This is a genomic window from Paracoccus amoyensis, from assembly GCF_014490725.1.
GTDB lineage: Bacteria > Pseudomonadota > Alphaproteobacteria > Rhodobacterales > Rhodobacteraceae > Paracoccus > Paracoccus amoyensis.
The window spans coordinates 343,775-569,174 of record NZ_JACOQL010000002.1 but is presented as its reverse complement, the minus strand read 5'-3'; the positions used below and the strand labels follow the sequence as shown (position 1 = coordinate 569,174).

Annotated in this window: 226 protein-coding genes, 3 tRNA genes and 7 pseudogenes (2 of these 236 cut by a window edge); 119 read left to right on the top strand and 117 right to left on the bottom strand. The window is 59.9% G+C overall.

Features of this window, described 5'->3' with window-relative positions; all coding sequences use genetic code 11:
• The 3 genes from H4P12_RS07650 to H4P12_RS07640 all read right to left on the bottom strand — a co-directional run.
• Positions 1-312, bottom strand: partial view of a TRAP transporter large permease gene (locus H4P12_RS07650; RefSeq protein WP_187793060.1) — the beginning only. Its footprint begins 1,077 nt before the window's first position; only the first 312 of its 1,389 coding nucleotides appear in the window; it begins with the start codon at positions 310-312; the stop codon falls past the left edge of the window.
• Between the two features lie 3 nt (positions 313-315).
• Entirely contained in the window at positions 316-996 is a 681-nt protein-coding gene (locus tag H4P12_RS07645; protein ID WP_187793059.1) for a TRAP transporter small permease, read from the bottom strand.
• Positions 997-1,059: 63 nt separating this feature from the next.
• Positions 1,060-2,025 carry a DctP family TRAP transporter solute-binding subunit gene (locus tag H4P12_RS07640; protein ID WP_187793347.1) on the bottom strand — a complete coding sequence of 322 codons (966 nt, stop codon included), beginning with the start codon at positions 2,023-2,025 and terminating at the stop codon, positions 1,060-1,062.
• 245 nt (positions 2,026-2,270) lie between these two features.
• Here H4P12_RS07640 and H4P12_RS07635 point away from each other — a divergent pair, with 245 nt between their 5' ends.
• The 3 genes from H4P12_RS07635 to H4P12_RS07625 are packed head-to-tail and all read left to right on the top strand — an operon-like array spanning position 2,271 to position 6,001.
• Positions 2,271-5,360 carry a valine--tRNA ligase gene (locus tag H4P12_RS07635; RefSeq protein WP_187793058.1) on the top strand — a complete coding sequence of 1,030 codons (3,090 nt, stop codon included), beginning with the start codon at positions 2,271-2,273 and terminating at the stop codon, positions 5,358-5,360.
• Positions 5,360-5,683, top strand: coding sequence for a DnaJ family domain-containing protein (locus tag H4P12_RS07630; protein ID WP_187793057.1), 324 nt, complete (start codon positions 5,360-5,362; stop codon positions 5,681-5,683). The genes H4P12_RS07635 and H4P12_RS07630 overlap by 1 nt, the downstream gene beginning before the upstream one ends.
• Positions 5,684-5,731: 48 nt before the next feature.
• The gene (locus tag H4P12_RS07625) at positions 5,732-6,001 is read left to right on the top strand and encodes a hypothetical protein (protein ID WP_187793056.1); all 270 of its coding nucleotides are present in this window, start codon (positions 5,732-5,734) and stop codon (positions 5,999-6,001) included.
• A 12-nt stretch (positions 6,002-6,013) separates the two neighbouring features.
• On the opposite strand, the gene H4P12_RS07620 is transcribed toward H4P12_RS07625, so the two are convergent.
• Genes H4P12_RS07620 through H4P12_RS07610 form a run of 3 tightly spaced genes read right to left on the bottom strand, consistent with a single transcriptional unit; the run spans position 6,014 to position 8,770 of the window.
• Entirely contained in the window at positions 6,014-7,117 is a 1,104-nt protein-coding gene (locus H4P12_RS07620) for a pyridoxal phosphate-dependent aminotransferase (RefSeq protein WP_187793055.1), read from the bottom strand.
• A gap of 10 nt (positions 7,118-7,127) precedes the next feature.
• Complete coding sequence (locus H4P12_RS07615) at positions 7,128-7,364, bottom strand: Lrp/AsnC ligand binding domain-containing protein (RefSeq protein ID WP_187793054.1); 237 nt, start codon at positions 7,362-7,364, stop codon at positions 7,128-7,130.
• Between the two features lie 32 nt (positions 7,365-7,396).
• Positions 7,397-8,770 carry an MATE family efflux transporter gene (locus H4P12_RS07610; protein WP_187793053.1) on the bottom strand — a complete coding sequence of 458 codons (1,374 nt, stop codon included), beginning with the start codon at positions 8,768-8,770 and terminating at the stop codon, positions 7,397-7,399.
• Positions 8,771-8,926: 156 nt separating this feature from the next.
• Between H4P12_RS07610 and H4P12_RS07605 the strand changes: the two genes are divergently transcribed.
• From H4P12_RS07605 to plsY, 4 genes and pseudogenes are all read left to right on the top strand, one after another.
• Complete coding sequence (locus H4P12_RS07605) at positions 8,927-9,889, top strand: aspartate carbamoyltransferase catalytic subunit (protein WP_187793052.1); 963 nt, start codon at positions 8,927-8,929, stop codon at positions 9,887-9,889.
• A complete protein-coding gene (locus tag H4P12_RS07600) occupies positions 9,889-10,455 on the top strand; it encodes a hypothetical protein (RefSeq protein ID WP_187793051.1) in 567 nt (188 codons plus the stop codon). The genes H4P12_RS07605 and H4P12_RS07600 overlap by 1 nt, the downstream gene beginning before the upstream one ends.
• Positions 10,452-11,735, top strand: coding sequence for a dihydroorotase (gene pyrC, locus H4P12_RS07595; protein WP_187793050.1), 1,284 nt, complete (start codon positions 10,452-10,454; stop codon positions 11,733-11,735). Before H4P12_RS07600 ends, pyrC begins: the two co-directional genes overlap by 4 nt.
• Positions 11,732-12,312, top strand: a pseudogene (gene plsY, locus H4P12_RS07590) (glycerol-3-phosphate 1-O-acyltransferase PlsY). Before pyrC ends, plsY begins: the two are co-directional and overlap by 4 nt.
• Here the strand turns inward: plsY and H4P12_RS07585 are convergent.
• The 9 genes from H4P12_RS07585 to H4P12_RS07545 all read right to left on the bottom strand — a co-directional run bounded on the left by H4P12_RS07585 (position 12,313) and on the right by H4P12_RS07545 (position 20,606).
• A complete protein-coding gene (locus tag H4P12_RS07585; RefSeq protein WP_187793049.1) occupies positions 12,313-12,738 on the bottom strand; it encodes a hypothetical protein in 426 nt (141 codons plus the stop codon).
• 174 nt (positions 12,739-12,912) lie between these two features.
• Positions 12,913-14,283, bottom strand: coding sequence for a glutamate--cysteine ligase (locus H4P12_RS07580; RefSeq protein ID WP_187793048.1), 1,371 nt, complete (start codon positions 14,281-14,283; stop codon positions 12,913-12,915).
• 56 nt (positions 14,284-14,339) lie between these two features.
• Complete coding sequence (locus tag H4P12_RS07575; RefSeq protein ID WP_187793047.1) at positions 14,340-14,867, bottom strand: hypothetical protein; 528 nt, start codon at positions 14,865-14,867, stop codon at positions 14,340-14,342.
• Between the two features lie 3 nt (positions 14,868-14,870).
• Positions 14,871-15,305, bottom strand: a complete 435-nt coding sequence (locus H4P12_RS07570) for a molybdenum cofactor biosynthesis protein MoaE (RefSeq protein WP_187793046.1) — start codon at positions 15,303-15,305, stop codon at positions 14,871-14,873.
• A 4-nt stretch (positions 15,306-15,309) separates the two neighbouring features.
• On the bottom strand, positions 15,310-15,561 hold the full coding sequence (gene moaD / locus H4P12_RS07565) for a molybdopterin converting factor subunit 1 (protein WP_187793045.1): 252 nt from the start codon (positions 15,559-15,561) through the stop codon (positions 15,310-15,312).
• Complete coding sequence (gene pgsA / locus H4P12_RS07560; RefSeq protein WP_187793044.1) at positions 15,551-16,183, bottom strand: CDP-diacylglycerol--glycerol-3-phosphate 3-phosphatidyltransferase; 633 nt, start codon at positions 16,181-16,183, stop codon at positions 15,551-15,553. Before pgsA ends, moaD begins: the two co-directional genes overlap by 11 nt.
• 108 nt (positions 16,184-16,291) lie before the next feature.
• Positions 16,292-18,139 carry an excinuclease ABC subunit UvrC gene (gene uvrC / locus H4P12_RS07555; protein WP_187793043.1) on the bottom strand — a complete coding sequence of 616 codons (1,848 nt, stop codon included), beginning with the start codon at positions 18,137-18,139 and terminating at the stop codon, positions 16,292-16,294.
• A 587-nt stretch (positions 18,140-18,726) separates the two neighbouring features.
• Positions 18,727-19,536 carry a S49 family peptidase gene (locus tag H4P12_RS07550; protein ID WP_187793042.1) on the bottom strand — a complete coding sequence of 270 codons (810 nt, stop codon included), beginning with the start codon at positions 19,534-19,536 and terminating at the stop codon, positions 18,727-18,729.
• A 50-nt stretch (positions 19,537-19,586) separates the two neighbouring features.
• The gene (locus H4P12_RS07545) at positions 19,587-20,606 is read right to left on the bottom strand and encodes a LacI family DNA-binding transcriptional regulator (RefSeq protein ID WP_187793041.1); all 1,020 of its coding nucleotides are present in this window, start codon (positions 20,604-20,606) and stop codon (positions 19,587-19,589) included.
• 100 nt (positions 20,607-20,706) lie between these two features.
• Here H4P12_RS07545 and H4P12_RS07540 point away from each other — a divergent pair.
• Positions 20,707-20,783, top strand: a tRNA-Arg gene (locus H4P12_RS07540).
• A 5-nt stretch (positions 20,784-20,788) separates the two neighbouring features.
• On the opposite strand, the gene H4P12_RS07535 is transcribed toward H4P12_RS07540, so the two are convergent.
• Positions 20,789-21,238, bottom strand: a complete 450-nt coding sequence (locus H4P12_RS07535) for a hypothetical protein (protein WP_187793040.1) — start codon at positions 21,236-21,238, stop codon at positions 20,789-20,791.
• A gap of 43 nt (positions 21,239-21,281) precedes the next feature.
• On the opposite strand from H4P12_RS07535, the gene H4P12_RS07530 reads away from it, so the two are divergent.
• The 11 genes from H4P12_RS07530 to H4P12_RS07480 all read left to right on the top strand — a co-directional run bounded on the left by H4P12_RS07530 (position 21,282) and on the right by H4P12_RS07480 (position 36,170).
• Positions 21,282-22,754 (top strand): amino acid permease, encoded by a 1,473-nt coding sequence (locus H4P12_RS07530; protein WP_187793039.1) that lies wholly within the window; start codon positions 21,282-21,284, stop codon positions 22,752-22,754.
• Positions 22,751-23,632: a universal stress protein gene (locus tag H4P12_RS07525; protein ID WP_187793038.1), complete on the top strand. Its 882-nt coding sequence runs from the start codon at positions 22,751-22,753 to the stop codon at positions 23,630-23,632. Before H4P12_RS07530 ends, H4P12_RS07525 begins: the two co-directional genes overlap by 4 nt.
• Positions 23,633-23,743: 111 nt before the next feature.
• The gene (gene cphA / locus H4P12_RS07520) at positions 23,744-26,476 is read left to right on the top strand and encodes a cyanophycin synthetase (protein WP_187793037.1); all 2,733 of its coding nucleotides are present in this window, start codon (positions 23,744-23,746) and stop codon (positions 26,474-26,476) included.
• Positions 26,477-26,521: 45 nt separating this feature from the next.
• Positions 26,522-28,684 carry a cyanophycinase gene (locus H4P12_RS07515; RefSeq protein WP_187793036.1) on the top strand — a complete coding sequence of 721 codons (2,163 nt, stop codon included), beginning with the start codon at positions 26,522-26,524 and terminating at the stop codon, positions 28,682-28,684.
• 29 nt (positions 28,685-28,713) lie between these two features.
• A complete protein-coding gene (locus H4P12_RS07510; protein WP_187793035.1) occupies positions 28,714-29,082 on the top strand; it encodes a hypothetical protein in 369 nt (122 codons plus the stop codon).
• Between the two features lie 159 nt (positions 29,083-29,241).
• Entirely contained in the window at positions 29,242-30,180 is a 939-nt protein-coding gene (locus H4P12_RS07505) for a LysR family transcriptional regulator (protein WP_187793034.1), read from the top strand.
• 111 nt (positions 30,181-30,291) lie between these two features.
• A complete protein-coding gene (locus H4P12_RS07500) occupies positions 30,292-31,299 on the top strand; it encodes a Bug family tripartite tricarboxylate transporter substrate binding protein (protein ID WP_187793033.1) in 1,008 nt (335 codons plus the stop codon).
• Positions 31,300-31,361: 62 nt separating this feature from the next.
• A complete protein-coding gene (locus tag H4P12_RS07495) occupies positions 31,362-31,874 on the top strand; it encodes a tripartite tricarboxylate transporter TctB family protein (RefSeq protein ID WP_187793032.1) in 513 nt (170 codons plus the stop codon).
• The gene (locus tag H4P12_RS07490) at positions 31,874-33,412 is read left to right on the top strand and encodes a tripartite tricarboxylate transporter permease (protein ID WP_187793031.1); all 1,539 of its coding nucleotides are present in this window, start codon (positions 31,874-31,876) and stop codon (positions 33,410-33,412) included. The genes H4P12_RS07495 and H4P12_RS07490 overlap by 1 nt, the downstream gene beginning before the upstream one ends.
• 12 nt (positions 33,413-33,424) lie before the next feature.
• Entirely contained in the window at positions 33,425-35,314 is a 1,890-nt protein-coding gene (locus H4P12_RS07485; RefSeq protein ID WP_187793030.1) for a bifunctional sugar phosphate isomerase/epimerase/4-hydroxyphenylpyruvate dioxygenase family protein, read from the top strand.
• Between the two features lie 22 nt (positions 35,315-35,336).
• Positions 35,337-36,170, top strand: coding sequence for a shikimate dehydrogenase family protein (locus H4P12_RS07480; RefSeq protein WP_187793029.1), 834 nt, complete (start codon positions 35,337-35,339; stop codon positions 36,168-36,170).
• Between the two features lie 58 nt (positions 36,171-36,228).
• On the opposite strand, the gene H4P12_RS07475 is transcribed toward H4P12_RS07480, so the two are convergent.
• Complete coding sequence (locus H4P12_RS07475; RefSeq protein ID WP_187793028.1) at positions 36,229-38,388, bottom strand: malate synthase G; 2,160 nt, start codon at positions 38,386-38,388, stop codon at positions 36,229-36,231.
• Between the two features lie 400 nt (positions 38,389-38,788).
• Between H4P12_RS07475 and H4P12_RS07470 the strand changes: the two genes are divergently transcribed.
• Complete coding sequence (locus H4P12_RS07470) at positions 38,789-39,202, top strand: pore-forming ESAT-6 family protein (protein WP_187793027.1); 414 nt, start codon at positions 38,789-38,791, stop codon at positions 39,200-39,202.
• 451 nt (positions 39,203-39,653) lie between these two features.
• On the opposite strand, the gene H4P12_RS07465 is transcribed toward H4P12_RS07470, so the two are convergent.
• The 4 genes from H4P12_RS07465 to cls all read right to left on the bottom strand — a co-directional run bounded on the left by H4P12_RS07465 (position 39,654) and on the right by cls (position 44,374).
• Positions 39,654-40,883: a saccharopine dehydrogenase family protein gene (locus H4P12_RS07465; protein ID WP_246449040.1), complete on the bottom strand. Its 1,230-nt coding sequence runs from the start codon at positions 40,881-40,883 to the stop codon at positions 39,654-39,656.
• A gap of 40 nt (positions 40,884-40,923) precedes the next feature.
• On the bottom strand, positions 40,924-42,024 hold the full coding sequence (nspC, locus tag H4P12_RS07460; protein WP_187793025.1) for a carboxynorspermidine decarboxylase: 1,101 nt from the start codon (positions 42,022-42,024) through the stop codon (positions 40,924-40,926).
• Between the two features lie 133 nt (positions 42,025-42,157).
• Entirely contained in the window at positions 42,158-42,856 is a 699-nt protein-coding gene (locus tag H4P12_RS07455) for a DUF6478 family protein (RefSeq protein WP_246449164.1), read from the bottom strand.
• A gap of 90 nt (positions 42,857-42,946) precedes the next feature.
• Positions 42,947-44,374 (bottom strand): cardiolipin synthase, encoded by a 1,428-nt coding sequence (cls, locus tag H4P12_RS07450; RefSeq protein ID WP_187793023.1) that lies wholly within the window; start codon positions 44,372-44,374, stop codon positions 42,947-42,949.
• A gap of 91 nt (positions 44,375-44,465) precedes the next feature.
• Between cls and accD the strand changes: the two are divergent.
• A pseudogene (accD, locus tag H4P12_RS07445) lies at positions 44,466-45,406 on the top strand (acetyl-CoA carboxylase, carboxyltransferase subunit beta).
• A gap of 44 nt (positions 45,407-45,450) precedes the next feature.
• The gene (locus tag H4P12_RS07440; RefSeq protein ID WP_187793022.1) at positions 45,451-46,722 is read left to right on the top strand and encodes a bifunctional folylpolyglutamate synthase/dihydrofolate synthase; all 1,272 of its coding nucleotides are present in this window, start codon (positions 45,451-45,453) and stop codon (positions 46,720-46,722) included.
• Here H4P12_RS07440 and zapE read toward each other — a convergent pair.
• Complete coding sequence (gene zapE / locus H4P12_RS07435) at positions 46,719-47,837, bottom strand: cell division protein ZapE (protein WP_187793021.1); 1,119 nt, start codon at positions 47,835-47,837, stop codon at positions 46,719-46,721. The two genes, H4P12_RS07440 and zapE, sit on opposite strands and share 4 nt — an antisense overlap.
• A gap of 106 nt (positions 47,838-47,943) precedes the next feature.
• Here zapE and H4P12_RS07430 point away from each other — a divergent pair, with 106 nt between their 5' ends.
• Positions 47,944-48,576: a 5'-methylthioadenosine/S-adenosylhomocysteine nucleosidase gene (locus tag H4P12_RS07430; protein ID WP_187793020.1), complete on the top strand. Its 633-nt coding sequence runs from the start codon at positions 47,944-47,946 to the stop codon at positions 48,574-48,576.
• A gap of 71 nt (positions 48,577-48,647) precedes the next feature.
• On the top strand, positions 48,648-50,477 hold the full coding sequence (locus H4P12_RS07425; RefSeq protein WP_187793019.1) for an ABC transporter transmembrane domain-containing protein: 1,830 nt from the start codon (positions 48,648-48,650) through the stop codon (positions 50,475-50,477).
• 3 nt (positions 50,478-50,480) lie between these two features.
• Here the strand turns inward: H4P12_RS07425 and H4P12_RS07420 are convergent, their stop codons facing one another.
• Positions 50,481-51,026: a CAP domain-containing protein gene (locus H4P12_RS07420; protein ID WP_246449038.1), complete on the bottom strand. Its 546-nt coding sequence runs from the start codon at positions 51,024-51,026 to the stop codon at positions 50,481-50,483.
• 177 nt (positions 51,027-51,203) lie between these two features.
• On the opposite strand from H4P12_RS07420, the gene lysM reads away from it, so the two are divergent.
• The 4 genes from lysM (at position 51,204) to H4P12_RS07400 (ending at position 55,778) form a co-directional block, all read left to right on the top strand.
• Entirely contained in the window at positions 51,204-51,692 is a 489-nt protein-coding gene (gene lysM / locus H4P12_RS07415) for a peptidoglycan-binding protein LysM (RefSeq protein ID WP_187793018.1), read from the top strand.
• A gap of 154 nt (positions 51,693-51,846) precedes the next feature.
• The gene (locus tag H4P12_RS07410; protein ID WP_187793017.1) at positions 51,847-53,730 is read left to right on the top strand and encodes an acyl-CoA synthetase; all 1,884 of its coding nucleotides are present in this window, start codon (positions 51,847-51,849) and stop codon (positions 53,728-53,730) included.
• Between the two features lie 92 nt (positions 53,731-53,822).
• Complete coding sequence (locus H4P12_RS07405) at positions 53,823-54,917, top strand: glycosyltransferase family 61 protein (protein ID WP_187793016.1); 1,095 nt, start codon at positions 53,823-53,825, stop codon at positions 54,915-54,917.
• An 18-nt stretch (positions 54,918-54,935) separates the two neighbouring features.
• Positions 54,936-55,778 (top strand): glycosyltransferase, encoded by an 843-nt coding sequence (locus H4P12_RS07400; RefSeq protein WP_187793015.1) that lies wholly within the window; start codon positions 54,936-54,938, stop codon positions 55,776-55,778.
• Here H4P12_RS07400 and H4P12_RS07395 read toward each other — a convergent pair whose 3' ends face one another.
• Positions 55,779-56,420, bottom strand: a complete 642-nt coding sequence (locus H4P12_RS07395; protein WP_187793014.1) for a DsbA family protein — start codon at positions 56,418-56,420, stop codon at positions 55,779-55,781.
• 261 nt (positions 56,421-56,681) lie between these two features.
• Here H4P12_RS07395 and H4P12_RS07390 point away from each other — a divergent pair, with 261 nt between their 5' ends.
• Both H4P12_RS07390 and H4P12_RS07385 read left to right on the top strand, forming a co-directional pair.
• Positions 56,682-56,918: a hypothetical protein gene (locus tag H4P12_RS07390; protein WP_187793013.1), complete on the top strand. Its 237-nt coding sequence runs from the start codon at positions 56,682-56,684 to the stop codon at positions 56,916-56,918.
• 121 nt (positions 56,919-57,039) lie between these two features.
• Positions 57,040-57,549, top strand: a complete 510-nt coding sequence (locus H4P12_RS07385; RefSeq protein ID WP_187793012.1) for a hypothetical protein — start codon at positions 57,040-57,042, stop codon at positions 57,547-57,549.
• Positions 57,550-57,622: 73 nt separating this feature from the next.
• Here the strand turns inward: H4P12_RS07385 and ettA are convergent, their stop codons facing one another.
• The 4 genes from ettA to H4P12_RS07365 form a co-directional block, all read right to left on the bottom strand.
• Entirely contained in the window at positions 57,623-59,278 is a 1,656-nt protein-coding gene (ettA, locus tag H4P12_RS07380) for an energy-dependent translational throttle protein EttA (protein WP_187793011.1), read from the bottom strand.
• 57 nt (positions 59,279-59,335) lie between these two features.
• The gene (locus H4P12_RS07375) at positions 59,336-60,202 is read right to left on the bottom strand and encodes a sulfotransferase family protein (RefSeq protein WP_223115731.1); all 867 of its coding nucleotides are present in this window, start codon (positions 60,200-60,202) and stop codon (positions 59,336-59,338) included.
• Entirely contained in the window at positions 60,199-61,563 is a 1,365-nt protein-coding gene (rimO, locus tag H4P12_RS07370; protein WP_187793010.1) for a 30S ribosomal protein S12 methylthiotransferase RimO, read from the bottom strand. The genes H4P12_RS07375 and rimO overlap by 4 nt, the downstream gene beginning before the upstream one ends.
• A 96-nt stretch (positions 61,564-61,659) precedes the next feature.
• Positions 61,660-62,181: an HdeD family acid-resistance protein gene (locus tag H4P12_RS07365; protein ID WP_187793009.1), complete on the bottom strand. Its 522-nt coding sequence runs from the start codon at positions 62,179-62,181 to the stop codon at positions 61,660-61,662.
• A gap of 176 nt (positions 62,182-62,357) precedes the next feature.
• Here H4P12_RS07365 and H4P12_RS07360 point away from each other — a divergent pair, with 176 nt between their 5' ends.
• Both H4P12_RS07360 and H4P12_RS07355 read left to right on the top strand, forming a co-directional pair.
• Positions 62,358-62,837 carry a hypothetical protein gene (locus tag H4P12_RS07360; protein ID WP_187793008.1) on the top strand — a complete coding sequence of 160 codons (480 nt, stop codon included), beginning with the start codon at positions 62,358-62,360 and terminating at the stop codon, positions 62,835-62,837.
• Positions 62,838-63,030: 193 nt separating this feature from the next.
• Positions 63,031-63,435: a hypothetical protein gene (locus H4P12_RS07355; protein ID WP_187793007.1), complete on the top strand. Its 405-nt coding sequence runs from the start codon at positions 63,031-63,033 to the stop codon at positions 63,433-63,435.
• Between the two features lie 88 nt (positions 63,436-63,523).
• On the opposite strand, the gene H4P12_RS07350 is transcribed toward H4P12_RS07355, so the two are convergent.
• The 4 genes from H4P12_RS07350 to H4P12_RS07335 are packed head-to-tail and all read right to left on the bottom strand — an operon-like array spanning position 63,524 to position 67,042.
• Entirely contained in the window at positions 63,524-64,285 is a 762-nt protein-coding gene (locus H4P12_RS07350) for an ABC transporter permease (RefSeq protein ID WP_187793344.1), read from the bottom strand.
• Positions 64,286-64,290: 5 nt separating this feature from the next.
• Entirely contained in the window at positions 64,291-65,232 is a 942-nt protein-coding gene (locus tag H4P12_RS07345; RefSeq protein ID WP_187793006.1) for an ABC transporter ATP-binding protein, read from the bottom strand.
• A 29-nt stretch (positions 65,233-65,261) separates the two neighbouring features.
• Positions 65,262-66,461, bottom strand: a complete 1,200-nt coding sequence (locus H4P12_RS07340; RefSeq protein WP_187793005.1) for an MFS transporter — start codon at positions 66,459-66,461, stop codon at positions 65,262-65,264.
• The gene (locus H4P12_RS07335) at positions 66,461-67,042 is read right to left on the bottom strand and encodes an NADPH-dependent FMN reductase (protein ID WP_187793004.1); all 582 of its coding nucleotides are present in this window, start codon (positions 67,040-67,042) and stop codon (positions 66,461-66,463) included. The genes H4P12_RS07340 and H4P12_RS07335 overlap by 1 nt, the downstream gene beginning before the upstream one ends.
• A gap of 114 nt (positions 67,043-67,156) precedes the next feature.
• Here H4P12_RS07335 and soxR point away from each other — a divergent pair, with 114 nt between their 5' ends.
• Positions 67,157-67,588 (top strand): redox-sensitive transcriptional activator SoxR, encoded by a 432-nt coding sequence (gene soxR / locus H4P12_RS07330; RefSeq protein WP_223115765.1) that lies wholly within the window; start codon positions 67,157-67,159, stop codon positions 67,586-67,588.
• 119 nt (positions 67,589-67,707) lie between these two features.
• Positions 67,708-68,364 (top strand): VPLPA-CTERM sorting domain-containing protein, encoded by a 657-nt coding sequence (locus tag H4P12_RS07325; protein WP_187793002.1) that lies wholly within the window; start codon positions 67,708-67,710, stop codon positions 68,362-68,364.
• A gap of 49 nt (positions 68,365-68,413) precedes the next feature.
• On the opposite strand, the gene H4P12_RS07320 is transcribed toward H4P12_RS07325, so the two are convergent.
• Positions 68,414-69,682, bottom strand: coding sequence for a 4-aminobutyrate--2-oxoglutarate transaminase (locus H4P12_RS07320; protein ID WP_187793001.1), 1,269 nt, complete (start codon positions 69,680-69,682; stop codon positions 68,414-68,416).
• Positions 69,683-69,823: 141 nt separating this feature from the next.
• On the opposite strand from H4P12_RS07320, the gene H4P12_RS07315 reads away from it, so the two are divergent.
• Genes H4P12_RS07315 through H4P12_RS07305 form a run of 3 tightly spaced genes read left to right on the top strand, consistent with a single transcriptional unit; the run spans position 69,824 to position 71,828 of the window.
• Positions 69,824-70,249: an META domain-containing protein gene (locus H4P12_RS07315; protein WP_187793000.1), complete on the top strand. Its 426-nt coding sequence runs from the start codon at positions 69,824-69,826 to the stop codon at positions 70,247-70,249.
• Positions 70,250-70,257: 8 nt separating this feature from the next.
• Complete coding sequence (locus H4P12_RS07310; protein ID WP_187792999.1) at positions 70,258-70,983, top strand: rhomboid family intramembrane serine protease; 726 nt, start codon at positions 70,258-70,260, stop codon at positions 70,981-70,983.
• A 26-nt stretch (positions 70,984-71,009) separates the two neighbouring features.
• Positions 71,010-71,828: an alpha/beta fold hydrolase gene (locus H4P12_RS07305; RefSeq protein ID WP_187792998.1), complete on the top strand. Its 819-nt coding sequence runs from the start codon at positions 71,010-71,012 to the stop codon at positions 71,826-71,828.
• On the opposite strand, the gene mnmC2 is transcribed toward H4P12_RS07305, so the two are convergent.
• Positions 71,825-72,496: a tRNA (5-methylaminomethyl-2-thiouridine)(34)-methyltransferase MnmC2 gene (gene mnmC2, locus H4P12_RS07300; protein WP_187792997.1), complete on the bottom strand. Its 672-nt coding sequence runs from the start codon at positions 72,494-72,496 to the stop codon at positions 71,825-71,827. The genes H4P12_RS07305 and mnmC2 overlap by 4 nt on opposite strands.
• 28 nt (positions 72,497-72,524) lie before the next feature.
• Between mnmC2 and H4P12_RS07295 the strand changes: the two genes are divergently transcribed.
• Positions 72,525-73,559 (top strand): NAD(P)/FAD-dependent oxidoreductase, encoded by a 1,035-nt coding sequence (locus H4P12_RS07295; protein ID WP_246449036.1) that lies wholly within the window; start codon positions 72,525-72,527, stop codon positions 73,557-73,559.
• Here the strand turns inward: H4P12_RS07295 and H4P12_RS07290 are convergent.
• On the bottom strand, positions 73,556-74,101 hold the full coding sequence (locus H4P12_RS07290) for an NnrU family protein (protein ID WP_343069784.1): 546 nt from the start codon (positions 74,099-74,101) through the stop codon (positions 73,556-73,558). The two genes, H4P12_RS07295 and H4P12_RS07290, sit on opposite strands and share 4 nt — an antisense overlap.
• 133 nt (positions 74,102-74,234) lie before the next feature.
• Between H4P12_RS07290 and H4P12_RS07285 the strand changes: the two genes are divergently transcribed.
• The 4 genes from H4P12_RS07285 (at position 74,235) to kynA (ending at position 76,634) form a co-directional block, all read left to right on the top strand.
• Positions 74,235-74,480 (top strand): hypothetical protein, encoded by a 246-nt coding sequence (locus H4P12_RS07285; RefSeq protein ID WP_187792995.1) that lies wholly within the window; start codon positions 74,235-74,237, stop codon positions 74,478-74,480.
• 78 nt (positions 74,481-74,558) lie between these two features.
• Positions 74,559-75,122, top strand: a complete 564-nt coding sequence (locus H4P12_RS07280; RefSeq protein ID WP_187792994.1) for a DUF4202 domain-containing protein — start codon at positions 74,559-74,561, stop codon at positions 75,120-75,122.
• A complete protein-coding gene (locus H4P12_RS07275; protein ID WP_187792993.1) occupies positions 75,122-75,823 on the top strand; it encodes a CbiX/SirB N-terminal domain-containing protein in 702 nt (233 codons plus the stop codon). The genes H4P12_RS07280 and H4P12_RS07275 overlap by 1 nt, the downstream gene beginning before the upstream one ends.
• Entirely contained in the window at positions 75,813-76,634 is an 822-nt protein-coding gene (gene kynA, locus H4P12_RS07270; RefSeq protein WP_187792992.1) for a tryptophan 2,3-dioxygenase, read from the top strand. Before H4P12_RS07275 ends, kynA begins: the two co-directional genes overlap by 11 nt.
• A gap of 33 nt (positions 76,635-76,667) precedes the next feature.
• Here the strand turns inward: kynA and H4P12_RS07265 are convergent, their stop codons facing one another.
• Entirely contained in the window at positions 76,668-77,378 is a 711-nt protein-coding gene (locus H4P12_RS07265; RefSeq protein ID WP_187792991.1) for a GNAT family N-acetyltransferase, read from the bottom strand.
• Positions 77,378-78,117, bottom strand: a pseudogene (locus H4P12_RS07260) (competence/damage-inducible protein A). Before H4P12_RS07260 ends, H4P12_RS07265 begins: the two are co-directional and overlap by 1 nt.
• A gap of 103 nt (positions 78,118-78,220) precedes the next feature.
• Here H4P12_RS07260 and map point away from each other — a divergent pair.
• Positions 78,221-79,018, top strand: coding sequence for a type I methionyl aminopeptidase (gene map, locus H4P12_RS07255; RefSeq protein ID WP_187792990.1), 798 nt, complete (start codon positions 78,221-78,223; stop codon positions 79,016-79,018).
• A 150-nt stretch (positions 79,019-79,168) separates the two neighbouring features.
• Here map and H4P12_RS07250 read toward each other — a convergent pair whose 3' ends face one another.
• The gene (locus tag H4P12_RS07250) at positions 79,169-79,768 is read right to left on the bottom strand and encodes a YqgE/AlgH family protein (RefSeq protein WP_187792989.1); all 600 of its coding nucleotides are present in this window, start codon (positions 79,766-79,768) and stop codon (positions 79,169-79,171) included.
• A gap of 245 nt (positions 79,769-80,013) precedes the next feature.
• Between H4P12_RS07250 and H4P12_RS07245 the strand changes: the two genes are divergently transcribed.
• On the top strand, positions 80,014-80,799 hold the full coding sequence (locus H4P12_RS07245; protein WP_187792988.1) for a protein-disulfide reductase DsbD domain-containing protein: 786 nt from the start codon (positions 80,014-80,016) through the stop codon (positions 80,797-80,799).
• On the opposite strand, the gene H4P12_RS07240 is transcribed toward H4P12_RS07245, so the two are convergent.
• From H4P12_RS07240 to H4P12_RS07230, 3 genes are read right to left on the bottom strand one after another with little or no spacing between them, the layout of a single operon-like run.
• Entirely contained in the window at positions 80,796-81,617 is an 822-nt protein-coding gene (locus H4P12_RS07240) for a uracil-DNA glycosylase (RefSeq protein ID WP_187792987.1), read from the bottom strand. The two genes, H4P12_RS07245 and H4P12_RS07240, sit on opposite strands and share 4 nt — an antisense overlap.
• 41 nt (positions 81,618-81,658) lie before the next feature.
• The gene (locus tag H4P12_RS07235) at positions 81,659-82,366 is read right to left on the bottom strand and encodes a response regulator (protein WP_187792986.1); all 708 of its coding nucleotides are present in this window, start codon (positions 82,364-82,366) and stop codon (positions 81,659-81,661) included.
• Positions 82,367-82,375: 9 nt separating this feature from the next.
• Entirely contained in the window at positions 82,376-82,894 is a 519-nt protein-coding gene (locus H4P12_RS07230; protein WP_187792985.1) for a MarR family winged helix-turn-helix transcriptional regulator, read from the bottom strand.
• Positions 82,895-83,042: 148 nt separating this feature from the next.
• Between H4P12_RS07230 and H4P12_RS07225 the strand changes: the two genes are divergently transcribed.
• Positions 83,043-83,912: a branched-chain amino acid aminotransferase gene (locus H4P12_RS07225; protein WP_187792984.1), complete on the top strand. Its 870-nt coding sequence runs from the start codon at positions 83,043-83,045 to the stop codon at positions 83,910-83,912.
• Positions 83,913-84,038: 126 nt separating this feature from the next.
• Here H4P12_RS07225 and H4P12_RS07220 read toward each other — a convergent pair whose 3' ends face one another.
• The 9 genes from H4P12_RS07220 to H4P12_RS07180 all read right to left on the bottom strand — a co-directional run bounded on the left by H4P12_RS07220 (position 84,039) and on the right by H4P12_RS07180 (position 89,289).
• Positions 84,039-84,224, bottom strand: coding sequence for a hypothetical protein (locus H4P12_RS07220; RefSeq protein WP_187792983.1), 186 nt, complete (start codon positions 84,222-84,224; stop codon positions 84,039-84,041).
• A gap of 65 nt (positions 84,225-84,289) precedes the next feature.
• The gene (locus H4P12_RS07215) at positions 84,290-84,754 is read right to left on the bottom strand and encodes a PTS sugar transporter subunit IIA (protein WP_187792982.1); all 465 of its coding nucleotides are present in this window, start codon (positions 84,752-84,754) and stop codon (positions 84,290-84,292) included.
• A gap of 78 nt (positions 84,755-84,832) precedes the next feature.
• Positions 84,833-85,417: a ribosome hibernation-promoting factor, HPF/YfiA family gene (gene hpf / locus H4P12_RS07210; RefSeq protein WP_187792981.1), complete on the bottom strand. Its 585-nt coding sequence runs from the start codon at positions 85,415-85,417 to the stop codon at positions 84,833-84,835.
• A 185-nt stretch (positions 85,418-85,602) separates the two neighbouring features.
• Positions 85,603-86,349, bottom strand: coding sequence for an LPS export ABC transporter ATP-binding protein (gene lptB / locus H4P12_RS07205; RefSeq protein ID WP_187792980.1), 747 nt, complete (start codon positions 86,347-86,349; stop codon positions 85,603-85,605).
• Positions 86,349-86,822 carry a lipopolysaccharide transport periplasmic protein LptA gene (gene lptA / locus H4P12_RS07200; RefSeq protein WP_425498209.1) on the bottom strand — a complete coding sequence of 158 codons (474 nt, stop codon included), beginning with the start codon at positions 86,820-86,822 and terminating at the stop codon, positions 86,349-86,351. The genes lptB and lptA overlap by 1 nt, the downstream gene beginning before the upstream one ends.
• Positions 86,823-86,860: 38 nt before the next feature.
• Positions 86,861-87,439 (bottom strand): hypothetical protein, encoded by a 579-nt coding sequence (locus H4P12_RS07195; protein ID WP_187792978.1) that lies wholly within the window; start codon positions 87,437-87,439, stop codon positions 86,861-86,863.
• Positions 87,440-87,442: 3 nt separating this feature from the next.
• On the bottom strand, positions 87,443-88,387 hold the full coding sequence (locus H4P12_RS07190; protein WP_187792977.1) for a KpsF/GutQ family sugar-phosphate isomerase: 945 nt from the start codon (positions 88,385-88,387) through the stop codon (positions 87,443-87,445).
• 27 nt (positions 88,388-88,414) lie between these two features.
• Positions 88,415-89,029, bottom strand: coding sequence for a ribonuclease D (locus tag H4P12_RS07185; RefSeq protein WP_187792976.1), 615 nt, complete (start codon positions 89,027-89,029; stop codon positions 88,415-88,417).
• 175 nt (positions 89,030-89,204) lie between these two features.
• Positions 89,205-89,289: transfer RNA gene (locus tag H4P12_RS07180), tRNA-Leu, on the bottom strand.
• Positions 89,290-89,512: 223 nt separating this feature from the next.
• On the opposite strand from H4P12_RS07180, the gene H4P12_RS07175 reads away from it, so the two are divergent.
• The 5 genes from H4P12_RS07175 to gltB all read left to right on the top strand — a co-directional run bounded on the left by H4P12_RS07175 (position 89,513) and on the right by gltB (position 98,278).
• Positions 89,513-90,496 carry a complex I NDUFA9 subunit family protein gene (locus tag H4P12_RS07175; protein ID WP_187792975.1) on the top strand — a complete coding sequence of 328 codons (984 nt, stop codon included), beginning with the start codon at positions 89,513-89,515 and terminating at the stop codon, positions 90,494-90,496.
• Positions 90,497-91,300: an undecaprenyl-diphosphate phosphatase gene (locus H4P12_RS07170; RefSeq protein WP_187792974.1), complete on the top strand. Its 804-nt coding sequence runs from the start codon at positions 90,497-90,499 to the stop codon at positions 91,298-91,300.
• A 150-nt stretch (positions 91,301-91,450) separates the two neighbouring features.
• Positions 91,451-92,935, top strand: coding sequence for an NAD(P)-dependent oxidoreductase (locus H4P12_RS07165; RefSeq protein ID WP_187792973.1), 1,485 nt, complete (start codon positions 91,451-91,453; stop codon positions 92,933-92,935).
• 13 nt (positions 92,936-92,948) lie between these two features.
• The gene (locus tag H4P12_RS07160) at positions 92,949-93,743 is read left to right on the top strand and encodes a hypothetical protein (RefSeq protein ID WP_187792972.1); all 795 of its coding nucleotides are present in this window, start codon (positions 92,949-92,951) and stop codon (positions 93,741-93,743) included.
• Positions 93,740-98,278, top strand: a complete 4,539-nt coding sequence (gene gltB / locus H4P12_RS07155; RefSeq protein ID WP_187792971.1) for a glutamate synthase large subunit — start codon at positions 93,740-93,742, stop codon at positions 98,276-98,278. The genes H4P12_RS07160 and gltB overlap by 4 nt, the downstream gene beginning before the upstream one ends.
• 76 nt (positions 98,279-98,354) lie before the next feature.
• On the opposite strand, the gene H4P12_RS07150 is transcribed toward gltB, so the two are convergent.
• Entirely contained in the window at positions 98,355-98,813 is a 459-nt protein-coding gene (locus H4P12_RS07150) for a DoxX family protein (RefSeq protein ID WP_187792970.1), read from the bottom strand.
• An 87-nt stretch (positions 98,814-98,900) separates the two neighbouring features.
• On the bottom strand, positions 98,901-99,206 hold the full coding sequence (locus tag H4P12_RS07145; RefSeq protein ID WP_187792969.1) for a hypothetical protein: 306 nt from the start codon (positions 99,204-99,206) through the stop codon (positions 98,901-98,903).
• Between the two features lie 159 nt (positions 99,207-99,365).
• On the opposite strand from H4P12_RS07145, the gene H4P12_RS07140 reads away from it, so the two are divergent.
• Positions 99,366-99,869, top strand: coding sequence for a DUF1269 domain-containing protein (locus H4P12_RS07140; protein ID WP_187792968.1), 504 nt, complete (start codon positions 99,366-99,368; stop codon positions 99,867-99,869).
• 63 nt (positions 99,870-99,932) lie between these two features.
• On the opposite strand, the gene H4P12_RS07135 is transcribed toward H4P12_RS07140, so the two are convergent.
• Entirely contained in the window at positions 99,933-100,559 is a 627-nt protein-coding gene (locus tag H4P12_RS07135; RefSeq protein ID WP_187792967.1) for a VPLPA-CTERM sorting domain-containing protein, read from the bottom strand.
• A gap of 179 nt (positions 100,560-100,738) precedes the next feature.
• Between H4P12_RS07135 and mtgA the strand changes: the two genes are divergently transcribed.
• From mtgA to queG, 3 genes are all read left to right on the top strand, one after another.
• The gene (gene mtgA, locus H4P12_RS07130) at positions 100,739-101,491 is read left to right on the top strand and encodes a monofunctional biosynthetic peptidoglycan transglycosylase (protein WP_281390412.1); all 753 of its coding nucleotides are present in this window, start codon (positions 100,739-100,741) and stop codon (positions 101,489-101,491) included.
• Positions 101,492-101,552: 61 nt separating this feature from the next.
• A complete protein-coding gene (gene fzlA / locus H4P12_RS07125) occupies positions 101,553-102,239 on the top strand; it encodes an FtsZ-binding protein FzlA (protein ID WP_187792966.1) in 687 nt (228 codons plus the stop codon).
• A 64-nt stretch (positions 102,240-102,303) separates the two neighbouring features.
• Positions 102,304-103,326, top strand: a complete 1,023-nt coding sequence (gene queG, locus H4P12_RS07120) for a tRNA epoxyqueuosine(34) reductase QueG (protein ID WP_187792965.1) — start codon at positions 102,304-102,306, stop codon at positions 103,324-103,326.
• On the opposite strand, the gene H4P12_RS07115 is transcribed toward queG, so the two are convergent.
• The 7 genes from H4P12_RS07115 to H4P12_RS07090 form a co-directional block, all read right to left on the bottom strand.
• Positions 103,323-106,778: a calcium-binding protein gene (locus H4P12_RS07115; protein ID WP_187792964.1), complete on the bottom strand. Its 3,456-nt coding sequence runs from the start codon at positions 106,776-106,778 to the stop codon at positions 103,323-103,325. The two genes, queG and H4P12_RS07115, sit on opposite strands and share 4 nt — an antisense overlap.
• Before the next feature lie 110 nt (positions 106,779-106,888).
• The gene (gene cobA / locus H4P12_RS07110; RefSeq protein WP_187792963.1) at positions 106,889-107,650 is read right to left on the bottom strand and encodes a uroporphyrinogen-III C-methyltransferase; all 762 of its coding nucleotides are present in this window, start codon (positions 107,648-107,650) and stop codon (positions 106,889-106,891) included.
• 60 nt (positions 107,651-107,710) lie between these two features.
• Positions 107,711-108,871, bottom strand: coding sequence for an SAM-dependent methyltransferase (locus tag H4P12_RS07105; protein ID WP_187792962.1), 1,161 nt, complete (start codon positions 108,869-108,871; stop codon positions 107,711-107,713).
• Between the two features lie 418 nt (positions 108,872-109,289).
• Complete coding sequence (gene mobA, locus H4P12_RS07100; protein WP_187792961.1) at positions 109,290-109,904, bottom strand: molybdenum cofactor guanylyltransferase MobA; 615 nt, start codon at positions 109,902-109,904, stop codon at positions 109,290-109,292.
• A gap of 39 nt (positions 109,905-109,943) precedes the next feature.
• Positions 109,944-110,543: a sigma factor-like helix-turn-helix DNA-binding protein gene (locus H4P12_RS07095; protein WP_246449033.1), complete on the bottom strand. Its 600-nt coding sequence runs from the start codon at positions 110,541-110,543 to the stop codon at positions 109,944-109,946.
• On the bottom strand, positions 110,540-110,803 hold the full coding sequence (locus tag H4P12_RS18765) for a sigma factor (RefSeq protein ID WP_246449031.1): 264 nt from the start codon (positions 110,801-110,803) through the stop codon (positions 110,540-110,542). Before H4P12_RS18765 ends, H4P12_RS07095 begins: the two co-directional genes overlap by 4 nt.
• Positions 110,793-111,254, bottom strand: coding sequence for a carboxymuconolactone decarboxylase family protein (locus tag H4P12_RS07090; RefSeq protein ID WP_187792960.1), 462 nt, complete (start codon positions 111,252-111,254; stop codon positions 110,793-110,795). Before H4P12_RS07090 ends, H4P12_RS18765 begins: the two co-directional genes overlap by 11 nt.
• Positions 111,255-111,503: 249 nt before the next feature.
• Here H4P12_RS07090 and exbB point away from each other — a divergent pair, with 249 nt between their 5' ends.
• From exbB to H4P12_RS07070, 4 genes are all read left to right on the top strand, one after another.
• A complete protein-coding gene (exbB, locus tag H4P12_RS07085; protein WP_187792959.1) occupies positions 111,504-112,619 on the top strand; it encodes a tonB-system energizer ExbB in 1,116 nt (371 codons plus the stop codon).
• A 3-nt stretch (positions 112,620-112,622) separates the two neighbouring features.
• The gene (exbD, locus tag H4P12_RS07080) at positions 112,623-113,099 is read left to right on the top strand and encodes a TonB system transport protein ExbD (protein WP_187792958.1); all 477 of its coding nucleotides are present in this window, start codon (positions 112,623-112,625) and stop codon (positions 113,097-113,099) included.
• Positions 113,096-113,938: a TonB family protein gene (locus H4P12_RS07075; protein ID WP_187792957.1), complete on the top strand. Its 843-nt coding sequence runs from the start codon at positions 113,096-113,098 to the stop codon at positions 113,936-113,938. The genes exbD and H4P12_RS07075 overlap by 4 nt, the downstream gene beginning before the upstream one ends.
• A gap of 308 nt (positions 113,939-114,246) precedes the next feature.
• Complete coding sequence (locus H4P12_RS07070) at positions 114,247-115,125, top strand: serine hydrolase domain-containing protein (RefSeq protein WP_343069783.1); 879 nt, start codon at positions 114,247-114,249, stop codon at positions 115,123-115,125.
• Here H4P12_RS07070 and H4P12_RS07065 read toward each other — a convergent pair.
• A complete protein-coding gene (locus H4P12_RS07065; RefSeq protein ID WP_187792956.1) occupies positions 115,117-116,604 on the bottom strand; it encodes a 2-isopropylmalate synthase in 1,488 nt (495 codons plus the stop codon). The two genes, H4P12_RS07070 and H4P12_RS07065, sit on opposite strands and share 9 nt — an antisense overlap.
• Positions 116,605-116,724: 120 nt before the next feature.
• Here H4P12_RS07065 and H4P12_RS07060 point away from each other — a divergent pair, with 120 nt between their 5' ends.
• Positions 116,725-118,383 (top strand): NAD+ synthase, encoded by a 1,659-nt coding sequence (locus H4P12_RS07060; RefSeq protein ID WP_187792955.1) that lies wholly within the window; start codon positions 116,725-116,727, stop codon positions 118,381-118,383.
• 246 nt (positions 118,384-118,629) lie between these two features.
• Here the strand turns inward: H4P12_RS07060 and H4P12_RS07055 are convergent, their stop codons facing one another.
• On the bottom strand, positions 118,630-119,370 hold the full coding sequence (locus H4P12_RS07055; RefSeq protein WP_187792954.1) for a glucose 1-dehydrogenase: 741 nt from the start codon (positions 119,368-119,370) through the stop codon (positions 118,630-118,632).
• An 89-nt stretch (positions 119,371-119,459) separates the two neighbouring features.
• Here H4P12_RS07055 and H4P12_RS07050 point away from each other — a divergent pair, with 89 nt between their 5' ends.
• The 3 genes from H4P12_RS07050 to H4P12_RS07040 are packed head-to-tail and all read left to right on the top strand — an operon-like array spanning position 119,460 to position 122,781.
• Entirely contained in the window at positions 119,460-120,401 is a 942-nt protein-coding gene (locus H4P12_RS07050; RefSeq protein ID WP_187792953.1) for an ABC transporter permease, read from the top strand.
• The gene (locus tag H4P12_RS07045; protein WP_246449029.1) at positions 120,398-121,213 is read left to right on the top strand and encodes an ABC transporter permease; all 816 of its coding nucleotides are present in this window, start codon (positions 120,398-120,400) and stop codon (positions 121,211-121,213) included. The genes H4P12_RS07050 and H4P12_RS07045 overlap by 4 nt, the downstream gene beginning before the upstream one ends.
• Positions 121,210-122,781, top strand: coding sequence for an ABC transporter ATP-binding protein (locus tag H4P12_RS07040; RefSeq protein ID WP_187792952.1), 1,572 nt, complete (start codon positions 121,210-121,212; stop codon positions 122,779-122,781). Before H4P12_RS07045 ends, H4P12_RS07040 begins: the two co-directional genes overlap by 4 nt.
• On the opposite strand, the gene H4P12_RS07035 is transcribed toward H4P12_RS07040, so the two are convergent.
• Positions 122,778-124,418: an MFS transporter gene (locus H4P12_RS07035; protein WP_343069782.1), complete on the bottom strand. Its 1,641-nt coding sequence runs from the start codon at positions 124,416-124,418 to the stop codon at positions 122,778-122,780. The genes H4P12_RS07040 and H4P12_RS07035 overlap by 4 nt on opposite strands.
• Positions 124,419-124,880: 462 nt before the next feature.
• Between H4P12_RS07035 and H4P12_RS07030 the strand changes: the two genes are divergently transcribed.
• The 3 genes from H4P12_RS07030 (at position 124,881) to H4P12_RS07020 (ending at position 127,538) form a co-directional block, all read left to right on the top strand.
• Positions 124,881-125,714, top strand: coding sequence for a L,D-transpeptidase (locus tag H4P12_RS07030; protein ID WP_187793339.1), 834 nt, complete (start codon positions 124,881-124,883; stop codon positions 125,712-125,714).
• 123 nt (positions 125,715-125,837) lie between these two features.
• Positions 125,838-126,584: a hypothetical protein gene (locus H4P12_RS07025; protein ID WP_187792950.1), complete on the top strand. Its 747-nt coding sequence runs from the start codon at positions 125,838-125,840 to the stop codon at positions 126,582-126,584.
• Between the two features lie 54 nt (positions 126,585-126,638).
• Complete coding sequence (locus tag H4P12_RS07020) at positions 126,639-127,538, top strand: lytic transglycosylase domain-containing protein (protein WP_187792949.1); 900 nt, start codon at positions 126,639-126,641, stop codon at positions 127,536-127,538.
• A gap of 179 nt (positions 127,539-127,717) precedes the next feature.
• Here the strand turns inward: H4P12_RS07020 and H4P12_RS07015 are convergent, their stop codons facing one another.
• Together H4P12_RS07015 and H4P12_RS07010 are read right to left on the bottom strand one after the other, a co-directional pair.
• Positions 127,718-128,278 (bottom strand): hypothetical protein, encoded by a 561-nt coding sequence (locus tag H4P12_RS07015; protein ID WP_187792948.1) that lies wholly within the window; start codon positions 128,276-128,278, stop codon positions 127,718-127,720.
• A 62-nt stretch (positions 128,279-128,340) separates the two neighbouring features.
• Positions 128,341-130,548: a primosomal protein N' gene (locus H4P12_RS07010; RefSeq protein WP_187792947.1), complete on the bottom strand. Its 2,208-nt coding sequence runs from the start codon at positions 130,546-130,548 to the stop codon at positions 128,341-128,343.
• Between the two features lie 188 nt (positions 130,549-130,736).
• Between H4P12_RS07010 and fsa the strand changes: the two genes are divergently transcribed.
• The 7 genes from fsa (at position 130,737) to H4P12_RS06975 (ending at position 136,065) form a co-directional block, all read left to right on the top strand.
• Positions 130,737-131,390 (top strand): fructose-6-phosphate aldolase, encoded by a 654-nt coding sequence (gene fsa, locus H4P12_RS07005; protein ID WP_187792946.1) that lies wholly within the window; start codon positions 130,737-130,739, stop codon positions 131,388-131,390.
• Positions 131,391-131,394: 4 nt separating this feature from the next.
• Complete coding sequence (locus H4P12_RS07000) at positions 131,395-132,096, top strand: DUF484 family protein (RefSeq protein WP_246449028.1); 702 nt, start codon at positions 131,395-131,397, stop codon at positions 132,094-132,096.
• Positions 132,093-133,028, top strand: a complete 936-nt coding sequence (locus tag H4P12_RS06995) for a tyrosine recombinase XerC (protein WP_187792945.1) — start codon at positions 132,093-132,095, stop codon at positions 133,026-133,028. The genes H4P12_RS07000 and H4P12_RS06995 overlap by 4 nt, the downstream gene beginning before the upstream one ends.
• A gap of 17 nt (positions 133,029-133,045) precedes the next feature.
• A complete protein-coding gene (locus tag H4P12_RS06990; protein ID WP_246449025.1) occupies positions 133,046-133,576 on the top strand; it encodes a sugar O-acetyltransferase in 531 nt (176 codons plus the stop codon).
• 83 nt (positions 133,577-133,659) lie between these two features.
• A complete protein-coding gene (gene msrA / locus H4P12_RS06985; RefSeq protein WP_187792943.1) occupies positions 133,660-134,235 on the top strand; it encodes a peptide-methionine (S)-S-oxide reductase MsrA in 576 nt (191 codons plus the stop codon).
• Entirely contained in the window at positions 134,235-135,107 is an 873-nt protein-coding gene (locus tag H4P12_RS06980) for a 50S ribosomal protein L11 methyltransferase (RefSeq protein ID WP_187792942.1), read from the top strand. The genes msrA (H4P12_RS06985) and H4P12_RS06980 overlap by 1 nt, the downstream gene beginning before the upstream one ends.
• A gap of 49 nt (positions 135,108-135,156) precedes the next feature.
• Positions 135,157-136,065: a DMT family transporter gene (locus H4P12_RS06975; RefSeq protein ID WP_187792941.1), complete on the top strand. Its 909-nt coding sequence runs from the start codon at positions 135,157-135,159 to the stop codon at positions 136,063-136,065.
• A gap of 55 nt (positions 136,066-136,120) precedes the next feature.
• Here H4P12_RS06975 and H4P12_RS06970 read toward each other — a convergent pair whose 3' ends face one another.
• Together H4P12_RS06970 and H4P12_RS06965 are read right to left on the bottom strand one after the other, a co-directional pair.
• Positions 136,121-136,315 (bottom strand): DUF1127 domain-containing protein, encoded by a 195-nt coding sequence (locus H4P12_RS06970; protein ID WP_187792940.1) that lies wholly within the window; start codon positions 136,313-136,315, stop codon positions 136,121-136,123.
• A 281-nt stretch (positions 136,316-136,596) separates the two neighbouring features.
• Entirely contained in the window at positions 136,597-137,316 is a 720-nt protein-coding gene (locus tag H4P12_RS06965) for a 16S rRNA (uracil(1498)-N(3))-methyltransferase (RefSeq protein ID WP_187792939.1), read from the bottom strand.
• Positions 137,317-137,329: 13 nt separating this feature from the next.
• On the opposite strand from H4P12_RS06965, the gene ubiA reads away from it, so the two are divergent.
• From ubiA to H4P12_RS06945, 4 genes are all read left to right on the top strand, one after another.
• The gene (gene ubiA / locus H4P12_RS06960; RefSeq protein ID WP_187792938.1) at positions 137,330-138,268 is read left to right on the top strand and encodes a 4-hydroxybenzoate octaprenyltransferase; all 939 of its coding nucleotides are present in this window, start codon (positions 137,330-137,332) and stop codon (positions 138,266-138,268) included.
• Between the two features lie 62 nt (positions 138,269-138,330).
• On the top strand, positions 138,331-140,610 hold the full coding sequence (locus H4P12_RS06955; protein WP_187792937.1) for an OmpA family protein: 2,280 nt from the start codon (positions 138,331-138,333) through the stop codon (positions 140,608-140,610).
• 10 nt (positions 140,611-140,620) lie between these two features.
• Positions 140,621-140,950 (top strand): hypothetical protein, encoded by a 330-nt coding sequence (locus tag H4P12_RS06950; RefSeq protein WP_187792936.1) that lies wholly within the window; start codon positions 140,621-140,623, stop codon positions 140,948-140,950.
• 1 nt (position 140,951) lies between these two features.
• A complete protein-coding gene (locus H4P12_RS06945; RefSeq protein WP_187792935.1) occupies positions 140,952-141,452 on the top strand; it encodes a DUF1993 family protein in 501 nt (166 codons plus the stop codon).
• A 98-nt stretch (positions 141,453-141,550) separates the two neighbouring features.
• Here H4P12_RS06945 and H4P12_RS06940 read toward each other — a convergent pair whose 3' ends face one another.
• Both H4P12_RS06940 and sseA read right to left on the bottom strand, forming a co-directional pair.
• Positions 141,551-142,732: an amino acid aminotransferase gene (locus H4P12_RS06940; RefSeq protein WP_187792934.1), complete on the bottom strand. Its 1,182-nt coding sequence runs from the start codon at positions 142,730-142,732 to the stop codon at positions 141,551-141,553.
• Position 142,733: 1 nt separating this feature from the next.
• Positions 142,734-143,587 (bottom strand): annotated as a pseudogene (gene sseA / locus H4P12_RS06935) (3-mercaptopyruvate sulfurtransferase).
• Between the two features lie 133 nt (positions 143,588-143,720).
• On the opposite strand from sseA, the pseudogene H4P12_RS19260 reads away from it, so the two are divergent.
• Positions 143,721-144,069, top strand: a pseudogene (locus H4P12_RS19260) (DUF1304 domain-containing protein).
• On the opposite strand, the gene smpB reads toward H4P12_RS19260, so the two are convergent.
• Complete coding sequence (gene smpB / locus H4P12_RS06925) at positions 144,066-144,542, bottom strand: SsrA-binding protein SmpB (RefSeq protein WP_187792933.1); 477 nt, start codon at positions 144,540-144,542, stop codon at positions 144,066-144,068. The pseudogene H4P12_RS19260 and the gene smpB sit on opposite strands and share 4 nt — an antisense overlap.
• 106 nt (positions 144,543-144,648) lie before the next feature.
• Between smpB and H4P12_RS06920 the strand changes: the two genes are divergently transcribed.
• Complete coding sequence (locus H4P12_RS06920; protein WP_187792932.1) at positions 144,649-144,819, top strand: hypothetical protein; 171 nt, start codon at positions 144,649-144,651, stop codon at positions 144,817-144,819.
• 37 nt (positions 144,820-144,856) lie between these two features.
• Complete coding sequence (locus H4P12_RS06915) at positions 144,857-145,846, top strand: P1 family peptidase (RefSeq protein ID WP_187792931.1); 990 nt, start codon at positions 144,857-144,859, stop codon at positions 145,844-145,846.
• Positions 145,847-145,898: 52 nt separating this feature from the next.
• Here H4P12_RS06915 and H4P12_RS06910 read toward each other — a convergent pair whose 3' ends face one another.
• Positions 145,899-146,567, bottom strand: coding sequence for a DUF1236 domain-containing protein (locus H4P12_RS06910; RefSeq protein ID WP_187792930.1), 669 nt, complete (start codon positions 146,565-146,567; stop codon positions 145,899-145,901).
• Between the two features lie 183 nt (positions 146,568-146,750).
• Here H4P12_RS06910 and H4P12_RS06905 point away from each other — a divergent pair, with 183 nt between their 5' ends.
• Both H4P12_RS06905 and H4P12_RS06900 read left to right on the top strand, forming a co-directional pair.
• Positions 146,751-148,223: an NAD-dependent succinate-semialdehyde dehydrogenase gene (locus tag H4P12_RS06905; RefSeq protein WP_187792929.1), complete on the top strand. Its 1,473-nt coding sequence runs from the start codon at positions 146,751-146,753 to the stop codon at positions 148,221-148,223.
• Positions 148,224-148,337: 114 nt separating this feature from the next.
• On the top strand, positions 148,338-148,592 hold the full coding sequence (locus H4P12_RS06900; protein ID WP_187792928.1) for a GlsB/YeaQ/YmgE family stress response membrane protein: 255 nt from the start codon (positions 148,338-148,340) through the stop codon (positions 148,590-148,592).
• 135 nt (positions 148,593-148,727) lie between these two features.
• Here H4P12_RS06900 and H4P12_RS06895 read toward each other — a convergent pair whose 3' ends face one another.
• A complete protein-coding gene (locus H4P12_RS06895) occupies positions 148,728-149,477 on the bottom strand; it encodes a DUF1013 domain-containing protein (protein WP_187792927.1) in 750 nt (249 codons plus the stop codon).
• A gap of 184 nt (positions 149,478-149,661) precedes the next feature.
• On the opposite strand from H4P12_RS06895, the gene H4P12_RS06890 reads away from it, so the two are divergent.
• Positions 149,662-150,297 (top strand): ribonuclease T2 family protein, encoded by a 636-nt coding sequence (locus tag H4P12_RS06890; protein ID WP_187792926.1) that lies wholly within the window; start codon positions 149,662-149,664, stop codon positions 150,295-150,297.
• Positions 150,298-150,533: 236 nt separating this feature from the next.
• Here the strand turns inward: H4P12_RS06890 and H4P12_RS06885 are convergent, their stop codons facing one another.
• Positions 150,534-151,523, bottom strand: a complete 990-nt coding sequence (locus H4P12_RS06885) for an NAD(P)H-quinone oxidoreductase (protein ID WP_187792925.1) — start codon at positions 151,521-151,523, stop codon at positions 150,534-150,536.
• Between the two features lie 9 nt (positions 151,524-151,532).
• Positions 151,533-152,192, bottom strand: a complete 660-nt coding sequence (locus H4P12_RS06880) for a COQ9 family protein (protein WP_187792924.1) — start codon at positions 152,190-152,192, stop codon at positions 151,533-151,535.
• 95 nt (positions 152,193-152,287) lie between these two features.
• On the opposite strand from H4P12_RS06880, the gene rpsU reads away from it, so the two are divergent.
• Positions 152,288-152,494, top strand: a complete 207-nt coding sequence (gene rpsU / locus H4P12_RS06875; protein WP_022705914.1) for a 30S ribosomal protein S21 — start codon at positions 152,288-152,290, stop codon at positions 152,492-152,494.
• Positions 152,495-152,668: 174 nt separating this feature from the next.
• On the top strand, positions 152,669-153,370 hold the full coding sequence (locus H4P12_RS06870) for a hypothetical protein (protein WP_187792923.1): 702 nt from the start codon (positions 152,669-152,671) through the stop codon (positions 153,368-153,370).
• Here H4P12_RS06870 and H4P12_RS06865 read toward each other — a convergent pair.
• A complete protein-coding gene (locus H4P12_RS06865; protein ID WP_187792922.1) occupies positions 153,345-153,806 on the bottom strand; it encodes an Lrp/AsnC family transcriptional regulator in 462 nt (153 codons plus the stop codon). The two genes, H4P12_RS06870 and H4P12_RS06865, sit on opposite strands and share 26 nt — an antisense overlap.
• 144 nt (positions 153,807-153,950) lie before the next feature.
• Between H4P12_RS06865 and ald the strand changes: the two genes are divergently transcribed.
• A complete protein-coding gene (gene ald / locus H4P12_RS06860; RefSeq protein ID WP_187792921.1) occupies positions 153,951-155,069 on the top strand; it encodes an alanine dehydrogenase in 1,119 nt (372 codons plus the stop codon).
• Positions 155,070-155,143: 74 nt separating this feature from the next.
• Here ald and mscL read toward each other — a convergent pair whose 3' ends face one another.
• The 4 genes from mscL to H4P12_RS06840 form a co-directional block, all read right to left on the bottom strand.
• Positions 155,144-155,584, bottom strand: a complete 441-nt coding sequence (gene mscL / locus H4P12_RS06855) for a large conductance mechanosensitive channel protein MscL (RefSeq protein WP_187792920.1) — start codon at positions 155,582-155,584, stop codon at positions 155,144-155,146.
• A gap of 166 nt (positions 155,585-155,750) precedes the next feature.
• Positions 155,751-156,860, bottom strand: coding sequence for a CaiB/BaiF CoA transferase family protein (locus tag H4P12_RS06850; RefSeq protein ID WP_187792919.1), 1,110 nt, complete (start codon positions 156,858-156,860; stop codon positions 155,751-155,753).
• A complete protein-coding gene (locus H4P12_RS06845; RefSeq protein ID WP_187792918.1) occupies positions 156,857-157,486 on the bottom strand; it encodes a DsbA family protein in 630 nt (209 codons plus the stop codon). Before H4P12_RS06845 ends, H4P12_RS06850 begins: the two co-directional genes overlap by 4 nt.
• Positions 157,480-158,031: a DUF721 domain-containing protein gene (locus H4P12_RS06840; RefSeq protein WP_187792917.1), complete on the bottom strand. Its 552-nt coding sequence runs from the start codon at positions 158,029-158,031 to the stop codon at positions 157,480-157,482. The genes H4P12_RS06845 and H4P12_RS06840 overlap by 7 nt, the downstream gene beginning before the upstream one ends.
• A gap of 85 nt (positions 158,032-158,116) precedes the next feature.
• On the opposite strand from H4P12_RS06840, the gene mutY reads away from it, so the two are divergent.
• Together mutY and H4P12_RS06830 are read left to right on the top strand one after the other, a co-directional pair.
• Complete coding sequence (mutY, locus tag H4P12_RS06835) at positions 158,117-159,142, top strand: A/G-specific adenine glycosylase (RefSeq protein ID WP_223115729.1); 1,026 nt, start codon at positions 158,117-158,119, stop codon at positions 159,140-159,142.
• 9 nt (positions 159,143-159,151) lie between these two features.
• Complete coding sequence (locus H4P12_RS06830; protein ID WP_187792916.1) at positions 159,152-160,300, top strand: alkane 1-monooxygenase; 1,149 nt, start codon at positions 159,152-159,154, stop codon at positions 160,298-160,300.
• On the opposite strand, the gene H4P12_RS06825 is transcribed toward H4P12_RS06830, so the two are convergent.
• The 7 genes from H4P12_RS06825 to H4P12_RS06795 all read right to left on the bottom strand — a co-directional run bounded on the left by H4P12_RS06825 (position 160,295) and on the right by H4P12_RS06795 (position 167,569).
• Positions 160,295-161,080, bottom strand: coding sequence for a hypothetical protein (locus H4P12_RS06825; RefSeq protein ID WP_187792915.1), 786 nt, complete (start codon positions 161,078-161,080; stop codon positions 160,295-160,297). The two genes, H4P12_RS06830 and H4P12_RS06825, sit on opposite strands and share 6 nt — an antisense overlap.
• Positions 161,077-162,123, bottom strand: a complete 1,047-nt coding sequence (locus tag H4P12_RS06820; protein ID WP_187792914.1) for a GSCFA domain-containing protein — start codon at positions 162,121-162,123, stop codon at positions 161,077-161,079. Before H4P12_RS06820 ends, H4P12_RS06825 begins: the two co-directional genes overlap by 4 nt.
• Before the next feature lie 126 nt (positions 162,124-162,249).
• On the bottom strand, positions 162,250-163,383 hold the full coding sequence (locus tag H4P12_RS06815; RefSeq protein ID WP_425498204.1) for a site-specific DNA-methyltransferase: 1,134 nt from the start codon (positions 163,381-163,383) through the stop codon (positions 162,250-162,252).
• A gap of 99 nt (positions 163,384-163,482) precedes the next feature.
• A complete protein-coding gene (locus tag H4P12_RS06810; RefSeq protein ID WP_187792912.1) occupies positions 163,483-164,106 on the bottom strand; it encodes a ribonuclease HII in 624 nt (207 codons plus the stop codon).
• The gene (locus H4P12_RS06805) at positions 164,103-164,582 is read right to left on the bottom strand and encodes an ureidoglycolate lyase (RefSeq protein ID WP_187792911.1); all 480 of its coding nucleotides are present in this window, start codon (positions 164,580-164,582) and stop codon (positions 164,103-164,105) included. The genes H4P12_RS06810 and H4P12_RS06805 overlap by 4 nt, the downstream gene beginning before the upstream one ends.
• 24 nt (positions 164,583-164,606) lie before the next feature.
• A complete protein-coding gene (locus H4P12_RS06800; RefSeq protein WP_187792910.1) occupies positions 164,607-166,331 on the bottom strand; it encodes a glycosyl transferase family 90 in 1,725 nt (574 codons plus the stop codon).
• The gene (locus tag H4P12_RS06795; RefSeq protein ID WP_281390405.1) at positions 166,328-167,569 is read right to left on the bottom strand and encodes an MFS transporter; all 1,242 of its coding nucleotides are present in this window, start codon (positions 167,567-167,569) and stop codon (positions 166,328-166,330) included. Before H4P12_RS06795 ends, H4P12_RS06800 begins: the two co-directional genes overlap by 4 nt.
• Before the next feature lie 175 nt (positions 167,570-167,744).
• Here H4P12_RS06795 and H4P12_RS06790 point away from each other — a divergent pair, with 175 nt between their 5' ends.
• The 3 genes from H4P12_RS06790 (at position 167,745) to H4P12_RS06780 (ending at position 170,926) form a co-directional block, all read left to right on the top strand.
• The gene (locus tag H4P12_RS06790; RefSeq protein WP_187792909.1) at positions 167,745-168,500 is read left to right on the top strand and encodes a histidine utilization transcriptional repressor HutC; all 756 of its coding nucleotides are present in this window, start codon (positions 167,745-167,747) and stop codon (positions 168,498-168,500) included.
• 225 nt (positions 168,501-168,725) lie between these two features.
• A complete protein-coding gene (locus H4P12_RS06785; RefSeq protein WP_187792908.1) occupies positions 168,726-170,042 on the top strand; it encodes a L,D-transpeptidase family protein in 1,317 nt (438 codons plus the stop codon).
• Positions 170,039-170,926 carry an extensin-like domain-containing protein gene (locus tag H4P12_RS06780; protein WP_187792907.1) on the top strand — a complete coding sequence of 296 codons (888 nt, stop codon included), beginning with the start codon at positions 170,039-170,041 and terminating at the stop codon, positions 170,924-170,926. The genes H4P12_RS06785 and H4P12_RS06780 overlap by 4 nt, the downstream gene beginning before the upstream one ends.
• A 6-nt stretch (positions 170,927-170,932) precedes the next feature.
• On the opposite strand, the gene H4P12_RS18750 is transcribed toward H4P12_RS06780, so the two are convergent.
• Entirely contained in the window at positions 170,933-171,448 is a 516-nt protein-coding gene (locus H4P12_RS18750) for a Crp/Fnr family transcriptional regulator (RefSeq protein WP_343069780.1), read from the bottom strand.
• A 328-nt stretch (positions 171,449-171,776) separates the two neighbouring features.
• On the bottom strand, positions 171,777-173,114 hold the full coding sequence (locus H4P12_RS06770; protein ID WP_187792905.1) for a FliI/YscN family ATPase: 1,338 nt from the start codon (positions 173,112-173,114) through the stop codon (positions 171,777-171,779).
• 96 nt (positions 173,115-173,210) lie between these two features.
• Between H4P12_RS06770 and H4P12_RS06765 the strand changes: the two genes are divergently transcribed.
• From H4P12_RS06765 to H4P12_RS06720, 10 genes and pseudogenes are all read left to right on the top strand, one after another.
• The gene (locus H4P12_RS06765) at positions 173,211-173,600 is read left to right on the top strand and encodes a FlgB family protein (protein WP_187792904.1); all 390 of its coding nucleotides are present in this window, start codon (positions 173,211-173,213) and stop codon (positions 173,598-173,600) included.
• A gap of 9 nt (positions 173,601-173,609) precedes the next feature.
• Complete coding sequence (flgC, locus tag H4P12_RS06760; protein WP_187792903.1) at positions 173,610-174,002, top strand: flagellar basal body rod protein FlgC; 393 nt, start codon at positions 173,610-173,612, stop codon at positions 174,000-174,002.
• Between the two features lie 10 nt (positions 174,003-174,012).
• A complete protein-coding gene (gene fliE / locus H4P12_RS06755; RefSeq protein WP_187792902.1) occupies positions 174,013-174,297 on the top strand; it encodes a flagellar hook-basal body complex protein FliE in 285 nt (94 codons plus the stop codon).
• Positions 174,298-174,306: 9 nt separating this feature from the next.
• Complete coding sequence (locus H4P12_RS06750; protein ID WP_187792901.1) at positions 174,307-174,573, top strand: flagellar biosynthetic protein FliQ; 267 nt, start codon at positions 174,307-174,309, stop codon at positions 174,571-174,573.
• Positions 174,574-174,576: 3 nt separating this feature from the next.
• Positions 174,577-175,293, top strand: coding sequence for a flagellar hook-basal body complex protein (locus H4P12_RS06745; RefSeq protein ID WP_187792900.1), 717 nt, complete (start codon positions 174,577-174,579; stop codon positions 175,291-175,293).
• Between the two features lie 11 nt (positions 175,294-175,304).
• A pseudogene (gene flgG, locus H4P12_RS06740) lies at positions 175,305-176,089 on the top strand (flagellar basal-body rod protein FlgG).
• Positions 176,089-176,505, top strand: a complete 417-nt coding sequence (gene flgA, locus H4P12_RS06735; protein ID WP_343069778.1) for a flagellar basal body P-ring formation chaperone FlgA — start codon at positions 176,089-176,091, stop codon at positions 176,503-176,505. Before flgG ends, flgA begins: the two are co-directional and overlap by 1 nt.
• 22 nt (positions 176,506-176,527) lie before the next feature.
• Complete coding sequence (gene flgH, locus H4P12_RS06730; RefSeq protein ID WP_187792898.1) at positions 176,528-177,256, top strand: flagellar basal body L-ring protein FlgH; 729 nt, start codon at positions 176,528-176,530, stop codon at positions 177,254-177,256.
• A 9-nt stretch (positions 177,257-177,265) separates the two neighbouring features.
• A complete protein-coding gene (locus H4P12_RS06725; RefSeq protein WP_246449015.1) occupies positions 177,266-177,748 on the top strand; it encodes a hypothetical protein in 483 nt (160 codons plus the stop codon).
• Between the two features lie 69 nt (positions 177,749-177,817).
• Entirely contained in the window at positions 177,818-178,786 is a 969-nt protein-coding gene (locus tag H4P12_RS06720; RefSeq protein ID WP_187792897.1) for a glycosyltransferase, read from the top strand.
• Here the strand turns inward: H4P12_RS06720 and rfbA are convergent.
• From rfbA to H4P12_RS06670, 10 genes are all read right to left on the bottom strand, one after another.
• Positions 178,783-179,667, bottom strand: coding sequence for a glucose-1-phosphate thymidylyltransferase RfbA (rfbA, locus tag H4P12_RS06715; RefSeq protein ID WP_187792896.1), 885 nt, complete (start codon positions 179,665-179,667; stop codon positions 178,783-178,785). The genes H4P12_RS06720 and rfbA overlap by 4 nt on opposite strands.
• 1 nt (position 179,668) lies before the next feature.
• Positions 179,669-180,520, bottom strand: coding sequence for a dTDP-4-dehydrorhamnose reductase (gene rfbD / locus H4P12_RS06710; RefSeq protein WP_187792895.1), 852 nt, complete (start codon positions 180,518-180,520; stop codon positions 179,669-179,671).
• The gene (gene rfbB, locus H4P12_RS06705; RefSeq protein ID WP_187792894.1) at positions 180,520-181,554 is read right to left on the bottom strand and encodes a dTDP-glucose 4,6-dehydratase; all 1,035 of its coding nucleotides are present in this window, start codon (positions 181,552-181,554) and stop codon (positions 180,520-180,522) included. The genes rfbD and rfbB overlap by 1 nt, the downstream gene beginning before the upstream one ends.
• Complete coding sequence (rfbC, locus tag H4P12_RS06700) at positions 181,554-182,111, bottom strand: dTDP-4-dehydrorhamnose 3,5-epimerase (protein ID WP_187792893.1); 558 nt, start codon at positions 182,109-182,111, stop codon at positions 181,554-181,556. The genes rfbB and rfbC overlap by 1 nt, the downstream gene beginning before the upstream one ends.
• Positions 182,112-182,261: 150 nt before the next feature.
• Positions 182,262-183,329 carry a flagellar basal body P-ring protein FlgI gene (locus H4P12_RS06695; protein WP_246449014.1) on the bottom strand — a complete coding sequence of 356 codons (1,068 nt, stop codon included), beginning with the start codon at positions 183,327-183,329 and terminating at the stop codon, positions 182,262-182,264.
• Between the two features lie 29 nt (positions 183,330-183,358).
• The gene (locus H4P12_RS19160; RefSeq protein WP_187792891.1) at positions 183,359-184,141 is read right to left on the bottom strand and encodes a flagellin; all 783 of its coding nucleotides are present in this window, start codon (positions 184,139-184,141) and stop codon (positions 183,359-183,361) included.
• 235 nt (positions 184,142-184,376) lie between these two features.
• A complete protein-coding gene (flgK, locus tag H4P12_RS06685) occupies positions 184,377-185,834 on the bottom strand; it encodes a flagellar hook-associated protein FlgK (protein WP_187792890.1) in 1,458 nt (485 codons plus the stop codon).
• Between the two features lie 33 nt (positions 185,835-185,867).
• Positions 185,868-187,184, bottom strand: a complete 1,317-nt coding sequence (locus H4P12_RS06680) for a flagellar hook protein FlgE (RefSeq protein WP_187792889.1) — start codon at positions 187,182-187,184, stop codon at positions 185,868-185,870.
• Between the two features lie 84 nt (positions 187,185-187,268).
• Positions 187,269-188,033 carry a flagellar motor protein MotB gene (locus tag H4P12_RS06675; RefSeq protein ID WP_187792888.1) on the bottom strand — a complete coding sequence of 255 codons (765 nt, stop codon included), beginning with the start codon at positions 188,031-188,033 and terminating at the stop codon, positions 187,269-187,271.
• Between the two features lie 172 nt (positions 188,034-188,205).
• The gene (locus tag H4P12_RS06670; protein ID WP_187793334.1) at positions 188,206-189,648 is read right to left on the bottom strand and encodes an aldehyde dehydrogenase family protein; all 1,443 of its coding nucleotides are present in this window, start codon (positions 189,646-189,648) and stop codon (positions 188,206-188,208) included.
• 177 nt (positions 189,649-189,825) lie between these two features.
• Between H4P12_RS06670 and H4P12_RS06665 the strand changes: the two genes are divergently transcribed.
• The gene (locus tag H4P12_RS06665; protein ID WP_187792887.1) at positions 189,826-190,482 is read left to right on the top strand and encodes a peroxiredoxin; all 657 of its coding nucleotides are present in this window, start codon (positions 189,826-189,828) and stop codon (positions 190,480-190,482) included.
• A 40-nt stretch (positions 190,483-190,522) separates the two neighbouring features.
• On the opposite strand, the gene H4P12_RS06660 is transcribed toward H4P12_RS06665, so the two are convergent.
• Together H4P12_RS06660 and H4P12_RS06655 are read right to left on the bottom strand one after the other, a co-directional pair.
• A complete protein-coding gene (locus H4P12_RS06660; RefSeq protein ID WP_187792886.1) occupies positions 190,523-191,356 on the bottom strand; it encodes a glycosyltransferase family 2 protein in 834 nt (277 codons plus the stop codon).
• Positions 191,353-192,129, bottom strand: a complete 777-nt coding sequence (locus H4P12_RS06655) for a hypothetical protein (protein WP_187792885.1) — start codon at positions 192,127-192,129, stop codon at positions 191,353-191,355. The genes H4P12_RS06660 and H4P12_RS06655 overlap by 4 nt, the downstream gene beginning before the upstream one ends.
• Before the next feature lie 94 nt (positions 192,130-192,223).
• On the opposite strand from H4P12_RS06655, the gene H4P12_RS06650 reads away from it, so the two are divergent.
• The gene (locus H4P12_RS06650; protein WP_187792884.1) at positions 192,224-193,129 is read left to right on the top strand and encodes a glycosyltransferase family 8 protein; all 906 of its coding nucleotides are present in this window, start codon (positions 192,224-192,226) and stop codon (positions 193,127-193,129) included.
• A 66-nt stretch (positions 193,130-193,195) separates the two neighbouring features.
• On the opposite strand, the gene H4P12_RS06645 is transcribed toward H4P12_RS06650, so the two are convergent.
• The gene (locus H4P12_RS06645; RefSeq protein ID WP_187792883.1) at positions 193,196-194,221 is read right to left on the bottom strand and encodes an SGNH/GDSL hydrolase family protein; all 1,026 of its coding nucleotides are present in this window, start codon (positions 194,219-194,221) and stop codon (positions 193,196-193,198) included.
• A 128-nt stretch (positions 194,222-194,349) separates the two neighbouring features.
• Positions 194,350-196,491 (bottom strand): polyribonucleotide nucleotidyltransferase, encoded by a 2,142-nt coding sequence (gene pnp, locus H4P12_RS06640; RefSeq protein ID WP_187792882.1) that lies wholly within the window; start codon positions 196,489-196,491, stop codon positions 194,350-194,352.
• Between the two features lie 259 nt (positions 196,492-196,750).
• Here pnp and H4P12_RS06635 point away from each other — a divergent pair, with 259 nt between their 5' ends.
• The 3 genes from H4P12_RS06635 to H4P12_RS06625 all read left to right on the top strand — a co-directional run bounded on the left by H4P12_RS06635 (position 196,751) and on the right by H4P12_RS06625 (position 198,342).
• Complete coding sequence (locus H4P12_RS06635) at positions 196,751-197,359, top strand: DUF2254 family protein (protein ID WP_187792881.1); 609 nt, start codon at positions 196,751-196,753, stop codon at positions 197,357-197,359.
• Positions 197,360-197,424: 65 nt separating this feature from the next.
• The gene (locus H4P12_RS06630) at positions 197,425-197,727 is read left to right on the top strand and encodes a hypothetical protein (protein ID WP_187792880.1); all 303 of its coding nucleotides are present in this window, start codon (positions 197,425-197,427) and stop codon (positions 197,725-197,727) included.
• A 24-nt stretch (positions 197,728-197,751) separates the two neighbouring features.
• Positions 197,752-198,342: a YdeI/OmpD-associated family protein gene (locus H4P12_RS06625; RefSeq protein WP_187792879.1), complete on the top strand. Its 591-nt coding sequence runs from the start codon at positions 197,752-197,754 to the stop codon at positions 198,340-198,342.
• A 94-nt stretch (positions 198,343-198,436) separates the two neighbouring features.
• Here H4P12_RS06625 and H4P12_RS06620 read toward each other — a convergent pair whose 3' ends face one another.
• The 8 genes and pseudogenes from H4P12_RS06620 to H4P12_RS06590 all read right to left on the bottom strand — a co-directional run bounded on the left by H4P12_RS06620 (position 198,437) and on the right by H4P12_RS06590 (position 201,890).
• Positions 198,437-198,823, bottom strand: a complete 387-nt coding sequence (locus H4P12_RS06620) for a hypothetical protein (protein ID WP_187792878.1) — start codon at positions 198,821-198,823, stop codon at positions 198,437-198,439.
• Complete coding sequence (locus tag H4P12_RS18575; RefSeq protein ID WP_343069777.1) at positions 198,820-199,335, bottom strand: SulP family inorganic anion transporter; 516 nt, start codon at positions 199,333-199,335, stop codon at positions 198,820-198,822. The genes H4P12_RS06620 and H4P12_RS18575 overlap by 4 nt, the downstream gene beginning before the upstream one ends.
• Positions 199,336-199,357: 22 nt before the next feature.
• Positions 199,358-199,456: pseudogene (locus tag H4P12_RS19255) on the bottom strand (carbonic anhydrase); the annotation flags it as partial.
• A gap of 148 nt (positions 199,457-199,604) precedes the next feature.
• The gene (rpsO, locus tag H4P12_RS06610) at positions 199,605-199,874 is read right to left on the bottom strand and encodes a 30S ribosomal protein S15 (RefSeq protein ID WP_187792877.1); all 270 of its coding nucleotides are present in this window, start codon (positions 199,872-199,874) and stop codon (positions 199,605-199,607) included.
• 133 nt (positions 199,875-200,007) lie between these two features.
• Entirely contained in the window at positions 200,008-200,949 is a 942-nt protein-coding gene (locus H4P12_RS06605; protein WP_246449012.1) for a calcium-binding protein, read from the bottom strand.
• A 92-nt stretch (positions 200,950-201,041) separates the two neighbouring features.
• A complete protein-coding gene (locus tag H4P12_RS06600; protein ID WP_187792876.1) occupies positions 201,042-201,545 on the bottom strand; it encodes a DUF1643 domain-containing protein in 504 nt (167 codons plus the stop codon).
• 64 nt (positions 201,546-201,609) lie between these two features.
• The gene (ykgO, locus tag H4P12_RS06595; protein WP_042245282.1) at positions 201,610-201,735 is read right to left on the bottom strand and encodes a type B 50S ribosomal protein L36; all 126 of its coding nucleotides are present in this window, start codon (positions 201,733-201,735) and stop codon (positions 201,610-201,612) included.
• 80 nt (positions 201,736-201,815) lie between these two features.
• A tRNA-Val gene (locus H4P12_RS06590) sits at positions 201,816-201,890 on the bottom strand.
• 175 nt (positions 201,891-202,065) lie between these two features.
• Here H4P12_RS06590 and H4P12_RS06585 point away from each other — a divergent pair.
• Both H4P12_RS06585 and H4P12_RS06580 read left to right on the top strand, forming a co-directional pair.
• Positions 202,066-202,914, top strand: coding sequence for an N-formylglutamate amidohydrolase (locus tag H4P12_RS06585; protein WP_187792875.1), 849 nt, complete (start codon positions 202,066-202,068; stop codon positions 202,912-202,914).
• Between the two features lie 26 nt (positions 202,915-202,940).
• Positions 202,941-203,348, top strand: a complete 408-nt coding sequence (locus H4P12_RS06580; protein WP_187792874.1) for an NUDIX hydrolase — start codon at positions 202,941-202,943, stop codon at positions 203,346-203,348.
• Here the strand turns inward: H4P12_RS06580 and H4P12_RS06575 are convergent.
• A complete protein-coding gene (locus tag H4P12_RS06575) occupies positions 203,345-204,076 on the bottom strand; it encodes a hypothetical protein (RefSeq protein WP_187792873.1) in 732 nt (243 codons plus the stop codon). The genes H4P12_RS06580 and H4P12_RS06575 overlap by 4 nt on opposite strands.
• 110 nt (positions 204,077-204,186) lie before the next feature.
• On the bottom strand, positions 204,187-204,879 hold the full coding sequence (pyrF, locus tag H4P12_RS06570; RefSeq protein WP_187792872.1) for an orotidine-5'-phosphate decarboxylase: 693 nt from the start codon (positions 204,877-204,879) through the stop codon (positions 204,187-204,189).
• Between the two features lie 157 nt (positions 204,880-205,036).
• Here pyrF and clpB point away from each other — a divergent pair, with 157 nt between their 5' ends.
• From clpB to H4P12_RS06520, 10 genes are all read left to right on the top strand, one after another.
• Entirely contained in the window at positions 205,037-207,676 is a 2,640-nt protein-coding gene (gene clpB / locus H4P12_RS06565; protein WP_187792871.1) for an ATP-dependent chaperone ClpB, read from the top strand.
• Positions 207,677-207,832: 156 nt separating this feature from the next.
• The gene (locus tag H4P12_RS06560; RefSeq protein ID WP_187792870.1) at positions 207,833-208,258 is read left to right on the top strand and encodes a hypothetical protein; all 426 of its coding nucleotides are present in this window, start codon (positions 207,833-207,835) and stop codon (positions 208,256-208,258) included.
• Positions 208,248-208,826 (top strand): multinuclear nonheme iron-dependent oxidase, encoded by a 579-nt coding sequence (locus H4P12_RS19005; RefSeq protein ID WP_187792869.1) that lies wholly within the window; start codon positions 208,248-208,250, stop codon positions 208,824-208,826. The genes H4P12_RS06560 and H4P12_RS19005 overlap by 11 nt, the downstream gene beginning before the upstream one ends.
• Positions 208,760-209,704 (top strand): multinuclear nonheme iron-dependent oxidase, encoded by a 945-nt coding sequence (locus H4P12_RS06550; RefSeq protein ID WP_343069796.1) that lies wholly within the window; start codon positions 208,760-208,762, stop codon positions 209,702-209,704. The genes H4P12_RS19005 and H4P12_RS06550 overlap by 67 nt, the downstream gene beginning before the upstream one ends.
• A 114-nt stretch (positions 209,705-209,818) precedes the next feature.
• The gene (locus H4P12_RS06545) at positions 209,819-210,784 is read left to right on the top strand and encodes an NAD(P)H-dependent flavin oxidoreductase (RefSeq protein WP_187792867.1); all 966 of its coding nucleotides are present in this window, start codon (positions 209,819-209,821) and stop codon (positions 210,782-210,784) included.
• Between the two features lie 63 nt (positions 210,785-210,847).
• Positions 210,848-211,288: a peptide-methionine (R)-S-oxide reductase MsrB gene (gene msrB, locus H4P12_RS06540; protein ID WP_187792866.1), complete on the top strand. Its 441-nt coding sequence runs from the start codon at positions 210,848-210,850 to the stop codon at positions 211,286-211,288.
• Between the two features lies 1 nt (position 211,289).
• Positions 211,290-211,799 carry a peptide-methionine (S)-S-oxide reductase MsrA gene (gene msrA, locus H4P12_RS06535; RefSeq protein WP_187792865.1) on the top strand — a complete coding sequence of 170 codons (510 nt, stop codon included), beginning with the start codon at positions 211,290-211,292 and terminating at the stop codon, positions 211,797-211,799.
• Between the two features lie 123 nt (positions 211,800-211,922).
• Positions 211,923-212,432, top strand: a complete 510-nt coding sequence (locus H4P12_RS06530) for a BrnA antitoxin family protein (RefSeq protein ID WP_187792864.1) — start codon at positions 211,923-211,925, stop codon at positions 212,430-212,432.
• A 204-nt stretch (positions 212,433-212,636) separates the two neighbouring features.
• Positions 212,637-213,056 carry an antitoxin Xre/MbcA/ParS toxin-binding domain-containing protein gene (locus H4P12_RS19155; protein ID WP_343069776.1) on the top strand — a complete coding sequence of 140 codons (420 nt, stop codon included), beginning with the start codon at positions 212,637-212,639 and terminating at the stop codon, positions 213,054-213,056.
• A gap of 61 nt (positions 213,057-213,117) precedes the next feature.
• Positions 213,118-213,789: an RES family NAD+ phosphorylase gene (locus H4P12_RS06520; RefSeq protein ID WP_187792863.1), complete on the top strand. Its 672-nt coding sequence runs from the start codon at positions 213,118-213,120 to the stop codon at positions 213,787-213,789.
• A gap of 57 nt (positions 213,790-213,846) precedes the next feature.
• On the opposite strand, the gene carB is transcribed toward H4P12_RS06520, so the two are convergent.
• From carB to H4P12_RS06500, 4 genes are all read right to left on the bottom strand, one after another.
• Complete coding sequence (gene carB, locus H4P12_RS06515; RefSeq protein ID WP_187792862.1) at positions 213,847-217,185, bottom strand: carbamoyl-phosphate synthase large subunit; 3,339 nt, start codon at positions 217,183-217,185, stop codon at positions 213,847-213,849.
• A 118-nt stretch (positions 217,186-217,303) separates the two neighbouring features.
• On the bottom strand, positions 217,304-218,551 hold the full coding sequence (locus H4P12_RS06510; RefSeq protein ID WP_187792861.1) for an HNH endonuclease: 1,248 nt from the start codon (positions 218,549-218,551) through the stop codon (positions 217,304-217,306).
• A gap of 56 nt (positions 218,552-218,607) precedes the next feature.
• Positions 218,608-219,306, bottom strand: coding sequence for a response regulator (locus H4P12_RS06505; RefSeq protein WP_187792860.1), 699 nt, complete (start codon positions 219,304-219,306; stop codon positions 218,608-218,610).
• A gap of 6 nt (positions 219,307-219,312) precedes the next feature.
• Positions 219,313-220,821, bottom strand: coding sequence for a DUF4118 domain-containing protein (locus H4P12_RS06500; RefSeq protein ID WP_246449007.1), 1,509 nt, complete (start codon positions 220,819-220,821; stop codon positions 219,313-219,315).
• 144 nt (positions 220,822-220,965) lie between these two features.
• Here H4P12_RS06500 and H4P12_RS06495 point away from each other — a divergent pair, with 144 nt between their 5' ends.
• Positions 220,966-222,876 carry a potassium transporter Kup gene (locus H4P12_RS06495; RefSeq protein WP_187792859.1) on the top strand — a complete coding sequence of 637 codons (1,911 nt, stop codon included), beginning with the start codon at positions 220,966-220,968 and terminating at the stop codon, positions 222,874-222,876.
• 37 nt (positions 222,877-222,913) lie between these two features.
• Here H4P12_RS06495 and pepT read toward each other — a convergent pair whose 3' ends face one another.
• Positions 222,914-224,158, bottom strand: coding sequence for a peptidase T (pepT, locus tag H4P12_RS06490; RefSeq protein WP_187792858.1), 1,245 nt, complete (start codon positions 224,156-224,158; stop codon positions 222,914-222,916).
• Between the two features lie 216 nt (positions 224,159-224,374).
• On the opposite strand from pepT, the gene H4P12_RS19000 reads away from it, so the two are divergent.
• A protein-coding gene (locus tag H4P12_RS19000) for a M10 family metallopeptidase (RefSeq protein WP_187792857.1) crosses the window boundary here: on the top strand, positions 224,375-225,400 show its 5' portion. 663 nt of this gene lie beyond the right edge of the window; 1,026 of the gene's 1,689 nt are visible here — the first part of the coding sequence; it begins with the start codon at positions 224,375-224,377; its stop codon lies beyond the right edge, outside the window.

Below are 225,400 nucleotides of genomic sequence, written 5' to 3'. Positions count from 1 at the left end.
CAGCATGCAGGCAAACACGCCGGCAATCGCCAGACCGCCCGGCAAATGACCGACACAGGCGATGGAAAAGCGGATGATCCGCCGCGCCACGCCACCCGTGGACATGAAACTGGACGCAAGGATGAAGAACGGGATCGCCAGCAGCGTCGCATGCCCGTCCATCGCGTTATACAGGGTTTGCGCGATGGACGCCAAGGATGTGTTCGAAAACCACAGCAGAAACAGTGTGGAGGCCAGACCAAGCGAGATTGCAATCGGCACACCGACCAACATCAGACCGATGATCAGGACAAAAAGAAGAACGACTTCCATCCGCTATTCCCCGCGATTCATATGGCGGACTTCCTCGATGGCATCCTCGGCTTCGTGGCTGACGATCAGGCTTTGACGTTCGCCTTTCCAGATCATCCAGACGGCTTGCAGCAGGCGGAACAGCAGCAATGCTATGCCGACCGGCAGGACGACATAGGGCACCAGACGGGGCAACTTGTCATAAGCCTCGCCCATGTTGAACACATCACCCATCCAGTTCAGGAAGAACGGCATCGGGATCTGCTCGGTCTCGTAGAAGGCGCGGTCGCGGGTTTCGATGAAACCGGTTGGAAACCAGCGCCCCCCGGTTTGCTGAAACCCCGCGAATGGCGCCCAGTAATCCCACGCCCCCTTCAGCACCAGCGCGGCATAGAAAATGCACAGGACGCCCGCGATCAGCGCCAGAATCCGGCGGGCCGCTGGCGGCAGCAGATTGATCACCGCATCCACGCCCAGATGCGCGTTGATCTTGACCGCATGCGATATGCCCAAAAGCACCAGCCATGCAAACAGTGCCAGCGTCAGTTCAAGCCCCCAGATCAGCGAGCTTTGAAAAACATAGCGCAGCACGACATTGACGAATGTCAGAACGGTCATCACGCCAAGGATGATCGCGATGATGTTCTGTTCAAGGCTGTTCACAAAGCGGCCGACCACCCCTCGCGGTTCATACCCCTGGCTCATGGCGCCTCCCCTCTTGCGCGCGATGAAACGGCCTGCCCGGAAAACCGGACAGGCCCAATCGGCTTAGTGTTTTTCGTTGATGGCCTGCGCCGCGTCGATGTTGTCCTGACCAACACCTTCGGCGAACTGCTCCCACACGGGTTTCATCGCATCGACCCATGCCTGACGCTGCGTGTCGTCCAACTCGACGATCTTGCCGCCAGCATCCAGAATGGCCTGACGCGCCTCCATATCGACGTCATTGACGACGCCGTTCCGCTCGGTCGAGACTTCGTTCAATATCTTCAGCATCTGGTCTTTGACCGCCGGATCAAGGCCGTCCAGCCAGTCCACCGAGGCGACGACCAGATAATCCAGGACACCGTGATTGGTTTCGGTCGTGCCGTCCTGAACCTCGTAGAACTTCTGGCCATAGATGTTCGACCACGCGTTTTCCTGACCGTCGACAACGCCGGTCTGCAACGCGCCATAAACCTCTGAGAACGCCATCGGCTGGGCAGACGCGCCAAGCGCCTCGAACTGGGCGATGATCACGTCGCTGGGCTGAACGCGGAACTTCAGGCCCTTGGCATCTTCCGGCGTCACCAGCGGCTTGCCCGCAGACAATTGCTTCATCCCGTTATGCCAGAATTCCAGCCCCTGAATGCCCCGACGCTCCATGCTGGACTTCATCGCGATGCCAGCCTCGGAGGCCTGAAACTCATCCACGGCAGCGATGTTCTTGAACATGAAGGGCAGATCGTAGATCTGGAAAACCTTGGTGAAGGTTTCGAATTTCGACAGCGAGGGCGCGCCCATCTGCACGTCGCCCTGCAACATCGCCTCCAGCAGTGCATCGTCATCATAGAGGGTCGTGTTGGGATAGACCTCGACGCACATCTTGCCGTCCATCTCGGCGTTGACACGTTCGGCGAACAGGGCGGCGGCGATGCCTTTGGGATGTTTGTCGCTATTGGTGACGTGGCTGAACTTCACCACCTCTTCGCCAGCATCGCAGCCCGCCGGATCGGCCAGTGCGCCAGTCGTCATCAGCGCCAGCCCGCAGGCGGCGGTTACAAATGTCTTTTTCACGGTATCTCCTCCCGTTATGTCTTTCCGCCCGGATCATTGCGTCCGGTTTTCCTCACCCCTTCCACTGTTTCGCAGATGGGGGCGTTAAAGCAAGCGTTTAATACGGCCCTTCCGCCAACGCCCGCCGCGCCCACAGCACAGCAAGGCTTGGCCTTTTCCCCGCAGTTCGCTAAGCCCGACATAAGACATACGGGATCAAGACGATGAGCATGGACAAGAGCTTTGACGCCAACTCAGCCGAGGCGCGGATCGCGGCGGAATGGGAACAGACCAACGCCTTTGCCGCCGGGGCCAATGCCTCGCGCAGCGAGACTTTCACCGTGATGATCCCGCCCCCCAACGTGACCGGCAGCCTGCATATCGGCCACGCGCTGAACAACACGTTGCAGGACATTCTGGTCCGCTGGCACCGGATGCGCGGTTTCGATGTGCTGTGGCAGCCCGGTCAGGACCATGCCGGCATCGCCACGCAAATGGTGGTGGAACGCCGCATGGCCGAACGGCAAGAGCCAAACCGCCGCGAGATTGGGCGCGAAGCATTCGTCGAAAAAATCTGGGCGTGGAAGCAGGAATCCGGCGACACGATCATCAACCAGCTAAAGCGCCTTGGCGCATCCTGCGACTGGTCGCGTAACGCCTTTACCATGTCCGGTGCACCCGGTGCGCCAGCCGGTGAGGAAGGCAATTTCCACGACGCCGTGATCCGGGTTTTCGTGGATCTTTACGACAAGGGCATCATCTATCGCGGCAAGCGGTTGGTGAACTGGGATCCCCATTTCGAAACCGCCATCAGCGATCTGGAGGTCGAGAACCGCGAAGTGCCCGGGCATATGTGGCATTTCAAATACCCGCTGGCGGGTGGCGAGAGCTATGAATATGTCGAGCGTGACGCTGACGGCAACGTCACGCTTCGCGAAACCCGTGATTACATCAGCATCGCCACCACCCGTCCCGAAACCATGCTGGGCGATGGCGCGGTGGCGGTGCATCCGGATGATGCACGCTATGCCCCCATCGTCGGCAAGCTGGTCGAAATCCCGGTCGGCCCCAAGGAGCACCGCCGCCTGATCCCGATCATCACCGATGAATACCCGGACCCCGATTTCGGGTCCGGCGCGGTGAAAATCACCGGTGCGCATGACTTCAACGATTACGACGTCGCCACCCGCAACAATATCCCGCTTTACGCGCTGATGGATACCAAGGGCGCCATGCGTCAGGACGGGTTGCCCTATGCCGAAAGCGCCGAGATCGCGACCCGCGCCGCGCGGGGCGAGGATGTGGGCGATGTGTCCAACGTGAACCTTGTGCCTGACGATCTGCGCGGTCTGGACCGTTACGAGGCCCGCAAGCTGGTGATCGACCAGATCAACGCCGAAGGTCTGGCCGTCACCTATCTGCACAAGGAAATCGACACGGAAACCGGGGCCGAGCATCTGGAACGCCGCCCCGTCGTCGATGCCAAGCCGATCATGCAGCCCTTTGGCGACCGTTCCGGCGTGGTGATCGAACCCATGCTGACCGATCAGTGGTTCGTCGATACGCAACAGATCGTCGGCCCTGCGCTGGATGCCGTCCGCGACGGCCGCACCGAAATCCTGCCCGAGCAGCACAAGAAGGTCTATTTCAACTGGCTGGAAAATATCGAGCCATGGACCATCAGCCGCCAGCTGTGGTGGGGGCATCAGATTCCGGTTTGGTATGGTCTTGATCTGTCGCTGGAAGGGCAGGTCGATGACGACCATGATGGCGAATTGGACTATGTCGAAACCTTTGCCCTGCTGGAAGAAGGTCTGGTTCACCGCGACGAGATCCACCATGCCGCGCCGGATTTCAAAGGTGTAATTGACCAGTTCCGCGACAGCATCGCGGGTTTGCCGCAACCGTTGGAGATCAGCCGTGTCATCGAAGTCGCTGATCGCAACGCCGCAATCGACGCGTTTTCGCAGGGCTTGGCAGATTACACCCTGTCGCAGGATCCGACCCAGCTTGTTTATCCGGTCTGGCGCGATCCCGACGTTCTCGACACCTGGTTCAGCTCCGGCCTCTGGCCCATTGGCACGCTGGGCTGGCCGGAAGACACGCCGGAAATGCGCAAGTATTTTCCGACCGATGTGCTGGTCACGGGCTTTGACATCATCTTCTTCTGGGTCGCCCGGATGATGATGATGCAGCTTGAAGTGGTTAAGCAAATCCCCTTCCACACGGTTTACGTCCACGGCCTTGTGCGCGACGAAAAGGGCGCCAAGATGTCGAAGTCGAAAGGGAACGTCATCGACCCGCTGACCCTGATCGACGAATTTGGCGCCGATGCCATGCGCTTCACCCTGACCAGCATGGCCGCCATGGGCCGCGACCCCAAACTGGGTCCGAAACATGTCGAGGCGAATCGCAACTTCGTCACGAAAATCTGGAACGCCACGCGCTTTGCCGAAATGAACGGCGTGCGCGGCGGCGGCGATCTGCCCACGCCAAGCCATACGGTCAACCGCTGGATCATTGGCGAGGTCGCTCGCATCCGTCTGGCCACGGATGAGGCCCTGACCAACTATCACTTCAACGATGTCGCCACCGGGCTTTACGCCTTTGTCTGGGGCAAGGTCTGCGATTGGTATGTCGAATTCTCCAAGCCCCTGTTCGACGGCGAATATGCCGATGAAACACGGGCGACGATGGGATGGGTGCTGGATCAATGCTTCCTGATGCTGCACCCGGTCATGCCCTTCGTGACCGAGGAATTGTGGGCGCTGACCGGCGACCGCGCCAAGATGCTGGTCCATGGCGACTGGCCAGCCTATGGCGCGGAACTGATTGACGCGGATGCGGACCGCCAGATGAACTGGGTCATCTCGCTGATCGAAGGTATCCGGTCGGCGCGGGCGCAAATGGGCGTTCCGGCGGGGGCCAAGCTGGACCTGATCGTGACCGAGGCCGATGATGCCGCCCGCGCCGCGCTGGCCGCCAACAGCCCGCTGATCCAGCGGTTGGCCCGCGTGAATGCGCCGGTTGATGGCGCGGCGGGCAAGGGCATGATCTCGGTCGCGGCAACGGGGGCGAGCTTTGCCCTGCCCATCGGCGACGTGATCGACGTTGTGGGCGAAACCGCGCGTCTGGAAAAATCGCTGGCGAAATCCGAAAAGGATGCCGGCGGTCTGCGCGGCCGCCTGTCCAACCCCAAATTCGTCGAAAACGCCGGCGATGAGGTGATCGAGGAAACCCGCGCCAAACTGGCCACGCTGGACGATGACATTGCCCGCACCCGCGCCGCACTGGCGCAGCTTCAGGCAATGTGATGCGCTGGTTCGAACGCATTGCGCAGCGGCAAATTGATGCCGCTGTCGCACGCGGCGAACTGACCGGCCTGAAGGGCGAAGGCAAACCGCTGGACCGCGAACGCCTGCGCGAAAGCGCGGATGATGTTCTGCACCGCATGATGGCAGAGGCGGGCTTTGTCCCGCCCGAAATCGCCTATCAGAAAGAGGTCGAGGCCAAGCGCGCCATCCTTGCCCAGATCGAGGATCAGGAAGAGCGCAAGGCGATGCAGAAACAGATCGCCTTGCTGGACCTGAAACGCGCCATGTCCGCCGACGCGCGAAGGAAATCGCTGCGAGGATAAGCCGTTGCCCATGGCGATCGCTCGGTCGAGGGGCATGAATCTCTGTTCATGTTCGTGCGACTTGATAGCGCAACCGGAATGACCTGTCAGGACGGCTCGTTGGAAGCCACAGTCAGGATTCTGGGGAATGGCGGCAAGGATGTCATCCTTGGCGGCGACGGTATGGATACCGTTCAGGGCGGCGCAGGCAATGACCGCATCTGGGGCGGCACATCGAACGACCAAAATCGCAATGCACTGACAGGGCATGACAAGGGTTTCGATGAAAGGAAGCGGCGGAGGTTTCCTTTCATCGCAGGTAGAAACCGGGCCGCCTGATCCTTGCGCCACCTAGCGCAGCGTATCCAGCGCCTTGGGCAGCCGCGCGTCCAAAATCGCCATCTTGCTTTCGGGCGCACAGCTGATACGAATGCAGCGATTCTGTGGGGCGACGCCGGGCATTCGCACGAATACGCCCTGACCTTGCAATGCCTTCACCAGATCCGCTGCAAAGACGCCGTCACGGCCGGTATCCACAGCCACGAAATTCGTCGCCGATGGCAGCGCCGTCATGCCGTTTTGCTGGGCGATTCCGGCAATTCTGGCCCGCGATTTGATAACTTCGCGCTGCACATGCGCCAGCCAGTCCCGATCCGCCAGCGCCGCCAATGCGCCCGCCTGCGCGATCCGGTTGACACCGAAATGGTTACGAATGCGGTCGAAACCAGCAATCAGATCGGGATGACCGATGGCATAGCCGATCCGCGCACCTGCCAGCCCGTAAGCCTTTGAAAAGGTGCGCATCCGAATGACCCGCGGATCATCTGCCGCAATCACCGGAATGGCATCGTCGGGCGCGAATTCAGCATAAGCCTCATCCAGCACCAGCAGGCTTTCGGGCGGCAACCGATCCAGCATCCGCAGGATCGCGCCCCCGTTATGCCAACTCCCCATCGGGTTGTCGGGATTGGCCAGATAGACCAGCCGCGCCCCGGTTCGCTGCGCAAGCTCCACCAGCGCCTGCGGGTCTTCTGCATCGTCGCGATACGGCACCTTGTGCAGCACGCCACCATAGCCCGTGACGTGGTAGTTGAAGGTCGGATAGGCCCCTTCAGAGGTGGCAACAGCATCGCCCGGTGCGATCAGCAGCCGCACCAGCAGGCCCAGAAGGCCGTCGATCCCTTCGCCCACAACGATATTTTCAGCCGAAACACCATGATATGCGGCCAAGGCACCGATCAGGTCGTGGCTGGTCGGATCGCCATATTGCCAACTGTTTGCGGCCTCATCCTGCATTGCCTTGACGGCCTTGGGCGACGGACCAAACCCGTTTTCATTCGCGCCCAGACGTGCCGCAAAACCCTGTCCCAGCTGGCGTTGCAGGGTTTCAGGCCCGACGAAAGGAACCGTCGCCGGCAAGGAGGCCGGGATCGGCGCAAAGCGGATCAGGGTCATGGCCTGATCCTTAAAACGCGCGAAAGGTCATGGTGGTCAGCGTGCGACTGATATGGGGAATGTCGAACAGGTTTTCCGACAGGAAACGCCCGACATCCTCATCTTCAGGGATATAGACCTTGGCCAGCAGATCATAATCGCCCGAGGTCGAATAAAGCTCGCTGACGATTTCGCGGTCATAGATGGCGTCGGCGACCTCGTAGGTCTTGCCGGGCTCGCAGCGGAACTGGACAAAGACGGGTCGCATCGGCATCTCCTTGGCTGGTTGTTTGGCGCAAGTTAGCCCGCAGGCTGCGGTGCGGTCCAGTCCCCGCGATACAGTCCGCGCCAGAAGCGCAGCATCAGCAGGATCGCCGCAACCGTCAAACCCACGCACAGCCCCAGCCAAAGTCCGGCAGGGCCGAATCCCAGATGGAAGGCAAGCCCATAGGCGACAGGCATCCCCACAACCCAGTAACTGAAGGTCGCAATCCACATTGGCACGCGCGTATCGTGAACGCCGCGCAGACAGCCAAGCGCAATGACCTGCATGGCATCGGTCAGTTGGAACAGCGCCGCATACATCAGCAATCCGGCACCAAGCGTGATGATCGCAGGCGCTTCGGGATCGTCTGGCGACAGATAAAGCCCGACCAGAGGTTGCGCGAACAGCAGATAGATGGCGATTGCGATAAACGCAAAGATCACCGAAATGGCGATGACCGTCACCGCCGCATCGCGCATCCACAGAGCATCGCCCCGCCCCTTCGCCTGACCGACGCGGATTGTTGCTGCATTTGACAGGCCCAGATGCGCCATAAAGGTGATGGCGGTGATTTGCAGCGCGATCCCGTGGGCGGCCAGTTCCTGCGTGCCGATCCAGCCCATCATCACGTTGGACCCGACGAACAGCCCCCCCTCGGCCAGCATGGTCAGACCGATGGGCCAACCGATCCGCGCAACACTGCGCATCGCATGCCAGTCGGGCTTCCAGAACCGTTGAAACAGGTTATATTTGCGCGCGATGGGCAGCCAGTTCGCATAAAGCACAAGCAGCACCAGTTGCACGAATTGCGTCAGAACGCTGGCAATGGCCGCGCCACGAACACCCAGTTCCGGCGCGCCGAGGTTCCCGAAGATCAGGATCCAGTTCAGCCCCACATTCATCGGCAGCCCGGCAAGCGTGATCCACATGATGATCTGCGGACGCTCCAGCGCGGCAAGATAAGAGTTCAGCGTCAACCCACCCAGGGTAAGCGCCAGCCCCCACCCGGCGATGCGCAGGTAATCCTGCGACAGCTGCGCGGTAATCTCGGTCTGGCCCAGGCTCAGCAGGATCGGACCGGAAAACCACATCAGCGGCATCACCAGAAGCGAAAAGCCGAAAGACAGCCACAGGGCCATGCGCGTGCCACGCCGCACCTCGGTTTCATCGCCGCGCTCCAGCGCGGTCGCAAGGATGCCCATAACCCCCGTGCCGAAACCCATGCCCAGAAAGAACATGATCATGAAAAACGACGTGGCAATCACCAGCGCCGCAAGTTCCTCGACGCCATACCATCCGACCATGACGGTATCGCCGACGCCGATTGCCATTCGCGCCAGATGACTGCCAATCAAGGGTAAGCCCAGCGACAGCGTCGCCGCGATATGAGGTGCATAACGACCAAACATCCGCTCGCCATACGCTTACCCGGACGCCCCCGCAATCTGCGTTACAAAAATTTGCAGGCACAAGGACATGTGGCGGCAGGAAAGCCACAACCGCCCCGCTTGCCCCAGCATCAGCCATCTGCGATAGAGGGCAGATTCCAGCCGCCGGAGGGTTACATGAGTTTCCGCGCCCGTCACCTTTTGGGGATAGATCACCTCAAACCCGCCGAAATCGTGACGCTTCTGGATTTGGCCGAAGAATATGTCGCGCTGAACCGCCGCACCGTCAAACATTCCGATGTTCTGGCTGGCCTGACCCAGATCAACATGTTCTTCGAAAACTCGACCCGCACGCAATCCAGTTTCGAGCTGGCCGGCAAGCGTCTGGGCGCCGATGTGATGAACATGTCGATGCAGACCAGCAGCGTCAAAAAGGGCGAAACCCTGATCGATACTGCGCTGACGCTGAACGCGATGCAGCCCGATCTTCTGGTCGTCCGTCACCCGAACAGCGGCGCAGTCAACCTGTTGGCAGAAAAGGTGAATTGCGCCGTCATCAATGCAGGCGACGGCCGCCACGAACATCCGACACAGGCCCTGTTGGATGCGCTGACCATCCGCCGCGCCAAGGGACGACTGCAACGCCTGACCATCGCCATATGTGGCGACATCGCCCATAGCCGGGTGGCGCGGTCAAACCTGATCCTGCTGGGCAAGATGGAAAACCGCATTCGTCTGATTGGCCCGTCGACGCTGATGCCCGCCGGTGTCAAAGATATGGGCGTGGAACTTTACGAGGATATGCGCGAGGGCCTGACAGGCGCTGACGTCGTCATGATGCTGCGCCTGCAACGAGAGCGGATGGATGGCGGCTTCATCCCGTCCGAGCGGGAGTATTTCCACCGTTGGGGACTGGACGCCGAAAAGCTGGCCCTGGCCGCCCCCGATGCCATCGTCATGCATCCCGGCCCGATGAATCGCGGGGTCGAGATCGACGGCACCATTGCCGACGACATCAACCGCAGCGTGATTCAGGATCAGGTCGAGATGGGCGTCGCCGTCCGCATGGCCGCGCTGGATCTGCTGGCGCGGAATTTGCGGGCAGAACGTGGGGCAAAGGCGTCAGGAGTAATGGTGTAATGACGCAATCGCCAACCGCCGCCGAATGGTCGCTGGCACTGGCCCCCGGTGAAACAATCATCTGGATGGGACAACCCGTCGGGCAGCCCAAAGCCGACGGAAACACCACGTTTCTGTGGATTTTCGGGGCGATCTTCTTTGGGATGGGACTGTTGTTTCTGATCCTTGGCCTTGTGGTTCAGGGCCAGGATGTCATGTTCATCGCCGCCTTTTGCGGGATTGGCGGGTTGTTTGCGTTGGTCGGGGGCGGCATCCTGATCATTCCTCTGCTGGTGCGGCGCAAGCGCTTTGCCGTCATGCGATATGCACTGACTGATCGGCGCGCGCTGATCTATGACGGCACCGCGATCAAGGATTGGGACATCACCCCGGATATGCAATTCGATGTGCATCCCGGATCGCCCGGATCGCTGATTTTCGGGCAGGAATCGCTGAACTATGACATCAACGGTCAACCGGCCTATCGTGACGTCGGGTTTATCAACATCACCGATATTGTAGAGGTCGGAAATATGATCCGCGACATCCAGACCCGTAACCTCTCACAGGTCGAGGCCAGATCGTGACCACCCTTCTGTTTCAGAACGCCCGGCTGATTGATCCTGAGGCGCAGACCGACAGCACGGGCAGCCTGCTGGTGCGTGATGGCCTTATCGAGGGCATCTCGGGCGCACAGGAAGCCGCGCCCGAAGGGGCCACGATCGTCGACTGTGATGGCAAGGCGCTCGCCCCCGGCCTGATCGACTGGGGCGTCAAGATCGGCGAACCCGGTGAGCGGCACAAGGAAAGCTTTCGCAGCGCAGGACGGGCCGCTGCAGCTGGTGGTGTAACCACGGTCATCGCCCGCCCCGACACGCTGCCCCCCATCGACACGCCGGAAGCGCTGGAATTCGTGACCCGCCGCGCCGCAGATGCGCCAGTGAACATCCGCCATATGGCCGCCCTGACAAAAGGCCGCGAAGGCCGCGAAATGGTCGAGATCGGCTTCATGACCGATGCCGGTGCCATCGCCTTTACCGATGGCGTGCGCGTCGTGACCGACAGCAAGATCCTTGGCCGCTGCATGACCTATGCGCGCGGCCTTGATGCGCTGATCGTAGGCCACCCACAGGATGCCAGTCTGTCCAAGGGCGCGGCCGCGACCAGCGGCAAGTTCGCCTCGCTCTACGGCATTCCCGCCGTATCGCCCATGGCCGAAGTGATGGGTCTGGACCGCGATCTGGCATTGGTCGACATGACCCGCTGCCGCTGGCATGCCGATCAGCTGACCGTTGCCGCCGCCCTGCCCGCCTTTCAGCGCGCCCGGGACAAGGGGCTGGACGTGACGGCGGGGATCTCGATCCACCATCTGACACTGAACGAATTTGATGTGGGCGACTACCGCACCTTCTTCCGCTTCACGCCGCCCTTGCGCTCCGAAGATGACCGCATGGCGATGGTGCAGGCGGTGGCGGATGGCGTGATTGACGTGATCGCCAGCTTCCATACCCCGCAGGACGAAGAATCCAAGCGCCTGCCGTTCGAGGCCGCCGCCCCCGGGGCCGTCGGCCTGCAAACGCTTCTGCCTGCGGCATTGCGCCTGTATCATCAGGGCGGCTTGACCCTGCCGCAACTCTGGCGCGCCATGTCGCTGAACCCGGCCAAGCGGCTTGGCCTGCCATCGGGCCGCCTGGCGCGTGGCGCACCCGCCGATCTGGTGCTGTTCAACCCCGATGCGCCCTTCGTGCTGGACCGTTTCAAGCTGCTGTCCAAATCCAAGAACACCCCCTTTGACGGGGCCAGAATGGAAGGCCGCGTCCTTGGCACATGGGTCGCAGGCAATCGCGTCTTCGGAGAACAGCCATGACATTGATCCTGTGGACCATCCTTGGCTATCTGCTGGGATCAATCCCATTCGGCATCGCCATCACCCGCGCCATGGGCCTTGGCGACCTGCGCCAGATCGGGTCAGGCAATATCGGCGCGACGAACGTCCTGCGCACCGGCAACAAGCCCGCCGCACTGGCCACGCTGCTGCTGGACAGCGGCAAGGGCGCAATCGCGGTGCTTCTGGCCCGCCATTTCGGCGGCGAAACCGCTGGCATCCTTGCCGGTGGCGCGGCCTTTCTGGGCCATTGCTTCCCGGTCTGGCTGGGCTTCAGGGGCGGCAAGGGCGTGGCGACCTTTCTGGGCACCGTGCTGGCGCTGCATTGGCCGCTTGGGTTGATCATCTGCGCGATCTGGCTGCTGACGGCCCTTGTCAGCCGCATCAGCAGCCTTTCGGCCCTGATCGCCGCCGCATTGACCCCGATCTTCGCCTGGGCACTTGGCCGAGGTGACCTGATCCTTGTGACCGCGTTCATGGCGGCACTGATCTTCATCCGTCACAGCACGAACATCACCGACTGCTGGACGGGACCGAGCCGCGCATCGGCAAGAAGTAACTACCGCTCGGCCACAAGCGTGCGGCCCGTCGCCGGTCGACTGGGACGCGAAGGCGCTGTCACGGCTGGCTCTGGCTCGGCAACCGGCTCGCGCATCACCTGACGCAAAGACGGCCCTTCAAAGGGCTTGCTCGTCTTTACGGCAACAGGCTGTGGCGCAATGCTGCCTGCAACCGACTGTCCCGACAGACGGCCCAGGGCCTCCACCCCACGCTTGGCGCTCAGCGCGATCGAGATCAGCGCCAGACAGGCCCCCGCCAGCAGGATCAACCCGACCAAACCAAGGATGCCAAGGAAAACCGGCAAAGGCGGCACGCCCTCGGCAGACCGTATCAACGTCACCATCAACCCGATCAACGCCAGAACGCCAACCAGAAACACCGCAGCCACTGCGCGGCTTACCCATGTCATAATATCTGCTCGCATAGCCTGCCCCTTGCTTTACCGGCTTTTGCCGAAGGGGTTGCCACCAGAACGATCAGTTTTCAAGTAATGCCCGCACATCCGGCACTCACCTTGTCGTGCGTGACAGGCATCTTCTGTGTTCAAATATCCTCTGGGGGTCCGGGGGGCGAAGCGTTCCCGGCCTTGATCAGGCGATCAATAGGAATAGTCCGCGTAGATCCGCGACAAATCACCCTGCCATTCACCGTGATAGCGTTCCAGCATCTCGTCGGCGGGCACTTTCCCCAAATCGACGCTTTCCTTCAGCGTGTTCAGGAAATGCGTCTCATCCGGGATCAACCCACCGGCACCCTGACGGGCACGGTTTTTCAGCCCCAGCTCTGCAATCTCGACCACCTGTCGCGCCAGATCGTGCATGCGGATACCATTCGCCTCGGCCTGCAAGGCATCACGCGACGCGGCACGGCGCAGACCCTCGCGCGTTTCGTGATCCCAGCCTTTGACCAGATCCCAGGCAGCGTCCAGCGCCTCTTGGTCATAGGTCAGGCCGACCCACAGGGCGGGCAAGGCGCAAAGCCTGCGCCACGGACCGCCATCGGCGCCGCGCATCTCGATGAATTTCTTGACCCGAGCTTCGGGGAATACCGTGGTCAGGTGATCGGCCCAATCGGACAGCGTGGGAATTTCACCCGGCAGTGCAGGCAGCTGACCCTTCAGGAAATCACGGAAGGACTGGCCCAATGCGTTGATATATTTGCCATCGCGATAGACGAAATACATCGGCACATCCAGAACGTAGTCCACCCACCGTTCATAGCCAAAACCGTCCTCGAACGCGAAGGGCAGCATGCCCGTGCGTGCATCATCCAGATTCTGCCAGATATGCGCCCGCCAGCTTTTCATGCCATTGGGCTTGTCATCCAGAAACGGAGAGCTTGCGAACAGCGCCGTCGCGACCGGCTGCAAAGCCAGCGCAACACGCAGTTTTTGCACCATGTCCGCTTCCGATGCGAAATCCAGATTCACCTGCACCGTGCAGGTGCGATACATCATCTGTTTGCCCAGCGTGCCGACGCTGTCCATGTAATCGGTCATCAGCCGATAGCGCCCTTTGGGCATCATTGGCATCTGGTCCTGCGACCAGATCGGGGCCGCACCCAGGCCGATAAAGCCTGCGCCGATGCCATCGGCCACAGATTTCACCTCGGCCAGATGCTGGTTCACCTCGTCACAGGTCTGATGGATCGTTTCCAGCGGTGCGCCCGACAACTCGAACTGGCCGCCCGGCTCAAGGCTGATATTCGCGCCATTCCGCTCCAGCCCGATGATGTTTTCCTGTTCATAGACTGGCGCCCAGCCAAAGCGTTCCTGCATTCCGGTCAGCATCGCATGGATGGAACAATCGCCTGCATAGGGCAGCGGCAGCTTGTTCGGCTTGTCATAGCCGAATTTTTCATGCTCGGTCCCGATGCGCCACGCATCCTTGGGCTTTTCGCCCGAGGCCAGGTAGTCCGCCAGTTGATCACGGCTTTCGATCGGGCCACCGCCCTGCTGAGGAATCGACATGGATCAAAAGCCTTTCTAGGGGTTCGCCGTCGGTCACAGGTGACAACTGCGCAAGGTCAAGTCAAGTCGCCTTGGTCCGACCGTCGCCAAACCACGCGCATCGCATCGGGCTGTTCGGCCACATGGGCCAGCGCATTGGACACCGCGCCCATGTCCAGACCGGGCAAAGCGGTAAAGGCATCGGCCAGCACTTCGGCACCTGCGGCATCAGCGGGAATCAACAGCGCCTCGCCCGCCGCATTGCGCAAACGCCAATGGCCGTGCCCGCGCAATCGCAGCAGGCGAATTTCGGTCAGGTCACGCAGGGCGATCTGCCCACCCAGTGTGGCGGCGCCGTAATACCGGATCGCACCTTCCTCGACCTCGACCACGCCGGGTGCGGTGATTTGCCGACGAAACGGCATTCTCCGCCAAGCGCCCACAAGCAGCGCCCCGCCAACCAGCATGGTCAACAGCCCGACCAGACCGAAAAACCATCCGCCATGCAGCATCAACCATAACCCGGTCAGCAGCACGGCGGCAGCGATCAGGGCCTCGGACCAGCGGGACAACCATTGACGGATTTCTGGGCGAATGAATGACATGACCTACCAGCGGCGCAGTGCATCTTCGTCGCCGGCTTTCGCCTCGACCCAATCGGCGCGGCCATCCGCAGCAATTTCCCGTTTCCAGAACGGCGCACGCGATTTCAGCCAGTCCATCAGGTAATCCGCCGCGTCGAAGGCCGCGCGACGGTGCCGGGCGGCGGTGGCCACGAACATGATCTGTTCGCCCACAGCCAGACGACCATAGCGATGAACGATGCGCCAGTCGGTCAGATCGAAACGACGCGCGGCTTCGGTGCCGTAATCGCTCATCGCGGCCTCAGTCATGCCGGGATAATGTTCCAGTTCCAGCGCGACCATCCGTCCCGTATCGTCGCGCACGATGCCGGTGAAGGTGACGACCGCGCCTGCCCCACCCCCGAAATCGCGCAGTTCCGCCGTCAGATCAAAGGGCGCGGTCTGAACGCGAGCCGACATTGGCTTAGCCCCCGGTCATCGGTGGGAAGAACGCAACCTCGCGCGCGCCGGTCAAGGGTGCATCCAGATCGACCAGTTTCTGATCCACGGCGCAACGCACGGCACGCATGTCCGAAAACGCCTGCGCATGCCAATCATCCATGGCCGCCAATTGGGCGATCAGATCGCGCACGGTCGCGGCGGTGGTGGAAATGGTTTCGCGCGGTTGCCCGATGCGTTCGCGAAGCCATGCGAAATACAGCACTTCAAGCGTCATTGCCCGGCTCTCGAAGATAGGGCAGCGCCTTGATGAAATAGTCCCAGCCTGTCCACAGCGTCAGACCAGCCGCCAGCCAGATCAGCAACAGCCCGAAAGCCGTCGCCATATCGGCCCAGCTATCCATCCACCACGGCAAATAGGCGTCCCCGACCAGGGGCTGCCCGTGTTCGACATAGGCCAGCCCGGTGCCGAGAAACAGGACCGAGATCGCGACCATCTGCAACGTCGTTTTCCACTTCGCCAGCTTGGTGACTTTCAGAAGCTTCGCATTCGCGCCCAGATATTCGCGCAGGCCGGATACGAAGACCTCGCGGAACAGGATCACGGTCGCGGGCAGGATCAGCCATGGGTTCATGCCGGAATAGCCGGTGATGACGACAATCGCGATCACCACCATCGCCTTGTCGGCAATCGGGTCCATCGCCGCGCCAAAGCGGCTTTCCAGCTTCCACGCGCGGGCGATATAGCCGTCGAACCAGTCGGTGATGGCCGCCAGCATGAACAGCGTCAGCGCCGCCCAATCCGCAAAGGGACGGCTGAAATACAGAAACATCAGCGGCACGGCCGGGGCCGCGATCAGCCGAAGCAGGGTCAGAATATTGGGTATGGTCCAGCGCATGAGCGCAATCTAGGCATTTGTGCCGCCGGGGGGAAGTGGGGTCGGTAGCTTCGCCATCGGTCAAATGCGCACATCTTGCAAAACCCGGCGGCCGTCCGTTCCACGACCCTATCCGTTCTGGAAATGATCGACGATCTTCTGTGCCATCGCCGCCGAAATTCCGTCGACGGCCTGCAAATCCGCGACGCCGGCGCGGCTGACCGCCTTGGCGCTGCCGAAATGCGCCAGCAGGGCACGTTTGCGGGACGCGCCGATGCCGGTGATTTCGTCCAGCGGATTCGCCATGACCGATTTCGCGCGTCTGGCGCGATGCGTGCCAATAGCCCAGCGATGCGCTTCGTCCCGCAGACGCTGGACGAAATAAAGCACGGGGTCGTTCATGCGCAGGGCAAAGGGGCGCTGGCCGGGACGGTGAAATTCCTCTTTCCCGTGATCACGGTCCACCCCCTTGGCTACGCCGATGATCGGAATATCCTCGACCCCCAGATCGGCAAGGATACCGTCCACCGCCGAGACCTGCCCCGCGCCGCCGTCGATCAGCAGCAGATCGGGCCAGGCCTCGGTCTGGCGGTCCGGATCTTCCTTCAGTAGCCGGGTGAACCGGCGGGTCAGAACCTCTTTCATCATACCAAAGTCGTCCCCGGGGGTTATCTCCGTCCCCTTGATGTTGAATTTCCGATACTGGTTCTTGATGTAACCTTCAGGTCCGGCGACGATCATGCCGCCGACGGCGTTGGTGCCCTGAATATGGCTGTTGTCGTAAACCTCGATCCGGCGCGGCGGGGCGACCAGATCAAAGGCTTCGGCCATCCCTTCCAGCAGCCTCAATTGCGCTGCACTTTCGGACATGCGGCGGCCAAGGCTTTCGCGGGCGTTACGCAGGGCATTGGTGACAAGCTCAAACTTCTCGCCCCGCTGCGGGATCTGCATGTCAATCTTGCGGCCCGCGCGTTCGGACAGAACGTCCGCTGTCAGTTCCGGGTCCTCCGGCGCGTGCGACAACAGGATCATCCGCGGGGGCGGTTTGTCGTCGTAAAATTGCAGCAGGAAAGCCTGCATCACCTCATCCGACGATTCCGCGCCGCCCAGTCGCGGATAGAAATCGCGGTTACCCCAGCTTTGATTGCCGCGAATGAAAAAGACCTGAACGCAAGCCTGCCCGCTTTCCATGTGCAGCGCGACGATATCGGCTTCTGCCACGCCCTTGGGATTGATCGCCTGCACCGATTGCACCGCCGTAAGCGCCTTGATCCGGTCGCGCAGCGCCGCCGCCCGCTCGAACTCCATCGCGTCCGAGGCGTCGGACATTTCCTTGGCCAGATTGGCCTGAATGGTCGTGGACTTGCCCTGCAGGAAGCGTTCGGCATCGGCGACAAGCTGGCCGTAATCGGCTTCGGAAATCCGCCCGACACAAGGCGCGCTGCATCGCTTGATCTGATACAGCAGACAGGGACGCGTGCGGCTTTCAAAGACGGAATCGGTGCAATTGCGCAGCAAGAACACGCGCTGCAACTGCGTCAGCGTCCGGTTGACCGCCCCCGCACTGGCAAAGGGACCATAGTAATCGCCTTTTTCCGACTTGGCCCCGCGATGTTTCTTGATCTGGGGATAGGCATGCGACTTTGCGACCAGAATATTCGGGAATGACTTGTCGTCGCGCAGCAGCACGTTGTAGCGCGGCTTCAGCTGCTTGATCAGGTTCTGCTCAAGCAGCAACGCCTCGGTTTCGGTGCGCGTCGTCAGGAACATCATTGACGCCGTGTCGCGGATCATCCGGGCAATGCGCCCCGAATGCCCAGCGGGCCGCGCGTAATTCGACACCCGCGCCCGCAGATCGCGCGCCTTGCCGACGTAAAGCACCTCGCCCCGCGCATCCAGCATCCGGTAAACGCCGGGGCTGCTGTCAAGCGTGCGAAGGTAGTCCTGGATAACAGTCTGGCCGGTCTTTTGGATCATGACGTTAAGGAAGTGATTCTTTTCACGGGCTGCAAGTTTCAGACCTCAAAGGCAAGCAATAAGCTTTCCACGACTCTTGTGGATAACTCTGTGGAAGGCCTGTGAGGCAGAGAGAGTTCAGTCAACAATCGTTACAAATCCGTAACTTTGCCTTATTTTTAGGCACATTCATAAGACTTTGATTTTTATAAATAACTTTATTCACAGTTTTGTGCATCACGAAATTACTACCAAGAATCAGCCGCCTGCACGAAAGACTTGGGAAAGTGGACAAATCCGGTCAGTCAAGCTGTCGCAACGTCAACCGTGCCCAATCCCAATCGAACATTGCCGGTCAGTATCAGCGCCGAGCGGAGGCGAAATAAAGTTGCGCTCAGGCGGTTTTTTCATCAACAAAAGAACCCGACGCAAAGCGCGATTGCAAAAGCCAAGTATCGCGCTGAAGGCGGCATGAACGGTTGGGCAGCCAGATCAACGACCGCGCCACTTTATCCCCAGCAATTTGGCCAGAAACCGACGGAAGCCCGGTCCGCTGACCAGTGCCAGCACCACCATGAACAGCAGGAAGGTAATGACAATCTTGATCATCACCCCCCGGTCCCGAACCTTGCGAACGCGGATCTTTCCTCGGCCGCGTCCAGCACGGCCTCGGCCGACAGGCCCAGCCGCCGGAACAGCGATTGCCGTGGCGCATGAACGATGAAGCGGGTCTTGTCGCCGTAAAGCTGTTTCATCTTGGGAACCAGATGGGCAATGCCATCCGCCAGTCCCAGATCGACCGACTGACGCCCGGCCCAGAACTCACCCGTGAACAGATCGCGATCCGGGGCCAGACGATCGCCGCGGCGGCGGATCACATGCTCCTTGAACGCCTCATGGATCGGCTCCAGCACATTGCGCAGCCGCTCGACATCTTCGGGCTTTTCGGGGCGAAACGGGTCCAGCGTCGACTTTGACCGGCCTGCGGTATGCACGCGACGCTCGATCCCCCACTTCTCGATCAGATGCTGAAAGCCGAACCCGGATGAGATCACACCGATAGACCCAAGGACCGAACTTTCATCAGCCCAGATCTTTTCGCCCGCACAGGCCAGCCAATAACCGCCGGAAGCGGCCATATCCTCGACAAAGGCATGAACAGGCGTTTCGGTTTCGTCGGACAGCCGCCGGATACGCGCAGCAATCAGCGACGACTGGACGGGCGATCCGCCGGGCGAGTTGATCGACAGCGCCACCGCCGTGGGCTTCCCCTTGCGAAAGGCACGTTCGATGACAGGCGCAAGTGCGGCGTCACTTAGCCCGCCGCGACGACCGGCCATTCCGATGGCGCCGTGCAAACGCACGACAGCAACTTTTGGCCCATTGTTTATGAAACGATCAAGATAAGGGATACGCATAGGCCACAGATAGGGCCAAGCCGCGCCTGCCACAAGGCGCGGCCCGCATATCACACAGCGCGGATCGTATCCCCCGGCAGGAAAGTCGGGTTCAGCCCGATAATGCGATCTTCGGACAGCACGTCCTTGCCCGCCACCAATCGCGCCGCGCGGCGACCGATATCGACACGGCGCGCATCGGTGGTTGCCAGTCGCACCGGGAAACCATCCAGCAGATCGACGCCGTTAAACCCGGCCAAGCCGATCCGATCAGGAATGGAAAGGCCCTTTTCAAGGCAATACAGCAATCCGCCCGCGCCAATCATATCGTTGGAATAATAAAGAAAATCCAGATCCGGGGCGCGCGCCAGAATACGTTCCGTCAATTCACGACCCTTCAGCAACGACGACCCGCCCTGATAATATTCACGCGCTTCCAGCTGCACGCCGGCGGCGGCCAGCCCTTCTTCGAACCCGATCAGGCGTTTTTTGGCGCGGTGATCTTCGGGCATATGCGTGCCGACGAAACCGATCCTGCGATAACCCGCACTCAGGATACGCTGGGCCATTTCGCGACCCGCGCGGATGTGGGAAATTCCGACGACCGTATCTATCCCCTCGCCATCGGTATCCATGATCTCGATGACGGGAATGCCCGAATTTTCCAGCATCGCCCGCGATGCGTTACTATGTTCCAGTCCCGCAAGGATCACCCCCGAAGGACGCCAGGACAACATGTCATACAGGACCATTTCTTCCCGCGCGGGCGAATAATTCGTCACGCCGATCACGGGTTGCAGCCCTGTATCGTCCAGCTCCGCCGAAATCCCGCCCAGCACATCGGGAAATACCAGATTCGACAGCGACGGAATGACCACCGCGACCAGATTGACCCGTTGACTTGCCAGACCGCCCGCGATCTTGTTGGGCACATAACCCAATGTCTTGGCCGCCGTCAGAACTTTTTCGCGCGTGGCCGCCGAAACATCGCCGCGATTGCGCAGCACCCGGCTGACCGTCATCTCGGACACCCCCGACGCCTCTGATACATCACGCAAGGTCAAAGGGCGGCGGGGACGTTGAGGTGTCATTGGCGGCTCGAATGTAAAGGAAGAATATCTGATCTTATCCGAGCGTCGCCCCCGCGACAACCTTGCCAAAGCGGCCCATCCACGCCAAAAGAACGTCAGCGGCCCCGTGGCTCAACTGGATAGAGCAGCCCCCTCCTAAGGGGCAGGTTGCAGGTTCAAATCCTGCCGGGGTCACCATTTTATTATTTCCTATCCTGTTCCGGCAGCATGCACCCTATATCCCGGTCATGTTCAGGCGTCACTGCGGCTTTCCTCGGCCGCCATGGCCCACATCGACCAGGCCCGTTGAAATTCTGTCGCAGGACAGCGGCCCTGGATGCGGTCAGCGCCCGACCTACAGGCAATTTCAGCGACATGGCCTGCATAAACGGCATATTTGGGGGCGGTTGCGATCTGTAACGCCGGGTTTTGATACCTTGCCCTGCCAGAATTTTTCGATTTGAATAAACAAACCATAACCCTGACGCGGCGATCTTTTCGGCCGCCAGTTTTTCGCGGGATTTTTTGTTCAGTGAGGTGAAGATGGTCGAAGATAGATACTTCTTACCCTGCCACCGCCTTCGCTGCGCGAACAGCACGTCATTCCTTTTCCGATTGCCGTCCTGATCCAAGGGGTTACGGCGCATCGTCATTTATGCAACCAGTCAGTCAATCAACGTGAATGAGGGGCCGATCATGAGTGGCAAGCCAAATCTTGGCCAACGTCTGTTGCGGCGAAAGCCCATCGAAACCTACGTGGCCCAGACGCAGGGACAAAATAGCGAACTGAAGCGGTCGATCACGCTGTTTCAACTGACGATGTTCGGCGTGGGCGCGACGGTCGGCACCGGGATCTTCTTTGTTCTGGCCGAACAGGTTCCGGTTGCCGGACCTGCGGTGTTGTTTTCATTCCTGATCGCGGGGTTTGCTGCCGGCCTGACCGCACTGTGTTACGCCGAGATGAGCTCGATGATCCCGGTTTCCGGTTCCAGCTATTCCTACGCTTATGCGACGCTGGGCGAGGGGCTGGCATTTCTGGTCGCGGCCTGTCTGGTCATGGAATACGGCGTGTCCGCCGGGGCCGTCGCCGTCGGGTGGAGCGAATATCTGCACAACCTGCTGATGACGACGACGGGCTACGAACTGCCGCGTGCGCTGTTGCACGCCCCGCTGGTGGCCGAAGGATATTCGCTGAAGTTCGGTGGCGACGGCCTGATCAACCTGCCTGCCGCCGTCCTGGTGTTTCTGTGCTGCCTGCTTTTGACACGCGGTTCGCGGGAATCGGCGCGCGCCAATGCCATCATGGTGATCGTCAAGCTGGCGGTGCTGGCCTTTTTCATCATCATCGCGCTGACGGCGTTCAAAAGCGAAAACCTGCAACCATTTGCGCCACATGGCTTTTCTGGTGTCAGCGCCGCGGCGGGATCGATCTTCTTCACCTTTGTCGGGCTGGATGCCGTGTCGACCGCCGGGGAAGAGGTTGAAAATCCGCGCCGCAATCTGCCGCTGGCGATCATTCTGGCCCTGGTCATCGTTGTCAGCTTTTATCTTCTGGTCACAATCGCGGCCCTTGGCGCCCAGCCGCAAGAAATGTTCGAAGGACAAGAGGCCGGGCTGTCGGTTATCCTGCAAAATGTTACCGGCTCAGCCATTCCTTCGGTGATCTTGTCTGCGGGGGCGGTCGTTTCCGTCTTTTCGGTGACGCTGGTGGTGCTTTACGGTCAGACCCGGGTGCTGTTTGCAATGTCGCGTGACGGGATGCTGCCGCCGATTTTCAGCCGGGTCGATCCGCACACGCTCACGCCCACGGCCAACACCATCATCGTCTGCTGCTGCGTCGCGGCCCTTGCGGCCTTCCTGCCTTCGGCGGTGCTGTGGGACCTGACCAGTATGGGAACACTGGTGGCGTTTACGGTTGTGTCGGCAGGGGTCATCATCCTGCGCTATCAGCGCCCCGATGCGCCGCGCGGCTTCAGGGTGCCGTTCTTTCCGGTCCTGCCGATCCTCAGCATTCTTTCCTGTCTCTACCTGATCTCCAGCCTGTCGCTGATCGTCTTCAAGCTGACGGCGATCTGGGCGATTTTGGCGGGGATCATGTATATCCTTTACTCCTCGCGCCATTCGATCCTGGAGAAGGGGTCGAAAGCCAATGAGGAGCTGTCGCGATGAAAGCCTATCTTGTCGGCTATTCACATGATGAGGGCGGGCGCGAGGCGTTGAGACTGGGGACGATCCTGGCACGTTCGGCGGGGGGGCGTCTGGTCGTTGCGGTCATCGTGCCAAAGACCTGGGATCACCCCTCGCCCGCGCGGGTTGATGTGGAATATGCAAATTTTCTGGCACATCACGCCAATGCCACGCTGGCATCCGCGCGACAGGACGTGCCAGATGACATTCCGGCCGAATTCATCGCGCGCGAAGCCGATTCCGCAGGGGCCGGATTGTCAGCCCTGGCGGATGAGACAGAAGCCAGCGCGATCGTCCTTGGTTCTTCGCGCAAGGCACCCACCCGGCGTTTTCAGCAAGGCACGGTGGCGACCGAATTGCTATACAGTGCCCGCGTTCCCGTCGTCCTGGCCCCTTGCCGATACATGGCCCCCTATGACCGGATCAGTCGGGTGACCTGCGCCATCGCGTCAACCGAATCTTCGTTCGCACTGGTGCACAGGGCGAGCGAGATTGCACAGGATTTCGGTGTGTCACTGCGAATCGCGACCTTTGTCGTGCGCGACAAGCAAATGTATCCCTCGATCGCGGGATATGACGTGGAAAATCTGGTGATGAACGAATTCCATCGGCAGGCGCAGGGCGTTCATGACCGGATCCGTGACGAATGGAGCGGGGCAGACGCGCCACAATCGGTCTATGGTGATGGCCAGACATGGGAAGAAGCGGTCAGCAAACTGGATTGGAAAGAAGATGAGCTGCTGGTCGTCGGCTCCAGCCGGCTTGGGCCGTTGATGCGGGTTTTCCTTGGCTCGAACTCCAGCAAGATCCTGCACTACGCGCCGGTTCCGCGCATGATCATTCCGCATATCGGCGAATAAAGATTGCCAATTCCGGCACTGCTCTTGCCTGTTCGGGCGGTCGGTGTTCCAGTCGATAACAGATCCGGTCTGGGGCTTCCTGACAACGCCCCTTAGTAGAAGGTAGTGCGCATGAATATCGATTCCACCTCGGTCTATGTCGGTCCCAACATCCATGCGAAAGAACCGCTGATCCGACTGACGGTAGACATCAACCCGACTTACGCCGAAACGCTGGATCGGTTGGGGCGCAGCACGCTGGATCAACTGCTGGCCGTTCTGCCGGGTTGGCGCGGCAATGACGCGGATGGCTGGCTGGCCGATGCGCAGGACAGCGGACGGTTTGACTTGGGCGACTTGCTGGCAGGTCTGGCACTGGAATTGCAGCGCACGGCGGGTCAGCGCGGCGATCTGGCATGGTCAGAACCCGATGCCCGACGCGACATGGTCCAGATTTTCTACAGCTTTGATTCCGAAGATATCGGGCTGGAAGCGGGCGAAGTTGCATGCGACCTGCTGGCCGCTATCGCCAATGCCCAGGGCGACGCCAAAGACGAATTGCAAGACCATGTCGATCGCTTCCTGCGCTATGCGGACAAACGCTCGCTTGGGCCTTCTGCGATGGAACTGGTCCGCGCAGCGGAAGCCCGTGACATCCCATGGTATCGCCTGAACGACGCCAGCCTGATTCAGGTCGGACAAGGCAAATACCAACAACGGATCGAGGCGGCGTTGACCAGCCAGACCCCCCATATCGCGGTCGAGCTGGCCTCGGACAAGAACATCTGCAACCAGTTGCTAAGCGATCTGGGCCTGCCGGTGCCGAAACAGCGTCTGGTCTATGACGCGGAAGAGGCCAAGGGCGCGGCTGACCGCATCGGCTATCCGGTCGTCATCAAGCCACTGGACGGCAACCATGGGCGCGGCGTAACCGTCAACATCACCGATGAAGCAGGGGTCGAAGCAGCCTTTGCCGTGGCCGAGGAAGAAGGCCGCGATGTCATCGTTGAAAGCATGATTTTGGGCGATGATCACCGCCTGCTGGTCGTGAATGGTGAACTGGTCGCCGCCGCCCGCCGCGTGCCCGGCCATGTCAAAGGCGATGGCAGCCACACAATCGCCCAGCTGGTCGAGATTGTGAACCGCGATCCGCGCCGTGGCGTCGGCCATGAAAACATGCTGACCCGGCTGGAACTTGACGCGCCGGCCCTGCGTCTGCTGGATGAACGCGGCTATACGCCCGACACGATCCCACCCGAGGGCGAAGAGGTTTATCTGCGCAAAACCGCCAATATCTCGACCGGTGGGACCGCTGTCGATGTGACCGACACGATTCACCCCGACAACAAGCTGATGGCAGAGCGGGCGATCAGGGCAATCGGACTGGATGTGGGCGCGGTCGATTTTCTGACAACCGACATTACCCGTAGCTATCGTGAAACCGGCGGCGCGATCTGCGAAGTCAATGCGGGGCCGGGCCTGCGAATGCACATCTCTCCGTCCGAGGGGAAGCCGCGTGATGTGGGGGGCAAGATCATGGACATGTTGTTCCCGCCGGGCAGTCAGGCGCGCGTGCCGATTGCAGCCCTGACCGGAACCAACGGCAAAACCACCTGCGCCCGAATGCTGGCCCATATCCTGAAAATGGCGGGGCATGTGGTTGGCCAGACATCGACCGATGCGGTCTATATCGACGGCAATGTCACGGTGAAGGGCGACATGACCGGCCCGGTCTCGGCCAAGATGGTTCTGCGCGATCCTTCGGTCGATATTGCGGTGCTGGAAACTGCGCGGGGCGGCATCGTGCGATCGGGCCTTGGCTATAACTTCTGCGATGTGGGCGCGGTGCTGAATGTCACCTCGGACCATCTGGGGCTTGGCGGGGTCGATACGCTGGACGGGCTGGCCAAAGTCAAGCGCGTCATCGCCGAGGTTACGCGCGGCACGGTCGTGCTGAACGCAGATAACGAATACACGTTGAAAATGGCGTCCTATTCGCCCGCCGAGCATATCCTGTATGTCACTCGCAATCCTGAACATGAACTGGTGCGCGAACATATCCGGTTGGGGAAACGCGCGGTTGTCTTGGAACAGGGCATGAACGGCGATCAGATCGTCATTTACGACAACGGCACCCAGATCCCGCTGATCTGGACCCACCTGATCCCCGCCACGCTAGAGGGTAAAGCCCTGCACAACGTCGAAAACGCGATGTTTGCCGGCGCCATGGCTTTTGCACTTGGGAAAACGCTGGATCAGATCCGCACCGGTCTGCGCACATTCGACAGCACGTTCTTCCAGTCGCCGGGACGGATGAACGTCTTTGATGAACACGGCTTCCGCGTCATTCTGGATTACGGCCATAACGAGGCTGCCATCGGCGCAATGGTCGATCTGGTGGACCGGCTGAAGCCGCGGGGCAAACGCATCGTCTGCGTCACCACCCCCGGCGACCGTCGCGACGAAGATGTGCGCGACATCGCGGCCAAGGTCGCGGGGCATTTCGACGTCTATATCTGCCACCGCGACGACAATGTCCGGGGCCGTGCGCCGGATGAAATGCCGCGCATCATGAAGACTGCCTTGGTGGAACTGGGCGTGCCGGAAGATGCCGTCATGATCATCGAAGAGGAACAAAAATCCCTTGCCGCCGCGCTTGAGATGGCTCAGCTGGACGATCTTGTGTTGTTCTTCTGCGACAACATCACCCGCTCGTGGAAGCAGATCATCAGCTTCACCCCCGCTTTCGAAAAGGAACCGGACGAGGACCGGGCAACGCGCCGTCTGCAGGACAGCTTTGACATTCCCGACGGATTTCAGGTTGTCACGGATGATCGCGGCGTCTTGATCACGCCCAGATCGTAACCTCGTCAGCCAAGGTTGATAATGACTTCTGCAAAGGCCTCTCGCATGGGGAACAAACCGAAGCTGGCCGTGATCGGCGGTCGGTTGGAAGATGATAACGATGCCGTCTATGCCGAGATGTCTCGCATGTCGGGTGGTCGGATTCTGGTTTTCCCGACGGCTTCTTCGGAACCGGAACTGGTGGGCGCCGAAACAGTCGAGGTGTTTCGGACGCATGGTTTCGATGCCATCATGGCCCCGCTATTCGGCGACGGCGCCGCCAGGGCGGCGCGTGATCCAGCCATCGTCCAGCTGGTTCGGGACTATGGCAGCGTGTTCTTTACCGGCGGTGATCAGGCGCTGATATCGAACGCGCTGGCCCCGAAAGGGGTGGAAAGCCCGGTTCTGTCTGCCATCCGGCAGGTGCACGCCGCAGGTGGCATGATCGCGGGATCATCCGCCGGGGCAGCGGTGATGTCCGAGGTGATGATCGAAGGCGGCACATCACTGGAAGCCGCAACCTATGGCGTTGTGACCGATCCCAATCGTCCGGGGCTGCTGATGGGCACCGGGCTTGGCTTTTTCCCCTGGGGCATTGTCGATCAGCATTTCATCAAACGCGGACGCTTTGGCAGGCTGATCGTCGCGCTGAACAACAGCGGCGCTCGGCGTGGCTTTGGCATCGACGAAAATACCGCATTGTTCGTGGATGGCACGCAAGCCCATGTCATTGGCGAATTCGGGGCCTTCGTGCTGGATATGAAGACGGCCAAGCGCGACAAACGCCGCCGCGCGGTCAGCAATATCAGCTTTTCCTATGTCGATGACGGCGACAGTATCGATCTGGACAGCATGATCGTGACCCCCGGCCCGGAAAAGCATCCGGTCGGGCGTCGTGACATCGCCTATCGTGCGCCGGCAAGATCGCTGCGCAATGTCTTTGGCGCCTATACGCTTTACGATCTTCTGGCCCGTCTGGTGCTGGGCGATCCCGAAACCTATCCGGCCGATCATGCCCGCGCCATCGAGCCCAAGGCCGGCTTCGCCACCACTGTGGAATTTGCCCGCACAGCGGAATCGCAAGTGCTGATGTTTGAACGGGACCGCGATTTCCGGATGACGGCCATCGACTTTCGTGCCGCAATGGGCACCCGCAAACTAAACTCACGGCAACTGGCGGCGAACCGCCGCAAAGCCTTGTCACGTGAATATGGCGTGAAGCCGGGGCGAAAGGCGCGCCTGATGCTGCTTGGGTCATCGCCTTTGCGTGGCGGGCCAGAGCTGATGGATCAGATCACCGCCCAGATTCAGGGACCGATCGGCATCATCGCCAGCGCCTCGGCCGATCCACGGCAGGAAGCACGGGGATTTATCCGCGCCTTTGCCGATCATGGAATCGAGGCCGAAGATTTCGGCATCACCATCGACAATGTCGAACGCCTGTCCCGCGACGCCGATCTGATCGAACGGATCGCGGGGCTGAAAACCATTCTGCTGACCGGGGGCAATCAGATTCGCCTGATCGAAACCCTGCTGCACCGGGGTGAGATCACGCCGGTTCTGACGGCTATCGCCCGCGCCCATGCCGCAGGTGGCACGATCATCGCGGTCAGCGGCGCTGCATCTGCGCTGTCAGGCTTTATGATTGCAGGCGGCACAAGTTACGAAGCCCTTCGCTTTGGCATCGCGTCGGATATGGGGCGTCGCGGGCTGGTCATGCAGGAGGGTCTGGGTGTGTTTGGCGCTGCAATCGTGGATCAGAACATGGCATCGTCCCGCCGCCTGGGCCGCCTGGCCGTCGCCTGTGCCGAAGAAGGCGTGCGTTACGGTCTTGGCATTCTGGAAGACAGCGGCGTCGTCTCCAATTATGACAATTCCAAGCTTACGGTCATGGGCGTGAATGGGGCTGTGCTGGTCGAGATTGATCTGGTCCTCACCGAACTTCAGGGGGACGACTTTACCGCCCCCGGCACGCGGCTGACCTTTGCCCTGCCCGGCGATGTCATCAACCTGAAAACCGGCAAAATCACGCGAACCGCGCCCGTGGAACAGGCCGCAGCCGCGTTGGACAATCTGGTCAATGACGTGATCGAGGATTGCTGCGGCGGTCTGGACAGCATTTCCAGCCCCGGCCATCCGATCGAATCCTATATCGCCCTGCGCTATTCGCCCGAAGGTGATGGCACAGGCCACCTTGATCTTCAAAGTATCCGCGACCGACACAGCTAAACCGATATTGCTTTCAGAAAGGAAGAAAGATGTATTTCGACGCTGAAACCCTGACGAAGCTCATCTCAGATCCCCAAACGGCGGAAAATGCCGCCCCTGCGATCGACGCGCTGAATAAACGCTTCACCTCGGCCCTGGCGGTTGTTCAGACGATCCTGTCACTTGGCAAGGGGCAAGAGGGCAGGCAGCAGGTCGAACAACAGGTTCAGGCGTTCCTTGACGCCGCCAAGATCGAGCAGCGCGACCTGCCCCCCAGCAACAAGCTGATCGAAGCTGCGATGCTGTCGGAAGATGGCGATACCATCGCCGTTTTGAACAAGGCCTGCGCGGACTATTACGAAGTCGAAGTCTTTTCACTTGGCGACGCCTTGACACCGCCGCCCGCCAGCGACGAATAGGGCTGCCCGCTGGCCAACGGCCCGCTTTTCCCGATCTCTGGGAAAAGCGGCACAGATATGCGGCCCTCATCCCGGGCCGTCATCAATCACCTTCGGGCTGGACTAACTGCCCGAAATTTGACGTGATGAGCCGGTATCCTATTCGGGCCTGTCCGGTTCATGCCTCAACTGACCTTGCGCCAGATCGAAGTCATTCGGGCGGTCGTGCTGACCGGCACGATCACGGGTGCTGCGCGGATGCTGAACGTCTCGGCCCCCGGCATCAGCCGGCTGGTCAAACATACCGAGGAGTCGCTGGGCCTGCGGCTGTTCGAGCGGCGCGGCAGCGTCTATGTTCCCGCGACCGAGGCCACCGCGATTTTCGACCAGATCGGACGGGTTTTCAGGGGGGTCGAAAACCTGAATCGCGCAGTGGGCTCCTTGCAGCGCGGCGAGGCGGTTGACCTGTCATTCGCCTCGGCGCCATCGGTGGCGCAATTCATCGCGGCGCGGGCCGTGCGGTCGGTGCGGCAGAGATATCCGGATCTGTTCATCGACATGAACATCCTGAAGATTGAGGAAACCATCGACTATCTGATGCTGGATCGCGGAGAGTTCGTGCTGATGAGCAGCGCGGTCGAGAATGCCGGGATCAGCAATGACATCGCCGCGCAAGGACGTCTGGCCGCTATCGTCCCCGAGGGGCACGAGTTGGCGGATCGCAGCGAAGTGTCGGTCCATGACCTGATCCGCTATCCCATGATCGGCGTCGATCCCGGCGATCCCTATGGTCAGGTTTGCGCCTATCCGCTGCAACAGGCGGGCCTGCCGGTCCGCTACTCCATGCGCGGGCGTTTCGCGCAGACCGTGGTCAGCCTGGTTCGCCATGGCCTGGGTGTGGCGGTCATTGACGAATTTTCAGTGGCCGAACTTTACATGCCCGGCGTGGTCCGGCTGCACCTGACCGAGGACGCGCCGATCACCATTTACATCGTGACCAAAACCGGTCGGGTTCTGTCCCCCTTTGCCGAATTCGCGATCCAGCAATTGCGGCGGGAACTGAAACGTGCCACCGAATCGCGCCCGTGGGAGCAGAAGCAGGCCCGCCAGAGCCCTTAAATTAACATCATGTTAATGATCGTGATGAATTTGTATTTGCCGTAAAGGCATGATGTCGGGAAAGATAGCTTCCACGGAGGCTGCGGGTTCTTTGGAGTCAGGGAGGAAGCAATGAAAAACACTTTCGTAAAACTCGCGGCTGCTTTTGCGGTGACAACCGGCGTCATGGGCGGCGCGGCGTTTGCACAGGATTATCCAGCCAAGGAAATTCAGGGCATCATTCAATGGGGTGCTGGCGGATCAACAGATACGGTCATGCGCACCGTTACCCCCCATGCCGAAGAGGTGTTGGGCGGCACTGTCGTGATGAAAAACATGACCGGCGGTGTCGGCGCGATTGCCACCAAATTCGTCTATGCCCAGCAACCCGATGGCTACACGCTGTTGATGGGCGCGGAAAACCCGCTGCTTTACAAGGTCATGGGGCTGGGCGACGTAGACTATTCCGAGTTCATTCCGATCAACATTCTGGCCCGTGGCGTGCCGATTCTGGTTGCCAATAACGACGCGCCCTTCGATGACTTCGCGGGCATGGTCGCGCATATTCAGGCGAACCCGAACACGGTCAAATTCGGCTCTACCGGCCCTGGCGGGCTGGCATCTGTCGTGACGGCGATGCTGAAATCCAAAACCGATCTGCAAGTGACCGAGGTCCCCTATGACGGCGACGGCCCGGCACTGACCGCGCTGCAAGGTGGCGCGATCGACGTCATGCCCGCCGTTCTGGGTGCCGCCATCGAAGGCATCAAGGGTGGCCGGATGAAGGCCATCTCACTGGTCAACGATCAGCCGTCCGAGGCCCTGCCCGATCTGGCAGCGCTTGGCCAGAGCAACCCCGAATATGCCGACTACCTGCCTTGGGGGCCTTTCTTTGGCGTCTTCGTCAAGAACGGCACCCCGGATGATGTCGTCGCCAAACTGACCGAGGCCTATGCCGCCGGTGCGCAAAACGAAGACTTCGTCAAGCTGATGACCGAACGCGGCTATATCATTGAAAGCCTGTCCGGGCAGCCCGCCGCCGACTTCCTGAACAACTGGCAGTCGGTCACGGCATGGCTGATTCAGGATGCCGGACTGGCAAAGGTGTCACCGGAAGATTTCGGCATTCCGCGCCCCTGACATCATTCCGCCCCGGCCAGTGATCCGGGGCGGTTCCATTCTGATCGGCGGGAGGAACGGTCATGCACGACAAACGCAAGCGCAGCGCAGGAGAGTTGGGCTTCAACGGCCTGCTGTTTCTGGGCAGTCTGATACTGCTATGGAATGCTTACAAGATTTCCGGCTTTGAATCGCTTAGCTCACCCGGCTCGTTGCCGATGGCGGTTGCTTTTGCGATGGTCGTCAGTTCCGGCCTGATCCTGTTGGAAAACTTCCGCACACCGGACCGCGACGGCACCGTGTTTCTTCGGGACATCCTGCCGCCGGTCATCATCGTGATGATGCTGTTCATCGCCGGATACGCCGTGCTGCTGGTGCCGCTAGGCTTTCTGCCGACCTCTTTCCTGTTTCTGTTCCTGTCGATCCTTTACCTGCAACGTGGCGGCCTGGTTTTCGCGGTCTCGGTGTCGCTGTTCGCACTGATCTGCGTCTACGTCGTGTTCCGCGTGATCTTTACCGTCCTGATGCCCGCCGGAATCGTCCCCGAGGGCGAAATTCTTGCCGCCATCGGGCGTTTCTTCGGGGGAGCGAACTGATGCAGGCGCTGGAATATTTCCTGATCCCCTGGCTGGACCTGAAACTGTTGTTTCTGGTCGCGGCGGGAACCTTCGCCGGCATCTATATCGGGGCAATTCCCGGTCTGTCAGTGACGATGGCGGTGTCGATCCTGATCGGCTTTACCTTCACCTGGGACGTTTACCCTGCACTGTGTCTGATGGTGGGCATATTCATGGGTGGCGTTTATGGCGGGTCGCGCACGGCGATTCTGCTGAACATTCCGGGCGCGCCAGCGGCGATTGCGACGGCGATGGACGGCTACCCTCTGGCGCAAAAGGGGCTTGCCGGCGAAGCCATCGGCATTGCAACCGTCATGTCCTTTGTCGGCGGCCTCATCGGTATTGCCGTGCTGGCCATCGCAGCCCCGACCGTCAGCGAATTTGCCCTGACCTTTCAGCCGCGCGATTACATGCTGCTGGCGCTGCTGGGCATCCTGCTGGTCGGGTCGCTGTCGGGCGAAAGCCTGATCAAGGGCATCTTTGCCGGGGCCATGGGCCTGTTGATCGGCACGGTGGGGATGGACCCGCTGACCGCCGAGGAACGCTTTACCTTTGGCTTTACCCAACTTTGGGGCGGCATCAGTTTTATCGCCGTGATGATCGGCATGTTCGGCGTGTCCGAGGCGCTGGCCCAGCTGCATCATATCGACAAGCAGGCGGTAAAGCAGAAAATCGGGCGCATCGTGCCCAACTGGTCGTCGGTTCGCAAATACCTGCCGCTGTCGCTGCAGACATCATCCATCGGCGTCATCATCGGCGCGTTGCCCGGAACCGGTGGCGATATTGCGGCGCTGATGGCCTATGACCATGCCAAGCGCGTCACCAAAAACCCCGAGGTGCCCTTTGGCCAGGGCGCAAAGGAAGGCCTGGTTGCCCCTGAAACCGCCAATAACGCAGCCGTGGGTGGCGCATTCATTCCCATGCTGACGCTGGGCATTCCCGGCGATGCCGTCACCGCCATCATGATCGGGGCGCTGTTCATCCACGGACTGAACCCCGGCCCGATGCTGATGATCGACCAGCCGCAGATGTTCTGGTTCATTACCGGCGCACTGATGCTGGCCAATATCTTCATGCTGATCTTTGGCCTGACGGGCATCCGCATCTTTACCAAGATCGTGGAAATGCCGCGTTCGGTCCTGATCCCGTTGATCCTGCTCTTGTCCATCGTCGGCTCTTACGCGGTCAACAACTCGATCACGGATGTCTACTGGATGCTGGCCTTTGGTGTGCTGGGTTATTTCATGAAGACCTATGGTTATCAGCTGGGACCGGTCATTCTGGGGGTCATCCTGTCGCGACTTCTGGACGACAACTGGCGCCGCGCGATTCTGTCCGAAAACGGCAGCCTTGCGGGCCTGTTCAAAGGCATCCTGACCAGCCCGCTGTCATTGGTTCTGTTTACAATGGTCGTGCTGATCTTTGTCAGCCAGACCCCGGTCTGGCGGCGTCTGCGGCGCAAGGCCGGGATCCCGGCAACGTCGCATGATCAGGACACCACCGGCTCTGGCGCATAAGGAAAGACGCTGATGAAAACCTCGATCGCGACTGTTTCGATTGCCGGAAACCTGCGCGAAAAGCTGGCGGCAATTGCCGATGCCGATTTCGACGGGCTGGAAATATTCGAGCAGGATTTCCTGCAAGACGCCGCCAGCCCGCGCGAAGTCGGCCAGATGGTCCGCGATCACGGGCTGGAGGTGATGCTATATCAGCCTTTCCGCGATTTCGAAGGGCTGCCCGAACCTTTGCGTACCCGCGCCTTTGACCGCGCACGGCACAAGTTCGACCTGATGGCGGAATTGGGGGCGGAACAGATGCTGATCTGTTCGTCGATCCATCCGCAGGCCCTCGGCGGCATCGACCGTGCCGCCGACGATCTGGCCGAACTGGCCGGGATCGCGGCGGAACGGGGCCTGCGCCTTGGATACGAGGCATTGGCCTGGGGGCGCCATGTCAACGATCATCGCGACGCATGGGAAATCGTGCGCCGCGCCGATCAGCCAAACCTTGGCCTGATCCTTGACAGTTTTCACACGCTAAGCCGCAAGATCGACCCGGAAACGATCCGCCGCATTCCCGGCGACAAGATATTTTTCGTCCAACTGGCCGACGCGCCATTGATCGACATGGACCTGTTGTATTGGTCACGCCATTTCCGCAACATGCCCGGCGAAGGCGATCTGCCAGTGGTCGATTTCATGCGAGCCGTCACCGCAACGGGCTATGCTGGCCCGCTGTCGCTGGAAATCTTCAACGACCAGTTCCGGGGCGGCAGTCCGCATGGCATCGCTCGTGACGGGCACCGGTCGCTGATCTGGCTGATGGATCAGGTCCGCCGGGCAGAACCGGCACTGACGGTCGATCTGCCCGCGATCCCCGAAAACATCCGCGTTCAGGGGGTCGAGTTCATCGAATTCGCCTCGAATGCTGCCGAGGCGCCGGCATTGGAAGCCGCGTTGCGCCAGATGGGGTTCCACCGCGAAGGCCAGCATCGCAATAAATCGGTCACCGTCTGGAAACAGGGCGATATTCGGATCGTGCTGAATACCGAGGAAACCGGCTTCGCCCACAGTTTCTTTCTGAACCACGGCACCGGCGTTTGCGATATCGGCCTGCGGGTCGAGGACGCTCAGGCGACCACGGCACGCGCCGCCGCGCTGGATGCGACGCTGTTTCACCAGCCGCTTGGTCCGGGCGAACTGGACATTCCCGCCATTCGCGGCGTCGGCGGCTCGATCCTGCATTTCATTGACGAAAAAAGCGGGCTGGATGACGTCTGGCAGGTCGAGTTCCAGTCGACGGAGCAGGCGGCGCATGATTTCGGCCTGACCCGTGTCGACCATTTGGCCGAAACGATGAATTACGACGAAATGCTAAGCTGGACGTTGTTCTACAGTTCGATCTTTGATCTGCAACGTCTCCCGATGATCGACGTGATCGACCCTGACGGGTTGGTGCGCAGTCAGGCAATTGCCAGCCCCGATGGCAGCACCCGCATCACGCTGAACGGCGCGCAATCGCATCGCACATTGGCGGGCGGTTTTCTGGTCGACAGCATGGGATCGGCGGTGCAGCATATTGCACTGGCGTCAAAGGATATTTTCGCCAGTGCCCAGCGGATGGCCAGCGCCGGATTTCAGCCCCTGCCGATTCCCGAAAACTATTACGACGATCTGCGGGCGCGATATGGCCTTGATGATGATGACATCACCCGGTTGCGGCGCTGGAACATCCTGTATGAAGCCGACGACGATGGCCGCGCTTTTCTGCAATTCTATGGCCGACCGCTGCAAAACGGTCTGTTTTTTGAAATTGTCGAGCGCCGCGGCGGGTATGAGGGTTATGGCGCACTGAACGCCCCTTTCCGGATTGCAGCATTGAAACGTCTGATGCGCGGCAAAGCCATTCCACGCGCCTAGACCCCAGCAGAGAGAGACGCGGATGATTTCCGGTTACACCAAGGTTCTGGCACATATCGGCGTTCCGACCGAAAGTTTCAAAGCGCCGATGATCTACAATCCCTATTTCGAGGCCAAGGGTATAGACGCCGTGGTCGTCCCGATGGGCTGCGAGGTCGAAGACTTCACGAACTTCATGCCGCTTGTGGCGCGGTTGCGCAATTTCGCGGGCGCGCTGATCACCATGCCGCACAAGGTCAAGGTGGTCGAGCTGCTGGATGAGGTCAGTCAGGCCGTGCGGATCTGCGGCGCCTGCAATGCCGTCAAGCGTGGCGCTGATGGCCGCCTGATCGGCGATATGTTCGATGGCGAAGGCTTCGTTCGCGGCGTGATCCGCAAAGGCCGCAAGGTCGAGGGAGGATCGGCGCTGGTCGTCGGCACCGGCGGCGTCGGATCGGCCATTGCGGCGTCGCTGGCGGGGGCGGGCGCAACCCGTCTGGCGCTTTATGACATCAACAGTGGATCGGCCGAAAGGCTGGCCCGAAACATCCGCGCCGCATGCCCGCAGATCGAGGTCACGACCGGCAGCAACGATCCCGCGGGCTTTGACATCGTCGTCAACGCCACCCCAATGGGCATGTCGCCGGGTGATCCGATGCCGATGCCGGTTGATCGCATCGACGCCAGCACTTTCGTTGGTGAGGTGGTGATGAAAAGCGAAGAAACCGCCTTTCTTGCCGCTGCCAAGATGCGGGGCTGCATGACACAGGTGGGCACCGACATGCTGTTCGAACAGATCCCGGCCTATCTGCAATTCTTCGGCTTCCCGACCACCACGGCGGATGAGTTGCGCGAACTGGCCACGATCCGGTATTGAGCGGAAACAGGCAGGCACCCGTCGGGATGCCTGCCGGATATGTCAGGGCTGAAAGCGGTTAGCGGCGCAGGGCCTTTGCTTCCTTCCGGCGGGCATGCAGGGCCGGTTCGGTATAACCGGACGGCTGCTTGGTGCCGGTAAAGATCAGATCTTCCGCGGCCTTGAAGGCCGGTCCGTCGAAATCAGGGGCCATCGGGAAATAATTCGGATCTCCCGCATTCTGGCTGTCCACTTTCGCCGCCATGCGGCGCAACGCGTCCTGAACCTGATCCTTCGTGATCAGGCCCTGCTCCAGCCAGTTGGCCATGTATTGCGCGCTGATCCGGCAGGTCGCACGATCCTCCATCAGCTGCACATCGTCGATATCGGGCACCTTGGAACAACCGATGCCCTGATCGACCCAACGGACGACATAGCCAAGGATGCCCTGACAGCTGTTGTCCACTTCGCGCAGGATATCTTCGCGCGACATGGGCGTATCGCCGACCAGCGCGGGCGTCAGCAGGATGTCCAGATCGGGAACCGGCTTGCCCGCCAGCTGGTCCTGCACATCGGCGACGTTGACCATATGGTAATGCATCGCGTGCAATGTTGCGGCGGTCGGGCTGGGCACCCATGCGGTATTCGCGCCAGCCTTCGGATGCCCGATCTTGACCTGCAACATTTCGGCCAGCGCGTCGGGCTTGGCCCACATGCCCTTGCCGATCTGCGCCTTGCCGCGCATCCCCGCAGCCAGACCGATCAGCACGTTGCGATCCTCATAGGCAGACAGCCACCCCGCCTGACGCATCCCGTCACGCCCGACAAAGGCGCCCGCCTGCATCGATGTGTGAATCTCATCGCCCGTGCGATCGAGAAAACCGGTATTGATGAACACGATGCGGTTGCGGATCGCGTTGATCGAAGCGGCAAGGTTGGCGCTGGTGCGACGTTCCTCATCCATCAGGCCCAGCTTGACGGTGTTTTGCGGCAGGCCCAGCACCTGTTCGACCTTGGTAAAGACGCGGTCGGCAAAAGCGGCCTCGTCCGGGCCGTGCATTTTCGGCTTCACCACATAGACGGAACCCGCGCGGCTGTTGCCCAGACCTTCGCTGCGGTTCAGATCGTGGATGGCGGCGGCAACCGTGACCATCGCATCCATCAACCCTTCGGGCGTTTCCTGCCCGTTCAGTTTGACCGCATCGGTGGTCATCAGATGGCCCACATTACGCACCAGCAGCAGCGCACGCCCCGGCAGGATGACCGTGCTGCCATCGGGCGCTGATATGATACGATCATCGGCCAGACGGCGGGTCATCGTCTTGCCGCCCTTGTCAAAGCTTTCGGTCAGATCACCCTTCATCAAACCCAGCCAGTTGGCATAAACGCCGACCTTGTCTTCGGCGTCCACCGCAGCAACGCTGTCTTCGCAATCCTGAATGGCGGTCAATGCCGCCTCCATCACCACATCGCGCAGGCCCGATTTCGAGGCAGCGCCAATGGGATGGTCGGAGTTGATGACCAGTTCCACATGCAACCCGTTATGGCGCAGGACATATCCGGTATCCTTGCCGGCCTGACGCGTGCCGACAAAAGCCGACGGGTCTTTCAGCGCGACATCCTTGCCATCGACGGTCGCGTGCAAGCCGTCCGGGTCCGCCCGGTATCCGGTCACGTCAGCATGGCTGCCGAATGTCAGCGGGAAAGTGTCGTCAAGAAACTTCGCCGCCCAGACAACGACCTTGTCACGGCGCGCAGGATCAATGCCGCCACCAGCCGGGGGCGGTCCCATCACATCCGACCCATAGGCGGCATCATACAGCGACCCCCAACGGGCGTTGGCAGCGTTCAGCGCAAAGCGTGCATTGCTGACCGGAACGACAAGCTGCGGCCCGGCAACCGACGCGATCTCTGGGTCAACATTCCCGTTGTCGATGGCAAATGCGGCAGGTTCCGGGACCAGATAGCCGATCCGGGTCAGGAAGTCGCGATAGGCAGAGGCGTCCCATTCCTGATTTCCACGGGCCTTGTGCCACTCATCGATCTTGGTCTGCAACTCTTCGCGGCGGGCCAGAAGATCGCGATTCTCACCCACGAAATCATTCAGCAACTCTGCATAACCCGACCAGAAGCGATCCGCCTCGACACCCGTTCCGGGCAGCAGCTGGTTTTCGACAAAGGTCGCAAATTCTGTGGCAACTTCAAGGCCATGCCTGGTCGTATATGCAGTATCGCTCATCACAGATCTCCTCTTCCACCGCTTTGGACGGGACGCGCGACATCCCCGAATCCGGTATACCTTGGGGTACAATATGGCGCTCTGCATATGCGAGACAATGTGATTTTCCAAGATCGTTTGGAATACTTTTCCATTTTTGGGAATAATAACCAGCCCAATGACAGGGACGGCAAAAGCGGCGGATTTGGCGGATCTGACGTCGTTATGATCACGGGTGATCTCACTGTGTGGGGCCAAGCCGAAATTTGCTGACCGAACTATGGCGCTTGGCAGACGATCGGCGGAACCTCGCTAAATTCTTTCAATCTGTCACAATGCGTGAACAATTTCCGATTAAGGCGGTTATCTGATCAAGCGCACCATACCGTGCGCCCATAAAGACGGACACAAGGAGTTCTGAATGTATCGTCATATCGCACTCGCACTGGGGATCGCCCTGACCGCCCCGGCAGCTTTCGCACAAACTGCCGCGCAGGCCCCTGCACAGGCTCCGCAGGCAACCGCGATCGACCCGTCTCAGGCTTATCTGGCCGCGCGCAATCAGCTGGGAATCCTGAAGCATTGCCAGGAGCAGGGCTTTACCGGCGCCGAAGCCGTTGCCGCGCAGGAAAAGATGCTGGGCATGCTGCCCCCAGGTGACGCCGATGCGGGCACCGCAGCCGAGGAAAAGGGCGCCGCAGGCACCGTCGCCATCGGCGAAACCGAAATCGCCTTGGCCGATGCCGCTTCCCAGCAGGGCACCACGGTCGAAGCGCAGTGCAAACAAATTGAAGCCGCCGTCAATCAGGTCGCAGCACAGCTGCCCGAGGGATAATCGGCACCGTCATATTGAGTATGCCTGTAGCAAAGCGGGGCGGCCAAACGCCGTCCCGCTTTTTGTAAGGTTTAGGATCTGACCCCTATCTTGAATTTTTGGCGTATTTTTGCCTGCCCATCTTTTGACACAAGGAACGAAGACTTCTCCTTCGTCATCGTTTCACCATGCCGTTTCCGATCACCCGAAGTCATTTGAGTTCCATCAGGATTCCAGAGTTCAGCGGCAGTTCGATCATTTTTGATCATTACCGGGCTCATAACCGAACCACGACGAGCCAGGCCGCAGCAACACCGAGCCACCTCGAAAACCGCCTTTTGACGTTAAACCTCACTCTGGTTAAGTCCATCAGGCATTTCCATGTATCATCGATAATGAGCCTGTTGAGCAAAGCTTTAGCAACAAAATGGCGGCCCAATGGACCGCCATTCTCTCTTCCCTGATCACACCATCAGATTGGATGATCCCCTGTCGCGTCAATCACGCGGGTGGGCAGGCCCATGTCGCCCAACAGCTCCAGGAACGGCCGCGCGGGCAACTCTTCGACATTGACCATTTTCTTCACATTCCAGATGCCGCGGGCGATCAGCACGGCAGCGGCCACGGGCGGCACACCGGCGGTATAGCTGATGCCCTGACTGCCGACCTCGTTGAACGCATCCTTGTGGTCGGCGACGTTGTAGACGAACACCTCGGCTTCCTTGCCGTCCGGGCCTTTGCCCTTGACCAGATCGCCGATGCAGGTCTTGCCGGTATAGTTGGGTGCCAGGCTGGCCGGATCGGGCAGCACGGCCTTGACCAGTTTCAGCGGAACCACCTCTTGCCCCTCGGCGGTTTTCACCGGCTGTTCGGACAGCAGGCCAAGGCTTTGCAGCACGGTGAACACGTTGATGTAGTGATCGCCGAACCCCATCCAGAAACGAACGTCCGCCGTCTTGTAGCGGGCCGACAGGCTGTGAACCTCATCATGACCGGACAGATAGGCCTTCTGCTTGCCGACGACGGGCAGATCCCATTCGCGGCCCACCTCGAACATCTTGTTTTCAGTCCACTTGCCGCCCTGCCACGCATAGACGGTGCCGGTAAACTCGCGGAAATTGATCTCGGGGTCGAAATTCGTGGCGAAATAACGGCCATGCGAACCGGCGTTGATATCGACAATGTCGATGCTGTCGATCTTGTCGAAATACTCATCCTCGGCAAAGCGGGCATAGGCGTTCACCACGCCCGGATCGAAACCGGCGCCCAGAATGGCGGTGATGCCCGCCTTGGCCACATCATCGCGACGCCGCCATTCGTAGTTCCCATACCAGGGTGGCGTTTCGCAAACCTTGGCCGGGTCTTCGTGGATCGCGGTGTCGATATAGGCTGCACCGGCGCGGATACAGCCTTCCAGAACCGTCATATTCACAAAAGCCGTGCCCACATTGATGACGATCTTCACGTCCAGCTTTTCGATCAGCGCCGCCACCGCCGCCGAATCCATCGCGTCCAGCGTGTGGCTGGTAAAGGGCATCTTGTGCCCCTTTTCGCGCAACGAGGCGATGATCGCATCCGCCTTGGATTTCGTCCGGTTCGCAATATGCAGATCGCCGAATTCGGCAGCCTGCTGTGCGACCTTGTGTGCGACAACTTGCGCGACGCCACCCGCGCCGATGATGAGGACGTTCTTTCTGGCCAATTCCGACTCCTTTATCGTGTCAGGGGCACAAGTTGGTGCCTTAGGAAAGGCTGCGCTTGTAATCGTCATAGGGGAATTCACGAACCAGACGGATCGTTCCATCTTCTTCGCGGATCGCGATGGACGGCATCGCCACACCGTTGAACCAATTTTTCTTGACCATCGTATAACCGGCGGCATCCGCTATGCTGATCCGGTCCCCGATTTGAAGCGGTCGGACGAACCGTCCATCGCCGAAGATGTCACCGGCAAGACAGGTCTTGCCCGCGATCTGGTATTCGTGATCCCCGTCCTGCGGCAGCTTGGCGGTTTCGCGATAGATCAGCAGGTCGAGCATATGCGCCTCGATACTGCTGTCGACGATGGCGACATCCTTGCCGTTATTGATGATGTCCAGCACCGACACCTCTAGCGACGTGGTTTTGGTGATGCTGGCCTCACCCGGTTCAAGATAGGCCTGAACGCCGAATTTTTCCTGAAACGCCTTCAGCCGGTCGGCCAGCTTGTCCAACGGATAATCTTCGCCGGTAAAGTGGATGCCGCCGCCAAGACTGACCCAATCCAGCCGTTGCAAAATGTCGCCAAATTCAGCTTCGATGCGCGTCAACTGATGATCGAACAGGTCGAAATCGCCGTTTTCGCAATTATAATGGATCATCACGCCGCTGATGCGATCCATGGCCGCTTCCAGTCGCGAAATATCCCATTCCCCAAGCCGCGAAAACGGTCGCGCGGGATCGGCCAGATCAAAGCCGCTGGTCGAAAAGCGCGGGTTCAGGCGCAGGCCCGTGGTGATACCCTTGGCTTTGTCACCAAAGCGGTCAAGCTGCGACAGGCTGTTGAAAATGATCTTGTCGGCATAGCTGATCGCTTCGTCGATTTCATGGTCAGCCCAGGCGACGGAATAGGCATGGGTTTCCTTGCCGAATTCCTCGTGCCCCAAACGCAACTCGAACAGCGAGGATGAGGTTGTTCCATCCATGAAGTCGCGCATGAAATCGAAGGCCGACCATGTGGCAAAGCATTTCAGTGCCAGCAAAGCCTTGGCCCCTGACCGTTCGCGCAGATAAGCAACCTTTTCCATGTTGCCGCGCAACTTGGCGATGTCGATCAGGTAAAAGGGCGTTTGCAGTTCGCTCATCCAGCTTCCTCGCGTCGGGCGCAAAACAAGAAAGGCACGATATAGCCATCGCACCCATCTTTCGCAAGAAAAGCCATAAGCATGGTGTCGGTTTGATGACAGTTCGGCCTACAGCTTGCGGTCAGAATTGCGGTCAGAACTGTGCTCGTGGATGCCGCGACATCACCAGATCATGCACCGTGACAGTGTTCTGACCCGGCGATTGCAAGATCAAATCCAGCCACGCCCTGTCCACCGCCCGAGGAGAAATATCGGCATAGGCAAGATCAAATTCGGCCAGACGCAAGGCACCCTGCCCGTCGATGGGCTCGCCCAATTGACGCAGTATTTTCGCCGTATTCGGCCCCTGAACCAGATTAAGCCGCGCATAGACAATAATTGATGCCGTGGCGCTGAACGCGCCATCAACCCGCAGAACATGAAAAGGGCCAAGATCGGCCAGTAGTTCATCCGGCAGATTCATCGACACGGACAGATATTCGCCGCCGAAATCGCGCCCCTCGAATTGCAGGGCGTAGTCAGGGTTTCCCAGACCGACAAGCTGTCGCAGGCTTAATGCACAGTCCGGGCAATCGTGCCAAAGGGTCAGTTCTGGCCCGAAACCACATCCGACCTGAGGCTTCTCCAGAATGGCCGGCTGTATCGTGCCGGACAGTGACACAGGCCGCCACTGCCAATCGGTCCCGGGATTCACGGCTGGCAGTCCATGTGCAGTTTCAATGCGGCGCATGACAGAGCGGTCTGCGACTACACGCCCCTGCCCAGCAACCCTCTGCCCGGCTGCGTCAGAGCGTCTGCGTTGCCAAAGCCTGTTCCAGCCCAATGCTTTCATCCTTTGCCCATGCCATCCCGTCATTGACGGCGGTCCATCCGGGATAGCTGTGCCGATCGTCCGAAACAAGCATTCGACCGCTTTGCCGCATCACAGCAATGGCGATGCCAGCGCGAACAGGTTGTTGCGCAGCCGCCGCAACCTGCTCCAATCCCTGACTTCGCGTAGGGTCATTTCACGGGATCTCTCGATATAGGTGGCCTGCCGGGCATTCAGATCGTCGACAAAACCGGCATCAAAGACGCACATGTTCATTTCGTAATTCAATTCGAAGCTGCGGCGATCCAGATTGGCGCTGCCGATCATCGCCATGCGGTCATCGACGGTCATGATCTTGGCGTGCAGCAACCCAGGTTGATACAGCATCAGCCGCACCCCCGCCGACAGCAGGCCAAAATAAAACCCCTGACTGGTCGCGCCGACGACAAGCGAATCATTCCGGGCAGGCAGGATCATGGTCACATGCACCCCTCGCCGTGCCGCCGCACGGATCGCGGAATCCAGCGCCGCATCGGGAACATAGTAGGGTGTTGTGATGGTGACGCTTTCCTGGGCCGTTGCCAGCATGGTGATCAGGCAGTCGGAAATGCTGCCCGCGCGACGGTCGGGGCCGGTCGGGATGGCCTGTGCCACCTCGCCCGGATCACCGACAGCGTCCACCAGTTGCAGCATGTCGCCCAGATCGCGTCCGGTATAGCTCATCCAGTCCGCCAGAAAAACCGATTGCAACTGGCGCACCACCGGGCCTTTGACCGCAAAGAAGACATCAACCCAGGGGGCAAAGCGCGGCTTCACGGCAAAAGCCATGTCAGAACAGTTGCGGCTGCCGGTAAAGCCGATCCTGTTGTCCACGACCAGAACCTTGCGGTGATTGCGCAGGTCCAGGCGTTTGAACAGGATGTTGACAAAGGGCAGCCCCCAGGGAAAGGCCGTCACGCATTCCGCGCCGGCCTTTTCCATCTGTCCCCAAAGCTCCGACCGCACCAGCGACCGCGATCCAAGGGCATCGACGATGATCCGGCACTGCACGCCACGGCTTGCCGCGCGGCTGACGGCATCGGCGACCTTTTGGCCGCTGTGATCGGGCAGCCAGATGTAGAACAGGATATGAACATGGTCCGTGGCACTGTCGATCGCATCAACCATATGGTCGATGACGGCATCGGATTCTTCCAGCAACGTGATCTTGTTGCCCGAGAGCGCCGCCATACCGCCAACCGCGGCATTTGTCGCGACAATCGTGCGCGCATATTCCGGCGGTCGGGCCACCAGATGCGGGCTGGGCGTGCGCAGCCCCGTCAGCCGGTCACGAACGTCGGCCATGCGCTGCACCTCGGCATGGTTCATCCGAACCTCGCCGAACAGGACATAGGCCAGGATGCCAACCACCGGAACCGCGTCGATCACCATGATCCAGGCCAGCCGGACCGAGGGGTCCAGCCTTGGCCTGATCAGCACGCGGGCAATCAGCGTCCATGTCAGCGCGGTATTGATCAGAACAAAAGCAGAAGCCCACATGCCGCGCATCATCTGCGGTCGCCCCGGCAATTGCAATTCCCTCTCATGCGGCCTATTTCCAAAGCTGCAACAAGCCCGAGGTCGCCCGCGAATGAACTGGATCACCAACTACGTCCGCCCGCGCATCAACTCGCTCTTCTCGCGCCGCGAGGTGCCCGAGAATTTGTGGACCAAGTGTCCCGAATGCGGGACGATGCTGTTTCATCGCGAATTATCGAACAACCTGAACGTCTGCACGAACTGTGACCACCATATGCAGATCTCGCCGCGCGAACGCTTTGCATCGCTGTTCGACGCAGGCGCCTTTGTCGAGGTGAAGGTGCCCGAACCGATCGCCGATCCGCTGCAATTCCGCGATCAGAAGAAATATCCCGAACGGATGAAGGCCGCGCAGAAATCCACCGGCGAAAAAGAGGCGATGTTGGTCGCCGAAGGCGAAATGGGCCGCACGCCCATCATCGCCGCCGCCCAGGATTTCAGCTTCATGGGCGGGTCCATGGGCATGTATGTCGGCAACGCGATCATCGCCGCCGCCGAACGAGCCGTGAAGACCAAACGCCCGCTGGTGCTGTTTTCGGCAGCCGGTGGCGCGCGGATGCAGGAAGGTATCCTGTCGCTGATGCAGATGCCGCGCACGACCGTTGCCGTCGAAATGCGAAAGAGGCGGGTATTCCCTACATCGTCGTGCTGACCCATCCGACAACGGGCGGCGTCACCGCCAGCTATGCGATGCTGGGCGATATCCAGATCGCCGAGCCGAACGCTCTGATCTGTTTCGCCGGGCCGCGCGTCATCGAACAGACCATTCGCGAAAAGCTGCCCGAAGGGTTCCAGCGCGCGGAATATCTGCTGGAACATGGGATGCTGGATCGCGTCACGCATCGCAAGAACATGCGGGACGAACTGATCTCGATCCTGCGCATGGTGGGCAAGATGCCCGCGCCGACCAAGGCCGATCTGCCCTCGCCCACAGCCGAAGAACTGGCCGCGACGACGGCCAAACCGGCAGAGCAGCTCAAGAAAGCGGGCTAAGCCATCAATCCTAAGCGGGGTCAAGCACCCCAAGCGGTGCTGACATGAGCGATTCCGACGCGATCCTTGACCGGCTGATGTCCTTGCACCCCAAGGTCATCGACCTGACGCTGGACAGGATGCACCGCCTGCTGGCCGCGCTTGGCAACCCGGAACGCCATATCCCTCCGGTCATCCATATCGCGGGCACCAATGGCAAGGGGTCAACGCAGGCCATGATCCGCGCCGGGCTGGAAGCGGGGGGCAAACGCATCCACGCCTATACATCGCCGCATCTGGCGCGGTTCCACGAACGTATCCGGCTGGCCGGGGATCTGATCCCGGAAACCGATCTGGCGGCGCTTCTGGAGGAATGCGAGGCCGTGAATGACGGTCAGCCCATCACTTTCTTTGAAATCACAACGGCGGCGGCGTTTCTGGCATTTTCGCGCGTTCCGGCCGATTACACCTTGCTGGAGGTCGGGCTTGGCGGGCGGCTGGACGCCACCAATGTCATCGACACACCGCGACTGACCGTGATCACCCCGGTCAGCATCGACCATACGCAATATCTGGGCGACACGCTGCCCCTGATCGCTGCCGAAAAGGCCGGAATCATCAAGCGCGAAGTGCCGGTGATCATTGCCCCACAACAGGATGAAGCGTTGCAGGTCATCGAAAACCGCGCCTCGGGCCTGTCGGCGCCGATCCATGCCTACGGCCAGCACTGGATGGTTGCGCCGGATCGCGACGGGATGATCTATCAGGACGATCTTGGCCTGTGGGATTTACCCCTGCCCAACCTGATCGGCCCGCACCAGATCCAGAATGCCGGAACCGCGCTTGCGGCGCTGCGCCAGTTGGGTGCGACGGATGCGCAGGCGATGGCCGCTGTCACCACGGCCGAATGGCCCGCGCGGATGCAGCGGCTGACGCATGGCCCGCTGGTTGAACTGACCGGGCCGCAGGGCGAATTGTGGCTGGATGGCGGTCACAACCCGGCAGGCGGAGAGGCCCTGGCAGCAACGCTTGCCACAATGCCCAAGCGGCCAACCCATCTGGTCTGCGGCATGCTGAATACCAAGGACGTCACAGGCTATATGCGCCCGCTGGCCCCGCATGTTGCCAGCCTGACCGCAATCAGCATACCGGGCGAACAGAACACCCTGACTGCCCAAGAGACGGCTGGCTTTGCGGCGGATGCCGGTATAAGCGCCCGAACAGCCGCCTCGGCGGCGGATGCCATTCGCGATATCATCGCCAACACCCCGCATGCCCGCATCCTGATTTGCGGTTCGCTGTATCTGGCCGGGCGTATTCTGCGCGAGAACGGTTAATCCCGCTTTTCCGCCTGCACACCCCAGTCAGCATCCTGCATTTCGCGCAACCGACTGGCCGTGCGTTCAAACTCAAAGCTGCCCTCGCCTTCATTATAAAGCTGTTCCGGCTGATCCGCGGCGCTGGCGATCAGGCGCACCTTGGCCTCATACAGGGCGTCAATCAGGGTCACGAAGCGCTTGGCCTCGTTGTAATAGGACGATGACAGGCGTGGAATTTCGTCGATCAACAGCACCTTGACCCGCTGCGCCAGCGCCAGATAATCCGCCGGACCCAAAGGCTGTGCGCACAAATCCCAGAAACTGCCCCGCGCCGCATCGGCGGTAGAGGCCGGGAGCTGATAGCTGCGCCCGCCCACCGTGATCACGCAGGGCGCAACCTCGGCACCCTTGGTCAGGTCCGCCCAGATCGCATCCATCTGTGCCCGCGCCTCGGCATTGGCTGGGCTGAACCAGACCTGCCCGCCGGTTGTGCGGCCCTGCCGGTGATCGGTTTCACTGTCCAGCCTGACGACCTCCATCCGTTCGCGGATCAGGCCGATGAAGGGCAGGAACAACTGACGGTTCAGGCCATTCTTATACAGATCTTCGGGCACGCGGTTCGATGTCGTGACGACCACCACGCCCTGATCGAACAGCACCTGAAACAGGCGCCCCACGATCATTGCATCCGCGATATCGGTAATCTGCATTTCGTCGAAACACAGCAGGCGCACCTTGCGTGCCACCTCTATCGCGACGGGTTTTACGGTGTCCTGATCGCCACGTTTACGCGCGGCATTCAGCCCGGCCTGAATTTCCTGCATGAATTCGTGGAAATGCACGCGTCGCGCCGGAACCGGAGAGGCTTCGGCCATCAGGTCCATCAACATCGACTTGCCCCGCCCGACGCCGCCCCAAAGATACAAGCCCTTGATCTGGGCCCGCCCATCGGCCGGTTCGCGACTGCCAAAGAAGGAACGCCAGCTGGATTTCGGCTTGTTTCCCGCGCCGGAACCCGATGACAATTCAGCCAAAACGCGGTCCATATATGGCAGAACGGATTCTTGCGCCGGATCGGGGGTCAGTTTCCCTTCGGCCACGCGCTGTCGATACAGGTCAGTGATCTTGCCCATGGACTGCAATTTGCACGTTGCTGAATCGCAGACAAGTGCCAATTCAACGGCTTGACCCGCCCTGCTGGCCTGTGCCACGCCAGACCAAAGCCGGAAAGGAATACCGATGACGCGACCAACGCCCGATCTGATCGCCGGGGTGCCCGTCCTGTTCGTGATGGCGGTGGATACCGAATATGGCGACCATCTGCGCCAGCGGATCAATCCGCTGTTCACCGGCATCGGCCCGGTCGAAGGCGCGGTCAAACTGACCCTGGCACTGGCGCAGATGCACAGCCTGCCCAAGTTGATCGTCTCGCTTGGCTCCGCCGGGTCGGCCAGCCTGATGCAGGGCGAGGTGTATCAGGTCACCGGCGTGGGGTATCGCGATATGGATGCCTCTCCCTTGGGTTTCGACAAGGGGCAGACACCGCTTCTGGATCTGCCGATCCGGGTCGGCCTGCCCTTGCGGATCCCCAATGTGCCTGATGCGACCCTGTCCACCGGCGCCAATATCGTCAGCGGCGAGGCCTATGATGACATCCCCGAGGACATGGTCGATATGGAAACCTTCGCCCATCTGCGGGCGGCGCAGCACTTTGGCGTTCCGCTGATCGGGCTGCGTGGCATATCCGACGGCGCGGCCGAGCTGCAAAGTCTGACGGACTGGACGCAATATCTGCATGTCGTGGACGCAAGGCTGGCCGCCGCCGTGGACGCATTGTCGCAGGCAATTTCAGACGGCGATATAGAGCTTTAACAGCCGCGACGCTTGTCCTTATGATGCCCCGGGCCTAAACGGGCCCAGGTTTTGTTACTGAAAAGGTTGCGATGGCACGCGGCACTCCCTCATTGGAAGATCGACCGACCAGCAAAAAGGTGGGTGCATTGCGCGCGCTGCTGCCCTTTGTTTTGCCCTATCGCGGACAGGTTCTGATTGCGCTGCTGGCGCTTGCGCTGACCTCGGCCATCAGTCTGGTCCTGCCGCTGGCTGTGCGTCGTGTGGTGGACAATTTTGACGATGGCGCGGGGCTGCTGAACGAATATTTCGGCGCGGCGCTGGCTATTGTCGCGCTGCTGGCCGTCGGAACGGCGGCGCGCTATTTCTTCGTGACCCGGTTGGGCGAACGTGTCGTGGCCGATATTCGCAAAGCCGTCTTTGCCCGCGTCGTCACGCTAAGCCCGGCGTTTTTTGAACGCGTGATGACTGGCGAAATTCTGTCGCGGATCACGACCGACACGACGCTGATCCAATCCGTGATCGGATCGTCGCTGTCCATCGCGCTGCGAAATATGCTGATTCTTGCGGGCGGGCTGGCCATGCTGGCCCTGACCTCGGTCAAGCTGATGGCGCTTGTGTTGCTGATCGTGCCTTCGATCCTTGTGCCGATCATCGTGTTGGGCCGCAGGCTGCGGCGGCTGTCGCGGGCTAATCAGGACCGGATCGCAGCCTCATCGGGGGCGGCGTCCGAAACATTGCTGGCCGCGCAGACCGTGCAGGCCTATACCCACGAAGCCCGCAGCATCGAACAGTTCGATGCGGCGACCGAACAGTCCTTTGATGTCGCGCTGACCCGGATCAAGACGCGGGCGCTGATGACCGCCATTGTGATCTTCCTGATCTTTGCCGGCGTGATTGGGGTGCTGTGGATGGGCGCGCGCGATGTGCGCACAGGCGCGATGACCGCCGGGCAATTGGTGCAATTCGTCATTTACGCGATCCTTGTGGCCACCTCTTCGGGCGCGCTGTCGGAAATATGGGGCGAATTGCAGCGGGCGGCAGGCGCAACCGAACGGCTGGGCGAATTGCTGGCAGCCGAAGACAACCTGACGGATCCCGCCAATCCGGTGCTTTTGCCGCGCCCGGTCCAGGGGAGGATCGTGCTGGAGGGTGTCAGTTTCCACTACCCGACCCGTCCCGATACCTCCGCGCTAGAGGGGATCAGCCTGACGATTCACCCCGGCGAAACCGTGGCCTTGGTTGGGCCCTCCGGCGCGGGCAAGACGACGGTCATTCAACTGGTTCAGCGTTTCTGGGACCCGGCGACGGGGCGCGTTACGCTGGACGGGATCGACCTGCGCGATATGCGCCGCGATGATTTCCGCCAGGCGATGGCGCTGGTGCCGCAAGACCCGGTGATTTTCGCCGCATCCGCCGCTGACAATATCCGCCTTGGCCGCCCCGATGCCACGGATGCCGACGTGCAGGCCGCCGCCCGTGCGGCCCATGCGGATGCGTTTATCCAAGCCCTGCCAATGGGTTATGCAACCCCATTGGGGGAACGCGGCGTGATGCTGTCAGGCGGCCAACGCCAGCGTATCGCCATCGCCCGCGCCATCCTGCGCGATGCGCCGGTTCTGCTTCTGGACGAGGCGACAAGCGCGTTGGACGCCGAATCCGAAGCGTTGGTGCAGGCGGCCGTTGCGCAATTGTCCGAAGACCGCACGACCATCGTGATCGCCCATCGTCTGGCCACGGTCAAAAAGGCTGATCGCATCGTCGTGTTGGAACATGGCCGCATCGTGGCCGAAGGCACGCATGACGCGTTGGTCGCAGAAGGCGGGCTTTATGCCCGCCTTGCGCGGATGCAGTTTACCGACAACGCCTTGCCGCTGGTCGATGAGGACGCAGAACCCCCATCGGGTCTGGCTGCGAACTGATCCCTATTTCGGCGCGGCATAGACAGCCGCCCAGAAGCGGGTCCGCCCATCTGCGCCGATGGCCTGACCGATGCCGTATTCGCGGACCTGTGGGATCATGATATTGTCGCGGTGACCGGACGACGTGTTCCAGGCATGCAAAACATTCGACTGGCTGAACGGCCCCGCCGCAATGTTTTCGGCGGTGACCATCGGTCGATAGCCCGCCGCCTTGACCCGCGCCCCCGGACCAGAGGTCCGCGTGCCCCGATGCGTCATCGTTCCGCGCTTTGCCATGTCACAGGCATGGCTGGCCGCGACCTGAGCCAGCAGATTGTTGGCGCGAACCGGCTGCAAGCCCGCCTGCTGTCGCATCGCATTCGTCGCCGTCGCCCCGTGATGATTTTGCGTGGCGCTGGTTTTCAGGCAGGTCGCGTCACCTGCAATGCTTGCCTGCACATCATGCGGTTCCTTTACCGGGTTTTTGGTCGAGGCGTGTGTCGTTGGCTGGGCGCATGCGGCGAGCAGCGCCAGACAGCCCATGAGTGGCATGGACTTCATCAGTTTCATCTTATCGAGCTTTCCTATGGAATGTTGCCTGCCCGGAAGCTCGCCCGGACGAATCCCTCATACACAACCAATGGTTGATAATCTACTAACGGAGGCGGGTTTCCGCCGCAGGAACCCTTGACCGGCCCACGCGTTAAGCACCAGAAATGACCACACTCACCCGAAAGGACAGTCAGAATGGCCATCTGGGACTTTGTAAAAGACGCAGGAAAATCGATTTTCGGCAAGGCCGAAGCAGCTACGCCGAAAGCCGCCGAACCGGCAGCAAAACCGGCTCAGGACGCAGAAACGACCCGCAAGGTGAATGCGCTGAAGGCCGAATTGAAGGCGCTCAACCTGGACAAAGACGACGTGCATCTGACCCTTCGCGGCGACACGGTAAAGATCGAAACGCGCGGTGCAGATCGTGAAACGCTTGAGAAGCTGATTCTGGCCGTCGGCAATATCGAAGGCATCGCCAAGGTTGAAGCCGATCTGCCGCCAGCCCAGGGGGACGCGAAAGAGCCCGTTTTCCACACCGTCGCAAAAGGCGAAACCCTGTCAGCCATCGCAAAGAAATATCTGGGCGATGCCAACAAATACAACGCCATTTTCGAAGCCAACCGCCCGATGCTCAGCCATCCGGACAAAATCTATCCCGGTCAGAAACTGCGCATCCCGCAATAATCGACCTGGGAAACCCTGTCTGCGCGGCGTCAGCACCGTCTGACGCCGCGTTTTACATCATATTTCTGCCAAAATGCTTGCCCGTGTTCCGTCACTTGGCCCATGTTAGGCACCGGAGCGGGACTGATGATGTCGTCCCGGAAGGGGAGGATACATGAGCCGCTTTGCAAGCTATGAAAACCGCGACGCCATTGAGGCGGAAATGCCTTATGAGGCACGCGATCTGCCAAAAACCCTCTACGGTTTTGTTGCTCGCACCGCCGCACGCTTTCCCGACCGTCCCGCGATCAGTTTTCAGCTTCTGGCCGGCCCGAAAGACCATTCGACGACCCTGACCTGGAGTGATTTCCTGAACCGGGTCACGGAGACCGCCAACCTGTTTCGCAGTCTTGGCGTCGGCCCAACCGACACCGTGGCCTATCTGCTGCCCAACAGTATCGAAACGCCAGTCGTCCTTGTTGCCGGCGCGACGGCGGGGATCGTCAACCCGATCAACCCGCTTCTGGATGCAGAACAGATCGCTGGCATCCTGCGGGAAACCAACGCCAAGGTGCTGGTGACGCTGAAGGCATTCCCGAAAACAGATGTCGCCGAAAAAGCTGCCGAAGCCGTGGCCAAGGCGCCCAACATCACCCATATCGTGCAGATTGACCTGAACCGCCATCTGACGGGACTGAAGAAATTCATCGTCCCCCTGATCCGGCCAAAGGTCAAAACCCGCCATCACGCCACCGTTCTGGATTTCGAAGCCGCAACCAGCGGCAAGAATCACAACCGCCTGGATTTCGAGGACGTGCAGGAAGACCGCATCGCCGCCTATTTCCACACTGGCGGCACCACCGGCACGCCCAAGGTCGCGCAGCACAAATATTCCGGCATGATCTACAATGGCTGGTTGGGCGGATCGCTGCTGTTTGATGAAACCGACGTGCTGATGTGCCCGCTGCCTATGTTCCACGTCTTTGCCGCCTACCCGATCCTGATGTCCTGCATCGCCTCGGGGGCCCATGTGGTCATGCCAACACCCGCTGGCTATCGCGGCGACGGCGTTTTCGACAACTTCTGGAAGCTGCTGGAACGCTGGCAATGCACCTTCCTGATCACCGTGCCGACAGCCATTTCGGCGCTGATGCAGCGCCCGGTGAATGCGGATGTAGCGACCCTGCGGACAGCCATCTCGGGCTCGGCCCCGTTGCCGATCGAACTTTACAACCGTTTCAAGGCAGCGACCGGCGTCGAAATCTCCGAGGGCTATGGTCTGACCGAGGCGACCTGTCTGGTCAGCTGCAACCCGGTGGATGGCCTGAAAAAGGTCGGTTCCGTCGGCATCCCCCTGCCCTATACCCATGTCCGCATCCTGAACCATGACGATGTGGGAAATGTGCATGAATGTGGCGTCGATGAGGTCGGTGAGATCTGCATCTCGAACCCCGGTGTCTTTCCCGGCTCGACCTATACCGAAGCGGACAAGAACCATCGCCTGTTCACCGAAGACCGTTATCTGCGGACCGGCGATCTGGGCCGACTGGACGCGGATGGCTATCTGTGGATCACCGGACGCGCCAAGGATCTGATCATTCGTGGCGGCCACAACATCGACCCGGCCGAGATCGAGGACGGTTTGCTAAGCCATCCGGCCGTCGCCTTCGTAGGCGCGATTGGCCAACCGGATGCCTTCGCTGGCGAACTGCCCTGCGCCTATGTCGAACTTGTGGCGAATGCGTCCGTCACAGTCGAAGACCTGATGGAACACGCGCGCACCCATATCCATGAACGCGCTGCCATTCCGAAATATCTGGAAATCCTGCCAGAGCTTCCCAAGACCGCCGTTGGCAAGATTTTCAAACCCGATCTGCGCAAGCTGGCAATCAAACGCGTCTACGACGCCGCCTTGCAAGGCACGGGCGCGACCGTGGCCGAGGTGATCGAGGATAAGAAACGCGGCCTGGTGGCCCGCCTGACGCGCAATGCCTCGACCGATGAAGCCGTCGTCAAATCCAGGCTGGGAGAGTTTACGTGCCCGTGGGAATGGGTCTGATCGCGGAAAAACCTTTCGGATCTGGACGAAGTTGGCTAAGACGCTGCGCAACATTCCGCGCGCCGCCCTGAGCTTACGACCAAGGATATTCCATGAGCGAACCACTACCCGACGAAGGCTGGTCCCGCGAAATCATTCTGCTGAAGAACGCCGTTATCTGCCCGCCCACCGCTACGGTGCTGCGGCCCCCCTGTGGGGTCTATTCGGCCGATGGGGATTGCCTGCACGCGTCGCTGTGGCGTGGTGGCGTGCGAATGACCGTTGGCGGCAGCCCAGACACGGTCCCGACCGCAAAAATTTCAGGCCGGCACATGTGGGGCGGGCTGTTCTATGGCCATTTCGGGCATTTCATGACCGAAACCATGTCGCGCTGCTGGGCCTTTGATCGCGACGATATCGAAAGTGTCATCTTTGTGCCTAAACATGGCAAGTTGACGGATTTTCGGGCTTACCGGCTGGATTACTGGAACCTGCTGGGGCTGACGGCAGAGATCAACGTCGCCCATGAAGCCATCGAGGTCGAGGAATTACTGGTTCCCGGCCAAGGCTTTGGGCTGGGCAAGATCGCCAGGGGCACGCCCGAATATCGCGAAACGATGCGCAAGCTGACGGTCCGCGTGCCCGATGACGAACCGCGCAAGATCTATATCTCGCGCACCAAGTTCTTTGGTCGTGGCGGTGTTCTGGCCGAGCAGGCGCTGGAAGAAAATTTCACGCGTCAGGGCTATACCGTCATCAACCCGGAACGGATGCCCCTGGTCGATCAATTGCGCGTCTACAAATCAGCCACGCATATCGTCGGCGTCGACAGTTCGGCCTTTCATATCGCAGGCATGGTCGCAAACCCGTCGCAGGAATATGCCTTCATCCTGCGCCGTGACAACAATGCCCATGACTCGATTGCGTTGCAGATCGAAGGCATGACCGGGAAATCGCCCCATATCATCGACGCACTTGCAGCCAACTGGATGGAAGAGGCCCAAATAAGATCCAACCACCTGAGCTGGGGCGAGCTGGACCACGAGGTTCTGGCCCGCAAATTGCAAGAGATCGACTTCATCCAGGATGCCGGTATCTGGGAAGCACCCTCAAAAGAGCTGATGGAGAGCAGCATCGACTATGCCAATACCCGCAGCCTGACCGAGGGTCTTGTCCGCAAACCCATCGAACGCCTCAACGACGCCTAAACCGCAGGACATCCCGACATGAACGACCGCGACGTACGAATTCTGGGTGTTTGCCGCTTTTCCATGTTGGGTCGCGGCGACTGGAAAATCTACAGGAACCAGCCTGACGAGGCGCTGGAGGGGATCTATGCAACGCAGGCGTTGGAGTTGTTCGATCCCACCCGGATCGAGGCGCGACTGCAAACCTTTCAACACCTGACGCTGCGATCGCTGGCAAATCAGTCTGACGCGGATTTTCAGCTTCTGGTTATCTCATCGGACCGCATGCCGCAGGAATATCAGGACAAGCTGCGGGACATCTGTCGCGGCGTGGAACAGGTCGTTCTACGCTTTCTGCCGCCCACCCATATTTCAGACGCGATCAAACAGGTGGCCGAAGAGATCGGGTTGGACCTGAAGGATACGATGCAATTCCGGCTGGATGACGATGATTGCGTGGCCAAGGATTATATCCGCCGCCTGCGCCGTCACGCCGTCTGCATGTGGCGGAACGCGCATTTCGCGGTCAGCTTTCCGTCGATTTTCTACTGTGTCACGGACGGCCCGACCGAGGGGATCTATAACTGGTTCAGCCCTTTCTTTAGCGCCGGTGCCTGCATTCGCCACACGTCGCGCACGATCTTTGACTATGGTCATTACGCGATCCCGCAACGACTGGTCGCCGTCACCGATCCGCATTTTCCCAATATCGTGACGCATCGCGGCGACAATGACACACCGCGTCATGCACCCGAAGTTCTGCGCAAACGCGGCATGTCGCTGGCATCAAAGAATGATGTGCAGCGCGCGGTCGAGCGTCACTTTGACTATCTGACGCCCGAAGGGCTGGCGCTGTGCAGCTTTGACAAGATGATGGGCTGATCAGGCGGCCTCTACACCCAAAGTCTTGCGACCGCGCTCGATCAGTTCCCGCAGATCGGCCAAGCTCAATTCGCCAAAGGCCGCTTCGTCGCCGCAGATAAAGGTCGGCGTGCCAACCAGGCCCATATGCTCGGCCAGTTCGGAGCTGGTCTGGATATGTTTATCAACATTTTCGGCCTGCATATCCGCGCGCAGTTTCGCCTCATCCAGCCCTACCTGACGGGCGATACGCATCACGCTTGGCTCCTCGGCGCGGTCCTTCATGGTCAGAAGTGCGGCGTGGAACTGCCAGTATTTGCCTTGACTCAGCGCCGCCAGCGACGCGCGGGCCGCAAATTCGGAGCCCGGCCCAAACACCGGCCATTCACGATAGGTCACGCGCAACTGCGGATCAGAAGACACGATCTGCTGGATCGTGCCGACCATCTTTTTGCAATGCGGGCAGTTGTAATCAAAAAATTCGGTCAGCGTGATGTTACCCCGCGGATTGCCCAGAACGGGCGAGGTCGGATCACGTTCCAACGCCTGTCGCAATTCTTCCGGCATGGGGTTTGCCCGATCGGTCGTCTGCGCAAAACCCGGCAGAGCATGGACAACGCCAAGGGCAGCACCGCTGGCAAGAACAAGGCGACGGGTCGGCATGGCAAATCCTTTCGGCTGAAATCGGCGAATATCGCCAATGGCGTGACGCGACCTTAGCGCATCCGCAGACCAAGACACGAGGGGCCACCCCTCACTTTGCCGTCAGACCCGTTCTGCCCGATGAGCCGGAAAATGATGCTCTGGCAAAAGTTTGCGTGCTTTCCTGCCGCCATCGCCAAAGACCTGCCATCCCAAAAGGATAGGCTGCACTGAAACCCGGTTTTTGTAGAAGTTTGCGCGATTCGGGCGCATGGTATTGGGGTGATCCGCTACGCTTTCAAAGACGAAGCCATGCACCGTTTCATCATGCTTATCGCCATGACCAGCCTACTGGCGGCGCCTGCGCTGGCGCAAGATGTCCAGACGACCAAGCAGCCTGCCAGCCCCGCACAAGAGGCCGGGGTAAAGGTGCGGGTCGCGAATCCCGAAACGCAACCAGCCGTCACGCCCCCCGTTCGGCAATCCGGCTGTTTTCATGAAAAGAGGGAGAACGCATAGGTCGTATGCGGCTTTGCAGGCCACGAACGACGACGGACTTGGCCAGGGTGTTGGCCACCACCGTCAGTCAGAACATGTTTTCAAGTTGAATTGATATTTTTCTGTAAAGCGGAGTACGAAATTGGCTTACCTCAGAAACTCGACCTTCGAGACCGGGCTGGCCGGCTGGAATCGCATCAACGGTGCAAATCAAGTCACAATGGCGATTATCAACGACGGAACTGCCAGATCGGGCCAAAACTTCCTGCGCGCCAAAAGCGATGTCGTGGATGGGTCAGTCGGAACCGATTTTGCCATCCCATCGACCTCGGGGGCGCAACCCGCTCAGGCCGACAATGCCATGAATTTCAGCGTCGGGGCGTTGGCATATATTCGCGCGGCGCCCGGGGGACCGCCCGTGCAGGGTCACTTCAAGTTGTGGTCACTGGGGCTTGAGAGCAGGCCCGAAAATTCCAACGGAACCAATTTCCGGGTCGGCAATGACTGGTCGCTGATCATGTGCGCACTGGATGGGACCTCATATCAATATCTGCGGGCAGAAAACCGCTACGGTTTCCCCACCATCCGGGTCGAGTTCTATCTACAGACGCCCGGCGCTTATCTGGATATCGATACGGTTTTTGTCAGTTGATCATGGATCAAAGGCGATATGCCAGCGATGGATCACCATCGCTGGCATATTAGATTTGGGCGAATGTGCCAAATTACCGCGTAAATTTCTTATACTTCACGCGCTTCGGCTCGATGCTGTCCGGGCCCAGACGGCGCACCTTGTCTTCTTCATAGGCTTCGAAGTTGCCTTCGAACCATTCGACATGGGCGTCGCCTTCGAACGCAAGGATATGCGTGCACAGACGGTCAAGGAAGAAGCGGTCGTGGCTGATGATGACCGCGCAACCGGCGAAGTCCTCCAGCGCGGCTTCCAGCGCCTGCAGGGTTTCCACGTCCAGATCGTTGGTCGGTTCGTCCAGCAGCAGCACGTTACCGCCCGATTTCAACAGCTTGGCCAAATGGACACGGTTCCGTTCACCGCCGGACAGTTGGCCGACCTTTTTCTGCTGGTCGGACCCCTTGAAGTTGAACGCCGAGGCATAGGCACGACTGTTCATCGTGGCGTCGCCCAAAGCGATCAGTTCGGCACCACCGCTGATTTCCTCCCACACGGTCTTGTTGCCATCCAACGCATCGCGCGACTGGTCAACGTAAGACAGTTGCACCGTATCGCCCAGGGTGATGCTGCCTTCGTCGGGCTGCTCATTCCCGGTCAGCATGCGGAACAGGGTCGATTTACCTGCGCCGTTCGGACCGATGACACCGACGATCCCGCCCGGGGGCAGGGCAAAGTCCAGATCCTCGATTAGCAGCTTGTCACCCATGGCCTTTTTCAGCCCCTCGACCGCGATCACCTTGCCGCCAAGGCGTTCGCCGTTGGGAATGATGATCTGGGCGTTGGTGATCCGTTCCCTTTCGGTCTTGTTGGCCATTTCATTATAGGCGTTGATCCGGGCCTTTTGCTTGGCCTGACGGGCCTTGGCACCGGCGCGAATCCATTCCAGTTCCTTTTCCATGACCTTTTGCTTGGACTTGTCCTCGCGCGCTTCCTGGGCGACGCGCTTGGCCTTGGCTTCCAGCCATGAGGAATAGTTCCCCTCATGCGGCAAGCCGCGGCCTCGCTCCAACTCAAGAATCCAACTGGTGATATCGTCAAGGAAGTAACGGTCGTGGGTCACAATCAGGATTGTGCCCGGATATTCAATCAGGTGCTTTTGAAGCCAGGCGATGGTTTCGGCGTCAAGGTGGTTGGTCGGTTCGTCCAGCAGCAGCATGTCTGGCTGTTCCAACAACAGCTTGCACAACGCGACACGGCGGCGTTCGCCGCCCGACAGAGTTTCGACATCGGCATCGTCAGGCGGGCAACGCAGGGCCTCCATCGCGACGTCGATCTGGCTGTCCAGATCCCACAGGTTTTCGGCGTCGATCTCATCCTGCAGGGCGGCCATTTCTTCGGCGGTTTCATCCGAATAGTTCATCGCCAGTTCGTTATACCGGTCAAGCTTGGCCTTTTTGGCCGCCACGCCCAGCATCACGTTGCCGCGCACGTCCAACGCCGGATCAAGATATGGCTCTTGCGGCAGATAGCCGACGGTGGCGCCCTTTGCGGCCCACGCCTCGCCCGAGAAATCCTTGTCCAGACCGGCCATGACCTTCAGCAGTGTCGATTTACCGGCACCGTTGACGCCCACGACGCCGATCTTGACGCCCGGAAGAAAGTTCAGGCGGATATTTTCAAAGACCTTCTTGCCGCCGGGATAGGTCTTGGACACGCCGTCCATGTGGTAGACGAACTGATAGGACGCCATGGGAATCTCCTGCAAATGTTGGACGCTATGTAGGCGATTGCCGGGTCAGAGAAAAGGTCAGCGTGTCTGTGACGCGAAATCTGCCCCCAAATTGCGGATCAGAAAGTCCATCTGCGGCTGAAGCCGCTGCTTTAGCGCGGCGATTGCCGCGGCCGGGGGCTGATGGCCTTCGGGATTGGCGAAAACCTTTTCCGTCAGGTCGTGATAGCTTTGCGGCTCGATGCCCAGATAATCCTCGACCTGTCGCATGACGCCTGCCGGATCGCCGGCAATGCGGCCAAAGGGGATAACCAACATATCGGGAAAGCGTCCCTGCCAGCGCGGCAGATAGGTGGCGTAATCGCCACGCTCATAAAGGACGGGGTTATCCAGTTCGGCCAGCCAGTCGGCATCGGTATTCAGGCGACGCTGTTCGCGCAGCAAGTTCATCCGCAGCTGAGAAATCGTGCGGTCAACCGGGTGACGGATCAGGTAGATGATCTTCGCCTTGGGGAGAAACTGGCGAACGAAATCAACCCCCTCATCCGGCAGGGCGGAATATTCGGGGGTAAAGTCCAATGGCATCGCGCCTTCGGGGGCCGGGGCAAAGACGCGCTTATACCATTGGTTATGAAACATCTGGCCGCTGGTGATCGCGTTCAGATAATCGTCCAGTTCCGGCGGCATCGGCACATTGCGGCGCTGGTGACGCTGACGGATTTCCTGTGGCTTGTTGCGATAGTGCCAACCGATCCATTTGCGATGGCCCGAAATGAAGCGATGGTTGAAAAACTGCACCTCTTTAAAGGGCGGTATCCAGACTTGTGGATGCTGGCCCAGCATCTGCGCCAGCCAGGATGTCCCGGCCTTCTGCGCCCCGATGCACAGGGCCGCCGGTTTGCGTGGCAGCCCCGCAGGATCGAATGCGGGGCTGATGGTAATCAAAGACGACCCCAAAGGTCGTATTCGCCCGCCTCATCCACGGTGACGGTGACGATATCGCCGGGCTTCAGCACCTCGAACCCCTCGTCGATGAACAGGTTTCCGTCGATTTCCGGGGCATCGGCCTTGGTCCGGCAGGTGGCACCGTCTGCGTCCACCTCATCCACGATCACCTCGATCCGCTGGCCAACCTTTGCTGCCAGCTTGGCTTCGGAAATGGCCTGTGCCTTTTCCATGAAGCGGTCAAAGCGATCCTGCTTGACGTCGGGGGCGACGTGGTCGGGCAGGTCATTGGCGCGGGCACCGGCGACGTTTTCGTATTGGAACGCCCCGACGCGGTCCAGTTGCGCCTCGTCCAGCCAGTCCAGCAGGGTCTGAAACTCTGCCTCGGTTTCGCCGGGATAGCCCACGATGAAGGTCGAGCGCAACGAGATGTCGGGGCAAACCGCGCGCCAAGCTGCGATTTCGTCCAGCGTTCGGGCAGCCGCTGCGGGCCGCGCCATGCGCTTCAGCGTATCGGGATGGGCATGCTGAAACGGGATATCCAGATAGGGCAGGATCAGGCCATCCGCCATCAGCGGGATCAGATCGCGCACATGCGGATAGGGATAGACATAGTGCAGACGCACCCACGCCTCCAAGGACCCCAGATCACGCGCCAGATCGGTGATATGGGCGCGATGGCCGCGTTCGGTTTCAAACTTTCGGTCAACGCCATAAGCGCTGGTATCCTGACTGATGATCAGCAATTCCTTGACCCCGGCCTGAACCAGCTTTTCCGCCTCTCGCACAATGGCATGGGCTGGACGGCTGACCAGTTTGCCGCGCATGTCGGGGATAATGCAGAATTTGCACTTGTGGTTACAGCCCTCGGAAATCTTCAGATAGCTGTAATGGCGGGGCGTCAGGCTGACCCCGGTGGCAGGCAGCAGGTCGATAAACGGGTCGGGGCTGGGCGGCGCCGCATCATGCACGGCATCCAGCACGGATTCGTATTGATGCGGGCCGGTGACGGCCAGAACCTTGGGATGCGCACCGGTGATATATTCAGGCTCTGCCCCCAGACAGCCGGTGACGATCACGCGGCCGTTTTCCTGCAGCGCCTCGCCAATCGCCTGCAGGCTTTCCGCCTTGGCGCTGTCCAGAAAACCGCAGGTGTTCACGATCACCGCGTCCGCGCCCGCATAATCGGGGCTGATCGCATAACCCTCGGCACGCAGGCGCGTCAGGATGCGTTCACTGTCAACCAGCGCTTTCGGGCAGCCAAGGCTGACCATGCCAATGGTGGGCTGTCCCTCGCGGCGTTCCCGGGGGATCGTGGCGCGGGCTAGATCGGGGCGGATGATGGGCGGGTTCAGACTCATGCTGGCGTAACTAGGTTCAGCCCTGCGCAAAAGCAAGGGAAGCCTTCATATGCTGGCCAAACGGGCGACAGATGCCGCCCGCTGGATCGTCTGACGTCAGTATGCGCGACGGTCGGCCGCGACGACCGAGGACAAGGCGATCATCGACACACCGCTAGAGATCAGTTCGATCGCCAGCAGAATGCCCAGAATGCTAAGCGCGGCTGCCGGGAAGTTCCCAAAGATCATGATCGCCAGCAGCAAGGACAGAAGACCGCTGAGCAGCACCAGCCAGAACGAATTGGTACCACGCAGTCCGAATGACCAGATCAGCTTGGTCACGCCGGAAACCAGTAATATCACGCCGACCATGACGGTAAGTGCGATAATCCCCTGGAACGGATTGGCCAGCAACGCGATGCCCAGAATGATATAGGCAATCCCCAGCAAGATACCCCAGATCTTGCCTTCGTCCGAACTGCGAAAGGTGGCGATCAGGTCAAGGATGCCGACGATCAGAAAGGCCCAGCCCGCCAATTGTTCGGCGGTCAGTGTCGCGGCCAGCGGATTGGCCAGCGCAAAAATACCGGCGATGATCGCAATCACGCCCATGATAATCCAAAGAATTCGGCTCGACATTTGTTCATGCTCCTTTGATTAGCATAAACAAATACTCTCACATAGGCGCGTCGGCCGCATGGACCTTGATCTGGATGGGGTAAGAAAAAAGATGATGTGTAACATATTGGTGTCTTGCCCATTTCATCACGCAGCCGTGGCTTTTCCTTGGCATCACAATCACGCAGATTGATCGCATGATCAAAGCTGTCCGATACCTTGCCCCGCTTTTGCCCGTCGTGCTGGCGCTGCTGCTGACCTCTGCAGCGCAGGCAAAAATTGTCGAGCGGGGTCGATTCATCGACGTGATGAATGATCGCGGCGGCAATGTGATCGAGATGACGCAAACCCGGTCGCGTCTGGAAAATTCGGGCAAAACCGTGCGGATCAGGGGCTATTGCCGTTCTGCCTGCACCATGCTTATCACCATGCGCAACGCCTGTCTTGGGCCGGGTGCGCGGGTTGGTTTTCATGCGCCGCGGATTCCCAACACCTCGATCATTCCGCCTTATGTGGATCAGATCATGGGCAGCTATTACCGTAATGGCATCCGTGATCGCTGGTTCGGGGGATGGAGCCGATCGCTGGACATGACCGTCATTAGCGCACAGGAATATGTCCGCCTGGACCCGCAAACCCGCATTTGCGACAGCATTCGGCCGCGCGCCCGGCGTTAGGAATGGCACCAGTGATTCGGCGTTTCAACCGCCGCGGATGGGCGCAAAAAAGACGTCCTGCACAGCCATTGTCGCCCGCACGATTTTACGTTTTGTATCAAATTGATAAATTGATATTGTGACGCCGCGTAAGTGATGACCTGGGCGCTGACAGCCCGTAAGAAGTTGCTTTTTAACTCATCGGTCTGTTCTTATGGCAACGCTTACACAAAACACCCCCCTGACGCTGGAACTGTCCGGCGTCTCAAAAGCCGAATTCAGCTTCGCGTCGATCACCGCGACCCCTTATTACAGCTATGCTGCAGGTGGCTCGGTTCAGTGGAGCACGGTCCAGACCTGCGCTTGGTGCGGGACCGCCGCTGGCGAATGGAACCTGTCCTATTACAAGAGCGGGTCTTCGCTGACCATCGATTTCGGCAAGGTGATGGAAAAGGTCTATGTGACGTTTTACCCGACCTATGGCACCAGCACGATGACATTGGTCAATGACGCGACCGAGATGCCGGCACCGGTTCCGGTGCCCGCTGCGGGGGCCCTGCTGGGCACGGCCATGCTGGGCGCGGTCATCTGGAAAAAGCTGGCCACGCGCAAGGCATAAAACCACGCCACTCAACTATATAAAAAAGGGCGGACCATCCGGGTCCGCCCTTTTTTTGTATCAGTTTGTAGCGGCCGGGTTGCGCGCTTCATTCGCGCAAGCGCCAGCCCGTCGCAAAGATCCAGCGAATGATCGCCATGCAGACCGCGATCATGATGCCAACCGCGACCAGCGACACGCCAACCGGCACGTCCGCCACGCCAAAGAACGACCAGCGGAAACCCGATACCAGATACAGAACCGGGTTCAGCTTTGCCACAGCCTCCCAGAAGGGCGGCAGCATGCTGGCCGAATAAAAAGCGCCGCCCAGGAAAACCAGCGGGGTAATGACCATCATCGGCACGATCTGCAATTGTTCGAACGATTTTGCCCATAGCCCGATGATAAAGCCCAGCAGCGAAAAGCCCAGCGACGTCAGGACCAGAAAGGCCAGCATCCAGAACGGATGCAGGATGTGGACGCCGACGAAATAGAAGCTGGTCAACAGGATCACCAGCGCGATCAGGATGGCCTTGGCGGCTGCGGCCCCGACAAAGCCCATCGTCACCTCGATCCAGCCGACGGGCGAGACGAGGTATTCATAGATCGTGCCGCTGAATTTCGGGAAATAGATGCCGAAACTGGCATTGCTGACCGATTGCTGCAACACCGTCAGCATCATCAGGCCGGGCACGATGAACGCGCCATAGGCGACCCCATCGACGGATTCGATCCGGCCCCCGATGGCCGCGCCAAAGACCACGAAATACAGCACGGTCGAAATGACCGGCGACAGCAGCGACTGCATGATCGTGCGGAAAAAGCGCGACATTTCGTGATGGAAAATCGCCCGGACGCCGGGCCAGTTGATCGCGGTCATGCGCTTTCCTCCTGTCGCGGTTCGGACACCAGCGACATAAAGATTTCTTCCAGGTTCGACTGCTGCGTCGACACGTCGCGCACGGTGATGCCCAGTTCGGCCAGATCACCCAGCAGACGGGCAATGCCGGTGCGCTCTGCCCGGGTGTCATATTCATAGCACAGCGAACGCCCATCCGCCGTCAGGCGCAGATTGCGGCCGGTCAGTTCATCAGGGATCAGCGTCAGCGGCTGATCCAGTTCGATGGTCAGGGTCTTCTTGCCGAATTCCCCCATCAGCTCGGCGGTTGGTTTGACCAGCAGCAATTGGCCCTTGTTGATGACGCCGACGCGATCGGCCATCGCTTCGGCCTCTTCCAGATAATGCGTGGTCAGGATGATGGTCACGCCTTCGCGGCGCAGTTCTTCGACGACCTGCCACATGCCGCGACGCAGAGCGACATCGACGCCCGCCGTGGGTTCATCCAGAAACAGAATTTTCGGGCGGTGGGCCAAAGCCTTGGCGATCAGAACGCGGCGCTTCATCCCGCCCGACAGTTCTTTCGTGGCCGCGTCACGTTTGTCCCACAGCGACAGGCTGCGCAGGATCTGTTCGATATAGGCGTCGTCAGGCCCTTCGCCATAAAGACCGCGCGTGAACCGCACGCAGTTCATCACCGTTTCAAACGGCTCCAGCGTGATTTCCTGCGGCACCAACCCGATCAGCTTACGGGCCGCGCGCCAGTCGGTGCGGATGTCATGACCGCCCACGCGAACCGTGCCGCCGGTCGGGACAACCAAACCACAGATGATCGAGATCAGCGTCGTCTTGCCCGCACCATTGGGGCCAAGCAGGGCAATGATCTCTCCTTCGTTGATCGACAGGGACACGTCGCTGAGCGCCTTGGTGCCACTGCCATATTGCTTCGAGAGGTTCTCGACCTCGATGATGCCGGTCATGCCCATTTCCTTTTTTGATAGCGCGCCTGTCAGGTTGTGCGGACGACCTGATCCTGCCGGGGCTTTCGCCGCAGGATCAGAATCAGCAGGATCGCCAGAATGACGTAACCAACCGCACCGACATAAAACCCACCGGAATATCCCAAATGGGTGACAAGCGGCTGACTTGCCAGAGGTGACAGAAACTGGCCCAGAAAAATTGCCGCCGTCACCAGACCGGAGACAAGCCCGCGATGCCGGGCCGGGGTGACATTCAGCGCCGTGGTGATGAAGGTCGGCATGCACATGCCGATACCGGCCCCGATCAGCGCCATGCCAAGCATCTCCAGGCCCAGCGTATGCCCCGCAGCCACCGTGCCAAAGCCCGCTGCCATCAGCAGATAACCCGTCACCGGTGTGCCGACCCGGCCCAGCCAGGGTCTTATCCACCCCGACACGACAGAGGTGATCGCCGCCGCAAACATCATCGACGCCATCGCCACACCGGCATTTTGCGGATCACGCATGCCAAGGCCGCGCAGGTGATAGGGAAGCTGGGTCGGGACCGCGTAAAAGACCACGAAGGTCAGCGCAGCAGCAATCGCCATGATCGTCACCGTGACCTGCCAGCCCCTCTCTGACTGACCGGGATTGTCTGCTGACGGGTCATGTCCGGTCATCGCGGCGGTTGGTTCCGGCAATGTCACCCACAGAAACGGCAGCATCACAAGCGCCAGCCCATAGATGATAAAGGGCCAGGTCGGATCTATTGCGGCAAGATAGCCCGCCCCGGTCACGAACATCAGCCCGCCGATATTCGTCGCGGCGATCTGATAGCCCATCAGGCGGCCACGCACCGGGCCTTGAAAATAATCGCCGATCAGCGCGGCCTGTGCGGTCATGACAAAGGCCACGCCGATGCCAAGGATCAGACGGCTGACAAGGATGGCTTGCAGGGAATTCAGATACAGGCCCGCCGTCCCGGCCAGCGCATAGATCAGCAAGCCCGCCAACAGCGGCTTCCTGCGCCCAAGACGATCTGTCAGCACCCCGGCAAACGGGGCAATGATCGCAACCATCAGCGACGGCGCGGTGATCAGCAGGCGGGTCAGCACATCGGCATTGGGATCATCGGCAAAGCGTGCCTGAAGCCCCGGCAAGGCCGGCGTAATGGTGGCGTTGGACATGATGGTCAGCGTCGCCGCCAACATCAGGCCCCATGCCCGCGGGTCGCGCAGCAACCGGTCCATCAGCCAGCCTCGGGGGTATAGGGCCGGGCGATCCGCGCATCGGCCAGCGCATCGACCCACCAGCGCAGACGATGGGCAAAGATTGCCATCGCGGCTTCAGCGGCATCGGCCTCGACCGGATCAAGGATCGTTCCCTGCTCATCCATCTTGCGCCAAGGCGAATAGAAACTGATCGTGTCGCGCAGAACGACGGCGTGCAATTCCCCGAAAACCGCCCGCAGCGATTCTGTCGCCCGCAATCCACCGGAAACGCCGCCATAGCTGACGATACCAACCGGGCGCGTCCACCATTCAGATGTGACGGCGTCAATCAGCGTCTTCAGCCAGCCCGGTTCGGCGTGATTGTATTCGGGGGTGACGATGACATAGCCCTCAAGCTCAGCCATGCGGTCGCGCAGGCGGGCGATGGCGGCTGCATCATGGACCTGGACCGGCAGAAGGTCCGGGTCGGCGGGGTCGATGACATCGACCTGAAAGCCATGAGAGCGCAATTGCGCAATCGTCCACGCCGCGACCCGGTCATTTATGCGCCCCTCGCGGATGGATCCCAGAACCAACCCGATCCGCTTGCCATTCGCCATTGCCTGCTCCTTGCCAATTCTTATCCGGCCTGCGACCCTAGGCCCTTAACCATAGTTGAGGACAAGAGGAAAATGCCAAGCAAAAACAGCGACATTTACTCACCACCCTTGACCATGTCCGTCGGCGCCCTGTCTGAACGCAGCGGTATCGCGGTCTCTGCGATACATTTTTACGAACGCCAGGGATTGCTGCATTCGACCCGCAATGCTGCCAATCACCGACGCTATTCCCGTGCCAGCCTGCGCATTCTGGCGATCATCAAGGCAGGCCAACGCGCAGGAATACCGCTGACCGAAATCCGTCAGGCCCTGCGCCCCGCTCTGACAGGAAAGGCGCTGGACCAGCAGGAATGGCAGCGCATATCCGTGGCGTGGCACGACGATCTGAACCGTCGCATCAGGACGTTGGAACTGGTCCGCGACCGGCTCAGCGGCTGCATCCGCTGCGGCTGTCTGTCGCATGAGTTATGCCAGATGTTCAACCCCGGCGACGAAGCGGCGGCCCAAGGGCCGGGGGCCGCAGGGCTGGAAGCGAATGACCCGTAAAGCAAACCTGTCTTAGGTCAATCACGACGCCCGTGATATATTGACCCGGACCGAGACCTTCTCTGGCGATCGGACCTCGGTCTGGATGCAGTTATTTTCATAACGTTCGGAGGGTCACAATGTATCTCTGCAAACTTACCGCGATTGCTGCCCTGTCGCTTTGCGCGACGCAGGCAGTTGCCGCGACCTACACATTCAACGTTCAGGTTGTCGAGAGCATCGACACCCCGGAAAATGGCTTTGTGCTACCAGCTGTCGGCACGATAGGAACCATCAGCTTCCTTCTTGATGCGACCGCGCTGGACGCGGACGGCGATCCCACGACAGGCGTTGGTTTGCCAACGCCCCTCAATCCGGCTTATGCGGGGGCATCAGCCGCGATCGGGGGGCTGACGGCATCCTTGGACAGCAGCAGCACCACGATCTTTGGCTTCGATCAGCGGGCACGCTTTAGCAACGGCGATTTTTCCAGCATCTCGGTCAGTCTGCCGGCCGGGGATTGTGTGTCGCTGGGCTGCACCTTTGCCGGCAATTTCAGCGTCTATGGGCCACCCGGCTCTGGCACACCGGCCAGTTTTGCCGATGTCGACGCGTTTCTGAACAATCCGCTTTCCACCGTCATGTTCAGCTTCAACGGCACCGCTACGGGGCAATATGCCAGCTTTCGCGCGGAATCCGTTTCGCTGGCCCCCATTCCCCTGCCTGCCAGTGGCATCTTGCTGATCGGGGCACTGACGGGTGCGGCGATGCTGCGAAAGAAACGCCGGATAACATAGATATGGTTTGCGACGGGCCCGTTCAGCAGGCCCGCCGCAAAGTTCAGCCTTAGCGGCGGGCCGCCAGCAGGCTTTCGTCCAGAATGTCCATTGCCTCTTCAAACACGGCATCGGGAATGGTGATCGGGGCAAGGAAGCGGATGACATTGCCGTAAACCCCGCAGGTCAGCAGGATCAGACCGCGTTTCAGCGCCTCTTCCCGCACGCGCCCTGCAAATTCGGGGTTGGGCGTGTCCGTGTCGGCGATGTTGAATTCGACCGCGTTCATGAAACCGGGGCCGCGGATGTCCATGATTTCCGGCACCTGGTCGCGCGCGCCTGCCAAACGCTGTTTCAGGCGCTGACCCAGACGGGTGGCACGTTCGCACAGGTCTTCTTCCTCGATCACGTCCAGAACGGCATGGGCGGCCGCGACGCCCAGCGGATTGCCCGCATAGGTGCCGCCCAGACCACCGGGGTTCGGCGCATCCATCACCTCGGCCCGGCCCGTCACGGCGCTGATCGGAAAGCCGCCGCCCAGCCCCTTGGCCATCGTGGTCAGGTCGGCTGCGACGCCATGATGTTCCATCGCGAACAGCTTGCCGGTGCGGGCAAAGCCTGTCTGCACCTCGTCCGCAATCAGCAACATGCCGTATTTGTCGCAAAGGCCGCGCAGTTTTTCCATGAAGCCCGCCGGAACTTCGTAGAAGCCGCCTTCGCCCTGCACCGGTTCGACAATGATCGCAGCAACGCGCTCTGGCTCCAGATCGGATTTGAACAACCGCTCCAGGGCTTTCAGCGCGTCTTCCACCGTCACGCCATGCAGCGGGTTCGGGAAAGGCAGGTGCCAGACATCGGGCATCATCGCGCCGAAACCGGCCTTGTAGGGCTGAACCTTGCCGGTCAGCGACATGCCCATGAAGGTCCGGCCATGGAAGCCGCCGGCAAAGCTGACGATCCCCGGACGCCCGGTGTAATAACGCGCGATCTTGACGGCGTTTTCCACGGCTTCGGCCCCAGTTGTGGCAAAGATCGTCTTTTTCGGAAAATCGCCGGGAACAAGGTTGTTCAGGCGTTCAGCCAGTTCGACATAGTTTTCATAGGGCACGACCTGATGGCAGGTATGGGTGAACCGGTCCAGTTGGGCCTTGACCGCATCCATCACCTTGGGGTGCCGGTGACCGGTATTCACCACGGCGATTCCAGCGGCAAAGTCGATATAGCGGTTGCCGTCTTTGTCCCAGATTTCGGAATTTTCCGCGCGATCCGCGTAAATCTGTGTGGTCATACCGACGCCGCGTGAAATGGCGGCGTTCTTGCGGTCGGTCAGGCTGGTCATCGAAACCTCCATAAGCGTTCGCCCCAGACACTAGCGCGGCAAAATCGGCGGGAACAGGGGGAGGATTGCACTTCACGACGGTTCGTCTTGCGAAACGGGTCGGCACAGGTGAATGTATATCAGAAGAACAGGGGAAAACCGATGCTGCGTTATCGCAATACAATCATCACTTTGGCGGCGCTAAGCCTGATGTCAGCCTGTGCGGCAAACGGGACGGGCAGCGCCGGAAAGCCCCCCGTCGGCAATTATCTTGTGGTCAGCATTGACGGCAATTCCGCCCCTTCGGGCACCACCATGCAGATTGGCGAAGATCACCGCGTCAGCGGCAAGGGTCCGTGTAACATGTATGGCGGCCAGATCACCGAAACAAATGGCGCACTTACCATCATCGGCGTCAGCCAGACGCGCATGGCCTGTCTTGAGCCTGCCCGCGCGGCCGGTGATGCGCGCTTTGCCACGGCACTGCAGTCGGTGACCAGCTATCGTTCCCTGTCGGACAAGGGCGGCATTGCCCTGATCGACACCGAGGGAAAAGAGCGGCTTCGCCTGCAACCCGGCCAAGAATGACGCCCTGAATGTTTCCGATCCGCGATCACAATCCGTCGCTGCAAACGCCCTATGTCACCTATGGGCTGATCGTGGTGAATATCGCGATGTATATCCTGACGCTGCCCGCGATCGGGGGCGAGATGCTGTGGTATCGGCTGGCGCTGTTTCCGGTTGCCGTCACTAATGGCGAAATGTTGTGGGGCGTGCTGACCCACATGTTCCTGCATGCAGGACTGCTGCATATCGGGGGCAATCTACTGTTCCTGTATATCTTCGGGGATAATCTGGAAGAGCAGATGGGGCATTTCGGATTTCTGCTGTTCTATCTGGCGGCTGGCTTGGCCGCTGCGGGCGCACAGATCATGACGGATCCCAATTCCCCCGTTCCGATGGTCGGCGCTTCGGGCGCGATTGCCGGGGTGATGGGGGGCTATCTGCTGCTGTTCCCAAAGGCGCGGGTGGATATCGTTGCCATCTTCATCATCCTCTTCAAGGTCTTCACCCTGCCCGCATGGATCGTGCTTGCACTGTGGCTGGGCATCCAGATCTTTGGTGGATTCTCGGTCCCGGGCGATGAAGGCGGCGTGGCCTATTGGGCGCATATCGGCGGATTCGTTGCGGGCGTTGTGCTGGCCTTTCCGCGCTTCCTGCGTCTGGGCGGGCCGACCTTCTGGCAGCGCACGCACGGGCACCCACCCCATCCCGGCACGGTTTATACGCCCAGCCGCGTGCCCCGTGTCACACGGCATTAACCTGACCGGCAGAAACGAGCTTCCCCATGCTTGACCTTCTCCATACCGCCGCAATCGAAGGAAATGCGATCAGATGGGGAAAGACCGGCGATGGCCCGCCGTTGGTCGCAATCCACGGCACGCCGTTTTCTTCGCAGGTGTGGCGTCGGATCGTGCCGCATCTGGCCCCCTACCGGACGGTCTATTATTTCGATCTGGCAGGCTATGGGCAGTCGGAAATGCGGAACGGGCAGGATGTCTCGCTTGGGGTGCAGAACAAGGTCCTGGCAGAGTTGTTCGCGGAATGGGGCCTGACCCGGCCCGATATTCTGGCCCATGATTTCGGCGGCGCGACGGCATTGCGCGGCTATTACCTGAACGGTTTGCGATATGGCTCGCTGACGATTTTCGACGCAGTCGCGCTGGCCCCGTGGGGGTCGCCCTTTGTCCGGCATGTCCGCCAGCATGAACAGGCGTTCGCAGGAATGCCCGATTACATGCACCGCGCTCTGTTGCGTGCCTATCTGCAAACGGCAGCACATAATCCGCTGTCCGAGGAGGCGTTGGCGATTTACAGCACGCCCTGGCTTGGCCCGGTCGGCCAACCCGCTTTCTATCGCCAGATTGCGCAGATGGATCAACGATACACGGACAGGGTGCAGGGGCTTTATGCCCGCATGGATTGCCCGGTCACAGTGCTGTGGGGGCAAGAGGATGAATGGATCCCCTATGCCAAGGGACAGGCGCTGGCCGCGCTGATTTCCGACCGGCCCTGCATCGCGGTCCCGCATGCGGGTCATCTGGTGCAGGAAGACAGGCCGGAAGCCATCGTCGCGGCTGTCTTGGACCAGATCGCGCGGGCTTAGCGTAAAATGCCCACGCTCATATGGCGCTTGCGGCCAAAGCCGGGGCGGCGTTCGACGTCGAACCCGGCAGAATCCAGCGCCCGACGCACCCCCCCGGCTGCCGTATAGGTCGCAAATGTGCCGCCCGAGGCGGTGTGGTTCCCCACCTGCGCCATGATTGTTTCATTCCACATTTCGGGGTTTTTCGCGGGTGAGAAGCCATCAAGAAACCACGCATCCGCGCGTCCATCCCAGACAGGCAGCGTTTCGGCCACATCCCCGATCCGAAGGTGCAACTGCACCTGCCCCACCTGTATCTTCGCCCCGCCCCACCCGTCGCGAAGCTGTGCCGCAAGTGTCGCCAGTTCGGGAAACGCGGCATGCGCCTGTTCTAGTTGCGCCCGGCTCATCGGGAAGGCCTCGAAACTGGTCATGACCACGGGCCGCGTCGCCACCTGTGCCAGCGCCAGGCAGTTCAGCCCGGTGCCAAATCCCAGTTCGGCAACGTGAAACCCCGGACGCAGCCGAGCAGGCAGATCATTCCCCTGAAGAAACACGTGCCGCGTTTCCTCCAGCCCCCCTGCAAGACTGAAATAAGGATCGTCAAAACGGGTCGAGACGGGAATCCCCCCGTCGCGCCATTCCAACTGCGGCTGGTTCACGCCGCGATGATCGGTTAGTTCGCTCATGCAGGCAGCTAGGGGAAAGGCACCGGGTTTGACAAGCGTTACGATCGTCGGCGGCGGCATTCTGGGCCTGTCCTGTGCATGGGAAATGGCGCGGTGCGGTGCCGAGGTCACGGTGATCGAGGCGGATCGCATCGGTGCCGGTTCATCCGGCGGGCATGTCGGCGCATTGGCCCCGCATGCGCCGGAAAACTGGAACCCGAAAAAAGCGTTTCAGCTGGACAGCCTGCTGGCGGGCGAAGATTTTTGGGCCGGGGTGGCGACTGCGGGCGGGGTGTCGCCCGGCTATGCCCGCACCGGCCGCTTGCAGCCCGTTCCTGATATGGCAACAGCAGAGCGACTGCGCGAACGGATCGCGGGCGCCGCAGGGCGCTGGCCCGCGACCATGCAGATGCGGCTGACGCAACACCCCGACAGCCCGCTGCGTCCCGAAAGCCCAACCGGCCTGTGGCTTGAAGATGGCCTGACCGCGCGAATTGCGCCCCGCGCGGCGCTGGCAGCTTTGGTTGCGGCTATCCGCAGCACGGGCGGTCAGCTTATTGAGGGGCAGCGGTTGCACCCCGGTGACATTGCCGGGCCGGTGCTGTGGGCTACGGGAACGCCGGGGTTGCTGGCTCTGTCACAAGACCTGAACCGCAATATCGGCAAAGGGGTGAAGGGCCAATCGGCCCTGTTGCGCTTTGACGCGCCGAATGCGCCACAATTGTTCGCAGATGCGCTGCATATCGTGCCGCATGCCGATGGCACGATCGCCATCGGTTCGACCTCGGAAAACAGTTTCACGGATTTGAGCGTTGACGATCAGCTTGACCAGATCGTTGCCCGCGCCCGCCTGATCTGTCCTGCGCTTGGCAACGCCCCTGTGATCGACCGTTGGGCCGGGGCCCGGCCTCGCGCCAAGTCGCGTGCGCCCCTGTTGGGCGCATGGCCGGGGCATGATGGCAACTTCGTGGTGAATGGCGGCTTCAAGATCGGCTTTGGCATGGCGCCGAAAATCGCGCAGGTCATGGCCGATCTGATCCTGAAGGGCCAAGATAAAATCCCCGAGGAATTTCGCCTGCGCTAATGCGGCAGCGGCGATGCCCCGATCACATGCGGGTGCAGCCAGATCAGCATCGACCACAAGCCAAATGCAACGACCACGCGCATCAGGGTTATCCGCATGCTTCGCGGCACACCGGACCGCGCCAATCCTGTCAGCGCAAAGGCCAGCATCCCGCCAAATAACAGCACATGCGCCAGATCACCGTTTGCCACCAGATGCGCCCCGGCCCATATCGCAAAAGCCAGCACCAGACCGGACAGACCAGCGGCCAGACATCCACACAGGATCGCCACCGGCATCGCCAGATTGACCAGCCATCGCCCCGCCAACCCGCTGTCCCACAGCGGCACATGGGGCGCACGCCCCGCAGCCCCGACCAGCCATAACAACAACACGACCGACACGGCACTGAATGCCGCCAGATAGCCACGGCGGCCCAGATGGCCGATCAGCCAACCGCGCGGCCCCTTGGCCGCAGGGATGACATGCGCGCCCAGAAAACACGCCCATGCAAAGACATATTCGTCCCAGTCGGTGATGATGTCGGAATGAAAATCGGTCACGGCCGTGCTTGCCTCCTGCCGCACATTAGCGAAGATGACCGTTCATCAGACGATGCGACAAAGTCAATCAAACCAATCAGGATGACAGGCGATATAACGACGACTTCCAACACGCCCGGCTTTCTGACTGCCGATGAGGACAGCCCGTTTGCCGCACGAACGCCAGCGGATCGCGGACCTGAGTGACGGGCCACTGGTCGGGGACGAGGTTGGCCAGCCGAACCAGATTGATCGCGGATACGAGGTGAAGCGCCACAGCGACCAGACGCCCGTCCGGTCGACAGCCGAGGCAGGCGGGCTGTCCGATGACGATGTCCGCATCGCAGATCAGATCGCCGAGCGTTGCTCAGAATATCAACGTGCTTTCGGCGATATCTGACACCCTCGCATGTCGCCCCCTGTTTACGCTTGCGATCACGCCCGCGAACCGATGAAATAGCCGCAGCAGGAGATCGCCATGACAGCAAAACTGGACGACGTTTTCAGCGCCATCGACCAGGCCAATGCCCAGGATCCCACGTCACAGGACGGCCAGCCCGCCGCCCTGCTTTACGGGCAGCGCATGACCCAGGAACAGGAACGGCTGTTCCCGGATGCATCGGACGTGTTGCGCATCGCCTCTCGCGGGCAGCATATCGAACGCTGGAAGCTGCGGCGCGACGCCTATCCGATGGACCGCGCGGGCTATCTGCAATGGCGCGTCGAACAAGGGCGCCGCCATGCCGAGCGGATTGCGGGCATCATGGCGGATGCAGGCTACGGCACGGCCGAGATCGACGAGGCGCGCAGGATGCTGACCAAACAGGGGATCAAGCGCGACCCCGAGGTTCAGGCGCTGGAGGATATCATCTGCTTCGTTTTCATCCGCTGGTATCTGGGCGATTTCATGGCCGAACAGCCGGATGAGAAAATGCCCCGCATCATCGAAAAAACCGCCCGCAAGATGTCTGTCGAGGGTCGCGCCCGCGTATTGGAAGAATTTCCCATGCCCGAAGCTTTCGCCCAATATTTCCGCGATTGATGCGTGCCGTCATCGTGTCACACGGTCAGCCGGGTGATCCTGCCCCGCAGCAACAGGCCATCGAGGAATTGGCGGCCGCAGTCATGGACCAGAACCCCGGCTGCGAGGTTGTCGGCGCGACGCTGGCGATGCCCGGTGCTTTGGCGAGGGCTGCCGATGACGACAGTCTGATCTATCCCATGTTCATGGCTGAAGGCTGGTTCACGCGCAGCGAATTGCCGCGCAGGCTGGCCCAGACGGGGACCAAGGGCGCACGGGTCATGCGCCCCTTTGGCACCGATGCCGGTCTGCCCGCGCTGATCGTCGCAAAAGCGCATCAGGCGGCTGCTTCTTGTGGCTGGCGTCCCGGTGAAACAACTTTGCTGTTGACGGCCCATGGCTCTCAACGCTCGCAGGCCAGCTTTACCATCACCACGGATATTGCCGCACGGATTGCCCCGCATTTCGCAGATGTCGTGACAGGCTTTGTGGAACAGGCCCCCTTCATCGCCGATGCAGCGCGCGGACTGACCCAGGCGGTCAGCCTGCCGTTTTTCGCGTTACGCGCCGAACATGTGACCGACGATTTGCCGGCCGCGTTGGATCAGGCGGACTTCACGGGACCGCGGCTGGACCCTATCGGGCTTGCGCCCGAGGTGCCCGGCCTGATAGCTGCCGCCATCCGCAATGCCGCAAACAAGGACAGCCGCAATGACCTATGATCCGTCCAAGGAAGGTGCGCAGATGTCGTTTCAGGGTCGCATGTCCTATGGCGATTATCTGGGGCTGGATCAGATCCTGAACGCGCAGCATCCGCAGTCGCAGGCGCATGACGAATTGCTGTTCATCATACAGCACCAAACTTCGGAACTGTGGCTGAAGCTGGCCTTGCACGAAATGACGGCCGCGCGGGACCATATCGCGTCGGGTGACCTGCAACCGGCCTTCAAGATGCTGACCCGCGTGGCCCGCATCATGGAGCAGTTGAATTCCGCATGGGACGTTCTGCGCACCATGACGCCCAGCGAATATACCGAATTTCGCGAAAGCCTTGGCGAAAGCAGCGGGTTTCAGTCCTATCAATACCGGATGATCGAATTTGTCGCGGGCAATCGCAACATGGCGATGCTGCGCCCGCACGAACATCGCAGCGAACTGGCCGCCCCGCTGCAGGCCGAGGTGACGCGCCCTTCGCTTTACGATACCGTCACCGGACGTCTGCGTGCGGCAGGTTTTGACGTGCCCGCACGCGAAAAGCTGGATGAACCCCACCACCCCGATCCCATGGCACGCGCCGCATGGGCCGAAGTCTATCGCGATCCGCGCCGGTATTGGGAGCTTTACGAGCTTGCCGAAAAGCTGGTCGATTTCGAGGATTACTTCCGCCGCTGGCGTTTCAACCACGTCACCACGGTCGAACGCATTATCGGCTTCAAGCGCGGCTCGGGTGGGACATCGGGCGTCAACTATCTGCGCAAGATGCTGGATGTCGTGCTGTTCCCCGATCTGTGGGAATTGCGGACAGAACTGTAGGGCAGCAACCTGGCTGCCCATGCAACAACGCCGCTAGCCGCGCGTATAATAGCGATAGCCGGCGACCTCCTGAAACCCGAGGTCGTGATAGGCGGCGATTGCGCCGGTATTGCCCCGCGTCACCGCCAGCCCCATGCGGGTGGCGCCATTGTCACGCGCCCAGAATGCGGCCTCGCGCATCATCCATCCTGCCAGACCGCGGCGGCGCCATTCCGCCCGCACCTCGACCGCGTGGACCATGGCGACCTGATTGGCCATCGCAACAAAGCCTGCCCCCGCAGCGCGGTCATCGGTGCGGCCAAGAATGGATGTTTTGGGCACGGCGACACGGTCGAGGACCGCCTGCCGGGCCGGGTCGATATTGCCAGCACTCCAGATTTCGCGCTGTATCGCCAAAGGTGGCCAGACGGAAAATGTCGTGACCGGCGGGATCGGCAGATCCGTCAGCCCGTCCAAAGCCGCTGACATGATCATCGTGGGTGTTTCAGCGCGATAGCCCGCCTGCTGCAAAGCCGCCGCAAGCCGGGCGTCATCATCCAGAACCCGGAACATCGCCGGCTGGCCCCAGCCATGGCTGATATCTTCAACCCCTGCGATATCCTCAGCCGTCCACGGGCCGATCACCCGCCCCGAACTGACCCGACCGCCCGCGCCCAGACCGCGGCCAACGCGAAATCCACCCGCATCGGCATATTCGGCAGCGGGCCAGGTGGCTTCAAACGCTTCGGCAAGGGCGGCGTCCATCACAGTGCCAACCGTTGTTTCAACACGCCCATCGCCGTGGCCACGCGATCCGCATCAAGCCCACGCACGACAAGGTTCGTGCCCCAGACATTGCCATCGTTGAAGGGGTAAGAGCCAAGCGACAGGTCAGGAAACTCGGCCGCGATGGCCTTCAATTCCTCGGCCACGTCGCTTTCGCCGCGCCGCACCTCGACCGATTGCGACTGCACCGGGCGCCCGGCGGCCAATTGTGGGATCAGCCAGTCGACCATGCCGCGAAAGACTTCGGGCACGCCCGCCATGACATGCGTGTTGCCGATGGAAAAGCCGGGCGCTGATGATACAGCGTTCAGGATCAGCTTGGCCCCCACCGGAATACGGGCCATGCGCAGGCGATTGGGCGTCAGCTGGGTTCCCATGCGGTCGCAGCGGCCTGTAGCATGGCGCGGGCATCGTCATTCACCTCGACCGTGGTGCCATGGGCTGCGGCGACGGCATCGGCGGTGATATCGTCATGCGTCGGCCCGATCCCCCCGCTGGTAAACAGCAAATCGTATGCGCCGCCAAGGCTGCTGTCCAAGGCGCGCACCGCCGCAACGATTTGATCCTGATCGTCAGATACCACCCGGATTTCACGCAAATCAAAGCCCGTCGCGCTGAGCACCTGCGCCAGATGATGGGCATTGCCTTCGCGTGTGCGGCCCGAAAGGATCTCATCCCCGATCACCAGAATTGCCGCTGTCGGATTGTCTGACTGCATCGCCTGCCCTTTCTTGTAACCTGGCCCAAGTTCTACGCCTGCGCACAGGGCTGGAACAAGTGGGCTTTGGATACTATCTATGCGGCAGACGAAAGGAAGCACGATGAACCACAGCCAGTTGACCAAAGAAGGCATCCGCATCCATGCAGCCGAAGATTTTGCCGGCATGCGCAAAGCGGGGGCCATCGCGTCGCAGATCCTGGATGAGGTTGGCCCCATGGTGCGGCCGGGCGTCACGACCGGCGCGTTGGACGAGTTCATTCAGCGCCGCGTGGAAGAGCTTGGCTCGACCTCGGCCACGATCGGTTATCGCGGCTATCAGCACTCAAGCTGTATCAGCGTGAACCATGTCGTCTGTCATGGTATCCCAAGCGAAAAGACCCTGAACAACGGCGACATTCTGAACATCGACGTGACCGTGATCGTTGATGGCTGGTATGGTGATACCAGCCGCATGTATGTCGCGGGCAAGGCCCCGGTAAAGGCACAACGACTGATTCAGGTGACCTATGACAGCCTGATGAAGGGGATCGAGGCGGTTCGTCCGGGCGCGACCTTTGGCGATATCGGCGCGGCGATTCAGACCTATGCCGAAGGGCACCGCATGTCGGTCGTTCGCGACTTTTGCGGCCACGGGCTTGGCCGTGTATTTCACGCCCCGCCAAACGTCCTGCATTTCGGTCGCAGCGGCAAAGGTCCGGTGCTGGAAGAAGGCATGTTCTTCACCATCGAACCGATGATCAATCTTGGCCGCCCCGAAACGAAGATTCTTGCCGATGACTGGACCGCCGTCACCCGCGACCGGTCGCTGTCGGCACAGTTCGAACATTCCATCGGCGTGACCGCGAACGGGTTCGAGATTTTCACCCCGTCCGACAAGTTCTTTCCCGATCTGGGATAAATCCTGACACCCTCGCATGCACATGGCACATCCGCCCATTGGGCGGCTGCCCAGCCGGATCATCCATAGAACGACTTATGCTATGTCGCGAAAGCTCATACCATGACGTCGCCGAGAAAGCGCCAGAGAAGACAGGAGCAGAAGCGGAACCTATGCCCGCCCTGCCGCGCCTGACAATACGGACGGATTGATCCCCTGCACGGTCAGTGCGTGGGACCATTTGTCCTGATCGCTATCGCCAAAAATCAATTCATCGGCGCTTTCGCCGGTCAGCCAGCCGTTTTGCAGCAATTCATTTTCCAGCTGCCCCGGCCCCCAACCGGCATAACCAAGCGCCAGAACAGCGGCTTCCGGGCCTGCACCATTGGCCAGATCTTCCAGAATGTCGCGGGTCGTCGTCATGGCCAGCGAACGACCAATGCGGACCCGACCTTCGGGATCGTCGCCATGTTCCGGCACCTTGTGCAGCACAAAGCCGCGTCCCGGTTCGACCGGGCCACCAAAGCGCACCTCGATGGTGCGGATGCTGTCATCGGCTTCGATCCCCAACTGCGCCAGCAGATCACCGAAATCGACCTCGGGCAGCGGACGGTTCAGGACAAGGCCCATCGCCCCATCGTCCGAATGCGCACAGATCAGCACGACCGAGCGTTCGAACCGCGGATCGGCCATGCCCGGCATCGCGATCAGGATTTTCCCGGTCAGGTTGCCATCCGTTGCGGTAAGGTTCTTTTCGTTATCACTGCTCATCCTGACCTCCTTGGCCGGAAAAATTTTTTATCGCGCCACCGGACATGGCTGACAGACCTCGGACGGGCTTATGTGGAATGCCAATGACGGATTTGCGCGCCGGCCAGCAAAGCGAAAAGCGGTTGGTGATATCACTGTGATGATGCTGACCCATTTCAGATAACATCGTCACTCGGCGCAGATGTTGCAAGGGCCACGCGGGTTTGTGACTTCATGCCGCGCTGCACAATCGCTATGCAGATCGTATGAAACACGCTGGAATTCCGCTGATCGCCGCCATTTCCCTTGCCCTGCCTGCATTTGCGCAGGACATGCCCCCCGGCCTGACCTCGGCGCGGATGCTGCCCGGTTGGACGGATGCCGACGGAAACCGGATCGCCGCGATCGAACTGACGCTGCAGCCGGGGTGGAAAACCTATTGGCGCAGCCCCGGCGACAGTGGCCTGCCCCCCAGTTTCGATTGGAGCGGGTCGGACAATCTGGCCGAGGTCACCTTTCACTGGCCCGCACCAGAAGCAATCCGTTCCGGTGATTCTCTGACGATGGGCTATCACGACCGGCTGGTCCTGCCCTTCACGGCAACGCCGAAGGATGCGGGCAAACCTGTCGGCCTGTCCGCGCAGATGGATTTCGGCCTGTGCGAAAATATCTGCGTGCCCGCGCATGTTTCGCTGCGGGCCGATCAGCCGGCGGACAGCCCCGATCCGATGATCGAAGCCGTGCTGCTGGATGTGCCGCAACCCGTCCAACAGCTGCTGTCCTGTCGGGTTCAGGATATATCCGATGGCATACGGGTTCAGGTGTCGCTGCCCGACAATCAGATAGAGATTGCCGCAATCGAGTTGACCAATCAGCCCGATATCTGGGTATCTGGAACCGTGATTGAAAACAGTGAAGGCGGTCAGATCGCCGTCGCCGATTTCGTCCCCGAAAGCTCTGCCCCATTTCCGCTGGACACTGACAGCTTACGGATCACGGTGATCGGCCCGGCTGGCGCGTCCGAGATTCAGGGATGCCAGCCCGAAAGCTAATCCGACAGCCGCGCAGACAGTGACAGCAGATCGGCCCAGGCCTCTCGTTTCGCGGGCGGATTGCGCAGCAGATAGGCCGGATGCGTCATCGGTAATGCGGGACGGCCAAAGGCTTCTGTCCATGTTCCACGCAGGCGCAGGATGCCCCGGCGGCCAAGCGCCGCCTGACAGGGGATATTCCCCATCAGCACGATCAGATCGGGTGCGGCCAGTTCGATATGGCGGCGCACAAAGGGCATGCTCAGCGCGATCTCATCAGGGCTTGGATCGCGGTTACCCGGCGGACGCCATGTCAGCACATTCGTGATATACAACGACTTCTCGGCATCGACGGCGCTGCGCGACAGTCCGATGGCGTCGAACATCTTGTCCAGCAACTGCCCCGCGCGCCCGACAAAGGGGCGGCCCTGACGATCCTCTTCATCGCCCGGCGCTTCGCCAAGGAGCAGCAGGCGCGCCTTGGGATTTCCATCCGCGAAGCAGAAGTTCCGCGCACCCTTTTTCAGCTCGATTCCGTCATAGGCTTCCTGAACCGCCGCCAAAGCCTCCAGCGTATCCGCAGAGGCGGCCAAAGCCTCGGCCTCGGCGATCAGCGCATCCAGATGGGCGCTGTCATCCCTGACGGGTGGTGGCGCCGCAGGCTGCACCTGCATTTGCAAAGGCGCGGGTTCCACGCGCTTGCTGGCAGTCAGCTCAAAGCGGTCCGTCGCATCCTCCAGAATCGGTTCATCCGCACCCATTTCGACCTGCCATTCCAGCAGGGCAAGGGCGGTTTCGGCATCAAGCTCGAATCCCTGATATATCGGGTTGGATTCCATGATCGCTGCAAGCTAAGGACTGGCCGACCTGTCGGCAAGCCTTAGTCGGTCATCAGCATATATCCGGTGCCGCGCACGGTCTGCAGAAAGCGCGGCTCTTTCGGGTCGGTTTCGATCTTGCGGCGCAGGCGGGTGATCTGCACGTCGATGGCGCGTTCCGAGTTTTCCGTCTCATCCCCGGCCCCGCCGCGCCCCAGATCCTCGATCAGGTCGGCGCGGCTGACAGGCTGTCCCCGGCTGGCGGCCAAACGGCGCAGCAGGGCCTGTTCAGTTCCGGTCAGGCGAACATAGCTGTCATCCTGCCACAGCTCACCCTTTTCCATGTCATAGCGCAGCACGCCAAGGGTCAGGAATTTGGGTTGCGATGCCTCGACCGCAGGGACACGGCGCAGGATCGCCCCGATCCGCAGCAGTAATTCACGCGGCTCGAACGGCTTGGTCAGATAATCGTCGGCGCCGCTTTCAAGTCCCGCGATGCGATCCTCGATCTCACCCTTTGCGGTCAGCAGCAGAATGGGCGTGGTGATCTTCTGACGCAGCGCGCGGGTCAGCGACACGCCGTCTTCGCCCGGCATCATCACGTCCAGCACGATCAGATCAAACTCCAACCCCGACAGCAGCCGCCGGGCCCGCGCGGCATCCGCAGCGATGGTGACCATATAGCCGTTCTTGCGGAGGAATTTCCCCAGCAATGCGCGAATGCGCTCATCATCATCGACGATCAGGATATGTGCGTCCTGAAGGCTCATGGGCAATCCTCAACGTTCTTCGGGCAAGTCCTTCATTGCCTGATACTGCGAGCGCGTCTCGGGGTCCATCATCGCTTCCAGCACCTGACGAAAACCGCCGACGGCCTGCGGCCCTGCCGCGCGATAGGCCGCCCGCATCCGCGCCCGCTGCGCCTCTGACAATTTACGTTCCAATGCGGTTCCCTTGTCAGTCAGGTAAAGCTGACGTTCGCGGCGATCCCTGCGGCCCACGCGGCTTTCGACCAGCCCATCGTCAATCAGCGTCCGCAGCACACGATTCAGCGATTGCTTGGTCACACCCAACACCGCCAGCAGCGATGTGACCGTCAGTCCAGGATCGCGATGGATGAAATGCACCGCCCGGTGATGCGCCCGGCCGTAATCAATATCGGCCAGAATCAGATCGGGATCGGCAGTAAATGCCCGGTAGGCAAAGAACATCGCCTCGATCCCCCGACGAAGCTGATCATCGGTCAGGAACAGAAGATCCTCACCGACCATGGTCTGGCTACGCAGTTGTTCGGCCATTTGCCCTCATCTTTCAAACTGCCAAGTTGATATGGCAGCCATGTTGACTTTCCTAGATTCGATTGCTAGCCGTCAAGTGATTACGCAACAAAAAGATTGATTCCGGTCAGGCTGCGCAAGAAATGAAAACCGAAAGATGGAGAGAAAGATGACGGCGGCATATGACGATCGCGACGGCAAGATCTGGCTTGATGGCGAACTGGTCGATTGGCGCGATGCGAAGGTGCATATTCTGACCCATGCGTTGCACTATGCCAGTTCCGTGTTCGAGGGCGAGCGCTGCTATGACGGGAAAATTTTCAAGGGCCATGAACATTCGCTGCGGCTGATCGAATCCGCGCGTTTGCTGGACATGCCTTCCCCCTATACAGCCGACGAAATCGACGCGGCAAAGGAAGCTGTGCTGAACGCAAACGGCTTTACCAACGCCTATGTTCGGGCTGTGATGTGGCGCGGTTCGGGCCCCGACATGGGCGTATCGGCCGCCCGTAACCCGGTGCGCATGGCCGTGGCTGCGTGGGAATGGGGCAGCTATTACGGCGATGCCAAATGGCAGGGCGCCAAGCTGGATGTTGCAAAGTGGAAGCGGCCCAGCCCGGAAACCATTCCGACCGCCGCCAAGGCTGCGGGCCTGTATATGATCTGCACCATGTCAAAGCATGCCGCCGAAGCCAAAGGCTTTTCGGATGCGCTGTTCATGGATTGGGAAGGCTATGTGGCCGAGGCAACCGGCGCGAATATCTTCTTCGTCAAGGATGGCGAGGTTCATACCCCGCAAGCCGACCGCTTCCTGAACGGGATCACCCGTCAGACCGTCATCCAGATGCTGAAAGACAACGGCACCACCGTGCATGAACGCCGCATCAAACCCGAGGAACTGGACGGTTTTCAGGAATGCTTCCTGACCGGCACCGCCGCCGAGATAACCCCGGTTGCGCAGATAGGTGACTGGAACTTCCAGGTTGGTCAAACGACCCGCAAGATCGCCGAAGATTACGAAAAGCTGGTCCGGGCGTAGATACCTGCACCACGAACCCAAAGGCGCGGCCACGGATAAAACCGGGCCGCGCCTGCCATTCAAGGGAACAAGAGTATGGCAAACGCTGTTACAGCGTCTTCGCCAAATTTTTGCCAGTATTTTCAGTCAGACTTCGTGGCCACGTTCGATCCGGGCAAATTCCGAAACCTTACGTCCGTCCTCGGATCGGTCTTTTGGGCGCGAACGCAGCGCCATCACGGATGGATGAACACCGGATTCACGTTCCTGGCGGACAAACTCGCGTAAGCGGGCACTGCTACCAAGCGGCTCTTCGAAGTCGCGTTTGCTCATCTTCGGGCCTCCTTTTTAGTCCTCACCTTCCCACCATAGGGCCGAATCGGACCAAATCAAAGCCTTCAGGCGGCTTTAATTCCCTGAGCGGCGGAAAGAACCGCATGCAAGGCCACCGGATCGTCATTCGCGCGCAGTTTGCCTCTTAAATCGGCATCCCGCAGGGTGCGCGACACCAAGGCCAGCGCCTTCAGGTGATCGACGCCACTGGTTTCGGGGGCCAGCAGTGCAAATATCAGATCGACGGGCTGGCGATCCACCGCGTCAAAATCCAGCGGCTTTTCAAGACGGATGAACAGACCGACAACCTTATCCAGACCGTGCAGCCGTGCATGCGGCAGGGCGACCCCTTGACCGACGCCCGTTGGCCCAAGGCTTTCACGCTCTTGCAAGGCGTCCAGCACCTCGGATGCGTTCAGGCCATATTCGGACTGAGCCAATTCGGCCAGCTCCTGAAACAGGCGCTTTTTCGAGGTAACCTGGGCCAATGAGCGCACAGCGCCCGGCTTAAGTATCTCGCTAAGTTGCATTGTCTTGCGTCTTTCCTAAGCTGTTCGCCCCCGCACATGTTGACGGGGGCGTATCAGTTTTTTGGGCGTCACACAGCGTTATTGCACATTTCCAGTGCCGCGCGGGTCGATCCAGCCGACATTTCCATCATCACGACGATGGACCACGTTGACGCCACCATGTTTCTCGTTGCGGAAAACCAACAGCGGCGTTCCGGCCAATTCCATCTGCATTACAGCGTCACCAACCGACAGGGTCGGAACCCGCGATTCCATTTCAGCGATAATGATGGGCTGGATCCCGTCGTCATGCGTTTCCCAGTCATCTTCATCAGCCGTCAGCACATACATGCCAGCCGCGCCGAATTCAACAGGTTCCGACCTGTCCTTCTGATGGTCCTTCAGCCGGCGTTTGTAACGGCGCAGCTGCTTGTCCATCTTTTCCTTGCAGCCGTCAAAGGCCGCATAGATTTCGTTTGCATGCGCGCGCGCCTGAACCGTCAGACCAGTGGAAAGATGGACCACCGCGTCGCATAAATATTCATACGCATCCTTGGAGAAGGTAACCGTCGCGTCAGTCGGGCGCTGCGAATACTTGCCCAGCGTTTCACCCAGTTCGGTTTCAACATGAGTGCTAAGAGCTTCACCGACATCAATTTGTTTTCCGCTGATGGTGTAGCGCATCGTATCTCCTCTCCGGTTACCCGTTGCCACTTGCGCCGACCCGTTATGAAGCCGGCCTGCGGCGGAAAACGGGATATGACAGAGCGCAGCAGGCTGCGCCCTTAAATATCAATTTGGTGACAGTCGGGGCGATCTGTCAACGGTGCGCATACGTGGTGAACTGAATTTGAAACAATCGGTCCGCGTCAGGCCATCTGAAAGCTGTCGCCCAGATAGACTTCCCGAACCCGCTTATCAGCAATGATTTCAGCGGTAGAGCCTGACATAAGCACATGGCCATCGTGCAAAATATAGGCCAGATCCACGATCCCCAATGTTTCCCGCACGTTATGGTCAGTGATCAGCACACCGATGCCGCGGGTCTTCAGATCCTGCACAAGTTCGCGAATCTCGCCCACGGCGATCGGATCGACCCCGGCGAAAGGTTCATCCAGCAACAGGAAGCCGGGATTCGAGGCAAGACAGCGGGCGATTTCGACCCGGCGGCGTTCACCGCCCGACAGCGCCAATGCCGGTGCCCCGCGCAAATGCCCGATCGAAAAATCGCCCAGCAATTCCTCTAACCGGTCGCGGCGGTGGCGCTGATCGCTTTCAGCCACCTCCAGCACCGCCATGATATTCTGTTCTACCGTCAACCCGCGAAAGATCGACATTTCCTGCGGCAGATAGCCAATGCCCATACGCGCCCGCCGGAACATCGGCAGCCGCGTCGCGTCCTGCCGATCAATGATCACCTGCCCGGAATCGGGCTGAACCAGACCTGCGATGCAATAAAAGCAGGTCGTCTTGCCCGAACCGTTTGGACCCAGAAGGGCCACAACCTCGCCACGCGACAGTTCCATCGAGACATCACGGATCACCGGGCGGTTCTTATAGGCCTTGCGCAATTTGCGCACGATCAGCCCGTCTTTGCTGGTCTCTGCTTTCGACATCAGTTTGCGCCCGATTGCAGGACGGAACGCACGCGGCCTTCGACCTGCGCAGTTCCGGTTTCCAGATTGACCGTCATGTTGTTGCCGGTCAGCACATTCGGCCCCTGGGTCAGCACGACATCACCCGTCAGCACGACATTCCCCGATTCGACATTATAGGTCGCCTCGGCCGCTTCGGCAGCATCTTCCCCCGACACCAGCGTCACGTTGCCGGTCGCATGCAGCGACTTGATGCGATTCTGTCCGCCCTCGGCGTAATCGACTGTCACGGTATCCGCCGCCAGGCGCATCTCACCCTGTCCGATCACGACATTGCCGGTGAACGTGGCGCTGCCATTGGATTGATTCACGGCCAGGTTATCCGCCGCCACTTCGACCGGCAGCGAGGTATCGGCTTTCATGCCGCCAAAGGTAACGTTCTGCGCCCAAACCGGAGCAGCCGCGAATAACAGGACGGTCAGCAGGGGGCGCATCATGTGATGATCCTTCCGTTGCGTAATTTTTTACAAGGTTACGGCTGGTATATCAGACGAACGCCGCCAGAAAAGTTCAAGATTGCATCGCCGTCATGCTCACCGGTTTCGCCCTTTGGCTTCAGTTCCATTTGCTGCGCGGTGATCTGACCAAAGGGTGCCCGAGCCTCGACACCATCATTGGCCGTGATTTGCGAGCGGTTGGTGGCTGCATCAATCTGGTCGGCGTCCACCGTCCACCCGGACGAGGTTGTCATCTGCACACCACCGCGCAATTGAATGGTGTCGCCTTCAACGCCCGCAGCCGGCGCCGTCAAATCGGCCTTCAAGCCATCAGGCCGCTGCCAGTCCAGCCGCAAATCCTTCCCGCCCCGCGCGTTGCCAATTTCCGCCTGGCTGGCCTCTAACCGGATCTGGGCACCGTCATCCGTCACGCCCGAATATTGCGGCGCAACCATTCGCGGATCACGCGCCATCGATTCGGCATCAACCTCGGCATAAGGGATTTGCGATTCGGTCCCCGACTGGCGCGAAAACAAGAACAGCGTCGACAACAGGACCAGCGCCAGAAGCGGTAGCAGAACCCGAAGCCAGCGAACGATACGCGTGCGGGTCATGGCCTATACCACGCCTGCCCGCAGGCAATCGTGAACCTGCAAGATCCCCTGAGGGCGGTTGTTTTCGACCGCGAACAGGCAGGTAATCTTGCGCGACTGCATCTCGGCCAGGGCGGCTTCGGCAAGCGCGTCGGGGCCAATGGTGCGCGGGTCGCGGGTCATGACCTGCGCGGCACTATTATCCAACAGTCCCTGCATATGTCGCCGCAAGTCGCCATCGGTGATGATGCCGACCAGATCGCCCTGTTCGTTGGTCACCCCGGTCACACCAAAGCCCTTTTGGCTGATGACCAGCAAGGCCTCGGTCATGGGCGTATCTTCATGCACCAGCGGCATATCGCTGTGCATCAGATCGGCCACCTTTGCCAGGCGTGCGCCCAGCTTGCCACCGGGATGAAAGGTGCGGAAATGTTCGGGCGTGAACTGGCGATGCTCCATCAGCGCGATGGCCAGCGCATCACCAAGCGCCAGCGTCATCGTGGTGGACGACGTCGGCACGATGCCAGTGCCGCAGGCTTCGGGCGCCGCTGGCAGGACCAGCGCCACATCGGCCTGACGCAGCAGCGTCGATTGCGGACGCGAGGCAACGCCGATCAGCGGAATGTTGAAACGCCGGGTATGGGCGATCAGGTCAGCCAGTTCCGGCGTCTCTCCGCTGTTTGACAGCATCAGAACGGCGTCCGCCTCGGTCACCATGCCCAGATCGCCGTGGCTTGCCTCGGCAGGATGAACGAACTGCGCAGGCGTTCCGGTCGAGGCAAAGGTCGCAGCAATCTTGCGCGCGATATGACCTGATTTGCCCATACCGGATACAATGATTCGCCCCCGAGCTTGCAGGATCACGTCGATCGCCTGCCGAAATTCGGGGCCGAGACCGTCGGCCAGCATGGCCAGCGCCTGTGCCTCGGTGCGGATCACCCGGCGGGCAGTATCAAGATATCCGTTCATGACAGCTCTTTCATTCATGGGGGCTATCTAGTGACGGAAGATGTCGTTTTCATCCCCCCACCCCAGCAGATCCAGATGGGCGCGGGCAGGAAGAAAGTCGAAGCAGGCCTGCGCCAGCCCCATGCGATTTTCACGACGCAGCCGCACTTCCAGCGCCTCTTTCAATTTGTGCAGATACAGGACATCCGACGCCGCGTATTCCAGTTGCGCGTCGGTCAGATCCGGCGCGCCCCAGTCACTGGTCTGCTGCTGCTTGCTGACATCGACGCCGACAAGTTCGTTCAACAGATATTTAAGCCCCTGCCGATCCGTATAGGTCCGCACCAGCTTTGACGCGATCTTGGTGCACCAGACGGGCGATGTGACGACGCCAAAGGTGTTTTCCAGCGCGGCAATATCAAAACGCCCGAAGTGGAAAAGCTTTGTCACCTTGGGGTCGGTCAGCATTTTGGTCAGATTCGGCGCCTCGGTCTGGCCACGCTCGATCTGGACCAGATGCGCATCCCCGTCTCCCGATGACATCTGCACCAGGCACAGCCGGTCACGACGAGGATCAAGGCCCATGGTTTCCGTGTCGATTGCGACAAGCGACCCAAGGTCCAGATCGTCGGGAAGATCGTTTTGATAAAGATGTATGCTCATAAAGCCCTGTCCGTCTGCTGTGCCACGCGCCTCTAGCACGAAAACGCCTGCGATGATCCAGCAAAAACCGTCTCCATGGGGAATGGTTTCGATTCAACTGCGGATGTCATGAAGATCAAGGATGATCAGATAAACAAACCCCCGGAGAACCAGCGTTCCCCGGGGGTTTTGTTTATGGTGCCCAGGAGAGGACTCGAACCTCCACGCCTTGCGGCACACGGACCTGAACCGTGCGCGTCTACCAATTCCGCCACCTGGGCAGGTGGTGAGGGCGGTCTCTAAAGCCAGTCATTGGGGCCGTCAATGGGGTTCGATAAAAAAGTTGCGCGAAGTTTGTCAAAACCTGTTTCGCCCTTCCGGGCGCACCAGCTTATCGCGGCAAAACGGGTCTTTCTGTCGCAGCTTTTGCCTGCATCTTGTCGCGCCCTGTCAGCTTGGGTAATGATCACTGACGAAAAGCGGCGCGAAGGAGGCGTAGGGTCCATGTCGAAACTTGTGACGATCTTTGGAGGGTCAGGTTTCCTTGGCAGACAGGTTGCGCGCGTCATGGCCAGAAATGGCTGGCGCGTCCGTGTCGCGGTCCGTCGCCCGGATGAGGCGCTTTTTACGCGCACGTATGGCGCCGTTGGGCAGGTCGTGCCGATCCTGTGCAATATCCGCGACGAAGCCTCGGTCCGTGCGGCGATGATGGATGCCGATGCGGTTGTGAATTGCGTCAACATTCTGCGCCGCGAAGGCAAAAGCAATTTTGACAATATCTTTGTTCTGGGCGCTGAAAATATTGCGCGCCTGTCCAAAGATCTGGGCGTCGAGCAGATCGTTCATATCTCGGGCATTGGGGTCGACCCCGATTCCGACAGCAAGTACATCGCCGCCAAGGCCGAGGGCGAAACGGCCGTGCTGAAGCATCGTCCCGACGCCGTTGTGCTGCGCCCTTCGGTCATGTTCGGCCCGGGGGACCGCTTCCTGAACCGCATTGGCGAAATGGCGGCGATCAGCCCCATCCTGCCGGTGGTCGGCGCAAAAACCAGATTGCAACCCGTCTTTGTCGACGATGTTGCCCATGCTGCGGCGCTGGCCGCCGAAGGCAAGGCCCAACCCGGCATTTACGAGCTTGGCGGCCCGGAAATCGTGACCATGCGCGAAATTGCAAGGCAGACCCTGCTGGAAACCGATCGCCGTCGGGCCATCGTTGGCGTGCCCTTGTGGGTCGCCCGTATCGGCTCGGGCATTTTTGGTGCCATTCAGGCCTTGACTGGCGGGATCGTGAAAAACCCGCTTCCACGAGATCAACTGATCCTGTTGTCACAAGACAATCTGGTCGACAAGAACGCGAAAGGCTTTGCAGATCTGGGTATTGAGCCATTGGCCGCCGAAGCGGTCGTTGACCAGTATCTTTGGCCATTCCGCCCTTCCGGGCAGTATGACGCCATCAAACGCTCGGCCAAAAATCTGCGCCCACTCTAAATGGAATATAATACGATTGTTGCCGCGGTCCTCGGTATTCTTGAGGGCCTGACAGAATTCATTCCGGTCTCATCAACCGGTCACGTCTTACTGGCGGGTCACTTTCTTGGCTTTCAGTCGCCGGGTCGCGCGTTCGAGGTGGTGATTCAGCTGGGTGCTGTGCTGGCCGTGCTGGGCATCTATGCCACGCGGCTGTTCCAGATATTCACCTCGGCCCCGCATGACCCGAAGGCGCGCAGTTTTATTGCCGCGGTGCTGATCGCTTTTGCGCCCGCCGTTGTGATCGGTGTGCTGGTGCACGACTTCATCAAGACGGTGCTGTTTGAAACGCCCGTCTTGATCGCAGTCAACCTGATCCTGGGCGGGATCGTTTTGCTGTTCGTCGACCGCTGGGCCAAAAACCCGAAATATACCGAAGCCGAGGATTTCCCGCTGTCGATGGCTCTGAAGATCGGCTTTATCCAGTGCATCGCGATGATTCCCGGCGTCTCTCGTTCGGGCGCGACGATTGTGGGCGCCCTGCTTCTGGGCGCAAGCAAGCGTTCGGCGGCCGAGTTTTCGTTCTTTCTGGCCATGCCAACGATGCTGGGCGCCTTCGTCTTTGATCTGACGAAAAATTGGGACGTGCTGAACTCTGCTGCTCTTGGAAACATCGCGGTCGGTTTTGTGATGGCCTTTATCAGCGCGGTGATCGTTGTCCGCTGGTTGCTGGGCTACGTATCCAATCACGGCTACGCCCTGTTTGCATGGTGGCGAATCATCGTCGGGGCCGTGGCTTTGCTGGCATTAACAGTAAGTATGTAAGCATTGATGACCTATTTTCATTGATCCAGCCTGAAATAATTCGTCGCAGGATGTAAAATCCCGCATTTAGGTCAGCACTGCTGACTTTTCATTACGGAAGCCGTAGCTTAATCAGGCTGCGGAAGGTTTGTTATGGAAGGTTGCGCAGCTATGGCCACGCAGAAGATGCTGAAGTTCGTCTCTACCCCTCGTGAGATGCCGCAAAAGCGTAGCGCGGCAGAGCGCAGCGAAGACTTCCATGAGATTTATCAGGAATTCGCCGCCGCCAAGGCCGCCGAACAGGCCAGCCGGTGCAGCCAGTGCGGCGTGCCCTATTGCCAGACGCATTGCCCGCTGCACAATAATATCCCCGACTGGCTGCGGCTGACCGCCGAAGGCCGGTTGGAAGAAGCTTACCGCGTCAGTCAGGCAACCAACACGTTCCCCGAAATCTGTGGCCGCATCTGCCCGCAGGATCGCCTGTGCGAAGGCAATTGCGTGATCGAACAATCGGGCCACGGCACCGTGACCATCGGCTCGATCGAAAAATACATCACCGATACCGCATGGGAACAAGGCTGGGTTCAGGCCGCAACGCCTGCGCAGGAACGATCTGAAAGCATCGGCATCATCGGTGCCGGTCCGGGCGGCCTGGCGGCTGCCGACATGCTGCGCCGCGAAGGATTTCAGGTCACGATCTATGACCGCTACGACCGCGCAGGCGGGCTGCTGACCTATGGCATCCCCGGCTTCAAGCTGGAAAAGGACGTGGTCATGCGCCGCAACCAGTTGCTTGCGGATGGCGGCGTCGAATTCGTGCTGAACTGCAATGTCGGCGAAGATATCAGCTTTGACGCGATCCGGGGCAAGCATGATGCGGTCCTGATCGCCACCGGCGTCTACAAGACCCGCGATCTGGATCTGGACAATGCCGATGCGGGCGGCGTCGTCAGCGCCATCGACTATCTGACCGCCAGCAACAAGGTCGAATTCGGCGATGACGTGCCCGATTACCAGGATGGAGAGCTGAACGCCAATGGCAAGCGCGTTGTCGTGATCGGCGGCGGCGACACCGCCATGGACTGCGTGCGCACTGCCATCCGTCAGGGCGCGCAATCGGTGAAATGCCTGTATCGCCGTGACCGTGCCAACATGCCCGGATCGCAACGCGAGGTGCAGAACGCCGAGGAAGAGGGCGTTGAATTCGTCTGGCTGTCGGCACCGGGCGCCTTTGCGGGCCATGTGACCGGCATCGCGGCCGAGGCGGAAGAAACCGATGTCGCCGGCCTGCCGCAAATCGCCAGCGTCCGCATTCAGAAGATGCGCCTTGGCGCACCGGACGTGTCGGGCCGCCAGTCACCCGAACTGATCGACGGTGCGGATTACGATGAACCCGTCGAACTGGTCATCAAGGCGCTTGGCTTTGAACCCGAAGACCTGCCGAAACTATGGGGTGTCGATGGGCTGGAAGTCACCCGTTGGGGCACGATCAAGGCCGATTTCCAGACGCACAAGACCACACTGCCCGGCGTCTATGCCGTCGGGGATATTGTGCGCGGTGCCAGCCTTGTCGTCTGGGCGATTCGCGACGGGCGCGAGGCGGCGGAATCCATTGCAAACTTTCTGAACGGTGACGCGCGCGTTGCCGCCGAATGAGGGGGAATCGTTGATGCACAAAGCGTACACAACCCGTACACAAGCCGTCCACAGGGCAAAGGCCATTGCGATCACCCGTCAAAAAAACGGGTCAGTAACCCTGCCCCTTCTGCTGGGCGCGGCAGCCATTGTCGCTGCGACCCTGATCCCGCAGATCACCCGCGCGGGCACGTTTTCGCCCCCGCAGGGATGCACGCTGACAGTTACGGTGCAAAATCGCAGCTGCACCGTCAGCCAGTTCTATCAGTGCAGCCACGATGCGGCGGGCGATCAGCGCACGGCGATCTTTGACAAGGACGGGCTGACCTATGAATCGCGCATCGACGCCGAAACCCGCTGGATGGAAAGCTACAGCCACCGCACCGGGATCAAGGACCGCCTGATCGCCGAGGCGCGCGACCATGCCAGCTACAGCACCCTGCTGGAAACCGGCATGGATGACTTTGATTTCTGGACAGAATCCAACACCGGTGAGCGTCTGCACCGCGTCGGACAAGACAAGCTGACCGGCCGCAAAGTCACCATCGACGGGGTCGAGCTGGAAGAAACCCGCTTTCAGCTGACCACCTTCAACGCCGCGGGCGATGTGCTGATCAAGCGCAGCGGCCAGCAATATATCAACCGCGATCTCGGCCGCTTTCTGGGCGGCACCGAGGTTGGCACGGACTGGACCGGCCAGCGGACCGAGACAAACGACAGCCCGGTCCTGTTCAGCTTTCCCGATGAGGAAGGTTACGGCGAAACGACTCCGCAATTCGACTGCGATCAGATGATGACGCAGCTTCTGCAAGAAAGGGCCCAGCTATGAGCAAGGATTGGCAGCAGGACGAACAGGCCCGCCGCGACTGGATGGCCGAACACAGCCTTTACCGGCATGATGACGAACATTCGTCCTGCGGTGTGGGCTTTGTGGTCGATATCGACGGCAAGCCCAGCCGCAAGGTGGTGCAGAACGGTATCGACGCGCTGAAAGCGATCTGGCACCGTGGTGCCGTTGATGCGGATGGCAAGACCGGTGACGGCGCGGGCATCCATGTGCAGATCCCCGTCCCTTTTTTCTATGACCAGATCCGCCGCACCGGCCACGAGCCTGACAAGGACAAGCTGATCGCTGTTGGTCAGGTTTTCCTGCCCCGCACCAATTTCGCCCAGCAGGAAACCTGCCGGACCATCGTGGAATCCGAAGTTCTGCGCATGGGCCATTACATCTATGGCTGGCGCCACGTGCCGGTGAACACCGCGGTTCTGGGCGAAAAGGCCAACGCCACCCGCCCCGAGATCGAACAGATCCTGATCCGCTGCGAAAAGGACATCGATCAGGTCCAGTTCGAGCGCGAGCTTTACATCATCCGCCGCAGGATCGAAAAAGCCGCCATCGCGGCACAGGTCACGCAGCTTTACTTCTGTTCGCTGTCCTGCCGCTCGATCATCTACAAGGGCATGATGCTGGCCGAACAGGTGGCCGAGTTTTATCCCGACCTGAAGGATGAACGCTTCGAATCCACCTTTGCGCTGTATCACCAGCGCTATTCGACCAACACCTTTCCGCAATGGTGGCTGGCGCAACCGTTCCGCATGTTGGCCCATAACGGGGAAATCAACACGCTGAAGGGCAACCTGAACTGGCTGAAAAGCCACGAAATCCGCATGGCCAGCAGCGCCTTTGGCGAAATGGCCGAGGATATCAAGCCGATCGTCCCTGCCGGTTCGTCGGATTCCGCCGCGCTGGATGCCGTGTTCGAGGTGATGGTCCGCTCTGGCCGTTCGGCGCCGATGACCAAGACGATGCTGGTGCCGGAAAGCTGGTCGAAGGCCACCACCGACATGCCCAAGGCCTGGGCCGACATGTATGCCTATTGCAACGCCGTGATGGAACCGTGGGACGGCCCCGCAGCACTTGCGATGACCGATGGTCGTTGGGTCTGTGGTGGTCTGGACCGCAACGGCCTGCGCCCGATGCGCTATGTCGTCACCGGGGACAACCTGCTGATTGCAGGGTCCGAGGTTGGCATGGTGCCGATCAACGAACATGATGTGCGCGAAAAAGGCGCGCTTGGGCCGGGTCAGATGATCGCGGTCGATATGTGGGAAGGCAAGCTTTACCACGATTCCGACATCAAGGATCGTCTGGCGGGCAGTCAGCCCTTTGGCGAATGGATCGAAAAAGTCGTCGATCTGAACGACATCATGCGCGATCTGCCCGAATTGCCACGCTTTGCCGCCGAAGACCTGCGCCGTCGCCAGACCGCCGCCGGTTACACCATGGAAGATCTGGAACAGATCCTTGCCCCCATGGCCGAGGATGGCAAGGAATCCCTCGCCTCGATGGGGGATGACACGCCGCCCGCGGTGCTGTCGAACCAGTATCGCCCGATGAGCCATTTCTTCCGCCAGAACTTCAGCCAGGTGACCAACCCGCCCATCGACAGCCTGCGCGAAACGCGGGTGATGTCGCTGAAAACGCGGTTCGGCAACCTGAAGAACGTGCTGGACGAAAGCAGCAGCCAGACCGAAATCCTGATCCTTGAAAGCCCGTTTGTCGCGACCAGCGAATTCAGCGAAATGGTCAAGATGTTCGGCGAGGCGGTGACCCATATCGACTGCACCTTCCCGGTCAATGCCGGTTCCGAGGCGTTGAATGAAGGACTGGCCCGCATCCGCGCCGAGGCCGAGGACGCCGTGCGTTCGGGTGCCGGGCATCTGGTTCTGACCGATGAGGCTCAGGGCGCGGGTCGCGTGGCGATGCCGATGATCCTTGCGACCAGCGCCGTGCATAGCTGGCTGACCCGCAAAGGGCTGCGGACCTTCTGTTCGCTGAACGCGCGCTCCGCCGAATGCATCGACCCGCATTATTTCGCGGTGCTGATCGGGTGTGGAGCCACGACGGTAAACCCCTATCTGGCACAGGATTCGATCAACGACCGGATCGAACGCGGTCTGTTGACCGGCAGCCTGATCGAAAACATGCGCCGCTATCGCGATGCCATCGACGCGGGTCTGCTGAAGATCATGGCGAAGATGGGGATTTCGGTTCTGTCATCCTATCGCGGCGGCCTGAACTTCGAGGCCGTCGGCCTGAGCCGTGCGATGGTGAACGAATATTTCCCCGGCATGCATTCGCGCATCAGCGGCATCGGCCTGCATGGCCTGCAAGCCAAGGTCGAGGATCTGCACCGCAAGGCGTTTGCGGCCGACAATATCGAATTGCTGCCGGTGGGCGGCTTCTACAAGCTGCGCCGGTCGGGCGAAAAGCATGCTTGGGAAGCCAATACCATGAAGATGCTGCAACTGGCCTGCGACAAAGCCTCGTATGACCTGTGGAAGCAATATAGCAAGACGATGCGGGCCAACCCGCCGATCCACATCCGCGATCTTCTGGACATCAAGCCGCTGGGCAAGCCCGTCCCGATCGAGGAAGTCGAAAGCATCACCAGCATCCGCAAGCGTTTCGTGACACCGGGCATGAGCCTTGGCGCGCTGTCGCCCGAGGCGCATATGACGCTGAACATCGCCATGAACCGCATCGGCGCCAAATCCGACAGCGGCGAGGGTGGCGAGGATCCGGCGCATTCCGTGCCGCTGCCCAATGGCGACAATCCTTGCGCCAAGATCAAGCAGGTCGCCTCGGGCCGGTTCGGGGTCACCGCCGAATATCTGAACGCCTGCGAAGAGCTTGAGATCAAGGTCGCTCAGGGCGCGAAACCCGGTGAGGGCGGTCAGCTGCCCGGCATGAAAGTGACTGCGCTGATCGCGCGTCTGCGCCATTCGACCCCCGGCGTGACGCTGATTTCACCGCCGCCGCACCACGATATCTACAGTATCGAGGATCTGGCCCAGCTGATCTATGACCTGAAGCAGATCAACCCGCGCGCCAAGATCACGGTGAAGCTGGTGGCATCTTCGGGTGTTGGCACCATCGCGGCGGGCGTGGCCAAGGCCAAAGCCGATGTGATCCTGATTTCCGGCCATAACGGCGGCACCGGCGCCAGCCCTGCAACCAGCATCAAGTTTGCCGGTCTGCCATGGGAAATGGGCCTGACCGAGGCGCATCAGGTTCTGGCCATGAACCGCCTGCGGGAACGGGTGACGCTGCGCACCGATGGCGGTCTGCGCACCGGACGCGACATCGTCATGGCCGCCATGATGGGGGCCGAGGAATACGGCATCGGCACCGCCGCCCTGATCGCCATGGGCTGCATCATGGTGCGCCAATGCCAGTCGAACACCTGCCCGGTGGGCGTCTGCACGCAGGATGAAAAGCTGCGGGCGATGTTCACCGGCAGCGCCGACAAGGTGGTGAACCTGATCACCTTCTATGCGCAGGAAGTTCGCGAAATTCTGGCCAATATCGGGGCACGCAGCCTTGATGAGGTGATCGGTCGCGCCGATCTGCTGACGCAGGTCAGCCGTGGCGCCGCGAACCTTGACGATCTGGACCTGAACCCGCTGCTGATCACCGTCGATGGCGCGGACAAGATCGTCTATGACCGCAGCAAGCCGCGCAATGCCGTGCTGGACACGCTGGACGCCGAAATCGTCAAGGATGCCGCGCGCTTCTTTGAAGAAGGCGAAAAGATGCAGCTGTCCTATGCCGTTCGCAACACGCAGCGGACGGTCGGCACGCGCACATCCAGCATGATCGTTCAGAAATTCGGCATGCGGAACAAGCTGCAACCCGATCACCTGACCATTCGCCTGACCGGCAGCGCCGGGCAGTCGCTGGGCGCCTTTGCGGCCCCCGGTCTGAAGCTGGAGGTCAGCGGCGATGCCAATGACTATGTCGGCAAGGGCCTGTCAGGCGGCACCATCGTGGTTCGGCCGCCAATGGCCAGCCCGCTGGTCGCGGTGGACAACACCATCATCGGCAACACCGTGCTTTACGGCGCAACCGACGGCTATCTGTTCGCCGCTGGCCGCGCGGGCGAACGTTTCGCGGTCCGCAACAGCGGCGCGACGGTGGTGATCGAAGGCTGTGGCAGCAACGGTTGCGAATACATGACCGGCGGCGTCGCGGTGATCCTTGGCCGGATCGGTGCGAATTTCGGGGCGGGGATGACCGGCGGCATGGCCTATCTGTATGATCCCGCAGGCATCGCCCGCGATTACATCAATCCCGAAAGCCTTGTCATGGTGCCGGTCACGCAGGATCACTGGGAAACCCAGCTGAAAACGCTGGTCGAACGCCACTTCAAGGAAACCGGATCGCGCCGGGCAGAAGAAATCCTGCAGGATTGGGAGGCCGAGAAAGCCAACTTCCTGCAAGTCTGCCCGAAAGAGATGCTGGCCCTGCTGCCCTATCCGATCATGGATATGGAGGAAGTGGCAGCGGTGCCCGCCGAATAGCGCAGCCTGGCCCAATGACACGCAAAACGCGGCCCGGATCGGGCCGCGTTTTTTTTGTTTCAATGGATGTCGCGGATCAGAACTGCCGCCCGATCAGACGGTCCAGCGAAAAACGTCCGCCGCCATGCACCACGAAATACAGCATCAGGCCCAGCCACAGCAGCGATGTTTCCGCGCCGCCATAGCCTTCTGCCTTCAGAACCCAATGGTAATAGGTCGTGACGCACAGCACGATCGAGCCTGCGACGGCGACAGGGCGCGTCAGCAGGCCCAGAAGCAACAGCAGGCCGCCGATAAATTCGGTCCCGGCCAGCAAGGGCGACCAGAACGCGGCGGGGTAGAAGCCGATCATCTCGACCATGCCGGCGGTGCCCATGGGGTTATTGATCTTGGGCCAGCCGTGCATCATGAAGGCAAAGCCTGCGATGACGCGCATATAGGTCGTGACCAGTGGGGAAAGCCCGGCATAGACGGACCCCAGTGAAGGGATGATCAGGCGGGTGGCACCCGCATCGGTATTGGGTTGAAAGCTCATCATAATCTCTGAAATTGTGGCCGCATGGCGGCGCAGACATGTTTATTCGGCCGGGTATGGCCGGGGACTGTTCTGGAAAGGTCGCGATCAGGCGCGTGGAGGCCGGAATGGCGCGGGCACCACAAGGCCCGTGTGAACGGCCTGGCGCGTCATGAAGCGGTGGATCTGCGCCTTTGGGCCGATCAGCACGGGCGTCGTATTCAGCAAGAACTCGCAGCAAACGCCACCTTTGCGCGCGCCGTCAGACTGGGCCGCGGGCAAGGCGGTCGCATAGCACATGTCATCGGCCTGCATCTGCGACGAACAGGACGTCATCGTCAGGTCCGCACGGGCGACCGAGAAGGTCATAGCCACAAACGTGACCATCAGCATGAGGATAGCAAATATGCGCATCGACCAGCCGGATTGTTTCTGCCGTCCATATGCCTTGGACAAGGCCATGCTGGCAAGAGATTGCTTGCATTATACAATTGACAGTTTCGTGGGAACCTTGGGTCCGTTAGCGTGGTTCACGCATCGAGATTTGCAAATGCTGTCACAGGGGGATTTCATATGTCGGAATTGATTGTTGTTGCCTTCGACGACGAAGCCACAGGGTTCGATCTGCGCACCGAGCTGGTGAAAATGCAGAAGGATTACCTGATCGAGATGGAGGATGCCGTTGTCGTCACCCGTTCATCCGAAGACGATATCAAGCTGCATCAGGCGGTGAATCTGACCGCATCAGGTGCCGTTGGTGGTGGCCTTTGGGGCACGCTGATCGGTCTGCTGTTCCTGAACCCGCTGCTGGGCGCGGGCATTGGCGCGGCCTCGGGCGCGATTGCAGGCAAGCTGACGGATATCGGGATCAACGACGATTTCATGCGCGAAACCGCCAAGGCGTTGCAGCCGGGCGGCTCTGCCGTTTTCGTGCTGGTTCGCAAGATGACGCCGGACAAGGTGCTGGAACGTCTGAAGGCATTCAATAAAAACGGTCGGATCATCCAGACCTCGCTGACCAACGATGCCGAGGAAAAGCTGCGTCAGGCGTTTTCGGGGAATGCACCGACAGCCTAGGCCCTTGCTGAGGGCAGCGAAACAGACAGCAACCGGGTGATCGCTCGCCCGGTTGTGTTTATGTCAGGCCGGTTTGCGCCAGCGACGCAGAGTACCAAATCCAAGGACCGCGCCCGCCAACAAAGGCAGGCTTGCCGGAAGCGGAACCGGCGCCGGTTGGGAGGATTCGTAGGTCACATCCGACAGGCTGAAATTGACATTAGAATAGTAGTAGATCTCACTTCCATCCGCACTTTCCACGTAATCGGTACCGTAGCTATAGCCGCCGCTGCCATTGTTAATAAAGAAAACCGATCCGCGTGACTGGGCGGTGTCTGTGAAGTCAAGATTGCCCGGATTTGGCCCAGTAGGTGACTGGCTGTTGAAGCCATTTTCAACGCCGCCGAAATTACAGTTCTGCTCATTCAGGTGGCAGAGAATACCAGTCAACCTATTGTCATCGTAGGTCAGCGCAATACTGCCTGCGTAACTCTCACGGAAACTCATTCCATAAGGCAGCAAAGATGGATCAACTGTGCTGAACCGATCTGGGCAAGGTGCCTCCTGCTCAACACGGGGACCACAAAACAAGACCCCAGAGTCGAGTGTCGCATTGAAAGTAAAGGTTTCCGTGACGGTTGCTGCTTTGACAATTATCGGCGCAAAGGCAAATGCAAGGATAAGCAAGACGGATTTGACCAAGCGTGCCATCAAATTTCCTCCAACTATTTACTTAAAAAAGGCACCAAAAACATATCATAGATGCGTCAACAACCATACGTTTTCTAAGTCCATTAACGTAAATTAGCTTGATGCAAGCCAACCGAAAGCTGTTCGATTTCCCATGCATTCCTTGACGCTGCGTGGTCAAGCGTGACAAAGCCAAGATCATGATCCTGCGCATGTTGTTCCGTCCCCCTGCGATTGACCGGGAGCCCGCCGAGGGAAAGCCGCCTGCGGTCGTCCGCTGGCGGCCGCTGCGGCGGTTGCTGATCTGGCTGCGCTGGTTTGCGCTGCGCTGTCTGCTGCTGATGGCGGTGTTGGTGATGTTTTACGCGCTGATAAACCCGCCCACGACATGGACGATCGTCAAGGAAGCGCAGGAACATCCGATTGCACCGCGCAGATGGGCCAATATCGAAGATATCGCCCCTGTCATGCTGCGATCAGTGGTCGCGGCGGAAGACGCGAACTTCTGCCTGCACTGGGGCTTTGACATGAACGAGATCCGCAATGTCGTCAAATCGGGCGGCAGCCGCGGCGCATCGACGATTACCCAGCAGACGGCCAAGAACGTCTATCTGTGGCAAACCAGAAGCTGGCCCCGCAAGGCGCTGGAAACGGCCTTTACGCCGATGATCGAGGCGTTTTGGTCCAAGCGGCGCATTCTGGAGGTCTATCTGAATGTGGCAGAATTCGGACCCGGCGTTTTCGGGGTCACGGCCGCATCGCAACAGTTCTACGGCACCACGCCAGACCGTTTGACGGCGGTTCAGGCCGCGCGGCTGGTCGCTGTTCTGCCGGCGCCAAAATCCCGCAGCCCGCATCAGGCCTCGCGTCGTTCGCGGGCGATTGCCGATGGCGCGGCGACAATTGCGCGGGATGCCCGCTCTGCCTGCTTTGAAAGCGGTGGAGAAGGTTGAAACGGGATCGCCGCAGCCGTATCAAGACGCCGTTGCGCAAAAAGGGGTCTGAGAGCAGTCGATGAATACAAATACACAGACCACGCGGCTTTATCACACAGCATTGTCGCCATTCTGCCGCAAGGTTCGGCTGGTTCTGGCGGAAAAGAAAATCGAAGTCGAGCTGGTCGAAGAGCGGTATTGGGAAAATCCCCCGGAATTGAAGCGTCGCAACCCCGCAGGCAAATTGCCGGTGTTGCGCTATCGCGGGAACATGTTGTCTGAAAGCCAGGCCATCATCGAATACTTGGATGAGGCCGTGCCAAATCCGCCGCTGATGCCGCAAACCCCGCTGGAGCGTCACGAGGTGCGCCGGCTATGTGCGTGGTTCGATGACAAGTTCAACGCTGAAGTGACCCAGCCCATCATGATCGAGCGGGTCTGGAAAAAAGTGACGCGGGCCGGTTATCCAGACAGCAGGATCGTCAAGGATGGGTTGCGCGCGATCAAGGATCATATCGATTATCTGACCACGCTGCTGGAAACGCGGCGCTGGCTGGCGGGGAGCACGATGTCCCTGGCAGATTTCACGGCGGCGGCGCATTTTTCCTGTCTGGATTATATCTCGGATGTCGATTGGGACCGATCAGAGATCTTGCGCGACTGGTATGCGACGATCAAATCCCGGCCTGCCTTCCGCTCGGTTCTGGCGGATCAGGTTCCGGGCATCCATCCGGCCCCGCATTATGCCGAGCTTGACTTCGGATAAGTCAGGGGGGCGTCGCCCCCCATCGTCGGACGACGATTCCCCCCAGGATATTTCCACACAGGAGATGCTGAAACATGCTTTGGCCGCCGAGGCCGAAACAATCGGCTTTTCACGGATGCGGATCACCAGGCCCGATGCCGTGCCAGAGCTTGCGGCGCGGTTACAGGAATTTCTGGCGGCGGGGCGCCACGGACAGATGGGCTGGATGGCCGAACGGACGCATTGGCGCGGCGATCCGGCGGCACTGTGGCCCCAGGCCAAATCTGTCATTGTTCTGGCAGAACTGTATACGCCGGACCATGATCCGCTGGCGGTTCTGGAGCAATCGGACCGGGCGGCGATCAGCGTCTATGCACATGGCAAGGATTACCATGATCTGGTCAAGAAGCGGTTGAAGCGTCTTGGCCGCTGGCTTTTGGAACAGGTCCCGGGCGAAGAAATCAAGGTCTTCGTGGACACTGCCCCCGTGATGGAAAAGCCGCTGGCGCAGGCTGCCGGGTTGGGCTGGCAGGGGAAGCATACCAATCTGTTGTCGCGCGATCTGGGCAGTTGGTTCTTTCTGGGGTCAATTTTCACCACCATTGAATTACCCCCCGACGAACCCGAGGCTGAACATTGCGGATCATGCCGCGCCTGTTTGAGCATTTGCCCGACAGGTGCATTTCCGGCGCCGTTTCAACTGGATGCAAGGCGCTGCATTTCCTATCTGACAATCGAGCATTCGGGACCGGTGGATCCTGAGCTTCGGCCATTGATGGGCAATCGCATCTATGGTTGCGATGATTGTCTGGCAGCCTGTCCGTGGAACAAATTCGCTCAGGCCGGGACCGAGATGCGCTATCGCGGCATTGTCGAGGCGCCCCCCTTGGCCGAACTTGCCGGGCTGACCGATGCAGCATTTCGAGAGCGCTTTTCGGGTAGCCCGATCAAGCGGATCGGGCGGGATCGCTTTGTGCGCAATGTGCTGTATGCCATCGGCAATTCGGCGGAACCGGCTTTGATCGCCGCGGCCGAAGCTCTGGTCGAGGATTCGGACAACGCGGTTTCCGATGCTGCCAGATGGGCTGTTGAGCGGCTGCGCAGCTAGATCAGGAAGTCATCGGCATCCAGACGCAGATGGCCATCCAGTCGGATCAACATATCGGCCCGCCCATCGCTGTCGACGTCGATCTGGATATGCGTATCGCCGCGACTGTGAAACCAGCGGACTTGGCGGGATCCATCAAAATCATCCTGCCCGATATAGGTCAGGTTCAGTTTGCGCAGGTCCAGATGGTCCTGATTGGGGCTGAAATCTGTAATGAAATCGGCCTGTCTTCCCGGTCGGCTGTCGTTGGGGCGCAGATAAACGAAGTTATCCGCGTCGCGACCACCGGTCAGTCGGTCCGGGCCGGCGCCACCAATCAGGGTATCCACGCCGTCACCGCCAAACAGCACATCCCGCCCGGCACCGCCGTCCAGCCGATCATTGCCCCCGCCGGCAATCAGGCGATCATCGCCCGCCTGGCCAGACAACCTGTCTTTCCCCGCCCCCGCATTCAGGACGTCGTTATGAGCGCCGCCGAACAAGGTATCCGCGCCTTTTCCCGCGACTATCCGATCTTTGCCTGTTCCGCCGGAAAACCAGTTATTGCCGAACCGGTCATCCAGAAGGTCATCGCCGAAACTGCCTTGCAACGTGTCGTTATCCTGCCCGCCAAAAAGACGGTCATTGCCCGCACCACCATCCAGCCGATCATTGCCAGCCCCTCCGTCCAGCCGATCATTTCCCGTATCGCCCAGCAGCCAGTCATTTCCAGCGCCGCCCTCAAGACGGCTGCTGCCGGCGCCTGCGAACAGGCGGTCGTGGCCGTTGCCGCCGCGAAGGGTATCAAGACCGGCATCGCCGTAAAGCCGATCATCGCCCGCGCCGCCCGACAAAAGGTCGTGGCCCGCCCCGCCGCGCAATGTGTCGCGGCCAGCCCCCGCCGTCAGCGTGTCGCGCCCGATGCCGCCATCGATCTCATTATTGCCCAAACTGTCCCGCAGCAGGTCATTTCCGGCGTCACCCTGAAGCGTATCGTTCCCCGCATCGCCGTTCAGGCGATCATTCCCGCCTGCGCCACGCAAATGATCATGCCCGGAACCGCCAGCAAGGATATCGGCACCTGCGCCGCCAATCAGCGTATCTTCATGATTGCCCCCGTAAAGCGTGCTGCCATCATCACCCGCCAGCAACAGATCGTTGCCATCTTCACCATAAAGACGATCCCGCCCCGCGCCCCCGGACAAGCGGTCGTTTCCCGCACCGCCGCGCAAAAGGTCATTTCCGCTGTCGCCGCTGAGGCTGTCAGAACCGGCGCCGGCTGTCAGGGTGTCATGGCCCTTGCCACCATCCAGCAGATTATCGCCTTCGGTATCCAACAGGCTGTCGTCGCCATCACCGGCAAACAGGCTGTCATTTCCAGCGTCTCCAAGCAGGGTGTCATTGCCCCCTTCTGCGCGCAGCAGGTCATTGCCGTTTCCGCCACGCAGGCTGTCTGCACCGTTGCCGGCGATCAAGGTATCGCGGCCATTGCCGCCCAGCAGGTGATTGTTCCCAAGAGCGTCGCTGAGAAGGTCGTTCCCGTGGCCGCCTGACAATGTGTCGTGCCCCGCCTCACCATAAATTCGGTCGGACTCGCCATCGCCATACAGACGGTCGTTCCCCTTCCCTCCCCATATATCGTCGCGACCATGGTTGCCGTAGATCAGATCGTGCCCGTCATCCCCCCTGAGGATGTCGTGGCCTGTGCCGCCAAACAGCCGGTCATTGCCGGCGTAGCCGCGCAGCGAGTCATCGCCGCCTTGCCCACGCAAATCATCGTGGCCATCTTCGCCCATGATGGTGTCGTGCCCATCGCCGCCGGAAATGATGTCATTGCCCGCGCGGCCATAGATGATGTCTGATCCGCCCGCACCGACCAGCGTGTCCGGGCCATCGGTGCCAAAGATCCATTTCCCCATCGTCGAGAGCTGATCGGGGGCGCGGTTCTTGACCGGATCCAGCTCTGGCAGCCAGTAATGCGCAATCGGAAACATGTCGTTGCTGAAATCCGCCGGGTTCAGCGGCTTGCGGTCATGGCTTTTGATATCAAGGATCGAGGTGCCGTAAGTGATCCGTAGCCCATCGGCGCGGGGCAGAAATGTCATTTGCCATGTGCTGCGGATCATGCCCAACATGGACAAGTCCAGCTGATCGAGGCCCGACTGGTAATCCGTGATCACGATGCGCCCGCTGACACGGGTCAGCACGAAAGTATCAGCACCCGCCCCGCCGGTCAGGGAAATACCGGCATCGGCAGTCACCAGCATATCGTCGCCGCCACCGCCGTTGATCGCAGTCGTCCCCGCGCCTGCAATCAACACGTCGCTGCCCGCCGTTCCGATGACAGCGCCCGGTTTGACAAAGCCGGTCAGGCGAATATCGCCGGGATCAAACGAAAACTGGGTCAGGCCGACCTCGGTCTTGCTGGTGACATACAGCGAAATCCGGCCATCGATGACATTGGCTTTCATTTCCCCGACATTCGCCAATGTCAGGCTGTTCGTATCCGCAATCGAACGGAGGAATACCAGTCGGCCGTCCGGCAGCAGGGTAAAGACACTGATCCCATCGTCCGAGCCGCCGACGAACACAAAGGCACGGCCATCAACGACCGCCGTCGCCATGGCGGAAACGGACTGAAACCGGGTCGTCAGCTCATCCACGATGTGATCCGTGGTTGTCAGCGCCCCGGTCTTGTCCAACCGGAAAATGGATATCGAGGATGAGGTCGCCCCGGCGACGACCAGAAATGTCTTGTTCCCGACCTGAACCGCCTCGACCTGCGAAGGAACGTAATAGCCGGTTCCCTGACCCGCGACATGCATGGCACCGCCAGATAATGTGCCCGTGGCCGACAACAGGTGCGTCGAGATGAAATTGCCCAGCCCAGAAATCGCGACCAATATCCTTTGGCCATCAACCGTGGCGTCGATGACCTGGTCCAGCGATGCCCCCTCCATCGCGTCGCTGGCGTTCAGTTTCACGGATGAGATATTGGGTGACAGACTGCCGTCCGGGCGCAATTGCCGGACATCCAGTTGCAGGATCGTCTTATGCGCCGAATAGATCAGATCATCCCCAACCTGCCCCATGGCCGAGATTTTTGCGCCGGCGGCACCGTCGCTGAACAGTCGGGACAGGTTTTGCAGCATGCCCGATGATGAGGCGGCCATCCCCAGGGCTTCGGCGCGACCCAGTTCCCCCAGATGCAGATAGGCCCCGTTCGGCGTGGTCAGAACGGTCAGATCAGGTTCGCCCTGGTACGTCATATCGGGCGGAAAGGCCTTGCCATGCACGCGAATAATGGGCTGGTCCGGGTCAGGGATGCGATAGCTGGACACACCCCCGCCAAAGCCATTGACAGCAAACAGCAGCCATTGCCCGCCGATCTGGGCTATTTCCAGATCTGTGACATTGAATAGCCAGCCTCTTTGAGTGGTGCCGAACGTCACCACATTCTGATAGGTAAGCATCGCCCGACCGCGTTGGACATACAGGCAGGCAAGCTAGGTGTTTCGGCTGTAACCCGCGCTTGAATTCTGCAATCAAGCGGGAGCTTTTCAAGCAGGATTTGATGCAAATTTTATTTAATTAGAGTCTTTTCCGACTCAGAAAAAGCCAGCGGGCCATAGAGGATCAACCCCGGCTGCGTCACCTGGGCATCCTGCAGCATCCGGGCCAGTTCCTCGACCGTTGTGCGCAAAAGACGTTGATGCGGATGGCCGACAGCCTCGGCAAACAAGGCCGGGGTGCTGCCGGGCAAACCATGGGCACGCAGCCCTTTGGCCAGTTCGGGGAAACTGCGCTGACCCATGAAAACCACCGTGGTGACTTTGGGATCGGCGATGGCGGTCCAGTTGATATCGTCAGGCAATTGCCCCGTGACGTCCGCCCCTGTCACAAATTGCAACCGCCGTGCTGTCAGACGACGGGTCAGCGGAATCCCTGCGGCGGCGGCCGCCGCGCTGGCCGAGGTGACGCCCGGAATGATTTCGAACGGGATGCCCGCTTCGGTCAGGGCGATCAGCTCTTCTTCCAGCCGTCCGAAAATACCGGAATCGCCGGATTTCAGCCGCACGACCCGTCGCCCCATCTGCGCATGGCTGACCAGTTGCATGTTCACATGCTCTTGCCGGGCAGAAGGGCGCCCGGCCCTTTTCCCCACGGAAATCAGTTCTGCCTTTGGATTGACGTGATCCAGCACCGGGCCAGAGGCCAGATCGTCAAACAGCACCACATCGGCCAGCGCCAGTCGGTTGACGGCTTTCAAGGTCAGCAATTCCGGATCGCCCGGCCCTGCCGAGACAAGTGAGACAAAGCCGGTGGCGGGATCAGCATCAGGCACGGAAAAACCCTTCTGGAACAGGTGTCAGCTATATCATCCGTGATCCGACAAACAATCCTGTCAGGCATGGGAAAGCTGATACTGCACCACATCCGTGCGACCTGTGGCAAAAGATGCGGCACAAGCCGCCAGATACATGCGCCAGACGCGGATAAATTCATCATCAAAGCCCATCGCCCTGACCTGAACCTGACACAGATCGAAACGCTTCAGCCATTCACGCAAGGTGCGGGCATAGCTGAAGCCGAAGTTGAAGCTTTCCTCGATCCGCAAACCTGCCCGCGATGCCTCGGCCTCGAACCGGCTGGGCGAGGGCAGCATGCCGCCCGGAAAGATGAAACTGCGGATCATATCCGGCCCCCGGCGATAGACATTGAACAAGTCATCGGCAATCGTGATCGTCTGGATCATCGCGCGGCCCTTGTCTGACAGCACCTGTGCCAGTTTGCCGAAATAGGTCGGCCAGTATCGTTCGCCCACCGCCTCGAACATCTCGATCGAGACGACATGATCATAGCGGCTGGTTTCATCGCGATAATCCTGCAAGGCAATATCGGCATGGGGGCCAAGGCGTTCGCGGGCATAATCGGCCTGTTCGTGCGATAGCGTCAGGCCCTTCGGCGCAAAATCCCCCCGCTCCAACGCGCGTTCGGCAAAACCGCCCCAGCCACAGCCGATTTCCAGCAGCCTGCCGGATGCGCCCGCCAGATGGTCGATGATCCGGTCATATTTTCGCTGCTGCGCCATGTGCAAATCGTCATCCGGCTGAAACAGCGCGGATGAATAGGTCATGCTTTCATCCAGCCACAGACTGTAAAAATCGTTTCCCAGATCGTAATGCGCCCGAATGTTCCGCTTTGCGCCCGACCGGCTGTTACGGTTCAGCGCGTAAAGCGCCCTGGTGATCAGCGCCTGCCAGCGGCGGCCAAAGATATAGGGGTGCAGGGCGTCGATATTCAGCATGGCGACCATGATCAACGCCTCGAGATCGCGGGTATCGCACCAGTGGTCGCGATATGCTTCGGTCATGCCAATATCGCCCCGCGCCGCAAGGGCTGCGATGGCACGCCAGTCGTGAATGGCCAGGTCACCATGCGGGCCGGGATGCGGGCCCTGAAATTCGTGCAAAACCCCATCTGGCGTCGTGATCGCCAGCGTGCCGTGCTGGATCTGGGCGACTGCGTCCAGAAACTGGCTGGTCAGGCGGCTTTCAAACAGCATGAACAAGACTTCCCTGTTTTGAAGTCCCTCAGCCCTGTGATGGTCACCTGTAAGTTCAACTTTGAACGCGGCACGAGGGACAGGCCCCGGCGGTGGTAGCCGCCAAAGGGGGCAAACATTTTTTATCATCAAAGAATGATGCAGGGGGAAAAATTCCGCAAGCCTTGGATAATTCGGATTGCGGAAACGCGCCTTTCGCACCGCTGCCGCGCTGGCGACAGAAAAGGTGGCTGGCTTGGTGACAGATCGAAATGGCGGGATTTCGGGATTGCTGGCTGGCGTTACTGCTGGCTTGCTATCTTGTTTGCACAGATAGGGCACCCGTCGCCATAGGTCAAGAAAAATCTTTAAAAACAAATGGTTGATAAGTTTTGTCGGATAATGGCCCGTCACGAAAAATGCCGCGATTTCGTTTCAGTCAGTCAGGTTTTTCAATAAGTTGCCGGGCGCGGCTGAGATCGTCGCCTGTGTTCACATTGAAAAACGGATCGATCTTTCCGGCATCCCAGACCGCAATTTCTGCGCCATTTCGGTCCGCGAAATCACGCACCCGGCGATAGCCCGCCAGCAGATACGCCCGCAATTCGTCCCGCAGTCGCGTTGGCCAAAGGCCGAAGATCGGATGCTGTGCAAGGTTGCCATCGGCGTCACGGCTCGCTGCCAGCACCGGATGCTGGCCGTCATAGGATGCCGTGAATTTGTCCAGCAGGTCATGTGGAAAGAACGGCGTATCCCCCGCGGCGGTCAGAATTGCCGTTGCATTCAGACCGGCGGCCCAATCCATGCCCGCCAGAATACCGGCCAGCGGCCCCGGATAATTCGGCAGCGAATCCGCAATCACCGGCAATCCGTATGTCGCAAAACGCGATGGATCGCCATTGGCGTTTAGCGCAATGGTCCCCGATTGTGGCCGAAGCCGGTCAATGATGTGGTGAAGCATTGGCTGATCGCCAAGCATCCGCATGGGTTTATCCCCGCCCCCCATGCGGGTGGCGCGCCCTCCGGCAAGGATGATGGCGGGATAACGTTCCATGGCCAGACTGTGGGCCAGCCAATGCTGCGTCGCAAGCGCCTATTGCAGCGGCAGATGCATCAGTTTGTCCGGATTGCGGGTGACGTAGATGGCTTTGACCACGCCCTCCTCGATCTCAAGCGCGGTTGTTTGCAGGACACCGCTGACGCGGCTGACAAAGCCCGGAAGCCCGTCGATCGAGACGACGCCCAAAAGCTCATTCTGGTCACCGGCTTTGCGGGCAAGGCCGCCATACAGGCGCAGCAATTTATCCTTGCCATGGATGACATTCGTATAGGCCGTCACCTTGCCGCCGCCGTCAGACAGCAATGCCGCATCCTGCGCCAGCATCGCCCCAAGCGAGACGGGATCACCGGTCTTGCAGGCCGCAAAGAAGGCCTGAACGAATTTCTGCGCATCATCGGGGGCCAGTTGATAACGCGGCTGTTCGGCACGCACATGGGTCCGCGCGCGCGAGGCCAATTGCCGGGTCGCATCAGCGCTGCGCCCGATGGTTTGCGCAACCTCGCCCAAGGATTGACCGAACACATCGTGCAACAGAAATGCCGCGCGTTCCAAAGGTGACAGCCGCTCCAGCGCCAGCATCAATGTCAGGGTCAGGTTATCTTGCCGCAAGTTGTCGTCTGCAGGCTCGATCAACGGTTCGGCAACCATGTGCCGGGATAGACCTCTCGACGATGTCGGGCCGACCGCATCTGGTCAATGCACGCGCGGGTCACGACGCGCGTCAACCACGCCGCAGGGCTGGCAATCTGTCCACGATCCGTGCGGTTCCACCGCAGCCAAGCCTCTTGCACGACGTCTTCGGCCTCGTGATGCGACCCCAGCATGCGATAACCAAGGCGCAGCAGACGGGGTCGCTGCGCCTCGAAGATATCGGTGTCGGACTCAGCCGACATTCGGCAATTCGGCCGGATGTGCGGCGCGGAAGCCGACCTGCACCCGGTTCCACAGATTGATCGCGCCGATGGCCAGCGACAACCATGATGCCTCATCCGCGTTGAATTCAGCCTGAACCAAGGCCCAATCCTCATCCGGTGCGCCAGTTTCCGCCAAGCGGGTCAGCGATTCCGTCCAGGCAAGGGCCGCACGCTCTCTTGCGGAATACAGATGGCTTTCACGCCATGCGGTCAGCATATACAGCCGGATCGGCTTTTCCCCGTCGCGCAGCGCCTCGGACGTGTGCATGTGGATGCAATAGGCGCAGCCGTTGATCTGCGATGCACGCAGCTTGACCAGATGCAGCAAAGGCGCCTCTAACGGACTGTTTTTCAAGGCATTCTCCAAGGCAATGACAGGTTTGAAACCGGCATCGGCCCGCTTCAAATAATCGATTATCCGAGGTGACATGGATCGTCCTTTCAATATTGATACGAATATGACGCCGCATGATCACTGATTGTGACATCACCCAAAGCATTTTTTCGGCCTGTCCAAAAATCGCCCTATTTGCAAGCTCCGCCGAATAGTTGACAATTTTACCCTGACGTTCGATACGGAGGCAAAGTCGCCCTAAGGGTCATTCGGAATTGTTCTGCGCCTGTGCATGCAATTCCCACCTTGCGGCAGAATCGAATGCGGAAAGAGACAAGGAACATCATGAGTCATATGCCGCTGTCGCGCCTTGGTGCTGGTATCGCTGTCACGCTTGCCTGTCTGGTGGCGTCACCTGTGGCTGCACAGCAGCAAACATCGCCTTCGACCCCAGAAGTGACCGCCCCCGCCGCACAAGGCGAAGCGCCAGCACAGCAGGCGCCGGCGGCACAGACAACCGTTCCCCCGCAGCAAGGCGCACCAGCAGAGGCGCCCGCACAGGCAGAGGTGCCCGCACAGGCAGAGGCGCCCGCACCAGCAGAGCCAGAGGCACAGGCGCCCGTCGCGGAAACCACCCCAGAACCCGCCCCAGAACCCACCCCAGAACCCGCAGAGGAAACCAGCATCCTGCCGCAGTCGGTGCAGGACGCATTGGCCCCTGTGATGCCCCCGTCAGACACACGCGACCCTAACCTGCCACATAACCTGTCGCCCATGGGGATGTTCTGGGCTGCCGATTGGGTCGTCAAGGCGGTGATGGTCGGGCTGGCATTCGCCTCGGTCGTGACCTGGACTGTTCTGGTCGCCAAGATGTTGGAACTGTGGGGTGCAAGTTCGCGGGCCGAAGCTGGCATCAAGCGCGTTGCACGGGCCGCCACCCTGTCCGACGCCGTATCTGCAACCGGCACACGCACAGACCCTGTTTCGCGCATGATCCGCGCTGCTGCCGACGAATATGACCGATCGCTGATCGCCGTCGATCAGGCAGGTGACGACGGGCTGAAAGAGCGGGTCGATTCGCATCTGGACCGGGTCGAGGCTGTCGCCGGTCGCCGCATGGCGCGTGGCACCGGGGTTCTGGCAACCATCGGCTCTACCGCGCCTTTCGTTGGTCTGTTCGGCACCGTCTGGGGGATCATGAACGCCTTTATCGGGATTTCAGAATCGCAGACGACCAATCTGGCCGTCGTCGCCCCCGGTATCGCCGAGGCGCTACTGGCCACCGCCATCGGTCTGGTCGCGGCCATTCCCGCCGTTGTGATCTATAACGTCTTCGCCCGCGCGATCACCGGGTATCGCCTGCGTCTTGCCAATGCCGCCGCAGGCGTGCGCCGCATGGTTAGCCGCGATCTGGACTTTCGCGGCATGACCACGCCCGCAGCCACCAACCGGGAGGTTTGATCCATGGCCGGTGGTATCCGCGAATCCCAGGGCGACGATCTGGTTGAAAACCACGAAATCAACGTCACGCCCTTTATCGACGTGATGCTGGTGCTGCTGATCATCTTCATGGTCGCGGCCCCGCTGGCGACGGTCGATATCAATGTGGACCTGCCGGTATCCAACGCGACCCCGGCCGATCGTCCACAGCAGCCCGTCTTTATCACGGTTCAACCCGACCTGACGCTGTCCATCGGCAATGACAACCTTCCGGTCAGCGCCCTTGGCCCGGCTTTGGCCAAAGTGACGAACAACAACAAGGAAGAGCGGATTTTTCTGCGCGCCGATAAAGAGGTCGCCTATGGCGATCTGATGGATGTGATGAACTCCATGCGCGACAATGGCTATCTGAAGATCGCGCTTGTCGGGTTGGAAAGCACCGTGGCTCCGACTGCGGGCGCAACACCCGTCACACCAGCAAATGAGGCAGCGGCGCAATGAGCAACCGCCGGGACATCCTTGGCGAAGGTGCCATCTGGGTCGGGGCAGCCGTTCTGATCACCGCGCTGCATCTCGGCGGCGGGGTCTGGATCGCACATCGGGCCGTCGCAATGGCACCGCCGGGCTTGCCTGAAGCAATTTACATCGACCTTACGCCGCCCCCCGAGGAAGTTGCTGCAGAACAGCCCGTGGAAGAGGTTCAGGAAGAGCCTGTCGAGGAAACCGAACCGGAACCCGAACCAGAGCCAGAACCAGAGCCAGAGCCAGAACCAGATGTGGTCGAGGAAATCAAACTTCCCGAGTTGCCGCAGTTGGAGCCGATCGAGGATTTCGCATCCCTGATCCCGCAAATGGACAGCCCATCGGCGCTGGCCTTGACCTCATCCGTCGCGCCGCAGCGCCGTCCCGAACGCCGCGAGCCGGAACCCCGCCGCGAACCGGAACCGCAACGTGAACGTCAGCGTGAACCGGAACCGCGCCGTCAGGCCCAACCGCAGCAACAGCCCGCCCGGCAGCAAAGGGCCGCCCCGCAAGGGACCGCTGGTCCAAGCGCGCAGCAAGTGGCGAACATGCAGGCACAATGGCAAGCGCAGGTCGGTGCCTGCATCGCCCGTCAGGTCAGCCGGGTGAATGCCAGAACCGGTGGAACAAGGCTGGTCGTGAACATCTCGGTCGCCAGTAATGGGCGCGTTCAGGGTGTGGGCCTTGCGGGGTCATCCGGTGACGCGCGAACCGATCAGGCGATTACCCGCGCGGCCCAAAGGGCAAGATGTCCGGCGGCACCCCGTGGCTATCCAAATGCCAGCGCGACATTTCAACAGCCATTGACGATCAACTGATTGGTCGCAGTCCGCGTCAAGGACGGAATCGCGCCATCATGGCTCCGCCCTCAGGACCGGGAGATGAACCGGTTTCATCCGACGGCAATGCAGGTGTGTCTCGGTCGTGTTGACGCGGATCGGCATCAAAGCGGCGGCGGGAGGATTGGTCTTGCGAGAAAAGGCTCACCGGTATCAAAGCCATTGGCCATTTCCGGTGCTTACGGTCAAATAACCGCATCCCATTCAGCAGGAGCGTCGGATGTTTGGGAAAAGCTGTCCCCTTTTTGCTGCACGGCGGCCTATTGCTGGCTGTGAGGTGACAGATCGTGGTTGAGCTTCACGCCAGCGTTCTGACGACGAATGGCAGCGCGGCCAGCGGCCCCCCCGATGCCCGCTTTCCTTATTGGAGCTTTACCAAAACCATCATCGCCATCTGTGCGATGAAGCTGATGCAGGCTGGCAGGCTGGATCTGGATGCAACCCTGCCCGATCAAAGCTTCTCCATGTGGGAACTGCTGCGCCATGATGCCCGGCTGCCGGATTACGGGCAACTGCCCGATTACCATCGCGCCGTCGCGGGGGGCGGCCTGCCTTGGACCGCGCAAGACATGTTGGATCGGGTTGCGACGGCGCTCCCGGCCCGAACGGATGGCTGGACCTATTCCAACATCGGCTACATGTTCGCGCGTGATCATCTGCAGCACTGCGCCGACGAAGTTTTTGGCGATATGGTGCAACGGCTGATCTGCCGGCCACTGGGGCTGAAAACGGTCCGTCTGGCCACCGCGCAGCAAGATTTCGCCGGGCTGCATTGGCCCGAAGCTGCCAACTACAACCCGGCATGGGTTTATCACGGCTGTCTGATCGGCAACGCGGCCGAGGCCGCCCGCATCCTGCACGCCCTGATGTCAGGCGAACTTCTGGCGCCCAGCCTGACGCGAAAAATGCTGGATGCGCTGCCTGTGGGCGGGGCACTGCAGGGGCGGCCATGGCAAAGCTGCGGCTATGGACTGGGACTGATGATCGGGCGGATGCAAGGGGCCGGGCTCGCCATCGGCCATACAGGCGGCGGACCGTTCAGCACCAATGCCATCTACCATTTTCCAGACATGCCCAACGCGCCCACAGTGGCCACATTCATTCATGGCACGGATGAGGGCGCCGCAGAATATCAGGCCGTCCGATTGGCCACCGGATTACGGTGACGGCTGGTTTTCTTCCGGCAGACCCGGCGTCACGTTTTGCTGCGCATCCTGTGCGTTCTCGACCGCTTCACCCGCGTCCGGCATCGCATCATCGCCATCCACAAGCCGGTTTTCGTCCCACTCACCCGATGCGACCTCGCCGCTGGCATAGCGCATGACGCCCTGCCCCTGACGCTTGCCGGCAGCGAACTCTCCCTCATAGGTGTCGCCGCTGGCATAGGTGGCGACGCCGCTGCCGTCGATCTCTCCGGTTTTCCAGCCGCCTTCATAGATGAAGCCGTCGGGGGCTGTCAGCTTGCCCTGGCCTTCGCGCAGGCCATTCACGAAACCGCCAGTATAGACGCTGCCATCGGCATAGGTGGCCTGACCCTCGCCATGCCGCTGCCCTTCCTTCCAGGCCCCGGTATAAACGTAACCGTCGGGATAGGTGATCCGGCCCTGCCCGTCGCTGCGGGCATTGCGGAAACCGCCCTCATAGATGACCTGATTGCCGTAAACGGCCTTCCCCTCGCCCTGGATCACGCCGTCCGCCCAGTTGCCTTCATAGGTCGACCCGTCGGTATAGGTGATCTTGCCCGTGCCATTCGGGCGGTCTGCCTTCATCTCACCCACATAGACCGACCCGTCGGGATAGGTGATCTGACCCCGACCCTCCATCCGGCCTTCGACCCAAGACCCGGAATAGACATAGCCATCGGTGCCGGTGAACGTGCCCTGACCATGGCGGCGGTCCGACGAGAAGACACCATCATAGACATCGCCGTTCTGATAGGTCGCGATGCCCTTGCCTTCCCGGCGGCCATTGCGCATCTCACCCTCGTATTTGTCGCCCGAGGACTGAACCAGCACGCCGGTGCCCGACATCTGCCCCGCCGACCAGATGCCGTCATAGGTCATGCCATCGGCCATGACCAGCTTGCCCTTGCCCGCACGCTGCCCGGCCAGCATGCCGCCTTCGTAAACGGCGCTGTCGGGATAGGTGATCTTGCCCTGACCTTCCTTGACGCCCGCATTCCAGTCGCCTTCGTATTTGTAGCCGTTGGTCTGGGTCAGCGTGCCTTTGCCCTGATGCAGCCCCTTGACGAACTGGCCGGTATAAACGCTGCCATTGGCGTAACGGGCCACACCCTGGCCGGTGATGTCGCCGTTGATCCAGTCACCTTCATAAGTGCCGCCATCGGCATAAGTGATCTTGCCGGTGCCGCTCGGTTTACCTTCGGCAAATTGGCCTTCATAGACTGAACCGTTGGGATAGGTCGCCTTGCCCTGCCCAAGGATCTGATTGTTCATCCAGTCGCCTTCATAGCGAAAGCCGTTCGGCAGCGTATAGGTGCCGCGCCCGTGTTTCAGGCCATTGCGGAACGTCCCTTCATAGACGCCGCCATCATCATATTGCTTGATCTCGACCTGTGCATTTGCCGCAGTCGCTGACAAAATCAGCGCCAGCGCCACCCCACCTGCCCATGTTGCCGCCGTCATCGCATTCGCCCTTTGCGTTTTGCCAATGGTCTAGCGCAGCGGAACCGAATGCGCAAAGCCCGACTTTTCCTTTGTCGAACCTTCGCCTATCACGGTGGCGAGAGAAGCAGAGGCTATACCATGACCGATCGTTTCCGCCTGACCATCGGGCAGCTGAACGCCACCGTCGGCGACCTGCCCGGCAACGCAGCCAAGGCCCGCCACGCATGGGAAACCGCCCGCGATGCCGGGGCCGACATGCTGGCCCTGCCCGAAATGTTCATTACCGGCTATCAAACACAGGATCTGGTGCTGAAACCCGCCTTCACCGAAGATGCGGTGGCCGAGGTGATGAAGTTCGGCGCATCCTGCACCAACGGCCCGGCAGTCGGTATCGGCGGCCCGTGGCGCGAAGGGGACAAGCTTTATAACGCCTATTTCGTGTTCAAGGACGGCAAGCTGGTCGCCCGCGTGCTGAAACATCACCTGCCCTATAAGCAACTGTTCGATGAACTGCGCCTGTTCGACAGCGGCGCCATCAGCGGCCCTTACCCGGTTGGCGGTATCCGCATCGGATCACCCATCTGCGAAGACAGCTGGTATCCCGACGTGGCTGAAACGCTGGCCGAAACCGGCGCTGAAATCCTGATCGTGCCCAATGGCAGCCCCTATCACCGCAACAAGCTGGACTTGCGCATGGGCCATATGGTTGGCCGCGTTGTCGAAACCGGACTGCCACTGGTCTATGTGAACATGGTCGGCGGTCAGGACGATCAGCTTTATGACGGCGCCAGCTTCGTGCTGAATCCAGGCGGCAAAAAAGTCGTCCAACTGCCCCCGTTCGAGGAAGTCATCACCACGATCGACTTTACCCGCACCGAGGAAGGCTGGCGGGCCGAGCCGGGAATGATGGCCCCGCAGCCTGACGAATGGGAACAGGACTATCATGCGATGATGATGGGCCTGCGCGAATACCTGCGGAAGTCCGGGTTCTCCAAGGTTCTTCTGGGCATGTCGGGCGGTATCGATTCGGCATTGGTGGCCACGATCGCGGCCGACGCCATAGGCCCCGAAAACGTGCGCTGCGTCATGCTGCCATCGGAATATACCTCGCAAGCCAGCCTTGATGACGCGGCCGATTGCGCCAACCGTCTTGGCACCCGGCTGGATACGGTCAAGATCGACGGCGCGCGCGATGCGGTCGAAGATGCCTTGGCACATCTGATGGAAGGGACAAAGCCCGACACGACCGAGGAAAACATCCAGTCCCGCCTGCGGGGGGTCATGCTGATGGCAATCTCGAACAAATTCGGGGAAATGCTGCTGACAACGGGCAACAAATCCGAAGTCGCGGTCGGCTATGCCACCATCTATGGCGATATGGCGGGCGGCTATAACCCGATCAAGGATCTGTATAAAACCCGCGTGTTTGAAACCTGCCGCTGGCGGAACCAGAACCACCGCGACTGGATGATGGGCAAGGCCGGTGAAGTCATTCCGCCGCAAATCATCAGCAAGCCACCATCAGCCGAACTCCGCCCGGATCAGAAAGACAGCGATTCCCTGCCGCCCTATGACATCCTGGACGCGATCCTTGAAGGATTGGTCGAAAAGGATCTGGCGCTGAAGGATCTGGTCGCGCAGGGCTTTGACGAAGCCACCGTCAAACAGGTCGAAAAGCTTTTGTTCACCAGCGAGTGGAAGCGGTATCAGGCTGCACCCGGTCCCCGCATCTCGACCAAGGCGTTCTGGCTGGACCGTCGCTATCCGCTGGTCAACCGCTGGCGCGACAGCCTGTAGCGAAAATCAGGGGGCGCTGCCCCCATCCCTGCGGGATTCCCCCGGGATATTTGACGACCCAAGCAAAGCAAAACGCCCCGCTCCGCAAAGGAACGAGGCGTCTGCTTCGGTCACGGTCATCGGCGTCCCCGCCTGTACCGTAAGGTCGTTCTACCGCAGGCCGGTTAAGAAAAGCCTAACACCTCTGCATTGGTCTGAAAATATCCACGGGGGTCCGGGGGCAGTCAGCCCCCGGCTGTCGCGCTGTCAGATACAGCGCCCGCCATCAACCTCCATCGCCACACCCGTGATCATCGACGCTTCGTCCGAGGCCAGAAAGCAGGCAGCATTGCCCAGATCTTCGGGAGTCGAGAAGCGGCCAATGGGGATGGTCGACAGGAATTTTGCCCGCATGTCCGGGGTATCTTCGCCCATGAAGCTTTTCAGCAGCGGCGTATCCCCCGCGACCGGGTTAAGCGCATTGACGCGGATGCCGAACGGAGCGAGTTCAATCGCCATCGCTTTGGTGGCGGTGATCAGCCAACCCTTTGACGCGTTATACCAATTCAGGCGCGGGCGTGGCGACACACCTGCAGTTGACGCTATATTGACGATGCTTCCGTATTTCGCCTGTTTCATCAGCGGCACGATTTCACGGGCCAGCAGATAGACCGATTTGCAATTCACGGCCATGACGCGGTCGAAATCCTCTTCGCTGACATCCTCCATCAATGCCGGCAGATGGGTGACGCCCGCGTTGTTCACCAGAATGTCGATGCGACCAAAGGTGTTCATCGTGGTCTGCGCCAGGGCCGCGACACTGACACCGTCGGCGACATCGCATCGCACCGCGCGGGCACCAAGCGTCGCCGCAACCTGATCCGCTGCCGCTTGGTTGATATCGGCGACGACCACCTGCGCCCCTTCTGCCGCGAATTTCCGGGCAATGCCCGCGCCAAAACCCGAGCCTGCGCCGGTGACGATCGCGATCTTGTCCTGAAGCCTCATGCCTTCCTCCTCTTTGCGGGTAATTTGCCAGAGGCTGCGCGCCATGCAACCCGCTTTACGCCGACAGCGCGGCGGAATAGCGTCGGTGCATGTTGCGCTATCTGTTCCGCCGAATTCTGTCTTTGGGGCTAAGCCTGCTGGTTGCCTCGGCGCTGATCTTTTCGGTGGTCGAACTGGTGCCGGGCGATCCGGCCAGTTTCATGCTGGGCACGGGCGCGCAACCGGAAACCGTGGCCGCGCTGCGCGAGCAGATGGGTTTGGATCAGCCCTTGCCCATCCGTTATGCAAGCTGGCTGGGCACGATCTTGCAAGGTGACTTCGGGACCAGCTTCACCTATAAAACGCCGGTTGCAGGAATGATCCTTGACCGGATTCAGGTTTCGTTGCCGCTGGCGATCATGGCATTGCTGCTGGCGACGGCAATTGCTTTTCCAATAGGGCTATACGCAGCCTCGCATCGCGGGCGGGCGGGTGATGTTGCGGTCATGGGGGGCACGCAACTGGGGATCGCGCTGCCGAATTTCTGGTTCGCGATGCTGCTGGTGCTGATCTTCGCGGTGAAGCTGCGCTGGTTTCCGGCCGGCGGCTTTCCCGGCTGGTCACAGCCCCTTGCTGCGCTGAAGGCGCTGTTGCTGCCCGCCATCGCGCTGGCCCTGCCGCAGGCGGCCATTCTGGCCCGCGTGCTGCGGTCCGCGCTGATCGAAACGCAGGGCCAGGATTACATCCGCACGGCCCGGGCCAAGGGTCTGACCGAACGGCAAACGCTGCACCGCCATGCGCTGCGCAATGCGCTGATCCCGGTGCTGACGATTTTGGGCATGCAGTTTTCCTTTCTGCTGGCCGGGGCCATCATCATCGAGAATGTCTTCTATCTGCCCGGCCTTGGCCGTCTGATCTTTCAGGCGATCACGCAGCGCGATCTGATCGTGGTGCAATCGGCCGTGCTGGTGCTGGTTGCTGCGGTGATTGCGGTGACGTTCATCGTCGATCTGGCTTATGCCATCATTGATCCAAGACTGCGCAAGACATGAGACAGACGGGAATGATCCTTGGCGCGGCACTGGCCGGGCTGGCTTTGCTGGCGGCGGCGCTGTCATGGTTCTGGACACCCTTTGACGTGACGCAGATGGCGATTGCCGACAAGCTGCAGGGGCCGACGGTCGTGCATTGGTTCGGCACGGATCACTTTGGCCGCGATATCCTGTCGATGGTTATGGTCGGCGCACGCACCTCGATCGCGGTGGCGCTGGTCGCGGTGGGCATTGGCATGGGGATCGGTGTGCCCCTGGGGCTGATCGCGGCGTCACATCGCGGGCGCTGGCTGGATGAGGTCATCATGCGCGGCAACGACCTGATCTTTGCCTTTCCCTCGCTGGTCAGTGCGATCCTGTTTGCGGCGGTGTTCGGGCCATCCGCGCTGAACGCGATCATCGCCATCGGTATTTTCAACATCCCCGTCTTTGCCCGCGTCACCCGCGCCGCCGCACTGCCGATCTGGACGCTGGACTACATTCGCGCGGCCGAGGTCGCGGGTAAGGGAACAACGCTGATCAGCCTGCAACATGTCCTGCCCAACATCACGAACCTGCTGATCGTGCAGGGCACCATCCAGTTTTCGCTGGGCATTCTGGCCGAGGCGGGGCTGTCCTATGTCGGCCTAGGGGCGCAGCCGCCAACGCCAAGCTGGGGTCGGATGCTGGCCGAGGCGCAGACCATGGTCACATTGGCGCCACATGTGGCGATCATTCCGGGGCTGTGCATCGTGCTGACGGTTCTGGGGCTGAACCTGCTGGGCGACGGGCTGCGTGACATGCTGGACCCCCGGCTAAAGGCGATGCGATGATCCAGACACGCAGCCTGTCGGTCAGGATCGGCGATCAGCCTATTGTGGATCGGGTCGATCTGGACCTGCCTTTGGGCACAATTACCGGATTGGTGGGCGAATCCGGCAGCGGCAAATCCATGACGGCACTGGCCATCATTGGGTTGCTGCCGCATCACGCCATGGCAAGCGGACAGGTGCTGCTGGATGGCCATGACATCCTGCCTTTGCCAGAGAGCCTGCGATGCCGGCTTCGGGGCAAGCGGATCGGCATGATCTTTCAGGAACCGATGACGGCGCTGAACCCGCTGATGACGATTGGCGATCAGGTGGCCGAAACCCTGCTGATCCATAGCGGCATCGACCGGGCCGAGGCCTTGGCGCAAGCCCGTGACCAGCTGAACCGGGTCGGTCTGCCGGCGCCGCGCTTTCCGCTGGACCTGTATCCGCACCAGCTTTCGGGCGGCCAGCGTCAGCGTGTCGCCATCGCGCTGGCCATCGCCCTGCGCCCCGACCTGTTGATCGCGGATGAGCCGACGACCGCTCTGGATGTCACCACGCAGGCGCAAATCCTTGATCTGCTGCATAAGTTGGTGCGCGACGAAGGCATGGCGATGCTGCTGATCACGCATGATCTGGCGGTCGTGGCGGGTCATGCCGATCAGGTCGCGGTGATGCAGGCGGGCAAGATCGTGGAAACCGGCCCGACCGAGGCCGTGTTTCGCACGCAAAAGCACGCCTATACGCGACAGTTGTTCGCGGCCTCACGTCATGTGCCATCCCTGATCCGCAGCGACGACCCGCAGCCACTGATGCAGGCGCATAACGTGGTTCGCGAATACAGCCTGCCGCATGGCGGGGATATCTTGCGGGCCGTGGATGGCGTCAGCCTGACCATCCATCGTGGGGAAAGCCTTGGCCTTGTCGGCGAATCCGGCAGCGGCAAATCCACCCTGACACGGGCACTTCTGGGTCTTGATCCGCTGCAAGGCGGGCAAATCACATTGGACGGACGGCCCGTGACGGCGGGCCGGTCCATGCCGCGCGATCTGCGTGCCAGGATGCAAGTGGTGTTCCAGGACCCCTTTGGCAGCTTCAATCCGCGCTGGCGGGTCGACCGTCTCATCGCCGAACCGTTCCATCTGACCGGCTATCCGCCTGATTGGCGCAACCGCGTCGCAGCTGCGCTGGAGCAGGTGGAACTGCGGCCCGATGATGCCCGCAAATACATTCACGAATTTTCCGGCGGCCAACGTCAGCGCATCGCGATCGCCCGCGCATTGATTACGCGCCCACAACTGATCGTGCTGGACGAAGCTGTCAGCGCACTGGACGTCCGTGTCCGGGCGCAGGTGCTGAACCTGCTGACCGATCTGCGCAAGACGCATGGCATGGCCTATCTGTTCATCAGCCACGATCTGTCCGTGGTTCGCGGCATCAGCGAACGCGTGCTGGTGATGAAATCCGGCAGGATCGTCGAAGATGGCCCGCCCGAGCAGGTCATGGATGCGCCGCGCGATCCTTATACCCGGCAACTGGTCGCGGCGACGCCACGCATTCCGGCCGATTGGTTCCCTGACCCCGCCTAGGGAACCTCGATCTTGCCGACCAGCGGCAGGTCATCGCTTTGATCGACATTATGCCGTTCGATCATGCGGTGGACCAGCGGATCGCCGTCACCCTGATGCAATTCCCGCAAGCGGACGGCGACTTCGGCATCGGTCTTGGTGCGACGCATATTGTGGCGGATATATTCGTCCCACGTGGCGATGTGATAGCTTTCGGACCACATGTCGGGCCGTTCCAGATCGCGCAGCAAGGCCCAATTGCGGGCGCCGTCACGGCGGCGGATGCCACGCCTGCGACGCATCAGTTGCAGGAATTCGGGCACGTCTTTTTGCGCGATCAGGTAATCGACCATGACCATGATCGGCCCTGATCTGCCGCGCAGATCCAGCCGCAATGCAGGTTCGCGAAAGCGGTTGACCGGGTCCAGATCGGCGGTGCCGAATTCCGGTGCCTTCAGCCAGTAACCAACGACCGCACCAAAGACCAGCACCCCCGCCGCCATGGTCAGTGCCGTGCCGACGCCGGACGTGCCCGACACCATGCCCCAGACCCACGACCCCGCGGCCATACCCCCAAAGGTGGCCGTCTGATACAATGCCAGTGCGCGTGCCACGACCCAACGGGGCGTCGAAAGTTGCACCGTCACATTGAACAGCGACAGGGCCAGGACCCAGGATGCCCCCGCAGGCAACATCGCCAGCCCGTGTAGCCAAAGATTGTCGGTCTGACCCAGAACCAGCGCCGCCAGCGCAAACCCCGCAAAGGCCATGCGCACGATGTTTTCGTTCGGGAAGCGTGCCCGGATACGCGGGTTCAGGATGGCCCCGAAAATCGCCCCCATGCCAAAGCTGCCCAGCAAAGTGCCGTAAAGCAGTGATCCGGCCTCGGGATGTTGCTGGACGACCAGTGGCAGCAGCGCCAGAACCGACACCGCAGCAAAGCCGAACAACGCACCACGCAGCATCACTCGCATCAAATTCGGCGACAGCGCGACATAGCGCAGACCGGCGCCAATGGCGGGCAGGAACGCCTCGGGCGGCGCGGTTCGTGGCGTAACGGGCGGTTTCCAGCGGAACAACGCCCCCAAGAGCGGGATATAGCTGACCGCATTGACGGTGAATGCTGCCGCCGCGCCGAAGACCGCGACGATAAAGCCGCCAGCCGCCGGACCCACGCTGCGCATCAGATTGAACCCGACCGAGTTCAGCGTCACCGCCGCAGGCAGGTCGGCACGCGGCACCAGATCGCCCATGCTTGCCTGCCATGGCGGGTTATACAGCGCCTGCCCCGCCCCGATCAGAAAGGTAAATGTCAGCAGCAACCACGGCGTCAGCCAGCCCTGCCACGCAACGATCGCCAAGATCAAAGATACCGTCGCCATGAAGATTTGCGCAAACAACAGCAGGCTTTTGCGGTCAAAGATATCCGCCAACGCGCCCGAGCCCAGTGCCAGAAGCATGATCGGCAGGGTGTTGGACGCCTGCACCAACGCAATCAACGTGTCGCTGTCGGTCAGTTGCGTCATCATCCACGCAGCACCAACCGCCTGAACAAGCCCCCCGAAGTTCGACACCAGTGTCGCGCCCCATAACAGGCGAAAATCGCGATAACGGAACGGGGCCAGGGCCGAAGATTTGGGCGCGTCGGTATCTGTCACGTCACTGCCTGCTGCGGGAACAATTACACAGTAATCAGGCAGCGCCAAACACACAACGCCGCCCGAAAAGATGGTTTTCCGGCACCTGATCCTTTGCGGTGCCGCCATCATTGCGCGGCATGGCAGCCACGCATGCGCGGCCCAAGCCCTTTATGTCAGGGAATGCCCGCCCAAATCATCGCAGGTGATTTCTATTCACTTGAAACCAAAGCCACACTAAATTGTTCTTTGTTCAGCTAAACTTGATCGAACTGGCACCGTGAAGCCACAGCCGCTATATGCCATGCGGCAAACATTGCATAAATATTGCGGTGGACTTGACGGAGTGGGTTTGTAAACCGCTGATGAAACCCTACCGAATCACCTCTGATTCTGCCGTCAGAGGGACAACGACGTTATGTGCTGCCTTGGCGCACCCGATGGTGTAGCCCAGCTCAGTCACGACAAAGGAACCTATTGATGATGCGCCTCGCTTCCCTGTTCTCGGCGCTGGCCCTGGGGCTGGCTGCTTGTGGACCAACCCAGACCACGACGACCCCGACTGCCGTGACTGTTCCGGCGATTTATCAGGCCCGTGTCGATCAAGGCCCGGATGGAAATCCAATCGACATCCCCGCCGTTCGCGCAGCCTACCTGACCGAGCGGAACCAGCGCCAGCGCGTGCCCTATAACGGCACCGAGGCGCCCGGCACCATCGTCGTCGACCCCTATGCCCGCGTCCTTTACGACGTGCTGGAAGGTGGCGAAGCCATGCGTTTTGGCGTCGCCGTTGGCCGCGCAGGCACCGGCTTTGAGGGTTCGGGCGTGATCGCGCTGAAGCGTCGCTGGCCCAGCTGGACGCCGACGCAGAACATGATCAACACCAGCCCTGAACTGTATGCTCAGTTCGCGCGCGGCGTTGCAGGCGGTGCCGACAACCCCTTGGGCTCGCGCGCCCTGTATCTGTATCGTGGCGGCAAGGACACCTACTACCGTATCCACGGCACGATGGACCCGTCCTCGATCGGCAAGGCAACCTCGGCTGGTTGTATTCGCCTGTTCCAGCAGGATATCATGGACCTGTTCGATGAGACCGAGATCGGCACCAACGTCAAGGTCCGCAGCCCGGCTGAAAGCCTGGCCATGGAAGGCCGCATGATCGAAACGCCCGAAGGTTATGTCGTCCCGGCAAATGATGCTGCCGCACTGCAGGTTCAGGCTGCGCCGGCCGCAGGTGCTGTGACGACCACCACCACGGTTGCAAGTGCACCCACGACGACGATCACCACCTCGCCGGTGGAAAGCGCCGTTCGCTAAGCTGCGCAATCAGCAAGAAGAAAAGATAAGGCCCCGATGTCTGATCGGGGCCTTTGCAATTGCAAATTTGGCGATTCTTTCGCACAGTCCGCGCGAAATGCGGCACAGCGCTCAGGGATCAGAATGCCAAATCATGCCAAAATCGAAAAAGACCTGTTGAACGCGGATCAGGCCAAGTTGGTCGCCAATAGCCGCAGCCCGGCCATCGCCGCGCTGGACGACGCCGCGCTTTACGATCTGATCGCACAACTTGAGGTTGCAGCGAAATCCGCAGGTCCAAAAGGCGAAAATGGCGCAGTCAGCATTGCCGATCTGTTTCAATCCGCCCTGCGTCGCGCCCGGACCGAACGCCGCAAGCGTGGCCTGAAACCGAAATCCAGCCGTGCGGCGCCCGCGACCCCCCGCAAGCCTTCTGCCCGACAATCGCCGGTTCGCAAACCGAAAGACCGGACAACGCCGGAAATGCGCAAAGATCTTCGCACGGCGTCGCGCCGCGTTCCGGCCAAAACCGTGGCAAAGGCCGCCGTGACGATCCCAACGGATGCGATCCCACAGCAGGCCGCGAAGCCCGCCGCGGAATCCGCAGGCGGAAACGCCACGCCCCCGCCCAAAAAGACAAAGGCCCCCGCCACGGACCTTGAAAAAGCCCAAAGAAAGGCCGCGAAGGACAGCGCCAGAAAGGCTGTAAAGGCAGCGGAAAAAGAAGCGAAGAAAGCCGCCAAAAACGCCGAGAAGGAAGCCAAGGCAGCACGGAAAGCCGCGAAGAAAATTGCCAAGAAAGCCGATAAGGCTGCGCGCAAGGCGGCCGAAAAGGTGATGGCCGGGGTGAAGAAGAAGAAACCGACAAAGGTCGCAAAAGACCAAGCTTGATACGGGCTGACGGGACCAATCGCAGTGAAGCGCATTTTAACGATTACTCTGGCCATGATCTTGTCCGCTGGTTCCGCGATGGCGCGACCGGCGGTGGACGCCTATTATGGCTATCCGCCGGCCAAGCAGACGGAAAACCGGCGCTGCACCGATGATGGCCGCGATTGCGTCAGGCTGGAACATTACGCAGCCGACGTTTGCATGCTGATCGAACGCAATGCGGCACAGCACAATCTGGACCCAAACTTCCTTGCGCGCCTTCTGTGGAAAGAAAGCCGGTTCGAGCCAAGTGCTGTCAGCCCCGCAGGTGCGCTTGGCATTGCGCAATTCATCCCAAGCACCGCTGAACTTTACGATCTGGACGATCCGTTCAATCCCGCGCAGGCAATCCATAAGGCTGCCTGGTATCTCAGCTATCTATCCGATATGTTCGGCAATGTCGGTCTGGCCGCCGTCGCCTATAACGGCGGCGAAAACCGGGCGGTGCGATATATCGGGATGCGCGGCGGCCTGCCCTATGAGACCGAGGATTACGTTGCCTCGATCACCGGGTTCGAGGCTGTCCGCTGGCGAGACAACCCGCCCGGCGCATCCGATCTGAGGCTAGGTCTGCAGCCCGATCATCCGGATATGGGCTTTCGCCCCGCCTGCGAAAAAATGGCTGGCGACCGCAAATTGCGAGAGTTCACCACCCCGCAGCGGGTCTTTCCCTGGGGTGTGATCGTGGCAAGTCATCCAAGCCAGTCAGGTGCCGCGCAACAGGTCGCCCGATTGAATCGCACGCTGCGTCCACTTTTGGGCGACAAGCGCGTTGGCTATGTCCGCAAACGGATCACGGGTCGGGCACGCGCGCTGTTCACCGCGCAGGTCGGCTACGAAAGCCGCGCCGAGGCCAGCAGTTTCTGTCTGCAATTAAAGCGGGCCGGCGGGCGGTGCATCGTCATGCGGAACTGACGAATGACGAACATCGCCGAAAAACCATATTCCCGCGAAAGCCCTAGTCGGTATCTTGCTTCGATCAGGACATGGAAAAGCCGCAACCGCCACGGTTCCGGCAACTCATGCCGGTGGCTTCGGACAGGCAGGTGATGCTGTCGACCGAAAGACGATAGCTGGCCAGATGAAACATGGGCTTACTGGGGCGGGTTGAAACAATTTGCAGGGGGGTCGTCCCCGGAAACTTTGAAGTCCTCGCAGGTGAACAGCAAATCGTTGCGGATGCCAATCAGATAGGACCCGCCACAAACCGCCAAAGTAATGGCAATCAGAACCGCATTTTGCCTGAGACCGCGTAATTGCAGCGTCTCGGGCATGGTGACACGCATCACCACGCCAATCACGATGGGCAGGGCGAAGATGACTGTCAGTATCTCCAGAACAGTTTGCACTGCGGATAGCGGGCCAGCCGGGTAAATCCGGTCAATTGCCTGGGACACGAACCAAAGCGATGGCAGCAGCATCGCGACCAGATCCATCCCGTGAATGGGCGGTCGCGTGGCCGAGGTTTGTATCAGGTATAATCCGGCCAGAAGCGTGACCATCGACACGACCCAAATCTCGAACAGATCGGACCAGAACACGGTGCCGTAAGCGCCCAGATTGAAGCCAACCGGCCAGACCTCCAGCGCGATCAGAACACAAGCGACCAGAAGATGTCTGCCCTGTGTGGGTTTTTGTTCACTGACGTCCACCATGTTTACCAACTCTTTCGCGATCTTGCTTCACTCAAGCCGACAACCCGCCCCTGGGTCGGCACTTACAAAAAGCTTTGCGGATCAATATCGACCGACAGACGCAGATTGGTGGGCGGCTTATGCGGGGCCAGCCAATCGGCAATCGCGCTTTGCACCGCCGCCTGCCGGGGCGCGTGGATCAGCAGGCGCACCCGGTGCCGCCCGCGAACGCGGGCAATCGGCGCGGGTGCAGGCCCCCATAATTCCGCGCCCGCGTCCCGCAACGGCTGGGCATGCGCGGCCAGATGGCGGGCGAAATCGCTGACCACGCCCAGATCGGGATGTGACAGGATGATCCCGGCAAGGCGACCAAAGGGTGGCATACCCGTCACCTGACGCGCCCCCGCTTCGGCGTTCCAGAACGCCTCATCCTCGCCCGACAGGATTGCACGGATAACGGGATGATCGGGCTGATGCGTCTGCAACATCGCAACGCCGGGCGCTTTGCCCGCGTGTCGCCCCGCACGCCCTGCCACCTGCCGCATCAACTGGAAAGAGCGTTCGGCCGCGCGCAGATCGGCACCTTGCAGCCCAAGATCGGCATCGATCACACCGACCAGCGACAGGCGCGGGAAATTATGCCCCTTGGCCACAATCTGCGTGCCGATGATGATGTCGGTATCGCCATCCGAAATTTCGGCGATGGTGTCCTTCAACGCCCGCGCGGAATGAAACAAGTCCGACGACAGCACCGTCGCCTTGGCGTTCGGGAAACGGGCCGCGACTTCTTCCGCGATGCGTTCAACCCCCGGCCCGATGGCCGCCAACTTGCCTTCGACCTGACAGGATGGGCAGGCGGTCGGGATGGGCCGGGTTTCGCCGCATTGGTGACAGACCAGCCGGTTCTGAAAGCGATGCTCGACCATGCGGGCGTCGCATTGGTGGCAGGCTATCTGTTCTCCGCAGGCGCGGCAGACGGTGACCGGCGCAAAGCCGCGACGGTTCAGGAACAACAGCGATTGCTGACCCTTTTCCAGCCGCGCATCGACGGCCGAGGCCAGCGCGGGTGAAATCCAGCGCCCCAAGGGCATATCTTCGGCCCGCAGGTCGATGGCCGCCATATCGGGCAGCTCCGCCTGACCATAGCGCGAGCGCAGATCAAGCCGCCGGTATTTCCCACTGGCGGCATTCACCCAGCTTTCCAGACTGGGTGTGGCCGAGGCCAGCACCACCTGCGCCTTGCTGATCGAGGCGCGTAGCACCGCCATGTCACGGGCGTTATAATAGACGACATCTTCCTGTTTATAGCTGCTGTCGTGTTCCTCATCGACGACGATCAGGCCCAAATCGCGGAATGGCAGGAACAAGGCAGAACGCGCGCCGACAACCATGCCAACCTCGCCCCGGCCCGCCATATGCCACAGCCGTCGGCGTTCGGCGCGGGTGACGCCGCTGTGCCATTCGCCGGGGCGTTCGCCAAAACGCGCCTCGACCCGCGACAGGAATTCGGCCGACAGCGCGATCTCGGGCAGCAGAACCAGCGCCTGACGTCCGGCCCGCAGACATTCCGCGACGGCTTCCAGATACACCTCGGTCTTGCCCGACCCGGTGACGCCGCGCAGCAGGGTCGTGCCGTAACCGCCGCCCCGGATCGCCTGACGCAGATCATCCGCAGCCGCCTGCTGATCGGCGGCCAGGGGTTTGCCCGGCAGCGACGGATCAAGCCGTGGATAGGGCAGATCGCGCGGGGCCAGAATTTCGGCCAGCGTGCCCGCGCTGACCAGCCCCTTGACCACCGCCGTTCCAACACCCGCCAGTTGCGCCAGTTCGGATGGCGCAAAGCTCGCGCCGCCATGATCCGCCATGACCTGCATCACGCGCTGACGCGCCTCGGTCATTCGCGGCGGCGGATCGCCCGCGGGCACGATCACGCGCCGCGCGGCAGGCGGCTGATCCAGATCGGGCGCACGTGTCGCCATCCGCAGCATCAGTGGCAGCGCGGTCAGCGTGTAATCCGCCGCGCGGGTCAGGAAATCCAGAAAACCCGGCTGAAACGGCTCGGCGTCCAGCACCCTGGCAACTGGCCGCAGCTTGGCCAGATCGAAATCGCCGACACCTTCGCCCCAGACCAGCCCAAGGACACGGCGTGGCCCAAGCGGCACCAGCACCAACTGCCCCTGCCGCACGCCGTCTTCGGGCGCCAGATAGTCCAGCACGCCGACTGGTTCGACCGTCAGAACGGCGATCCGGGCGCGGTCAGGAAAAAATGCGGGCAGGCTATCGGGTCTCATCGCTGCCGATAAAGCCACAGCTGGGCCGGGTTGCAAGGGTGTGTGTGGCTCGCGAAGACAAATCACCCTTGGCCCGCGCCTGTTTCCCGGCGATACTTGCCCAAACGCCATTTGATGCAGGGTGGCCGCTTCACGCTGCCAGTTTTCTGCGCTACACCCGTGACGAAACGCACCAGAGGAGCCGGGCCATGAAATTCTTTATCGATACCGCCGATGTGGACGCGATCCGCGAGCTGAACGATCTTGGCATGGTGGACGGCGTTACCACCAACCCCTCGCTGATCCTGAAATCGGGCCGTGACATCATCGAAGTCACGAAGGAAATCTGTGACATGGTGGAAGGCCCTGTCAGCGCCGAAGTCGTGGCCGAAAAAGCCGAGGATATGATCCGTGAAGGCAAGAAGCTGGCCGAAATCGCGCCGAATATTGCGATCAAGGTGCCGCTGACCTGGGACGGCCTGAAGGCCTGCCGCGCATTTGCCGATGACGGCCACATGGTTAACGTGACGCTGTGTTTCAGCGCGGCACAGGCGATTCTGGCCGCCAAGGCCGGCGCGACCTTTATCAGCCCGTTCGTCGGTCGTCTGGACGACATTCATCTGGACGGGATGGACCTGATCGAAGACATTCGCACGATCTATGACAATTACGGCTATGAGACGCAGATCCTTGCCGCCTCGATCCGTTCGGTGAACCACATCATCGAAGCCGGCAAGATCGGTGCCGATGTCATCACCGCGCCGCCCTCGGTCATCAAGTCGATGGCAACGCATCCGCTGACCGACAAGGGGCTGGCGCAGTTCACCGCCGACTGGGCGAAAACCGGCCAGAAAATCGGTTGAGCCGATGAGCAATGAGGCAGGAATGACGACCGATGCGACGCTTGACCCGGAAACCCGCGAAAAGCTTCTGGCCGATCCGGGCGTCATTCTGGCCGATCGCGACCTGATGCGGGCGCTGGTTATCGCGCGTGAGGCCGAAGTCGGTGAAAATGTCATCGACATTCGCGGCCGCGCGATGGAGGCGCTGGAATCCCGCCTTGACCGGCTAGAGGTGCAGCATGAAAATGTCATCGCTGCCGCCTTTGACAACCAATCCGGCGCGGCGGTTGTCCACCGCGCCGTCATCGGGCTGCTGGAAACCGCGAATCTCGAGGATCTGGTCCACAGCCTGCAAGCCGATATTGCGCCGATCCTGCGTATCGAAACCCTGCGGCTGGTGATCGAGGCCGATCCGGTCATGCCCAATCTGCCCGAAGATGTGGTCATTGCCCCGCAAGGTGCGATCGAGCGTATCGTGACGGCTGGCCGTCGTGCGCCGCGCGGCGATGATATCGTGCTGCGGCCATCATCGCCCATCACCCGCCCCATTCACGGTCGCACCGTCGCATCCGAAGCCCTGCTGCCGCTTGATCTGGGCGCCCGTCGTCCGCACGGGCTGCTGCTGATGGGCAGCGCCGAAACGGGCCGCTTCATGCCGGCGCATGGCACCGATCTGCTGCGCTTTTTCGGGCAGGCTTTCCGCCTGATCCTCCTGGCAAGGCTATGACCCAGACCACGCCACTGGCCCTTGCTCCGGCGACTGCCGATGCCTTGGGCCGGTGGCTGGATCTGGAATCCGCGACACGCGACCGTTCCCTCCATACGATCAACGCCTATCGCGCCGATCTGCTGGCTTTTCTGTCCTTCATGGGGGGGCATGAAGGACATGCCGCAACCCCGAAATCACTGGCAAAACTGCGACAGGGCGATATGCGGGCCTTTGCCGCGTCCGAACGGGCGCGTGGCCTTGGCGCACGATCGCTGGCCCGGCGGCAATCGGCGGTGCGCAGCTTTCTGCGCTGGCTGTCGGACCGCGAAGGCTATGACTTGTCCGCCGCGCTTTCGACCCGCAGCCCGAAATATTCGCGATCCCTGCCCCGACCGCTATCCCCGGAACAGGCGCAGGATGCACTGGATATGGTTGCCACGGGCCATCAGGTGCCATGGGTCGCCGCCCGCGATGCCGCTGTGATGACGCTTCTTTGGGGCTGTGGCTTGCGGATATCCGAGGCCCTAGGGTTGGACGGGCGGGACTGGCCGTTTCGCGACAATCTGACAATTACCGGCAAGGGCGGAAAACAACGCCGCGTTCCAATGCTGCCGGTGACGCGTGATGCCGTGGCCGAATATCTGCGCCAATGCCCATGGCGGCTTGCGCCCGATCAACCGCTGTTTCGCGGCATGCGCGGCGGCAGGCTAAGCCCCGATCAGGTGTCAGGCGCGTTGCGCCGTGCCCGTGCCTCGCTGGGCCTGCCGGAAACCGCCACACCGCATGCGCTGCGCCATTCCTTTGCGACGCATCTGTTGTCTGCTGGCGGCGATCTGCGCACGATTCAGGAATTGCTGGGCCATGCCAGCCTGTCAACCACGCAGGTCTATACCGGCGTGGATGATGCGCATCTGATGGCGGTCTATCGTGCGGCGCACCCACGGGGATGACGACCGAACGGGAAAAAATGCGGACGGGCAAATGGTATGACTGCCTTGATCCCGAGCTGGAGGCCTTGCGCAGTGCCGCAAGGCGCGCAGTGCATCAGCATAACACCCTGCCACCCTGGGGTCGCGGCGCCGTGGCACCCCTGTTGCACAGGTTGCTTGGCCAGGTCGGGGAGGGTGTCTTTCTGGAAGCGCCGTTTCATTGCGCTTACGGCTTCAATATCAGCCTTGGCGACAATGTCTACCTGAATGCCGGTTGTGCGATTCTGGACAGCGGCTCAGTCACAATCGGAACCCGGTCGATGCTGGGACCGAATGTGCAAATCTACTGTGCCCAGCATCACAAGGATGCCGCACGACGGGCGGCAGGTGAAGAAATCGCCTATCCGGTCCAGATCGGCGAAGATGTCTGGATCGGCGGTGGCGCGATCATCATGCCGGGCACCACGATTGGCGATGCCGCGATTATCGGCGCGGGCAGCGTGGTCACGCGGGACGTTGCTGCGGGGGTGACGGTTGTTGGCAATCCGGCCAGACTGATCAGTGGCTAGCGGACGCGATCCGTGGGTAAACCGCGAAATCGAACCGTGCGCCCTATTTTTGCGTTAAAAGGCCGACACAGAAGGAAGCACAAATGATCACACATGCGATCTTCAATCGTCCGATGGATGCCGAAATCCCGCACGGGCTGGATGAGGCGATTTTCGGCATGGGCTGTTATTGGGGCGTCGAACGGCTGTTCTGGCAGCAAAAAGGGGTCTGGCTGACCGAGGTCGGTTTTGCGGGCGGCACGACGGAAAATCCGACCTATGAACAGGTCAAGACCGGCACCACCGGCCATGCCGAGGTTGTCCGCGTGGTCTATGACAGTTCGCTGATCAGCTATAACCACCTGCTTCAGCTTTTCTGGGAAAACCATGATCCCACGCAGGGCGAGCGTCAGGGCAACGATGTCGGCAGCCAGTATCGCAGCATGATCGTTGCGCAAAATGACAGCCAGCTTTCCGCCGCCGAAGCATCCAAGATCGACTTCAACAACCGCCTTGCCGTCGATGGTTTCGGTGAGATCACGACACAGATCGTCGAAAAGACTCCGTTCTGGCCCGGCCCCGACGATCATCAACAATATCTGGCCAAGAACCCTGACGGTTATTGCGGGTTGAAAGGCACCGGAGTACAGGCATCCATCCCCAACCCGGACCCGATCTGATGACCACCTTTACCGCACTGACCCACCTGCCCGGCCGCGAGGCCGCCGAAGCATTGGCCGAGGCCTGCGAGGGGCTGGAGCCGGAACCCGTCGGCACCGGCATATTCGAGATCGAGGACGGCTCGAACAGGTGGGAAGTCGGTGTCTATTTCACCGAAGCGCCGGATGAGGTGGCACTGGCACTGATGGCGGCGGCCTATGGCGCGCAGCCCTTTGCGATTTCGGAACTGCCCGAGGTGGACTGGGTCGCCCATGTCCGCCGCGAGCTGACGCCGGTGCGGGCCGGACGCTTCTTCGTCTATGGCAGCCATGACGCCGATCAGGTGCCCGAAGGTGTCGAGGCCCTGTGCATCGAGGCCGCGATGGCCTTTGGCACTGGCCATCACAACACCACCAAGGGCTGTCTGGAGGCTTTGGACCGCATTGCCAATGACGGCTATCAGGCGCTTCGTATTGCCGATATTGGATCGGGCACCGCGGTTCTGGCGATGGCCGCCGCCCGCGTCTGGCCCGTCACAGTGATCGCCAGCGACATCGACCCCGTCGCCGTGGACACTGCCGCCGCCAACGTGCTGGCCAATGGTCTGGACGGTCGCGTCGTCTGCATCGAAGCCGTCGGTTTCGACCACCCGATGCTAGAGGATGCGGCCCCCTTTGATCTGGTGCTGGCCAATATCCTGAAACAACCGCTGATCGACCTGGCGCCGGATATGAAAAAATCCGTCGCCGCAGGGGGCAAGATCATTCTGTCAGGCATCCTGACCGGTCAGGCCCCCGAGGTGATCGCAGCCTATGAGGCCAAGGATTTCGCCTTGGATCGCCGTGACGATCTGGGCGAATGGTCCACGCTGACCATGACCCGCAAGGGCTGATTGCAAACCTCTGCCCGCTGGGCTAGCGCTTGGTCGCGGAGGAATTGCCATGACGACAGCGACCATCCCGGAACAGGGCACGCAACCCCTGAAGGCGGCCATCTGGATGATGGGCGCGGTCACGGCCTTCACATTGATGGCGATTGCCGGCCGGGCTGTTGCGCTGGAACTGGATACATTCGAATTGCTGGGCTATCGCTCGGCCATCGGGATCGTGATCATGGGCGCCCTGATTACGTTGCGCGGGAAATGGGGGACGATCAACTTCCGCCATCCCGGCCTGCATCTGTGGCGCAACACGATCCACTTTGCCGCGCAGAACCTGTGGTTCTATGCCATGTTCAACATCGCGCTGGCACAGGTCTTTGCACTGGAATTCACCGCGCCCTTGTGGCTGCTGATCCTGTCCCGCGTCCTGTTGGGTGAAAAACTGACCAGACCACGGACTGTCGCGGCGCTTTGCGGTTTTGCGGGCATCCTGCTGGTCGCGCAACCGGGCGCGGTCCCGATCACCCCCGGTCTGGTGGCGGGGGCACTGTGTGCCGTGGGCTTTGCGCTGACCTATATCGCGACGAAACAACTGACAGCGGTGACATCGCCCACGAATATCCTGTGGTGGATGACGGTGCTGCAAACATTGTTCGGACTGATCTGCGCGGGAATCGACGGCGATATCGCCCTGCCGTCCGCTCAGGCACTGCCTTGGATCGGCCTGTTGGGTTTCACCGGGTTGGCTGCCCATTTTTGCATCGCAAGCGCCCTGAAACTGGCACCCGCGACGCTGGTCATGCCCTTCGATTTCCTGCGCCTACCGGTGATCGCAGTCGTGGGATTGCTGCTTTACAACGAACCCATCGGCCCGTGGGTGATCGTCGGCGGTGCGCTGATCCTTGGCGGCAACTATCTGAACATCCGGGCCGAGGCGGCGAAGAAAAAGGCCGAAGCCGTTCAGCCATGAAAAAACCCCCGCGGCTTCTGCTTCGGGGGTCGTTCCATGCAGGGATGGCTATGGCTTAGAAGCCGCGCGCAATCCGCTCGATGTCGCCGCGGCACAGACCGATATCGTCCAGCTCACGATCCGACAGGCGGCTCAGTTCACGGCGCGTCACGCGGGTGTCGTTCCACCCGGACAGGACCGAGAACAGTTTCGCGAAGACATTGCCAACACCACCAACAGTTGCACTGCTGTTCATTTCAATCGTCGACATGACATCACCTGTTTTCGTCTTGCCCACCCATTGGGCAACTTCATCATGCCAGCGATATAATTTGGGCATCGCGCCAAGAGTAGCTATTCGGCGTTCATGCCCGATATGCGCGTGCTGCAAGCATGGACCTGATTTACGTGACTTAAATGCAACGAAGCTGTCCAGATGCCTGATTTACGCGCGCGTAAACATAAATAAGGCTAATTTGCCTGCGAATTCGTCGGGATCTTTACCTGATCGACTGATTCGCGATTCTGTAATTCTTGGCATCCCCGCCCAGCCTAGCGCCAATCCCCCAAGGCCGATTGCCACAGGGCCAGCGCCGCGACCGCAGCCGTATCGGCACGCAGGATGCGCGGCCCAAGGCTGATGCGCGTGACATAGGGCAAAGACGACAGCCGCTTACGCTCGGCGTCCGAAAAGCCGCCTTCCGGGCCGATCAGGATGGCCCAGGGACCGGCGGGCAAGCCTGCCAAAGTTTCGGCCGGACCGGCCAGAACCTCATCCGCCCAAAGGATGCGACGGGCCGGATCCCATCCGTCCAGCAATTTGGACAGCGCCACCAGATCATCGACCGCCGGGACATAGGTGCCGCCGCATTGTTCCGCCGCCTCGATCGCGTGGGCTTGCAGGCGATCCTGCCGGATGCGTTCCGAGTTGGTGAAATCGGTCTGCACCGGCAGGATGCGGGCTGCACCCATTTCGGCCGCCTTTTCGACGATGAAATCGGTGCGGGCCTTTTTGATCGGTGCAAAGATCATCCACAGATCGGGTGGATCGCGCTGATCACCGGTCTGCCGGATCAGGTCCAGCCCCCCGCCCCGTTTGCCCGCCTGCGCAATCGAGGCCAGCCATTCGCCATCGCGCCCGTTGAAAACCGTCACCTGATCCCCGGCCCGCTGCCGCATGACACCGGACAGGTAATGCGCCTGCGCCGCGTCCAGCGGAACTGCTTGTCCCGGGACCAAGGGGTGCTCTATGAACAATCTGATCTTAGCCATGAGGCCAGACGCTATGCAAAGCCAGACCGAAAGGCCAGATGCCGTCATCGACGCACCGGCAGGAAACTGGGTCGACCGTTATGCCCCGCCGCACTGGCGACCCTATCTGCGGCTTAGCCGCGCAGACCGGCCCATCGGGACGTGGCTGCTGTTGCTGCCCTGCTGGTGGGGTATCGGGCTGGCGATGATGTATGACGCGCCGCATTGGTTTGACCTGTGGATCGCGATTGCCTGCGGTATCGGTGCCCTGGTCATGCGTGGCGCGGGTTGCACATGGAACGACATCAGCGACCGCGATATCGACGCGCAGGTGGCGCGGACGAAATCGCGCCCCCTGCCGTCTGGACAGGTCACGTTGCGCGGCGCTTATCTGTGGCTGGTGGCGCAATGTCTGGTGGGGTTTCTGATCCTGCTGACGCTGGGCCCGGCTGCCATCTGGATGGGGGTGCTGTCGCTGGTGCTGGTGGCGATCTATCCCTTTGCCAAGCGTTTCACATGGTGGCCGCAGCTGTTTCTGGGCTTTGCGTTCAACTGGGGCGTCATGCTGGCCTATGCGGCGCATATGGGGCGGGTTGACCTGTCGCCTGCGGTCGCATGGCTGGGCGGCATTGCATGGACGATCTTTTACGACACCATCTACGCCCATCAGGATATCGAGGATGACGCCCTGATCGGGGTGAAATCCACCGCCCGCCTGTTCGGCGACAACAGCCCCAAGATTCTGCGCGGATTTGCGATCCTGTCGGTCAGCCTGCTGGCAATCGCGATCCTGCTGACGGGTCGCAATCTGTTGATAGCCTATATCGGACTGGCGGCCTTCGCTGGCCATCTTGCCTGGCAGCTAAGCATTTTCAAACCATATCAAAGCCCTATAGGACTTCGCCTGTTTCGATCCAATCGCGATGCCGGGCTGATCCTTGCACTGTTTCTTGCCATCGCAGGACTGGTGTGATTGCGCCTTTGGCAATGCATGGATAGACCAAAGCACTTGGAAACAACCAAAGACACATTCTGATGCCCTCATCCCGCCGCAGGCTTACCGCTTCACTTGTCACCGTGCTGGTCCTGACGACCGCGGGTGGATTGTGCTGGTGGGGGGCGCATTCGGCGGCAGAGTTCATCGAGAAACGCTCGCTTGGCAATGTGCAACGCGCCCTGATGCTGGATGGCAAGGAATGGGTCACCGTCACCACCGACGGATTGCAGGTCCATCTGTCCGGCACCGCCCCGACCGAGGTCGACCGTTTCCGGGCGATGTCCGCGGCGTCCACGGCGGTCGATTCCAGCCGCATCATCGACGACATGACCGTGGCTGCCGTCGCAGCACTGGCACCGCCGCCATTGAAGATCGAATTGCTGCGAAACGATGACGGGATTTCGGTGATCGGGTTGATCCCCAGTTCCAGCAATCGCGCCGCACTGATCCGCACTTTGCGCGATGAAACCGCTGCGCCACAGATCACGGATCTTCTGGAAGTCTCGGATCAGAAACCGTCCGAAGGGTGGGATAAAAGCGTGCAGTTCGGCCTGCGTGCGGCACAACTGGCGCCGCGTGCCAAGATTTCAATCGAGGCGGGCACGGTGCATGTATCAGCCATTACGGACAGCCGCGAGGAAAAGGGGCGGCTTGAAACATCGTTGAACCAGGCGGTGCCAGACGGCGTCAAACTGCAGACCGAGATTTCTGCCCCTCGGCCGGTGATCTCTCCTTTCATGCTGCGCTTTCTGATCGACAAGGATGGGCCGCGCTTTGACGCCTGTTCAGCCGATAACGAAGAGGGGCGTGACCGGATTGTCGAAGCCGCCGTCGATGCGGGCGTCGATGGTATTCCCGGCTGCACCCTGGGACTTGGCGCGCCGTCGCCGCAATGGGCCGATGCCGCCGTGGCCGCGATTGCTGCTGTCAAACAGCTTGGCGCAGGCACTGTGACCCTGTCAGACGCGGATGTCGCGCTGGTGGTGCCGGCCAATATCGAAAAAACGGTCTATGACGCCGCCACCAGCAAGTTGGAACAGGCACTGCCCGATGTCTTTTCGCTGCGGGCCGAACAGGAAAAATCCACAGAAGATCAGGAGCAAGGCCCGGCGGAATTTACCGCGACGCTGGATGAAAAACAAAAGCTGTCCATGCGCGGCCGTATCACCAACTCTCGCATGCACGAAGCGGTCGACAGCCTTGCCCGATCCCGCTTTTCCGAAGTGCAAAGCAATCTGCTTGACGATGATGCGGTGCCCTCGGGGTGGACGGTTCGCGTGCTGGCCGCGATCGAGGCGCTGGATACCCTGGATTACGGCAGCGTGCAGGTCACGCCCGATCTGATCGCGCTGTCGGGCACATCAGGCAACCCCGAAGCGACCGAGGCGGCAGCCGCACAACTTGCCGATCGTCTGGGCCCCGGCGTGCCATTTGAACTGTCGGTGCGCTATGACCGGCTGCTGGATCCCGCGCTGAACCTGCCCGATGGCAATGAATGCGTGCGGCAGCTGAACATCATCATGTCCGAAGCCGAAATCGGGTTTGAACCGAACAAATCGTCCATCGCGGGCGATCCCGCCCCCACGCTGGAGCGGTTGGCGGATGTGATGAAGGAATGTCGCGACTATCAGATCGAGGCGGGCGGCCACACGGATTCGCAAGGCTCGGAAGGGTTCAACGCCGATCTGTCGCGTGGTCGTGCGCAAGCGTTGGTGCGCGTCATGCGGGAAGCAGGCATCGACACTGCCAACATGACCTCGCGCGGGTTTGGCGAAAGCCAGCCCATCGCCAGCAATGAAACCGAAGCGGGTCGCGAAGAAAACCGCCGCATCGAATTCCGGCTGATGTCCGAACGCCCCGTTCGGACGGAAACGCTGCCCCCGCCGGTCACATTGCAGGGCACGACGGCCGAACCGTCTGCAGAGGACGCCGATCACAGTCATGATGAGGAACCTGCCCCCCTCACGGATGAAGATATCCTGGCCGAAAGCATGGCCTCGATCACCCTTGGTCCGATCTTTGCGGGTGAGAATATGGAAGGTCCGATCAATCTGACGGCTGCCGCCACGATGATCCGCACGCTGATCGCGCCATCTGCGGCACAGGTATCTCAGCCCGAGACGGAATTCTTTGGCCCCCCCATACCAACCGCAGGCACCAGCCCCTTTGCGCCCGCAACCGTGGGTGCCAGCGAAGAATTTCTGTCCCCGCAGCAACGGGAAGAGAATATCATCCTTCCGGTTCAGACCCCGGATGAAAATACGCCGCGCCCTTCTCCGCGCCCGGATGAAGTGGCAGAAGAAGCAGCAAGTGAATAAGGGCTGACACATGAACCGCACCGAATTCATCACCGTCACCGCGATCATCCTGTTCGCCGCCTTTATTCTGGGCTGGTTCGCCAGTTGGCTGGTCCATCGCCTGTTCCGGTCAACCCGCGCCGATATGTCGGAACTGGATCACATGGCGCAGCAACTGCACGACGCCGAAGAAGCCCGCGACGCCGCCGTATCCCTTCTGGAAGAGCGTGAAGGCGAGATGCGCAGCAAGCTACGCGGCGCGGAATCGGAACTTGCGGCTGCGATGGACGGCCTGCGCGAAAGCCGCACCGAGGTCGAGGAACTGCGCAGTTACATCGAACGCAAGCTGGCGCGGCGCTGATTTGGCGCTGCCCGCTGAATCGTTCGACCCTGTGCCGGAAGCTGTTCCTGCCACGGTTCTGCACTACCTCGACCAGATCGGGGCGATCCTGCAAAAGCTCGTCACACGGGACGATGCCGCAGACCTGCTGGCCATCCGGCTTGCCCCGGATATGTTCGACACGGCATTGCAATTCGCCATTGCGATCCGCTTTGCCGCGCGAACGATGTGCCCGCCGACAGGTCAGATCGCGCCTGACATTCCCAAGCAGCGTGATTGCCACACATTGCTAGGCTATAAAGCACAAATCGCCGATCTGATCCGCCCGATACGCGGAACAGACATGGTGTTTCCGGTCACGCATCATGCGGGTCAGGCGGTGCTGACCCAAGAGGCCGTCGATTACGCCATCCGTTTCGCTCTGCCGAATATGATGTTTCACACAAGCATGGCGTATGCGGGCCTGCGCCACGGCGGCATGGCGATCGGCAAGGCCGATTTCGACGGATTGCACGCCTACTGATTGGCAAGCCTTCGATGCCATGATCGGGCGCCGGATGCCGCTTGCAACAAAAAAGGCGACGCCATCGGCGCCGCCCTTTTCGTCATATCCGTCGCGGATCAGATGCCGGCGTCGATGATCGCACGGGCCAGAACCGGCACCGTGTCGGCGTTCAGACCGGCGATGTTCAGGCGCGAATCTCCGACCATATAAATCGCGCTGTCATCTTTCAGTTTCTGCACCTGCGCGGGCGTCGCCCCAAGGCGAGAGAACATGCCACGATGTCGGTTGATAAAGTCAAAACGGTCGCTGCCGGTCAGGTTGCGCAACTCGGACGCCAATTGGGCGCGCAGGCCCAGCATGGTGTTGCGCACATCCTCCAGCTCGGCCGCCCAGTCGGCACGCAGAGCGTCATCGCCCAGAATGGTGCTGACGATACGCGCACCGTGATCGGGCGGGAACGAGAAGCTCTGCCGGTTCAGATAGGCCATCGACCCTTGGGCCAGATCGCGAGCGGCCGGGTTTTCCGCCAGCGCAATCAGGATGCCGGTGCGTTCGCGGTAAATGCCGAAGTTCTTGCTGCAAGAGGCGGCAATCAGAACCTCTGGCAGGCTTTTCGCGACCAGACGGGTGGCTTCTGCATCGGCATCCAGACCGTCGCCAAAGCCCTGATAGGCCAGGTCGATCAGCGGCACCGCCCCGGATTTTTCAAGGATCGCGACGATTTCCAGCCATTGATCCAGCGTCAGGTTTGCACCGGTCGGGTTATGACAGCAGCCATGCAGCAAGACGATGTCGCCCTTGCCTGCCTTGGCGATGTCGGCCTTCATGCCCTCGAAATCGACGCCCCGCGTTTCATTGTCGAAATAGCGGTATTCGACATAGGGCAGGCCCATGAATTTCATGATCGACAGGTGGTTCGGCCAGGTCGGGTCCGACACATGGACCGTCACATCCGGGTTCGCCAGACGCGCCAGTTCCAGCGCCTGCCGGATCGCGCCGGTGCCCCCGACGGACGCGACCGAGGCCAGACGATCCGCAGGCACATCCTTCAGCACCATCGCGGCCAGTGCGTTGCGGTAATCTGCCTCGCCCGCCAGTCCGGTATAGGCCTTGGTGGTCTGGGTTTCCCAAATCCGCTTCTCGGCCTCTTTCACCGCGCGCATGACAGGGGTGACGCCGTTCGGGTCTTTATAGACGCCAACGCCAAGGTCGATCTTGCCCTGACGGGTATCGGCCTTGAACTCCTCGATCAGCATCAGGATCTTGTCGGGGGCTTGCGGTTTCAGGTTGGACAGCATCTTACGCGTCTCCGGTTGCGATGGGCAGGTCGGGAAAGCTGCCCCATTCGGTCCAGCTTCCGTCATACAGGGAATGATTGCGATGGCCGAGCCGTTCCAACGCCAGCGACAGGATCGCGGCGGTCACGCCGCTGCCGCATGTCGTGATCGCGGGTTTGGACAGGTCGATGCCGGCGGCTTCGAATTCGGCGCGGATCGCATCTGGGTCTTTCATCGTGCCATCGCCATTATATAACCGGCCAAAGGGCAGGTTCCGTGCCCCCGGAATATGACCGGAACGCAGGCCGGGGCGTGGTTCAGCCGCGTCACCGCGAAACCGTTCGGACGCGCGGGCGTCGACGATCGCGTAATCGCCCAACTTGGATGCCGCGGCCACCTGCGTCACATCGCGAACCAGACCGGCCTGACGCTGCACGGTGATGTGGCGGTCGCGCATGATCGGGGACATGTCTTCGACCGGGCGGCCCTCGGCCTGCCATTTGGCAAGGCCGCCATCCAGCACGGCAACATCCGTCTTGCCCATCAGGCGGAATGTCCACCAGACGCGGGCGGCGCTGTGCAGATCGGAATTGTCAAGATGACGATCTGGTGCCCGTCGCCAATGCCCATTGCCCGCATCCGGCTGATGAACATTTCCACCGGAGGCGCCATATGCGGCAACTCGCTGCGCTTGTCGGAAATCGCGTCGATGTCAAAGAAGCGCGCATTGGGGATATGGGCGGCGTCATATTCCGCCTTTGCATCACGCCCCGACGCGGGCATGTGCCAGCTTGCATCAATGATCCGCAGATCGGGATCGTTCAGATGCGCGGCAAGCCAGTCGGTCGAGACCAGCGTTTTCGGATCGTCCTGCATGGGCATCCCCTTTGTTGACCCCGGGATCGGCTCGCAGTCGATTTAACCGGCACGGCACCGCGCTGCAATGCCGCCTTGTGCGTTGCCCCGCAATTGTTATGCTTTTTCGGCATCTTGGGTAAACGGGTGACGCATGTTCCAAGTCGTTTCGGCCATCGCGTTGATGATCGCGCTTCTGCATCTGTGGATTCTGGTGCTGGAAATGTTGCTGTGGGAACGCCCGCGCACCCGCGAAATTTTCGGCACAACGCCCGAATTTGCCAAGGCAACCAACGTCATGGCCGCCAATCAGGGTGTATAACGGCTTTCTTGCCGCAGGGCTGCTGATCGGTGTCATGTCGGGGGATCGCGGGTTTATCAGCTTTTTCCTGACATGCGTTGCCGTGGCTGGTATCTTTGGTGCGGCCACGGTGTCGATGCGCATCTTCTTTGTGCAGGCGCTGCCCGCACTGATCGCGCTGTTATTGCTGGCGCTGACCTAGCCGCCCTGCTTCAGCAGGCGTTGCTTCTGACGATCCCAGTCACGTTTGGCACTTGTTTCGCGCTTGTCAGCGACCTTTTTGCCTTTGCCCACGCCGATCTTCAGCTTTACCAGCCCGCGATCATTGAAATACATCACCAGCGGGACAAGGGTCATCCCCTCGCGCCCGATTGCCTGCCACAGGCGTGACAATTCGCGCTTGCTGACCAGCAGCTTGCGTTTGCGACGTTCATCATGGCCAAAGACCCCGGCATTCGTCAAAGCGGCGATATAGCCGTTGATCAGCCACAATTCGCCATTCTCGACCGAGGCGTAGCTTTCCGCGATGTTCGACTGGCCGGTGCGCAGTGATTTCACCTCTGACCCGGTCAGGATGATGCCAACCTCAAGATCGCTTTCGATGAAGTAATCGAACCGCGCCCGCCGGTTTTCGGCGATGACCTTGTAATTCTTGTTTGCATCAGCTTTTGCCATGCATCGTCAGATAGGCTGGCCCATGTGCAAAGTAAAGTCGGGCGGCAATTGTAAGTGGCGCGACCAAGCGCAATCCTGGGGAAACAGACGGCCAAAAGGGGGAACAATGCTGCTTCAGATTTCCATCGGCAGTATCATGATGCTGATCACGGTGTTCCTGTCCGGGCTGTCGGTCCTTAGCTTTGCGGCTTTCTTCAACAAAACCGGCAATCGGCCTGATGACCGCCTTCATGGTCGAGGCATTGCGCCATATCCGGGTGCGGCAACTGAAACATGATGATGTCTGACATTGCAATTCGCCGAAGGAGTTCCAGATGAAGCCAGGAAATCGCAATCTGATCACCGACGTGTCCGGCTTTCGGATCGGCAATGCGCAGGATGAAACCTTGCGATCCGGCGTCACGGTGCTGACGGCGGACATGCCTTTTGCCGCAGCCGTTCACGTCATGGGCGGGGCACCCGGAACGCGGGAAACCGACCTTCTGGCAGCCGACAAGCTGGTGACACAGGTGAATGCGCTGGTTCTGGCGGGCGGGTCTGCCTTTGGATTGGCGGCATGCGATGGCGTGATGGCTGGGCTGCTGGCGGATGGCAGGGGCTTTGCGGTCGGCGATGTGCGTGTGCCCATCGTGCCGGGCGCGATCCTGTTCGATTTGCTGAATGGCGGGCGAAAGGACTGGGCTGAAAATCCCTATCCCGCGCTTGGCCGCGCGGCCTATCACGCGGCAAACCCTGATTTCGCCATCGGCACCGCCGGTGCGGGTTTCGGCGCGATGACCGGCTGGCTGAAAGGCGGGTTAGGCTCTGCCTCGGCGGTGCTGGAGAATGGCGTCACTGTCGGTGCGCTGGTGGCGGTCAATGCGCTTGGCAGCCCGACGGTCGGCGATACGCGCCACTTCTGGGCAGCCCCGTGGGAAGTGGGGGATGAGTTTGGCGGCCTTGGCCTGCCCGACACCTTCCCCGCAACCGCCGAACCGCCCCCGATGAAACATCAGGGTGAAGCCACGACCATCGCCATTATCGCAACCGACGCCATGCTGGAAAAACCCGCTTTGCAGCGGCTGGCGACCGTCGCCCATGACGGTTTGGCACGGGCACTGGTGCCCAGCCACACGCTACTGGACGGCGATCTGATCTTTGCCGCCTCATCGGCCGCGCGCCCATTGACTGACCCGATCACGGATATGTTCCTGCTGGGACATGCCGCCGCAAGCGTCTTGGCGCGGGCGGTCGCGCGGGCAATCCATTCGGCGACGCCGCGCCCGGGCGATCTGCAATCAAGCTGGAAAAGCCTAAGATACTGAAAGGGCGGTGCAAATCTGCACCGCCCCCAGAGAGATCGCCAAGAGGGATAGCTTAGCGATAAATATAAACGATTTTACGGTCCGTTGGGTTCACCAAAACTGTCTGACCATTGATCTGCGCATAGCGATAATCCGGTTGTTCCGGAATATCATACAGGGTCACATTCTCGGGAATTCCGGCACCGGTGACGACCTCACCCTCCAGCAACACCGGATCGACGGCGTTGGAGGTGATGTAGGTGGTGATTTCCGGGGCCGGCTCTTCGGTCGCAACCGCGCCTGCAGTGCCACCGATAGCCGCACCGGCAATCGCGCCGACCGGACCGCCGATCAATGCGCCCATTGCCGCGCCGCCCAGTCCGCCGACAGCAGTGTTCTGGTCCTGGCTGGGATCAGCTTCCGGCTGCTCGATCACTGTCACGCCGATGGTCTGGCGGTTCGGATAAAGCGGCTGGATTTCATCGCCCGCCTTTACGGTCAGATAGTCGCCATAGGCCCATCCCGACAATTCACCCGAGGTGACGTCGCACCAATTGGCGCTTTCGATACAACCGGCGACGCTGACTTCGGCACCGTTCTTGATGGCACCTACGACTTCATGCTGAACACCCGGGCCCGAACGCACGTTCAGATCGGTGCCAGCGGTGGCCATGGTTTGCGCAAAACCTGCGCCCGTCATGGCGATCGTTGCAAGTGCCGTCGCTGCAATCATCTGTTTCATAACAAAATCTCCTGCACATTGGTTCGCCTTGCGAGCCATTGACGCAACAACACCTCGATCTGAGCCCTCGTTCCGACACGACGCATCACGTTAAGTTTGGCCCGACCTTGGGAACCGAACGGGCTTTGACAACCGCATTGGGCCGTGGTCATGTTTGGACGAACCGCATCGAGGAGCCCCGACATGACCAAGCATTCCACCGATTTGCAAACCCTGCTGCGCGACCCCTCGCTGCTGGAAACCCGCGCTTTCGTGGCGGGTGAATGGGTCGATGCCGCGGACGGCGCGACCTTTGACGTCATCAATCCGGCACGCGGCGATGTCATTGCCAAGGTTGCCGACCTTGGTCGGGCAGAGGTGGCCGTCGCCATCGAGGCTGCCGCCGAAGCGATGAAGGGCTGGGCGGCAAAGACGGCCAAGGAACGCGCACAGGTCATGCGCAAATGGTTCGATCTGATGATGGAAAATCAGGATGATCTGGCCCGCATCCTGACGGCGGAAATGGGCAAGCCCTTCCCCGAGGCAAAGGGCGAAATCGCCTATGGTGCCAGCTTCATCGAATGGTTCGGGGAAGAGGCCAAGCGCGTCTACGGCGAAACCATTCCCGGCCACATGCCCGACAAACGCCTGACGGTGATTCGCCAGCCGATTGGCGTGGTGGGCAGTATCACCCCGTGGAATTTTCCGAACGCGATGATCGCCCGCAAGGCCGGTCCCGCACTGGCCGTCGGCTGCGGCTTTGTCGCCCGCCCCGCTGCCGAAACGCCGCTGTCCGCGCTGGCTATGGCGGTGTTGGGCGAACGTGCGGGCCTGCCCAAAGGCATCCTGTCCGTCGTCACCTCGTCGCGCAGCAGCGAGGTCGGCAAGGAATTCTGTGAAAACCCGCTGATCCGCAAATTGACCTTCACCGGATCGACCGAGGTGGGGCGCATCCTATTGCGGCAAGCGGCGGATCAGGTGCTGAAATGTTCAATGGAGCTGGGCGGTAACGCCCCCTTCATCGTCTTCGATGATGCCGATCTGGATGCCGCCGTCGAAGGCGCGATGGCGTCGAAATTCCGCAACAACGGGCAGACCTGCGTTTGCGCCAACCGGATCTATGTGCAGGCAGGCGTTTACGACGCCTTTGCCGCAAAGCTGGCTGCGGCGGTGGACAAGCTGCGCGTCGGCGACGGGCTGGAAGATGGCGTGACCACCGGTCCACTGATCAATGAAGACGCTGTCGAAAAAGTCGAAGATCACATCCAGAACGTGCTGGAGGGTGGCGGCGCCGTTGTCACGGGCGGCAAGCGCCTGGAAGGCCTGTTCTTTGAGCCCACGGTGGTCACCGGCGTCACGGATGATATGAAAGTGTCAACCGAGGAAACCTTTGGCCCCCTTGCCCCGCTGTTCCGGTTCGAGACCGAAGCAGAGGTCATCGAAAAGGCCAACAACACCATCTTCGGGCTGGCATCCTATTTCTACGCCCGCGACATCGGCCGTATCACCCGCGTCCAGGAAGGCCTGGAATACGGCATCGTCGGCGTGAATACCGGCATCATCTCGACCGAGGTGGCCCCCTTTGGCGGTGTCAAGCAATCCGGTCTGGGCCGCGAAGGCAGCAGCCATGGCATCGATGATTACCTGGAAATGAAATATATCTGCCTGTCGATCTAAGCCGCATCGGATAAAAATATTTCACAAAGGTGGGAACATATTGTTCCCGCTGCGCATTTCTATTCGCAAGGCACCAACGCGACGGTGTCCAAATGGTTTTCAAAGGGGAAAACAATGGAAGGTTTTGGTTGGATTCTCTCCATCATCCTCGGCGCTATCGCTGGTTGGATTGCGGAACAGCTTATGAAAAGCGAACACGGCCTGCTGATGAACATCATCCTGGGTATCGTGGGTGCTGTTGTTGGTAACTGGCTGGCCGTTACCATTTTCGGTGCAACGATGGGTGGTGCCATCGGTCAAATCATCATCGCCGTTATCGGCGCATGTATCCTGATTTGGCTGGGTCGCCTGATTCGTCGCAAAAGCTGATGATCTTTTCGACTGACGAAGAATGAAAATAACGCCCGTCATCATGTATGGCGGGCGTTATCCTTTATTCCTATCGGCCGGATAATGCGGGTCCAGCATGACGACCCGCAGCGTCTCGACCAACACCTGCGATCATCAGCGGTCGTCTTCTTCGTCGTCATCTGCATCCGGCAGGTTGAAGAAGCTGTCCGCGTCCAGCTCGCGCTCTGGCTGTTTTTCTTCCTCGTCATCTTTCGACAGGCTGAAGTTCTCAAGCCCGGCGATCGAGCTGGGCAGACGTGGTTCTTCGCCCATAGCCAGCGAGGTTTCGGTGCTGACCAGTTTGCGACGTTCATCATCCGTCATCACATCGCCATCCGCGCCACGCTTTTTCGCGGCTTTCTGAACAGCGGCATCAAGCTCGGTCTGCTTCGCCAGCCCAAGTGCGACCGGATCAATCGGCTGGATGTTCTGGATATTCCAGTGGGTCCGCTCACGAATTGCCTGAATCGTCGGCTTGGTGGTGCCGACCAGCTTTGCGATCTGCGCATCGGCCAGTTCAGGGTGGAATTTGACCAGCCACAGGATCGCGGCAGGACGGTCCTGACGCTTGGACAACGGCGTATAGCGCGGTCCACGACGCTTTTCCTCGCCTTCCGAAGCCGGATTGTATTTCAGCTTCAAGCGATAATTCGGGCTGGCTTCGCCCTTCTTGATCTCCTCCGCATCAAGCTGATGCGAAGCAATCGGATCATAGCCCTTTACGCCAACGGCGACATCACCATCGGCAATACCCTGGATCTCAAGCTCGTGCATACCGGTGAAGTCACCGATCTGCTTGAAGCTGAGCGTGGTGTTGTCCACCAGCCAGACGGCGGTGGCCTTGGCCATCAACGGCTTGCTCATTTAAATCTCCTTCGCGTCTCTGCCCTGAACATGGTTGGCTAGGCCGGGAAAACGGCTTTCGGCAGCTGCCATTCCACGTTTTCGGGGGGAATTGTCGGTTGATATAGCGTTTCTGACCGCCGGGGAAAAGAGGATTCGCGCAATCCGGGATGGACCTTCGGCATGCGATGGTTAGTCTGGCGCGATGAAACGCATCTTGACCGCCCTTGCCCTGGCCGCGACGCCAAACTTTGCCGCCGCCGACGACGTGGCCGGACAGTTCGATTATTATGTCCTGTCCCTCAGTTGGTCACCGACCTGGTGCGCCAACACCGGCGATGATCGGAACGCCGATCAATGCCGCAGAGGGCGCAATATCGATTTTGTCGTCCACGGGCTTTGGCCACAATATGAACGCGGCTGGCCACAGAATTGCCGCACGCCCGAACGCGACCCGTCGCGGCGCGAAAGTCAGGCCATGTCCGACATCATGGGATCGGGCGGGCTGGCCTGGTATCAATGGCAAAAGCACGGGCGATGCACCGGCCTGTCAGCGGCAAACTATTACGCGACGACACGCGAGGCTGCCGATAGCATCGTCATTCCCGATGTTTTCGACGACCTGAACCGCGATGTGACGCTGCCCCCTACTGTCGTCGAGGATGCCTTTGTCGAGGCCAATCCCACCCTAACCCGCGACGGCATCACCGTGACCTGCCAAGGCGAAGCCCTGCAAGAGGTTCGCATTTGCCTGACCCGTGACATGGAACCGCGAGACTGCGCCCCCGACATAAAGCGTGATTGTAGCCGACCCCGCATCCTGATGGAGCGGGTTCGCTAACGCGGGGACGCTTCGCCCCCCGCACCCCCAGAGGATATTTTTTCACAGAAGATGAGTTTTTTCGTTTTTTCTTAACCTTCTGGCGTCAGGATCATTTTTGCGGAACAGGCGGGGACGCCGATGGCCGCCACAGGAGATGCCACACCTCTTTCGGACGGGCGCTGAAAGAGGTGTGTGCGCACCCTGTCTTCTGTGCTCAAATATCCCCGCCGGAGGCTACTGCGCGTGCCTCCGGATCAGTCGCCAGACACTTTCAGGACGATCTTGCCGATATGGCCGCTGCTTTCCATTCGGCGATGTGCGTCAGCAGCATCCCGCAGATCAAATTCGCTGTCGATTGTGACCCTGATTGTCCCACCCGACACAAGCGGCCACATCTGTTTGCGCAATTCTTCGGCAATCTCTGCCTTGGCCGCGTCAGACTGGGGTCTGAGGGTCGATCCGGTGACGGTCAGGCGCTTGACCATGATTTGTGCAAAGTTCAGCTCGACCTTCGGGCCTTCCAGAAACGCGATCATGACCAGACGGCCGTCCAGCGCCAGTGCTTTGATATTCCGGGGGATATAGCTTCCTCCGACCATATCCAGGATAAGATCAGCGCCACCTGCGGCATCGATAATCTTGACGAAGTCATCGGTTTTATAGTTGATCGCCGTCGCGCCCAACCGGGCGATTGCATCGCATTTCTCGACACTGCCAGCAGTCGCGAAAACACGGGCGCCATAGGCCTGTGCCAGCTGAATCGCGATCATGCCGATCCCAGATGTGCCGCCATGCACCAGAAATCGCTCTCCGCCCTTAAGCTGGCCCCGATTGATGACATTCGACCAGACGGTATAGGCCGTTTCCGGGAGGCACGCGGCCTCTTTCAGCGACATCCCATGCGGAATGCGCAGCGCGTGGTCCGCGTGGCAGACGACATATTCGGCATACCCGCCCCCCGGCAGCAGGGCACAGACCCGTTCACCCTTTTTCCAGCGGGTTACACCGTTGCCCATCCCGACAATTTCACCCGATGCTTCAAGCCCCGGCAGATCAGATGCTCCCGCGGGGGGCGCATAACTGCCCATGCGTTGCAGCACGTCTGGCCGGTTCACCCCAGCATAGGCGACTTTGATCAGGATCTCATCGTGTTTCGGCACCGGCACGGGCCGCGTGGTCAGTTTCAGGACATCGGCGTTACCCGGCTCTGAGATTTCGACGGCAGTCATGGAATCGGGGAACATGATGTCTCCTTAGTAATTGGTCGTCTTGCCGGGCAGGCCCCGATCACGCGGTGCGCGGATCCAGCCGAAGGCCACATTCGTCAATGTCTCTGCACCTGGAAGCTTACGCAACTGGGCTTTGACTTTTTCGAACCGCATCACGCCGTCGATCCTGCGGTCGATGAAATCCTGCGTCTCGGCATGATCGGGCGATTCGTCACCCAGCCAGAACAGAACCGTTGCACTGATGACCGCAGACAAGGTTGCGCGCTTGGAATACCAGTTCACGTCGTCCGAGCTGTCGCCCAGCCCGGTCCATATGACATCCGCCGTTTCCCAGACCAATCGCGCGGCCAGAGCGGCGTTCTGTGGCAATGCCAGCGTCGCTGCGCCTGCACGAACCAGTTCGGGTTGCACCAATCCCAATCGTCGCCAGACAGCCGCCGAGATCTTGTCGCGAAAGCGCCCCTCTAACGGGGTTTCTGCAAGGCTTTCCCGCAACTGCTGATCCGCGCGACGGTGATAAGCCGCTGCAAGCCCGGCGCCGCCCTGCGGGAAATGCACCCGTATCAGATCGACCGCCATGCCGATATCCTGCGCCCCCGCCCGCAGCGCGGCATCGTTCATGCCCTCGAATGGCACATGCTCCAGCGCCGCATCCATCAGTTTGTCTCGTTCGGTTTCAGCCATTCTTCACCTCTATCTGGACAAACGCCCCTTGCTTTGGTATTGGGCCGCTTCCTGCAATCTTTGCAACTCTAACTTAGGAAGGTGGTGACAACCACATGCAGGTCAACGTTCGCGATAACAACGTCGAACAGGCGCTTCGTGCTCTGAAGAAGAAACTTCAGCGCGAAGGTGTCTTCCGCGAGATGAAGCTTCGGCAACATTTCGAGAAGCCGTCGGTCAAGAAAGCCCGTGAAAAGGCAGAGGCCGTTCGTCGTGCCCGCAAGCTGGCCCGTAAAAAGGCACAGCGCGAAGGCGCGCTCTAAGGTTCTCGCGTCGGATCGACGCCGCGAATTCAAGGTTTCAGAACGGCCCCTGTCATTGGCAGGGGCCGTTTCTGTTTTGGCCAAAACCTGACTGTTTAGCCATTTTGCCCCGAGCTGAAAACTATGTGACACTTGGATGACATTGGGTGAATTGTATTGAGTTGGGTGACGCAGATGTCGTCGGTTCCTGTATCTTCGTCGGTCACGACAGGCAGTCGTGCGTTTGACCGCCGTGTTCTGGTCGGGCTGCTCTTGGTCGACGCGCTTCTGATCCTGATCTATCTGATCACCGGTTACATGGTCGCGACGGGCCGCCTGGCGTCTTTTCCCGACATCATCAATATCGGCCGGGATTGGAGCATCGGTGAAATACTGGGCTATGCAAAATGGCTGGCCCTGATCGCCGTCATGCTGACGGCCCATCGCAGATCGCCAAACCTGATCTTTCTCGCGATGGCATTTTTATTTGTTGTAGTTCTCATCGACGACAGCATGCAGTTGCACGAAAATTATAACGGCTGGACAACCGCACTTGGTTTTGTGGATCAGACCCAGGCTGCGCTACGCGAGGTCATCTTTTTCGGTGCGCTTGGCCTGATTGTGGCCGGGCCGCTTTTGCTGGGCTGGTTCCGGGCGGGAAAACCCGTCAGGCGAAAGATCCTGCCACTGTTGATCCTGTTCGGCGCAATCGCAGCCTGCGGCGTTGGCGTCGACTTTCTGCATACTGCCCTGCCTGACCGATCCATCTCGGCCGGACTTGCCGGCGCGTTTGAGGATGGAGGAGAGATGATGTTTCTGTCAGCCATGGTCGGTTATGCCGTCGGCACGTTCTGCCGGTCCCCCGAAAGGGCTAAACCGGAATCGCGGTCGTCCTGAAAACCGTGCGCAGCGCGAATGACGAATGCATCTGCGCCACGCCCGGCAGACGTGCCAGATGCTGACGGTGGATGCGGGCAAAATCATCCGTATCCTCGACCACGATCTTCAGCAGGTAATCCGCCGTTCCGGCCATCAGGTGACATTCCAGAACGTCCGGAATCGCACGCACGCCACGTTCGAATGCATCCAGCACCTCATCCGCCTGCCCTGACAACGTGATCTCGACAAACACCGTCGTCTGGCGGTGCAATTTTCGCGCATCCAACAGGGCGACATAACCTGTGATGACGCCGGTTTCCTCAAGCCGCTGCACACGCCTGTGGCAGGCTGAAGGTGACAGATGCACACGATCGGCCAATTCGGCATTGCTGATTCGACCCTCTTTTTGCAGGAGGGCCAGGATTCGGCGGTCTATTGCGTCAAGATCGGACATGGCTACACATTCTGCGACGAATATCCCTTTTTCCAGCATTTTCTTCGACGCGGGCCATCGTACATCCCTTAGCTTCGCAGGATATTTCGAGCCGGTGATGCAACACTGAACCCATATAAGCGTCGCGACTATGGGAGGATAACGATGCGCATTGGTTGCCCGAAAGAGGTGAAACCACAGGAATTCCGTGTCGGCCTGACACCCGATGCCGCGGCCGAGGCTGTCAGGCATGGGCATGGCGTTCTGATCGAAAGCAATGCCGGTATTGGCGCAGGCTTTACGGACGCCGATTACATCGCCGCTGGCGCGGAAATCGCACCCGATGCAAAGTTGGTTTTCGACGCGTCCCAGATGATCGTCAAGGTCAAGGAACCGCAAGCCGCCGAACGCCAGATGCTGCGCGACGGGCAGTTGCTGTTCACCTATCTGCACCTTGCCCCGGACCCTGATCAGACGCGCGATCTGCTGGCATCGGGGGTTACGTCCATCGCCTATGAGACTGTCACCGATACACGCGGCGGCCTGCCATTGCTGGCGCCGATGTCCGAAGTGGCCGGTCGTCTGGCCCCGCAGGTTGGATCTTGGGCGCTGCAAAAGGCCAATGGCGGTCGTGGCGTGTTGTTGGGCGGCGTGCCGGGCGTCCGTCCCGCCAATGTCATCATCATCGGAGGCGGGGTCGTGGGCGCGGCTGCGGCACGGGTTGCGGTCGGCATGGGGGCGAATGTGACGGTCATGGACCGTTCGGTGCCGCGCCTATCCTATCTGGATGATGTGTTCATGGGCAAGCTGACCACCCAATATGCCAGCGCGGCAGCGACCGCCGACCTATTGACCACGGCGGATATGGTGATTGGGGCGGTCCTGATCCCCGGTGCGGCTGCGCCGAAATTGGTCTCGCGGGCACAGCTTTCAACGATGTTGCCCGGTGCGGTGCTGGTGGATGTGGCGATTGATCAGGGTGGCTGCTTTGAAACCTCACGTCCGACCACGCATCAGGACCCGATCTACGAGGTCGATGGGATCGTGCATTATTGCGTCGCCAACATGCCGGGGGCAGTGGCGCGCACCTCAACGCAGGCGCTTGGCAACGCGACGCTGCCCTTTGTGCTGGCGCTTGCGGACAAGGGGTGGAGGCAGGCGATCACCGACGATCCGCATTTGCGCGCCGGGCTATCGACGCATCAAGGCAGGCTGACCTCGTTGCCGGTTGGCGAAGCATTGGGCATTCTGGCAGTCACACCCGATGCGATTCTGGCTGGCTGACCATTTCCGGTCCCCCACAAAGTGAAAAAGGCGCGCCAGCCGGGCGCGCCTTTTGTCATTTCACCAGATTCGGATCAGACCGCAGGGCGTTGTGCCAGCAGATCGCGGATCTGCGCCAGCAATTCTTCCTGCGTCGGACCGGCCGGTGCTTCTTCGACCACTTCGGCTTTGCCCACCGCTGCGTCTTTGATGCGGTTCACGCCTTTGACCAGCAGGAACACGACGAAAGCAATGATCAGGAAGTTGATGACCGCCGACAGAAACGCGCCATAGGCAAAGACGTTCGCGCCGGCGTCACGTGCTGCCTGCAGGCCTACACCCTCGGGGGCGGTGCCGGACAGAACGAAGTATTTGCTGCTGAAGTCGGTTCCACCGGTGATCACACCGATGATCGGGTTGATCAGGTCGCCCACCAAAGAGGTCACGATGGCGGTAAAGGCCGCACCGATGATGATACCCACAGCCATGTCCATGACATTGCCACGAGCGATAAAGTCGCGAAATTCCTTGATCATGAGTCACAAGCCCCTTGTTACGTGCGGTATTTTGTCGCTGTGCGCACCAATAGAAACTTTATCAAAGAACGCAAACATTCGCGCGATTGCGCAGCAAAAATGGCGGAAAATAGCCGCATTGACGCGACTATGCGGCAAAGCAGCAACGGATTACGCAGGGTAAATTTCAGTCATCCTGCCCTAATTTGGGCGACGCATGGTCCAGCGACAGATCAGAATCAGAGAACCGAATGGGCAGCCGAACGCCGGGGATACCCTCTGGCTCGATGCGCAGACCGCGTGCGAGGATTTGTGGATCGGCAAAGACATCCTGCATGTCGTTGATTGGCCCGGCGGGAACACCCTCGGCCTCCAGTGCGGCAAGCAAATCGTCGCGAGCCCACGCTTTTGTCACTGCCGAAATCTGGGCGGTCAGCGCATCGCGATTGGTCACACGCCCCGCATTGGTCGCGTAATCAGGTGCGGTTCCAAGTGCAGGCAGCCCCAGCAGCGTGCAAAACCTGCGGAATTGCGCATCATTCCCGACCGCGATGATCAGCCAGCCATCGATGCATTCAAACACCGCATAGGGCACCAGATTGGGATGGGTATTCCCCATGCGTTTCGGCGCATTCCCCGTTGCCAGGAAGTTCATCGCCTGGTTGGCCATTACAGCCGTCGCCACATCAAGTAGCGCCATATCGACGTGCTGACCGCGCCCGGTCACCTGCCGCTGGTTCAGTGCCGCAAGGATACCGACGGCACCATATATCCCGGTAAAGATGTCCGTCACCGCCACGCCAACCTTTTGCGGTTGACCATCGGCCTCTCCGGTGACGCTCATCAGGCCGGACATGCCCTGAATGATGTAATCATAGCCTGCGCGATGCGCATAAGGCCCGGTCTGCCCGAACCCGGTGACGCTGCAATAGATCAGCCGTGGATTCAGCACCTTCAGGCTGTCATAATCCAGCCCGTATTTCGCCAGTCCCCCGACCTTGAAATTCTCGATCACCACATCGGCGTCGGCGATCAGGTCACGGACCTTTTGCTGCCCCTCGGCCGTGCGAAAATCCGCGGTGACGGATTTCTTGCCACGGTTGGTCGAATGGAAATATGCCGCGCTGATGTCGCCTTCACGTTCGATGAAGGGCGGTCCCCACCGGCGCGTATCGTCGCCTTCCGGGGCCTCGACCTTGATGACCTCTGCCCCCAGATCGGCCAGAATCTGACCGGCCCAGGGGCCAGCCAGAATCCGGGCAAGTTCAACGACTTTCAGCCCGGCTAAAGGCGTCATTCGCCAGCTTCTGCCAGTTTTGCGTCGATGACTTTTTTCAGATCATCCCAAGGCTGGTTCATGACCTTTTCGCCGCCGATCATGAAGGTGGGGGTCGCTTCGATCCCGTCTGCGCCAGCGTTCTTCTGGAAGGTCGCAACCAGTTGTTCAGCCTTGGCCGAATCGTCCCAGCAAGCGGTCATCTGATCTTCTGTCATGCCGGCTTTCAGGCCGATGCGACGCAGGTTGGCCGCGACTTCTTCGCCTGAATTGCCGGCCAGCCATTCCGACTGTTCTTCGAACAGCATATCCGAGACGGCGTAATATTTGTCGTCACCGCCGCAACGCGCCAAAATGCCTGCCCACAGGCCAACCTGATCGAAATAGATATCACGCTGGATGAACTTGACCTTGCCGGTGTCGACATATTCGGTCTTCAGCTTTTCCCAGTTATCGTTATGGAACGCGGCGCAATGGCCACAGGTAAAGCTGGCATATTCAACCACGGTCAGCGGCGCATCTTCGGCACCGACAGAAATATCGGGCAGGGTTTCCACCTGCGTTTCGGCAGCAGGGGCAGTTTCCTGTGCAACGGCGGGCATAGCGAAGGCAAGCGCCAGCGCGGCAACGGCGGAACGCATCAACATTGAAAATCCTTTCGGTTGGTCCGTTTATCTCGGGTTTTGATGTTCATTGCCAGTCGGGCCATCGCCTCGGCCAGCGTGGGATCGGTGAATTGGTCCGCAACCTCACGCGCCTCGGCCTGCACCTCGGGCGAAGGGGTGGCCGGTTTGGCAGGGGCCGGGGTGAATTGCGCCTGACCCTCGGCAAAACCGCTGGCGGCGGTCTGTGTGACCACTATTTTCTGGATGGCGTTGTAGCCATAGCAGGCATTCACCCGCTCGCGCAGGGCGGGCAGCTGCATCTGCACCATCGGCGCGACAGCCCCCGTCGTCAAAAGGGTCAGCGTCGCGCCAAAGCTGCCCCGACCATGGCTGATCTTGACCGGGCGGGTCATGTTGGCCAATTGCGCGCCCGCGATTTCAGGCCAATGGGTCAGCAGCCGCGTCACCGCGAACCCGCGCCCTTCGGCCGCTTTCTGAACCCGCTCCGCCAGCAATGTCGCCGCAGCCTGAAACCCACGCTTGCGGCGGCGGGTTTGGTGTCGCGACTGATCCAGTGGCTGTGCCATCGTTGCCTGATTTGCTATCACATCCATATCTTTAATCAGCCAACCGCGCAGATGAAAGCGCGCGCATCGTCAAGGAGCCTGATAATTGCGTGACAACAAGGTGATCGCGCCAAAATTGCTGGTTTGGTATGATCGCCATGCCCGCGTTCTGCCTTGGCGCATCCTGCCGGGCGGCGGCACCCCCGACCCCTATCGCATCTGGCTGTCCGAGGTGATGTTGCAGCAGACGACGGTTGCAGCGGTCAAAGACTATTTCCTGCGCTTCACTGCGCTATGGCCCACCGTGCAGGATCTTGCGGCAGCCGAGGATGCGCATGTCATGGCAGAATGGGCGGGCCTGGGCTATTACGCCCGCGCCCGTAATTTGCTGGCCTGCGCCCGGCAGGTCGCCCATGCCGGCGGCTTTCCAGAGGACCGCGGGGGTTTGCGCGCGCTGCCAGGGATCGGGCCTTATACCTCGGCTGCGATTGCGGCGATTGCCTATGACCAGCCGGAAACAGTCGTTGACGGGAATGTGGAACGGGTCGTGTCCCGCCTGTTCGCCGTGGAAACGCCACTCCCTGCTGCAAAGCCCGAACTGACCGCGTTGGCAGAAACGCTGACGCCCCACATCCGCCCCGGCGATTTCGCGCAGGCGATGATGGATCTGGGTGCCACAATCTGCACGCCTCGCAGTCCGGCTTGCGGGATTTGCCCCTTGCTTGACGATTGCGATGCCCGTGCCGCCGGGATCGCTGCGGATTTGCCCCGCAAAGCGCCCAAAGCGGCCAAGCCTGATCGCACCGGCATCGCATGGGTTGCTCGGCACGGCGATTCGCTGGTGCTGGAGGAACGTCCGGCCAAGGGCCTGCTTGGGGGAACGCTGGCCTTTCCTTCCTCTGGATGGGACGGCTGCGACCTGCCGCCGCCGGGCGACGCAGACTGGACCGAGATCGGCCATGTCCGCCACGTTTTTACCCATTTCAACCTGTCGCTACAGGTGTTGATCGGGGATATGCCCAACAGCCCCGAACGCGGCCATCTGGTATTGTTGCACGATATCGACCGCAACGCCCTGCCCGGCCTCATGCGCAAGGTCTGGGATATGGCGCGCGCGAATATGGCGGCGTAATCTGCCCGGATGAACGATTCTGTCACGCCCCGCCCCGGAAAACTACCTGCCGCCGCGCCCTTCTGGATGTCGGTCGTCATGTTGCCTTTGGTTGCGCTGGCAGCGATCAAAGGCGGGCTGTGGTGGGCGCTGATCCCGCTTTACGGTTGGTATCTGACCACGGTGCTGGACAGCCTGTTGGGCGAAAGCGCCCAGAACGCTGATCCGCACACGGATGTTGCGGACCTTTTCTGGCACCGCGCCGTCACGCTGATCTGGTTTCCGCTGCAATTCATCGCGATTTTCGGATCAATCTGGTATGTCACGCATACCGATCACATGACGATCTGGGGCAAGATCGGGCTGTTCTTTGGCATCGGCGTGCTGTCGGGCACCATCGGTTTTGTCTATGCGCACGAATTGCTGCACCAGAAGACGAAATATGAACGCTGGCTGGGCGATCTGCTGTTGTCCACGGTTCTGTATTCGCATTTCCGCACCGAGCATCTGCTGGTCCACCATTCATGGGTCGGCACCCCACGCGACGCGGTTTCGGCGCGCTACAATGAAAGTTTCTACGCCTTCTTCTGGCGTGTGCTGCGCGATGGCCCGGTCAGTGCATGGCACGCCGAAACCGCCAGACTGGCGCGGGCCGGGCGCAGCCCCTGGCACCGGCGAAACCCATTCTGGCTTTATGCCACACTGCAACTGGCCATGCTGGCGCTGGCGCTGATTTTGGGTGGCTGGCAGGGGCTGTTCCTGTTCGTCTTTCAAGCCTTTATCGCCGTTTGGCAGCTAGAGCTGACGAATTATGTCGAACATTACGGGTTGACCCGAAAGCATCTGGGCAACGGTCGATACGAACATATCCTGCCGCGCCACAGCTGGAATGCCAGTCACAAGGCGTCGAACTGGCTACTGATCAACCTGCAGCGCCATTCCGACCACCATTACAAGCCCGACCGCCGCTTTCCCTTGCTGCAAACCTATGGCGAGGATGACGCCCCGCAATTGCCTTATGGCTATCCGACGATGACCTTTGTGGCGATGGCGCCGCCCCTCTGGCGCAGGCGTATGAACCCGCGCATCCGCGCGTGGCGGCAGAAATTCTATCCTGAGATTGCGGATTGGACCCCCTATAATACCGGCGACACGCCGATGCCGCGCCGCGCGTTATGATCTGGCCAGCGCCTCGACCACGGCGTCCAGTTGCAACGCGCCATAGGCCGGATTGGCGTGGCGATATTCTCGTTCTTCGTGCAACCGATCCTGCCTTGGTCCCAGCATGAACGACCCACGCATCCATTCAGGCGCGGTAAAAGCGTCCTCGACAATCGTGCTGGCAGGCTGCGGCACCAATCGCGCGTGCTTCGCCAAAACACCGGTCAGGATTCGCAGATAGCGTTTACGGAAACTGACAGCGTCGCCGCGTGCGACCATGTCGATATAGTGGCGCAATCCTTCCGGGTCGTGACGACTATCCAGCGATGGCAGTGCAGCATCCACCAGCAAAACTGGGCCACGGCCATATCCTGCCAGCAGGCGAACAATCTTCAGCGCGGCAGAATTTGCAATGCGGGTGCGGATCATCGCATCCATGTAAGCGGTCGAGACCAGCCTCTCGGCGCCTTCGGCCTGGACCGAGGGGAAATCAAAACTGCGGGCATCGTTTTGCAACTGCGCCACCGCCGAAAAGGCCGGGTCGCCAATCACGACAAAGGCATCATAGCCGGCCAGCGGCAAATCGGGAATGCCGTTATGGCGTTGCATATGCTGCTGCGCGTCTTCCGATGTCGGACACAACACATCATCTTGAATCGCCAGCTTTGGAAAGGACGCTGGCGGCAGGGCCAGAACATCAAATTCATATCCCGGCCAACGCCGCGGATTTTCCTGCAGGGCGATACGCGCCGCGACCGTATGCGAATTCCCGATAAGCAGCACATTCCGGGGCGTCATTTGCGATGCGCCTCTAACAGTATTTCTTCGCAAACCAGATCGGTCGCAGCGTCGTCACTTGTGGCTGTGGCGACTGCTGGCCCTGCGCCACCCGTCAAACCATGTGCGCGCAGAAATGTTGTCGTGACGGCATCCACACCCTGCTGGGTGACGTCGCGGCTGTTTGGCATGTAAAACCTGCCACGAGCCGCCGGATTGGTGACAATTTCATAAGACGGAAAATAATCGACATCTTCATGACTATCGGCAAATTCGCCCGCCGCTGCACGCAGGATTGCCTTGGCGTTCGTGGTTGCGGGCAGGACGTGCTGACCCGTCGCAGTCGCGGTCAACGGCACAGGAGAAACCGTCAGGATCAAACGCAACGAGGGATTGTGCCGGTGCAGATGCTGCCGCATCTGCTGCAGATCATGCAGCACTTCCGCAAAGCCAAGCCGTCGCAGGCTGTAACGGCCGGGATCATATTCGCCGGCCACAACACCGGGGGCCAGCGGCATAACCCGGCCCGTTTCCTGGTCGAACCAGCATTCGACCAGCCCAAGCGTAAAGATAAGATGTGTCGCCATGCGGAAAAGCCGCTGCACCGCAGCCAGATGCGCCTGACGCAGCAAAATCGCCTCATCAACCGAAACGAAGCCCACAGGTTCGATATTCGGGCGTTGCGCATCGAAGAAGCGACCGTCGCGCTGCCAGATCTCGGCCAGTTCCACATGGCCTGTTTCGCTGTCTTGCAAAAGTTGCAGCAATTGCCGCGTTGTATAGATATTTCCATAACGCGCGGAATAGACGCCATAATTGAAGCTGCGCGCCAGTTCGGGTGCTTCGGTGTTGGGCGCAGGTTCGACATCCAGAACCTGCATTCCGGCCCCCTGCAATGCGCGACTTATATGCTGGGCAAAGCAGCTGCCTGCGGTGGCGATCCGGGCATCATCGCCAAGCGGGAACGCGGGCTGATAAATCCCGTCCAACGCCGCCGGATCGGCGTCGGCAACCCCGCTACGCCAGAACGCCTGTGGCGGAAGATCTGCATAAGGATGCGTCATGACACATGATTGCCACCTTCGCACGGAAACGAAAAGGCCCCGCCTGAAGGTCGAAACCCACAGGCGGGGCAAGGCGGTTCCGTCCACGCGGATAGGCGGCGGAACTTGGCGAAACTGTGCGACAGATCAGTTGGGGCGCGAGACGTCGCCCTCCATCTCGGCGCGTATCTGCTGACGCAGAATGTCGATCGGGATCATTTTCCCCTCGCGCCGGTAATGCCAATATGTCCAGCCGTTGCATGACGGCGCACCTTCCAGTGCGGCACCGACCTGATGGATGCTGCCCTTGACATCATTGCCGATCAGGCTGCCATCGGCACGCACCTTGGCCTTGTGACGATTGCCGATGGAATAAAGCTCTTCGCCGGGGCGCAGCATGCCGCGTTCGATCACCTGACCAAAGGGCACGCGCGGTTCGGCCCGCTTGGCTTTGGTCGTGGAAATCGCTTCGGCATCAAGGCGGCGGATGCGGGCCAGACGCTTTTCGGCGACCTCGCGGTAAGCTTCCTCGCGCTCGATCCCGATGAAATCGCGGCCCAGCATTTTGGCAACCGCGCCGGTCGTGCCGGTGCCAAAGAACGGGTCCAACACCACATCGCCGGGATTGGTGGTGCCGACCAGCACGCGATGCAGCAGGGCTTCTGGCTTCTGGGTCGGATGGGCCTTGTCGCCTTTGCCGTCTTTCAGACGCTCACCGCCGTTGCAGATCGGGATGACCCAGTCAGAGCGCATCTGCACGCCCTCGTTCAGCGACTTCAGCGCCTCGTAGTTGAAGGTATATTTCGAGCTTTCGGACTTCGATGCCCAGATCATCGTCTCATGTGCGTTGGTCAGACGCTTGCCACGGAAATTCGGCATCGGGTTCGATTTGCGCCAGATCACGTCATTCATGATCCAGTAGCCCTGATTTTGCAGCTCGGCCCCGACGCGGAAGATGTTGTGATAGCTGCCGATCACCCAGATGGCGCCGTGCGGTTTCAGCACACGGCGTGCCGCAGCCAGCCAATCACGCGTAAAGCTGTCATAGGCCGCAAAGCCGGAAAACTGGTCCCAGTGATCATCGACCGCATCGACCTTGGAATTGTCGGGCCGGTGCAGATCGCCCCGCAATTGCAGGTTATAGGGGGGATCGGCAAAGATCAGATCGACGCTGCCTTCGGGCAACGCATTCATGATCTCAATGCAATCACCCGCCAGAATTTGGTTAAGCGGTAAGGGTCGCGCGGAATCCGCGCGTTTATCTTTGATCTTCGTCATCACTCTGCCTCTGGAACTGCCGACTTTTGCCGGTCTGGTATGTCCCTAAAGATGAGTCAGAGGGGATTCGGCGTCAATTTCTTTTTTGAATCAATGACTTGCTTATCCGTCTTTACACAAGATATAGTGGACGGGCTTAAAGGAACGCCTATGATGTGGTGTCACGCCCAAATCTAGCAGCGCTTTTTTATGTGCGGGCGTCGGATATCCGGCGTTCACATCCCAGCCATATCCGGGGTGCTGTTGCGCCAAATCCACCATGATGCGATCGCGCAACACCTTGGCCAGGATCGAGGCCGCCGAAATCGACAGTGACCGGGTGTCGCCCTTCACGATCGCTTCGGCAGAGTGGTTGATTCCCTTGGGGATTTTGTTGCCATCAATCAGCACATGATCCGGCACCTGCCGCAGCCCCATCACCGCACGCGACATCGCCAGATGCGCCGCGTGATAGATGTTCAACGCGTCGATTTCGTCAACGGAACAACTGCCCAGACCCCAGTCACAGTTTTCCTCAATCCATTCGGCCAGATAAACGCGGCGTTTTGCCGACAGTTGCTTTGAATCGTTCAGACCTTCAGGGATATTCTGCGGGTCCAGAATGACCGCCGCAGCCATGACCGGGCCAGCCAGCGGGCCACGTCCCACCTCATCGACACCGGCAATCAGGCGTGCGCCACCCGACATCGCGGCCAGCTCAAAGCTGTAATCGGGACACGATTTCATGCCGTGATCGTCACGGCAGGGATCAGGACTTCTTCCAGATTCACGCCCTCACCCTCGCGGTCGATCACCAGAAAATCGGCGGCGTGATCCAGCGGCGTCAGGACACCATGCCAAATACCCGCACGCAAGTTGACGCCCATTCCTGCGGGCACCAGAAAGGCCAGCGGCGCGCCGGGCATTCCGTCATCATCGGGCGCAACAACCGACAACCACGGATCGGGGCCAAGCGGCATGAAGGCCTGGCTGCCCAACGGATGCCGTTCCAGCAACACGCAGTCATAAGGCAGGCTGACAGGCTCTGAACGGAACAGGGAAATGATCGCCTCGCCCCCGCTGCGCTGCACAGTGGCAAGCGCATGGTGACGTTCGCAGCGCCCCTGATTGATCATCTTGTCGGGCGCGGGCCTGGCACATAGCAGTTCCCCATAGGGGGCGAAGGCTTCCGCCGTGATGGGCTGGATACGGATGGTTGTCATGGCCACCTCCTTTCCTGTTGCTGTTTAGCCTGCCGCGGCAAGCCCGTCGAGGATACGGCCAAGGATCGCACGGCGCGTTGCCGGGTCGCGCAGATGCGCCACCTCGGCCCGCGCGGCAGCGGACATTTCTTTGCATTCCCGTGGATTAGCCCGCGCCCAAGCCAATTTTTCACGCACATCCGCGCCATAACGCGCCAGCGGAATATAGTGTTTCCACGGCTTGAAGCGACCGGAATAGAACACTTCCCAGCCGTCCTCTTCCTTCAACAGGACCGACTGGCTGTCGATCATCGGAATGAAGTTCGAGCCGTGATCATAGCCGGACAGGTAAAGCTGATACCGAAATCCGTGAAAGAAGCTGAGCGGCTGGCGTGCCTTGCAATAGGGCGCAAGCAGCGGGTCATCGGCGAACTGGCGAAATTGCCATGCCATCACAATGCCAAGGTCGAAATCCTGATGGTCGAAGTGGCGCAGGATAAAATTCAGACGCGATGTTCGCTTCAATTCCTTCCATGCCTGTTCCCGCGCAATCGGATCACCCCCGGCTTCCGCCAGTTTGCGCAGAAAGACATGCGAAGCGGGGCCCGGTTTGACGCTGTCCCGCATCTGGCTGCCTGAAATCATGCCGCGCCACACGATGCGATCCTGCTTATCCTCAAAGCTGATCTGGTCCGGCTTTGCACTGGGATCGAACCCCGCCAGTCCGATGGAATGCAGATCCGGCAAGGGCCACAGCACGACATTCTGCGCCCCCAGCCGGCGATTGTGGCAGATCACGGGCTGGTTCATGACACCGCCCTGCGGTGATCCAAGCCAGCGCGAATCCTCCATATCCACGGTCAGGGGTATGGGCCTGTCAACGCGCAGAGCATCATTGATGACCGCTTCGCAGCGCAGCAGTTTGAAATCCCGCCCCGGAAAGGAAACCGCCGTTTTGCCAAGCCCAGGCTGCGCCGTAACCGTCATTCGGCGCGGCTCACCCTTTTGGGACCGGATCTGGTCGCGGCCGTCCCAAACGCAGGAAAAAGCCGACAGCGCAGCATTTTCGCCCGGTTGCGGTGACATGCCCTGCAGGCAGAATCGGGCCACATCTTCGACATAATCATCATCGGGGGCACCGCCAGCGGTCCGTTCGATCTGCGCCAAAAGGGCGGTTTCCGGTGTCTCCTCATGCGGCGGATGCCAGTTGCGATCCGGCGGCAAAACGGTCATCGGCAACAGCGGCGACAGTTGCGTGGCCAGATCACTGATCTTCTGCCGCTCGATATCCACGCGGATCAGGCGCGGGTCGTCGCCGAAATACGCCTCGACCGCGGCCAGATGCGCACGCCAACTGCTTTCCCACATCCGGGGCAATTCATTTTGATCGCACCCTTTATGATGGGCGTAACACCGCGCGACCGCCCCCTTGTCCCGCACCATACGATCCAGCAGCCAGCCATCCAGATCGCGGGTCGTCAGAATGAACCGGGCGTGGGGCAGACGCACTGCCAGCCACTCAAAGCTGCGCCACGCCTCCAGTGGCGGACGCCAATGCGGCGTGTGGCGGTAAAGGCCGGTGACAAGCTGCACCCGCGACCATTGGGTCAGGGGTGCTGTCTGGGTGGCTTGCGCATACAGAATATCTTCGGCCAGCCGCCCGCTTTCTTCCAGCGCGACGGCATGCCCATTGTGACGAAACAGGCGTGTCAGCGCGCCCTGCCCGCACCAGTCGGGACTGATATGGATGAACAGCGGTTGCCGTCTCATCCCGCCATCATGGCCCTTGACCGTGGCAGAAAGATCGTCAGGACGCCCAATATCGGCAGGAATGAGCAATAGAGGAACACCCGTTCGATGCCCTGCGCATCGGCCAGCACGCCAAGGGCGGCCGCCGCGATACCGCCCATTCCGAACGAAAAGCCAAAGAACAGACCGGCGATGGTCCCCGTCCGACCGGGCACCAGCTCTTGCGCGAATACGACAATCGCCGGAAAGGCCGAAGCAAGGATCAGCCCGATCACCAGGGCCAGAACGCCGGTCATCTCCAGCCCGACATGTGGCAATATCAGCGTGAAGGGCAGCACTCCAAGGATCGAAAACCAGATGACTTTCAACGGCCCGACCTTGTCACCAACGATCCCGCCCAGCATGACGCCGCCCGCCATGCCCACCAGAAACAGAAACAGCATGATCTGTGCACCCTGTGTGGACAGGCCGAATTTTTCAATGGTGTAAAAGGTGAAATAACTGCTCATCGAGGCCGTGTAGATATTCTTGGTAAAGACCAGAATGGCCAGCACCGCGATGGCCCGCAGCACGACACCTTTCGGCAGTTTCAGCGCAGTATCGACAGCGGCCGCGCTGGCCTTGCGCCTGCCATCCGCCCATGCGCCGACCTTGCCAAGAACAATGACGCCCACAGCGGCAGCGATTGCGAACAAGGCAACCGCGGGCCGGCCCAAGGGCACAACGATGAACGCAGCCAGAAGCGGGCCAAGCGATTGCCCGAAATTGCCACCCAACTGAAACAGCGACTGCGCGGTGCCGAATTTGCCGCCCGACGCCAGACGCGCGACCCGAGAGCTTTCCGGATGAAAGATGGCCGAGCCCACACCGATCAACATCGCCCCCGCCAACAGCAGCCAATATTGGTGCGCGAAAGCCAACAGCAGGACGCCGCAAAAAGTCGAGGCCATCCCAAAAGGCAGCGAGCGTGGCTGCGGGTGGCGGTCCGTCGCCATCCCGATCAGCGGTTGCAGCAGTGATGCCGTCACCTGAAAGGCAAAAGTCATGATGCCGATCTGCGCATAGCTGAGTGAGAATTCCTGCTGCAATAGCGGGTAAATCGCCGATAGCATCGACTGCATCACATCATTGATCATGTGACATAAACTGATCGCCGTCAGGACAAACCACACCGTTCCGGTGGTGTTGGTTGTCGGTGTGCTGGTCGCGGAACCTGCCATGCCCATGATTTCCCCCGTGCGCATATGCAGTTTCTGCAACTATCAGCCTGCGAAAGCATTGCAAATGACCGATTTCGCACCAGGTGGGCACGCGCGAGCCTGTCTTTATGGACAGGTTTAGCGCCGATACCGGCGATCTGCCCTTTTGGACAGGTATCTTTTTAGGCCTTGCTTGAACAGACTGCATACAAATCCCAGACAAATAGCCACTCACATGACCAAGTTACTTGGCAATCTTGCACGAACACTTCGTCCTTCCCGCATCAGCGGCGGCAACAAACGCATGAACACATGGCAATCTGTTCGTGCAGAAGTCCTTGAACGCATTCGATCTCGTGAATGGGCGCCGGGCGAACTTATCCCGACCGAGGAGCAGTTGTCCCAACAACTCGGCTGTGCCCGGGCCACCGTCAACCGCGCCCTGCGTGAATTGGCCGAAAGTGGAATTATCGAACGTCGCCGAAAAGTCGGCACTCGGGTGGCATCTACCGCTGCCCGAAAGGCTACGCTCGAAATGCCCGCAATCCGGGACGAGATCGAGGCGATGGGCGCGACCTACAGCTATTCCCTGATGCTGTTCGAAGAGCGGATGCCAAGCGAAAAAGCGATGCGCGCATTGCAGGTCGATGCAAATGAAAAGCTGATTCTGGTCAAGGCGCGTTATCTGGCCGATGGTCAGCCCCATTGTTGTGAATCAATCTGGCTGAACCCGCAATCGCTGCCGGTTCCGACCCGTGCCGTTCTTGAAAAGCTGCCCGCGCATGAATGGTTGGCCAGTCAAGTTCCCCTGACACATGGTCGCTATGCCATCCTTGCGGAAGCGGCATCCGAGCCCTGCGCCGAACATCTTGGCGTGGCGGAAGGAACGCCGGTCCTGTCGATTGAACGGACCAACTGGGTCGATGCGACGCCAGTATCCTTTGCGCGTCAATTCTATCGTCCGCAGCACCGTCTGGTGTCGGAAGAGTAACCACGCTCGCAGCCAGACCATCTGGCCGCGTCCGGGGCCGGGCATATCAGGCAGATCCCCCCAAAATTGCCAGATATGCCCGGTTAATACGGAAATATGACTAGATATTGGCGCTTTTCAAACCGAATTGATGACCTGCGGAATTGACTGAAATGCAACCTGCGGTCTATCTGGCAAACTCATACATATGTTGGATGCAATCATTATCCCGCACCGGAGAGTTTGATGCCGCTTTGCCTGTCCCGTCTTACGACAGCCCTTGTCCTGATCGTGGCCGCATCCCCCGCTGTGGCGCAAGGCGACATACCTTTCACTGCGGCAGAGATCGAGGCCGCCGCCTATAGCGGTGGCGATCTGCCCTCGGGCCGCACCGCACTGACGGCCAAGGTTCAGGTGCTACTGGACCGGTCGGGGACGTCACCCGGCGTGATCGACGGCTACAAAGGCGGGATGAGCCAAAGCGCCATCATGGCCTTTGAACGCCGTTCCGGCCTGCCAATGGATGGCATCATGGACCCGCATGTCTGGAACCTGCTGCAATCCTATGCGGCAGAGCCGATTACCCAAACCTACACCATCACCGCCGAAGACGCCCAAGGTCTGGTCGATGCGATTCCCACCGACTATGCAGAAAAGGCGCAGATGTCGGCGATGGGCTATACCAGCATCGTTGAAAAGCTGGGTGAGCGTTTTCACATGGACGAAAAATTCATCGCCTTCCTGAATCCGAACGTCTCGCTGACGCCCGGCAATACGATCAATGTCACACGCCCTGCCGCGCCCATCCGGGCCGAGGTCACGCGCATTATCGTTGACAAGGCGACCCGCCGCGTTGCCGTCTATAACGCCAGCGGCCGTATGATCGCGGATTACCCGGCCACCATCGGGTCCGATGCGACACCTTCACCCTCCGGCAATCATCATGTCGTCACCGTCGCGCTGAACCCCAACTACACCTATAATCCGGCGAAGAACTTCAAACAGGGCAACAATGACAAGCCCTTGGTCGTTCCACCGGGTCCGAACGGCCCGGTCGGCACTGTCTGGATTGACCTGTCACGGCCGACCTATGGGATTCACGGCACGCCCACGCCCTCGCAATTGTTCCGCAACCAATCCAGAGGATGCGTCCGCCTGACGAACTGGGACGCAGAGGAACTGGCCCGAAATGTTCGCGGCGGCGTAACCACCGTCGAATTTCTGCCGCCGGGCATGACGATTGCCCAGGCGACAGGCGTGACCCCCGCCCCAGTGACCACCGAAAAACTGGAGCCTGCGGCAGAAACGGCGGCAACCCCCGCCGCGACAACAGAGGCCGCGACGGAAACGACGACGCCCGCGACGGCACCGAATGCGGATCTGGGCTATACGGACGCCACGCAACCTGCCGCAGCTGCGCCCACCGCGACCGATGGGATCATCGAAGACACGACCGAGGAGGCGGCGGATGCGCTGGCCCCGCAAACCGATCCGCTGACCGATGCCCTGTCAGGCGCGCTGCCAGAAGGCTTTGTCGTGCCGCTGCCGAACGAGACGCAATGAACTGGGCGGCATCCACGCTGATTGTTACACTTGGGTGCCTGTGGCTGAGCGCGGCGCACGCGCAAGAGCGTCCGGCGTCAGCGCCCCGTTCGGATGATGAATGGTCGCAGGGCAGCCCCGTCGTTGACGCGGATGCCCGACCGCCAGAAAAACCAGCAACGCAAGATGCAGCCAATCCCGAGGGCAGTCCCGAGGGCGGGGATGGCGACACATCGTCAGCGGTGGATGAGAAGGTCTTGGCCGACAAACCCGCCGCCCCTTTGGAACAGACGTTCGGCCCGCCACCGCCGCCCCTATGGTATCTTCAGCGCGAAACCGATCAGGAATATGCGGCCTGCAAGCTGGCGCTGTCTTTCCTTGGCACGATCTATCACGAGGAAGACCAGCAGAACGATGCCGACAACCCGGAATGCGGCATCGCCCGTCCGATTCGCGTGGATCGCATCCTGCCCGATCTAACGCTGGAAGGAGGGGCGTTGATGCGCTGCGATACGGCGCGCGCGCTTGGTTTGTGGGCGCATCAATTTCTAAGGCCCGCCTCGGCCGCGCTGCCCGATGCCCCGCGTGTCACCAGCCTGCAACTTGGCACGACCTATGACTGCCGTGGTCGCGTCGGCACCGAAAAGACCACGCCCAAGCTATCTGAACATGCCTATGGGAATGCCATTGATATCATGGCTTTCGTTTTCGACAACGGCGAAACGCTGCGCGTTGAGCCGCGCGTCGATACAGGTCAGATGACCGAAGCCTTTCAAAAGGCCGTTCGTCATGCTGGCTGCCTTTACTTTTCGACAGTCCTTGGCCCCGGATCAAACGCGGCCCATGATAATCATTTGCATTTCGATGTGGCAGTTCGGAAAGGTGGCTGGCGCCTGTGCGAATAGCGATGCTCAGCGACTGTGGCGTTCCAGATCCAGATAGGTCGAGTCGAACCGCGCAAGACGCGCCAAACCGTCCCAATTCAGAATCGTGATATCGCTGCCCGTCCAGCGGACGAATCCACGATCACGCAAGTCGCGGACCGCACGGTTCACATGAATCGATGAATAGCCCAGAATATCAGCCAGTTCCCGTTGCAGGAGAGGCAGCGAAAACTGGAAATTCGACGCTGCACCAACGGCGTTCAACCTGATGTAAATTTCGCAAAGCAGATGGGCCAGATGCGCACTGGAGCGTAGCGACGCCGCCGCGACCAGCCATTGTCGATGGATGGCCGCGTCGATCAGGGTCGCCATCCACATCAACCGCGTCAGATGTGGAAAATTTTCGGTAATATCGATCAGTTCGCTGTGGTCAACAAATTCGACTTCGGTCGGACCAACCGCCAGAACCTCATGTTCAAGTCCGGCCAGAACGAAGCCGTGCAGATCAACGAAATCCCCCGGCACATGCAATGCGGTAATCACTCGTTCGTCAGGCCGACCGACCAAAGGGTGCGATCGACCAGCCATACCACGCAGAATCATGCAGCTGCGGGTCACGTTCCTCTCGATGGGGACGATAACTTCACCGGCGCCAAACGACTGCTTATCTGTTTTCAGCAAGCGAAGCCGGTTCAGGTCGATTTCTGAAAGGGTATCGCGTCGTTGAAGATAGCGAATAAAGTATTCGGTTATCGCCATATAAATCTCTTCTCGCAGGAACGCTGGACAGTGGCCCATTGCCACTGGTGACGCAATGGGTCGAGGAGACACGCTAACAATGATTAAGTTGACGTTACCTAAACCAAATTCCTCAGGGCGCCCGCATCGCTGCACGCGGCCTGCCTATAATATGTAATGCCTTTGCCAGCGAATTGAAGCTGTGTTCGATGCTTGGGCTTTTTTCCGCCACAAACTCATCCAGTTGCGGATAAAGCTTCACGGCTTCGTCCAGCCGCAGATCCGCGCCCGGGGCATATAATCCCGCGCGAATCATCATCTCGGAATCGGCATAGGCGCCAAGGGCAGCTCGCGCCTTGGCGATCATGGCGTTTTCCTCTGGCGTGGCGGCGTCAGGCAACGATCGTGACACGGATCGGACGACATCAATTGCGGGGAAACGCCCCCGTTCGGCAATGCTGCGATCCAGCACGATATGCCCGTCCAACGTGCCCCGCAGGATATCGGCGACAGGTTCCTCCATATCCGATCCGGCAACCAGCACGCTGAAAATTCCGGTAATGTCGCCGGTTCCTTCAAGGCCGGGCCCAGACCGTTCTGCCAACGCCATGATCAGGTTGGACACAGACGGCGGAAAGCCCCGAAAGCTGGGCGGCTCGCCCGCAGCAAGGGCGATTTCGCGATGCGCCTCGGCAAAGCGGGTGATCGAATCGGCCAGAAACAGAACGTGCCGGCCCTGATCGCGAAAATGTTCGGCCACAGCCATCGCCGCCCATGCGCATCTGCGCCGGATCAAAGGCGAACGGTCCGAGGTCGCGGTGACGATCACCGCACGTTTCATTCCCTCGGGGCCAAGCGTTTTTTCAACAAATTCGCGCAGCTCACGGCCCCGTTCGCCGATCATGGCGATGACGACCACATCCGCCTGAACGCCACGCGCCAGACTGGACAGCAGTGTGGATTTGCCGACACCCGATCCGGCGAACAGGCCGATACGCTGCCCCGCGACCAACGGCAACAGGGTGTCAAAGACCGTCAACCCGGTCGCCAACCTGCCGCCCAGCCGCTTGCGCCGCACCGCCGACGGCGCCTCGGCGCGAAACGGGCGCGGCGTCACCCCCACGGGCAGCGGGCGGCCATCCAACGGTTGCCCAAGCGGATCAATGATTCGCCCGATCCATGCGTCGCAAGGCGCAATGCTAGGCGCAAACAGCAATTCGACTTCGGCCCCGATGGATAGACCATCCGCATTCCCTTCAGGCAGAATATCGGCATGTCGCGGGGCAAGACCCACAATTTCGCCCGCGACATCTTTGTTTTGCAGGGAAATCAGCACACGATCTCCGACCGAGGCGTAGAGATTAAGTCCCTCGACCCGAATAAGGCCGGCTCGCATTGAATGAACGCGTCCGAAATAGCGTGCCACACGCAACTGACGCAGCCGCTGGGCAACCGATTCAACTTTATCCATTTCGCGTCACTCCTGTTCGGGTCGGAATTCGATCCACGAAACGGTTTCTAAACCAATTGGGGTTAAGACCCGGTTATCGCCAATGAGGAGAACCTCATGTTCCAGAAGATTGAAGTGATGCAGATGGCCCGTGCCATGGGTCATCATGTCGCCCAGCGACAAAACATCGTGGCACGCAATATCGCGAATGCCGACACCCCCGGCTACAAGGCACAGGATCTGCAATCGTTTGAACAAAGCTATCAGCGCGACAGCTTTGCCCCGATGCGCACGACCAATGCCCGTCATTTCGACACGCCAGACCGGTCCCTGATCGGTGCGCGCGTCGTCACCAATGAAACCGGGGTTTCGCCCAATGGCAACTCGGTCTCGATCGAAGACGAAATGCTGAAAGCGGCAGAGCTGAAGCGGTCCCATGATCTTTCACTGGGAATCTATCGCTCGGCCATGGATCTGATGCGGACCAGCATCGGTCGCCGCGCATAAGGATTAGCCATGACAGATCGTGTTTCCGCCCTGCATCTTTCCGCCTCTGGCATGCGTGCGCAAAGCGAACGGCTGCGTCACACCGCCGAAAACATCGCCAATGTCGACACCCCAGGCTATCGGCGCAAATTGGTCAGCTTTGAAGAAACGGTCCGTTTTGGCCGCCCGACGGGTGAGGTCGACACCTCTCGTGTCCAACTGGATCGGGCAGAACTGCCGCAGATTTTCGATCCGTCGCACCCGCTGGCGGATGAGCAGGGGTACTACCTCGGCTCGAACGTCGATCTGGTGATCGAGATCGCTGATTCGAGAGAAGCGGGCCGCAGCTATGAGGCCAACCTGAAAATGTTCGAACAGACCCGCCAGATGGGCGCATCGCTTCTTGAACTTCTGCGTCGCTGAAAGGACCGCCATGTTTACCGCAATCAATGCCGCCAGCGCCTATAACGCCGCCCGCACCGCCGTTTCACCCGGCCAAGCCGGCGGAGCGGTTGAAAAACTCTCGACCGCTGCCGCCGATTTTGCGCAGCAGATGGCGCAGGTCGACACCGTTTCCACCGGCGCGATGACGGGCCAGGTCGAGACACATCGGCTGGTTCAGACCATCGCCGAGGCGGAAATGGCAATGGAAACGGTTGTGGCTATCCGCGACAAGGTCGTGGAAGCGTATCAGGAAATCCTGCGGATGCCGGTCTGAGAGGTGATCATGAGCGAGACCGTCCTTTTTGACATGCTGCGGCAGGCACTGTTGGTGTCCGTCCGCATGTCCGCGCCCTTGCTGGGCGTCGCGTTGGTGGCCGGGGTGGTGATCGGCCTGTTTCAGGCGCTGACCTCGGTGCAGGAAATGACGCTGACCTTTGTCCCGAAAGTTGGTCTGATGCTGGCGGTTTTCTGGGTCACGATGAGTTTCATGACCACGGCCTTGTCCGACTTCTACCTTGGCCAAGTCATTCCGTTGATTGCAGGAAGCTGACCCATGGATAACGCCATCTACGCCACGCTGACACGGCAATCGGGCCTGATGAAGGAAATGCGTGTCGTCGCGAATAATATCGCGAACATCAATACAACCGGCTTCCGGCGCGAGGGTGTTATCTTTGCCGAGCATCTGTCCGCGCTGGATCGCCGTGGCGAAACGCTGTCGATGGCGGATGCGCGCGGGCGATTGGTGGACCTGGATCAGGGTGTCCTGACCCAAACCAACGGTCGCTACGATCTTGCCATCGAAGGAAAAGGGTTCTTTCTGGTGGAAACGCCCGAGGGCAATCACCTGACCCGCGCCGGTGCCTTCATCCCCGGCCCCGAGGGTGACTTGATGACGGCTGACGGCTATCGGCTGCTGGACGAAGGTCAGGCCCCTATCATTATCCCGGCAGGCGCCAGCCATGTTGCCGTTGCCCCAGACGGAACCCTGTCGGCGAACGGCATCGCCTTTGGCCGTGTCGGCGTATTCGCGCCTCCCGAAGGTGCCCAACTGATTCATCAGGGCGGCACCAGCTTCTCACTGAACGACGCTCCGGAGCCGATGGAAAACCCCAACGTCCGTCAAGGATTTCTTGAGGAATCCAACGTAGATACGGTCTTCGAAATCTCTCGGATGATAGAGGTGCAGCGCGCCTATGAACTGGGCCAGTCCTTCCTTGATCGCGAAGATCAGCGCATCCGAGCCGCCATCAACACCATGACCCGCTGAAAGGAACCGGCATGAGAGCTCTTCAAATCGCCGCCACCGGGATGAGTGCCCAACAAACCCGGGTCGAGGTCATTTCAAACAACCTCGCCAACATGTCGACCACTGGCTACAACGCGCGACGCGCTGAATTCGCCGACTTGCACTACCAACAGGCCGTTCGCCCCGGGACGGTCACGTCCGCTGACGGCACGGTCATTCCCGCGGGCGTGCAGCTTGGACTGGGCGTTCGTCCAACCGCCGTCAGCATCAACCTGCAACAGGGTGCGCTAAGCCAGACCGGAGGCGATCTGGACCTGGCCATTGACGGCTACGGCTACCTGGAGGTGACGCTGCCGTCTGGGGTGTCAGCCTATACCCGTGATGGCGGATTGAAGCGTGCACCCGACGGCCAGATCGTCACGTCGGACGGCTATCCAGTCGTTCCCGGTATCACCATTCCTGATGATGCCCGCTCTATCGCCATCAACGCCTCGGGCGAGGTTTACGCCTATTTCACCGATCAGGTCGAACCCGAAATGCTGGGCCAACTGACTCTGGCGGGCTTTACCAATGAAAAGGGTCTGGAGGCGATCGGCTCGAACCTGTTTCTGGAAACTCCTGCCTCGGGCAATCCTCAGGTCTTCAGCCCCGGACAAGAAGGTCTGGGGACCCTGCGGCAAGGCTATCTTGAAGAAAGCTCGGTCGACGCAGTGCGCGAAATCACCGAGCTGATCAAGGCACAGCGCGGATATGAACTGAACGCCAAGGTCATCACCGCCGCCGACCAGATGCTGGCGCAACCGCGCAGGTCCGCTGATGCGTATTCTTATCCTTCTGCTGGTCCTTGTGACCCCTTCCATGACACATGCGGGAATATTGGCCGCCGCCCGGACTTTGCCCGCAGGGACCGTTCTGACAGCCGCCGATCTGCGCGCCGCCGACAGCGATCGGCCCGGAATTTCAGATCCGTCGCAAATCATCGGCCTGCAGACCCGCATCACCATCTATGAGGGCCGTCCGCTGCAAGCCAGCCTGCTGCAAGCGCCGAAACTGATCGCGCGCAATCAGATCGTTCAGGTGACCTTTCAGCGTGGCCCGTTGCGGATCGTGACCGAGGCACGAACGCTGTCCGATGGCGCCGCGGGCGACCTGGTCCGTGTCATGAACCTCGAATCGCGCTCGACCATCAGCGCAACCGTTCAACCAGATGGCAGCCTTCTGGCCCTGAACTGAACGTCAACGCCAAGGAACCAAGATGAAAACGACCTATCTGATCTGCCTTGCGCTTGCGCTTGGCGCCTGTGGACGCGTGCAGAATGTCGGGCAGCCACCGCAACTGACGTCACCCCGACAAACCGAAGAATTTGTCGCGATGACCAATCCCCCTTTGGAAATTCCGGTTGATTCCGGTCGTCCGGAAGCCGCAGCGTCACTTTGGGCAGGCACGAATACCTCATCACTGATCAGTGACCGGCGCGCTGGTAACCGTGGCGATATTCTGACCGTTGTCATCGAGATCGACGACAAGGCAGAGATCAGTAACAGCTCTGGTCGCTCACGCTCGGCCGCTGATGAACTGAGCATGTCGGACATGGTCGGCATACCGCAACGTCTGGCGCGTAAACTGCCCGAAGGTGCCAGCTTTGATAATCTCGCGGACGCGTCTTCGTCTTCCAGCTACAAGGGCACGGGCAATATCTCTCGCCGCGACAAGCTGACTTTGCGTGTTGCCGCTACCGTGATCGACCGGCTTCCAAATGGCACCCTGCAGATCGAAGGCACGCAGGAAGTGCGCGTGAACTACGAGTTGCGAGAGCTAACCGTCAGCGGCTTTGTTCGCCCCGGCGATATCGATCGCGAAAATGAAATTGCCTATGACCGTATTGCCGGGGCGCGCATCTCTTACGGTGGTCGTGGTCAGATCACCGACGTGCAGCAGCCGCGCTATGGCCAGCAAATCGCTGATATTCTGCTGCCGTACTAAGGGGGCATCATGATGAAGAAACTGTTGACGCTAGCAATTCCGCTGGTTGCGCTGATCGGCGGCGTCACCGCGGGCGATATGCTGAAACCACAGCCAAAGACGGAAACCCCCGTCGGCGAAGCGCCTCAGACCGCAGCTGAGGGTCCTGGGCCTGAGGAAAAAAAAGGCAAGACCGCCTGGTTTACCTTTCCCAACCAATTTTTCATCCCGATAATGCGAAACGGCGATATGGGCGCGGTGATGATCATGACACTGTCGATCGAAACCGAAAAAGCGCATCTGGACGCGATGCAGCAGCAAGAGCATCGGTTACGCGATGCCCTGCTGCGCCAGCTGATGATTCGCGCCAATAGTGGTGGTTTCGATGGGAATTTCACATCAGAAGCCAGCCTTGGCACCTTGCGTAAAGATCTTCTGGCTGCCGTTGATGAGGTGTCAGACCTGCCGATCACGGCAATCCTCATCGAAGACATTGCCCGCCAGCAAGGTTAATACGGCATCGACAATTGCATCGGACAGCAAGTCGGGGCAGAAGGTTTTGACCATCACCGGGACACTGTTTTGCCGACGACCACTGCCCTTGATCTGGATATTCCGCCTGGTTTTGATGCCGGTGAAATTGTCATCCTGCTGGCCAGCTATAACGGTGCGCGCCACATCGAAACGCAATTGAATAGCATTGCACGGCAAAGCTATACGAATTGGCGCCTGATCGTGTCAGATGACGGATCGACCGATGGCACGGTCGATCTGGTTGCGAGATTTTCCGCAACGCAACGACCGGATCAGGTCATGCAGATTGCGGGGCCACGGCGGGGCGCGACGCAGAACTTCCTGCATCTCATCGAACAGGCACCGGATGGTGTCATGTTGGCCTTTGCCGATCAGGATGACGAATGGTTTCCGGACAAACTGGCGCGCGCGGCGGCCGCGCTGTCATCATGCTCTGGCCCTGCGCATTATGCGGCCAGGACGATCGTCGCAGACGCGACGCTTGGGCCGATCACCGAAACGCGCTATTTCACACGTTCATTGACGTTCAGGAATGCGCTGGTGCAAGCTTGCATGGCTGGCAATACATCTGTTTTCAATCCGGCAGCCGCCGCCATCCTGAAACAGTCGGCCAATGCGGCCCGGGTTGCCAACATCGAATCCCACGATTGGTGGGCCTATCAGGTCACAACCGGCATCGGCGCCACCATGATCCACGACGCAAAGCCGGCCCTGCTATATCGTCAGCATTCCAACGCCGAGATGGGGCGGAACGACACCCCCGGTGCGATGGTCCGACGTCTGGGCAAACTCTTCGCTGGTGAATATGGCGGCTGGCTGGCTGCAAATTGCGCCGCGCTAACACCAATCGCACATTTGCTGACCACAGAAAATCAATTGCTTTTAAAGCGTTTCATAGCGGCGGTTGAACATCGCGGCCCGGTTGCAGCCGCAAAGCTGCGCCGTATGGGAATATATCGTCAAACGAAAGTCGGCACCGCCGCGCTGTTCAGTGCGGCGGCGCTAGGCCGACTTTAATGGCCATGCTCTTTCAAGATACCCAGAAGATATTTCCCATAGGCATTCTTCGCAAACATCTGGGCCCGCTCTCGCATTTGCTCTACCGCAATCCAGCCTGCTTCAAATGCGATTTCTTCCGGGCAACCGGTCTGTAGCCCCTGCCGGTTCGCCAAGGTTCGCACGAAGTTGCCAGCATCCAGCAAGCTGGCATGCGTCCCCGTATCCAACCAGGCAAAACCGCGTCCCATTTTTTCAACGGTCAGGCTGCCTTCGTTCAGATAGCTTTCCAGCAGCGTCGTGATTTCCAACTCACCCCGATCCGACGGCGTTACCTCGGCCGCCCGCCGTGGCGCTGTTCCGTCCAGAAAATACAGGCCGGTAACCGCGAAATTTGAGGGGGGGTGCGTTGGCTTTTCTACAATCGAACGGGCGCGGCCATCCTTATCGAAATCGACCACGCCATAGCGTTCGGGGTCAGAGACGCGATACCCAAAGACCGTGCCCCCCTCCGTTCTTTGATCTGCGGATGCAAGCAACACCGGCAATCCGTGGCCAAAGAAAATATTGTCGCCCAAAACCATTGCTGACGGGGCACCGGCCAAAAATTCCTCGGCCAGTAAATAAGCCTGTGCCAAGCCATCCGGCGAAGGCTGAACGATGTATTCAAAGGACAGGCCCCATTGCTCGCCGGTCCCCAGCAGACGCTGAAACTGCTCCTGATCCTCGGGTGTCGTGATAATCGCGATCTCACGAATACCCGCCAGCATCAGCACGCTGACAGGGTAATAGATCATCGGTTTGTCATAAAGCGGCAAAAGCTGCTTCGAGACCCCCATCGTGATGGGATAAAGTCGGGTTCCCGACCCACCGGCCAGAACGATGCCTTTGCGTTGCATCATGTCACCTGTTCAAATTGTTAAGCACATCGCGCAGCCCTAAGCGCCAGTCGGGCTGCTCAATGCCCAGATCGTCTTGCAAACGCAAGCAACTCAATCGTGAATTGGCGGGGCGGCGCGCAGGCGTAGGGTAATCAGCGGTCGAGATATCATGGACCGTGCAATTGATATCGGCCTGCACAAAAATCTCTCGTGCGAAATCGGCCCAGCTGACCGAGGGCGTCCCAGCATAGTGGTAGATCCCCCGTATCCTCGCATCCGAAGCCATCTTTTCCGCCATCATCAGCAAGGTTGCTGCAATATCCTTGGCCGGCGTCGGACCGCCGATCTGATCGGCGACGATGTTCAGTTCATCACGTTCGCGGCCCAGACGCAGCATCGTCTTGACGAAATTGTTGCCATGACTGGAGAACACCCAGGATGTCCGCATGACAGCCCAGTGCCCCCCTTCCGCTGCGATGGCCTTTTCGCCATCCAACTTGGTTTTACCATAGATACCCAAGGGGCCCGTGGGGTCGTCTTCGCTTCTTGCCTCTACGCCTGAGCCGTCAAATACGTAATCGGTCGAGATGTGAATGAAAGGGATATTCAGAACACCCGCAGCCCGCGCCATCAACGCCGGTGCCTCGACATTCAGAAACTGCGCTTCGGCCTGTTCGGTTTCCGCTTTGTCGACGGCGGTATAGGCGGCCGCATTAATGATCGCCCAGGGACGACGACATTCAACAGCATTGGCAATTTCCCCGATTTGCGTCAGATTGATCTGCCCCCGCCCCAGAAAATCGGCCTCTGACGTTAAGGCGGCCAGTTCTTGTGCAACCTGACCAGAGCGACCAAAGACCAGAAGCCTTGACATCAGACCTGTCCCAAGCGTTTTCCAACGCCGTCGCGGCCAAGCAACGGTTGCCACCAATCACGATTTTCAAGATACCACGCGACGGTGCGACGCAGTCCCTCGTCGACAGTGACCGACGGACGCCAGCCCAATTCGTCCCGAATCCGTTTTGGATCAATAGCATAACGCCGATCGTGTCCAGGGCGATCGCTCACGAAGGTTATCAGGCGATCATGCGGCGCCCCTTCCGGGCGTAAGTCATCCATATGCGCGCAGATCGTCCTGACCAGATCGATGTTTCGCGCCTCATTTTCACCGCCGATGTTATAGCTGCGTCCGTTTTCGCCGTTTTCCAGCACAAGAAGCAGCGCGTCGGCGTGATCTTCGACGTAAAGCCAATCGCGCACATTGCCGCCATCGCCGTATACTGGGATGGGCTCGCCCGCCAAGGCGCGCAGAATGACGACCGGCACCAGTTTTTCGGGAAAATGATAAGGCCCATAATTGTTCGAGCAGTTCGTCAAGACGACGGGCAACCCATAGGTTTCGTGCCACGCCCGGACCAGATGATCCGAACCAGCTTTACTGGCAGAATAAGGACTGCGAGGATCGTAAGGCGTCGTTTCCGTAAACTGACCATCCTCACCAAGGCTGCCAAACACCTCATCGGTAGAGATGTGATGAAAACGGAAATTCGCCTTACCACTTTCCTGCCAATAGGCCCGCGACGCTTCAAGCATGTTGAACGTGCCGATCAGGTTGGTTTCGATGAACGCTGCAGGGCCATCGATCGAACGATCCACATGACTTTCCGCCGCCAAATGCATCACTGCATCGGGCTGATGTGCCGCAAAAATCGCGTCCAATGCAGCGCGGTCGCGGATATCGGCCTCTTCGAAACTATAATTCGGATGCCGAGCCGCATCGGCGACATTCGCCAGATTGGCAGAATATGTCAGCGCATCAAGGTTAACGATCGAGTGCCCGCGTTGAATTGCCAACCGCACGACCGCCGAGCCGATGAAACCCGCCCCGCCTGTTACCAGTATTTTCATCAAACTGCTCCGAATTGAAACGGTGACGCCCAATTGGCAAATTCAGGCAATTTTTCGTCTTTTTCTGAAAGAATGGGATTATCGATACCCCAATCTATGCCCAAGCTGTTCCACAGAACACCACCGTCGCTTTCGCGGTCATAATGTGCCGTACATTTGTAGATGATTTCGGTATCCGGCGTGCGCGTCACGAAGCCGTGCAGAAACCCTGGCGGCACCCAAAGTTGCCTGCCATTTTCATAAGACAATTCTGCGCCAACCCATTTGCCATAGGTTGGGCTTCCGGTGCGAACATCCACAGCAACATCAAACAAACATCCACGTCCGCAGCGCACCAGCTTTCCTTGAGCGAACGGCGGCGATTGATAATGCAGCCCGCGCAATATGCCGACCTTGTGTGACATCGAATGATTGTCCTGCACAAATACCGGCAAGTTGACCCCGGCATTTTGCAGTGTTTTCTGGTTCCAGCTTTCTGAAAAAAAGCCGCGCGCATCACCATGGCGCGCAGGCGTGATCAGCAAGACTTCGGGAAGCGTCAACGCCTCTATCTTCATCAACGATACCACATAAAACGTTTTCGAGCGTTTTCTATGTGATCGGCACACCCATGTCACCCGTTGTTTCTGTGACGCCCGCGTGATCTTGCCGGTGGCGTCACAGGATTTTGGCGAACTCAGATTTTGGACTGAGAGCGGACCGACGGGTTATTCAACGACAAGATCGGCGTGCAGCGCGCCCGCCGCGTGGATGGATTTCAGAATGTCGATCATATCCCGCGGACGCACGCCAAGCGCATTCAGCCCCTCAACCAGATCACTCAAGTTAGTTTCTCCCGAAACCTCGGCAAAGCCGATCCCGGGCTCCTCACGAACCTCGGCCATTGTTCGAGGAACGGTGACGGTTTTTCCGGCGGCGAAGGGGTTTGGTTGCGAAACCATGGGTGCTTCGCTGACACGCAGCGTCAGCGAACCTTGCGATACTGCAACACGGGAAATTCGGACCTGCTCGCCCATGACAATTGTCCCGGCCTTATGATCGATGACCACCCTGGCGCGGTTCTCGGGCTCTATCATGAGATTTTCAATTCGTCCCAGAACGCGGGCGGGGTTCACCTCACCCAGTTGTCGAAACTCGACAATGACGGTTCCGCTATCCTGCGTGACAGCCAGACGCCTATTAAAATCACGATTGATGGCATCTTCGATGCGTGTCGCGGTTGTAAAATCGGCATTCCGCAGCGCAATCCTGATATTTTGCACGGCGGCGAAGTCAAATTCCACCTCTCGCTCGACTCTGGCACCCACGGGTATTTTTCCTGCCGTTGGCACCCCTTCAACCACCCGCGCCGCGTCCCCAGAGATCGAAACCCCGCCAGAAATGATCGAGCCTTGGGCGACAGCATAGATATTGCCGTCCGCAGCTTTCAGTGGCGTCATGACCAGGGTTCCACCAAGCAGGCTCTTGGCATCGCCAATCGTTGACACGCTGACGTCAATTCTACTCCCAGATCGCGCAAAGGGTGGCAGGGCTGCGGTTACCACAACCGCCGCGACGTTCTTCGACCGCAAGGCGTCGTCGGTCACGTTGACGCCAAGCCTTTCAAGCAGCCCAGCCAACATTTCTTCCGTGAACGGGGCGTTGCGCAAGCTGTCCCCTGTCCCATCCAGGCCGACGACGAGCCCATAGCCAACCAAATCGTTGCCTCGCACACCATCGAAGTCAGCCAAATCTTTCAATCGCACCGGGGCGGCAGCGGTGTGAAGAGGTAGCATGATCACGCATAAAATCGTCCAGATCCATCTCATCTCAGATAGTCCACCAAACGAAGTTTCGACAGCCGGGCTGTGACAGCGTAAAGCGCATCAAGATGTGTTTCAGCCTCGGTGATTGCTGTCGATGTCGCATAGGGATCTGCTTGGCGAATCTCGTTTCGCACGATCTCCAAGGTTGCGGTTGCCGCGCTTCCTTCGGTCTGGGCATATTCGATCAGTTGTTGTGTATAGCCGACCTGCGCCATTTCGCTTGCCAGGGAAGCACTGCCATCCAACATCAGCTTTCCACCTTGCTGCAATAGATCGCGCTGCTCATGCAATTGGCCGGTCAATGCGCCCCGGCTTACCAACGCTGCCATGGCCAGTCCTTTCAACTGCTCACGAATGGCGGGCGTCGCCGCTGTGGTCGCAAGGACAATCTTTGTGTCCTCGCCAATGGCAAGAGTTTGGCCTTGAGCAATCGAGCCACCATAGGCCACATCAAGAAATCCGCCCTGGCCCGGCGCCGCATCGAACCAAGCCGAAACGGCCGTCATAATGTCGGTCGCTGTTGCCATGCCAAGGGTAACGGTCTGCAAATGGGACAAAATTTCGGCCGACGACGCCAATGGTGGGGCATCGCTTTCGGTTCCTGCGAACAAATAGCGCTGACCGACAGCACCATTCAACCGATTGATCACCGTTTCGAGTGCACCTGCTGCTTCCGTGGAACGGACTGCTATCAGCGTTTCAGATTCTTCCGCAGGCTCAACGAAAAGATTAAGGCTGACTTTACCCGTCAAGCTTCGGATCGAGTCCAGAGCATCGGTCACACCTTTCGCTTGGGCCGCGGCTTCCGTCGCGTTCTGCCTGAATTGCGCCAACATCGTCAAACGCGAGCTTATCGCGGCGATACCCTGCGTGTTTCCTTGCAGGCGCGCACCAAGATCGGCGGTCTCTCCGCTGGCAAGCTCAGACGTCAGAACCGACAGAGTGGTTTTAATACGATTTGATGCCGCCTGAAGCGCAAAGGCGCGCGCCTGATCACCGATTGAATGCACGGTCATTTTATATCCTCAGCAACTGATCCATCATGTCGTCGATTGCCTGGATGACCCGGGCATTGGCCGCGTAAGCCTGCTCGTATTGCAGAAGTTTCTGCATTTCGGCGTCGCTATCGACACCATCAGCCATGACGCGCGATGAGATGGTATCGGCCTGACTGCTGCGGATGGCGGTTTCTGCATCTGCACCGACTCGATTGGTTGACACGCGGGATTCAACCAGCGCGAAGCGACCGGACAAAGTGGCTGAACCTTCAAAATCACTTCCTAAGAAGGCCGAGCTGGATTTTGAAAGAGCTGCAGACATCGCCAGCAAAAGAGTGCTGTCGCCGACCGCGCCGGCGGCACTTGCCTGCATCCCCGCCCGCAACCTCCAAACTTGGCCGCCTTCGTCGGGCTGCACAGCCGAATTCACGGCTATCCGACCAGCCAGTCCAAGGACATCTGCAGCGTTCGCCCTGCCACCACCATCCGTAAACAGCCCTGCAGACGTCGGCGCCAGACTTGAATCAACCGCTCCATCCGCCAATCGCTGATGTAGATCGAAGGCCAATGCGTCCAGATCTTGCTGAAGTTTAGAGGCCGATTGATCCCGGATCGTAAAATGTCCCTCAAGCGAGCCACCGGAAAACAGCTTCATCTGGCCATCTGTCAGCTCTGCACCATCGAAATTGAGCCTGGCCAGCGCCCCCGAGGCAACGTCTCTCTCTGGTGTCAGATCGCCAGAGGTGACGAAGGATATTTCTGCGGGTATACTTCCGTCCAGCAGAACGGCCCCCTCTTTCGTGAACAAGGCGATCTTCCCGCTTTCCCGCGCCACCTCTTGCACGGGTACGATCTTTGCAATCGCGTCGACTGCCTTTTGCCGTTCGTCCACCAGAGACGACGGATCGGTACCATCTGCCTCAAGGATCGCAATCCTGCGATTGAGGTATGCGACACGCTCGAGTCCAGAGTTCAATGCAGAGACATCTTTTGCGATCGCCTGATCGGCTGCGGTTCGACTTTTCTGCACCTCTGATGATGCGGCATTCAGGTGTTTCGCAAGCGATTTCGCGGCATCGACCACCTGCGCCAAACGCACCTCATCGTCTGGGCGGCTTGCGGCCGATTGCAGCGCGGCTTCAAAAGTCGTCAGCGCCGCGCCCAGACTGCCCGCATTGCCAGCGATGCCGACGACCTCCTCCATGCGGCTGGCATAGACAGAAAGTGTCGACGCATTCGCCCGCGCAGCCTCAGCCGTTCGGAATTCTGCCAGCAGGCTGGCATTTATGATTCTGGCGATTCCGTCGATGCGGACACCGCCGCCATTGCCGCCAAGCGTCTGAGCGGACACCGCCATTTCGCGCCGCGCATAGCCGGGCGTCATCGCATTCGCCAGGTTGGACGCGACGGTTTCCGTGCCGCGCGCCGTCGCCGTCAAACCGGAAACCGCGTTGGACAAGGCTTGTGCGATACTCATTTCATCCTCCTGGCCCGCATGAAGGCATCGTCATCAGCGTTTGATATTTGTCGTTTCTTGCAGCATCTCATCGACGGTCTGGATAATTTTGGCGTTGGAGGAATAGGCACGCTGTGTCTGAATCAGGTGTGTCAGTTCCTGCGCAACATCCGTGGTGGATGCCTCACGCGCATAGCCCTGAACCGAACCCGTCGGCCCGTCCCCCGCATCCCAAAGGAAGAAGTTACCCGAGGTCGTGGAGATCTTGAATGCCTGGGCATCCGTTGAGATCAGGCCGTTTTCATTGGGCACGTCCACCAGAGGGATCTGGTAAAGGGTTTTGACAAAGCCTGTGTCATAGGTCGCTTTCAGAAACCCGTCCTCGTCAATGGCGACGCCCGCCAATTGACCGACAGGGGAGCCATTTTTAGAGATATTCGTTGGTGAGAAACTTGCCGACAACTGCCGCAGTCCTGTTGCGCCCAGCGGCGTACCGATGAAAAGGTCAATCTCACCGTCAGCAAGGGTCAGGGGAAGCACGCCGGTTACCGGATCATATGCACCGCCGCCAAGCGTCGTGACGCTGGCAATGCTACCACCATTCGCAGCACTCTCATCAAAGACAACCTCGTAGGAGCCGATCAGATTTGATGCAGGATCAGCAGCAGAGTCACGAATTTCCATCGTCCAGGTGCTGGACATACCCGTGGCATCGCTGGTGTTCGGCGTGAAGGTGATGTTCAGCGACTCCGACGTTCCAAGATTGCCGAAATATTCAATCTTGAGCGACCGAGGATCGCCGCTTGCAGTGGGTTCGGTCTCTGTCGCGGGCAGATTCACCCCCAAATTGACATATGTCGTCGGATCGCCCGCCGTCTGGTTAACCGCCAATCGAACGGGCTCCAACGCCCCGACGGAATCACGAGCGTTTAGCGGAACCGTGCCATCAGATCCGGCAGGCCAACCCATCAGAACCAGCCCCGAATCGGTTCGCAGAACGCCATTGTTGTCGGGCCGGAACGATGCGGTTCGCGTCATCATAAAGGGCAGGTCCTGAAACCCGTTATCCAGATCCACGGCCGATGTGACAGGCAACATACCACCACCGGAAACAGCGATATCCAGTGGATGGGTCGTGGTAACCAAGGCGCCATCTTCGTCAATGACCCGATGCGTCGATGCCCGGACGCCGCCCGCCGAATAGATGCCAGCCGTGCGGTGCTGGTTCAGCACGAAGGAATCAAATTCGGCTTCCATCCGCTTGTAGCCATAGGTGCCAGAATTGGCGATATTATCCGAAATCGTTGCCAGCCGGGTCGCATTTGCTGCAAGCCCAGAGACGCCGGCGTTCATCGCAGAGGACATAGACATGGAAAGCCCTTTCTTGCCTGTCGTTACTCAGCACCATCCAGCAGACGAATTAAGATTCGCCTAATGCTGGAAAACCAATCATCGCTATCTGAGTAAAATCACTTCGATTCGATTGTTCGCCGCATCCATTGGATTGCCAGATCTTTGCTTGCGATCAGCATATCCCGACACGCGCTGGATCCGCTTGGCGTCAAGCCCGGCCTGCTCTAACAGGTTGCGGACGGCATGCGCGCGCGCATCCGACAGCGCCCAGACGGGAGAGGTTTTAAGCATCTCGGGATAGGCGCGGACATGGCCGGACAGCGCAATGTCATTCCGCATATTTCCCAGAACGCGTGACAAAATACGTGTCAGCTCGGCCAAAATCACCCGAGGCTGTGCCGTATCATCAATGAAAAGCGATTCGTCTGTCAGGTCGGTCAGTTCGATGACCAACCCCTCATCCGTCATTCGCGTCACCACATGCTTCAACAGATTTGTCAGCTGCATCGATTCCGCCCCAGTGCCGGTAAGCTGGTTCTGGATCTGTTGCGCGACCTCTTCAAAGTCAGCGGCTTTTTCACTGTCTGGCATCGCCTGAGAAACGGCGTGCCGCACACCTTCCTGACGGCCATCACCGGCGGCGCCCGGCATTCTGGCAATGGTCGGGTTGAAGTAATCGGCCAGCCCGGAACGCTGTTTTTCCGTGGTGGCATTCACCAGCCACATCAGCAGGAAGAACGCCATCATGGCCGTCACGAAATCGGCATAAGCAACCTTCCACGCGCCGCCATGATGGCGCGTTTCCGCTGCCGCAGATATACGCTTGATGATAACCACCGGCCCAATCGGCCCGTTCACGTCAGCCATTGGCCACCTCGCAAGTCAAAGACCCACGGAATGTCGCGGCGAAGCAGGCATAAAACAAGTTAACGGATAAAATACTGTGTATTCAGTTATTAACACGACCCCAAGGGGGCGTATAAAAGACGGTGACGAGGATGTTTTTCGTCACCGTCCGCGTTAGATCAGGCGTATTGGTTCAGGCGTCGCGGTCCCAGCCACTTATCGCCTTGGAATCCATGAATTCTTCCAGACCGCTCAGACCACCCTCGCGTGCCCGGCCAGACATCTTCACCCCACCAAAGGCAGAGCCTGCGCCACGCGACACACCGTTCATCTCAACCATGCCCGCCTGCAATTGACGTGCAAGGCGGTTCCGGCGCTGACCGTCCTGGGTCTGAACATAGTTCGTCAAACCATAGGGCGTGTCATTCGCGATCCGAATCGCCTCTTCTTCGGTATCGAAGGGAATGATCGACAAGACAGGACCAAAGATTTCCTGTTGGGCAACTGTCATATCGTTGCTGACATCGGCGAACACGGTCGGACGGACATAATAGCCGCGATTGACGCCCTCGGGCAGGCCGGTTCCACCGGCAACCAGCCGCGCGCCTTCATCAATACCCTGCTGGATCAGACCCTGAATCTTGTCCCATTGCTGCTTGCTGACAACCGGGCCGATATGCGGGCCCGGCTGATGGGCGGTTGCGACGGCCGTGTCATTCGCCACCTTGGCCGCCGCTTCCACGGCACGGTCATAGACCGACCGTTCGACCAGCATGCGCGTCGGCGCATTGCACGACTGCCCACTATTATAGAAGCAATGCGTGGCACCGCGGATAACCGCCTGATCGTCAGCATCGGCAAAGACCAGATTGGCACCCTTGCCACCCAGTTCCAGCACGACCTTTTTCAACGTGTCGGCAGCGGCCTTGCTGATTGCGATACCTGCGCGGGTTGACCCGGTAAAGCTGATCATTGCCACGTCGGGATGTGTCGTAAGTTGGTTGCCTACCCCTGTGCCATCACCGTTCACAAGGTTGAAAACGCCCGGCGGCAGCCCAGCCTCATCCACGATTTCGGCAAAGACCATCGACGACAGTGGCGCGATTTCGGACGGCTTCAGAACGCAGGTATCGCCCGCCAGCAATGCCGGAATCACCTTTAGCGTCACCTGATTCATCGGCCAGTTCCAAGGCGTGATCAGACCGACAACGCCAACAGGTTCCCACGCGATCATCGAGCTGGGCGCATGATCGCCCAAGGGCTTCACGAATTGGAAGTCCTTGAAAGCCGTAATGAAGTTCTTGATGTGATAGCTGCCAGCGCCGGTCTGATCGTCCAGCGACATATCCTGCGGCGCGCCCATTTCGTCGGTAATGGCGGCGGCCATGTCTTTGGCCCGCTTCTCATAGACTTCCAGAATTTTTTCGATATAGGCCAGCCTTTCAGCGGGCGGGGTCGCGGACCATGCCGGGAAAGCGGCCTTGGCGGCGGCAACGGCTGCATCGGTATCCGCCTGACCACCCAGTGAAATCACAGCGACCGGTTCTTCGTTCGAAGGGTCGATGACCTCAAGGTCATTGGCCTTAACCGGATCGACCCACTGACCATTGATGTAAAACTTGCGCTTGTCTTGCAGTGTGCTCATCGCTTCCTCCGTATTCATGTCGGCGACAGGGTGATGTGATGTGATCCGGTCCGCAAGCCGAAAATGCGCTTAAAATCTCGACCAAACCACTCGTTAAAAAAGGCTGGAAATTTACCATGCTGGTCTTATGTTGACTGGGACGCAACCAACCAACCGAAAGGATGCACCATGTCATTGCGCATCAACGATGTGGCACCCGATTTCACCGCCAATTCGACCGAGGGTGAGGTTCATTTTCACGACTGGCTGGACGGCAGCTATGCCATTCTGTTCAGCCATCCGCGCGATTTCACGCCGGTCTGCACAACGGAATTCGGCGCGGTTGCACAGCTGATCCCCGAGTTTGAGAAGCGCAGCACCAAGGTCATGGGCATTTCCGTTGATTCGGTTGAGGATCATGGCAAATGGAAAACCGACATCGAAAAAATTGCCGGCTCGCCTGCAAATTTCCCGATGATTGATGACCGCGATCTGACGGTTGCGAAGGCCTATGACATGCTGCCCGCAGATTATTATCTGCCCACCGAAGGCCGCACCCCGCAGCATTCGGCAACTGTTCGCACCGTCTTTATCATCGGGCCGGACAAGAAGGTTCGACTGACCATGACCTATCCGATGTCGGTCGGTCGCAACTTTGCCGAAATCCTGCGTGCGCTGGACGCAGTTCGCAAAACCGATGGCGTGCCCCTGGCGACCCCGGCAAACTGGATTCCGGGTCAGGATGTGATCGTCGCGCTGGCCCTGGACGATCAGGCGGCCGAGGAAAAATACGGCGCACTGGATATCAAACTGCCCTATCTGCGCTTTGCCAAAGACCCAGCCTGATCAGATCGCAAAGCCCCGCCTGATATCGGGGCTTTGTGCTTCAACGTGATACAGGCCATCCATAATGCTTCAGCAAGGCATCGATTGCCTGATCATTGCCGGTGCCGTGCAAATTTTCGGACCGCAAGCTTTGCGCCTGACTGCCATCCCATTCAAGGATGCGCGCCTTGGCCCCGATTTTCTGTGCCTCGACACCATTCAGGCGGTGCATCCAGTATAGCCAGACATCATCGGACCGAGGCGCCAGTTGCGTAAACCTGTCTGCATTTGTCACATCAGGATGCAGCGATCCGGGCGCATAAATCACTCCGGAGACGCCCGTCAGAAATACCAGTGGTGATTTTTGGGCCTGTTCAATGTTGTGGTCCCAATCGACATAGGGTCGCGGCTTTCCTGTCGCATCCAGCGTCACAAGATGCGCACGATGGCAGGCAATCGCTGCACCGCCCTGTGCAGCGGCAACCAATCCGTCCAACCAATCCGCATCGTAATAAACGTCGTCATCCGCTGTCACGATATAGCTGTCTGGATATTTCAGTAGGGTCGGCACGATCTTCTTGTAAGAACGCCACCCGGGGCAAACTTCGATCTGCAACCCACTGGCGGTCAGCGCCTGAACCTCAGGGGGCACCTTGGACACGTCACCCTCATCCAGCCACAGGATCACATGATCGGGCCGAACGGTCTGACCCAGAAGACCGCGCAATGTCAAAGCCAGCGTATCGAAACGCGCCGCATAGCTGGTCAGTGATACCACGAGCGGTGCAGGCAAGCCGTGGTCGCGGCCCTTGTTCAGCGGGCGAGTGTTCAGGTCAGCCTTGGCCCTGGCGATACGGCGGCCATGCTTGAACTGGCGAAAAAGATCAGAGATCACGGATTTTCCCACGCCCGTCGCAGCCAGTCGATATTGCCGATGCGGCGATACCACTTGTGCCCACGCCCGGCAAAGACATCTTCCATCTTCGGAGCGCCTGCGAACAGCACGATCCTGGCCCCTTCGGGCAGGCTGGGATCACGGAAATAGCTGGCAAAGTTGCGCGGCACGCAGTCATTCTTGAAACTGACGCACCAGCCGCGCGGCCAGTAATGCAGGTTGCCGTGCTTTGCCAGTTGCGTGGATTGAAACTGCTGGCTGATTTCATAGTTCCGGGTCGCGGCAGCCGGATCGGCCAGATAGGCGTCCAGAATATAGGGATGCTGCCCGATCGCGAACCGGAATACGCTGGAGTTGCCGACACCATGCAGGAACTTGTCCCGTTCCGGGTTGATCTTGCGCAAGGGTTTGGGCCGGAACAGATCGTCGTCGCGAATGATATAGAAATCGCCCGGCAGATCGAAAAACGGCGTCAGATCATCCACCACGACAAGGTCGATATCCAGAAACAGCGCCGTCCCCGACAAGCCAGCCAGATCACGCCGAAATACGCCCAACTTACGCCAGCGCGTGTCATTGTGCCCCTCCGGCAGCCCCAATTCAGGCAGCGGCAAAGCCTCGACCTGCGGGTCCAGCCCGGAACTGTCATCGGTAAAGCAGATAAAGCGATGCGGACGCTGCAAGTGGCGCCGCACCTGTGCCGCCAGCCGGTTCACGTCATCGGCACTGTAAAGAGTGCCCCATTTCATCGTCAGGATACTGACAGGTTCCATCGTCTCTCCAGGTGGGACTATGTCGACGACCTTAACATTAGGCTGTATGACCTAAACGAACCAGAGATTACAATAACAGCCAAGCGGTGTTTGAATGACAACCCGACGCCCAGTCAAAATCGTCTATGTCACAGATTCAGGCTTTCTGAACCCGACCCTCGTTTCGGTGTGGAGCCTGCTCGAGACGCTTTCAGGCGATGCCGAGCTGCATTTCTGGGGTGATAATCTTTCTGATGCCGACTGGAAGAACGTTCGGCATGTCGCCGCTGGAAATCCACGTGTGACGCTGATCGAAAAGGAAATCGGGCAGGATCATCTGTGCCAAGCCGAAGGGCCAAAGGATTACATCACGGCCGCGACAATGGGGCGCCTGTTTATCCCGCGCTATATTGATGGATATGCTCTTTACATCGATGGCGACACCTTGGTGACAGGCGACGTCAGCCCGCTTTTCGATCTGGATCTGGGCACAACCTATGCAGGAGTGGTGCGTGACTTCACACTGCTGCACTGGCTTGCCGATTCAGAAGTCGCGAAAAATGAGCGTGACGCCCGCTTGGCTGAAGTTGCAGCTTTCATGGCCCCGGCCGAGTCGACCGAATATTTCAATGCAGGAATTTTGCTTCTGAATTGTGATCAAATTCGTGCAGATCCTGAAATGCAACATCGGATCGAGGACGTTCTTAGTGCATCTGCCTGCTCACACGGAGATCAGGATCACCTTAACACCCTGTTCGACGGAAACGTCACACAATTGGACATCGCCTGGAACCTGTCTTGGGGACGGGCGCAGCGACACCATTCATATTTCCGCAAGCTTGGCGTGGCGGAATACGGGGCACTGACTGGACGGCCCCGTATCCTGCATTATCACGGTCCGCAAAAGCCTTGGCGCGATCCTCGTTGGGATGTGTGGTCCAGCAAGGGCCGTGCGACCTTCCTCTACCGCAGAAGGCTGTCGCGTTTTGTTGCGCTGTATCCGCATTTGAAGCCCGTATGAACTCTAAAAGAGGGCGTTAAATTTCAGATTGACGCGACCATCACTGGACCGGTTTTCGGTATGACCTCAGGCAGCCTTGCGCTTACGACGGACCAGCCCAAAGACGAGTGCGCCGCCCAGCATCAGCGGCAGAGTGCCCGGCAGCGGAACCGGTGCGGGCGCCAATGCTTCGCGAACCGCCTCGCCAAAGGCTTCGTGGACCCGCGCACTTGGATGCACGCTGTCGAAGAACAACCGGCTTAGTGCATCCGATTCGGCGCAAACTTCGGCCTCACCATAGGCCGCTGCAGCATCTGCGTTTGGATACAGGCAGGGGCGCACACCATCGGTCAGGCCGTAAGCTTCGGGTGAGGCCTGAAGATCGCCAAGAATGCTCCACAGATCCAGCGTAGCCACCTGAACGCCGTCGCGACGCAAATCGGTGATGTTATTTGCCAGTTGTCTGTTGAACGCTTCGGACGCGGCAAGGGCTGTGCTCTGCAATGACGTCTGGAACATCGCATAGCGCGGGATGGTCGACAGGTTCGGCATGTTCGCAATCAGAAAATCACCAACACCGTTTTGTGCCAATGTCCGCGCCGTGCTGGCGATCTTGTTTGCAGCGTCGATGGCGATATCCAGAATATTTGCATCGCCCATCGCGCCCATCAGGTCATTCGCGCCGATCATGATCGACACCAGCGGATTATCCCCAAAATCCGATGCGTGATCGGCAATCAGGGTTTTGCGCTGATAATCCAGCCCCGGCGTCAGATCCCACCAGGTATCATCCTCAAGCGCCTCGGCCCCGCCATAGGCCAGATTGCCGTTGGCCTGCCCGGCGGCCTTGAAATCCTCGGCGACATATTCTGCCCATGAGCGACCGTTGGTGAAGCGCCCCTCGTAATAGGCATTGGTGCCGGCTTGATCCGAATAATTCCAGTCGGTGCCCACGCCATAGGCCAGATAGGACAGGTTGCCATTGTCGGACAGGCTGTCGCCCAAAGCCCAGAAGCTTGTGTAGCTGTCGGCCAAGGTCGCGGCACTTGCCTGCCCAACCATAAAGACAGTCACCGCCATGGCAGAGGCGGTATTGATCACTCTTGAATGCATCTTGGTTCCTCCCTGAACGGCCGAAGCCTAGCATTGTCACTTTCGATATCAAAAGCGTGACCATAGGGCAGGGTAACGAAAAAGGCCCCGGAAAATCCGGGGCCTTTCGTGAATCGGGAAGAACCGGCTTACGCTTCGGTTTCTTCTTTGGATTCGACGATTTCTTCGCCGGTTGCCTGATCGACCATCTTCATGCCAAGGCGAACCTTGCCGCGATCGTCAAAGCCCAGCAGCTTGACCTTGACCTCTTGGCCCTCTTTCAGGACTTCCGAAGGATGGGTCAGGCGCTTGTTGGCGATCTGGCTGACGTGAACCAGACCATCGCGCTTGCCGAAGAAGTTCACAAACGCGCCAAAGTCGACCAGTTTGACGACCTTACCGGTGTAAATCTTGCCTTCTTCCGGCTCTGCCACGATCGAATAGATCATGTCATAGGCCTTCTGGATCGAATCGGCATTGGCCGAGGCGATCTTGATGACGCCGTCATCGTTGATATCAACCTTGGCACCCGAAACTTCGACGATCTCACGAATGACCTTACCGCCCGAGCCGATCACTTCGCGGATCTTGTCGGTGGGAATGTTCATCGTTTCGATCCGCGGAGCGTGGGCCGAGAAGGAACCCGCTTCGGTGATCGCTTTCGACATTTCGCCCAGGATATGCAGACGACCGTCCTTGGCCTGCGCCAAAGCCTGTTCCATGATTTCCGGCGTGATGCCGGCAACCTTGATGTCCATCTGCAGGCTGGTGATCCCATCGGCGGTGCCAGCAACCTTGAAGTCCATGTCGCCCAGGTGGTCTTCGTCACCCAGAATGTCCGTCAGAACGGCATAGCTGCCATCGTCTTCCAGAACCAGGCCCATGGCAACGCCTGCAACCGGTGCCTTCAACGGAACACCAGCATCCATCATCGACAGCGAACCACCGCAAACCGACGCCATCGAGGACGAACCGTTCGATTCGGTGATCTCGGACACGACGCGGATGGTATAGGGGAAGTCGGTCGCAGCCGGCAGAACGGCTTGCAACGCACGCCATGCCAGTTTGCCGTGACCAATCTCGCGACGGCCCGGCGATCCCACGCGGCCAACTTCGCCGACCGAATAGGGCGGGAAGTTGTAATGCAGCAGGAAGTTGCTGCGCGAATTGCCATGCAACGCGTCGATGATCTGTTCGTCGTCGCCGGTGCCCAGCGTGGTCACGACCAGCGCCTGCGTTTCACCACGGGTGAACAGGGCCGAGCCATGGGTGCGGGGCAGAACGCCCACTTCGCTGTCGATGGCGCGAACCGTCTTGGTGTCGCGGCCGTCGATGCGTTTGCCGTTCTTGACCACATCACCGCGCAGAACGCCCGATTCCAGCTTTTTCAGCGCCGAACCAAGGTTCGGATCCGCCAGTTCGTCTTCGGACAGTTCGGCCACGATCGTTTCGCGAACGACCTGAATCGCATCGCGACGTTCGCTTTTGTCGATGATGGCATAGGCGTTGCGCATACCGTCTTCGCCCAGGGTTTTCACACGCTGATACAGTGCGCTGTAATCAGGCGACTGAAAGTCGAACGGCTCTTTTGCGGCGTCTTCGGCCAGATCGATGATCAGGTCGATAACCGGCTGCATCTGCTCGTGACCGAATTTCACGGCGCCCAGCATTTCCTCTTCGGTCAGCTCGTAGGCTTCCGATTCGACCATCATCACGGCGTCTTTGGTGCCAGCAACGACCAGATCCAGACGCTGTTCGGGGTTGTTGCGCAGCTGGTCCATATCCGAAACTTCCGGGTTCAGGACATATTCGCCATCGACGAAACCAACGCGTGCCGCACCGATCGGGCCCATGAACGGAACGCCTGAAATGGTCAGCGCAGCCGAGGCGGCGATCATGGCGACGATATCGGGATCGTTGACCAGATCATGCGACAGCACGGTGCACATCACCAGCACTTCATTCTTGAAGCCCGGTGCAAACAACGGACGGCACGGACGGTCGATCAGACGCGCGGTCAGCGTCTCTTTCTCGGACGGGCGTGCTTCACGTTTGAAGAAACCGCCGGGGATTTTACCGGCAGCGTAGTATTTTTCCTGATAGTGAACCGTCAGCGGGAAAAAGTCCTGACCCGGTTTCGGTTCTTTCGCGAAGGTCACGTTGGCCATGACGCTGGTTTCGCCCAAAGTGGCGATGACCGAGCCGTCAGCCTGACGGGCAACCTTGCCCGTTTCCAGTGTCAGAGTGTCCTGACCCCACTGAATGGATTTCTTGACTGCATCAAATTTCATCTGATTTCCTCTGAGTGCGATCCGGCCCTCCGGTCGCCTCTTGCCAAATGGCGGCCCCATTGCCGCCGCCCCTATCCTTATGCATGTGCCCCGGGGCGTGGGCGTCACGTCATAGATAGGCGGCCTTTACATGAATTTCACGGGTATGGGAAGTGGACTTGCATGGTGCAGCAAACGGTCATTGCGATTGACGCAACCACATGCCCGTCAAGCGCGTTTGCGTTTATCCTTTACGGACAAAACGCTTTCCGGGGGCAGCATGGGAAAACTCAGCTGGTCGCTTGGCCGCGCCAGTCAAACACGGATGGCGCATGTCTCGGCCTATGCGGTGGTGGGGCTGCTGGCGGCTCTCATCGCATCGTTGTCGTCGCGCCATCTGCCTTGGCCTTTGCCGCTGGATATTACTGTGGATGCGATTGACAGCCTGTCGAGCATCCCGGCCACCAGTATGTTGACGGTTACGATCTTTGCCATCGTCGGGTTGGTGGCTTTGAAGATCAGCGCCTATGGCCCGCAAGGCCGCGCGGTGGTGTTTGTCGTCACGCTTGTCGTTATTTCATCGATCGCGCTGGCGTTGTTACGCCTGATCGAGCGGCTGACCAAGCTGGGGCAGGTCATAGATACGGCCGGACGCATCGAATTAGCGACCTATGACGCAATGAAATATCGGCTGAAGCACCCGTTCTTGGGTGGTCGCCAGTTACCGAAGCCCCAAGACCATCGGTCTGGAATCCCTATTCTGGCAGACACTGTCGGCTATGTTCAATTCATCGCCGCCGGGGCGCTGAGCGCGATCTGCACCGATGACGAAAAGGAACGGCTGACGCAGGTTTACGGTCAGGCGGGCGCGGAGAAAGCCGTCGCATAAGCGGCCGGTTTTCCGAAACGAAGAACAATGCTAACCTCAACCTGATCGGTCCTTCGGAGCTTGCGATGCGCCCTGTCCTTTTCCTGCTGCCCCCCGGCTTGCGTTTGCTGCCACTTGTCTTGCTGACGGCCTGCACCCAAGCGGCGGCACCAGCCAGTTCCGACGTCGACATTCGCAGCCAGCAACAGGCGGCGTGCACTGCGACGGTTGCGACCCATCTTAACAAATCCATCGTCGACATCACCGCACGCTGGCTGTCCGAAGCTGACGGCATCGCCAATGTCGAGGCGATCGACGGCGACCGGCGGCATCTTTGCAATGTTGACGCAACCGGCAGGGTTGTCAGCTATTCACATCCACGGGAATAACCACCCCTGAAACCAGAGGATCAGATGCCTGACACCAACTCCAAGGCCAGTGCATTCTTTGAAAAGCTGACTGATTGGCGCGACGAATTGCACGCCTTGCGCGCAATCCTTCTGGACACCCCACTGACCGAGGAATTCAAGTGGCATTCCCCTGTCTATACCTATGATGGCGGCAATGTCGCGATTGTCTGGGGCTTCAAGGATCGCGCGACGCTGGGCTTTTTCAAAGGCATCCTTCTGACAGATCCACAGAACATCCTGGAGCTACCGGGTGAAAATTCCCGGTCGTCCAAGATCGTGAACTTCACCGATGTGGCGCAGATCAAGGCAGCCGAAGAAACGATCCGGGCCTATATCGCCGAAGCGATCCAGGTCGAAGAATCCGGCGCAAAGATCAGCTTTCCCAAGGATGATCTGGAATATCCCGAAGAACTGATCCGTCGACTGGATGGCGATGATAGATTCAAAGCCGCTTTCGAAGCGCTGACACCCGGCCGTCAACGTGGCTGGGTGCTGCATTTTTCCACGGCCAAACAATCGAAAACACGCGACGCACGCATCGAAAAGGCCGCGCCCAAAATCCTTGCGGGCAAAGGCATGAATGACTGGTCCTAGACCGACGGAAACCTGCGCGACCTCATGCGATGCCCCCGCCAGCACTGTCGGCGCGCTGGCAGGGTAGGTTAACAGGGTAGGTTAGCCGCATGGCTTAACCCGTTGCCGTCGCAAATTGCTTCACAATTCGGCCCAGCAAAGGCTGCGCATTGCGTGGTGGCGTCATCTCGATCCGTTGACCGGCTTTGGTCTGACGACGAATCCGGTCGGTGAAGGTTTCCGCGCTGGTATGATCCTCATAGCGCAAACGCCGGGTGTTCAGATGAAGCGCCTGTTCTTCGGGCAAACCTTCCAAAGCCTCAAGAAATTTCGGGACGTCTTTGCAGGTCACGGCACCGGTCAAAGACAGCTCGACCCCGTGATGATGCTGCCGGCAGGTGACAGAAAACCGACGGCGGATATAGGGCACCACCTCGACCAGTGAAATGGCGATACCCACTGCAACGCCGATCAGCAGATCGTGCAGGACGACCGTCGTCATGGTCGCCCCCGGATTGCCAGCGGAAGCGCACCATAGCGTTTCAGCAGATCGCGAATTTGCTGCAAGCCGATCAGCGTCAATCCCGTTACCAAAAGCACGGCAGCCGGTGCAGTCAGCGGAACAAGCCCCAAGACGCTTGGGATCAGGGCGACCAGCGCCAGAATCCAGACCCCGCGCAAGATGGCCGAAACCCGTGTTTTCGCACCTGCCTGCACATTGGCCGAGGAACGCACGATCACGCCTGTCCGCGGCGGGCCGCCCAACAGGCCGGCCAAGCCATTGCCCACACCCTGCGCGATCAATTCCTTGTTCAGCCGGGTGCGCGGGCCGTCATGCATCCGGTCAGCCGAATAGGTGGCGTAACTGTGGCGCAACCAACTGGCGACGTTCGGCATAGGCCCTACCGAATGCGGGCAGCACAGCCCTTTCTTCGCGCCGCAGTCGGAATGTCCGCAGAGGATGATATCGCTGACATTCAGCGCCATGACTGCATATTCGATTGCCGAGGACACCTCTATTCATGGTCGAAAATCGCGGCACGATATTGCCTGCATTACGGCAAACGAACAGCTTTCCGGGGCCGGATTGAGTGATCTTGTCCGGCATAACGCGGTAGTCTGTGCAAGAAACCATTATTGCCCGTGGCTTCTGCCCGCTTTGGGCAAGTTTGCGACACAGTCAGAAAAATACCTTCAAATCAGCGCATGTCTTTCGGCATGCCCAACGCAAAACGCCCGCAGTCTTCGCTGCGGGCGTTTGAATGTCCACCAGACAGTGCCGATTAGCGACGGATGCCCAGACGCTTGATCAGGTCCTGATAGCGGCCTTCGTCTTTGCCCTTCAGATAGTCCAGCAGCTTACGACGCTGAGCAACCATCATCAGCAGCCCACGGCGGCTGTGGTTGTCTTTCTTGTGCGTCTTGAAATGCTCGGTCAGGGTGGTGATACGCGAGGTCAGGATCGCGACTTGCACTTCCGGCGAACCAGTATCGCCTTCTTTCGTGCCGAATTCTTTGATGACGCGGTTCTTTTCTTCGACGGTGATCGACATCGGGATCTCCTTTCGGATTAGGGGTTATGGCACAGGCCGGGATGTCGTCCAGCGCAGGCCCGTGGAGTACCCGCCGTAGCGGATGAGCGCGTATAGGCGATGCGAAATCGGAATGAAAGGAATTTCTGGCCTGTCAGCCCGGCAATCGTTCGATAATGATATCCGTGGTTTTCAGATCGCCCGCCTGCAAAAGCCGCCCGATCGGCTCACCATTGACTGTCAGAACCGACGTGCCATCCGCGTCCTGCCGCAGATCCAGTTGCACGTCATCTACAATTTTCTCAGGGAGATGCAGAACGATCTGATCTTCGCGGGCATCGAAATCAGCAATGATCGGGATTTCGCCCCCTGTATGGCCCAGAACAAAGCGGTCATTCCCTTGTAATCCTTCGGCAAAATCACCGGCGCCGGGCATCAGGGTATCGTTCCCATCACCGCCCCGCAGAAATACGGTCTGCGCATCGCCGTGCCCAACCAGTTGATCGTCGCCATCGCCGCCGTCCAGATCATCTGCACCGCCGCCAGAGACCAGCACATCATCGCCGTCGTTGCCGGATAGCCAGTCCGTTCCCCTGCCGCCGAATTGGGTGTCGTCACCCTCACCGCCCAGCAGCGTGTCATTGCCGTCGTCGCCCCAGATCAGGTCGTGTCCCCCCTGCCCCGCAAGCGAATCATTCCCGTCCCCGCCATGGATTTCATCATCGCCGCCGGCGCCATAATCGCCTTCGCCCTGAACCCAGTCGTCACCATCACCTCCGTAAATGTTATCGGCACCCTGCCCGCCGCGCAGATCATCGGCATCGCCCCAACCGATCAAAGTGTCGTCACCATCGCCACCCATCAGAAAATCAGCGGACTCATCGCCCGTCACTCTGGCGCCACCATCCGTTTCCGGCTGAGGATTGGCGCCACCCGTCACTTCGCTGACCGCGCCTGGCATCGTCGATGGCGGATCATCGTCCGGAATGGGCGGAGCCGTTGGCTCATCCCCTGGCTCGGCATGATCGCCGCCGCTGGAAAAATCGACCGCAAGGCCGATTGTAAACAGCGCCATCAACGCCGCAATCGTCAACATTTCCCGCGCCTTTCGCGTGAATCAAAGGATGTAACCGGATTCATCCATACCGCCACCCGGCAGCGTTAACGAAATATTATCTTACCAAAGAGTTAACGCCACAATTCGGGCTGAACCGCATATGAAATATAAAGCGGGTGGCGGGGCAAACCCGCCTTGGTCAGACCCAGGTGCCACAGTTCGCAATTTGCCGACCGGAACAGATCCTTCACCTCGGCGTCACGCCCGCGATGTGCGCCGTGCACCCCCCAGCCACACAGGATCAGGTCCGCCCAAACGGCCGCCTGGCGCAGCATGTCGTCATTGCTGGACCCAACCGGCAACTCCGCCCGCTTCAGGTCCCGTGGATCCGTCGCACGAAACGCAAACAGATTCATCACCCGGAACGCGCCACAATCCAGCTGTCGGGCGCGCCTTTCACAACGCTCGATCGTTGGATCGTTACGCAATTCATCTGCGGTCGAGGGGTTCAGCATCACGAACATGATCTTGCCCCCCGCACCCCATTCCCGCGTCAGCGCATAGCGATAGGTTTCGCAATCCGAATAGATCGCGGTGGACCGGGTGCCGTGCTGCTGGTGCGTTCTGACAATCATGCTGAGGCCATGAAAAAACCCGCCGGATTGGCGGGTTGTTTCGTTTTCACAGTGATCCCGCAGATCAGCCCTGACGGGCCTTGAAGCGGCGGTTGGTCTTGTTGATCACATAAATGCGGCCCTTGCGGCGCACGACTTGGCAGTCGCGGTGCCGGCTCTTGAGCGAGCGGAGCGAGTTGCGAACCTTCATCGGTCTTCTCCATCGTCGCGGCGCGTCGCTGCCGCTTGGAAAACGAAATGCCCCCGACATGGCCGGGGGCGGCGAAATAATGGTGGGCGGTACTGGGATCGAACCAGTGGCCACTACGATGTCAACGTAGTGCTCTACCGCTGAGCTAACCGCCCGTTCCTTGGTGATTCTGCCGTTTTCCTGTTAGAAACAAAGCTGAACCGCCGTGGTCCGCGTGTCTATATAGCTGTGATTTGAAGGTTTCAAGAGCTATTGGAGCAAGAAAGATGTGGTTTATATATACTACCTGAAACAGCTGTTCCGAGTCTGCCCGTGACTGACCAATCAGATATGCCCGTCCTGATAAGCAAACCCAAACATTGGGTGAGTGGTGTCATTTTTGGATCCCCTCACTCGGGTAACATCTATCCGGACTGGTTCATGTCCGGGACCAGATTATCGAAAGAAGCGGTGCGTTCATCAGAAGACGCATTCGTTGACCAATTCATTGAAAAAGCAGATGAATTTGGCGCCGCAACGATCCGCGCACAGGTGCCGCGCTGCATCGTCGATCTGAACCGGGGGGCAGATGAAATCGACCCTCTGGTGGTGCGGGGCGTGCCGCGACATCCGCTGAACCAGCGCACTTTGGCCGGGCTTGGCGTGATTCCCCGCGTCGTCGCTCAGGGCCGGACGATTCACGACCGCCCGATTGACCGGCAAGAGGCCGAGCGCCGAATCAATACTTATTGGCGGCCATATCATCAGGCCCTGGCCGGACTTATCGCCGAAGCCCGTGCCCGATTCGGTCAGGCCATCCTGATCGACATGCACTCGATGCCGGCGGACGCGCTGAACCACCTTGGCGAACCACGGCCGGATATCGTCCTGGGCAATCGGCACGGTCTTTCAGCCTCGGCCCGCGTGACCGAGGCGGTGATTATGGCTGCAAAGGAAGAAGGCTGGAAGGTCCGCGTCAATTCCCCCTTCTCGGGGGCATATATCTGTTCTGCTTATGGTCGCCCGGGTCGCAACGTCCATGTCGTGCAGATGGAAATCAATCGTTCGCTTTACATGGATGAAAAGACGATCACCCCACTGCCCGAATTTGACCTGTTCGTGGCCAAGATTTCACGGGCGATCCGCAGTTTGGCAACCTTTGACAGCATCACCGCTGATACCGGAATCGCCGCAGAATAGGCCCGCACGATAGGCCCGCACGGCACATGGACCATAGCCCCTTCAACGGCGCCAAACTGCTTCTGACGCAGCGGGGGATGATGTTGACCTATCTGCGCGACGACTTCGCCCACCTGCCCTATCCGTCCCACTGGGACTTGCCCGGCGGCGGTCGAGAGGGTCATGAAACCCCGATCGAATGCGCTTTGCGCGAGTTGGACGAGGAATTTTCCCTGAACCTGTCGGCTGATCGGTTGACCGGGCGTGAATTTCCTTCGGCCCACCAACCGGGCGCGGTGTCGTGGCTGTTTATCGGACAGCTGACGAGGGCTGAAATCACAACGATTCAATTCGGCAATGAAGGGCAGCGCTGGTGCATGATGCCAATCACCGACTACCTGAGACATCCGCAAGCCATCCCGCATTTTCAGCGATGGATTCGGCACGTTCTTTAGCGAAACGCAGCGACGCCACGCACCAGGGGGCGCATCGCATCGCCTTTTACCGCCCAACTGGTCGCAAAGGCGAAACAGGCGATGGTTTCCAGCCAGAAAACCGGGTTCAGCGCCGCCAGATATTCATCGCCGCCAGTGACGATGATCAGCCCCGCCAAACCGATGCTGACGACGATCAGCCAGCCACAAATCCGATATATCCTGTTGGAGGCCCGCTTTTCCTCACCATCCACCTCTCCTTTTACGAAAAGGATCAGACAATAGACGGCCAGCGCGGCGAAAAAGCCGAATGCCGCCAGAATATGCAGCAATGACGCAGCTTCCGCGCCCAGGACACATTGCAACAACGTGCATTGCTGCAGCAAAAGCGCAGGATCGGCCGACAGGGCATTTTCCGGTGCCGTCGGGGCCAGGGCCACAAGCGCCGCGCAAAGCGCGGCAATTTGCGCGGTCGCGCGGTCGGAAATCATATCTCCCGCTTCGGGGCGAAAACCTTCATAGCTGTATAGAAAGACGGCCTGCGCAATCATCGCGCCAACAAACACCTCTCTCATCGGGGTGTAATAGGCAGCTGAAAGACTGGCCGGAATCTCTGCCGCAGCGATGCCATACACGATCAGCGCAAACGGCAGGAAAAAGCCAAGCACCCCGATGGCGCGGCGAACGGCAAGGAAGGACAACACCAGATCGTTATGCGACTTTTGTGTAATGCCCTGATCATCCGGCATGATCCGCCCCCAATTTTTCGTTCTCTACAATGAAGCGGGCTAAAGGGCGGGTCAATGGTGCAGACAAATTATCCGGGCGACCTCCCTTTATTTATTGCTAGCTGCCAAGATCAGTGGGCCGGCAGTTGGGCCAGAATACCTTCTGCCGCCTGACGCGGATCGGCTGCCTGCCAGATCGGGCGCCCCACGACAATATGATCCGCGCCATTGGCAATGGCGGTCGCGGGTGTCTCTATCCGCTTTTGGTCGCCCGCCTCGCTGCCCGCAGGGCGCACGCCGGGGGTGATGATCAAGCGCCCCGTCGCCTCGGGCAAGGCGCGGATCAGCGCGGCTTCGCGGGGGCTGGCGATGACGCCATCGGCCCCGGCATCGAATGCGCGGGCGGCACGGGTCGTCACAATCTCGGACAGATCGCCGGGTTTGATCATCGCCTGATCCAGATCGGCCCGATCCAATGATGTCAGAATGGTTACACCCAGAATTTTCAGGCCGCTGCCCGCAGCACCCTCTTTGGCGGCCCGAACGACATGGGGATCGCCATGAACCGTAAGAAAATCCAGATCGAACTGGGCCAGACCACGCACCGCAGCCTCGACCGTGGCGCCAATGTCGAACAGCTTCATGTCCAGAAAAATGCGCTTGCCATGTTCCTGTTTCAGCTCATTGGCCAGCGCCAGACCGCCGCCCGTCAGCATCCCAAGCCCGATCTTGTAGAAGCCGACACTGTCACCCAGCTTTTCGACCAGATTCAGGCCCGCCAGTGCATTTGGCACGTCCAGCGCCACAATCAGCCGGTCGTCCATCTTCACCCCCATTTTCTGCAAGATCGCGGCGTTATGGCACAAGCACATCGCGCTTGAAAGTCGCAAAGAAAATACCATCTGGACAAAACGGACCTGCAACCGGAACGTGCCTTATGGGCGTTTTATCCGTGGGTGCTAGTTAAAGGAGAGATTACCGATGAACATGGAAAAGTTCACCGAGCGGTCGCGCGGTTTCATCCAAGCGGCCCAAACCATTGCAATTCGTGAAGAAAATCAGCGCGTTGTCCCCGAGCACTTATTGAAAGCCCTGATGGACGACGATCAGGGGCTTGCGGCCAACCTGATCACCCGCGCCGGCGGTGACGCAAGGCGCATCAAGGAATCCGTGGATCAAGCCGTCGCCAAGCTGCCCAAGGTCAGCGGTGGCAACGGGCAGGTCTATATTGACCCCTCGCTGGTTCGCGTGCTGGACGAAGCCGAGCAGATGGCCAAGAAAGCCGGTGACAGCTTTGTTCCCGCCGAGCGTATGCTGACCGCGTTGGCGGTGGCCAATACGAATGCCAAGGATTCCCTGGCCGCCGGGGGCATCAACGCCCAGAATCTGAATACTGCGATCAATGACATCCGCAAAGGCCGCACAGCCGATTCCGCCAGTGCCGAAGACAGCTATGAAGCGCTGGAAAAATATGCCCGCGATCTGACTGCCGCCGCCCGTGAAGGCAAGATCGATCCGATCATCGGCCGTGACGAAGAAATTCGCCGCGCGATGCAGGTTTTGTCGCGCCGCACCAAGAACAACCCGGTTCTGATCGGGGAACCCGGCGTGGGCAAGACCGCCATCGCCGAAGGTCTGGCCCTTCGCATCGTCAATGGCGATGTTCCCGAAAGCCTGCGCGACAAGAAATTGATGGCGCTGGACATGGGCGCGCTGATCGCAGGCGCGAAATATCGCGGCGAATTTGAAGAACGTCTGAAGTCGATCCTGAAAGAGGTCGAAGGCGCCAACGGCGAAATCATCCTGTTCATTGATGAGTTGCACACGCTTGTCGGGGCCGGAAAGACCGATGGCGCCATGGATGCGGCGAACCTGATCAAGCCCGCGCTTGCCCGGGGCGAACTGCATTGCGTTGGCGCGACCACGCTGGACGAATATCGCAAGTATATTGAGAAAGACGCGGCACTTGCCCGTCGCTTCCAGCCGGTCATGGTCGAACAGCCGACGGTTGAAGATACCATCAGCATTCTGCGCGGCATCAAGGAAAAATACGAACTGCACCATGGTGTGCGCATCAGCGATGCGGCATTGGTCGCTGCTGCCGAACTGTCCAACCGCTATATCACCGACCGCTTCCTGCCTGATAAAGCGATCGACCTTGTCGATGAGGCCGCCAGCCGCCTGCGCATGGAAGTGGACAGCAAGCCCGAAGAGCTGGACGCGCTGGATCGCCAGATCCTGCAAATGCAGATCGAGGCCGAGGCACTGAAGAAAGAAGATGATGCCGCCAGCAAGGACCGGCTTGAAAGGCTGGAAAAGGAACTTGCCGATCTGACCGACAAAGCCAGCGCAATGACCGCCCGCTGGCAGGCTGAACGCGACAAGCTGGAAGGTTCGCGCAACCTGAAAGAGCAGTTGGACAAGGCCCGCGCCGAACTGGATCAGGCCAAACGCGAGGGCAATCTGGCCCGCGCGGGTGAGCTGTCCTACGGTGTCATTCCCGGTCTGGAGAAAAAACTGTCCGAAGCTGACGACACCGACGGCAAAGATGGCGTCATGGTTGAAGAGGCCGTCGGCCCTGAACAGATCGCCGAGGTGGTCGAGCGCTGGACCGGCATTCCCACCAGCCGGATGCTGGAAGGGGAACGTGAAAAGCTGCTGAAGATGGAAGAAATCCTTGGCAAGCGCGTGATCGGCCAGAATGAGGCGGTGACCGCCATTTCACGCTCGGTCCGTCGTGCGCGTGCAGGTCTGAACGATGAAAACCGCCCGCTTGGCAGTTTCCTGTTCCTGGGACCGACCGGCGTCGGCAAGACCGAACTGACCAAGGCCATGGCCGAATACATGTTCGACGATCAGAACGCCATGATCCGAATCGACATGTCCGAATTCATGGAAAAACACTCGGTCGCGCGTCTGATCGGCGCTCCGCCAGGCTATGTGGGCTATGACGAAGGCGGCGCGCTGACCGAGGCCGTGCGGCGGCGGCCGTATTCGGTGATCCTGTTCGATGAGGTCGAAAAGGCCCACCCGGACGTGTTCAACGTGCTGCTGCAGGTTCTGGACGACGGGCAGCTGACCGATGGTCAGGGCCGCAAGGTCGATTTCAAGAACACGCTGATCGTTCTGACGTCGAACCTTGGCAGTCATGCGCTGTCGACGCTGCCGGATGATGCCGACAGTTCCCAGGCACGCAAGGATGTGATGGACGCGGTGCGGGCCCATTTCCGCCCTGAATTTCTGAACCGCCTCGACGAAATCATCATCTTCCGCCGCCTGACGCGTGAAAACATGGATGGCATCGTGCGCATCCAGCTGTTCCTGCTGGAAGCCCGCCTTGCCAACCGCAAGATCACGCTGGATCTGGACGAAAAGGCGATCAAGTGGCTGGCTGACGAAGGCTATGATCCGGTCTATGGCGCCCGCCCGCTGAAACGCGTGATCCAGCGCGCCTTGCAAGACCCGCTGTCGGAAATGCTGCTGTCAGGCGAAGTGCTTGATGGTCAGACCGTCAAGGTCAGCGCCAATGACCAAGGTCTGCTGGTCGGCAACCATGTCGGCACCGCCGGTCACAAGCTGGGCGCGGTCGGCGAAGGGCCAAAGCCAGGCAAGCTGCACTGACAGGCGCCTGCACCCTCGAACAGCCCCGGCATTGTCCGGGGCTGTTTCATATCCACCACAAAGCAATCTAAACTGTTTATTTCAAAAATGCCGAAATTGAAGTAACATTCTTATCGCGTATTGGGCGCGAATCATTTTTATTGAATGAGGTTTATTATGAAAGCCATGACGACCAATCCGGTGCGCGTGTCGCTGCCGGCAAGTGTCGCTTCTGACATTGGCAGTCTGAAAAAGGCACTCGGCAGCGTTTTGGACCATCTGGGTTGTCAGGCCTGTTGTTCCGGCCATGACATCCTGTTCGAATTGCAGCGTGACTTCTATTTTGATCGGAACATCAGCGAAATTTCATTCGCATCACGCGGCGCAAGCAAACTGGCAAGGCGCGACGACGTCACCGTTTCGCTGAACCCCGAGGCCGCAAGCAATATCGAGAATGTCTTTGCAGCGATCGACAAGATTGCGGAATTGACCGGACATACAGCCTGCGCCACCGGCTGTGACATGCGTTTCAATCTTGAACGGATACTGGTGCTGGATGCCAAGATGAACCTTCAGGAAAGGGTCATGACCATTGGACGATAGCGCCGCGTTCCAGGCACCAAAGCTTGGAATCGGCATGATTTTCTCGTCGGCGCTGAAACCTTTTTTGCAGCGCCGACCCGATGCGTTGGACGTGTTGGAAATCGAGCCGCAAACCCTTTGGCTTGCCGATGACCCATTCGAGGGGCCGTATTTCGAATTCACGCCGGCAATCGACATGTTTGCCGCATTCCCGCAACGCAAACTGGTGCATTCGGTCGGCATGCCGATCGGCGGCACACGCAGGCCACATCCGGCACAGATAAATCTGTTGCGCAGTATCGCGGACCGGCTGAACAGCCCTTGGGTCAGCGAACATTTGTCCATCGCGGGCACACCCCACAAGGCTGCGGGTTTTCTGCTGCCGCCGTTGCAAACGGATGAAGGCGTCCGCATCGCATCCGAAAACATCCGCGCATTCGCCAAGGGGATGAACCGCCCCGTCGCCATTGAAACCGGCGTCGCTTATTTCGCCCGAAAGGGTTTCGAGATGCAGGACGGCGAATTTGTCGCCCGGATCTGCGAGGAAACCGGCTGCGGGATTTTGCTGGACCTGCACAATATCTACTGAACGAAAAGAACGGCCGCATCCCGATGCGTGATTTTCTGGCACAGATCCCGCTGGATCGGGTCTGGGAAATTCATCTGGCGGGCGGTCAGGAGATGGACGGCTATTGGCTGGACAGCCATTCCGGCAAAATGCCGGACGATCTTGCCGCGTTTTCGCAAGAGGTGGTGCAAAGCCTGCCCAATCTGGGCGCCCTGAATTTCGAGATTTACGACACCTTTCTGGAACGCTTGCCGCCCGAAGAACTGGACCGCACAGTCGATGCGCTGCGCGAGATTTGGGAACGGGCGGGCGTCAGCCGCTCGGACGCGCCGCCCCATCGATTGCCACCGGGTCCGATTGTCGGCAAACCCGCACCGCCAACCGCCGCATGGGAGGAAGGCGCGACACGGGCCGTCTGGCAGGATGACCCCACCCAGCATGATTGGCCCGAGGATACCGCAGCCCTGCGGCTTTACGCGCGCTTGGCGCGCAGTTTTCGCGGTTCGATGCTGGTGCGGGCCATGCCGCGGTCGCTGCGCTATCTGTTGTTGCGCGATGGCGACGGGGCCGAAACCCTTTTGTCACGGTTTCACACCGCACATGATCCACGTCTGTTCACGCCATTAGAGGCGCAAAGCTTTGCGGATTTTGTCATATCCCAAGGCGAATTGGACCCGTGGCTTCTGGCTTTGATGGATTATGATCTGGCATTCCTGAACATCGTCCGCCAAAGCAAGGCGCAACTGGTCCGCTTTCCCGGCGATCCGACCACGTTGTTCGAGGGACTTGCGGCCGCCCAACTGCCCCGCGATCTGCCAGACAACCCGCCATGGGAAATCGAATTGCTGCCCGATGGCTTCACCGTCGCCGATTTCACCCACACACCCGCCGCAAGCTGACCGGCAGAATATCCGGATCTATGACGCGGGGGACCGCTGTGCCCCCGCGTCATACTTGCCCCCGCATGGTCCGCCCCACATAGTCGCGCTGAAAGCGTCAAGGGAGGGACCATCATGCTGCCGCCAATTCTGCAAAACCTGCGTATCCCCGTTGTAGCATCGCCCATGTTCATCGTGTCCGGCCCGGATCTGGTGATCGCGCAATGCAAGGCCGGGATCGTCGGCAGTTTTCCGGCGCTGAATGCCCGCGAAAAGGATGGTGACCCCATCCAGCTGGAAGCCTGGCTGACCCGCATCAACGAGGAACTGGACCGTCATAACCAGTCCAATCCCGACCATCCCGCCGCCCCCTTCGCCGTCAACCAGATCGTTCACCGCAGCAATGCCCGGTTGGAACGGGATATCGAGATCTGCCACCGCTACAAGGTGCCGATCTGGATCACCTCGCTTGGCGCACGGACCGAGGTGAATGCCGCAGCCCATGATTGTGGCGGCATCGCGCTGCATGACATCATCAACAATGTCTTTGCCAAAAAAGCCGTCGAAAAAGGCGCCGACGGCCTGATCGCGGTTGCGGCAGGTGCGGGCGGCCATGCAGGGCCGCTATCACCCTTTGCGTTGGTTCAGGAAATCCGCGAATGGTTTGACGGGCCATTGCTGCTGTCTGGCGCGATCGCGACCGGCGGCGCGGTGCTGGCCGCGCAAGCCATGGGCGCGGATCTGGCCTATATCGGCAGCCCCTTCATCGCCACGACCGAGGCGCACGCACCGCAGGAATACAAACAGATGATCGTGCAGTCCGGTGCGATGGATATCGTGACGTCGTCCCTGTTCACGGGCGTATCAGGGAATTACCTTGCGCCATCCATCCGCAATGCCGGAATGGACCCCGCCAATCTTGAAACCGCTGACGCCAGCAGCATGAATTTCGGCGGTGACAGCAAGCCCAAGGCCTGGAGCACGATCTGGGGCTCTGGCCAGGGGATCGGCGCGGTGAAGGACGTCGTTCCGGCCGCCACCCGCATCGATCAGTTGGCGGCAGAATATGCCGCAGCCAAGGATCGCCTGGCGCATCTTTGACCTTTGCACGACGCGTCCGCGACCCCATATACTGCCCTGAAGTTCCCATAAGCGGAGAAAATCATGGCCTATACCAAATCGCAGGACGCCGTCGCCAATCTGACGCCCGAGCAGTATCGCGTGACGCAGGAAAGCGGCACCGAGCGCGCCTTTACCGGCGAATACGATCATCATTTCGAACCGGGAATCTATGTCGATATCGTATCGGGCGAACCGCTTTTTGCGTCCGCGGACAAGTATAATTCCGGCTGCGGCTGGCCAGCCTTTACCAAACCGATTGATAGCAATGTGACCGAACATCGTGACGTATCACATGGCATGATCCGAACCGAAGTTCGCTCAAAACATGGCGACAGCCATCTGGGCCATGTCTTCAATGACGGGCCGGCTGATGCTGGCGGTCTGAGATATTGCATCAATTCGGCTTCTTTGCGCTTTGTCCCGGCAAACCAGATGGAGGCCCAGGGCTACGGCGCCTATCTTGATCAAGTCGAGGGAGCATAAGATGAGCCAACGTGCAGTTCTTGCCGGCGGATGCTTTTGGGGCATGCAGGATTTGATCCGGCGCTTGCCCGGCGTGATCTCGACACGGGTCGGTTACAGTGGTGACGACAGCCATCCGAATGCGACCTATCGCGACCATGGCAACCATGCCGAAGCCATTGAAATCACCTATGATCCGTCGATCATCAGCTATCGGAAACTGCTGGAGTTCTTTTTCCAGATCCACGATCCGACCACACGCAACCGGCAGGGCAACGACATGGGAGCCAGCTATCGTTCGGCCATCTATTACGTCGATGCAGACCAGAAGGCCGTCGCCCAGGACACGATTGCCGATGTCAACGCCTCGGGCATCTGGCCGGGTCGCGTCGTCACCGAGTTGGAACCCGTCGGCGATTTCTGGCAGGCGGAACCAGAGCATCAGGATTATCTTGAGCGGTTCCCGAACGGTTACACCTGCCACTTCCCGCGCCCGAATTGGGTGCTGCCGAAACGCGACGTGGCGGTGTAGCACCTCGTCCACCACGCGTGCACAGGGCGTACACAACCGGTGCACCGCGAATCGCGCGATTGGTTAAGCGACGATTAACCCCTTTGCGACAGCCTGACTGCGGGCGGCAAAGGGGTTTTTCGTATGGCAGGCAGCAAGGCCGATGCGACACGGCGGATGAATTATCACTACATGGCCGATGCCATGCGGATGCTGGAATGGGACCTGCACCAGACGGTGATGACCCAGATGCGCATCCCGGATGAGTGGCACGAGATTGCGCAGGACAAGGGCGCCGCGAAAAAGACGCGCGTCACGATCCGCCTGGATGATGAGATCGTCCGCTTCTTTCGCAGCATGGGCCCGGATTGGCAGCCGCGCGTGAACCGGGTTCTGTCGGTCTGGGTCCATGCGCGTCTGGCCGGGCTGATCCGAGGGGCCGAGACGATGGATTACCTGAAACGCCGCGAGGATCAGGGGTTTGAGGGCCAACGCCCGGAGTTCGGCGACATACAGCGCGCATATGACGCGATGCTTGGGTCGAGTTCGCTTGAGGATCAGGACGGCGTGCCGATGGCCGGGAAGCGGGGCATGTCGGTGGAAGGACGAAAGGCGTTGATGGCGCTGATGAAAGAGCGGAATGGGATGGGGTAGGATGGGTTAACGTTCGCGCGGGCCGTGGTGAGATGAATCCAATGCTACGGGCTCTGCGATGGTGCGCGGCGTGTCTTTTGGACACAGACCATACTTGCCGTGATCAAAAAGACTTACCGCTTACATGCCTCAAACTGTCACTTTTTGTTACTTGCAGGAACCACGTCGCGGAGTTAGCGTTTCAGAGGAAAGAACCACAACAAAATGATGCTGCTGAAACAGCGCTTATGTGAGGTTACAATGGCTCAAGTTCGTTCCGACCTAGCGGTGAGGTCGGGGGGTGGCCCGATAGTTACGAAAGCGGTCGTCAACGCATCCGATAGGTTAAATATAAGTGCAAGAGACCTTGCAAAAATCCTAGGAGTTTCGCCCGCAACGGCATCGCGGATGAGGAATGGTCAACATGTGGTCAAAGCAGACACAAAACCCTATGAGCTAAGTGTTTTGCTGATCAGACTTTATCGTTCGCTGGACGCAATAATTGGAGGAGACGACAAGGTTGCGGCCAGTTGGCTCAATAATGAAAATACCGCGCTTGGCGGAAAACCTGCCATGCTCATTCAAAATGTAGAGGGACTGAGTGACGTTGTCAGATATTTGGACTGCCGACGCGCTCCAGTCTGAATTCCGTGCCTACGAGGGCATAGTTTTTCGATGCGTTGAAGCCCAGCACAAGGTGTCGACGATGAAGCTCGTCGACACCACTGCCGAGCAAGGATTGTTGGAATCGATTTTAGAAGAATCCAAGCCTCCTGTGCCTGTCGAGGCAAAGGGATATGATTACTTGCTGTCGACCCCGTTCAGATATCGCTCGAGACACCCTTCACGGTTCAGAAAAGCCACGAGCGCATTCGGTATATTTTATGCTGCGGAAGAAAGCCAAACTTGCCTCTACGAGATGATCTTCTACCGAATGCTCTTCTTCGCGGAATCCCCTGATACCGACTTTCCCTCCGGACCCACTCAGTATTCTGTTTTCAAAGTTTCAATTGCCGCTGAGCGAGCTATTGACCTTACAGAAGTGCCATTAAACGAAGCAGCTTCCGATTGGCTTAGACCAGCAGATTACTCTGCCTGTCAAAATTTGGCAGAAGCTGGTCGAGCAAAGGGGCTGCAATTGATCCGCTATCAGTCTGTCCGAGAACCATCCGGAAAAGGCAAAAATGTGGCCTTACTTGACCCCTCATGTTTCATAGGCTCGCCTACACCGGTCGAAACATGGAATATTTTCCTAGGTCCGGCTGGCGCACAAGCGATAAGAGAAATGCCCAAAACCAGTTTCGATTGCCCCGTTGAACAGTTTCTGGAGGATCCCAGAACAGCAAAAATCGTCGAAAAATTTTCCAAGAAGACTTAAGAAACTGTAACATCTTGCAGGAGACCGGGTAGAAAAATCCCACCCGATCGCCGCGCCTCACGCCTGCAGCGACCTCACCCCAACTTCCCCCTCTTCCCGCGACTTGATTGCGGCCACCGCGGCGATGCTGCCTGCCGCCGTGGTGTAATAGGGGATCTTGTCATACAGCGCCACGGCGCGGATGTCGCGTGAATCGTTGATGGCTTGTGCGCCCTCGGTCGTGTTCAGGACCATGACGATATCGCCGTTCTTCAGGCGGTCGACGATGTTCGGGCGGCCTTCGTAGACCTTGTTCACACGCTCTGAGGCGACGCCCGCGGCGGACAGGAAATCGGCCGTGCCGCTGGTCGCGACGATCTGGAAGCCCATCTGCACAAGATCGCGGGCGGCGGCGGCCATTTCGGGTGTCTTGTCCATATCCTTGATCGAGATGAACACACGGCCCTGCGACGGCAGGGTGGTGCCGGCCCCCATCTGGGCCTTCAGGAAGGCGCGCGGGAAGTTGCGGTCCCAGCCCATCACCTCGCCGGTGGAACGCATTTCGGGGCCAAGCAACGTATCGACGCCGGGGAAGCGGGCAAAGGGCAGCACCGCCTCTTTGACCGAGAACCATGGCGTCAGCGGGTCAGCCAGCGTCAGCGGGTCGGCAAAGGGCAGGTCATCTTCGGGGCCGACGCCTTCGGGATAGGGCGCCCGGTCGGGGAAGTTCGACATCGGCTCACCGGCCATCAGCCGGGCCGCGATCGAGGCGATGGCGCTGTCGGTGGCCTTGGCGACGAAGGGCACGGTGCGGGACGCGCGGGGATTGACCTCCAGCACGTAGATCGCGCCGTCTTTCAGCGCGAATTGCACATTCATCAGGCCGACGACCTGCAGGGCGCGGGCCATGGCGACGGTCTGGCGCTTCAGTTCCTGAACCGTGGCGGCGTCCAGCGTGTGCGGGGGCAGCGAACAGGCGCTGTCGCCGGAATGGACGCCAGCCTCCTCGATATGTTCCATGATGCCCGCGACGTGGACGGTTTCGCCGTCGGACAGGGCATCGACGTCAACTTCGATGGCGCCGGACAGGTAACTGTCCAGCAGCACCGGGTTCTTGCCCGAAACCTTCACGGCCTCGGTGATGTAGCGGTTCAGGTGGTCCATGTCGCGCACGATCTCCATCGCGCGGCCGCCAAGGACATAGGACGGGCGGATCACCAATGGAAAGCCGATGCGTTCGGCGATTTCAACGGCTTCGGCGGGGCTGTGGGCAATGCCGTTGATCGGCTGTTTCAGGTCCAGATCGTTCAGCAGCTTCTGGAAACGCTCGCGATCCTCGGCCAGGTCGATGGCGTCGGGGGTGGTGCCGAGGATCGGGATGCCCTCGGCCTCCAGCGCGTCGGCCAGTTTCAGCGGGGTCTGGCCGCCGAATTGGACGATGACGCCGTGAAGGGTGCCGTTTTCCTGCTCGACCCGCAGGATTTCAAGGACGTGCTCCAGCGTCAGCGGTTCAAAATACAGACGGTCACTGGTATCATAATCGGTGCTGACCGTTTCAGGGTTGCAGTTGACCATGATGGTTTCGTAGCCCGCCGCCGTCAGCGCGAAACAGGCGTGGCAACAGCAATAGTCAAATTCGATCCCCTGCCCGATCCGGTTGGGGCCGCCGCCAAGGATGACGACCTTCCTGGCATTCGACGGGCGGGCCTCGTTTTCCACGTCGCCCATCGCCGGGGCTTCATAGGTGGAATACATATAGGGGGTCTGGGCCTCGAATTCGGCGGCGCAGGTGTCGATGCGCTTGAAGACCGGGTGCAGGTCATGGGCGCGGCGGGCCTGACGCACGGCGGTTTCGTCCTGACCCGACAGCGTGGCGAGACGGGCATCGGTGAAGCCCATCATCTTCAGGGCGCGAAGCCCGTTCGCATCGGTCGGCAGACCGTTTTCGCGGACCGCGTTTTCGGCATCGACGATTTCGCGCAGGCGTGACAGGAACCAGGGATCAAAGCTGGTCACACGCTGGATTTCGTCATCCGTCAGGCCCAGCCGCATCGCCTGTGCGATGACGCGCAGGCGATCAGGCGTGGTTTTGGACAGCGCGGCAATAATCGCGGGTTTTCCCTGATCGGCCGCACCTTCGATGGCGATTTCATCAAGGCCGGTCAGGCCATTCTCCATCGAGGTCAGCGCCTTTTGCAGCGATTCATGGAAGCTGCGGCCAATTGCCATGACCTCACCCACGGATTTCATCGCGGTGGTCAGTTCGGGCCTGGAACCCGGAAACTTCTCGAACGCGAAGCGCGGGATTTTCGTCACGACATAGTCGATGCTGGGTTCAAACGACGCGGGCGTGACCTTGGTGATGTCGTTGTCCAATTCGTCCAGCGTATAGCCGACCGCCAGTTTCGCCGCGATCTTTGCAATCGGAAAGCCCGTCGCCTTGGACGCCAGCGCGGATGAGCGCGACACGCGCGGGTTCATCTCGATCACGACCATGCGGCCATCCGCGGGATTGATCGCCCATTGCACGTTCGAGCCGCCGGTCTCGACGCCGATCTCGCGCAGCACGGCAATGCTGCCATTGCGCATGATCTGGTATTCGCGGTCGGTCAGGGTCAGCGCCGGCGCAACGGTGATGGAATCGCCGGTATGCACACCCATCGGATCGACGTTTTCGATGGCGCAAACGATGATGGCGTTGTCGGCGCGGTCGCGCACCACCTCCATCTCGAACTCTTTCCAGCCCAGCAGGCTTTCATCGACCAGAACCTGCGCCACGGGCGAGGCATCCAGACCCGACCGCACGATCCGCTCGTAATCGTCGCGGTTATAGGCGACGCCGCCGCCGGTGCCGCCAAGGGTAAAGGCGGGGCGGATGATGGCGGGAAGGCCGATATCCTCCAACGCTTCCATGGCCATCGCCACGCCTGCATTGACGTCATATTTGCCGTTTGCATGCTTGGGGGCCGATACGATGGTCGCCTTGGGGTTTTCCAGCCCGATGCGATCCATCGCCTCGCGGAACAGCTTGCGGTCTTCGGCCATTTCGATGGCGCTGCGCTGCGCGCCGATCAGTTCGACACCATAGCGGTTCAGCGCCCCGGAATCGGCCAGTGCCAGCGCGGTATTCAGCCCGGTCTGCCCGCCCATCGTCGGCAACAGCGCATCGGGACGTTCCTTGGCGATGATCTTTTCGACGATTTCGGGGGTGATCGGTTCGATATAGGTCGCGTCGGCCATTTCCGGGTCGGTCATGATCGTCGCCGGGTTCGAGTTCACCAGAATGACCCGATATCCCTCTTCCCGCAGCGCCTTGCAGGCCTGTGCGCCGGAATAGTCGAACTCGCACGCCTGCCCGATCACGATAGGCCCTGCCCCGATGATCAGAATGGATTTGATATCGGTTCTTTTGGGCATGATCGGTTCCTTCGGGGCGGCTGGCGGCAGGTAAATCGTCCGGGGTTATAGCCAAGAGCGGGCAGGACGCAAGGTGCGAAGCGGGCTGAAGACGCAAAACCCCAGGTAGTCGCCGCGGTCACTTCTCACTAGCGCGACATTGGGGCAAGCTTCGCCAGTCACCTCGTTTGGACCCCAAGGCAACGAGTTCGGGGTGAGGGCTAACGTTGAGCTGATGCGCGATGTAGTCTGGAAGTGGTATCGGCCCGACAGACATGTCTGCTGGTGGAATAGTCAGCCAGATCTGACCATCCTCATACTCTGGACCCAAACGGCTGACCAAGGTCGGCTCATCGCAAATCAGGATTGTCATCGTTTTTGCTGTTGGGGTCACAATATGTAATCCTAGTTGACCCTTTGCGACACGTAATAACAGCAGCCATCCGCCCGACCAAGGAAGAACCTGCTTTAGCATCGCGTCAGGATTTCCACTAAAGTAACCTTGTCCCCTGAGGGGAAGCTGTAAGCGCTTTGAGACATTCGCTTCACGAAATGCTTTGCGCAGATTTTTCGCATAGCACGTAATGGTAAAATCACCACCAAACAACTGAAACCCAAGACCCAAGGCGATTTTGGCCAACAGGCGATGATCTGCAAACTGTGAGATCGTCACATTCGTCTTGATCTGCTCGCCGCGCCGCGCAGCTTCTAACACGTCATTCACTATCGAAAAATCGTCCATGCTCTCTGAGGGCGTCGGCTTGCCCGGCCTGATTTTCAGTTTCTTCAGCAACTGAACCAGTGGGTGAGCCTTACTATCCCCAAGTTCACTTTCTGTGTCCTCTACCACTAAGTTCACCACGAATTTTTCTGCATGCTTGAAATGCTTCGCGAAGGACAGAAGGCTCACGACGACCCAGAACGGCTCTTCTGATGTAAGCGCCAAATAGGCGCGCCCTGGTTTTTTTCTGTTATTCTTGGGATCTCCGCCCGCATAGGCGCGCGACCAGTCTTGATCGTTGTCAGATGGTCGAAGATGGATAATTGTCGCGCTGCACGGTCCCAGCCAGTGATCGGCAATCGTGTTACTGGACCATGCACCATCAAGGTGCCCCATATAACTTAGCGGTAGAGCAGCGGGCTTATTCAGACCTGCAAGATAGTCCAATGCTGCGGTGGATTGCTCTGCCTTCCCAATCCAGCTGCGAATGAAGGCTGCATCAACGAATAGCCCGGCCATGCTATTGCAGCTCCGGCAGACCTTGGTTCGCCAAACATCCTTCGGAAGATAGTCTCCGCCAAGAGCATCTGGCCAGATATGCTCGTCAGAAAACTGGTCTTCCGACTTTGTATCACCGCAGTAAATGCATTCTTTTTGCAAATTCAACTCCTACCAGATGACCACAATATCTTGCGGTCAGAAGCAGCCTTGAAGGATTTGGCCTATCCGCCCCCCTCGACCAGCCAGCGATAACCCACGCCCGCCTCGGTCTGGATCTGCACCGTGCTGTCGGCGGTCAGGCCCAGCTTTTGGCGGAGCTGGCCGATGAAGACGCGCAGATAGGGCACGTCATCGACATGCGCCGGGCCCCAGACTTTTGCCAGCAACTGCCGGTGGGTCATCACGCGACCCGGATTGTCGGCAAGCGCCAGAAGCAGGTCGAATTCCTTTGGCGTCAGTTTGACATGGGCAGCATTCGCCAGCACCTCATGCGCGGCGCGGTCGATTTGCAGGTGGCCCCAGGCCTGCTGCGGTGCGGGTTGTTGCGCGCGGCGCGGCCGCAGGCAGGCGCGCAACCGGGCCAGCAATTCGCCGATGGCGAAGGGTTTGGCGACGAAATCATCCGCGCCAAGGTCCAAGGCCATGATCTTTTCCATTTCCTGATCATGGGCGGACAGCACGATCACCGGCAGGTCCGAATAGGCACGAAGGGTTTCGATCACGCCCTTGCCGTTCATATCGGGCAGGCCAAGGTCAAGGATCATCAGATCGGGGTGTTTCGTCTGCACCGCGTCCAGCCCCGCCTGCCCGGTTTCGGCCAGCACCGTATCATAACCCGACGCATTCAGCGCATGCGACAGGAACCGCTGGATCTGCGGTTCATCATCGACAATCAGGATCAATGGACGGATATCAGGCATCGCCGCTTAGGTCGCAGGTTGTTGCGGCACGGGCAAGGTCAGGGCAAAGATCGTGCCGCCACCACTCCGCGACGATGCGGCCAGACTGCCACCCAGAACATGTGCGATCCCCTTGGCAATGGGCAGGCCAAGGCCGTTGGATTCGGGCAGGCCGGTCAGCGGTTCGGTCCGCAACCACTCGGCCAGCGCGGGATTCAGTCCCGAACCGCGATCCGCGATCCGCAAGGTCAGTTGATCTGCGGAAACCTGCGCCGACAGGGTGATCGGGCCATCGGTATATTTGGCGGCATTCTCCAGCAGATTGAACAGCGCCTGTTCCAGCAGGCTGGCTTCCGCCCGGATCATGGGCAGGTCCGGCAGGTCATCTTCGATCACCGCCGAGGGGCGGGTCAGCCTTGCGCGTCGGGCCGCCGCGCGGGCCACATCGGCGGCATCGACCCATGTGGCGTTGACGGTAAAGCCCGATTGCAGCCGCGTCATCTGCAACAGGTTATCGACATAGCGGTTCAGACGGCCTGCCTCTTGCTCGATCGCCTCCAGCAGATCGGTTTGGGCATCCGCAGGCAGCGCACCGCCCAGGTCGCGCAAGGTCGTAACTGATCCCAGGATCGTGGCCAGCGGCGTGCGCAGATCATGGGACAGCGAGGCCAGAAGGGTTGACCGCAAAGCCTCGGTTTCGGCCCGCTTCCGCTCGGCCTCGGCATTGGCGGCAAAGGACAGGCGTTGCAGGGCCAGTTCGGTCTGGCGGCGGATGACGGCCACCGCCTCTTCCCGGTAATGCAGATCCTCCAGATGCGAGGCAAAACGGGTGTGGCCCAGAACATAGCTTTGCGTATCGCCGGCGATGACCGGCACGAATGTAAATGCAGACCCGCCCCAGCCTTGTGCGGCGGCGAATTCGATCTGGCGGTGGCGCAGCGCCTGATCGGCGGCCTGCAAATCAGCGGCACTTGGCGTGGTTGTCGCGGGAATCGCGGCCAGTCGGGTCACAACCTCGCCGTCACGCGCCAGCACCATCACCGGACCCTGCACCACAACCGACAGGTGGCGCAACGCGGCGGTCAGGATGTCTTCGGCCGTGCGGGCCTCGAACAGATCGGTCGAGACATTGGACAGCACCGACAGAACCGTGGCACGCCCCTGTGCGGCGTCGCGTTCCTCGCGCATGCGTCCCGCCAGAAGGCCGGTCAGCGTGGCCACCAGCAAAAATACCGCCAGCGTCACCAGATCGCGGGGATGGGTCACCAAGAGCGTATAGCGTGGTTCGTGGAACAGAAAGTTCAGCGTGAACAGTGCAGCGATCGCAGTCAGCACGCCCACCCAAAAGCCAAGACGCACCGCCGCAACAAGAACGGCGGTCAGAAACACCATCGCAGTTGCGGTTTCACCGATGAAACGATGCGTGGGCAGCGTGATCAATGCAGCCAATACCAGCAGGCCAACCGCATAGAGGAACCCGCTGGCCCGGGGCGGCGCGATAGATGGTTTTTTTCGAAACGAAGCGTTGGACATCATGGGCATATCTGGGCCTGCCGCGATGAACTTGTCCACAATCTTTATGTGATCCTTATACGCGGCGGTGATTATCCGTATCGCTTCTTTATGCAGCGATCCGCATATCTGCGTCTTCACGTCCTGTGCAGGTGAAGAAAGACTGACATGACCAGCATAACCGATGTTCCCGAAACCGTAACCGAGACCGCCCACCATCCGCAAAGCAGCCTGCCGGCGCTGTCACTGGCGGCTTTGGGCGTGGTTTATGGCGATATCGGCACCTCCCCCCTTTATGCCTTCCGCGAGGCGATGCACGCGGCAGGCGTGGCGCATGGCGGTGTCGAACGTGCCGATGTGCTGGGCGTTCTGTCGCTGATCACCTGGGCGCTGTTGCTGATCGTGACGGTGAAATATGTGCTGATCCTGCTGCATGCGGATAACGACGGCGAAGGCGGCACGCTGTCGCTGCTGGCATTGGCGCAGCGGGCGATGGGCCGCCCAAGCTGGTGGATCGTGCTGCTGGGCCTGATCGGTGCCGCGCTGTTTTATGGCGACGCGGCGATTACGCCCGCAATTTCGGTCCTGTCAGCCGTCGAGGGGCTGAAGGTCATCGCACCGGGTCTGCAACCCTTTATCCTGCCCATTGCCGCGGTCATCATCATCGGCCTGTTTCTGGTCCAGAATCGAGGCACAGCGGCCGTCGCCCGCCTGTTCGGACCGATCATGCTGGTCTGGTTCGCGATGCTGGCGGCGGGCGGGGTTTACCGCATGATGGGCGATCTTTCGATTCTGTCGGCGCTGAACCCGATCCACGCCGTCACCTTTGTTGCGGGCAATGGCACGCTGGGCCTGATCGTGCTGGGCGCGGTCTTTCTGGCCGTGACCGGGGCCGAGGCGTTATATGCCGATATGGGCCATTTTGGCCGCAAGCCGATCCAGCTGGCCTGGCTGTTCGTGGCATTTCCGGCGCTTTTGCTGAATTATTACGGTCAGGGCGCGCTGATCCTGTCGCAGCCGGAAACCCATGAAAACCCGTTTTATCTGCTGTATCCCCAGAAACTTCTGCCGGTTGTGGTGCTGATGGCCACGGTCGCCACGATCATCGCCAGCCAGGCCGTGATCACAGGCGCATTTTCCATCACCCAACAGGCGGTGCAGATGAAACTGCTGCCGCGCATGCGCATCCGCCACACCTCGGATGAACAACAGGGCCAGATCTACATGCCCGCCGTGAACGGTGTCCTGCTGGTCGCGGTGCTGCTGCTGGTGGCGGGCTTTGGCAGTTCATCGGCACTGGCTTCGGCCTATGGGATCAGCGTCACCGGCACGATGGTCGTCACGGCGATTCTGGCCATGGTGGTGATTCACAAACATTGGGGTCTGTCGCTGGGCCTGTCGGTGGCCATCATGCTGCCTTTCCTGTTGATCGACCTGGTTTTTCTGGGCGCCAACCTGATGAAGGTCGCCGAGGGCGGCTGGCTGCCCTTGTGCATGGCCGCAGCCATGGTCACGATCATGCTGACATGGAGGCGCGGCACCATGATGTTGCAGAAAAAAGAGGCCGACACCGCGCTGCCGATGAAAACCCTGTTGCCGCAGCTTGAATCGGAATCGATTGCCGCCGTTCCCGGCACGGCCATCATCCTGACGGCCAGTCCCGACAAGATACCGACGGCCCTGCTGCACAGCCTGAAGCATTTCAAGGCATTGCACGAACAGAACATCCTGCTGACGATCAACACCGCCAACATCCCGCGCGTCTCGGAAAACGATCGCGTTGAAATCGAGACCCTGACCCCTCGCCTGCGCCGCGTCACACTGAATTACGGCTATGGCGAAGAACCGGATGTTCCCAAGGTGCTGATGCAGCTGCGCCGCATGGGCTGGCAGTTCGACATCATGTCGACCTCGTTCCTGCTGTCGCGCCGGCGCCTGCGCCTGTCCACCCGCAGCAACATGCCCGGCTGGCAAGCGCGGCTGTTCATCTGGCTGTCGCGAAACTCTGCCGGGCCATCGGATTATTTCCGCATCCCGGCAGGGCGCGTGGTCGAGATCGGGACGCAGGTGAACGTCTAGGCACACACAGAATCAGCCGATTTGCGGTTGTGGCAGATCAATCGGATGGGTCCACTGCGGCCTGAACCAGATGAAGACAAAATTCGGTCGCCCTGGACATGTCCTGAACCGAGACCCATTCCAGCGGGCCATGGATATTCTGCATGCCCGTGAACAGGTTCGGCGTCGGCACGCCCATTTCGGTCAGGCGTGAGCCGTCGGTCCCACCACGGATCGGGACGGAAACAGGCTCGAGACCGGCCTTGCGGCTGGCCTCATAGGCAAGATTGACCGGCGTCATGTCCTTTTCCAGCCAATAGCGCATGTTGCGATATTGCGGGGTGATGGTGCAGGTGATGGTCGCCCGCGGCTCTGACGCCTGGACGGCAGCGCAGATCTGGCGCAGCATGTCGCCCTTTTGCTGCAAGCCCTCCATCTCGAAATCGCGCAGGATCAGGCTGATGCGCATTTCGGTAGAGCCGCCGGTCATGCCGGTCGGGTGGATGAAGCCTTCGCGGCCCTCGGTCACTTCCGGGGCCATCGTCGATTGCGGCAACATGGCAATGATTTTCGCGGCCAGCGTGATCGCGTTCACCATCTTGCCCTTGGCCCAGCCGGGATGAATCGAAACCCCCCGAACGACGATTTCCGCCCCGTCGGCCGAGAAGCTTTCATATTCGATCTCACCGACCGCACCGCCGTCGAAGGTATAGGCGAAATCCGCGCCCAGATCCTTGGGCAGGCGCGGACCCACGCCCCGGCCGATTTCCTCGTCCGGGGTAAAGGCCAAACGGATCGTCGGGTGCTGCAGTTCAGGATTTGTCAGCAGATGCCGCGCCGCCGTCATGATGATCGCCACGCCCGCCTTGTCATCCGCGCCCAGCAGCGTGGTCCCCGACGCAGTCACGATATCGTGGCCGATCTTTTCAGCCAGATAGGGAAATTCGTCGGGTGACAAGGACAGGTCCGCATTGTCGGGAAAGGTGATGGCACCGCCGTTATAGCCACGCAGGACACGCGGCTTGACCCCTGTTGCGTTGAATTGCGGGGCCGTATCGACATGCGCCAGCAGCCCGACGACCGGACCGGGAGCGGTGCCCGGAATTGTGGCCAGCACGACGCCGTAATCTGTCAGTTGCACATCCGCTGCACCCAGATCCGACAGCTCTTTTTCCAGCAGGCGCAGAAGATCGAGCTGAATTTCAGTGCTGGGCGATGAGGAAGACGACGCATCGCTTTGACTGTCGACAGATGCGTAGCGGATAAGGCGTTGCTCGACTTCCTGATCGAATTGGCGTGACATGGGCGTTCCTTTCTGTTGCGGCAAGAAAGGTGACGCGGCCGGGCAGAGTCAAGGCCGATGGCGGTCCCGTCAGGTCGGACGACCCCCCTTTGGACGGCGCAAGCATGAGGGGCCGCATTTCGGCCGCCTGACATGACGTCGCAATTCACTTGCGTCATCAGGGCAGGGATGCTTTAGGCCATTGAGTGTTGACGATGCGACGATTTGAGGGCTGCGATGTCGGGTATTGGTAAATCGATTTTTCATGTCTCGAACACCGGCAGTAATTTCATCGACGGCATCATTGGCGGCACCGCATGGGACGGCGCGATCACATATTCCTTTCCACGGGGTTTCCATTCCTATGGCAGCTACCCGAAGTCATGGGAACTTGCGTCGGAACGCAACGGATTTGAACCGTTCTCAGCAAGTGCACGACAGGGTGCCATCCAGATCCTGAATGACGCCAGCCCCAGAGGTGCGTTTTCGGTTGAGGGGCTGACCAACGTCAATGTCCATGCAGGCACTGCCACAAACGCCACGATCCGCTTTGGCTATACCGCGATGGAAAGCAGCACCGCAGTCTATTATGGATATTCCTGGTTGCCGGAAGTCGATGGCTTCTGGGGATCATCCTATGCCGCACGTGCCGGCGATGTCTGGCTGAACCCTGATTTCAACAGAAATCTGGAGCCCGGAAACAGGGCGTGGTACATCACCATGCACGAAATCGGCCACGGCATCGGACTGAAACACCCCTTCGATTCCGCTCCCAAAATGGCGGATCGTTATGACAATATGTCAAATACGGTGATGAGCTATTCGGCCTATTCGGGGGCCAAGAACAGCTTTTCAAATGCATCAATCGACTATCCGCAAACTTATATGCGGTCCGATATCGCCGCGCTGCAACATATGTATGGCGCGGATTACAGCACCAATTCGGGCAATACCGTCTATCGGTGGCAACCCGGAAACGGAAACACGGTGATCGACGGCGTGGTGGCCATATCGCCCCATGAGAACAAGATATTCCTGACCATCTGGGATGGGGGCGGGACTGATACCTATAATCTGGCCCGTTATCACAGTGATCTGCGCATCGATCTACGGCCCGGCAAGCCGTCGCATTTCGGAACCGAACAGGACGCCGATCTGGGCGATGGGCGATCTGCGGCGGGCATGGTCTATAACGCCTATCTACATCACAACAATCGCGACTCGTTGATCGAAAACGTCATTGCAGGGACGGCGGCTGATCGC

Coding starts and splice junctions, on each gene's coding strand:
- H4P12_RS07645 (WP_187793059.1), bottom strand. CDS start 996: ATGAGCCAGGGGTATGAACCGCGAGGGGTGGTCGGCCGCTTTGTGAAC.
- H4P12_RS07640 (WP_187793347.1), bottom strand. CDS start 2,025: ATGACGACTGGCGCACTGGCCGATCCGGCGGGCTGCGATGCTGGCGAA.
- H4P12_RS07635 (WP_187793058.1), top strand. CDS start 2,271: ATGAGCATGGACAAGAGCTTTGACGCCAACTCAGCCGAGGCGCGGATC.
- H4P12_RS07630 (WP_187793057.1), top strand. CDS start 5,360: ATGCGCTGGTTCGAACGCATTGCGCAGCGGCAAATTGATGCCGCTGTC.
- H4P12_RS07625 (WP_187793056.1), top strand. CDS start 5,732: ATGTTCGTGCGACTTGATAGCGCAACCGGAATGACCTGTCAGGACGGC.
- H4P12_RS07620 (WP_187793055.1), bottom strand. CDS start 7,117: ATGACCCTGATCCGCTTTGCGCCGATCCCGGCCTCCTTGCCGGCGACG.
- H4P12_RS07615 (WP_187793054.1), bottom strand. CDS start 7,364: ATGCGACCCGTCTTTGTCCAGTTCCGCTGCGAGCCCGGCAAGACCTAC.
- H4P12_RS07610 (WP_187793053.1), bottom strand. CDS start 8,770: ATGTTTGGTCGTTATGCACCTCATATCGCGGCGACGCTGTCGCTGGGC.
- H4P12_RS07605 (WP_187793052.1), top strand. CDS start 8,927: ATGAGTTTCCGCGCCCGTCACCTTTTGGGGATAGATCACCTCAAACCC.
- H4P12_RS07600 (WP_187793051.1), top strand. CDS start 9,889: ATGACGCAATCGCCAACCGCCGCCGAATGGTCGCTGGCACTGGCCCCC.
- H4P12_RS07585 (WP_187793049.1), bottom strand. CDS start 12,738: ATGCGAGCAGATATTATGACATGGGTAAGCCGCGCAGTGGCTGCGGTG.
- H4P12_RS07580 (WP_187793048.1), bottom strand. CDS start 14,283: ATGTCGATTCCTCAGCAGGGCGGTGGCCCGATCGAAAGCCGTGATCAA.
- H4P12_RS07575 (WP_187793047.1), bottom strand. CDS start 14,867: ATGTCATTCATTCGCCCAGAAATCCGTCAATGGTTGTCCCGCTGGTCC.
- H4P12_RS07570 (WP_187793046.1), bottom strand. CDS start 15,305: ATGTCGGCTCGCGTTCAGACCGCGCCCTTTGATCTGACGGCGGAACTG.
- moaD (WP_187793045.1), bottom strand. CDS start 15,561: ATGACGCTTGAAGTGCTGTATTTCGCATGGCTTCGCGAACGCATCGGG.
- pgsA (WP_187793044.1), bottom strand. CDS start 16,183: ATGCGCTGGACCATACCCAATATTCTGACCCTGCTTCGGCTGATCGCG.
- uvrC (WP_187793043.1), bottom strand. CDS start 18,139: ATGATCCAAAAGACCGGCCAGACTGTTATCCAGGACTACCTTCGCACG.
- H4P12_RS07550 (WP_187793042.1), bottom strand. CDS start 19,536: ATGCGTATCCCTTATCTTGATCGTTTCATAAACAATGGGCCAAAAGTT.
- H4P12_RS07545 (WP_187793041.1), bottom strand. CDS start 20,606: ATGACACCTCAACGTCCCCGCCGCCCTTTGACCTTGCGTGATGTATCA.
- H4P12_RS07535 (WP_187793040.1), bottom strand. CDS start 21,238: ATGACGATGCGCCGTAACCCCTTGGATCAGGACGGCAATCGGAAAAGG.
- H4P12_RS07530 (WP_187793039.1), top strand. CDS start 21,282: ATGAGTGGCAAGCCAAATCTTGGCCAACGTCTGTTGCGGCGAAAGCCC.
- H4P12_RS07525 (WP_187793038.1), top strand. CDS start 22,751: ATGAAAGCCTATCTTGTCGGCTATTCACATGATGAGGGCGGGCGCGAG.
- cphA (WP_187793037.1), top strand. CDS start 23,744: ATGAATATCGATTCCACCTCGGTCTATGTCGGTCCCAACATCCATGCG.
- H4P12_RS07515 (WP_187793036.1), top strand. CDS start 26,522: ATGGGGAACAAACCGAAGCTGGCCGTGATCGGCGGTCGGTTGGAAGAT.
- H4P12_RS07510 (WP_187793035.1), top strand. CDS start 28,714: ATGTATTTCGACGCTGAAACCCTGACGAAGCTCATCTCAGATCCCCAA.
- H4P12_RS07505 (WP_187793034.1), top strand. CDS start 29,242: ATGCCTCAACTGACCTTGCGCCAGATCGAAGTCATTCGGGCGGTCGTG.
- H4P12_RS07500 (WP_187793033.1), top strand. CDS start 30,292: ATGAAAAACACTTTCGTAAAACTCGCGGCTGCTTTTGCGGTGACAACC.
- H4P12_RS07495 (WP_187793032.1), top strand. CDS start 31,362: ATGCACGACAAACGCAAGCGCAGCGCAGGAGAGTTGGGCTTCAACGGC.
- H4P12_RS07490 (WP_187793031.1), top strand. CDS start 31,874: ATGCAGGCGCTGGAATATTTCCTGATCCCCTGGCTGGACCTGAAACTG.
- H4P12_RS07485 (WP_187793030.1), top strand. CDS start 33,425: ATGAAAACCTCGATCGCGACTGTTTCGATTGCCGGAAACCTGCGCGAA.
- H4P12_RS07480 (WP_187793029.1), top strand. CDS start 35,337: ATGATTTCCGGTTACACCAAGGTTCTGGCACATATCGGCGTTCCGACC.
- H4P12_RS07475 (WP_187793028.1), bottom strand. CDS start 38,388: ATGAGCGATACTGCATATACGACCAGGCATGGCCTTGAAGTTGCCACA.
- H4P12_RS07470 (WP_187793027.1), top strand. CDS start 38,789: ATGTATCGTCATATCGCACTCGCACTGGGGATCGCCCTGACCGCCCCG.
- nspC (WP_187793025.1), bottom strand. CDS start 42,024: ATGAGCGAACTGCAAACGCCCTTTTACCTGATCGACATCGCCAAGTTG.
- H4P12_RS07455 (WP_246449164.1), bottom strand. CDS start 42,856: ATGAAAGCATTGGGCTGGAACAGGCTTTGGCAACGCAGACGCTCTGAC.
- cls (WP_187793023.1), bottom strand. CDS start 44,374: ATGTGGGCTTCTGCTTTTGTTCTGATCAATACCGCGCTGACATGGACG.
- H4P12_RS07440 (WP_187793022.1), top strand. CDS start 45,451: ATGAGCGATTCCGACGCGATCCTTGACCGGCTGATGTCCTTGCACCCC.
- zapE (WP_187793021.1), bottom strand. CDS start 47,837: ATGGGCAAGATCACTGACCTGTATCGACAGCGCGTGGCCGAAGGGAAA.
- H4P12_RS07430 (WP_187793020.1), top strand. CDS start 47,944: ATGACGCGACCAACGCCCGATCTGATCGCCGGGGTGCCCGTCCTGTTC.
- H4P12_RS07425 (WP_187793019.1), top strand. CDS start 48,648: ATGGCACGCGGCACTCCCTCATTGGAAGATCGACCGACCAGCAAAAAG.
- H4P12_RS07420 (WP_246449038.1), bottom strand. CDS start 51,026: ATGAAACTGATGAAGTCCATGCCACTCATGGGCTGTCTGGCGCTGCTC.
- lysM (WP_187793018.1), top strand. CDS start 51,204: ATGGCCATCTGGGACTTTGTAAAAGACGCAGGAAAATCGATTTTCGGC.
- H4P12_RS07410 (WP_187793017.1), top strand. CDS start 51,847: ATGAGCCGCTTTGCAAGCTATGAAAACCGCGACGCCATTGAGGCGGAA.
- H4P12_RS07405 (WP_187793016.1), top strand. CDS start 53,823: ATGAGCGAACCACTACCCGACGAAGGCTGGTCCCGCGAAATCATTCTG.
- H4P12_RS07400 (WP_187793015.1), top strand. CDS start 54,936: ATGAACGACCGCGACGTACGAATTCTGGGTGTTTGCCGCTTTTCCATG.
- H4P12_RS07395 (WP_187793014.1), bottom strand. CDS start 56,420: ATGCCGACCCGTCGCCTTGTTCTTGCCAGCGGTGCTGCCCTTGGCGTT.
- ettA (WP_187793011.1), bottom strand. CDS start 59,278: ATGGCGTCCTATCAGTTCGTCTACCACATGGACGGCGTGTCCAAGACC.
- rimO (WP_187793010.1), bottom strand. CDS start 61,563: ATGAGTCTGAACCCGCCCATCATCCGCCCCGATCTAGCCCGCGCCACG.
- H4P12_RS07365 (WP_187793009.1), bottom strand. CDS start 62,181: ATGTCGAGCCGAATTCTTTGGATTATCATGGGCGTGATTGCGATCATC.
- H4P12_RS07360 (WP_187793008.1), top strand. CDS start 62,358: ATGATCAAAGCTGTCCGATACCTTGCCCCGCTTTTGCCCGTCGTGCTG.
- H4P12_RS07355 (WP_187793007.1), top strand. CDS start 63,031: ATGGCAACGCTTACACAAAACACCCCCCTGACGCTGGAACTGTCCGGC.
- H4P12_RS07345 (WP_187793006.1), bottom strand. CDS start 65,232: ATGACCGGCATCATCGAGGTCGAGAACCTCTCGAAGCAATATGGCAGT.
- H4P12_RS07340 (WP_187793005.1), bottom strand. CDS start 66,461: ATGGACCGGTTGCTGCGCGACCCGCGGGCATGGGGCCTGATGTTGGCG.
- H4P12_RS07335 (WP_187793004.1), bottom strand. CDS start 67,042: ATGGCGAATGGCAAGCGGATCGGGTTGGTTCTGGGATCCATCCGCGAG.
- soxR (WP_223115765.1), top strand. CDS start 67,157: ATGTCCGTCGGCGCCCTGTCTGAACGCAGCGGTATCGCGGTCTCTGCG.
- H4P12_RS07325 (WP_187793002.1), top strand. CDS start 67,708: ATGTATCTCTGCAAACTTACCGCGATTGCTGCCCTGTCGCTTTGCGCG.
- H4P12_RS07320 (WP_187793001.1), bottom strand. CDS start 69,682: ATGACCAGCCTGACCGACCGCAAGAACGCCGCCATTTCACGCGGCGTC.
- H4P12_RS07315 (WP_187793000.1), top strand. CDS start 69,824: ATGCTGCGTTATCGCAATACAATCATCACTTTGGCGGCGCTAAGCCTG.
- H4P12_RS07310 (WP_187792999.1), top strand. CDS start 70,258: ATGTTTCCGATCCGCGATCACAATCCGTCGCTGCAAACGCCCTATGTC.
- H4P12_RS07305 (WP_187792998.1), top strand. CDS start 71,010: ATGCTTGACCTTCTCCATACCGCCGCAATCGAAGGAAATGCGATCAGA.
- mnmC2 (WP_187792997.1), bottom strand. CDS start 72,496: ATGAGCGAACTAACCGATCATCGCGGCGTGAACCAGCCGCAGTTGGAA.
- H4P12_RS07285 (WP_187792995.1), top strand. CDS start 74,235: ATGAGGACAGCCCGTTTGCCGCACGAACGCCAGCGGATCGCGGACCTG.
- H4P12_RS07280 (WP_187792994.1), top strand. CDS start 74,559: ATGACAGCAAAACTGGACGACGTTTTCAGCGCCATCGACCAGGCCAAT.
- H4P12_RS07275 (WP_187792993.1), top strand. CDS start 75,122: ATGCGTGCCGTCATCGTGTCACACGGTCAGCCGGGTGATCCTGCCCCG.
- kynA (WP_187792992.1), top strand. CDS start 75,813: ATGACCTATGATCCGTCCAAGGAAGGTGCGCAGATGTCGTTTCAGGGT.
- H4P12_RS07265 (WP_187792991.1), bottom strand. CDS start 77,378: ATGGACGCCGCCCTTGCCGAAGCGTTTGAAGCCACCTGGCCCGCTGCC.
- map (WP_187792990.1), top strand. CDS start 78,221: ATGAACCACAGCCAGTTGACCAAAGAAGGCATCCGCATCCATGCAGCC.
- H4P12_RS07250 (WP_187792989.1), bottom strand. CDS start 79,768: ATGAGCAGTGATAACGAAAAGAACCTTACCGCAACGGATGGCAACCTG.
- H4P12_RS07245 (WP_187792988.1), top strand. CDS start 80,014: ATGAAACACGCTGGAATTCCGCTGATCGCCGCCATTTCCCTTGCCCTG.
- H4P12_RS07240 (WP_187792987.1), bottom strand. CDS start 81,617: ATGGAATCCAACCCGATATATCAGGGATTCGAGCTTGATGCCGAAACC.
- H4P12_RS07235 (WP_187792986.1), bottom strand. CDS start 82,366: ATGAGCCTTCAGGACGCACATATCCTGATCGTCGATGATGATGAGCGC.
- H4P12_RS07230 (WP_187792985.1), bottom strand. CDS start 82,894: ATGGCCGAACAACTGCGTAGCCAGACCATGGTCGGTGAGGATCTTCTG.
- H4P12_RS07225 (WP_187792984.1), top strand. CDS start 83,043: ATGACGGCGGCATATGACGATCGCGACGGCAAGATCTGGCTTGATGGC.
- H4P12_RS07220 (WP_187792983.1), bottom strand. CDS start 84,224: ATGAGCAAACGCGACTTCGAAGAGCCGCTTGGTAGCAGTGCCCGCTTA.
- H4P12_RS07215 (WP_187792982.1), bottom strand. CDS start 84,754: ATGCAACTTAGCGAGATACTTAAGCCGGGCGCTGTGCGCTCATTGGCC.
- hpf (WP_187792981.1), bottom strand. CDS start 85,417: ATGCGCTACACCATCAGCGGAAAACAAATTGATGTCGGTGAAGCTCTT.
- lptB (WP_187792980.1), bottom strand. CDS start 86,349: ATGTCGAAAGCAGAGACCAGCAAAGACGGGCTGATCGTGCGCAAATTG.
- lptA (WP_425498209.1), bottom strand. CDS start 86,822: ATGCGCCCCCTGCTGACCGTCCTGTTATTCGCGGCTGCTCCGGTTTGG.
- H4P12_RS07195 (WP_187792978.1), bottom strand. CDS start 87,439: ATGACCCGCACGCGTATCGTTCGCTGGCTTCGGGTTCTGCTACCGCTT.
- H4P12_RS07190 (WP_187792977.1), bottom strand. CDS start 88,387: ATGAACGGATATCTTGATACTGCCCGCCGGGTGATCCGCACCGAGGCA.
- H4P12_RS07185 (WP_187792976.1), bottom strand. CDS start 89,029: ATGAGCATACATCTTTATCAAAACGATCTTCCCGACGATCTGGACCTT.
- H4P12_RS07175 (WP_187792975.1), top strand. CDS start 89,513: ATGTCGAAACTTGTGACGATCTTTGGAGGGTCAGGTTTCCTTGGCAGA.
- H4P12_RS07170 (WP_187792974.1), top strand. CDS start 90,497: ATGGAATATAATACGATTGTTGCCGCGGTCCTCGGTATTCTTGAGGGC.
- H4P12_RS07165 (WP_187792973.1), top strand. CDS start 91,451: ATGGCCACGCAGAAGATGCTGAAGTTCGTCTCTACCCCTCGTGAGATG.
- H4P12_RS07160 (WP_187792972.1), top strand. CDS start 92,949: ATGCACAAAGCGTACACAACCCGTACACAAGCCGTCCACAGGGCAAAG.
- gltB (WP_187792971.1), top strand. CDS start 93,740: ATGAGCAAGGATTGGCAGCAGGACGAACAGGCCCGCCGCGACTGGATG.
- H4P12_RS07150 (WP_187792970.1), bottom strand. CDS start 98,813: ATGAGCTTTCAACCCAATACCGATGCGGGTGCCACCCGCCTGATCATC.
- H4P12_RS07145 (WP_187792969.1), bottom strand. CDS start 99,206: ATGCGCATATTTGCTATCCTCATGCTGATGGTCACGTTTGTGGCTATG.
- H4P12_RS07140 (WP_187792968.1), top strand. CDS start 99,366: ATGTCGGAATTGATTGTTGTTGCCTTCGACGACGAAGCCACAGGGTTC.
- H4P12_RS07135 (WP_187792967.1), bottom strand. CDS start 100,559: ATGGCACGCTTGGTCAAATCCGTCTTGCTTATCCTTGCATTTGCCTTT.
- mtgA (WP_281390412.1), top strand. CDS start 100,739: ATGATCCTGCGCATGTTGTTCCGTCCCCCTGCGATTGACCGGGAGCCC.
- fzlA (WP_187792966.1), top strand. CDS start 101,553: ATGAATACAAATACACAGACCACGCGGCTTTATCACACAGCATTGTCG.
- queG (WP_187792965.1), top strand. CDS start 102,304: ATGCTGAAACATGCTTTGGCCGCCGAGGCCGAAACAATCGGCTTTTCA.
- H4P12_RS07115 (WP_187792964.1), bottom strand. CDS start 106,778: ATGCTTACCTATCAGAATGTGGTGACGTTCGGCACCACTCAAAGAGGC.
- H4P12_RS07105 (WP_187792962.1), bottom strand. CDS start 108,871: ATGCTGTTTGAAAGCCGCCTGACCAGCCAGTTTCTGGACGCAGTCGCC.
- mobA (WP_187792961.1), bottom strand. CDS start 109,904: ATGGAACGTTATCCCGCCATCATCCTTGCCGGAGGGCGCGCCACCCGC.
- H4P12_RS18765 (WP_246449031.1), bottom strand. CDS start 110,803: ATGTCGGCTGAGTCCGACACCGATATCTTCGAGGCGCAGCGACCCCGT.
- H4P12_RS07090 (WP_187792960.1), bottom strand. CDS start 111,254: ATGTCACCTCGGATAATCGATTATTTGAAGCGGGCCGATGCCGGTTTC.
- exbB (WP_187792959.1), top strand. CDS start 111,504: ATGAGTCATATGCCGCTGTCGCGCCTTGGTGCTGGTATCGCTGTCACG.
- exbD (WP_187792958.1), top strand. CDS start 112,623: ATGGCCGGTGGTATCCGCGAATCCCAGGGCGACGATCTGGTTGAAAAC.
- H4P12_RS07075 (WP_187792957.1), top strand. CDS start 113,096: ATGAGCAACCGCCGGGACATCCTTGGCGAAGGTGCCATCTGGGTCGGG.
- H4P12_RS07065 (WP_187792956.1), bottom strand. CDS start 116,604: ATGACGGCGGCAACATGGGCAGGTGGGGTGGCGCTGGCGCTGATTTTG.
- H4P12_RS07060 (WP_187792955.1), top strand. CDS start 116,725: ATGACCGATCGTTTCCGCCTGACCATCGGGCAGCTGAACGCCACCGTC.
- H4P12_RS07055 (WP_187792954.1), bottom strand. CDS start 119,370: ATGAGGCTTCAGGACAAGATCGCGATCGTCACCGGCGCAGGCTCGGGT.
- H4P12_RS07050 (WP_187792953.1), top strand. CDS start 119,460: ATGTTGCGCTATCTGTTCCGCCGAATTCTGTCTTTGGGGCTAAGCCTG.
- H4P12_RS07045 (WP_246449029.1), top strand. CDS start 120,398: ATGAGACAGACGGGAATGATCCTTGGCGCGGCACTGGCCGGGCTGGCT.
- H4P12_RS07040 (WP_187792952.1), top strand. CDS start 121,210: ATGATCCAGACACGCAGCCTGTCGGTCAGGATCGGCGATCAGCCTATT.
- H4P12_RS07030 (WP_187793339.1), top strand. CDS start 124,881: ATGCGCCTCGCTTCCCTGTTCTCGGCGCTGGCCCTGGGGCTGGCTGCT.
- H4P12_RS07025 (WP_187792950.1), top strand. CDS start 125,838: ATGCCAAATCATGCCAAAATCGAAAAAGACCTGTTGAACGCGGATCAG.
- H4P12_RS07020 (WP_187792949.1), top strand. CDS start 126,639: ATGATCTTGTCCGCTGGTTCCGCGATGGCGCGACCGGCGGTGGACGCC.
- H4P12_RS07015 (WP_187792948.1), bottom strand. CDS start 128,278: ATGGTGGACGTCAGTGAACAAAAACCCACACAGGGCAGACATCTTCTG.
- H4P12_RS07010 (WP_187792947.1), bottom strand. CDS start 130,548: ATGAGACCCGATAGCCTGCCCGCATTTTTTCCTGACCGCGCCCGGATC.
- fsa (WP_187792946.1), top strand. CDS start 130,737: ATGAAATTCTTTATCGATACCGCCGATGTGGACGCGATCCGCGAGCTG.
- H4P12_RS07000 (WP_246449028.1), top strand. CDS start 131,395: ATGAGCAATGAGGCAGGAATGACGACCGATGCGACGCTTGACCCGGAA.
- H4P12_RS06995 (WP_187792945.1), top strand. CDS start 132,093: ATGACCCAGACCACGCCACTGGCCCTTGCTCCGGCGACTGCCGATGCC.
- H4P12_RS06990 (WP_246449025.1), top strand. CDS start 133,046: ATGCGGACGGGCAAATGGTATGACTGCCTTGATCCCGAGCTGGAGGCC.
- msrA (WP_187792943.1), top strand. CDS start 133,660: ATGATCACACATGCGATCTTCAATCGTCCGATGGATGCCGAAATCCCG.
- H4P12_RS06980 (WP_187792942.1), top strand. CDS start 134,235: ATGACCACCTTTACCGCACTGACCCACCTGCCCGGCCGCGAGGCCGCC.
- H4P12_RS06975 (WP_187792941.1), top strand. CDS start 135,157: ATGACGACAGCGACCATCCCGGAACAGGGCACGCAACCCCTGAAGGCG.
- H4P12_RS06970 (WP_187792940.1), bottom strand. CDS start 136,315: ATGTCGACGATTGAAATGAACAGCAGTGCAACTGTTGGTGGTGTTGGC.
- H4P12_RS06965 (WP_187792939.1), bottom strand. CDS start 137,316: ATGGCTAAGATCAGATTGTTCATAGAGCACCCCTTGGTCCCGGGACAA.
- ubiA (WP_187792938.1), top strand. CDS start 137,330: ATGCAAAGCCAGACCGAAAGGCCAGATGCCGTCATCGACGCACCGGCA.
- H4P12_RS06955 (WP_187792937.1), top strand. CDS start 138,331: ATGCCCTCATCCCGCCGCAGGCTTACCGCTTCACTTGTCACCGTGCTG.
- H4P12_RS06950 (WP_187792936.1), top strand. CDS start 140,621: ATGAACCGCACCGAATTCATCACCGTCACCGCGATCATCCTGTTCGCC.
- H4P12_RS06940 (WP_187792934.1), bottom strand. CDS start 142,732: ATGCTGTCCAACCTGAAACCGCAAGCCCCCGACAAGATCCTGATGCTG.
- smpB (WP_187792933.1), bottom strand. CDS start 144,542: ATGGCAAAAGCTGATGCAAACAAGAATTACAAGGTCATCGCCGAAAAC.
- H4P12_RS06920 (WP_187792932.1), top strand. CDS start 144,649: ATGCTGCTTCAGATTTCCATCGGCAGTATCATGATGCTGATCACGGTG.
- H4P12_RS06915 (WP_187792931.1), top strand. CDS start 144,857: ATGAAGCCAGGAAATCGCAATCTGATCACCGACGTGTCCGGCTTTCGG.
- H4P12_RS06910 (WP_187792930.1), bottom strand. CDS start 146,567: ATGAAACAGATGATTGCAGCGACGGCACTTGCAACGATCGCCATGACG.
- H4P12_RS06905 (WP_187792929.1), top strand. CDS start 146,751: ATGACCAAGCATTCCACCGATTTGCAAACCCTGCTGCGCGACCCCTCG.
- H4P12_RS06900 (WP_187792928.1), top strand. CDS start 148,338: ATGGAAGGTTTTGGTTGGATTCTCTCCATCATCCTCGGCGCTATCGCT.
- H4P12_RS06895 (WP_187792927.1), bottom strand. CDS start 149,477: ATGAGCAAGCCGTTGATGGCCAAGGCCACCGCCGTCTGGCTGGTGGAC.
- H4P12_RS06890 (WP_187792926.1), top strand. CDS start 149,662: ATGAAACGCATCTTGACCGCCCTTGCCCTGGCCGCGACGCCAAACTTT.
- H4P12_RS06885 (WP_187792925.1), bottom strand. CDS start 151,523: ATGTTCCCCGATTCCATGACTGCCGTCGAAATCTCAGAGCCGGGTAAC.
- H4P12_RS06880 (WP_187792924.1), bottom strand. CDS start 152,192: ATGGCTGAAACCGAACGAGACAAACTGATGGATGCGGCGCTGGAGCAT.
- rpsU (WP_022705914.1), top strand. CDS start 152,288: ATGCAGGTCAACGTTCGCGATAACAACGTCGAACAGGCGCTTCGTGCT.
- H4P12_RS06870 (WP_187792923.1), top strand. CDS start 152,669: ATGTCGTCGGTTCCTGTATCTTCGTCGGTCACGACAGGCAGTCGTGCG.
- H4P12_RS06865 (WP_187792922.1), bottom strand. CDS start 153,806: ATGTCCGATCTTGACGCAATAGACCGCCGAATCCTGGCCCTCCTGCAA.
- ald (WP_187792921.1), top strand. CDS start 153,951: ATGCGCATTGGTTGCCCGAAAGAGGTGAAACCACAGGAATTCCGTGTC.
- mscL (WP_187792920.1), bottom strand. CDS start 155,584: ATGATCAAGGAATTTCGCGACTTTATCGCTCGTGGCAATGTCATGGAC.
- H4P12_RS06850 (WP_187792919.1), bottom strand. CDS start 156,860: ATGACGCCTTTAGCCGGGCTGAAAGTCGTTGAACTTGCCCGGATTCTG.
- H4P12_RS06845 (WP_187792918.1), bottom strand. CDS start 157,486: ATGTTGATGCGTTCCGCCGTTGCCGCGCTGGCGCTTGCCTTCGCTATG.
- H4P12_RS06840 (WP_187792917.1), bottom strand. CDS start 158,031: ATGGCACAGCCACTGGATCAGTCGCGACACCAAACCCGCCGCCGCAAG.
- H4P12_RS06830 (WP_187792916.1), top strand. CDS start 159,152: ATGAACGATTCTGTCACGCCCCGCCCCGGAAAACTACCTGCCGCCGCG.
- H4P12_RS06825 (WP_187792915.1), bottom strand. CDS start 161,080: ATGACGCCCCGGAATGTGCTGCTTATCGGGAATTCGCATACGGTCGCG.
- H4P12_RS06820 (WP_187792914.1), bottom strand. CDS start 162,123: ATGACGCATCCTTATGCAGATCTTCCGCCACAGGCGTTCTGGCGTAGC.
- H4P12_RS06810 (WP_187792912.1), bottom strand. CDS start 164,106: ATGAAATCGTGTCCCGATTACAGCTTTGAGCTGGCCGCGATGTCGGGT.
- H4P12_RS06805 (WP_187792911.1), bottom strand. CDS start 164,582: ATGACAACCATCCGTATCCAGCCCATCACGGCGGAAGCCTTCGCCCCC.
- H4P12_RS06800 (WP_187792910.1), bottom strand. CDS start 166,331: ATGAGACGGCAACCGCTGTTCATCCATATCAGTCCCGACTGGTGCGGG.
- H4P12_RS06790 (WP_187792909.1), top strand. CDS start 167,745: ATGACCAAGTTACTTGGCAATCTTGCACGAACACTTCGTCCTTCCCGC.
- H4P12_RS06785 (WP_187792908.1), top strand. CDS start 168,726: ATGCCGCTTTGCCTGTCCCGTCTTACGACAGCCCTTGTCCTGATCGTG.
- H4P12_RS06780 (WP_187792907.1), top strand. CDS start 170,039: ATGAACTGGGCGGCATCCACGCTGATTGTTACACTTGGGTGCCTGTGG.
- H4P12_RS06770 (WP_187792905.1), bottom strand. CDS start 173,114: ATGGATAAAGTTGAATCGGTTGCCCAGCGGCTGCGTCAGTTGCGTGTG.
- H4P12_RS06765 (WP_187792904.1), top strand. CDS start 173,211: ATGTTCCAGAAGATTGAAGTGATGCAGATGGCCCGTGCCATGGGTCAT.
- flgC (WP_187792903.1), top strand. CDS start 173,610: ATGACAGATCGTGTTTCCGCCCTGCATCTTTCCGCCTCTGGCATGCGT.
- fliE (WP_187792902.1), top strand. CDS start 174,013: ATGTTTACCGCAATCAATGCCGCCAGCGCCTATAACGCCGCCCGCACC.
- H4P12_RS06750 (WP_187792901.1), top strand. CDS start 174,307: ATGAGCGAGACCGTCCTTTTTGACATGCTGCGGCAGGCACTGTTGGTG.
- H4P12_RS06745 (WP_187792900.1), top strand. CDS start 174,577: ATGGATAACGCCATCTACGCCACGCTGACACGGCAATCGGGCCTGATG.
- flgA (WP_343069778.1), top strand. CDS start 176,089: ATGCGTATTCTTATCCTTCTGCTGGTCCTTGTGACCCCTTCCATGACA.
- flgH (WP_187792898.1), top strand. CDS start 176,528: ATGAAAACGACCTATCTGATCTGCCTTGCGCTTGCGCTTGGCGCCTGT.
- H4P12_RS06725 (WP_246449015.1), top strand. CDS start 177,266: ATGATGAAGAAACTGTTGACGCTAGCAATTCCGCTGGTTGCGCTGATC.
- rfbA (WP_187792896.1), bottom strand. CDS start 179,667: ATGATGCAACGCAAAGGCATCGTTCTGGCCGGTGGGTCGGGAACCCGA.
- rfbD (WP_187792895.1), bottom strand. CDS start 180,520: ATGTCAAGGCTTCTGGTCTTTGGTCGCTCTGGTCAGGTTGCACAAGAA.
- rfbB (WP_187792894.1), bottom strand. CDS start 181,554: ATGAAAATACTGGTAACAGGCGGGGCGGGTTTCATCGGCTCGGCGGTC.
- rfbC (WP_187792893.1), bottom strand. CDS start 182,111: ATGAAGATAGAGGCGTTGACGCTTCCCGAAGTCTTGCTGATCACGCCT.
- H4P12_RS06695 (WP_246449014.1), bottom strand. CDS start 183,329: ATGCTACCTCTTCACACCGCTGCCGCCCCGGTGCGATTGAAAGATTTG.
- flgK (WP_187792890.1), bottom strand. CDS start 185,834: ATGAGTATCGCACAAGCCTTGTCCAACGCGGTTTCCGGTTTGACGGCG.
- H4P12_RS06680 (WP_187792889.1), bottom strand. CDS start 187,184: ATGTCTATGTCCTCTGCGATGAACGCCGGCGTCTCTGGGCTTGCAGCA.
- H4P12_RS06675 (WP_187792888.1), bottom strand. CDS start 188,033: ATGGCTGACGTGAACGGGCCGATTGGGCCGGTGGTTATCATCAAGCGT.
- H4P12_RS06665 (WP_187792887.1), top strand. CDS start 189,826: ATGTCATTGCGCATCAACGATGTGGCACCCGATTTCACCGCCAATTCG.
- H4P12_RS06655 (WP_187792885.1), bottom strand. CDS start 192,129: ATGGAACCTGTCAGTATCCTGACGATGAAATGGGGCACTCTTTACAGT.
- H4P12_RS06650 (WP_187792884.1), top strand. CDS start 192,224: ATGACAACCCGACGCCCAGTCAAAATCGTCTATGTCACAGATTCAGGC.
- H4P12_RS06645 (WP_187792883.1), bottom strand. CDS start 194,221: ATGCATTCAAGAGTGATCAATACCGCCTCTGCCATGGCGGTGACTGTC.
- pnp (WP_187792882.1), bottom strand. CDS start 196,491: ATGAAATTTGATGCAGTCAAGAAATCCATTCAGTGGGGTCAGGACACT.
- H4P12_RS06635 (WP_187792881.1), top strand. CDS start 196,751: ATGGGAAAACTCAGCTGGTCGCTTGGCCGCGCCAGTCAAACACGGATG.
- H4P12_RS06630 (WP_187792880.1), top strand. CDS start 197,425: ATGCGCCCTGTCCTTTTCCTGCTGCCCCCCGGCTTGCGTTTGCTGCCA.
- H4P12_RS06625 (WP_187792879.1), top strand. CDS start 197,752: ATGCCTGACACCAACTCCAAGGCCAGTGCATTCTTTGAAAAGCTGACT.
- H4P12_RS06620 (WP_187792878.1), bottom strand. CDS start 198,823: ATGACGACGGTCGTCCTGCACGATCTGCTGATCGGCGTTGCAGTGGGT.
- rpsO (WP_187792877.1), bottom strand. CDS start 199,874: ATGTCGATCACCGTCGAAGAAAAGAACCGCGTCATCAAAGAATTCGGC.
- H4P12_RS06605 (WP_246449012.1), bottom strand. CDS start 200,949: ATGTTGACGATTGCGGCGTTGATGGCGCTGTTTACAATCGGCCTTGCG.
- H4P12_RS06600 (WP_187792876.1), bottom strand. CDS start 201,545: ATGATTGTCAGAACGCACCAGCAGCACGGCACCCGGTCCACCGCGATC.
- ykgO (WP_042245282.1), bottom strand. CDS start 201,735: ATGAAGGTTCGCAACTCGCTCCGCTCGCTCAAGAGCCGGCACCGCGAC.
- H4P12_RS06585 (WP_187792875.1), top strand. CDS start 202,066: ATGCCCGTCCTGATAAGCAAACCCAAACATTGGGTGAGTGGTGTCATT.
- H4P12_RS06580 (WP_187792874.1), top strand. CDS start 202,941: ATGGACCATAGCCCCTTCAACGGCGCCAAACTGCTTCTGACGCAGCGG.
- H4P12_RS06575 (WP_187792873.1), bottom strand. CDS start 204,076: ATGCCGGATGATCAGGGCATTACACAAAAGTCGCATAACGATCTGGTG.
- pyrF (WP_187792872.1), bottom strand. CDS start 204,879: ATGGACGACCGGCTGATTGTGGCGCTGGACGTGCCAAATGCACTGGCG.
- clpB (WP_187792871.1), top strand. CDS start 205,037: ATGAACATGGAAAAGTTCACCGAGCGGTCGCGCGGTTTCATCCAAGCG.
- H4P12_RS06560 (WP_187792870.1), top strand. CDS start 207,833: ATGAAAGCCATGACGACCAATCCGGTGCGCGTGTCGCTGCCGGCAAGT.
- H4P12_RS06545 (WP_187792867.1), top strand. CDS start 209,819: ATGCTGCCGCCAATTCTGCAAAACCTGCGTATCCCCGTTGTAGCATCG.
- msrB (WP_187792866.1), top strand. CDS start 210,848: ATGGCCTATACCAAATCGCAGGACGCCGTCGCCAATCTGACGCCCGAG.
- msrA (WP_187792865.1), top strand. CDS start 211,290: ATGAGCCAACGTGCAGTTCTTGCCGGCGGATGCTTTTGGGGCATGCAG.
- H4P12_RS06530 (WP_187792864.1), top strand. CDS start 211,923: ATGGCAGGCAGCAAGGCCGATGCGACACGGCGGATGAATTATCACTAC.
- H4P12_RS19155 (WP_343069776.1), top strand. CDS start 212,637: ATGATGCTGCTGAAACAGCGCTTATGTGAGGTTACAATGGCTCAAGTT.
- H4P12_RS06520 (WP_187792863.1), top strand. CDS start 213,118: ATGAAGCTCGTCGACACCACTGCCGAGCAAGGATTGTTGGAATCGATT.
- carB (WP_187792862.1), bottom strand. CDS start 217,185: ATGCCCAAAAGAACCGATATCAAATCCATTCTGATCATCGGGGCAGGG.
- H4P12_RS06505 (WP_187792860.1), bottom strand. CDS start 219,306: ATGCCTGATATCCGTCCATTGATCCTGATTGTCGATGATGAACCGCAG.
- H4P12_RS06500 (WP_246449007.1), bottom strand. CDS start 220,821: ATGATGTCCAACGCTTCGTTTCGAAAAAAACCATCTATCGCGCCGCCC.
- H4P12_RS06495 (WP_187792859.1), top strand. CDS start 220,966: ATGACCAGCATAACCGATGTTCCCGAAACCGTAACCGAGACCGCCCAC.
- pepT (WP_187792858.1), bottom strand. CDS start 224,158: ATGTCACGCCAATTCGATCAGGAAGTCGAGCAACGCCTTATCCGCTAC.